198 protein-coding genes, 3 pseudogenes and 2 riboswitches (2 of these 203 cut by a window edge) are annotated in these 230,686 nt (G+C 63.4%); of the genes and pseudogenes, 96 read left to right on the forward strand and 105 right to left on the reverse strand.

The window, feature by feature from the left end; genetic code table 11:
* On the reverse strand, positions 1-116 hold the start of the coding sequence (locus tag HT136_RS02840; RefSeq protein ID WP_214197615.1) for a carboxymuconolactone decarboxylase family protein. The gene continues 469 nt to the left of window position 1, outside the view; the window shows 116 of its 585 coding nt (coding positions 1-116); it begins with the start codon at positions 114-116; its stop codon lies beyond the left edge, outside the window.
* A gap of 878 nt (positions 117-994) precedes the next feature.
* Here HT136_RS02840 and HT136_RS02845 point away from each other — a divergent pair.
* Both HT136_RS02845 and HT136_RS02850 read left to right on the forward strand, forming a co-directional pair.
* Positions 995-2,014 (forward strand): alpha/beta hydrolase, encoded by a 1,020-nt coding sequence (locus HT136_RS02845; RefSeq protein WP_214197617.1) that lies wholly within the window; start codon positions 995-997, stop codon positions 2,012-2,014.
* 164 nt (positions 2,015-2,178) lie between these two features.
* A complete protein-coding gene (locus tag HT136_RS02850; RefSeq protein WP_214197619.1) occupies positions 2,179-3,267 on the forward strand; it encodes a serine hydrolase domain-containing protein in 1,089 nt (362 codons plus the stop codon).
* A 170-nt stretch (positions 3,268-3,437) separates the two neighbouring features.
* Here HT136_RS02850 and HT136_RS02855 read toward each other — a convergent pair whose 3' ends face one another.
* Entirely contained in the window at positions 3,438-5,519 is a 2,082-nt protein-coding gene (locus HT136_RS02855) for a beta-glucosidase family protein (RefSeq protein ID WP_246543301.1), read from the reverse strand.
* A gap of 230 nt (positions 5,520-5,749) precedes the next feature.
* Between HT136_RS02855 and istA the strand changes: the two genes are divergently transcribed.
* The 4 genes from istA to wrbA all read left to right on the forward strand — a co-directional run bounded on the left by istA (position 5,750) and on the right by wrbA (position 9,323).
* Positions 5,750-7,270, forward strand: coding sequence for an IS21 family transposase (istA, locus tag HT136_RS02860; protein WP_214197620.1), 1,521 nt, complete (start codon positions 5,750-5,752; stop codon positions 7,268-7,270).
* On the forward strand, positions 7,260-8,039 hold the full coding sequence (gene istB / locus HT136_RS02865) for an IS21-like element helper ATPase IstB (protein WP_132470100.1): 780 nt from the start codon (positions 7,260-7,262) through the stop codon (positions 8,037-8,039). Before istA ends, istB begins: the two co-directional genes overlap by 11 nt.
* Positions 8,040-8,209: 170 nt before the next feature.
* Positions 8,210-8,671 (forward strand): nuclear transport factor 2 family protein, encoded by a 462-nt coding sequence (locus HT136_RS02870; RefSeq protein ID WP_214197622.1) that lies wholly within the window; start codon positions 8,210-8,212, stop codon positions 8,669-8,671.
* Positions 8,672-8,720: 49 nt separating this feature from the next.
* Positions 8,721-9,323, forward strand: coding sequence for an NAD(P)H:quinone oxidoreductase (gene wrbA, locus HT136_RS02875; RefSeq protein ID WP_214197624.1), 603 nt, complete (start codon positions 8,721-8,723; stop codon positions 9,321-9,323).
* A 169-nt stretch (positions 9,324-9,492) separates the two neighbouring features.
* Here wrbA and HT136_RS02880 read toward each other — a convergent pair whose 3' ends face one another.
* From HT136_RS02880 to gtdA, 7 genes are all read right to left on the reverse strand, one after another.
* Positions 9,493-10,857 (reverse strand): MFS transporter, encoded by a 1,365-nt coding sequence (locus tag HT136_RS02880; RefSeq protein ID WP_214197626.1) that lies wholly within the window; start codon positions 10,855-10,857, stop codon positions 9,493-9,495.
* Between the two features lie 30 nt (positions 10,858-10,887).
* The gene (locus HT136_RS02885; protein ID WP_214197628.1) at positions 10,888-12,066 is read right to left on the reverse strand and encodes an NADH:flavin oxidoreductase/NADH oxidase; all 1,179 of its coding nucleotides are present in this window, start codon (positions 12,064-12,066) and stop codon (positions 10,888-10,890) included.
* A gap of 148 nt (positions 12,067-12,214) precedes the next feature.
* Positions 12,215-12,967 (reverse strand): class I SAM-dependent methyltransferase, encoded by a 753-nt coding sequence (locus HT136_RS02890; protein WP_214197630.1) that lies wholly within the window; start codon positions 12,965-12,967, stop codon positions 12,215-12,217.
* Positions 12,968-13,227: 260 nt separating this feature from the next.
* Positions 13,228-13,998 (reverse strand): IclR family transcriptional regulator, encoded by a 771-nt coding sequence (locus HT136_RS02895; protein WP_214197632.1) that lies wholly within the window; start codon positions 13,996-13,998, stop codon positions 13,228-13,230.
* Positions 13,999-14,172: 174 nt separating this feature from the next.
* On the reverse strand, positions 14,173-14,808 hold the full coding sequence (gene maiA / locus HT136_RS02900) for a maleylacetoacetate isomerase (protein ID WP_214197634.1): 636 nt from the start codon (positions 14,806-14,808) through the stop codon (positions 14,173-14,175).
* A gap of 5 nt (positions 14,809-14,813) precedes the next feature.
* Complete coding sequence (locus tag HT136_RS02905) at positions 14,814-15,509, reverse strand: fumarylacetoacetate hydrolase family protein (RefSeq protein ID WP_343222088.1); 696 nt, start codon at positions 15,507-15,509, stop codon at positions 14,814-14,816.
* The gene (gtdA, locus tag HT136_RS02910) at positions 15,506-16,552 is read right to left on the reverse strand and encodes a gentisate 1,2-dioxygenase (RefSeq protein ID WP_246543303.1); all 1,047 of its coding nucleotides are present in this window, start codon (positions 16,550-16,552) and stop codon (positions 15,506-15,508) included. Before gtdA ends, HT136_RS02905 begins: the two co-directional genes overlap by 4 nt.
* A gap of 163 nt (positions 16,553-16,715) precedes the next feature.
* Between gtdA and HT136_RS02915 the strand changes: the two genes are divergently transcribed.
* Both HT136_RS02915 and HT136_RS02920 read left to right on the forward strand, forming a co-directional pair.
* Complete coding sequence (locus HT136_RS02915; protein WP_214197640.1) at positions 16,716-17,882, forward strand: aminotransferase class V-fold PLP-dependent enzyme; 1,167 nt, start codon at positions 16,716-16,718, stop codon at positions 17,880-17,882.
* A gap of 164 nt (positions 17,883-18,046) precedes the next feature.
* Positions 18,047-19,885 (forward strand): tannase/feruloyl esterase family alpha/beta hydrolase, encoded by a 1,839-nt coding sequence (locus HT136_RS02920; RefSeq protein ID WP_214197642.1) that lies wholly within the window; start codon positions 18,047-18,049, stop codon positions 19,883-19,885.
* Positions 19,886-20,035: 150 nt separating this feature from the next.
* On the opposite strand, the gene HT136_RS02925 is transcribed toward HT136_RS02920, so the two are convergent.
* The 5 genes from HT136_RS02925 to HT136_RS02945 all read right to left on the reverse strand — a co-directional run bounded on the left by HT136_RS02925 (position 20,036) and on the right by HT136_RS02945 (position 26,103).
* On the reverse strand, positions 20,036-20,617 hold the full coding sequence (locus HT136_RS02925) for an outer membrane protein (protein WP_214197644.1): 582 nt from the start codon (positions 20,615-20,617) through the stop codon (positions 20,036-20,038).
* Positions 20,618-20,830: 213 nt separating this feature from the next.
* Positions 20,831-22,096: an MFS transporter gene (locus HT136_RS02930; RefSeq protein WP_214197646.1), complete on the reverse strand. Its 1,266-nt coding sequence runs from the start codon at positions 22,094-22,096 to the stop codon at positions 20,831-20,833.
* Complete coding sequence (gene egtB, locus HT136_RS02935; RefSeq protein WP_214197648.1) at positions 22,093-23,355, reverse strand: ergothioneine biosynthesis protein EgtB; 1,263 nt, start codon at positions 23,353-23,355, stop codon at positions 22,093-22,095. Before egtB ends, HT136_RS02930 begins: the two co-directional genes overlap by 4 nt.
* On the reverse strand, positions 23,352-24,338 hold the full coding sequence (egtD, locus tag HT136_RS02940) for an L-histidine N(alpha)-methyltransferase (protein WP_214197650.1): 987 nt from the start codon (positions 24,336-24,338) through the stop codon (positions 23,352-23,354). Before egtD ends, egtB begins: the two co-directional genes overlap by 4 nt.
* Positions 24,339-25,086: 748 nt before the next feature.
* Positions 25,087-26,103 carry an alpha/beta fold hydrolase gene (locus HT136_RS02945; RefSeq protein ID WP_214197651.1) on the reverse strand — a complete coding sequence of 339 codons (1,017 nt, stop codon included), beginning with the start codon at positions 26,101-26,103 and terminating at the stop codon, positions 25,087-25,089.
* A gap of 138 nt (positions 26,104-26,241) precedes the next feature.
* Here HT136_RS02945 and HT136_RS02950 point away from each other — a divergent pair, with 138 nt between their 5' ends.
* Positions 26,242-27,105 (forward strand): LysR family transcriptional regulator, encoded by an 864-nt coding sequence (locus tag HT136_RS02950; RefSeq protein WP_214197653.1) that lies wholly within the window; start codon positions 26,242-26,244, stop codon positions 27,103-27,105.
* Between the two features lie 106 nt (positions 27,106-27,211).
* On the opposite strand, the gene HT136_RS02955 is transcribed toward HT136_RS02950, so the two are convergent.
* Positions 27,212-28,135 carry a LysR family transcriptional regulator gene (locus HT136_RS02955; RefSeq protein WP_246543304.1) on the reverse strand — a complete coding sequence of 308 codons (924 nt, stop codon included), beginning with the start codon at positions 28,133-28,135 and terminating at the stop codon, positions 27,212-27,214.
* 158 nt (positions 28,136-28,293) lie between these two features.
* Here HT136_RS02955 and HT136_RS02960 point away from each other — a divergent pair, with 158 nt between their 5' ends.
* Positions 28,294-29,775 (forward strand): benzaldehyde dehydrogenase, encoded by a 1,482-nt coding sequence (locus HT136_RS02960; RefSeq protein ID WP_246543305.1) that lies wholly within the window; start codon positions 28,294-28,296, stop codon positions 29,773-29,775.
* 37 nt (positions 29,776-29,812) lie between these two features.
* Positions 29,813-31,417 (forward strand): GMC family oxidoreductase, encoded by a 1,605-nt coding sequence (locus HT136_RS02965; protein WP_214197655.1) that lies wholly within the window; start codon positions 29,813-29,815, stop codon positions 31,415-31,417.
* A gap of 53 nt (positions 31,418-31,470) precedes the next feature.
* Here the strand turns inward: HT136_RS02965 and HT136_RS02970 are convergent, their stop codons facing one another.
* The gene (locus HT136_RS02970; RefSeq protein ID WP_214198350.1) at positions 31,471-32,397 is read right to left on the reverse strand and encodes a LysR family transcriptional regulator; all 927 of its coding nucleotides are present in this window, start codon (positions 32,395-32,397) and stop codon (positions 31,471-31,473) included.
* 121 nt (positions 32,398-32,518) lie between these two features.
* On the opposite strand from HT136_RS02970, the gene HT136_RS02975 reads away from it, so the two are divergent.
* Genes HT136_RS02975 through HT136_RS03025 form a run of 11 tightly spaced genes read left to right on the forward strand, consistent with a single transcriptional unit; the run spans position 32,519 to position 42,277 of the window.
* Positions 32,519-33,676: a muconate cycloisomerase family protein gene (locus tag HT136_RS02975; RefSeq protein WP_214197657.1), complete on the forward strand. Its 1,158-nt coding sequence runs from the start codon at positions 32,519-32,521 to the stop codon at positions 33,674-33,676.
* 6 nt (positions 33,677-33,682) lie between these two features.
* Positions 33,683-33,973: a muconolactone Delta-isomerase gene (catC, locus tag HT136_RS02980; protein WP_214197658.1), complete on the forward strand. Its 291-nt coding sequence runs from the start codon at positions 33,683-33,685 to the stop codon at positions 33,971-33,973.
* A 48-nt stretch (positions 33,974-34,021) separates the two neighbouring features.
* The gene (locus HT136_RS02985; protein WP_214197660.1) at positions 34,022-34,948 is read left to right on the forward strand and encodes a dioxygenase family protein; all 927 of its coding nucleotides are present in this window, start codon (positions 34,022-34,024) and stop codon (positions 34,946-34,948) included.
* Between the two features lie 37 nt (positions 34,949-34,985).
* Positions 34,986-36,341, forward strand: a complete 1,356-nt coding sequence (locus tag HT136_RS02990; RefSeq protein ID WP_214197662.1) for an SRPBCC family protein — start codon at positions 34,986-34,988, stop codon at positions 36,339-36,341.
* A complete protein-coding gene (benB, locus tag HT136_RS02995) occupies positions 36,338-36,853 on the forward strand; it encodes a benzoate 1,2-dioxygenase small subunit (protein ID WP_214197664.1) in 516 nt (171 codons plus the stop codon). The genes HT136_RS02990 and benB overlap by 4 nt, the downstream gene beginning before the upstream one ends.
* Positions 36,854-36,863: 10 nt before the next feature.
* The gene (gene benD / locus HT136_RS03000) at positions 36,864-37,649 is read left to right on the forward strand and encodes a benzoate diol dehydrogenase BenD (RefSeq protein WP_214197666.1); all 786 of its coding nucleotides are present in this window, start codon (positions 36,864-36,866) and stop codon (positions 37,647-37,649) included.
* Between the two features lie 9 nt (positions 37,650-37,658).
* On the forward strand, positions 37,659-38,366 hold the full coding sequence (locus HT136_RS03005; protein WP_214197667.1) for a CoA transferase subunit A: 708 nt from the start codon (positions 37,659-37,661) through the stop codon (positions 38,364-38,366).
* On the forward strand, positions 38,366-39,022 hold the full coding sequence (locus HT136_RS03010; RefSeq protein ID WP_214197669.1) for a 3-oxoacid CoA-transferase subunit B: 657 nt from the start codon (positions 38,366-38,368) through the stop codon (positions 39,020-39,022). The genes HT136_RS03005 and HT136_RS03010 overlap by 1 nt, the downstream gene beginning before the upstream one ends.
* Positions 39,022-39,801 carry a 3-oxoadipate enol-lactonase gene (gene pcaD / locus HT136_RS03015; RefSeq protein WP_214197671.1) on the forward strand — a complete coding sequence of 260 codons (780 nt, stop codon included), beginning with the start codon at positions 39,022-39,024 and terminating at the stop codon, positions 39,799-39,801. Before HT136_RS03010 ends, pcaD begins: the two co-directional genes overlap by 1 nt.
* 8 nt (positions 39,802-39,809) lie before the next feature.
* Complete coding sequence (gene pcaF / locus HT136_RS03020; RefSeq protein WP_214197673.1) at positions 39,810-41,015, forward strand: 3-oxoadipyl-CoA thiolase; 1,206 nt, start codon at positions 39,810-39,812, stop codon at positions 41,013-41,015.
* Between the two features lie 29 nt (positions 41,016-41,044).
* Positions 41,045-42,277 carry an NAD(P)/FAD-dependent oxidoreductase gene (locus HT136_RS03025; protein WP_214197675.1) on the forward strand — a complete coding sequence of 411 codons (1,233 nt, stop codon included), beginning with the start codon at positions 41,045-41,047 and terminating at the stop codon, positions 42,275-42,277.
* A gap of 273 nt (positions 42,278-42,550) precedes the next feature.
* Here the strand turns inward: HT136_RS03025 and HT136_RS03030 are convergent, their stop codons facing one another.
* Both HT136_RS03030 and HT136_RS03035 read right to left on the reverse strand, forming a co-directional pair.
* Complete coding sequence (locus HT136_RS03030; RefSeq protein ID WP_214197677.1) at positions 42,551-43,426, reverse strand: transporter; 876 nt, start codon at positions 43,424-43,426, stop codon at positions 42,551-42,553.
* Between the two features lie 86 nt (positions 43,427-43,512).
* On the reverse strand, positions 43,513-45,375 hold the full coding sequence (locus HT136_RS03035; RefSeq protein ID WP_246543307.1) for a GMC family oxidoreductase: 1,863 nt from the start codon (positions 45,373-45,375) through the stop codon (positions 43,513-43,515).
* A gap of 554 nt (positions 45,376-45,929) precedes the next feature.
* Here HT136_RS03035 and HT136_RS03040 point away from each other — a divergent pair.
* From HT136_RS03040 to HT136_RS03060, 5 genes and pseudogenes are all read left to right on the forward strand, one after another.
* The gene (locus HT136_RS03040) at positions 45,930-46,838 is read left to right on the forward strand and encodes a tyrosine-type recombinase/integrase (protein ID WP_214197679.1); all 909 of its coding nucleotides are present in this window, start codon (positions 45,930-45,932) and stop codon (positions 46,836-46,838) included.
* Between the two features lie 5 nt (positions 46,839-46,843).
* Positions 46,844-48,037 (forward strand): annotated as a pseudogene (locus HT136_RS03045) (IS91 family transposase).
* 497 nt (positions 48,038-48,534) lie between these two features.
* Positions 48,535-49,542, forward strand: coding sequence for a hypothetical protein (locus tag HT136_RS03050; protein ID WP_214197681.1), 1,008 nt, complete (start codon positions 48,535-48,537; stop codon positions 49,540-49,542).
* A gap of 297 nt (positions 49,543-49,839) precedes the next feature.
* Entirely contained in the window at positions 49,840-50,703 is an 864-nt protein-coding gene (locus HT136_RS03055; protein WP_214197683.1) for a nickel/cobalt efflux transporter, read from the forward strand.
* A gap of 15 nt (positions 50,704-50,718) precedes the next feature.
* Positions 50,719-50,985, forward strand: coding sequence for a metal-sensing transcriptional repressor (locus HT136_RS03060; RefSeq protein WP_214197690.1), 267 nt, complete (start codon positions 50,719-50,721; stop codon positions 50,983-50,985).
* Positions 50,986-51,496: 511 nt separating this feature from the next.
* On the opposite strand, the gene HT136_RS03065 is transcribed toward HT136_RS03060, so the two are convergent.
* Positions 51,497-52,078: an outer membrane protein gene (locus HT136_RS03065; protein WP_214197692.1), complete on the reverse strand. Its 582-nt coding sequence runs from the start codon at positions 52,076-52,078 to the stop codon at positions 51,497-51,499.
* Between the two features lie 128 nt (positions 52,079-52,206).
* Positions 52,207-53,535: a carbohydrate porin gene (locus tag HT136_RS03070; RefSeq protein ID WP_214197694.1), complete on the reverse strand. Its 1,329-nt coding sequence runs from the start codon at positions 53,533-53,535 to the stop codon at positions 52,207-52,209.
* A gap of 177 nt (positions 53,536-53,712) precedes the next feature.
* On the opposite strand from HT136_RS03070, the gene HT136_RS03075 reads away from it, so the two are divergent.
* From HT136_RS03075 to HT136_RS03120, 11 genes and pseudogenes are all read left to right on the forward strand, one after another.
* Positions 53,713-54,627, forward strand: coding sequence for a LysR family transcriptional regulator (locus HT136_RS03075; RefSeq protein WP_214197695.1), 915 nt, complete (start codon positions 53,713-53,715; stop codon positions 54,625-54,627).
* A 128-nt stretch (positions 54,628-54,755) separates the two neighbouring features.
* Complete coding sequence (locus HT136_RS03080) at positions 54,756-55,397, forward strand: sugar dehydrogenase complex small subunit (protein WP_214197697.1); 642 nt, start codon at positions 54,756-54,758, stop codon at positions 55,395-55,397.
* A gap of 2 nt (positions 55,398-55,399) precedes the next feature.
* Complete coding sequence (locus HT136_RS03085; RefSeq protein WP_214197699.1) at positions 55,400-56,989, forward strand: GMC family oxidoreductase; 1,590 nt, start codon at positions 55,400-55,402, stop codon at positions 56,987-56,989.
* Between the two features lie 4 nt (positions 56,990-56,993).
* Complete coding sequence (locus HT136_RS03090) at positions 56,994-58,421, forward strand: c-type cytochrome (protein WP_214197701.1); 1,428 nt, start codon at positions 56,994-56,996, stop codon at positions 58,419-58,421.
* A 653-nt stretch (positions 58,422-59,074) separates the two neighbouring features.
* Positions 59,075-59,758, forward strand: coding sequence for a hypothetical protein (locus tag HT136_RS03095; RefSeq protein ID WP_214197703.1), 684 nt, complete (start codon positions 59,075-59,077; stop codon positions 59,756-59,758).
* A 34-nt stretch (positions 59,759-59,792) separates the two neighbouring features.
* Positions 59,793-60,074: pseudogene (locus HT136_RS26465) on the forward strand (RES family NAD+ phosphorylase); the annotation flags it as partial.
* Between the two features lie 11 nt (positions 60,075-60,085).
* Positions 60,086-60,523, forward strand: coding sequence for an RES family NAD+ phosphorylase (locus tag HT136_RS26140; protein WP_246543308.1), 438 nt, complete (start codon positions 60,086-60,088; stop codon positions 60,521-60,523).
* Positions 60,524-60,889: 366 nt separating this feature from the next.
* A complete protein-coding gene (locus HT136_RS03105; protein ID WP_214197705.1) occupies positions 60,890-61,450 on the forward strand; it encodes an RNA polymerase sigma factor in 561 nt (186 codons plus the stop codon).
* 426 nt (positions 61,451-61,876) lie between these two features.
* Positions 61,877-62,320: a helix-turn-helix transcriptional regulator gene (locus tag HT136_RS03110; RefSeq protein ID WP_246543309.1), complete on the forward strand. Its 444-nt coding sequence runs from the start codon at positions 61,877-61,879 to the stop codon at positions 62,318-62,320.
* A 117-nt stretch (positions 62,321-62,437) separates the two neighbouring features.
* Positions 62,438-62,688: pseudogene (locus tag HT136_RS03115) on the forward strand (transposase); the annotation flags it as partial.
* A 747-nt stretch (positions 62,689-63,435) separates the two neighbouring features.
* Positions 63,436-64,314, forward strand: a complete 879-nt coding sequence (locus tag HT136_RS03120) for an alpha/beta fold hydrolase (protein WP_214197707.1) — start codon at positions 63,436-63,438, stop codon at positions 64,312-64,314.
* Between the two features lie 680 nt (positions 64,315-64,994).
* Here the strand turns inward: HT136_RS03120 and HT136_RS03125 are convergent.
* The 6 genes from HT136_RS03125 to HT136_RS03150 form a co-directional block, all read right to left on the reverse strand.
* Positions 64,995-67,841: a TonB-dependent receptor plug domain-containing protein gene (locus HT136_RS03125; protein WP_214197714.1), complete on the reverse strand. Its 2,847-nt coding sequence runs from the start codon at positions 67,839-67,841 to the stop codon at positions 64,995-64,997.
* 180 nt (positions 67,842-68,021) lie between these two features.
* On the reverse strand, positions 68,022-69,281 hold the full coding sequence (locus HT136_RS03130; protein ID WP_214197716.1) for a serine hydrolase domain-containing protein: 1,260 nt from the start codon (positions 69,279-69,281) through the stop codon (positions 68,022-68,024).
* A gap of 948 nt (positions 69,282-70,229) precedes the next feature.
* The gene (locus HT136_RS03135) at positions 70,230-71,417 is read right to left on the reverse strand and encodes an MFS transporter (protein ID WP_214197718.1); all 1,188 of its coding nucleotides are present in this window, start codon (positions 71,415-71,417) and stop codon (positions 70,230-70,232) included.
* A 369-nt stretch (positions 71,418-71,786) separates the two neighbouring features.
* Positions 71,787-72,710, reverse strand: a complete 924-nt coding sequence (locus HT136_RS03140; protein ID WP_214197720.1) for a nucleotidyl transferase AbiEii/AbiGii toxin family protein — start codon at positions 72,708-72,710, stop codon at positions 71,787-71,789.
* Complete coding sequence (locus HT136_RS03145) at positions 72,697-73,527, reverse strand: type IV toxin-antitoxin system AbiEi family antitoxin domain-containing protein (protein ID WP_214197722.1); 831 nt, start codon at positions 73,525-73,527, stop codon at positions 72,697-72,699. Before HT136_RS03145 ends, HT136_RS03140 begins: the two co-directional genes overlap by 14 nt.
* Positions 73,528-73,868: 341 nt before the next feature.
* Positions 73,869-74,207, reverse strand: a complete 339-nt coding sequence (locus tag HT136_RS03150) for an MFS transporter (RefSeq protein WP_214197724.1) — start codon at positions 74,205-74,207, stop codon at positions 73,869-73,871.
* A 25-nt stretch (positions 74,208-74,232) separates the two neighbouring features.
* Here HT136_RS03150 and HT136_RS03155 point away from each other — a divergent pair, with 25 nt between their 5' ends.
* The 4 genes from HT136_RS03155 to HT136_RS03170 all read left to right on the forward strand — a co-directional run bounded on the left by HT136_RS03155 (position 74,233) and on the right by HT136_RS03170 (position 77,591).
* The gene (locus HT136_RS03155; protein ID WP_214197725.1) at positions 74,233-74,940 is read left to right on the forward strand and encodes a LysR substrate-binding domain-containing protein; all 708 of its coding nucleotides are present in this window, start codon (positions 74,233-74,235) and stop codon (positions 74,938-74,940) included.
* 209 nt (positions 74,941-75,149) lie between these two features.
* Positions 75,150-75,398, forward strand: coding sequence for a ribbon-helix-helix domain-containing protein (locus tag HT136_RS03160; RefSeq protein WP_214197727.1), 249 nt, complete (start codon positions 75,150-75,152; stop codon positions 75,396-75,398).
* Positions 75,395-75,700 carry a type II toxin-antitoxin system RelE/ParE family toxin gene (locus HT136_RS03165; RefSeq protein ID WP_214197730.1) on the forward strand — a complete coding sequence of 102 codons (306 nt, stop codon included), beginning with the start codon at positions 75,395-75,397 and terminating at the stop codon, positions 75,698-75,700. The genes HT136_RS03160 and HT136_RS03165 overlap by 4 nt, the downstream gene beginning before the upstream one ends.
* Before the next feature lie 430 nt (positions 75,701-76,130).
* The gene (locus HT136_RS03170) at positions 76,131-77,591 is read left to right on the forward strand and encodes a DEAD/DEAH box helicase (RefSeq protein WP_214197732.1); all 1,461 of its coding nucleotides are present in this window, start codon (positions 76,131-76,133) and stop codon (positions 77,589-77,591) included.
* On the opposite strand, the gene HT136_RS03175 is transcribed toward HT136_RS03170, so the two are convergent.
* The 3 genes from HT136_RS03175 to HT136_RS03185 are packed head-to-tail and all read right to left on the reverse strand — an operon-like array spanning position 77,503 to position 79,440.
* Complete coding sequence (locus HT136_RS03175; protein WP_214197734.1) at positions 77,503-78,129, reverse strand: hypothetical protein; 627 nt, start codon at positions 78,127-78,129, stop codon at positions 77,503-77,505. The two genes, HT136_RS03170 and HT136_RS03175, sit on opposite strands and share 89 nt — an antisense overlap.
* Positions 78,122-78,910, reverse strand: coding sequence for a hypothetical protein (locus HT136_RS03180; RefSeq protein WP_214197736.1), 789 nt, complete (start codon positions 78,908-78,910; stop codon positions 78,122-78,124). Before HT136_RS03180 ends, HT136_RS03175 begins: the two co-directional genes overlap by 8 nt.
* Positions 78,907-79,440, reverse strand: a complete 534-nt coding sequence (locus HT136_RS03185; protein WP_214197738.1) for a hypothetical protein — start codon at positions 79,438-79,440, stop codon at positions 78,907-78,909. The genes HT136_RS03180 and HT136_RS03185 overlap by 4 nt, the downstream gene beginning before the upstream one ends.
* A 124-nt stretch (positions 79,441-79,564) precedes the next feature.
* Between HT136_RS03185 and HT136_RS03190 the strand changes: the two genes are divergently transcribed.
* Positions 79,565-80,155 (forward strand): hypothetical protein, encoded by a 591-nt coding sequence (locus HT136_RS03190; RefSeq protein WP_214197745.1) that lies wholly within the window; start codon positions 79,565-79,567, stop codon positions 80,153-80,155.
* 503 nt (positions 80,156-80,658) lie between these two features.
* Here the strand turns inward: HT136_RS03190 and HT136_RS03195 are convergent.
* Genes HT136_RS03195 through HT136_RS03210 form a run of 4 tightly spaced genes read right to left on the reverse strand, consistent with a single transcriptional unit; the run spans position 80,659 to position 82,565 of the window.
* The gene (locus tag HT136_RS03195) at positions 80,659-80,934 is read right to left on the reverse strand and encodes an HU family DNA-binding protein (RefSeq protein WP_214197747.1); all 276 of its coding nucleotides are present in this window, start codon (positions 80,932-80,934) and stop codon (positions 80,659-80,661) included.
* 47 nt (positions 80,935-80,981) lie between these two features.
* The gene (locus HT136_RS03200) at positions 80,982-81,896 is read right to left on the reverse strand and encodes a HEPN domain-containing protein (RefSeq protein ID WP_214197754.1); all 915 of its coding nucleotides are present in this window, start codon (positions 81,894-81,896) and stop codon (positions 80,982-80,984) included.
* 10 nt (positions 81,897-81,906) lie between these two features.
* Entirely contained in the window at positions 81,907-82,314 is a 408-nt protein-coding gene (locus HT136_RS03205; protein WP_214197755.1) for a type II toxin-antitoxin system VapC family toxin, read from the reverse strand.
* The gene (locus tag HT136_RS03210) at positions 82,311-82,565 is read right to left on the reverse strand and encodes a type II toxin-antitoxin system VapB family antitoxin (protein ID WP_214197757.1); all 255 of its coding nucleotides are present in this window, start codon (positions 82,563-82,565) and stop codon (positions 82,311-82,313) included. The genes HT136_RS03205 and HT136_RS03210 overlap by 4 nt, the downstream gene beginning before the upstream one ends.
* 160 nt (positions 82,566-82,725) lie before the next feature.
* On the opposite strand from HT136_RS03210, the gene HT136_RS03215 reads away from it, so the two are divergent.
* Positions 82,726-83,205, forward strand: coding sequence for a hypothetical protein (locus tag HT136_RS03215; RefSeq protein ID WP_214197759.1), 480 nt, complete (start codon positions 82,726-82,728; stop codon positions 83,203-83,205).
* Here the strand turns inward: HT136_RS03215 and HT136_RS03220 are convergent.
* The 21 genes from HT136_RS03220 to HT136_RS03320 all read right to left on the reverse strand — a co-directional run bounded on the left by HT136_RS03220 (position 83,202) and on the right by HT136_RS03320 (position 104,823).
* Positions 83,202-86,969 carry a conjugal transfer protein TraG N-terminal domain-containing protein gene (locus HT136_RS03220; protein ID WP_214197766.1) on the reverse strand — a complete coding sequence of 1,256 codons (3,768 nt, stop codon included), beginning with the start codon at positions 86,967-86,969 and terminating at the stop codon, positions 83,202-83,204. The two genes, HT136_RS03215 and HT136_RS03220, sit on opposite strands and share 4 nt — an antisense overlap.
* Before the next feature lie 12 nt (positions 86,970-86,981).
* Entirely contained in the window at positions 86,982-88,349 is a 1,368-nt protein-coding gene (locus HT136_RS03225; protein WP_214198355.1) for a conjugal transfer protein TraH, read from the reverse strand.
* A gap of 106 nt (positions 88,350-88,455) precedes the next feature.
* Positions 88,456-89,046 (reverse strand): hypothetical protein, encoded by a 591-nt coding sequence (locus HT136_RS03230; protein WP_214197768.1) that lies wholly within the window; start codon positions 89,044-89,046, stop codon positions 88,456-88,458.
* Complete coding sequence (locus HT136_RS03235; RefSeq protein WP_214198357.1) at positions 89,043-89,966, reverse strand: conjugal transfer protein TraF; 924 nt, start codon at positions 89,964-89,966, stop codon at positions 89,043-89,045. Before HT136_RS03235 ends, HT136_RS03230 begins: the two co-directional genes overlap by 4 nt.
* Before the next feature lie 155 nt (positions 89,967-90,121).
* Positions 90,122-90,727 carry a S26 family signal peptidase gene (locus tag HT136_RS03240; protein ID WP_214197770.1) on the reverse strand — a complete coding sequence of 202 codons (606 nt, stop codon included), beginning with the start codon at positions 90,725-90,727 and terminating at the stop codon, positions 90,122-90,124.
* The gene (locus HT136_RS03245; protein ID WP_214197772.1) at positions 90,699-91,556 is read right to left on the reverse strand and encodes a type-F conjugative transfer system pilin assembly protein TrbC; all 858 of its coding nucleotides are present in this window, start codon (positions 91,554-91,556) and stop codon (positions 90,699-90,701) included. Before HT136_RS03245 ends, HT136_RS03240 begins: the two co-directional genes overlap by 29 nt.
* Positions 91,528-92,649: a conjugal transfer protein TraN gene (gene traN, locus HT136_RS03250; protein ID WP_214197774.1), complete on the reverse strand. Its 1,122-nt coding sequence runs from the start codon at positions 92,647-92,649 to the stop codon at positions 91,528-91,530. Before traN ends, HT136_RS03245 begins: the two co-directional genes overlap by 29 nt.
* Positions 92,646-94,529 (reverse strand): hypothetical protein, encoded by a 1,884-nt coding sequence (locus HT136_RS03255; protein ID WP_343222092.1) that lies wholly within the window; start codon positions 94,527-94,529, stop codon positions 92,646-92,648. Before HT136_RS03255 ends, traN begins: the two co-directional genes overlap by 4 nt.
* A 230-nt stretch (positions 94,530-94,759) precedes the next feature.
* Positions 94,760-95,776 carry a TraU family protein gene (locus tag HT136_RS03260; RefSeq protein ID WP_214197776.1) on the reverse strand — a complete coding sequence of 339 codons (1,017 nt, stop codon included), beginning with the start codon at positions 95,774-95,776 and terminating at the stop codon, positions 94,760-94,762.
* A complete protein-coding gene (locus tag HT136_RS03265) occupies positions 95,773-96,453 on the reverse strand; it encodes a conjugal transfer protein TraW (RefSeq protein ID WP_214197778.1) in 681 nt (226 codons plus the stop codon). Before HT136_RS03265 ends, HT136_RS03260 begins: the two co-directional genes overlap by 4 nt.
* Positions 96,443-96,676: a hypothetical protein gene (locus HT136_RS03270; protein ID WP_214197780.1), complete on the reverse strand. Its 234-nt coding sequence runs from the start codon at positions 96,674-96,676 to the stop codon at positions 96,443-96,445. Before HT136_RS03270 ends, HT136_RS03265 begins: the two co-directional genes overlap by 11 nt.
* A complete protein-coding gene (locus tag HT136_RS03275; RefSeq protein ID WP_214197781.1) occupies positions 96,673-96,999 on the reverse strand; it encodes a hypothetical protein in 327 nt (108 codons plus the stop codon). The genes HT136_RS03270 and HT136_RS03275 overlap by 4 nt, the downstream gene beginning before the upstream one ends.
* Positions 97,000-97,004: 5 nt before the next feature.
* Complete coding sequence (locus HT136_RS03280) at positions 97,005-99,503, reverse strand: TraC family protein (protein ID WP_214197783.1); 2,499 nt, start codon at positions 99,501-99,503, stop codon at positions 97,005-97,007.
* Positions 99,500-100,141: a TraV family lipoprotein gene (locus HT136_RS03285; protein WP_214197785.1), complete on the reverse strand. Its 642-nt coding sequence runs from the start codon at positions 100,139-100,141 to the stop codon at positions 99,500-99,502. The genes HT136_RS03280 and HT136_RS03285 overlap by 4 nt, the downstream gene beginning before the upstream one ends.
* Positions 100,142-100,173: 32 nt before the next feature.
* Positions 100,174-101,457, reverse strand: a complete 1,284-nt coding sequence (locus tag HT136_RS03290; RefSeq protein WP_214197787.1) for a TraB/VirB10 family protein — start codon at positions 101,455-101,457, stop codon at positions 100,174-100,176.
* Positions 101,454-102,233: a type-F conjugative transfer system secretin TraK gene (locus HT136_RS03295; RefSeq protein WP_214197789.1), complete on the reverse strand. Its 780-nt coding sequence runs from the start codon at positions 102,231-102,233 to the stop codon at positions 101,454-101,456. The genes HT136_RS03290 and HT136_RS03295 overlap by 4 nt, the downstream gene beginning before the upstream one ends.
* Positions 102,217-102,816 carry a TraE/TraK family type IV conjugative transfer system protein gene (locus HT136_RS03300; protein WP_214197791.1) on the reverse strand — a complete coding sequence of 200 codons (600 nt, stop codon included), beginning with the start codon at positions 102,814-102,816 and terminating at the stop codon, positions 102,217-102,219. Before HT136_RS03300 ends, HT136_RS03295 begins: the two co-directional genes overlap by 17 nt.
* A gap of 41 nt (positions 102,817-102,857) precedes the next feature.
* Positions 102,858-103,124, reverse strand: a complete 267-nt coding sequence (locus HT136_RS03305; protein ID WP_214197793.1) for a type IV conjugative transfer system protein TraL — start codon at positions 103,122-103,124, stop codon at positions 102,858-102,860.
* 108 nt (positions 103,125-103,232) lie between these two features.
* Complete coding sequence (locus HT136_RS03310) at positions 103,233-103,550, reverse strand: hypothetical protein (protein ID WP_214197795.1); 318 nt, start codon at positions 103,548-103,550, stop codon at positions 103,233-103,235.
* 183 nt (positions 103,551-103,733) lie between these two features.
* The gene (locus HT136_RS03315; protein ID WP_214197797.1) at positions 103,734-104,513 is read right to left on the reverse strand and encodes a DsbC family protein; all 780 of its coding nucleotides are present in this window, start codon (positions 104,511-104,513) and stop codon (positions 103,734-103,736) included.
* Complete coding sequence (locus HT136_RS03320; protein ID WP_214197799.1) at positions 104,497-104,823, reverse strand: hypothetical protein; 327 nt, start codon at positions 104,821-104,823, stop codon at positions 104,497-104,499. Before HT136_RS03320 ends, HT136_RS03315 begins: the two co-directional genes overlap by 17 nt.
* A 345-nt stretch (positions 104,824-105,168) precedes the next feature.
* On the opposite strand from HT136_RS03320, the gene HT136_RS03325 reads away from it, so the two are divergent.
* The 6 genes from HT136_RS03325 (at position 105,169) to HT136_RS03350 (ending at position 109,750) form a co-directional block, all read left to right on the forward strand.
* On the forward strand, positions 105,169-105,600 hold the full coding sequence (locus HT136_RS03325; RefSeq protein WP_214197801.1) for a hypothetical protein: 432 nt from the start codon (positions 105,169-105,171) through the stop codon (positions 105,598-105,600).
* Positions 105,601-105,902: 302 nt separating this feature from the next.
* A complete protein-coding gene (locus HT136_RS03330; protein WP_214197803.1) occupies positions 105,903-106,322 on the forward strand; it encodes a helix-turn-helix domain-containing protein in 420 nt (139 codons plus the stop codon).
* A 29-nt stretch (positions 106,323-106,351) separates the two neighbouring features.
* On the forward strand, positions 106,352-106,948 hold the full coding sequence (locus tag HT136_RS03335; RefSeq protein WP_214197805.1) for a GntR family transcriptional regulator: 597 nt from the start codon (positions 106,352-106,354) through the stop codon (positions 106,946-106,948).
* A gap of 176 nt (positions 106,949-107,124) precedes the next feature.
* Complete coding sequence (locus tag HT136_RS03340; protein WP_214197807.1) at positions 107,125-107,265, forward strand: hypothetical protein; 141 nt, start codon at positions 107,125-107,127, stop codon at positions 107,263-107,265.
* 71 nt (positions 107,266-107,336) lie between these two features.
* The gene (locus tag HT136_RS03345; protein WP_214197816.1) at positions 107,337-108,017 is read left to right on the forward strand and encodes a lasso peptide biosynthesis B2 protein; all 681 of its coding nucleotides are present in this window, start codon (positions 107,337-107,339) and stop codon (positions 108,015-108,017) included.
* 200 nt (positions 108,018-108,217) lie between these two features.
* On the forward strand, positions 108,218-109,750 hold the full coding sequence (locus HT136_RS03350) for an asparagine synthase-related protein (RefSeq protein WP_214197817.1): 1,533 nt from the start codon (positions 108,218-108,220) through the stop codon (positions 109,748-109,750).
* Here HT136_RS03350 and HT136_RS26570 read toward each other — a convergent pair.
* From HT136_RS26570 to HT136_RS03375, 5 genes are all read right to left on the reverse strand, one after another.
* On the reverse strand, positions 109,735-111,831 hold the full coding sequence (locus tag HT136_RS26570) for a S9 family peptidase (protein ID WP_214197819.1): 2,097 nt from the start codon (positions 111,829-111,831) through the stop codon (positions 109,735-109,737). The two genes, HT136_RS03350 and HT136_RS26570, sit on opposite strands and share 16 nt — an antisense overlap.
* Positions 111,828-114,281 (reverse strand): TonB-dependent receptor domain-containing protein, encoded by a 2,454-nt coding sequence (locus HT136_RS03360; RefSeq protein WP_214197821.1) that lies wholly within the window; start codon positions 114,279-114,281, stop codon positions 111,828-111,830. The genes HT136_RS26570 and HT136_RS03360 overlap by 4 nt, the downstream gene beginning before the upstream one ends.
* Positions 114,282-114,536: 255 nt before the next feature.
* Positions 114,537-115,556, reverse strand: a complete 1,020-nt coding sequence (locus HT136_RS03365) for a FecR family protein (protein ID WP_246543310.1) — start codon at positions 115,554-115,556, stop codon at positions 114,537-114,539.
* Positions 115,557-115,596: 40 nt separating this feature from the next.
* Positions 115,597-116,097, reverse strand: coding sequence for an RNA polymerase sigma factor (locus HT136_RS03370; protein WP_343222093.1), 501 nt, complete (start codon positions 116,095-116,097; stop codon positions 115,597-115,599).
* Between the two features lie 331 nt (positions 116,098-116,428).
* Positions 116,429-116,818 (reverse strand): MarR family transcriptional regulator, encoded by a 390-nt coding sequence (locus tag HT136_RS03375; RefSeq protein WP_214197827.1) that lies wholly within the window; start codon positions 116,816-116,818, stop codon positions 116,429-116,431.
* A gap of 483 nt (positions 116,819-117,301) precedes the next feature.
* Here HT136_RS03375 and HT136_RS03380 point away from each other — a divergent pair, with 483 nt between their 5' ends.
* Positions 117,302-118,246, forward strand: a complete 945-nt coding sequence (locus HT136_RS03380) for a DUF7146 domain-containing protein (RefSeq protein ID WP_214197829.1) — start codon at positions 117,302-117,304, stop codon at positions 118,244-118,246.
* Between the two features lie 33 nt (positions 118,247-118,279).
* A complete protein-coding gene (locus HT136_RS03385) occupies positions 118,280-120,265 on the forward strand; it encodes a ParB/RepB/Spo0J family partition protein (RefSeq protein ID WP_214197831.1) in 1,986 nt (661 codons plus the stop codon).
* A gap of 331 nt (positions 120,266-120,596) precedes the next feature.
* Here the strand turns inward: HT136_RS03385 and HT136_RS03390 are convergent, their stop codons facing one another.
* Positions 120,597-121,490, reverse strand: coding sequence for a Ros/MucR family transcriptional regulator (locus HT136_RS03390; RefSeq protein WP_214197833.1), 894 nt, complete (start codon positions 121,488-121,490; stop codon positions 120,597-120,599).
* 401 nt (positions 121,491-121,891) lie between these two features.
* Here HT136_RS03390 and HT136_RS03395 point away from each other — a divergent pair, with 401 nt between their 5' ends.
* Together HT136_RS03395 and HT136_RS03400 are read left to right on the forward strand one after the other, a co-directional pair.
* Positions 121,892-123,088 carry a DUF932 domain-containing protein gene (locus tag HT136_RS03395; RefSeq protein WP_214197835.1) on the forward strand — a complete coding sequence of 399 codons (1,197 nt, stop codon included), beginning with the start codon at positions 121,892-121,894 and terminating at the stop codon, positions 123,086-123,088.
* 339 nt (positions 123,089-123,427) lie between these two features.
* A complete protein-coding gene (locus tag HT136_RS03400; RefSeq protein ID WP_214197837.1) occupies positions 123,428-123,631 on the forward strand; it encodes a hypothetical protein in 204 nt (67 codons plus the stop codon).
* Between the two features lie 228 nt (positions 123,632-123,859).
* On the opposite strand, the gene HT136_RS03405 is transcribed toward HT136_RS03400, so the two are convergent.
* The 10 genes from HT136_RS03405 to HT136_RS03450 all read right to left on the reverse strand — a co-directional run bounded on the left by HT136_RS03405 (position 123,860) and on the right by HT136_RS03450 (position 138,184).
* Positions 123,860-125,038 carry an argonaute/piwi family protein gene (locus HT136_RS03405; RefSeq protein ID WP_214197838.1) on the reverse strand — a complete coding sequence of 393 codons (1,179 nt, stop codon included), beginning with the start codon at positions 125,036-125,038 and terminating at the stop codon, positions 123,860-123,862.
* A 272-nt stretch (positions 125,039-125,310) separates the two neighbouring features.
* Positions 125,311-127,170: an SIR2 family protein gene (locus tag HT136_RS03410; RefSeq protein WP_214197840.1), complete on the reverse strand. Its 1,860-nt coding sequence runs from the start codon at positions 127,168-127,170 to the stop codon at positions 125,311-125,313.
* A 150-nt stretch (positions 127,171-127,320) separates the two neighbouring features.
* Complete coding sequence (locus HT136_RS03415) at positions 127,321-131,292, reverse strand: PIN domain-containing protein (protein ID WP_214197842.1); 3,972 nt, start codon at positions 131,290-131,292, stop codon at positions 127,321-127,323.
* 365 nt (positions 131,293-131,657) lie between these two features.
* A complete protein-coding gene (locus HT136_RS03420; protein ID WP_214197844.1) occupies positions 131,658-132,596 on the reverse strand; it encodes a CE1 family esterase in 939 nt (312 codons plus the stop codon).
* Positions 132,597-132,649: 53 nt separating this feature from the next.
* Positions 132,650-133,252: an RcnB family protein gene (locus HT136_RS03425; protein WP_214197846.1), complete on the reverse strand. Its 603-nt coding sequence runs from the start codon at positions 133,250-133,252 to the stop codon at positions 132,650-132,652.
* 73 nt (positions 133,253-133,325) lie between these two features.
* Entirely contained in the window at positions 133,326-134,723 is a 1,398-nt protein-coding gene (locus tag HT136_RS03430; protein ID WP_214197848.1) for an ATP-binding protein, read from the reverse strand.
* Positions 134,717-135,454 (reverse strand): response regulator, encoded by a 738-nt coding sequence (locus HT136_RS03435; protein WP_214197850.1) that lies wholly within the window; start codon positions 135,452-135,454, stop codon positions 134,717-134,719. The genes HT136_RS03430 and HT136_RS03435 overlap by 7 nt, the downstream gene beginning before the upstream one ends.
* 18 nt (positions 135,455-135,472) lie before the next feature.
* Positions 135,473-135,952 carry a nuclear transport factor 2 family protein gene (locus HT136_RS03440; protein WP_214197852.1) on the reverse strand — a complete coding sequence of 160 codons (480 nt, stop codon included), beginning with the start codon at positions 135,950-135,952 and terminating at the stop codon, positions 135,473-135,475.
* Positions 135,953-135,984: 32 nt separating this feature from the next.
* The gene (locus HT136_RS03445; RefSeq protein ID WP_214197854.1) at positions 135,985-136,560 is read right to left on the reverse strand and encodes a TetR/AcrR family transcriptional regulator; all 576 of its coding nucleotides are present in this window, start codon (positions 136,558-136,560) and stop codon (positions 135,985-135,987) included.
* Between the two features lie 625 nt (positions 136,561-137,185).
* On the reverse strand, positions 137,186-138,184 hold the full coding sequence (locus tag HT136_RS03450; protein WP_214197856.1) for an AraC-like ligand-binding domain-containing protein: 999 nt from the start codon (positions 138,182-138,184) through the stop codon (positions 137,186-137,188).
* Between the two features lie 275 nt (positions 138,185-138,459).
* On the opposite strand from HT136_RS03450, the gene andAc reads away from it, so the two are divergent.
* The 9 genes from andAc (at position 138,460) to HT136_RS03495 (ending at position 148,761) form a co-directional block, all read left to right on the forward strand.
* On the forward strand, positions 138,460-139,728 hold the full coding sequence (gene andAc / locus HT136_RS03455) for an anthranilate 1,2-dioxygenase large subunit AndAc (protein WP_214197858.1): 1,269 nt from the start codon (positions 138,460-138,462) through the stop codon (positions 139,726-139,728).
* Positions 139,725-140,201, forward strand: coding sequence for an anthranilate 1,2-dioxygenase small subunit AndAd (andAd, locus tag HT136_RS03460; RefSeq protein ID WP_214197860.1), 477 nt, complete (start codon positions 139,725-139,727; stop codon positions 140,199-140,201). Before andAc ends, andAd begins: the two co-directional genes overlap by 4 nt.
* An 18-nt stretch (positions 140,202-140,219) precedes the next feature.
* Positions 140,220-140,528, forward strand: a complete 309-nt coding sequence (gene andAb, locus HT136_RS03465; RefSeq protein ID WP_214197862.1) for an anthranilate 1,2-dioxygenase ferredoxin subunit AndAb — start codon at positions 140,220-140,222, stop codon at positions 140,526-140,528.
* A 1-nt stretch (position 140,529) separates the two neighbouring features.
* Positions 140,530-141,732, forward strand: coding sequence for an NAD(P)/FAD-dependent oxidoreductase (locus tag HT136_RS03470; RefSeq protein ID WP_214197864.1), 1,203 nt, complete (start codon positions 140,530-140,532; stop codon positions 141,730-141,732).
* A gap of 87 nt (positions 141,733-141,819) precedes the next feature.
* Positions 141,820-142,794 carry an MBL fold metallo-hydrolase gene (locus tag HT136_RS03475; RefSeq protein WP_214197866.1) on the forward strand — a complete coding sequence of 325 codons (975 nt, stop codon included), beginning with the start codon at positions 141,820-141,822 and terminating at the stop codon, positions 142,792-142,794.
* Positions 142,791-143,771, forward strand: coding sequence for an alpha/beta hydrolase (locus tag HT136_RS03480; protein WP_214197868.1), 981 nt, complete (start codon positions 142,791-142,793; stop codon positions 143,769-143,771). Before HT136_RS03475 ends, HT136_RS03480 begins: the two co-directional genes overlap by 4 nt.
* A 233-nt stretch (positions 143,772-144,004) precedes the next feature.
* Positions 144,005-146,137, forward strand: a complete 2,133-nt coding sequence (locus tag HT136_RS03485; RefSeq protein ID WP_214197870.1) for a TonB-dependent receptor — start codon at positions 144,005-144,007, stop codon at positions 146,135-146,137.
* Positions 146,138-147,173: 1,036 nt separating this feature from the next.
* On the forward strand, positions 147,174-147,665 hold the full coding sequence (locus tag HT136_RS03490; protein WP_214197872.1) for a DUF736 domain-containing protein: 492 nt from the start codon (positions 147,174-147,176) through the stop codon (positions 147,663-147,665).
* Between the two features lie 82 nt (positions 147,666-147,747).
* A complete protein-coding gene (locus tag HT136_RS03495; protein ID WP_214197874.1) occupies positions 147,748-148,761 on the forward strand; it encodes a DUF2493 domain-containing protein in 1,014 nt (337 codons plus the stop codon).
* Between the two features lie 62 nt (positions 148,762-148,823).
* On the opposite strand, the gene HT136_RS03500 is transcribed toward HT136_RS03495, so the two are convergent.
* Positions 148,824-149,159, reverse strand: a complete 336-nt coding sequence (locus tag HT136_RS03500) for a hypothetical protein (protein WP_246543311.1) — start codon at positions 149,157-149,159, stop codon at positions 148,824-148,826.
* A 473-nt stretch (positions 149,160-149,632) separates the two neighbouring features.
* Between HT136_RS03500 and HT136_RS03505 the strand changes: the two genes are divergently transcribed.
* From HT136_RS03505 to HT136_RS03520, 4 genes are read left to right on the forward strand one after another with little or no spacing between them, the layout of a single operon-like run.
* Positions 149,633-149,935 carry a hypothetical protein gene (locus HT136_RS03505; protein ID WP_214197884.1) on the forward strand — a complete coding sequence of 101 codons (303 nt, stop codon included), beginning with the start codon at positions 149,633-149,635 and terminating at the stop codon, positions 149,933-149,935.
* Positions 149,932-151,980 (forward strand): type IV secretion system DNA-binding domain-containing protein, encoded by a 2,049-nt coding sequence (locus HT136_RS03510; protein ID WP_214197885.1) that lies wholly within the window; start codon positions 149,932-149,934, stop codon positions 151,978-151,980. The genes HT136_RS03505 and HT136_RS03510 overlap by 4 nt, the downstream gene beginning before the upstream one ends.
* Positions 151,977-154,943, forward strand: a complete 2,967-nt coding sequence (gene mobF / locus HT136_RS03515) for a MobF family relaxase (RefSeq protein ID WP_214197887.1) — start codon at positions 151,977-151,979, stop codon at positions 154,941-154,943. Before HT136_RS03510 ends, mobF begins: the two co-directional genes overlap by 4 nt.
* Positions 154,933-155,490 (forward strand): lytic transglycosylase domain-containing protein, encoded by a 558-nt coding sequence (locus tag HT136_RS03520; RefSeq protein WP_246543312.1) that lies wholly within the window; start codon positions 154,933-154,935, stop codon positions 155,488-155,490. The genes mobF and HT136_RS03520 overlap by 11 nt, the downstream gene beginning before the upstream one ends.
* A 338-nt stretch (positions 155,491-155,828) precedes the next feature.
* Here the strand turns inward: HT136_RS03520 and HT136_RS03525 are convergent, their stop codons facing one another.
* Together HT136_RS03525 and HT136_RS03530 are read right to left on the reverse strand one after the other, a co-directional pair.
* Positions 155,829-156,893: an alpha/beta fold hydrolase gene (locus HT136_RS03525; protein ID WP_214197889.1), complete on the reverse strand. Its 1,065-nt coding sequence runs from the start codon at positions 156,891-156,893 to the stop codon at positions 155,829-155,831.
* A gap of 4 nt (positions 156,894-156,897) precedes the next feature.
* Entirely contained in the window at positions 156,898-158,010 is a 1,113-nt protein-coding gene (locus HT136_RS03530; RefSeq protein ID WP_214197891.1) for an alkene reductase, read from the reverse strand.
* 58 nt (positions 158,011-158,068) lie between these two features.
* On the opposite strand from HT136_RS03530, the gene HT136_RS03535 reads away from it, so the two are divergent.
* Entirely contained in the window at positions 158,069-159,046 is a 978-nt protein-coding gene (locus tag HT136_RS03535) for a LysR family transcriptional regulator (RefSeq protein WP_214197893.1), read from the forward strand.
* 317 nt (positions 159,047-159,363) lie between these two features.
* Here the strand turns inward: HT136_RS03535 and HT136_RS03540 are convergent, their stop codons facing one another.
* The 4 genes from HT136_RS03540 to HT136_RS03555 all read right to left on the reverse strand — a co-directional run bounded on the left by HT136_RS03540 (position 159,364) and on the right by HT136_RS03555 (position 163,607).
* Positions 159,364-160,716: a DUF7986 domain-containing protein gene (locus HT136_RS03540; protein ID WP_246543313.1), complete on the reverse strand. Its 1,353-nt coding sequence runs from the start codon at positions 160,714-160,716 to the stop codon at positions 159,364-159,366.
* Positions 160,717-161,003: 287 nt separating this feature from the next.
* Positions 161,004-161,681 carry a type 1 glutamine amidotransferase domain-containing protein gene (locus tag HT136_RS03545; RefSeq protein WP_214197897.1) on the reverse strand — a complete coding sequence of 226 codons (678 nt, stop codon included), beginning with the start codon at positions 161,679-161,681 and terminating at the stop codon, positions 161,004-161,006.
* Positions 161,682-161,751: 70 nt separating this feature from the next.
* On the reverse strand, positions 161,752-163,167 hold the full coding sequence (locus HT136_RS03550; RefSeq protein WP_214197898.1) for a coniferyl aldehyde dehydrogenase: 1,416 nt from the start codon (positions 163,165-163,167) through the stop codon (positions 161,752-161,754).
* Positions 163,168-163,184: 17 nt separating this feature from the next.
* Entirely contained in the window at positions 163,185-163,607 is a 423-nt protein-coding gene (locus tag HT136_RS03555; protein ID WP_214197899.1) for an organic hydroperoxide resistance protein, read from the reverse strand.
* A 119-nt stretch (positions 163,608-163,726) separates the two neighbouring features.
* Between HT136_RS03555 and HT136_RS03560 the strand changes: the two genes are divergently transcribed.
* The gene (locus HT136_RS03560; protein WP_214197901.1) at positions 163,727-164,614 is read left to right on the forward strand and encodes a LysR family transcriptional regulator; all 888 of its coding nucleotides are present in this window, start codon (positions 163,727-163,729) and stop codon (positions 164,612-164,614) included.
* Between the two features lie 357 nt (positions 164,615-164,971).
* Positions 164,972-165,130 carry a type 1 glutamine amidotransferase family protein gene (locus HT136_RS03565; protein ID WP_214197903.1) on the forward strand — a complete coding sequence of 53 codons (159 nt, stop codon included), beginning with the start codon at positions 164,972-164,974 and terminating at the stop codon, positions 165,128-165,130.
* A gap of 144 nt (positions 165,131-165,274) precedes the next feature.
* On the opposite strand, the gene HT136_RS03570 is transcribed toward HT136_RS03565, so the two are convergent.
* Positions 165,275-166,129, reverse strand: coding sequence for a LysR family transcriptional regulator (locus HT136_RS03570; RefSeq protein ID WP_214197905.1), 855 nt, complete (start codon positions 166,127-166,129; stop codon positions 165,275-165,277).
* 73 nt (positions 166,130-166,202) lie between these two features.
* On the opposite strand from HT136_RS03570, the gene HT136_RS03575 reads away from it, so the two are divergent.
* Positions 166,203-167,324 (forward strand): aldo/keto reductase, encoded by a 1,122-nt coding sequence (locus tag HT136_RS03575; RefSeq protein ID WP_246543314.1) that lies wholly within the window; start codon positions 166,203-166,205, stop codon positions 167,322-167,324.
* Positions 167,325-167,777: 453 nt separating this feature from the next.
* Here HT136_RS03575 and HT136_RS03580 read toward each other — a convergent pair whose 3' ends face one another.
* Genes HT136_RS03580 through HT136_RS03590 form a run of 3 tightly spaced genes read right to left on the reverse strand, consistent with a single transcriptional unit; the run spans position 167,778 to position 170,265 of the window.
* Positions 167,778-169,070, reverse strand: a complete 1,293-nt coding sequence (locus HT136_RS03580; RefSeq protein WP_214197906.1) for a cobyrinic acid a,c-diamide synthase CobB — start codon at positions 169,068-169,070, stop codon at positions 167,778-167,780.
* A complete protein-coding gene (gene cobO / locus HT136_RS03585) occupies positions 169,067-169,684 on the reverse strand; it encodes a cob(I)yrinic acid a,c-diamide adenosyltransferase (RefSeq protein ID WP_214197908.1) in 618 nt (205 codons plus the stop codon). The genes HT136_RS03580 and cobO overlap by 4 nt, the downstream gene beginning before the upstream one ends.
* Positions 169,681-170,265 carry a hypothetical protein gene (locus HT136_RS03590; protein WP_214197910.1) on the reverse strand — a complete coding sequence of 195 codons (585 nt, stop codon included), beginning with the start codon at positions 170,263-170,265 and terminating at the stop codon, positions 169,681-169,683. Before HT136_RS03590 ends, cobO begins: the two co-directional genes overlap by 4 nt.
* Before the next feature lie 232 nt (positions 170,266-170,497).
* Positions 170,498-170,710: riboswitch (cobalamin riboswitch) on the reverse strand.
* Positions 170,711-170,769: 59 nt separating this feature from the next.
* A riboswitch (cobalamin riboswitch) is annotated at positions 170,770-170,961 on the forward strand.
* A 223-nt stretch (positions 170,962-171,184) separates the two neighbouring features.
* On the opposite strand from HT136_RS03590, the gene HT136_RS03595 reads away from it, so the two are divergent.
* Genes HT136_RS03595 through HT136_RS03645 form a run of 11 tightly spaced genes read left to right on the forward strand, consistent with a single transcriptional unit; the run spans position 171,185 to position 181,222 of the window.
* Positions 171,185-173,116 (forward strand): TonB-dependent receptor, encoded by a 1,932-nt coding sequence (locus tag HT136_RS03595; protein ID WP_343222095.1) that lies wholly within the window; start codon positions 171,185-171,187, stop codon positions 173,114-173,116.
* A complete protein-coding gene (locus HT136_RS03600) occupies positions 173,116-173,523 on the forward strand; it encodes a DUF1636 domain-containing protein (RefSeq protein ID WP_214197912.1) in 408 nt (135 codons plus the stop codon). Before HT136_RS03595 ends, HT136_RS03600 begins: the two co-directional genes overlap by 1 nt.
* Entirely contained in the window at positions 173,520-174,536 is a 1,017-nt protein-coding gene (gene cobT, locus HT136_RS03605; protein ID WP_214197914.1) for a nicotinate-nucleotide--dimethylbenzimidazole phosphoribosyltransferase, read from the forward strand. The genes HT136_RS03600 and cobT overlap by 4 nt, the downstream gene beginning before the upstream one ends.
* The gene (locus HT136_RS03610) at positions 174,533-175,129 is read left to right on the forward strand and encodes a histidine phosphatase family protein (RefSeq protein ID WP_214197916.1); all 597 of its coding nucleotides are present in this window, start codon (positions 174,533-174,535) and stop codon (positions 175,127-175,129) included. The genes cobT and HT136_RS03610 overlap by 4 nt, the downstream gene beginning before the upstream one ends.
* Positions 175,126-175,839: an adenosylcobinamide-GDP ribazoletransferase gene (cobS, locus tag HT136_RS03615; RefSeq protein ID WP_214197918.1), complete on the forward strand. Its 714-nt coding sequence runs from the start codon at positions 175,126-175,128 to the stop codon at positions 175,837-175,839. Before HT136_RS03610 ends, cobS begins: the two co-directional genes overlap by 4 nt.
* Complete coding sequence (locus HT136_RS03620; protein WP_214197920.1) at positions 175,836-176,813, forward strand: threonine-phosphate decarboxylase; 978 nt, start codon at positions 175,836-175,838, stop codon at positions 176,811-176,813. The genes cobS and HT136_RS03620 overlap by 4 nt, the downstream gene beginning before the upstream one ends.
* Positions 176,806-177,753 carry an adenosylcobinamide-phosphate synthase CbiB gene (cbiB, locus tag HT136_RS03625; RefSeq protein WP_343222097.1) on the forward strand — a complete coding sequence of 316 codons (948 nt, stop codon included), beginning with the start codon at positions 176,806-176,808 and terminating at the stop codon, positions 177,751-177,753. The genes HT136_RS03620 and cbiB overlap by 8 nt, the downstream gene beginning before the upstream one ends.
* Entirely contained in the window at positions 177,741-179,201 is a 1,461-nt protein-coding gene (locus HT136_RS03630; RefSeq protein ID WP_214197929.1) for a cobyric acid synthase, read from the forward strand. The genes cbiB and HT136_RS03630 overlap by 13 nt, the downstream gene beginning before the upstream one ends.
* A complete protein-coding gene (cobU, locus tag HT136_RS03635) occupies positions 179,198-179,734 on the forward strand; it encodes a bifunctional adenosylcobinamide kinase/adenosylcobinamide-phosphate guanylyltransferase (RefSeq protein WP_214197936.1) in 537 nt (178 codons plus the stop codon). Before HT136_RS03630 ends, cobU begins: the two co-directional genes overlap by 4 nt.
* Before the next feature lie 40 nt (positions 179,735-179,774).
* On the forward strand, positions 179,775-180,527 hold the full coding sequence (yaaA, locus tag HT136_RS03640) for a peroxide stress protein YaaA (RefSeq protein ID WP_214197938.1): 753 nt from the start codon (positions 179,775-179,777) through the stop codon (positions 180,525-180,527).
* Positions 180,524-181,222, forward strand: a complete 699-nt coding sequence (locus tag HT136_RS03645; RefSeq protein WP_214197940.1) for an SDR family NAD(P)-dependent oxidoreductase — start codon at positions 180,524-180,526, stop codon at positions 181,220-181,222. The genes yaaA and HT136_RS03645 overlap by 4 nt, the downstream gene beginning before the upstream one ends.
* Positions 181,223-181,231: 9 nt before the next feature.
* On the opposite strand, the gene qhpE is transcribed toward HT136_RS03645, so the two are convergent.
* From qhpE to HT136_RS03695, 10 genes are all read right to left on the reverse strand, one after another.
* Entirely contained in the window at positions 181,232-182,002 is a 771-nt protein-coding gene (qhpE, locus tag HT136_RS03650) for a subtilisin-like serine protease QhpE (protein WP_246543315.1), read from the reverse strand.
* Positions 181,999-183,741, reverse strand: coding sequence for an ABC transporter ATP-binding protein (locus HT136_RS03655; RefSeq protein WP_214197942.1), 1,743 nt, complete (start codon positions 183,739-183,741; stop codon positions 181,999-182,001). The genes qhpE and HT136_RS03655 overlap by 4 nt, the downstream gene beginning before the upstream one ends.
* Positions 183,738-184,841: an NAD(P)/FAD-dependent oxidoreductase gene (locus tag HT136_RS03660; protein ID WP_343222098.1), complete on the reverse strand. Its 1,104-nt coding sequence runs from the start codon at positions 184,839-184,841 to the stop codon at positions 183,738-183,740. The genes HT136_RS03655 and HT136_RS03660 overlap by 4 nt, the downstream gene beginning before the upstream one ends.
* Complete coding sequence (locus HT136_RS03665; RefSeq protein ID WP_214197944.1) at positions 184,838-185,941, reverse strand: YncE family protein; 1,104 nt, start codon at positions 185,939-185,941, stop codon at positions 184,838-184,840. The genes HT136_RS03660 and HT136_RS03665 overlap by 4 nt, the downstream gene beginning before the upstream one ends.
* Before the next feature lie 103 nt (positions 185,942-186,044).
* Positions 186,045-186,401, reverse strand: a complete 357-nt coding sequence (qhpC, locus tag HT136_RS03670) for a quinohemoprotein amine dehydrogenase subunit gamma (protein ID WP_214197953.1) — start codon at positions 186,399-186,401, stop codon at positions 186,045-186,047.
* Positions 186,398-187,876: a quinohemoprotein amine dehydrogenase maturation protein gene (gene peaB, locus HT136_RS03675; RefSeq protein WP_246543316.1), complete on the reverse strand. Its 1,479-nt coding sequence runs from the start codon at positions 187,874-187,876 to the stop codon at positions 186,398-186,400. Before peaB ends, qhpC begins: the two co-directional genes overlap by 4 nt.
* A complete protein-coding gene (peaA, locus tag HT136_RS03680) occupies positions 187,873-189,714 on the reverse strand; it encodes a quinohemoprotein amine dehydrogenase subunit alpha (RefSeq protein WP_246543317.1) in 1,842 nt (613 codons plus the stop codon). The genes peaB and peaA overlap by 4 nt, the downstream gene beginning before the upstream one ends.
* 270 nt (positions 189,715-189,984) lie before the next feature.
* Complete coding sequence (locus HT136_RS03685; RefSeq protein WP_214197955.1) at positions 189,985-191,196, reverse strand: MFS transporter; 1,212 nt, start codon at positions 191,194-191,196, stop codon at positions 189,985-189,987.
* An 80-nt stretch (positions 191,197-191,276) separates the two neighbouring features.
* Entirely contained in the window at positions 191,277-191,945 is a 669-nt protein-coding gene (locus HT136_RS03690) for a TetR/AcrR family transcriptional regulator (RefSeq protein WP_214197957.1), read from the reverse strand.
* A gap of 143 nt (positions 191,946-192,088) precedes the next feature.
* Positions 192,089-194,128 (reverse strand): tetratricopeptide repeat-containing sulfotransferase family protein, encoded by a 2,040-nt coding sequence (locus HT136_RS03695; protein ID WP_214197959.1) that lies wholly within the window; start codon positions 194,126-194,128, stop codon positions 192,089-192,091.
* A 546-nt stretch (positions 194,129-194,674) separates the two neighbouring features.
* Here HT136_RS03695 and HT136_RS03700 point away from each other — a divergent pair.
* The 4 genes from HT136_RS03700 to HT136_RS03715 all read left to right on the forward strand — a co-directional run bounded on the left by HT136_RS03700 (position 194,675) and on the right by HT136_RS03715 (position 201,550).
* On the forward strand, positions 194,675-197,356 hold the full coding sequence (locus HT136_RS03700; RefSeq protein ID WP_214197961.1) for a TonB-dependent receptor: 2,682 nt from the start codon (positions 194,675-194,677) through the stop codon (positions 197,354-197,356).
* Between the two features lie 221 nt (positions 197,357-197,577).
* The gene (locus tag HT136_RS03705) at positions 197,578-198,048 is read left to right on the forward strand and encodes a (2Fe-2S)-binding protein (protein ID WP_246543318.1); all 471 of its coding nucleotides are present in this window, start codon (positions 197,578-197,580) and stop codon (positions 198,046-198,048) included.
* Positions 198,048-200,330 (forward strand): xanthine dehydrogenase family protein molybdopterin-binding subunit, encoded by a 2,283-nt coding sequence (locus HT136_RS03710; protein ID WP_214197962.1) that lies wholly within the window; start codon positions 198,048-198,050, stop codon positions 200,328-200,330. Before HT136_RS03705 ends, HT136_RS03710 begins: the two co-directional genes overlap by 1 nt.
* Positions 200,331-200,461: 131 nt before the next feature.
* On the forward strand, positions 200,462-201,550 hold the full coding sequence (locus tag HT136_RS03715; RefSeq protein WP_214197964.1) for a TauD/TfdA family dioxygenase: 1,089 nt from the start codon (positions 200,462-200,464) through the stop codon (positions 201,548-201,550).
* A 25-nt stretch (positions 201,551-201,575) separates the two neighbouring features.
* Here HT136_RS03715 and HT136_RS26150 read toward each other — a convergent pair whose 3' ends face one another.
* From HT136_RS26150 to HT136_RS03725, 3 genes are all read right to left on the reverse strand, one after another.
* The gene (locus tag HT136_RS26150; protein WP_246543359.1) at positions 201,576-201,923 is read right to left on the reverse strand and encodes a cysteine hydrolase family protein; all 348 of its coding nucleotides are present in this window, start codon (positions 201,921-201,923) and stop codon (positions 201,576-201,578) included.
* Complete coding sequence (locus HT136_RS26155) at positions 201,842-202,072, reverse strand: hypothetical protein (RefSeq protein ID WP_246543319.1); 231 nt, start codon at positions 202,070-202,072, stop codon at positions 201,842-201,844. The genes HT136_RS26150 and HT136_RS26155 overlap by 82 nt, the downstream gene beginning before the upstream one ends.
* Before the next feature lie 116 nt (positions 202,073-202,188).
* Positions 202,189-203,019, reverse strand: a complete 831-nt coding sequence (locus HT136_RS03725; RefSeq protein ID WP_214197966.1) for an oxidoreductase — start codon at positions 203,017-203,019, stop codon at positions 202,189-202,191.
* Positions 203,020-203,208: 189 nt separating this feature from the next.
* Between HT136_RS03725 and HT136_RS03730 the strand changes: the two genes are divergently transcribed.
* The 7 genes from HT136_RS03730 (at position 203,209) to HT136_RS03760 (ending at position 211,516) form a co-directional block, all read left to right on the forward strand.
* A complete protein-coding gene (locus HT136_RS03730; protein ID WP_246543320.1) occupies positions 203,209-204,162 on the forward strand; it encodes a ribokinase in 954 nt (317 codons plus the stop codon).
* Positions 204,163-204,201: 39 nt separating this feature from the next.
* A complete protein-coding gene (locus HT136_RS03735; RefSeq protein ID WP_214197970.1) occupies positions 204,202-205,326 on the forward strand; it encodes an LLM class flavin-dependent oxidoreductase in 1,125 nt (374 codons plus the stop codon).
* Complete coding sequence (locus HT136_RS03740; RefSeq protein ID WP_214197972.1) at positions 205,319-205,969, forward strand: cysteine hydrolase family protein; 651 nt, start codon at positions 205,319-205,321, stop codon at positions 205,967-205,969. Before HT136_RS03735 ends, HT136_RS03740 begins: the two co-directional genes overlap by 8 nt.
* 73 nt (positions 205,970-206,042) lie before the next feature.
* Positions 206,043-207,293 (forward strand): MFS transporter, encoded by a 1,251-nt coding sequence (locus tag HT136_RS03745; RefSeq protein WP_246543321.1) that lies wholly within the window; start codon positions 206,043-206,045, stop codon positions 207,291-207,293.
* A 44-nt stretch (positions 207,294-207,337) separates the two neighbouring features.
* Positions 207,338-208,729, forward strand: a complete 1,392-nt coding sequence (locus HT136_RS03750; protein WP_214198382.1) for a zinc-binding metallopeptidase family protein — start codon at positions 207,338-207,340, stop codon at positions 208,727-208,729.
* 119 nt (positions 208,730-208,848) lie between these two features.
* Complete coding sequence (locus tag HT136_RS03755) at positions 208,849-211,233, forward strand: acetamidase/formamidase family protein (protein WP_214197976.1); 2,385 nt, start codon at positions 208,849-208,851, stop codon at positions 211,231-211,233.
* Positions 211,234-211,303: 70 nt separating this feature from the next.
* On the forward strand, positions 211,304-211,516 hold the full coding sequence (locus HT136_RS03760) for a hypothetical protein (RefSeq protein ID WP_214197978.1): 213 nt from the start codon (positions 211,304-211,306) through the stop codon (positions 211,514-211,516).
* A 10-nt stretch (positions 211,517-211,526) separates the two neighbouring features.
* Here HT136_RS03760 and HT136_RS03765 read toward each other — a convergent pair whose 3' ends face one another.
* From HT136_RS03765 to HT136_RS03815, 11 genes are all read right to left on the reverse strand, one after another.
* Positions 211,527-212,954: an MFS transporter gene (locus HT136_RS03765; RefSeq protein ID WP_214197980.1), complete on the reverse strand. Its 1,428-nt coding sequence runs from the start codon at positions 212,952-212,954 to the stop codon at positions 211,527-211,529.
* Positions 212,955-213,105: 151 nt separating this feature from the next.
* Entirely contained in the window at positions 213,106-214,338 is a 1,233-nt protein-coding gene (locus HT136_RS03770; protein WP_214197982.1) for a serine hydrolase domain-containing protein, read from the reverse strand.
* A 35-nt stretch (positions 214,339-214,373) separates the two neighbouring features.
* Positions 214,374-215,186 (reverse strand): TauD/TfdA dioxygenase family protein, encoded by an 813-nt coding sequence (locus HT136_RS03775; protein ID WP_214197983.1) that lies wholly within the window; start codon positions 215,184-215,186, stop codon positions 214,374-214,376.
* Between the two features lie 21 nt (positions 215,187-215,207).
* Positions 215,208-216,302: an acetamidase/formamidase family protein gene (locus HT136_RS03780; RefSeq protein ID WP_214197992.1), complete on the reverse strand. Its 1,095-nt coding sequence runs from the start codon at positions 216,300-216,302 to the stop codon at positions 215,208-215,210.
* 61 nt (positions 216,303-216,363) lie between these two features.
* Positions 216,364-217,146, reverse strand: a complete 783-nt coding sequence (gene ygiD / locus HT136_RS03785) for a 4,5-DOPA-extradiol-dioxygenase (RefSeq protein WP_214197994.1) — start codon at positions 217,144-217,146, stop codon at positions 216,364-216,366.
* Between the two features lie 166 nt (positions 217,147-217,312).
* The gene (locus HT136_RS03790) at positions 217,313-217,798 is read right to left on the reverse strand and encodes a VOC family protein (protein ID WP_214197996.1); all 486 of its coding nucleotides are present in this window, start codon (positions 217,796-217,798) and stop codon (positions 217,313-217,315) included.
* Positions 217,799-217,975: 177 nt separating this feature from the next.
* Positions 217,976-219,190: an aromatic ring-hydroxylating oxygenase subunit alpha gene (locus tag HT136_RS03795; RefSeq protein WP_214197998.1), complete on the reverse strand. Its 1,215-nt coding sequence runs from the start codon at positions 219,188-219,190 to the stop codon at positions 217,976-217,978.
* 153 nt (positions 219,191-219,343) lie between these two features.
* Positions 219,344-220,606, reverse strand: coding sequence for an MFS transporter (locus HT136_RS03800; protein ID WP_246543322.1), 1,263 nt, complete (start codon positions 220,604-220,606; stop codon positions 219,344-219,346).
* A 276-nt stretch (positions 220,607-220,882) separates the two neighbouring features.
* Positions 220,883-223,279: a TonB-dependent receptor gene (locus HT136_RS03805; RefSeq protein ID WP_214197999.1), complete on the reverse strand. Its 2,397-nt coding sequence runs from the start codon at positions 223,277-223,279 to the stop codon at positions 220,883-220,885.
* A 357-nt stretch (positions 223,280-223,636) separates the two neighbouring features.
* Positions 223,637-225,046, reverse strand: a complete 1,410-nt coding sequence (locus HT136_RS03810) for a sensor histidine kinase (RefSeq protein WP_214198001.1) — start codon at positions 225,044-225,046, stop codon at positions 223,637-223,639.
* Positions 225,043-225,699 carry a response regulator transcription factor gene (locus tag HT136_RS03815; RefSeq protein ID WP_214198003.1) on the reverse strand — a complete coding sequence of 219 codons (657 nt, stop codon included), beginning with the start codon at positions 225,697-225,699 and terminating at the stop codon, positions 225,043-225,045. The genes HT136_RS03810 and HT136_RS03815 overlap by 4 nt, the downstream gene beginning before the upstream one ends.
* Positions 225,700-225,817: 118 nt before the next feature.
* Between HT136_RS03815 and HT136_RS03820 the strand changes: the two genes are divergently transcribed.
* The 3 genes in view from HT136_RS03820 to HT136_RS03830 are tightly spaced (at most 4 nt apart) and all read left to right on the forward strand, a layout consistent with a single transcriptional unit that may run on beyond the window.
* Positions 225,818-226,972, forward strand: coding sequence for an efflux RND transporter periplasmic adaptor subunit (locus tag HT136_RS03820; RefSeq protein WP_214198005.1), 1,155 nt, complete (start codon positions 225,818-225,820; stop codon positions 226,970-226,972).
* Between the two features lie 4 nt (positions 226,973-226,976).
* On the forward strand, positions 226,977-230,114 hold the full coding sequence (locus tag HT136_RS03825; protein ID WP_214198006.1) for an efflux RND transporter permease subunit: 3,138 nt from the start codon (positions 226,977-226,979) through the stop codon (positions 230,112-230,114).
* A protein-coding gene (locus tag HT136_RS03830; RefSeq protein WP_214198008.1) for a TolC family protein crosses the window boundary here: on the forward strand, positions 230,107-230,686 show its start. The gene runs 686 nt beyond the window's last position; only the first 580 of its 1,266 coding nucleotides appear in the window; its start codon is at positions 230,107-230,109; its stop codon lies beyond the right edge, outside the window. Before HT136_RS03825 ends, HT136_RS03830 begins: the two co-directional genes overlap by 8 nt.

The raw sequence follows: 230,686 nt of genomic DNA on the forward strand, positions 1-230,686 counted from the left end.
TTTGTCGGTAATGCTTCGAATTTTTCCCGTACGGCCGAGGGCGCTTGCTCGAAGTTTGGGTAGTCGATCTGAATTTTTGAGCGGATAAGGTCATGTATTTCTGTTGTGTTGTTCATGTATTTTCTCCGTCATTCTTCGTAAATAACAATGATTATTGAAATAATTCTATTTTGTGGGTGGCGATGTTTTCTGGAAATTGTTTTTTGGTTGCCGCATGTGGGGCTCGGCTGACTTTTGTGCTTGATCCCCGTTCGGTGCTGCGCTTGGCACGAACCTGTTTATCGATTGGTAGCGGCCAATTGCCGTGTGAGAACTCCGTCCTGGATATGGCTTCGAAGTCTTCCAGGGGAAGGGGGGCAATTTCCACTCAATGTTGACTAGAGTGACACAATAACGGACCGCGTGTCGAAGGGGGTAGGGCTGGTGTGCCCGACGCGATGGATCGACAGATAGAATGTGGGAGCCTCCTCGGCTTCTCGCTGACTGCTGCGTACCGGCATGAAAAATGGGTTGACTGAGCAGTTTGCGACGCTGGCCGCCGACGCCCGAGGCGTACGTTCATTTTTCGTATCTTCCACAATTGGCAAGTGCTCGTGGGTTTGCTCGTGTAAGCACATGTAATTATTGTGAAGTTTATCGTTTTCTCTGTGCATCTTGGGGGCTGCTGCAGCGGCCAGTCTGGCGATCAGACGGTAAAAGCATTTCGAGGACGCTATGCGTCCGACAGAATGCAGGTTGCTCCGAGCAGCCTGGCTGCCCATTCTTGGCAATCGTCGAATTGAATAGAAGGGACAAGTCGCCAAGCCTGGAGAAGAATTGCATCGTCGTCGCTTTGGACTGGTCTCCTACCTTCCGGCGTCGGTCTTTACCTCAGCCTCATCCGTCCTGATGGAACGCCGTCAGGTAATGCGTTCTCGATCCTTTGAGGTCGTTAAGTGATTCCCCAAATCTTGACCGAAAATACGTCCCAATTGTACCATATGAGAGATTTGTGATGACCTATTTAGTCGAGCAAAAGACGTCACGGCGACGGCGCTGGCCTTATATTGTCACGTTGATCTTCGCGTTGGGTGTCTGTTTGCCTGGTGTCGTGGCGTTTTCTACGCCCTATCCGGCGATGGTCTGGATCGCACGACCCATCTTCGAGCAGGATTTGCCCGAAAATTCGCTGTCCCGACGGGCTCTGCAGTCTGTGCATATCAGTTCGCCGCATGTAATTGCGGTCGATGGTCAGCCTTCTGCGTCGGTAACATTTCTCACGCCATCAACTCTACCATCGCATCCCCTTCCGATCCTGATCTGGATTCATGGCGGTGGCTGGGTCGCAGGCTCAGCGCAGCAAATGAATGGCTACCTGTCCGTATTTGCTGAACGCGGATTCGTCGTGGCCAATATCGATTACTCACTGGCACCTGAACACCCTTATCCTACTGCGATAAAACAGGAAGTGTCGGCGCTGGACTATATTTACCAACATGCCACGCAAGTTGGCGGTGACCCTGAGCGCATGGCTATCGGGGGCGATTCTGCTGGGGCGCAAATGGCCGGACAACTTGCTGCCATGATCAGCGAGCCGGATTTTGCTCGCCAGGTCGGTGTTCGCATTGCGATGCCTCGCTCTGCGTTGAAGGCAGTGGTGTTGTATTGCGGTGTTTACAACATCGAAACGGCAGCAAAGACCGGTTTCCCGGCGATGAATACCTTCTTGTGGGCCTATACCGGGCGGCGTGACTATCAGGGTAGTGTGGCTGCGAACCAAATGAGCGTTGTTCGGCACGTTACGGGTAGATATCCGCCCGTCTACCTTACAGACGGGGACGCCGATCCCTTGGAAAGCCAGACCTACCAGCTTGACGCGGTCTTGCGGGGCAGCGGCGTTTCAGTGCACTCGCGCTACTGGACGTGGTCTGGTGCTCACTTGCCGCATGAGTATCAATTTGACCTGAATACTCCGCAGGGAAAAGTGGTTCTTGATGACGTATTCAGGTTTCTCTCGGAAAGGGTGGCGAAGTGATTAAGAAAATTAGGTCTGCTGCTTTTTGGGCGATCATTTCGGCAATTTCTCTGGTTTTCGCTGTGGCATTTTATCTGATATTTGTAATATTTTTCGTCTAATGGGCAATTATGTTTTATTAATTCCCATGGGAAAATGGTGTAGGGAACATAAGGAGGGGTAGGATGGCTAGACTGGCGATGCTCGCATTTGGAGCTGGCGCAATGCTGCTCAATTTCAATGCCATGGCAAAGGAGCCAAGTTCGCAAATGTCGTCGTATCAAATCGATCAGGGCGAAGAAATCCCTGAGCGCGTGAAGGCCGCGATACAGGAGATGATAGACAGCGGAAGTGGGGCTTTCGCGGTCGCTATTGGTCGAGATGGGCAAGTGACACGCCGAATTCATGTCGGCGACATCGCCCCAAGTACACAATATCCAATCGCATCAGCCTCCAAGTTCCTGACTGCGGCCACCGTCATGGCGGTCGTGGACGATGGCAAAATCTCGCTTGATGCCCCGATTTCCAAGTGGCTGCCGAACCTTTCAGCCGAGGCGGGCGACCTGACGCTTCGTCAACTTTTATCCCAAACTGCCGGCTTGCCTCAGCCACCCGACAAGGACGAATTTTCTCAGAACTTTCGAACGCCGCTAACCGAAGCCGCAAGGACACTGCTTCAGACGCCGCTGCAAACTTCGCCGGGGAAGGTCTTTAAATATGGCGGCCCGGGGTTCCAGGTGGCTGGCGCCGTCGTGGAAGCGGCAACAGGTCAGCCGTGGGCGCGCGTCTTCGACGAGAAGATTGCAGGGCCTCTGGGGATGACCCGAACGTTCTGGACGCACCTGGAAAAAGCTTCGGACGGCGGGCTTCTTCCTGTCGCGGCTACCTTGAACCCAACTTTGCAGGGTGGTGTCGTCAGTACGTCCGAGGACTACATGAAGTTTCTCGCCATGATGGCCCAGGGTGGACTCTATAAGGGGCAGAGAATTCTCTCAAGCGCGGCAGTTGATGCCATGTTGTCGGACCAGACACCTTCGGCGCAAATGACGCCAACTGGCGCGAGCGTTCTGGAAGACGCGCATTACGGCCTGGGAAATTGGTGTGAGACATGGGATGCGGACGGAAAATGCAACCGAAACTCCAGCATAGGCGCTTGGGGAGTCTATCCCTGGGTTGAGCGACATTCCAGACACTTCGGAATTATCTTTATTTATAATCAAAAGGATGCCTTCAGGCATTGGCCACAGATGCAACAAATTCGCGATGGACTTTGAGATCAGTCGAAGGCTCGTGATATATCAATCCAAAAAGGCCGGGCTGCTTGCTGCAGCCCGGCCTTTTCAATTGTCGCTGTCTTGCGATCTTTGATTTTCTCTCTTGCGTGAAGATATGGGGTGGGGCCAACCAACCGTGGGAGGAGGCATTGGTCAGCCCCTTGGGAAGACTAATCTTCCCAATTCAGTGCGCTCAGCTTGACCGTTTCTCCGGGTTCCAAGTCTTCCGCGCTATTGCCCACGGCGAAAGTGTAGTTTCCGGCCGGCATCAGCCATTTGCCCTTCGCCCAGTCTGCCAGGAGCCTGGGATCTATGCTCATCGATACAGTGCATTGTTCGCCTGGGGCCAGTTCGACGCGTTTGAACCCGACCAGGCGCTGCATCGCCTTCCCGTTGCGGGTGGTCAGATAAACCTGGGCAACCGTCCCTCCCTCCCTGGAGCCAGTATTGCGGATCGACACTGATGCCGTCTTGCCGTCTGTCCGGAAATTGGTCGTCTCAAAACTTGTGTAGCTCAGGCCAAAACCAAATGGGAAGAGAGCCTTGAGACCTCGGCTGGCATTCCATCGATAGCCCACGTCAGACCCTTCGATGTTGTAGTCGACAGCAAGCTTTGCATCCGGTGTCGGGGGTTCGCCGGCAAAGTCCGGTTCGATGTCGTTATAGCCATCGAGTTGGGGGCGCGGCAATTGCTCGACGCTCGTCGGGAAAGTGATTGGCAGTTTGCCCGAAGGATTGGTGTCACCGAAGAGGACTGAGGCAATGGCCTCACCGCCGCGCGCTCCCGGATACCATGCCTCGATGACGGCTGCCGTTTTGTCCAGCCACGGCATGTCGATCGGATTGCCGGTCTCAAGGACAACAATGGTGTTGGGATTGGCCGCCGTGACCGCGGAAATTAGAGCATCTTGCCCGTCCGGAAGTGTGAGGTCAGCTTGGTCGTAACCTTCTGAGGACCATTTTGTCGCAAAGACGATGGCAATATCAGCCCTTTTTGCCTGCTCGACCGCGTCCGCGATCGTGCTTCCGTCGCGGAAGCGGAAGTCTGCCTGGGGGGCAAGTCTACGCATTGCCTCAAGTGGCGATGAACGCTGGTAAGCCTCTACACGAAATTGCGACCACTTCCCCCCTCCCGAAAGGGGTATGGCGACAGCCGGGCCGCCTTCGCCCTGGGTCTGGCTGGAGCCACCGCCGGAAAGAACCCCGGTGTCCGCATAACCTCCGATGACCGCAATTCGCTTGGCTGTTTTCGCCAGGGGAAGGGCATTGTTCTGGTTGCGCAGAAGGACGATGCCTTGGCGGGCCGTCTCATACGCGACTTCGGCATTCTTCTTGAAATCGATCGCACCACCCGGGGTGACGGGATGTGTGTCCAGTCCATTGTCGTAGATGGCCCAGAGAACCCGCTTGTTCATGTCATCGAGGCGCTTCGCGTATCGCGGGTCACTTTTCGCCGCCGCCAACAGCCGGTCGCCAAAGAACAAGGCAGGATCCAACTGATAGCCCGATTGCTGATCCAACCCCTTCAAGGCGGCATCGAGCGAAGGAACTGCTCCCCAATCCGACATCACAAAGCCCTTGTAACCCCACTCCTGCTTGAGAACTCTGTTCAGCAAATAGTCGCTGGCACATGCTTGCTCACCGTGCACCTTGTTATAAGCGCACATGACGGCTCCAGGGTTGCCGATCTCAATGCCGATCTTGAAAGCAAGGAAATCGCTTTCGTGCGCCGCAGCATCAGAGATCTCTACGTTCGCGAATTTTCGTCCGGTCTCTTGGCCGTTGAGAGCAAAATGTTTGATGGTGGAGATGATGTGGTTGGATTGGACGCCGGCGATCGCATTCCCGACAAGAACGCCCGTGAGGAGTGGATCTTCGGAGAGGTATTCGAACGTGCGTCCGTTCCGAGGATCGCGCATGAGGTTGGCGCCGCCTGCGAGCAGGACATTGAAGCCTTTGGCGCGTGCCTCGGAGCCGATCATGGCGCCGCCTTCACGAAGCAGTTCCGGGTTCCACGTCGATGCCATTGCCAGACCGGAGGGAAGGGCTGTCGCCCCGTCCTTGCGCGCGCCGAAAACGTAGGACACGCCCAGACTGGCGTCCGTTTCGAGCAGGGCTGGAATTTTCAGCCTTTCAATCCCTTCGACGAAGCCGGCCCCGGGAATTGCGCCCTTTGGAATAGGCGGAGGATTGTCCCCGATCGGCAACGGCATCATGCTTGCCGTCAGCACGATTTTTTCAGCGGGTGTCATTCGCGCCACTGTCGCTATCGCCTTGTCCTCGGCAGCAGAGGCTTCTGGAGAGGCAGATCCCGTTTGTCCGCTTGCATTGCCCCAGGCGAGCCCCATTAGGCAAATTGATGATGCCAAGACTGTTGATTGCCACTGAGATGTGACCCGGGGGGCGTATAAATTACCATTGAGAATTGACCCATGTTTCCCTCGCCTCCGGCTGCCAGTCGGAGGGTCGTGGAGTGATCAACATGGACTTACTCAGTGTGATCCGCCGGTGGCATTTCCGGCAGAAGATCTCCATTCGGGAGATCAAGAGGCGGACCGGCCTGTCCCGCAATACCATCCGCAAATATCTGCGTTCTGACGCGATTGAGCCGAGCTTCAAGGTTCCGATCCGGCCGAGCAAGCTCGACCCTTACGCCGAGAAGCTGACGGCCTGGTTGCGAGTGGAATCCAAGAAGTCCCGTAAACAAAGGCGGACTGCCAAGCAGTTGCATGCTGATCTGTTAAAGCTGGGATACGATGGCTCTTATAACCGGGTTGCCGCTTTTGCCCGACGATGGCGGACCGAGCTGCAATATGAGCAGCAGACCAGCGGGCGTGGAACATTCGTGCCCCTGATGTTCCAGCCTGGCGAGGCGTTCCAGTTCGACTGGAGCGAGGACTATGCCGTGCTGGATGGCAAGCCCACGAAGCTGCAGGTCGCCCATACCAAACTGGCGCATAGCCGCGCCTTCATCGTCCGCGCCTATCTGCTCCAGACCCATGAGATGCTGTTCGACGCGCTGACGCAGGCGTTCCGAGTGCTGGGCGGCGTGCCCCAGCGTGGGATCTTCGATAATATGAGGACCGCTGTCGACAAGATCGGGACCGGGAAGGCGCGGCAGGTCAACGCAAGGTTTGCCGCCATGGCCAGCCACTATCTGTTCGAGACGGATTTCTGCAATCCGGCTTCAGGTTGGGAGAAGGGGCAGGTCGAGAAGAACGTCCAGGACGCTCGGCGCCGGTTGTGGCAACCGATGCCCAGCTTCCCTGGCCTGGCTGAGCTGAACGCCTGGCTGGAAGAGCAATGCATCGCCCAATGGAGTGATATCCAGCATGGCGTCATGCCCGGCACCCTGGCCGATGTGCATGCCGAGGAAGTTTCCTGTCTGATGCCGCTGGGCCGGCCCTTCGATGGCTTTGTCGAGCAGATCAAGCGCGTGTCGCCAACCTGCCTCATCGCCTTTGACCGCAACCGCTACTCGGTACCCGCTTCCTTCGCGAACCGGCCGGTCAGCCTGCGGATCTACCCTGATCGTCTGGTCATAGCGGCCGAAGGCCAGATCGTGTGCGAACATGCCCGGCTCATCGAGCGCTCTCATCACAAGCCGGGACGCACAATCTATGACTGGCGGCATTATCTGGCGGTAATCCAGCGCAAGCCCGGCGCCTTGCGTAATGGCGCTCCCTTCCTCGAGATGCCCGAAGCCTTCCGGCAGTTACAGGGCCATCTGCTCAAGCGCCCTGGTGGCGACAGGGAGATGGTCGAGATACTTTCTCTCGTTCTGCATCACGACGAACAGGCTGTGTTGAGCGCGGTCGAGTTGGCTTTGGAGGCCGGTGTCGCCACCAAGACCCACGTTCTCAACGTGTTACATCGCCTCATCGACGGCAAGGCGCCTCCAGCTTCGCCGATCGATGCGCCTCAGGCGCTGCGCCTGGCGCAGGAGCCCGAGGCCAATGTCGTTCGCTATGACAGGCTGAGGGATATTCGCCATGCGTCATGACCCCGCGAGCGCCGCGGTCGTCGTCATGCTGCGCAGCCTCAAGATGTTCGGCATGGCTCAGGCCGCCGACGAACTGATCGAGCAGGGCGCGCCTGCCTTCGATGCTGCCGTGCCGATGCTCGCTGGACTCCTGAAGGCAGAGATGGCCGAACGCGAGGTCAGGTCCATCGCCTATCAAATCAAGGCGGCCCGCTTCCCGGCCTATAAGGATCTGGCTGGCTTTGACTTTGCTGCCAGCGAGATCAACGAAGCCCTCGTCCGCCAGCTTCATCAGGGCGACTTCATGGAAAACGCCGACAATGTCGTGCTGATTGGCGGGCCCGGAACCGGCAAGAGCCATATCGCAACTGCGCTGGGCGTCCAGGCCGTCGAGCATCACCGCAAGAAGGTCCGCTTCTTCTCCACGGTCGATTTGGTCAATGCGCTTGAGCAGGAAAAGACCATGAACCGATCCGGCCAGCTGGCAGAACGCCTGCTACGTCTCGACCTGCTCATCCTCGACGAGCTGGGTTATCTGCCCTTCAGCCCATCGGGCGGAGCCATGCTCTTCCATCTGCTCAGCAAGCTGTACGAGCGCACCAGCGTCGTCATCACCACCAACCTAAGCTTCAGCGAATGGGCTGGCGTGTTCGGCGATGCCAAGATGACCACCGCGTTGCTCGATCGGCTAACCCACCACTGCCACATCCTGGAAACCGGAAACGACAGCTTCCGCTTCCGTGCCAGCACCGCTGCGCCAAAAGCCAGAAAGGAGAAGCCAGCATCTTGAACCTGCCAGGATACGGCAGCACATAACCCATACCCACCCGGGTCAATTCTCAATGGAAACCCCGGGTCACATCTCAGTGGCAATCAACAACTTCGTCGAATACAAGCACATCGCGCTCAATCCTGGTTTGATTGACTGACGATTTAAGCTGGAAACAAAGGAGAAGGTCCATGCCCCAGACCCCGGTTGAGGTTCTCAAGGCTATTCTGGACAATCCGACGGACCTCGCCAACGTAGCGAGCCTGACATCGCCGGACGTCACGTACGTCTCGCTAAACTACGATAATTCGCAGCTCAAGCGCGTGATGCCATGGTGTGGAACGGGGCACGGCCCCGAAGTCATCGTCAAGACGTTCCTCGACGTTGCCCGCTTCTGGACCGTCGAAGCATTCGAGCCGCAGGCGCTTTTCGGCGATCAGCATCATGCGGCCATGTTCGGCAGCTTTACGTATCGCTCAACCGTGCTCGGCAAGCAGGTGACTTCGCCGTTTGCCGTTTTTGCGCGGGTCGAGGGTGGCAAATGCTCCTATCTCCAATTCATGGAGGACACCCTGGCTACCACAGAAAGCTTCCACATCGGCGGGGAATGGACGATCCACAGCGATCCACAAGGACACCCCACCGCTATTTGAAACCGCTTTGACCTTGAGAATCTTCATCCCCAACGAGAAGGAAACCGAAATGACCAAAGTTCTGGTGCTTTATTATTCATCCTATGGGCATATCGAACAGATGGCGGATGCCGTGGCGGAAGGCGCCAGATCAACGGGGGCAGATGTCGATGTGCTGCGTGTTCCTGAAACCGCTCCTGCGGCGGTCGTCGAGGCGGCTGGCTTCAAGACGGACAGTCCCCACGCCGTGATCGCGGGAGCGGATGCGCTGGCCGAATACGATGCCATCATCGTCGGCGCGCCGACCCGGTTTGGACGAATGCCAGGTCAGATGGCGAACTTCTGGGACACGACGGGAGGCCTTTGGTTCAACGGCAAGCTCGTCGGGAAAGTCGGCGGGGCCTTCACGTCGACCGCGACCCAGCATGGAGGCCAGGAGACAACGCTCTTTTCGATCATCACCAATTTGCTGCATCACGGGATGACGATCGTTGGGCTCGACTATGGCTTTCAGGCCCAGATGGGCGTCGACAAGGTGCGCGGGGGCTCGCCCTATGGGGCAACGACGATTGCCGATGGCGACGGCAGCCGGGCGCCGGGGGGCGACGAACTCGAGGGCGCGCGCTATCAGGGACGGCGCATCGCAATGACTGCAGCCAAACTGGCCAGCTAATCCACTTTGCGTTGATCTAAATCCAGTGCGTCTTGCCGCCTTGCCCATGGACGAGGCGCCAGGACGCACTGTGGCGCAATCGGGCTGGAGGGAAGGAAGGGGGCGCGCGGGTTGCTCGCCTCTCACCCCCCCCGTGAAAGAAAGGACCCATTGCGCACCTGGCCCTTCGCTACAGCGGCGAAGGCGTCGCTGTGGCTCTGGCCAGCAATGCAAGGCCGGCGCAGATGACGAGCACCGACGCGCAAATCAGTGCAGCTTGGGACATTCCGGACAGGAACATCGTCGAACCACCATCGCCAACCAGCGAAGCAAAGAGTGCGACACCGACAACGCCGCCGACCTGCCGCGACGACGACATGATCCCGGAAGCGATGCCTGCGTCCGCCGTACAAACCGATGACATCATCGTGTTCATGATGGATGGTGTGGCCATGGCCGTACCCGTGCCGATCAGAAGAAGCATGACATCGACGGCGATGGGTGATGTGGCCCCGTCTATTCGTGCCATGGCCAAAAATCCAACGATCTCGATCGAAAAGCCCATCAGTATAATCCACTTCCCATCCAGCCAACGCCCGATGTGCGAGGAGGCCATGCTCGAGATAGCGAGAATCGCGGTGAGGGGGACGAACGCGAACCCGGCGTGCGATGCATCGTAGCCCAACACATTCTGGAAGTAGAGGCTGAGTACAAAGACCATTCCAAAGAAGGTCAGGTTCACACTCAGTCCAGCAATAAGCATGGAGAGCAACTGCGGATTCTTGATCAGTCGGCTGGGGAGAAGAGGGGCGCTTGATCGCCGTTCGATCCAGATGAAGGCACCTGACGCAAACACTGCCACGATGCCCATGAACGCGCTCTGGGTTCCCCAGCCTTGCGCGCTTGCCTGGGTCATCGCCGCGCAGGCGGCCGCGATGCTCATCGCAATCCAAAGCTGCCCAGACAGCCGCAGGCGTTTGGGCGTGGCAGGCGTGGCCGGACCCCACCGCAGGATCAAGCCGATCGCAATGAGGCCTATCGGGACGTTCAGGAGGAATACGCTTGGCCACCCCCAAAGCGAGATCATCATTCCGCCGATCACCGGACCTGCTCCCATGCCAAGGCCTCCACAGGCCCCGAATACGGCGAGGGCGCGCCGGCGAGCTTCGGGATCTTCATATCCCAGCCGCACGAGCGCCAGAGCGCATGGCACCATGAGAGCCGCGCCGAAGCCCTGCAAGATCCGCATGGCGATGAGCGCAGGCAAGCCTGGCGCGACTGCACAGCCGGCCGAGGTGGCAACGAAGAGCGCAAAGCCTGTGTTGAATACGCGCTTTGCCCCCCACAGATCGGCCCAACTTCCCGCAATCAGCAGAATAGCCGAAAAGGAAAGCGCATAGCCGTTGATCACCCATTGGAGTTCATCGACGTCTGCATGGAAGTCAGCGCCGATTTGAGGCAATCCCACGTTGACGACGCTGACATCGACCTGAACGACGCCGAATGCCAGACAAGCCGCGAGCATTGTCGCGCGGATGCCGCTGGACGTGTGCATTTTCGGGGGCGATGTGCTGGAATGAGGTGTTCAGCGCGCTGCGTGTCTGGCTGATCCGTTCGGCGCTAGTCCGACGGAATCAAGACTACGCGCGCGATGCCTCAGCCACCACCCGGATTGCTGATTCCATCCCTCGAAATCAGAGCGCTCTTGTAAAGTTTGGGCAGCATGGTGGGGCCAGAACGGATCGTAGAGGGCCTGACGGCCGAGGAGGATCACATCAGCATCGCCTTCGCTCAAGATCTGCTCGGCATGACCGGGTTCGATGATAAGACCCACGGCCCCCGTTGCAACACCTGAACCATGACGTACCGAGGCGGAGAGCGGAACCTGGAATCCAGGCTCTCGTGCGTTGGCAAGAACTGTCGAGTCACGCAGGCCTCCCGACGAACAGTCGACCAGGTCGACACCGCATTTCGCCAGTTCCTTTGCAAGGACGATCGAGTCTTCGACGTTCCAGCCCTCACGGGCACCATCAATAGTCGAGATGCGGCAGAACAGCGGTTTGCCTGAGGGCCAGTTGCTGCGAATCGCCCGGGCCACCTCGAGGGTCAGGCGCATTCGGCCCGCTCTATCACCGCCATAACCATCGTTGCGGGTATTCGAAACGGGGGAGAGGAACGATGCTAGAAGATAACCGTGCCCCGCATGGATCTCGATGATGTCGAACCCGGCGGCGTCCGCGCGCAGCGCGGCTTGCGCGAAGGCATCGACAATCGACGGAATCTCGTCTTCGTCTAATTTATGGGGCGAAGGATAGCCTGCTTCGAGTGCGAAATCACCGGGGCCAACAGATGCGAACGGGGTTTCCCCCTTGTTCCACTGCTCTGGTCCGAGCGGCCCCTTGCCCTCCCAGGGGCGCTGGCTGCCCGCCTTGGGCCCCGCATGAGCCAGTTGAATTGCGGAAAGAGCGCCTTGCGAGCGAATGAAATCCGTGATCCGTCGAAAGCCGGCGATCTGGTCGTTGTTCCACAAGCCCAGATCACCCCAGGAAATCCGTCCATCAGGTGCGATGGCTGTCGCTTCCGTCGTGACGATACCGAAACCGCCAAGAGCGAACTTGGCCAGGTGCGCGAAGTGCCAATCGCCCGCGACACCGTCTGGGCCGGCGGAATACTGGCACATCGGGGAGAGCATGATCCGATTCTTGGCGGTGATCGTGCGAAGGGTGAGAGGGCTCAGGAGAAGGGGGAGCTGAATGGGGGGCATATGGGAGAAACATCTTCTTGTGGCCAGAAAGCACGAAGTCGCAGGTGTCTTTCTTTAAACCGGTATCAGGGGCGTGTCCGACACGCACCAATCCGACGCCGCCTGTGCAGCGTTGGATTGGCAAATTACGTGAATGGGAAATGGACGGTCAGGCGGGCTTGCGAAATTTGAGTGTGAATTTGTCCGTCTTGCCCCGGATTTCCGGATCGAACACCGCCTTCGTGTGATCATCCTGCGGGTTTTGGAGAGCTGTGGACTGCTCAACAAGTTCGAACCCTGCCGCTTCGACTTCATCGATGACCGCTTGCTTGTCGATGCGATGCTTGGTGGAAGTTCCCGACAGGCCAGAACCGGGGGCATCGGCATGATCGATGATCATGAACACCCCGCCTGGCTTGAGCGACTTGAATACGGCAGCATTGAAGGCATCGAGCGCCTCCTTTCCGCCACCGTTCGCAACGTCGTGGTAATTCTGGACCGTCCAGAACAAGTCTACAGGTTCAGGCACGTCGGGCAGGTTTCCGGACTGGACCTGCGCATCGACATTCGAAAGCTTGCGCGCTTTGAGCGCGGGGAGGGCCTCTGTCGCAAACTTGGCGGCAGAGGCTGGCCAAAGTGCATAGACATGGCCGGAGGGGCCGACGATCGTCGTGAAGATGCGGGTCCAGTAGCCAGTCCCGGGAATGTAATCGATGACTTTGTCACCAGCCTTGACGCCGGAAAGCTCGAGCACCTGCTCGGCCTCGCGGCTCGCATCATCGTCCTTCTGATCGGTGCGGGCCGGGTTGGCGAGGGCTGCTTCGACCAGGGTCTGGTTCGAGCCCGCATGTGCGGGAATTGCCACACCAATCATTCCTGTGAAGGCTATGGGAGCAATCATCGCTTTCACAATACGTCGCATCAATCAGGCTCCTTTGGTTGCTGGACTTTCGGACCGGCTCGCACCGTGTGGTTGTGATCAGCAAGATTCGCGAAGACGCGGAGGCCCTTCACATCAGCCTTGCCGGGACGACAGGGATTTCCAAAGCCAGCATTTAATATAATTCACGGGGCGGCCGGAATGAACGATCCGGCCAACACAGCGCTAGTTACACTCCATTTGAAATGGAGAGAAATGGGTTTCTTGCGAAAATACCTGAAATGAAACGTTTCAAATTTTCGTTACGCTTGGGGTGTCCAACCCAGCTCCCGGCTTAGACGGCCGCACAGGTCGCCCAATTCGTCGATGGCGCAGTGCGTCTTGCGTTTTCCCCGAAAGGCTTGCAGCACGGTAACGGTCAACGGAATGCGCCCCTGCAGATCGAAAATAGGGTAGGCTGTCGCCTGCAGACCCGGGACCATATTTCCGTCCACGTGTGCATAGCCTTGGCGGCAGATTTGCGCTTTCAGAGCTGTCAGGTCGAGCGCATCGAAGTGACCGGTCGCCAGATCTTGTGCAATCAGCGCTTCGGTTTCAGCTGCCGGCATGAAGGCGAAGAAAATTCGTCCGGTCGCCGATCCCAGTAGGGGCAGCACGGTCCCGACGTTGAACGAGGTCATGACCGGAGGGCGGCCCATGATCCAGCGGACGATCGTCGGGCCTTGCGGACCAAGGGCTGCCATTTGGATGGTGAGGCCGGTTCGCTGTGAGAAATCTCCCAAGGCGGCGTCGGCCAGTTTGAAGGCATCGACACGGGCCAGAGTCGATAGCCCGAGCGAGAGTGCAGCGGGACCAAGATCATACCGGCCGGAATCGGCTAATTGCTGGACCATGCCTTCTGCGATAAGGCTTTGCAGATAGCGGTGAACCTGCGGCGTGGGCATGTCGCAGGCTTGGGCGATCGCCCCCAATGGCGAAGCCATACCTAGCCCTGCCAGCGATTTGAGTATCCTTAGTCCGATTTCGACGGATTGGATACCACGTCGGCGGCCTTCCGGCTGATCGCTTTTCAAAGCCTTCCCAAGCCCTCTTCCCGAAAAGGGACCTTCTTTACGCCTCTCCCCGCCGCGTCAAGCGCTCCTGCGGTCCGTTCGACGAGATGGACACAGCTTGGGGCGATGACATTCGGGTCGGGAAGCGCCTGCGAAGGCACTCCCCGACCCCGCTGGGAGGTCATCTCCGGTGCCTTAGATGGCGTCGAGCTGGGCTTCCGGCTTCGACTGAGCAAATGCACCGATCGCAAGGCAGGCCTTCTCGATGCGGGCGAGGCGCGGCCACTTTTGTGCATAGTCGACCCCAAAGCGTGCGGCATTGGCGAGTTGCGGAACGAGGCAGATGTCGGCCAGCGTTACCTGGTCGCCGAAACAGAACGTGCCGGCACAATCGGCGATGAGGACGTCGAACGCATGCAGACCTTCCTCGATCGTGGTTCGAGCCCACTGTTCCACGCCAGCCTCATCCACCCCGAACTCGCGTAATCGCGCCAGGATTTTCAGATTTTGTACCGGATGCACGTCACACGCAATGACCTGGGCGAGAGCGCGCACTTTCGCCTTGTCGTGGGCCGTATGGGGCAACAACGGGGGCTCGGGCCTCGTCTCGTCCAGATATTCGCAGATGGCGAGCGATTGGGTGAGCACCGATCCGTCATCAAGTTCCAGCGACGGAACGAGCCCTTGCGGATTGAGCTCGAGATAGGCCGGGGTGCGCTGATCGCCCTTGCGCAAGACATAGTACGCATTTTCATGCGCAATGCCCTTGAGCGCAAGCGCGATGCGAACCCGATAGGACGCTGTCGAGCGATGAAAGCCGTGCAGCTTCATGCTGGTCAGTTAGCCTTCGCACCGATGGTGACGGTGCAGTCTGGTAGACCTTCGATTGTGACGGTCACGATGTCGCCGGGTACGACCGCCCCGACCCCTGCCGGTGTCCCGGTGTAGATCAGGTCACCAGGTTCCAGCGTGTAGTAGCGCGAAACGTAGGCGACTACCTCCGGAACGTCCCAGATCAGTTCGCCAAGGTCGGCGTCCTGCTTGACCTCCCCATTGACGGTAAGCGCAATGCGGCCCGAGCAAAGATGACCGCATTCGGAGGCGGGAGCGATAAGGCCCAGCGGCGAAGACTGTTCTACGTTCTTGCCGGTGTCCCAGGGACGGCCCTTTTCCCGCGCTTCGAGCTGCAGGTCGCGGCGCGTCATATCAAGCCCGGTCGCGTAGCCGAAAATGTGATCTGCAGCGTCCTGTTCGGCGATGGAGCCCCCGCTCTTGCCGATAGCCACGACAAGTTCGGCCTCGTAGTGAAAGTTCGATGTTTGCGTCGGGTAGGTGATCGTCGTGTCCGACGGAACCACGGTTTCCGCCCACTTCGTGAAAAAGAACGGCGGATCACGGTCCGGATCCTTGCCCATTTCCCGCGCGTGCGCAGCGTAGTTACGGCCGATGCAAAACACGCGGCGGACAGGGTAGTCGCGCCCGTCAGTCGTCTTCGCGAGGACCGATGGGGTCGGCTCAAAAATAGTGCTCACGCACACTTCTCCTTGTAAAGGCCAAGTTTTTGTTGGGAAACTTTGTCCGAAAAGCCGAACAGAACGAGGTCCTTGCGGGCCTCGAGGCCGAGCTTCGACCATGAGGGCACCACCACCACGTCACGCGGCATGAGCGCGAATTCGCGTTCGCCCACCTGCGCGGTTCCTTCACCCTCGACAACGACAAATATCGTGCCGTCGGTCGACTGGCGCGGCGCGGAGCTGAAGCCTGCAGGAAGCAGGCGCACATGCGCCGAGATCGTGTTCATGATCGCGCCACCATCGGCCGGATTGAGGAATTCAAGCGCGTGCCCAAGATGAGGATCGATAGGCGATGTTCGCGCCAGCCCATCGAGCGCGGCGCGCCATTTCGCGAAGGGGTAGTGGAACAGCGGTTGGGCCACGGGGCGATAATCGGCGGTATGCCCGTGCATCGGCCGCATGTTCTGACCGTAGGCCGCGAGGCTCGATCCAGGAGGCATCGTTTCGGGATGGACCTTCGAGTCGAGATGCTCTGCAAAAGTGGCGTCGAACAAACGCACCGTCGGAATGTCGAGGCCATCCAGCCAGATCATCGGGATGTCGGTCGGGTTGCCATGATCATGCCATTCGCCGCCCGGTGTGAGAACCAGGTCGAAGGGGTTCATGATTGCCTTCTCCCCGCCCACGGATGTGAAGGCGCCCGAACCTTCCATCACGAAACGAAGGGCGCACTGCGAATGGCGATGAGCCGGTGCGATCTCGCCCGGCAAGATCATCTGCAATCCGGCGTACAGGCTGGGCGTTATCGCCGAAAGGCCGGGGAGTGTCGGATTTTCGAGAATGAGGACCCGGCGTTCTGCTTGTTCCGCGCTGATGAGATCGCCTGCGCGAAGGAGGAAGTCGCGCATTTCGCGGTAGGACCAGCGATGGCTGGCAGCAGGAGAAGATGGCTCCGGTTTCACCAGTGTTGCCAGCATTTCCCATAACGGCGTCAGAAAATTTGGGGCCATCTGCTCGTACAAATCTTCCAGCAGCCGCTTTTGCTCGTTGGCCAGGGACATTGAGATTCCTCTACCGCACATTTGTTGATTGCCGTGTATCAGTGAGGAATGAATTTCACAATGGTGAATTTTGGTCGCATCGGGTGCACCCTTGGCGATATGCCGGGGCTTGAATGGGGCAAACCGGTGGACGCATCGGCGCAGACTGTGCGAGGTCGTCGCGATGACCCGAAAATCCTACAAATCGCTGTTCACCAGAAGCTTGGCAGCTGCCCCAGGTCGGGTGCATTTTGCCGCTCATGCGCACCACCTCTGGCCGGACGCCTCGTTTGATGGACAAATGGCCTGCTGGAGTGACGGCGCTCGCTTGGCCGAGCGCAAGTGGGCCTACGTGCTGGGCGATCTGTGGCGAACGGCACAGGGATACATCGCCGATGAACTGCACCTGCCGGATCGTGCCAGCATCGCCTTTGCCAACAGCACGCACGACTTGCTGGTGCGTATCGTGTCCGCCTGGCCGCGCCGCCCTGTCCGTATTCTCACCGGGGCTGGTGAATTTCACAGCTTTCGGCGCCAGGCCGCACGGTGGGTGGAAGCGGGAACCGTAGTCGTCGAAGAAATTCCGATCGAGAGCGGCGATATGGAACTCTTCGCAGCGCGCTTGCTCGACCGGGCGCGCAGTGGCGAACATGATCTGATCTGGATAAGCCAGGTCATGTTCGCAACAGGGCAGGTGTTTACCGGCCTTGAGGCGCTGGCACAGCTCGCGGCACCGCAAGGACCATGGGTGGTGATGGATGGATATCACGGTTTCATGGCCGTAGAGACCAATCTGTCATCCGTTGCCGATCGGGTGTTCTATCTGGCCGGTGGCTACAAGTATGCAATGTCCGGCGAGGGGGTTGCCTTTCTCCATGCGCCGTCTGGCTTTGCCCTGCGGCCGCAAAATACAGGATGGTTCGCATACGACGTCCTTGACCGGAGCCTCGAGACACCCGTCGCCTATCATAGCGATGCCCGGCGATTTCTGGGTGCCACTTTCGATCCGTCCGGTCTCTATCGCTTTGTCGCGGTGCGTGGGATGCTCGAGCGCGAAGGCATTGATACGGGTCTGCAGAACCGGTTTACCAGCCGCCATGCGCATGCACTTCTGACTGAGATTTCACATTCGCCATTGGGATCCGCACGGCTGCGAAACCGTCCCGGGCCAGCGAAGCAGGCTCGCTTTCTCGCCTTCGAGCATCCTCTTGCTTCTCGATGGCAAAGCGCCCTCTTGCAGCAGGACATCGTTACGGACGTGCGTGGGGATATCCTGAGGATTGGTTTTGGACTTTACCAGGATGATGACGATCTGGCGCTTCTCGTCTCGGCGTTGCGCAAGTTGGAATAGGAAAGGCCTGTTCTCGCAGTGGAAGCGGCGCAATCTGATTTTAATCGTCCTGTTTCGACAATTGCGCCCAAATAGTCCAAATCTCATACGTTGGTTCTGGCTACATGTTTCGCGCACAGTCCGTTGAACGGGCTGTTGTTCGTGAAATCAGGTCAGGGAACAGGATGAAAAACAAGAAGGGGCTTGCGGCGCTGTTGGCGTCGGGGGTTTTGCACGCCTTGTCGTCAAACGCCGCCCATGCTGCGCAGAGCAAATCAGTTGAACAACCGCTTGCTTGCGATGCGACGCTGGCGAGCCGATTTCGGCCGGATGAACAGACACGTGTCGTCCTTGTCAAACCCTTCTCCAAAGGAGCGCCGCTTGTGCTGGGCGGCGGGGATCAGCAGTCCGGCCCTGCGCAAGGCGATGGTAGCTCACAAACCGCCCCGCCAAGGGTGGCTCAAGCTGACCTGTGCCTCGTAAAGTTGGTGGTCGGGCCGGGCAACCCAGGTCCGGCAGATGCTCCATCGACATCCGAGGGCATCGGCATTGAAATCTGGCTCCCCACACCGGCGCACTGGAATCGTCGAATCCACGTCCAGGGCGGTGGCGGCTGGGCCGGCGGAGGGCAGGGCTCTCTTGCCCACATCGACGATCAAGGCATAGCTGGAGGTTCCGCAGATATCGCAGCCCTCGAAGGCGCTGTGTCTGCGACGACCGATACCGGTCATTCCATGCGCAAGGAAGGCAACCTGAACCTTGCCGGTGGCAATGGATCCTTCGCGATGCTGCCGGACGGCGAGATAAATGTCGCTCTTTGGCGGGATTTCGCCGAACGCAGCCTGCATGAAATGGCGGTCAAGACCAAGGCCCTTGCACGAGCCTACTATGGCAAGCCTGCTCTCTACGCCTACTGGGATGGGTTCTCGACCGGAGGGCGACAGGGGCTCAAGGAAGCGCAGGCCCATCCCGACGATTTCGATGGCATCCTGGTCGGAGCGCCAGCGATCAACTGGACGCGCTTTATCACCACCGAACTCTATCCACAAATCGTGATGCAGCGTGACCTGGGAGGCAAGCACCTCACCGCGGCTCAGCTTGCATTCGTCTCCAACGCCGCCATCAAGGCTTGCGATGTCGTGGGCGGCGTGCACCTAGGCTACATTTCAGACCCCGCGAACTGTCGCTACGATCCGGCTACGGATCGCGCTGTGCTTTGCGCCAGTGCTGGTGGAACAGGGCCGGAGCCAGGCTGTCTTACAACGGTCGAGGCTCAGGCTTTCAACAAGATCTGGTACGGTCTTACCCGGGATGGTACCGCTCCTGATCCAAACGTGGATAACGGGTTCGGCATTTTTCCGCGAGGCAATCAGCGCTGGTTTGCCTTGACGCGCGGAACGGAGCTGCGCGCGCTCGCCGGCGAGACGCCGTTTACCATTGCCTCGGATCTGGTGGCGCTGGAACTGGGCGATCCCAAGGTCGCATCGACAGGGTTCGTCAACGCCGTGAGCAATGGCGAGAATGGGTGGAAGACGCTGAGCTATGAGGATCTCAATCGTGCATTCGATCGCGGAGTAGAGTTGCAAGATCAGTTTGCCGATATCAACACGGATCGTGCAGACCTTTACGCCTTTCGGGATCACGGCGGAAAAATGCTCATGTACCATGGGCTCGCGGACGTTCTGATCCCCTCGCAAGGTTCCTTGAACTACTATAACCGTGTCCTTCACGAAATGGGCGGGGGCCAGAGCGTTCAGAAGTTCTTTCGTTTCTACCTGGTGCCGGGCATGAGCCACGCTTTCGCCAATGGCACGGCCAACCCTGATGCGATCCTGCCGCTGCCCGATCACGACGAGCTGTACGCGCGTTTGACCCGGTGGGTCGAGCATGGCGAGGCGCCGGGGCGTTACGATATCGCGGCCAAGAGTGATCCTGGCGTAACGGCTGCCTTGTGTGTCTACCCGCAAAGCCCGAAATTTACGGGGAAGAGCCCGTTGCAGGCGGAAAGCTATACGTGCCAATAAGAAGGGGCGATTGAGCAGGCCTGGCCGAGTTCAGGACTGCATCGACCTCGACATCCCCGAGCGAGGACGAGCCGGAAAAGCCCGTTGGCTTTTCCGGCTCGTTTGTTTCGTGCCGCGCTTCAAGGGAGGAGGGGCCGCGGCACGCGGGGGTCAGAAGTTGTAGGCTACACCGAACAGTGCCTGATGCCGGTCGAAGTCGTTGCCATTGTTCCCAAGATCGGAATAGCGATACTCAAGGCGGGCGCTGACATGGTCGGTGATGGCTCGTTCGACGCCGCCACCCACGCTCCAGCCGTCGAAGGTATCATGGCCTTCGACAAGGCCGTTGGAAACACGCGCGCGCATGTTCTCATAGCCGCCGCGGACATAGAGCAGGGTCTGGGGAGTGACGAGATAACCTGCGCGCGCCGCTACATCGAACGAATAGTTCGGATCGATGGTGTTGCCATTGCCGCGCAACCTGTCGTCCGCGCCCATGTCGAAACCGGCTTCCGCGCCGACCACTACCTGAGGCGTGACCTTGTAGTTGTAGCCGGCGTAAACACCACCGACGAAGGCATCACGGTTGTCGCGCAGATCCATATCGCCGATGTCGGTGTCGGCACCGCGCACGCGATCCTCGTTCCATCCGGCTTCGGCCCCAACGTAGGGCCCGGCAAACGTATCGGCGAAGGCCGGAGCGACCGAGAAGAGCGAAGCCGCTGCGGCCAGTCCTGCGAAGAACGTCTTCATGGAATTATTCCTTCCTGTTTCCTTTGAACAGGGCGCATATGGCGACAAATATGCGGTTGCATAATTCCGAACCGGAGCGACACATCGATTCCCTCCAGGAGACAATCGAAACGCCCACAAGGTGTGCAAATGCCGAAGGTGCGCAAGGCCTTCCACGCGAAAGGAGAGTGATGCGTTGGCAAGTCAGGAGTTCTCGTCGGGCACGAGCGCCAGTTATGGCGAGGTCTCGTCGTCAAGGGGGCGTGGCAGGCGTATCCTCAGCAGCCACAATGCCGCGAAAACCGCAGTTGCACAAATCATGATCCCGGGCATTTGCGCAGAGCCCGTACGCGTTTGAAGGGTGTGGGCAATGACCGGCGCAAAGCCTCCGAAAAACGCCGTGGCGAGCGTCGCGCCGAGACCCAGTCCGGTGAGCCGAACCGAACTCGGAAAGACTTCGGCGGTTGCCACAGCGCCCACCGCACTCACGCCGCCAGCGAGCACGGCCAGAACGAATATGGACATCGGCACGAGTTCATAAGGTCCGCGTCCAATGGTGGAAAACAGGGGAACCGGAAGGACCGTAGCGGCGAATGCGAGGGCAAGCAGGACGGGCTTGCGGCCCAGGAGGTCCGACGCCCAGCCGATGAGCGGCGTGACGAGAATGATTGCGACGGCGGCAAGGCTGGAGAGGTGCAGCGCTTCAGGCTGGCCGATGTGTCCGACGGTTTCGAGAAAGCTGGGGATGTAGGTGACGCCCACGTAATAGGTGATCGATCCCAGTGCAGAGATGGCAAAGCCGGTTCCAACCGCACCGCCGTGATGGCGCAGGACGGAGCGAAGTGGATGTGCGCCTTCAGATCCGGGTGTCGGAAGGTGGAACTGCGGTGTTTCGCCAATTGTGCTGCGCAGCAGCCAGATCATACCGGCAAGCAGCGCGCCGACGACGAAGGGGATCCGCCACCCCCAGCTTGCCAGTTCGGATGCGCCGAGCGATGCCGCCAGCCAGGCGCAAACGGTCGCAGCGAGCAAACCGCCGAGTTCGCTGGCGGCCGCCGCGCACGATGTCACCAGGCCCCGGCGATGTGGCGGCGCGGTTTCGTAGAGATAGCTGACGACCGCGGTATACTCGCCGCCCACGCTCAGCCCCATCAGGCAGCGCATTGCGATCAGGCCCAGTCCTGCAAGCGAGCCGATCTGGCTATAGGTGGGCAGTGCCGCCATCCCGAGCATGGCGATCGTCATTCCTGCCATGGACAGAAGCAGGGCAGGGCGGCGTCCGAAGCGGTCGCCAAACAGGCCAAGCATGATCGCGCCGACGGGGCGCATGAGATAGGCGATCGCGAAACCGGCCAGAGTATCGAAAAGCGCGTCTTGGCCGGTTCCGAAAAAGATGCGCGCCAGCGTCGGGGCAAAGTAGAGGCACAGTGTGAAATCGTACCATTCGACGATCGTCGAGAGGCCAACCGCCACGATCGCCCACAGCTGCCGTCGTGTCATGCGCCGTCCCGAGCCAGGCGCAGCCCCGTGAACTGCCAGCGATGGTGCGGATAGAAGAAATTGCGATAGGTCGCGCGGGAATGCCCGCAGGGTGTGGCGTGGCTCGCCCCACGCAGAACGAACTGTCCACTCATGAACTTGCCGTTGTATTCGCCTATGGCGCCATCGGCGATGCGGAACCCGGGATAGGGGCGATAGGCGCTGCCGGTCCATTGCCAAACCCGGCCAAAGAAGCCTCGGGCGTCTTTGGCGGTGAACGGGCCGGTGGCAGCCTGGCCTCTTTCGGGTGAGAAGGGGGCGGCCGAAATCTCCCACTCGGCTTCGGTTGGCAGACGTGCGCCAGCCCAGCTGGCGAAGGCGTCGGCTTCATAAAGGCTGATGTGTGTCACCGGCTGGCTCGGTTCGACCGGCCGACGGCCTGCGAGCGTGAATCGGGTCCACTGACCATTGTCGCTCTGGCGCCAGTAAAGGGGCGCCTCGATTGCCTCTCGCTGGACCCAGGTCCAGCCGTCGGACAACCACAAGCGTGGATCGCGGTAACCCCCATCCGCGATGAATTCGAGCCATTCGCCGTTCGTGACGAGCCGGTCCGCCACGCGGAAGGGCTCGAGATAGGTCTTGTGGCGTGGACCTTCGCAGTCGAAAGCGAACTTGGAGGCGCCGCTCGGCGCGTGTCCGATGTCGACGAGGCCTCCGGGCGAGGAGATCCAGTCGATGGGCGGTGTCTCTTCACCGGGATCATCAGGCGTTTGGGGCTCATCGTGCGACCACAGCGCAGGTTCGAGTGGATTGCATGAAAACGCGTGAAGGATATCGGTGAGCAAAAGCTCCTGATGCTGCTGCTCGTGGTGGCAGCCCAACTGGACCAGCATCAGAACCTGCGGCGAGAATGTGGGCAAGGCCTCGAGCAGCGCTGCATTCACCGCCTGTCGGTAATCGAGAATTTCGGCCAGGGTCGGGCGCGAGAGCATGCCGCGTGCCGGGCGCGCGAGGCGATTGCCTTCGGCCTCGTAGTAGCTGTTGAACAGATAGGGCCAGGACGGCTGATGGAGGCGGTATCCCGGCGCATGGGCGCGCAAGATAAAGGTTTCAAAGAACCAGGTCGTGTGCGCGAGGTGCCACTTCGCCGGCGAAGCGTCCGCCATCGATTGGATCGTCGCATCGGCATCCGTCAGGGGACGGGCCAGTTCTTCGGTGAACGTACGCACGCGAACAAATAGCGCGCGGATGAATTCGCAATCATGTTGCACGGCGTTCATGGCTGGGCGCGCAACAGGTGTATGCTGAAAAGGTCGCAGTCATCGGACCACACTCCGAGTGACTGGTACCCGGCATTGCGGGCAAGAGAGATGAATTCATCGCAGGTGTACTTGTGCGAGTTCTCGATATGGATCGGCTCGTTCCGGTCGAAATCGAAAACCTTGCCAGCCACCGTTACGCTCTGGTCCGCCTGGCTGACGAGCGTGATCTCGACGTAGCCCGGTTCGCTCACGTAGCGCGCGCGGTGGCGAAATTGTGCAAGGTCGAAATTGGCATCGAGTTCGCGGTTGGTTCGCGCCAGCACGTTCAGGCTGAAGCGGGCGGTAACGCCTGCGGCATCATCATAGGCCTTCTCGAGCAGAGGCACTGGCTTCTTGAGGTCCACGCCGATGAGCATGAGGCTGTTCGGTTTAAGGAGCGAGCGGCATCGGCGCAGGAAGTCCGTGGCCTCGGGGCGCTCGAAGTTGCCGATGGTGGAGCCCGGGAAGAAGCACACGTCGACATCGGATGGCTGTTCCGGAAGGGCCACAGCCTCAAGGAAATCGGCGCATAGGGAAGCCACATCGATTTCCGGATAGCGCTGGCGCATCGCCCGCGCGGTTCGCTCCAAGGGCTCGGGAGATATGTCGATGCACAGATAGGAGGAAGGGGCAGGGAGGGCGTCCATCAGCCTGTCCACCTTTCCGCCCGACCCGGCTCCCAGTTCGATTACTCGGGCGCCTTTTCCGATCATGGCGCCAATCTGTGCAGCGTTTTTACGCAGTATCTCCTTTTCCGTGCGGGTCGGATAATACTCGGGCAAGGTGCAGATCTGATCAAAAAGATCTGATCCGGGCGAATCGTACAGATAGCGACAGGGAATGCGTTTTGGCGTTTGGTTCAGTCCGTTCAGGACTGCATTCCGGAAATCCGAGGTTGCCGATAGTCGGGGCGCGCGATCGGTGTTGCACAGTTCCAGTGTCAGGGTGTCCGGCGTCCTCATCGTGACATACTCCTTGATTGAAAGAAGGGGCGTTTGGGCGTTGCGCCTTGATGCGCTGACCACGCCTGGCGCTGAGTTGCAGAGCAGGCGTACGAGCCGCGCAGGCTGCAAAGGGTCTTGAAGGAGCGGTCCTTGCCGCCTGCATCAGAACGGTCGCGACGCAGCGGTGCGCGCCCGGGCCGTTCAGCGCACGCCTTCTGGGAAATACGGACAAAGGTTCCCCGAGCATGGCAAATAAGGAACGGGGGCAAGATACCCTGTCGGCCATACCGCCGACCGGCTTCCTTGCGATCGTATCGAGGGGAACCATCGCAAGACCCGGAGTGGAGAAAGGCAACGCTGTGCATGGCGTGAACAGCAAAGTTCCAGCCGTTATGTTCCTGGTGAACCCAAATCGAATTGCTGGAAGGGTGATCCCGACCCGCGCAGCGCCGGCAAACACTCTGCGCGCCACTCCGAATAGCGCCCAGCCGACCTGCAAGGATCGGCCACTCAGCGCACGCGTCTGGGGCGATACGACGAATTTCAGCGTTTGCGCTGGATGCGCATTGTGACCGCCGTGTCCGTTCTCGCGCCGACGCCAGGCAATCCGAGCCCAAACACCAGGCCGGCAAGAAGACGGAACGCGTGCGCGCATCCACTCGTGTTGGCCTAGTTTTGGCATTGCGCCCAGTTTGTTTCACAGGGGCGATTGGAGGGCCTGCTTCTTTCAAATCCGCCACTGCCCGGTTGGGCGAGCCTGCGAGCTTCAATTGGCAGGGCTCGCCTCATCCAGAAAGCTCTCCAGATCGGCCGTGAACTTGAACGGGTTTTTCAGCATGAGAAAATGATCTCCTTGCTCGGCCTTCGTGTAGATGAAAAGCTTGGAGCCAGGGACCTGTTTGTGCGCCCAGCGCTGGGCCGCGACATTCAGGCTCCATTCCCCCGTGAAGAAGGCGACCGGAACTGTGTTCAGTTTGTGCTGGATTACTTCGCTCCAGTCGATCGAGGCATGATTGTACATCACCTTGATCATGGACGTCATGTCGCTGTGCACGAATGCGTTCGCGAAGGCCTCTGAATTGGCGAATGGCTTGGAATCGCGCAGCATGAAGCGTTCGATGAAGCTCGTACTTTGGGGGTCAGGGCTGGCTGGCGGCGGGGTCTTGAGAAGTGCGACGACGTCATCCGGGGTGTCGGCGACGACGGCCCTTTCGCGGCGCTCCTCGACCGTCCAGTCGGGGCGCGCGGCGATCGAGACAGGCTCATCGACAAATGCGACTTTGCGGATCGTATCCGTTCCAAACAGGTCAATGTAGCTCCAGATGACCGAAGCGCCCATCGACCAGCCGCTGAAATCCGCCTTCTCAATATGCAGGTGATCGACCAGATCTTTCAGGTCCTTCGAATAGCGCGCTATGCTGTTGCCATAGTCGACATTCGGAGAGAGGCCCTGGTTGCGCGGATCCAGGACGATCACGCGATGCGTCTTGGACAGAAGGTACATGACGTTGATGTATTCCGCGCCATTGGCCGACCAGCCTGGCACGAAAATGATCGGATCGCCTTGACCCGCTTCCCAATAAGTCAGGCGTACCCCGTCGCTCGTCGCGAACGTCTTGATCTCGAGGCCACGAAAGTCGCTCAACTTCCTGGGCAAGCCCGCGATGTCGTGGGGAAAGGTGAAATCCCGTCCCAGAACATCGATGGCAGGTGCCGCGATGGCTGGCGAACTTGCCGTGATGAGGCCGGCAAGCGCGGCCGCTAGCGATGTCTTCGTTTTCATGCTGGTTCCTTCGTGCCAGGCAATTTCGCCCCTTTTGCACCATCGGCATCGGCCATAGGACTTGATCCAAGTTCGGATAAATGCTCAGCGGATCGCAACTCTTGAATTGTGGGGTTTCAAATGGACCGGTTGCTGGCAATGACCTATTTCGTGAAATCCGTGGAATTGGGGTCGTTCAGCGCAGCGGGAGAAGCGTTTGGGGCATCGTCCCAACTGATCGGCAAGCATGTGCTCAAGCTGGAGCAGCATCTGGGGGTTCAGTTGCTCGTGCGCACGACCCGGCGCCAGCATCTGACCGATTTCGGACGCACCTTTTACGAGCGCGCCAAGATCATCCTGGCCGAAGTCGATATCGCCGAGTCTCTGGCTGCCGAAACACAGCAGACGCCAACCGGGAAGCTTCGGATCAACGCGCCCGTCAGCTTCGGCATGTACTCCTTGGCGCACAGGCTTCCCGAATACATCGAGGCCTATCCGGCCGTGACCGTGGAAATGAACCTTACTAACCGAACGGTCGATCTGGTCGAGGAGGGGTACGATGTCGTGTTCCGCGTGGGCGAATTGTCCGACAGCCGTCTCATGACGCGATCGCTTGCCGACTATCGGTTCATGGTCTGCGCCTCCCCTGCCTATTTGGAAAGGCATGGGCCAATCGCGCATCCCCTGGATCTGCAGGGCCACGATTGCCTTTGCTTTTCCTATACGGAGCTTCGCACGCACTGGGCATTCGATGGGCCCGAGGGGCGCGTGGTCGTGCCGGTGCAAAGCCGCTTTGCGGTCGATCACGGTGAGCCGATCCTTCAGGCGGCGCTCGCAGGGTTGGGGGTCATGTTGCAACCGGTCGAGCTTGTTGAAAAGCATATTGCGGAAGGCTCGCTGGTGCGACTGCTCCCGAATTGGGAGGCGCCATCAAGACCGATGCATCTGCTCTATGCCCCTGACCGGCGGCTCACCCCTAAGCTCAGAAGCTTTCTGGACTTTGCCATCGAGGCCTTTGCCTGACTTCGAAGGCGCAAGCGTCCCTTGCATCTCAACAACGGCGGGATCCACCTGCGCTTCATCGTAGCCGTCTATATGAGGTAAGGCCTTGCGGCGACTTTCGGCGCGCCTAGTCCAGCGCTTGAGTCAAGCGCCGCGGGAGCGGGTAACCCCATTCGGCGTAGAGCGATGCGAAGGTGCGCATGAGGGTCGCCAGAGGCTGCGAACTATCGTTCTTGCGGTGCAACAGCACGATCGGGCTGACGGCCTTGGGGCGCACTGGGCGGCAGATGACTTCGGGATGTGCCAGCCATTGCGAGGTCGCCGGAATCAGGCAGGCCCCGGCGCCTGCCGAAACCATGATGAGCGCGGTTTCCAATTCACGGACCTCGACGATCTCGCTCGGTTCCAGTCCGCGGTCGCGAAAGATCGACAGGACCAGGTCGGCATGGCTCGGTCGGGGCTGGCGTGGATAGAGGATGAGCGGGATACGGGCCAGTTCGGCCAGATCGACCGGCTCGTTCGCGGGGCCTGATCCTGGCGGAAGGGCTGCCAGGAGACGCTCCTCGCGCAGGACTTCGCGCTGGAGTGCGGGATCCTCGATCCGTACGCGCCCAAGGCCCGCATCGATCCGGCTGTCCTTGAGCGCCTCGACCTGTTCGAGGCTGTTCATTTCGGTCAGGACAAGCTCCGTATCGGGATCGTGCGTACGGAAGCGCCGAACGATCTGCGGCAGGCGAACGTAGAATTCGGATGGCACGAGCCCGAGTGTGAAGCGCGGCCGTTCGGCCGTGACGAAGCGCTGCATGGCCTGTTCCATGCGATCCTGGCGCTCGAGAACCTGAAGCGCGTGGGTATAGAACAAGTGCCCGGCGGGGGTGAGCGTCAAGGGGCGCGATGAGCGCTCGATCAGCAAAGTGCCGAGTTCTTCCTCGATTTCCTGAATCCGCCGGCTCAGCGGGGGCTGGGCGATGTTCAGTTTTTCAGCCGCTCGCGTAAAGCTGCCTTCGCTCGCAACAGCGACGAAATAGCGCAAACGTCGGGTATCGATCATGGAAGGGCTCGCGGCTGCGGAGATGGAATTATGCCAATCTGGTATGAAGGCCAACCAAGATGGTCATTGCGTCGGCGGATTGCAAACCTACCTCGAGCTGGAAAATCACAAGCCGGCCAGTTCATCTCTGCACCGGCGCTTCAAAGATGGAGAAGGTCATGGAGCAGTCCCGCGTATTACCAGCCGGCGGTCTCATCCCCGATAAGTATCTTTCTGGTATGTTTTACGGCAACGGATGGGTTGCTGGCGAGGATCTGACGAAGGCCGTCGAGCCGGCCACCGGGACCGAATTGGGAACGATTGCCCTTGCCAACGCGGATACCGTTGCGAGTGCCGCGAAGGCGGCCCGTGGTGCACAGCGTGGTTGGGCGGCCATGTCCGCGGATGAGCGGGCCGCGATCTTCCTCAAGGCGCTCGCCATTGGCCAGCAGTTCGCCGACGACATCATCGCCTGGATCGTGCGCGAAAGCGGGTCGGCCCGCGCCAAGGCCGCCTTCGAACTGCAGGTGACGCTGAAAGCCATCCAGTTGGCCGCGGCAATGCCGCACCAGGCGCAGGGGCTTGTCCTGCCGACGACGCCGGGTCGGGTCAGCCTCGCCCGTCGTCGCCCGCTCGGCGTGGTGGGCATCATCGCGCCCTTCAACTTTCCGCTTTACCTCGCCATGCGCGCCGTCGCCCCGGCCCTAGCGGTCGGCAATGCGGTGATCCTGAAGCCCGATCCGCGCACTGCGATCTGCGGCGGGCTGGTGATCGCGCGGCTGTTCGAGCTGGCGGGCCTGCCGGCTGACGTTCTTCACGTCCTGCCGGGCGGCAGCGAAGCGGGCGAGGCTTTGTGCAGCGATCCCGAAATCGGCATGATCCAGTTTACCGGCTCGACCGGTGCGGGCCGTATGGTGGGCCAGAACGCCAGTCGACATCTCAAGAAGGTCAGTCTTGAACTTGGCGGCAAGAATTCCATCATCGTGCTCGACGATGCCGACATCGACCTTGCTTTGCGCAATGTCACCTGGGGCGTCTTTCTCCATCAGGGCCAGATCTGCATGTCGGCCGGGCGCGTGCTCGTCCATGAGGCCATCGCGGCCGATTTCGTCAAGGCGCTTGGCGAGAAGGCTGCGGCACTGCCGATGGGCGACCCGAGCGTTGAAGGTATTGCGATCGGTCCGCTGATCAACCAGCGTCAGGCCGATCATGTGGCGAAAGTCGTGAAGGAAAGTGTCGATGCCGGTGCCACGCTGATCACGGGCGGCAAAGCCGACCGGCTGTTCTATACGCCGACGGTTCTGGCCAACGTCTCGCCCGAGATGAGCGCTTTTCGCGAGGAAATATTCGGCCCTGTCGCGGTCGTTACGACCTTCGCCGACGATGCGGAGGCCATAAAGTTGGCCAATCAGACCGAATATGGCCTTTCGGCTGCGATCCAGTCGCGCAATGTGTCGCGGGCCATGGCCATGGGAGAGCAACTCCAGACAGGACTGCTCCACATCAACGATCAGACGGTGAATGACGATGTCGTCAATCCGTTTGGCGGGGTAGGCGCCTCGGGCAATGGCAGTGCTGTGGGTGGGCCGGCCAACTGGGAGGAATTCACCGAGTGGCAGTGGGTCACGATCAAGGGAGAGGCGCCGGCTTACCCGTTCTGAAGTCGGCGGCAGTCATAATAAAAAGAAGGAATAGTATATGTCGGGCAAGCATTTTGACGTTCTCATAGTCGGAAGCGGCGCCGCCGGTTGTGTCGTCGCGGACTATCTCTCCGAACATACGGACAAATCGATAGCCGTCCTCGAAGCGGGCCCCTTGGATCGCAACCCGATGATCCATATTCCAGCAGGTTATTCCAAGCTGCTAGCCAAGGACAAGGCGGTCTGGCCCTATGAGACAGTGGTCGTAAATGGCCAGCGCCGACGATTTCGCATGGGCAAGGTCGTGGGCGGCGGCACCTCGGTCAATGCGATGTGCTATGTGCGCGGGCAGAAGCAGGACTTTGACGCCTGGCAGGAGGCCGTGGGCGAGGAAGGCGACTGGTCGTGGGAGACCATGCGCGCGACCTACATTGAGCAGGAGCGCAACAACACCTTCCACAACGAATACCACGGCATCGACGGGCCGCTTTCGGTCGAATTGCCAGGGCGCATCAACGAACTCAATCAGCGGTGCATGAAGGCGTTCCAGGAATTCGGCCTTCCCTACAACCCTGACTATAACGGTCAAAGCCAGGCTGGTGTCTCTCCGGTCCAGTCGAACACCGACAACGGCAAACGCGCGAGCGCCGCGGTGGCTTACTTGCACCCACGGGTCGATAGTGGTCGAGTGACCTTGTTAACTTCGCGCACGGTCACGAAAATCCTGATCGAAAATCGCAAGGCCGTAGGCGTTTGCGTTCTGCATGGCACGCAGGAGGAGCGCATCTACGCGGATCTCGTCATCCTTTCTGCCGGTGCGGTCCAGAGCCCCAAGATCTTGATGCACTCGGGTATTGGCCCGCGCGCGCAGCTGGAGTCTTTCGGAATCCCGGTAATCGAGGATCTCGCCGGGGTCGGGGAGAACCTGCACGATCACCCGATCATTCCGATCGCCGCCTTCGTCAAGGGCAAGATGGGCTATCAGGCTGCCGCGCAGGGTCTGGGCATGCTGGTCTCGGGGGTGCGCTACCTGACGACGAAGGATGGGCCCGCCGCGGGCAACGGCATCGAAACCGTGTCCTACTGGGACCCGGAGGATCTGCAGAGCGAAGAGCCCACGGTTCAATGTTATCATGAGCCGATCATTTCGCAGGACGGGCTCAACCCTTCGGGTGCGCGATCAGGGGTAACCTTTGCAACCGTCGTCTTGCAGCCTCGCAGCCGCGGTACGGTGAAGCTGGCCGACGCCGATCCTACCTCGATGCCGCTCATCGATCCCAACTTTATCGGCGATCCCTACGATTTGAAGGTGGGCATCGCGGCGGTCAAGTCGGTGCGCAAGGTGATGGAGCAGCGCTCCCTGGCGGACGTGATTGAGGAGGAGTTCGTTCCCGGAGCCAAGGTGCAAACCGACGAGGAGCTCGCAGCCTTCGTCAAACAGGTGGCGACCACCATGTGGCACCCTGTGGGGACCTGCAAAATGGGGCGCAAGGACGATCCGATGGCTGTCGTCGATGCCTCGCTCAAGGTGCGAGGGATCGAGGCGCTTCACGTCATTGATGCCTCGATCATGCCCCGGATCATCAGCGGCAACACCAATGCTCCGACGCAGGCACTGGCGCGGCACGCCTCCAAAATGCTGGTAGCGAGCTATTTCAGCTGATCTTGGCGAGGGCCCACGGCATGGCTTGCGGGGCAGGCGATGTCGTGGAGCCTTTAGTCCACGCCCTGGGAAAGCACGGCAGGAGCGCCGTACCCCCAGTCCCGGTACTTGCGGGCGATGATGCTTTGCATGAGGCTCAACTCAGGCGAATGGTCGCCGGGTCGATGGCTCATGATTATAGGGGAGGTTGCGCTCTCGGCAAGCTCGCGAAAGGCGACGTCGTGGCTTCGGGCGCGTCGAACGGATTCGGGCACGATGGCAATGCCTTCCTCGGCGGCGACGAGCCCGATCGCGATTTGCAATTCGCGCGCTTCGTGGACGATCCGGGGCTCGATCGAATAGTCCCGGAACGTCGAGATGACCTGGTCGGCATAGCTTGGTCGCGGCTGACGGGGGTAGATGATCTGCGGTTCCGTCGCGAGATCGTGCAACGAGATCGGGCCGTCGCCATGCGCCAGGGGATGGTCCATGGGAAAGGCCGCCACCAGCTTTTCGTTACGCAGGACGATGCGGCGAACGGCGGGGTCCTCGAAGCGAATGCGACCAAAGCCGACATCGATCCTTCCCTCCTTGAGAGCGGCGATCTGATCAAGCGTCGTGCTTTCGACGAGGACCAGTTCGACGTCGTCTGCACACTTACGGAATTCCCGGATGAGTTCGGGCAGGCGCGCGTAGATCGTCGAGGCGACGAAGCCTATCACAAAGCGACGCTGTTCGCTCGCCGCTGCCGCCTTGATCATGGTTTCCACATCCTCGATGCGTGCAAGCAGTTGCAGTGCCTGGTTGTGAAGGAGCTTGCCGACCGCCGTCAGACGCAGCGGCCGGCTCGAGCGATCGATCAGCACCGATCCAACCTGGGCTTCGAGCTGTTGTATCGCGCGCGACAGGGGGGGCTGCGCGATGTGCAGGCGCTCGGCCGCGCGGATGAAATTTCCCTCCTCCGCGACCATGACGAAATAGCGCAAAAGTCGAAAATCCATCATCGATAAACCTTACAAATTACCCTGAGGGTATTGAATCCAGACCGCATTGATCATTGTCTAAGGCGTTATCCAAGCATAAATTGCTGATCAAAGCTAATCTTTCGGGAGAGTCGCTGTCATGGCTGCGTTGGATCGCGCTGATACCTTCATTGTCGATGTGCCGACAATTCGCCCGCATGTCCTGGCCATGGCCACGATGCATTCGCAGGCGATGGTGATCGTGCGCCTGGTGGATGGTGACGGCGTCGAAGGCCTTGGCGAAGGTACGACGATCGGGGGCTTGAGCTACGGCAACGAAAGCCCCGAAAGCATCAAGTCGGCGATCGACACCTACATTCTGCCCGTTCTTGAGGCGAGTGACATCACGCGCGTCGGTGAGACGATGGGCAAGGTCAACGCCTGCGTGCGTGGCAACCACTTCGCCAAGTGCGCCGTCGAATCGGCCCTGCTCGACATGGCGGGCAAGCGTCTTGGCGTGCCGGTTTCCGAACTGATCGGCGGTGGCCGCGTACGCGACACGCTGCCCGTTGCCTGGACACTGGCGAGCGGCGACACCGCGCGTGACATCGCCGAAGGCGAGGCCATGCTCGAGGCACGCCGCCACAACATCTTCAAGCTCAAGATCGGCAAGCGTTCGGTGCGCGACGACGTCGCCCACGTGGGGGCGATCTGCAAGGCGTTGGGCGACCGCGCGAGCATTCGTGTCGACGTGAACCAGAACTGGAGCGAGACGCAGGCCAAGCTTGGTATGGCGATGCTGCACGACGTGGGTTGCGACCTCGTCGAGCAGCCGATTTCCGGTGACGACATTGCGGCGATGGCGCGTCTCTCGATAGGTCAGACAATCCCGCTCATGGCCGACGAGGCTCTGACCGGGCCGCGTTCTGCGCTGCGCATCGCGGCCGCTTCGGCGGCGTCCGTCTTCGCGCTCAAGATCGAACAGTCGGGCGGCTTGTTCGCCACGGCTGAAGTGGCCGCGATCGCCAGTGCGGCCGATCTCGGCCTCTATGGCGGCACGATGCTCGAGGGCAGTGTGGGCACGGCGGCCTCTGCGCACGTCTTTGCCACCCTACCGCGTCTCGACTGGGGCACCGAACTCTTCGGTCCACTTCTCCAGACCGACGAGATTCTGGCGCAGCCGCTGCACTACGCGAATTTTTCGCTCACGGTGCCGACAGGCCCGGGTCTTGGCATTGCCCTCGACGAGGACAAGGTCGCCTATTTTCGGCGCGACCGCGATGGTGCGCGCCTTCATGCAGTGAACACAGGAGCCTGATCCCCCATGCTTTTCATGGTTGAAATGGACGTCAACATCCCGCTCGATTTCGATGCCGAAGAGGCAGCTGCGATCAAGGCGCGCGAGAAGGCCTATTTCCAGGAACTGCAGAAAGCGGGCACCTGGCGCCACATCTGGCGCAAGGTCGGTCTCTATTCCAACGTCAGCATCTTCGATGTCGAGAGCAACACCGTGCTGCACGATACGCTGATGGGGCTGCCGCTCTACCCCTTCATGACGATGACGATCACGCCGCTGTGCCGGCATCCCTCTTCTCTGCACGACGACGACCGGTGAGGCGCGTCGCCTGATTTTACAATTTTCAAGTCCACTGGGAGAGTTCAAATGGACGTAAGTTTCGTAAAGGCGCCGGAAATCCAGAAGCTGCTCGATACCGCCGCCGGCATCCCGCAGGAGAAGGGCGATCCGCGCCTGAAGGCGATTGTGCGCGATCTGACCGAATCCATCATGGAAGTCATCGTCAAGCACGACGTCTCGGAAGATGAATTCTGGGGTGCCATCAAGTTCTTCGCGGACGGTGCGGGCGAACTCGGTCTGATCGCGCCGGGCACCGGCCTCGAGCACTTCATGGACCTCTACATGGACGCCAAGGATGCGGAAGCCGGCCTTGAGGGGGGCACGCCGCGCACGATCGAGGGACCGCTCTACGTTTCGGGTGCACCGCTCGTCGAAAATGGTGCGAACCTCTCGAGCGATCCCGATCCCGAGGCTGATAATCTGTACATGACCGGCGCGATCACGGGCCCCGATGGCGAACCCGTCAAGGACGCGATCGTGCATGTGTGGCACGCCAATTCGGCCGGTTGGTACTCGCATTTCGACCCGACCACGGAGCAGACCCCCTTCAATAACCGCCGCCGGATCAAGCTGGGCGATGACGGGAAATATAACTTCCACTCGAAAATGCCGAGTGGCTATTCGTGCCCGCCGGGCGGCGCTACCGAAACGCTCATGTTCGCCCTCGGCCGCCACGGCAGCCGTCCTGCCCATGTGCACTTCTTCGTCGAGGCGCCGGGCTACCGCACGCTGACCACGCAGATCAACTTCGGCGACGATCCCTTCGCCAAGGACGACTTCGCGTTCGGCACCCGCGAGGGCCTGCTGCCAGTTCCCAGCCGCCAGGGCGACCGCGTCGATCTGGCCTTCGACTTCCAGCTGCAGAAGGCCAAGGACGAAGGCGACGAGCAGCTCTCGACCCGCCGCCGCGCCCACGCCGAGATCGAGCCGACCCCCGAAGCCGAGTCGGTCTGAGACCGGCTCGCGCCAAGAGAACAAGGGAGACAGGATCATGCATGAACGTTTGAAGGAAAAGGTCGCAACGGCGGTTGTCGACGATCCCGAAACCGGCGCCTTCCGGTGCCGCCGGGACGTCTTCACCGACCCGCAGTTGTTCGATCTCGAGATGAAGTACATCTTCGAGAGCAACTGGGTCTACCTGGCCCATGAGAGCCAGGTCGCGAACAAGCACGACTACCTCACGGCCTATATCGGTCGCGTTCCCGTGATCCTGACCCGTGCCAAGGACGGTGGGCTCACCTGCGTGGTCAACGCATGCGCCCACCGCGGTGCCCAGCTGTGCCGCAAGAAGCGCGGCAACCAGCCGCTCTACGTCTGCCCCTTCCACGGCTGGAGCTTCAAGACCGATGGCAAGTTGCTGCGCGCCAAGGATGCCAGCACCGGCGCCTATCCCGAGAGCTTCGATTCTGACGGCTCGCACGACCTGACCCGCGTGCGCGTCGAGAGCTACCGCGGCTTCATCTTCGGCTCGATCAACCACGACGTGCTCCCGCTCGAGGAGCATCTGGGCGAGGCCAAGGTGATCATCGACCAGATGGTCGACCAGGCCCCCGAAGGTCTCGAGGTGCTGACCGGCAACTCGACCTACACCTTCGACGGCAACTGGAAGATGCAGATGGAGAACGGGTGTGACGGCTACCACGTCAGCTCGGTCCACGAGAACTACCAGTCGACCATGGGCCGACGCGCCGAAGGCGGCACCAAGGCGGTCGACGCCAATGGCTGGTCGAAGGCGCCTGCAAGCGGCGTCTACGGCTTCGAGCACGGTCACATCCTGCTCTGGACCCAGGTGATCAATCCCGATGTCCGCCCGATCTGGAACCGCAAGGACGACCTCGAGAGCCGTCTCGGCGTCGACAAGGCGAAGTTCATCATGGAGCAGACGCGCAACCTTGCGCTCTATCCCAATGTGTTCTTGATGGACCAGTTCTCGACCCAGATCCGCGTGGTGCGCCCGATCGACGTGCACACCACCGAGGTGACGATCTATTGCTATGCCCCCAAGGGCGAGAGCGCCGAGGACCGTACGCACCGCATCCGCCAGTACGAGGACTTCTTCAACGTCACCGGCATGGGCACGCCCGACGACCTTGAGGAGTTCCGCAGCTGCCAGAACGCCTATGAGGGCGCTGGAAGCCTGTGGAACGACCTCAGCCGCGGGGCGACCCGCTGGATCGAGGGTCCGGATGCCAACGCCAAGGCGATGGGCATGAACCCGCTGCTCTCAAGCGAACGCTCGGAGGACGAAGGCCTCTTTGTCCGCCAGCACGAGTTCTGGGCGCAGATCATGCTGGATGGCCTGGAGAAGGATTCCACCCCCGATGAAATGATGGAGGCTGCGGAATGACCCTCACTCTCGAAAAGAACCGCACCGCGCTGTCCTACGAGGAAATCTGCGCATTCCTGTACCGCGAGGCACGTCTGCTCGACGATCGCCAGTTCGAGGAGTGGCTCACTTGCTATACCGAGGGCTGCGAGTACTGGATGCCGGCCTGGACCGACGACGATGCTCTCAGCACCAATCCGCAGACCGAGATCTCACTGATCTACTACGCCAATCGCGGCGGTCTCGAGGATCGTGTCTATCGCATCAATACCGAGCGCTCCTCGGCATCGATGCCCGAGCCGCGCACCTGCCACAATCTCGCGAACATCGAGATCGTGGAGAGCCGTGAGGGCGAGATCGACGTGCGCTACAACTGGCACACGCTCAGCCACCGCATGAAGAAGACCCAGAGCTTCTTCGGCGCCACCTTCCTGACGCTCGACGTTTCGCAAGACGCACCGCGCATTGCGAAGAAGAAGGTTGTCCTCAAGGACGACTACATCCACCAGGTCATTGATATCTATCATATCTGAGGAACTGCACGTGATCTTCGAAGGACGGTTTGCCGACAAGGTCATGATCGTGACCGGCGCGGCGCAAGGCATTGGCGAGGGTGTGGCCACCCGCGCCGCGGCCGAAGGTGCAAGCCTCGTACTGGTGGACCGGGCCGAATTCGTGAAAGACGTGGCCGAGACGATCGTCGCCGCGGGCGGCAGGGCTGTCTCGGTCTCGTGCGACCTCGAGACCTACGAGGGGGCAGCGCTCGCGGCGAGTACCGCGCTCGAGGCATTCGGACGCATCGACATCCTCGTCAACAACGTGGGCGGCGCGATCCGCATGCGTCCGTTTGCCGCGTTCGAGCCCGACCAGATCGACGCCGAGATCCGCCGCTCGCTGATGCCGACGCTCTACTGCTGCCACGCAGTCCTGCCGCAGATGCTGGAGCAGGGCGGCGGCACCATCGTCAACGTCTCGTCCAACGCGACGCGCGGCATCCGCCGGGTGCCCTATTCGGCAGCCAAGGGCGGCGTGAACGGCCTGACCATGAGCATCGCGATGGAATATGGCGAACAGGGCATTCGCTGCGTCGCCACGGCGCCGGGCGGCACTTCGGCCCCGCCCCGCAAGGTCCCGCGCAACGCCGAGGGCGACAATGCACAGGAGCAGGCGTGGATGGCCGAGGCGGTCGAGCAGGTCACCAGCTCCACCTTCATGAAACGATACGGCACCCTGGATGAGCAGATCGCCCCGATCCTGTTCCTCGCCTCGGACGAGGCGGGTTACATGACCGGCTCCATCATGCCCGTCGCGGGCGGCGATCTGGGATAAGGAAAACCCATGTCTAAAATCTTCGAAAGCCCGGCAGCCGCGCTTGAAGGCGTGCTGTTCGACGGGATGACGATCATGTCGGGTGGCTTCGGCCTTTCGGGCAACCCGGAAAGCCTGATCCCCGAAATCCGCAAGGCGGGCGTCAAGGACCTCACTGTCATCTCGAACAATGCGGGCGCGGACGGGTTCGGCCTGTGGATGCTGCTGGAAAGCCGGCAGGTGAAGAAGATGATCTCGTCCTACGTGGGCGAAAACAAGCTCTTCGAAAGCCAGTACCTCTCGGGCGAGCTCGAGCTGGAACTGAATCCGCAGGGGACGCTCGCCGAGCGCATCCGCGCGGGCGGTGCGGGCATTCCCGCCTTCTACACCAAGACGGGCGTTGGCACCGTCGTTGCCGAGGGCAAGCCGGTCGAGAGCTTCGAGGGCGAGGACTACGTGCGCGAGACCTGGCTGCGCAGCGACCTGTCGATCGTGAAGGCCTGGCGCGCGGACCCCGAGGGCAACCTCATGTTCCGCAAGACCGCGCGCAACTTCAACCCGAACATGGCGACCGCGGGCAAGGTGACCGTGGTCGAGGTGGAAGAGATCGTGCCCGAGGGCACCTTCGATCCCGACGCGATCCACACGCCCGGCATCTTCGTCGACCGCGTCGTGCTCTCGACCATCAACGAGAAGCGCATCGAGAAGAAGACCGTGCGCGAGAGGGAGACCGCATAATGGCCTGGGACCGCAACCAGATGGCCGCGCGCGCGGCCAAGGAGCTGAAGGACGGCTTCTACGTCAACCTCGGCATCGGCATCCCGACGCTCGTCGCCAACTACGTGCCCGAGGGCATGAAGGTGACGCTGCAGAGCGAGAACGGCATGCTCGGCATCGGGCCGTTCCCTTATGACGGCGAGGAAGACCCCGATCTCATCAACGCGGGCAAACAGACCGTCACCGCATTGCCGACCTCGAGCTTCTTCTCGAGCGCCGACAGCTTCGCGATGATCCGCGGCGGCCACATCGACATGGCCGTGCTCGGCGCGATGGAAGTCAGCCAGAACGGCGACCTCGCCAACTGGATGATCCCGGGCAAGATGGTCAAAGGCATGGGCGGCGCGATGGATCTCGTCGCGGGCGTGAAGAAGATCGTCGTCGTCATGGACCACTGCACCAAGGCGGGCGAGTCCAAGATCCTGCCCGAATGCACCCTGCCGCTCACCGGCAAAGCGGTGGTCGACATGATCGTCACCGACCTGTGCGTCTTCGCCATCGACCGCAAGAACGGCGGGCTCACGCTCGTCGAACTTGCGCCCGACGTGACGCTTGACGAGGTTACGGAAAAGACCGCTGTTCCGTTCGATGCATCGGCGCTGGAGGGCGTTGCCTGATGCCTTTTGCTACGGTTCGGGGTGCGCAAATCTACTGGAAGATGGACGGGCGCGAAGGCGCACCTGTTCTCGTCCTCCTCAATTCCATCGGTTCGGACATGGACTTGTGGGACCCGGCGCTGCCCTTCCTGCGCAACGACTTTCGCCTGCTGCGTATCGATACGCGTGGCCATGGTGCGTCGTTCGCGCAAACCGGCGATTATTCGCTTTCGCTTCTGGCCGAAGATGTTCTCGTCGTGGCCCTTGCGGCCGGTGTGGAGCGCTTCGCGCTTGCGGGCGTCTCGCTCGGCGGCATGATCGGCATGGAACTCGCTCTCTCCCACCCGGGAGTTCTGGAAAAGCTGATCCTGATCTGTACATCGGCAACGATGGACGCAGCCGCATGGGACGCCCGCATTACAACCGTGCGGGGACAAGGCATGGGGGCGATCGCCGAGATGGCGATGGGACGCTTCCTTTCGCCCGCGTTCAAGGCCGAGGAGCCGGCCGTTTGGGACGCGGTCAAGCGCGGGCTCATCGCGACTGATGCACAAGGCTACGCCGGCTGCGGCGCGGCAATCCGCGACATGGACCTCAAGGACCGGATCGCCGGCATCGGCTGCCCGACACTTGTCGTCACCGGTACGCGCGACACCTCGACCCCGCTGGAAGGCCATGGGGAATATCTCCTCGCCACGATCCCGGGCGCGGCGCATCTGCCGCTGGAGGCCGCGCACCTTGCCCCGCTCGAGGCGCCGGTTCCGCTGGCAACGGGTATGACTTCCTTCCTTCAGAATTGAGAACCAACGTGACCCAGGCTTTCATCTGTGATGCCATCCGTACGCCCGTCGGCAAGCTGGGCGGCTCGCTTTCGTCCATCCGCGCCGACGATCTGGCTGCTTTGCCATTGACCGCGCTCATGGCGCGCAATCCGGGCGTCGACTGGGCCCGCGTGGACGATGTCATCCTGGGCTGCGCCAACCAGTCGGGTGAGGACAACCGCAATGTCGCGCGCATGGCGACGCTGCTGGCAGGCCTTCCCGAAAACGTGCCGGGCGTGACCGTCAATCGTTTGTGCTCGTCGGGCCTCAATGCCATCGGCATGGCAGCCCAGGCGATCAGGGCGGGCGATGCGGACCTGATGATCGCGGGCGGGGTCGAGCACATGACCCGCAGCCCCTACGTCCTGGGCAAGGCGGGCAGTGCCTTCGGTCGTGATCAGAAGATCGAGGATACCACGCTGGGCTGGCGCTTCATCAATCCCCGGATGAAGGAACTCTACGGTGTCGACACGATGCCGCAGACCGGCGAGAACGTCGCGGAGGAATACGGTGTGAGCCGTGAGGACCAGGACCTTTTCGCCTTCGCCAGCCAGGAAAAGGCCGCTGCTGCGCAGGCCAGTGGCCGTCTCGCCAGGGAAATCGTGCCGGTCACGATCCCGCAACGCAAGGGCGATCCCATCGTCTTCGACACCGACGAGCACCCGCGCAAGTCGAGCCTCGAGGTTCTCGCCAAGCTCAAGCCGGTGGTGAAGCCCGGCGGTACGGTCACTGCAGGTAACGCATCGGGCCTCAATGACGGCGCCGCAGCAATGCTGGTCGCTTCCGAAGAGGCCGCCAGGTTGCACGGCCTGACCCCGCGCGCACGTGTCGTGGGCATGGCGGCGGCTGGCATTGCGCCGCGCGTCATGGGCGTTGGCCCGATCGAGGCCGCGCGCCGCGTTCTTGCGCGCCAGAACCTTACGATGGACCAGATCGACGTGATCGAACTGAACGAGGCCTTCGCGAGCCAGGCCATCGCGACACTTCGGGCCCTCGACATCGATCCGCTCAACGATACGCGGGTCAACCGCAATGGCGGCGCGATCGCGCTGGGCCATCCGCTGGGCATGTCCGGCGCGCGCATCGCAATGAGCGCGATCGAGGAATTGCATGAAACAGGCGGCCGCTACGCGCTGGCTTTCCTGTGCATCGGCGTCGGCCAGGGCCTCGCAGTCCTGTTCGAGCGCGTCTGAACGTCAAAGAGAATCCGGGTGAGGTCGTCATGAGTACAGAGTCTGTCGTTATCGTCGGTGCCGGGCACGGGGGCGCGCAATGCGCCGTGGCGCTTCGCCAGAATGGCTTCGAGGGGGCGATCACGGTGATCGGCCGCGAACCGGAATTGCCCTACGAACGTCCGCCACTTTCGAAGGAGTACTTCGCGCGGGAAAAGACTTTCGACCGGCTCTACATTCGTCCCGAGACCTTCTGGGCCGAAAAAGACGTGACCTTCCGGCTCGGCACGGAGGTGACCGCCGTTGACGCGCAGGCTAAGGCGGTCACGCTCTCGAACGGCGAGACGCTGGGCTACACGAAGCTCGTGTGGGCCACCGGAGGCGATCCGCGCCGCCTGACCTGTTCGGGGGCGGAACTCGCCGGCGTCCATGCGGTGCGCACCCGCGAGGATTGCGATCGTCTCATGGCCGAAGTCGATGCGGGTATCTTGCGCGTGGTCGTAATCGGCGGTGGCTATATCGGCCTCGAGGCCGCGGCCGTGCTGTCCAAGATGAACCTTGCGGTCACGCTGCTCGAAGCCCAGGAGCGGGTGCTGGCGCGTGTCGCGGGCAAGGAACTATCGGCTTTCTACGAGGCCGAGCATCGCGCGCACGGGGTGGATCTGCGCACTTCCACAATGGTCGATTGCCTCGTTGGTGATGGGCATCGGGTGACCGGTGTGAAGCTCGCTGACGGGACGGTCCTTCCCGCCGATGCGGTGATCGTGGGCATCGGCATCGTTCCTGCCGTCCAGCCGCTGGTTGCCGCGGGCGCCAAGGGCGCGAATGGCGTCGATGTCGATGACCATTGCCGCACCTCGCTCTCCGATGTCTATGCCATCGGGGACTGCGCGACGTTTGCTTGCGACTATGCGGGCGGTATCGCGATGCGGGTGGAATCGGTACAGAACGCCAACGACATGGCCACCTGCGTCGCCAAGGCGATCTGCGGCCAGGAAGCGGCCTACAAGGCGTTCCCCTGGTTCTGGTCCAACCAGTACGATCTCAAGCTGCAGACCGCCGGCATCAACGCCGGTTACGACCAGACCGTGCTGCGCGGCGATCCGCAGGCGCGCAAGTTCTCGGTCGTCTATCTGCGCGCAGGCAAGGTTGTCGCGCTCGATTGCGTGAACAACGCCAAGGACTTCGTGCAGGGACGCAAGCTCGTTGAGGCGGGGGCCGAGCTCGATCCGCAGACTCTCGCCGATCCCGAGAAGCCGCTCAAGGAACTGCTGAGCGCCTAGAAAATGGCGCGCAGCGCTTTCGGGGAAGCGCAGGCCAGGTCAGCAAGTTCGTCAGGCGCGCGCGTTCGGCGCACTCGGCTCAGCTCATACCAAGTCTCTGAGATGCTGACGCATCGGACTTGGTAAATGCTCAAGCGCCGCACGGGCTTAACCAAGACCCGATGAGTCAAGCTCATCGGGTCTTGGTCTCAATCGTCATCCTCCTCGATCAGGTCGGAACGTGCCTTTTTGCATAAGGACGCGATGAGATGACCCTCATCGCGTCCTCGATGTTTAGAAGATCTTCATCAGGCGAAGCTGGAAGCGATCCGCTTCTCGAAATCCGCCTGAGACCTGCACCATTCGACCTGCGCTTGCTTCGAGCTGAAATGACTTGGACACCATGGTCTGGAAGGCTACGCGCACTTGCTGGTTTTCCGTCCGGTTCCCGTTGTCGAGGCCGTCGACGAATTGCTTGCCGCCCCAGTAGCCTGCATACCCGAGGGCAAGCGAGCTTTTGGAGTTCAGGGCATAGCGACCCCAGACCTGGACCGAGGCGGTCTTGTTCTGGGAAAGCGTCTGCTTTTCCACGCCGTACTTGTCGTTGTCGCCATACCAGATCACGTCTCCGGTAACGTCGAGCGTGACATTCTTGCCCAGGCCCTGGATGAGGCCGATCTGCATGTCGTAGGTCATGCGGTTGCCGCCCAGGTTCACAGACTTGCGGTGGTCGTAGGTCCCTGTCGGGATCGAGACAATCGGGGAGACGCCCAGATACGTCCCATGTTCGCGATCCGGCTTGTTCACCAGCCAGATGGTCGCGAACGGGATGATGTCGCCAACCCCGGAAGAGCTGTCGAGCCGCTGGCCATTGATCTGGCCCCCATGCAGGCTTCCGATTGGAATGATGATCTGCGGGTCGACGATGAAAGGGCCGATCTTTGTGTAATGGACAAGGCGCACAAGGGTAATATCGGAATCCAGCTTTGTGCCGTCATCCAGGACCGTTCCATCTGGCAATTCCAGCTGGTCGCGATCGGTGTGCATGTAGTAAACGAGCGCAAGGTTCGTTCCCGCCGGGAGGGCGGTGTAGTCGCCGGGATCTACATCGACGGCATGCGCGGCCGGGGGTAGAGCGAATGTTGCAGCGCATGCCAGCAGTGTGCTCAAGGCGCGCGTCATCGATGGCCGTTTAACCATTGTGTGAACTCCATTCATGTCAGTTGTTTTGAGGAAGGGTCTGAAGAAAGGGCTGGTCAGGTCCGCATGAAACGCGCGGCCTGTTCGCCAATGATGACACAGCCAGCCATTGTATTGCCGGTCGTGACGCGAGGCATTACCGATGCATCCGCGATCCGCAGACCTTCGATGCCATGTACGCGCAATTGCGCATCGACGACCGACATCTCGTCGCGCCCCATCTTGGCGGTGCAGCTCTCGTGCCAGTAGGTGACCGCTCCATCGCGCGCGAAATTTGCCAGCTCGGCGCCTTTGAGTGGTCCGGGCATGACCTCGCGTTTGTTGAAGCGGGCTAGCGGGGCAGCATTGCCGATTTCCCGGCACAGTTCGATGCAGCGCAAGATGGCCCTGCGATCGGCTTCTTCCGCCATTGTGTTGGCAAAGATCTGGACAGGATCTTTGGGATCAGCCCCGGTTATCTTGACCTGGCCGCGGCTTTGCGGGCGCACGACGGCTGGCGATAGTGACCAGCATCCGGCCGGCGGAGCATACCGCTCGGCCGTTTGCGGACTGGTGTAAGGTACCTCGATCTGGAAAGGCTGCAGGTCCGGGGTGTCCAGCCTTGCGTCGCTTTTCCAGAAGAAGGTCGCCTCGGCCGCGTTGTTGCGAAAGGGCAGGGCTTCCTTGTATTCCCATACGCAGCCGGCGATCATGAAGTGGTCCTGGTAGTTGGCGCCAACGCCAGGTAGATGATGAACCACGCGAATTGCATGCCGTTTCAGTTCGGCGGCGTCGCCGATACCGGATTGCATGAGAATTTTGGGCGTATTGATTGCGCCTGTCGACAGCACGACTTCGCTGCTAGCAGCAATCGAAATCGCGCGATCGCCAACAGCTATATCAACACCGGTGACTCGTTTGCCCTCAAATCGAAGCTTGCGGACCATCGCATTGGTCAGGACCGTAATATTCGGACGATCCAGGATCGGGCGGACATATGTTCGAAAGACGGAAAGCCGCTCTCCTTGCCGGATGCGCACGTTGGGAATGGCGGCGCCGCCATCGCCTTCCATCATCGCGCCGTTCATGTCGTCAAACGTTGCAATGCCTGCGCCTGCACAGGCTTCGAGCATCGCGGGCGCGATGGGCAGGGGATCGTCGGGGGTTTGGACATGAACGAGTCCACCCTTGCCACGGCGGGCTTCGTCTGGAGTTCCGCGCCAGTCTTCGATTTCCTTGTAGATGCTCAGGACACTGTCGTAATTCCAGCGGTCGTCGCCGGCTTCACTGGCAAAATAGTCCCAGTCGTTCTTGTGACCGCGCGCCCAGATCATGACGTTGATGGCGGAACCACCACCAAGCACCTTGCCCATCGAAAGAGGCATGCGCCGGTTGTTGATATGCGGATTGGGCTCGGCGCGGAATCCCCAGTCCCGTTCGGTACCAAGGTTGGTGAACCACTGGCCTGGTTGGATCACACTGGGTAGCTGGTCGCTACCACCGGCCTCGAGCAACAGGACCTGGACGTCAGGATTCTCGGCTAGTCTTCGGGCTACAACCGAGCCCGAAGAACCCGAACCGCATACAATGTAGTCGTAAGTCGAGCGCAAGTTCGTTGCGAGTGTGATCTGGTTGGCACGCGCTTTTTCCGCGAAGCCGGCCATCACACCGGCGGTGGCCGCCCCCACACCGGCTGACAGCGCGATACGCAGAAAATCGCGCCGTTCTATGCGCCCAAAGATCAGCGCATCCTGCGCGCGCGAGATCAATTCCTGCGCATGGGATAGGTTGGATGAATTGTCGCCCCGGTCCATTGTTGAGTCCTTCCCCTTGCCTGCGACTGCCGCGAGATTACAAGGGGGTAGCCCGGCTTGCAGCGTCCGTGCCGCGTTGCCGGTTTTGGTGCCATCTCCCTGATCTACCGGCTGGTCGTGCGGCATCGTTTTGTTCTCGAGGGCGTTTCCCCCTCTGGTCCAACTGATCTATTTTCGGAGGGGCGACTTGGTCCAAGACCAAGTAAGTATGTGGCTATACCAAAGCTGTATGCTGAATTATCTCTCTGAGAAACAAGTTTATTTGGAGGAATGAAGGTGATGGACCCGAAAGGACGACTACGGTTGCTTTCTGGCGCAACGAGGGCTCCAGGGCTCTTGAGGCAAAAATTTCGCGTTCTGAAAGAGACAAATGCTGCGGGGACGGATGGCGCGAAGCCCGGAGCCACACCGGTTCAGACAAGGGGCGGAATGACCGGCTCGGGTGCCTAGCCGCCGGTTTCGAGGTCGACCCATCCTGGCTGATCCGCCGCCGATTTTGCGTCACCAGCTGCGGTCCGTCTCCTTTCCCATTCTGGATGCCCAAGACGGGCCGGTGCACGAACCGCTTCGCGGAGGGTGTAATCGGCGCGGTACCTGCATGGATCGGACGTTGCGCTGGGGTTGAGCGTCGCTAGCCTTAGGCAGACCTTGCTGGCTCCTTTCAGTCAAGGAGCCATACGATGACCGAGTCCCTTTCCACCACCCCCGTGAGCCCGCTGCGCCAGCGCCTGATCGAAGACATGGACTTGCGCCGCTTCTCCATCGAGACGAAGCGCAACTACATTCGCGACGTTGCGCGTTTCTCCGCTTGGCTGGGGCGCCCTCCCGACAAGGCCACGGCGGAAGACCTGCGCCGTTTCCAGGTCGAGCAACGCGAAGAAGGGATGGCGCCCCCGACGATGAACAGCATCGTTTCCGCGCTGCGCTTCTTCTTCACGCAGACGTTGGATCGCCCGGATCTCTCGCGCCGGCTCTACCGCGAGAAGCAGGTGCGCAAGTTGCCGGTCGTGCTCAGCCGCGAGGAAGTGGCGCGCCTGCTGCAGGCAACGACCTGTCTAAAGCACCATGCCGCCCTGGCGGTTGCCTATGGCGCGGGCCTGCGCGTCGCTGAGGTGTCGATGCTCAAGGTGGGCGACGTTGACAGCGAGCGCATGCTGCTGCGGGTCGAACGCGGCAAGGGCGGCCGATACCGTAACGCCATGCTTTCCAACGACCTGCTCACCCTGCTGCGCGAATGGTGGAAGATGGGCCATCGCGAAGGCGTGCTGCACCGCGACGGATGGCTGTTCCCCGGCCAGCATCCCCTCAAGCCGATCAGCACCAAGCAACTTCACCGCGTTGTCGTCGAGGCCGCCCAGTCCGCCGGGATCGCCAAGCATGTGAGCCCACATACGCTGCGGCACAGCTTTGCCACGCATCTGCTGGAGGACGGGATCGATATCCGGATCATCCAGACCTTGCTCGGTCATGCCAAGCTCGAGAACACCGCCTTCTACACCAAGGTGGCGACGCGCACCGTCCATGCCGTGGTCAGCCCGCTGGACAAGCTGGGGATCGTCGCTCCTGCGCCGGTGGCGCCCGACGGCTGAACGCCTTGCGCACCTCGCTCGAGGTCGCCGATATCTTCCGTAGCGCCGGGCCCGCTTACAGAACAGCCCATGCAGGGCACCTGAGCCTGGCCCAACTCAAGGTCATGGCGGCGATCGAGAGCTGTCGCACCGCAGCCCTCGGCGGGCACATCGAAGCCTGCCAGGACTGCGGTCATTGGCGGATCGCCTACAACTCCTGCCGCAACCGGCACTGCCCAAAGTGCCAGGGGGCGGCGGCGCGCGCCTAGCTCCAGGAGCGCGAGGCAGACCTGCTCCCGGTTGGCTACTTTCACGTCGTCTTCACGCTGCCCGCTGAGGTCGCCGACATCGCGTGGCAGAACAAGGCGCCGGTCTACAACCTCTTGTTCAAGGCGGCCGCGCAGACGATGCTGACCATCGCAGCCGATCCCCGGCATCTCGGTGCCCGGATCGGCATCACCGCGGTGCTGCACACCTGGGGTTCGGCAATGATGCATCATCCCCACGTGCACATGATCGTGCCGGGCGGCGGCATCGCCCCTGGCGGCACGCAGTGGATCTCCTCGCGTCCCGCCTTCCTCCTGCCTGTGCGCGTACTGGGCAAACTGTTCCGGCGCCTGTTCCTCACCCGGCTGAACGCGCTGCATGATGCCGGCAAGCTCTCCTTCTTCGGCTCCATCGCCGATCTCTCGGACCGCTCTGCCTTCCAGCGCCATCTCAGACCCGCGCGAGGCAAGCGCTGGGTCGTTTACGCCAAGCCACCTTTTGCCGGCCCGCAGGCCGTGCTCGCCTACCTGTCGCGCTACACACACCGCGTTGCCATCTCGAACCCGCGTCTGGTCGGCTTCGACGAGACGGGCGTGGCCTTCCGATACAAGGACTATCGCCGCGATGGGCCCGATCGCCAGCGCGTCATGACCCTGAGCGCCAACGAGTTCATCCGCCGCTTTTTGCTTCACGTCCTGCCGCGCGGGTTCCATCGCATCCGCCATTACGGCCTGCTCGCCAGCGCCGCGCGCCACGACAATCTCGCGCTCGCCCGCCGCCTGCTTGCCGTCACGCCAGAGGCTGAGGAGCCAGAGCCCGAAGCCGAGCCCGACACCTGTGCACCATGCCCGTGCTGTGGGGGGCGCATGATCGTCATCGAAACCTTCCCACGCTGGAGCCAGCCCCGCGCGCCGCCCAGGCCCAGCCCGCAAATCCGGGAGCGCGTCGCATGACCCGGCATGGATCAACCCGCTCACGGGTCGCAGCAACCTCGCTTCGGCCGCCGGCTTGCCTTGCGCTTATCAGCCAGAACCGAGCTCCCGTGCCGATTGGATCATGTGCTCGAACGGTTATCCCCCCGTCGATCCGCCGGCGAAATCGGCCCATTGCGGGCCGGTTGATGAGGCTCGTACCGCAACTCGTCGCCCGTTCCGACGGGTCCAAAAGCGAAACACCCATAGATCGGTAATCGGGGCCCGCGGGTTCGTGCCTCGGAGACTTTCGTACGCCTGCCGGCGCCCGAAACTCTTCACGGTTGGCGACCGTCGGTTTTGGAGTGATGAATAGCAACTTGCTGCCGTTCCCGTTTTTTATCTTAGGACGGTGAGCGCTGACATTGCCGACGTCAGCGATGGGTCAAATAGTAGACTTTTACGATTTGCAGGGCATCTTGCCTGCTTCCCTCACCTAGACTTGAAGCGACGTCCATTTTATATGACATGTTGTGGTAATGCAGCTTTTCAAGATCGCCGCTAGCGCGTTCGTGCTACTAGTCTTGGGCTCGTGCTCGCAACTTTTCCTCGTGAAAGCGGCGCTGATCGATGGAGAACTTGTTTTCACGAGTAGCGATGATGATGTCACGGCCTACCCGTGGTGTTGGGGAAATCTCACCATTGTAGATGAAGATGGGCGCGCTGTCTGGGAGTTCGAAGTTCCTTACGGGGCTTTCAACGGCAGAGATGAGTGTGGTCCTAATTTCCCAATTCGATATGGCCAAGCGCCGCCGAAGGCCGAAACGATGGTGGAGCCTCAAGCACTCGAAGGCGGCAAAACTTACGTGATCACTGGTCAGTCCGCTGGATTTCTGGAAGGGGCCTTTGAATTCCAAAAGACAGATGCCGGAATGAAAATTCAAAATCTATCTCCGGGAAGTGAAATAGCGCTCAGAGCGCGCGACGCTTATTTTGCTTGGCAACGTGATCACGATCCTTCGAGAGTTTCCCAGAGGCCAACTGAATATAATCCATTCGTAGAACCACCGCCGGTGTCGATCCCGCATGATTATCGCAAGGGAACATCTGGGCGCGATGACCTTACGTGGGTCCTCGGTCCCGACGAGTGGTGGAGCATGCCATCCCTCAGCTATCAAGACCTCAACGGCGAGCGAACAAAGTTCAATCTATGGTGCCGTTACACCAATGGTCCGGTATATGCTCGCGTGACGCCGCCTGCGAAGAAGGGGGCGTCATTAGAGATCAGCTCTGGACGGCACCACATGGCCGTTCGAGTAATCGGTGCTGGAAATCCCGGCGAACAGACACGGATAGATGCAGTTCTGCCATGGGATGCTGCCCTATTTCAAAGCTTTGCCGAAACTGGGAATCTGACGCTCGAAACTGCGCGGGGGACCATCGAGATGAATGCGATAAACAATAAGGAGCGCGCGGTCGTAAGTCGATTTTTTCAGCTTTGCGCAGGCCAACTGCCGCATCCGGTGACCAAGAAAAATGGTTCGTAAAGCTGGATCGCACGCTATTCCGCTCCCCGCCCAACTCTACCCCTGAGCGTATGGGCGGCATCTGGAAACGGACAGACAGCTCTCAGGAGCGTCAAATCAGATTTGGAGCGGCCTACTTGGGCGCGCCCACGCCCCTCGGAGGGCAAGGCCGGTAGGGAAATTTCGTGCTTAGAACCCTGGAGGTTAGAAAGCTGCCAGCCCCTACTCCGAAATCTGCTCAGGCGAGCCGGACCTAGCAAATGAATATCCCCACAGGGGGGATGGGATCGAATCGCTAGGTAGACTATCGGGTTGAGTATGACTCCGCTTTCCGAACTTCTGCAGCAAAGCGCTGCGCATGCCTGGCTCTTCATCCCGAGCGCGATCCTGCTTGGCGCCTTGCATGGTCTCGAACCCGGCCATTCCAAGACGATGATGGCCGCCTTCATCGTCGCGGTGCGCGGAACCGTCCGGCAGGCCGTGCTTCTGGGGCTTGCCGCAACGGTGTCGCACACGGCGATCGTGTGGATTGTAGCGCTGGGCGGGGTCTACCTGTTCCAGGGGCTCAGCCCCGAAGGGATCGAACCCTATTTCCAGTTCGCCTCGGGGTTAATGATCGTTGCGGTAGCGCTGTGGATGCTCTGGCGCATCCATCACGAGCAATCGCACGACCACCATCATCACGATCATGACCATGACCATGACCATGACCATGCGCACGATCACCACGATCACCACGATCACCATCATGACCACGCGATGGATCACGATCTGGAGCACGCCCTCGATCTGACCGACGGCGGCTATCAGGACGCCCACGAACGCCAGCACGCCGAGGACATTCGCCGCCGCTTCGCCGGGCGCAACGTGACCACCGGGCAAATCGTAATGTTCGGCCTGACCGGCGGCCTTATCCCATGCCCCGGCGCGATCACCGTTCTGCTACTCTGCCTTCAACTCAAGCGCATTGCCTTGGGCTCGGTCCTCGTGCTCTGCTTCAGCATCGGCCTTGCCCTGACCATGGTCATGTCGGGTGTGATCGCCGCGCTCAGCGTGCGCTATGCCCAAAAGACCTTCGGTGGCTTCGGCACGCTGGTCCGCAAGGCGCCCTATGCCAGCGGCCTCGTGATCCTGTGCCTTGGGCTCTACGTTGCGCTACATGCCTACCAGACGCTTCCCTGAACCGGACACAATTGCATGAGTCACGCCGCGAACCCCGATCTCCTCAACCGTCTGCGCAGGGCCAACGGCCACCTCGCGAGCATCATTCGCATGGTCGAAGATGGTGATGATGGCCTCAAAATCGCTCAACAGATGCAGGCCGTCGTCGCCGCGCTTGAAAAGACCAAAACGCTGATCGTCACCGATCACATCGAGCATCACCTCGAGAACTTGATCGGGCCATTGCCTGGGGCCGTGCGTGAAGATCTCGCGAAGCTTGGGGAACTGGCGAAGTATCTTTGAGCTCTACCGTCCTTGTTGAGGAAGGCGTGAACCAACGCTGGCTCTGGAAACAAGGGATAGCCGTCAGCGAATGTCCGCTGCCAAGCGTAAACGTCGGGGCTCTGAATGGCGAACTTGGGCGCTAACTTCTAGGAAGTTATGGTCGCGCCAAGCTAGTCCAGGAGGGGCGAAAATTGAGCGCTGCGGTGCCGGTCCCGTAGGAAAGAAACGTTTATCGGAAATCTCGGGCGTCGCCAATTTGGTAGGATGCAAACCAGATCTCCGGGATCGAAGGCAGGTTGAACGAAGCGGACGAAGTGCTGTCCGATGCCCAGGCTTGCGAAAGTCAACGCCATGTGCGCCTCGCCAACATCGGATCACGATGAATCGCCACAGGCCCAAGGGCGTTCGCAAGATTGAAAAGCGGGCAGGCGGGTTCTACACTTTTTTAGGGGGCACTACCTGATACATCGGGATGAAAATCTGCGCAGCTTATCGTTGTTCACTGTGTCGGGGCCTTCAGGTCAGGTCCTCAAAAGTGATAGGCCAAGGCGGCAAGAACCTGATGGCGATCGAAGGCATGGCCCGCGCTGCCAAGGTCTGAATAGCGATACTCGAGCGAGGCGGAAACATTTTCCAGGATTTCCCGGTCGAGGCCGGCGCCTGCCGTCCAGCCATCGAAATTGTCATGCCCGCGTAGAGCCCCGTTGACGACGCGTGCGCGGGTATTTTCATAGCCGCCGCGGAGGTAGACAAGCGTTTTGGGCGAGGTCACATATCCGACCCGACCCGTTACATCGAACGTATACGATGGATCGATGTATCGCGCACCTTCGCCAATTCGGTCATCGGCGGCGATGTCGAAGCCGGCTTCCCCGCCGATGACGATATGGCGCGTAATTCTCTGGTCGTAGCCAGCGAATAGACCGCCAACGAACTTGTCGCCGGTTTCGCGGACAGGTATTTCACCGAGATCGGTCTGAGCGCCATGCACGCGATCTTCGTTCCAACCGGCATGAACGCCAAGGAATGCTCCCTGAAAGGGAGCTGCAATGGCCTGGTTTGCAAACAGGAACGTGGCGCCGGTAATGGCTGAGGTGACGAAGGCTTTCATGTCGACAGATATCCCGCATGCTTCAATTCGCAGCGACCTCTGGCATCAATCGGCACTCGACATAATCCGCTGCCGCGGCAACGCAGCGATTCCAGGCGGGTAACAATCCAAAGTGGCGCCGACTGGCTTCAGATCGAGATTGCCGTTTTTACACCGAGCGCCACGACATCGTGACCTCGCTTGTCGCCGCCGGGATTGAAGACATACTGCACATTGGGCTGCACATTCATCCAGGGCGTTAGTTGCAGCCCGTAGTCTGCCTCGATCTCGTACTCGGCGCCCTGGCTGATCGGCGAGCCGGCGGTCAGTTCCTCGTGCAACGCGGCTCGGGCGTTGAGGTGGGTGCGCGCGGCACCAAGCTGGATGAAGTCGTGAGGGCGGGTCGCTGCAAAGCCAAGATAGCGTATGCCGCTGGTGATCTGGTTGTCGACGCGCGCCGTATTACGGTCGGCCTGTGTGAACGTCACAAAGGCGCTTAGTCCCTTGGTGGTGCGGGTTTCTCCATTCGCCAGTTCCTCGTAATGGCCGGTCAGTTGCTGCTGGAGCATGACAAAGCCGCCGTAACGTCCCGAACGCTGCAACATCGGCTCGTTGGCTAGCGTTGCTGGCTGACGGCTGCGAGCCAGAAGGACATCATCGGCATCGGCCGTGCTATACCAACCTCCCGCACGGTACAGTCCTGGAAGGCCAGTTGCGCCGAGACGGACCTTTCGCCCTGCCTCGAAGGGGATGAGGACGCCCGTCGCGCCCTTGAAATGGCCGATGGTGAACGTGTTCTCGAGGTTACGCGGATTTACCTCGTAGGCGCCGATCATCGCATAGGATGAGCCGTGGCGGGCCCGCAATCGGGCTGCCCACTGGCTGACAGGCCAGTTGTACCAGAAGTCACCGCCAATGTTGCCGATGGGCGCACCGCAGAAGCTCCCGTTCATGAAATCGCAGGAAAAGCTGCTGAAATCGTTGCCGACAGGCAAGCGCCCCAGCTTGATGTCGAGCCCCCCGCCCAGATCCTGGGAATAGGAGAATTCGGTCAAGCGGAAGGTCTGGCCACGACCGTAGACCTCCTGGGTCTGAAGCAATGTATCGAGCCCTGCGGACTGGACCAGATTGCGACCGCGGCGCCAGGTGACGCTGGCCTGGAAACTGCCTCCCTTGAGACCGAAAGCCTTCTCGGCATCAATGGCTGCGCCGACAGTGACCTGCCCAGTCTCGGTGACCGCCTTCTTCGTGCCGCCACTGACATTTGTGGCCAGTTCGCTTGTGTAGTCGACTGAAAGATCAACGCCCTTTTCGTGCAAGTCGGTACGAAGTCCGCCCCAGTCGCCGGTCAGGGTTGTGCCTGAAGTCTCGGTAGCCGTCCCGTCGGGGGCCGGATCGTCTGAAGCGTGCGCGAGAGGCGCAAAGGCGGCGCTGCAAAGAGCTGCGCCGAGCAGCAGGATTTTCGATTGCGATGGCATGCAGGAAGGCCTTGAACTTGCGGACGGACAGGGGGCTAAGGCGCGCGCACGTTTTTTGTGGCACGGCCGGGGCGCCCCTTGGTCTTCGCATTACAATCGTGCAAGCAACGCAACGTACACATTCGGCGCTCGTCACGACATTGCGAGGACGCGGCTGAGCACTAGAGGTTGACAAGCATGACACACTTGGAGGATTTGGCGGTCTTCGTGCGCCTCGCGAGTGCGGGCAGTCTCTCCGAGGTCGCCCGGTTGGAGGGGCTTTCGCTGGCGGTCGTCTCGAAGCGGCTTGCGCGGCTGGAAAGCGACCTGCACGTCCGTCTCGTGAACCGTTCACCGCGCCGCATCAGCCTGACGGACGATGGCCTCGAACTGTTGCCGCGCGCGCGCGAGATACTGGACAAGCTGGAAGAGGCGCAGGCCGCGCTGCAAACGCGCAGCACGGAGGCAGCGGGCGTTCTGCGCGTTACGGCGACGATTGCATTCAGCATTGGCCAGATCGCGCCGCGCCTGGGGCGATTTCTCCAGGCCAATCCGGATTTGCGCGTTCAACTGCTATCGACCGACCGTATGCTGGATATCGTTAAGGACAACGTCGACGTTGCGATCCGGCAAGCCAGACTGCCCGATTCAGAGCTTATGTCGCGCACGATTGCCCCGGATCGCAGGGTTTTGGTCGCCTCGCCCGACTACGTCGCCCGGCGCGGTAACCCACGCGTTCCCCAGGATCTCGCCCAGCACGACTGCATCGTTCTGGGCGATCCCCCGGTGACGCTTTGGCGGTTCCAGCGCGGCAATCGCAAGATCGGGGTGGAAGTTGGCTGGACCCTTCTCGCCAACGATGGTGCGGCGGCGCAGGCCGCGTGCCTTGGCGGTGCGGGGGTGGCGCTCAAGTCCATCTGGGATGCCCGTGAAGATCTCGCGGCCGGCAGGCTGGTGGAACTGCTGCCGGGGTGGGTGCCGCCCGCCATTCCGATCCAGGCTGTTTTCGCCTCGCGCCATCATCAGCCAGCTCGCATTCGGGCCTTTGTCGATTTTCTGCAGGACGAGTTGCGCCGTGAGGTGATGGAGCACCCGGAGATCGAGCAGGTGTAAATCCAGCCTTCGCGATTTGGAAATGCAGCCTTCGTGATCCGGACGCGCTTGGGGGATGGAAAACCCCGGTCAAGGGGCGCAGAGGCGCGGCAAGGCCAAATCTGGTCAACCAATCGTGAGAAGCAACCATGACTCAAAACGAGGCGAGTCGTCAGACCAGCGCCAGTACACCCTTTGCCATGCTCAGGCGCCGCGACCTTCTCGTCGGCATCGGCGCCGTCGCATTTCTCGCCGGAAGTGGCATCTCTGTTGATGCGTTACTGGCGCAGGCCGAAGCCGCAAAGCCCAGTACGGCATTCGTCCACGCAAGCCGTTTTGTCACCAGCGCAGCGCTTGATGACGAAACGGCCTTGAACCGAGCCTGGAGGCAGCTTTCCACCCTCGACCGCGGCTTCGCGCAGGCGGTTGAGAAGCTTAGCGAAGCGATCACTTCGTCCGGGCTCAAGGGGATGGCGGAATTTCTGGCCGCTCCTGTCGGCAAGGACGAGGCACTGCTGGCTACCGCGCGCACAATAACTTCGGCCTTCTACCTGGGGTTCACCGGTACGCCGCCCTCGCACGGGCATAAGGACACGACCGGGTTCGTCACTTTTACCGGCGCCTTGATGTGGCGCCCGACAATCGACGCGACGGTGATCCCGACTTACGCGCGTGGCGGCACGGATTTCTGGGTGCAGCCGCCTGCCGGTACGCCGGAGCCGCGCGGACCGCAAGGGATTGCTGAGTGGCATGGCTCTGCCCGTTCTTCAACATCTTCGAAAAGGGCATAACCATGGCCGAAACTTTTGACGCCGACGTAATCGTCGTCGGCTCCGGCGCGCTCGGCTCCAATGCCGCCTACGAGCTGGCCAAGGCAGGCAAATCGGTTATCCTGATGGAAGCCGGCCTGCGCATACCGCGCTGGAAGATCGTCCAGAACTCGCGCAATTCTTCGCGCCGCTCGGACTACAACCGTCCCTACCCCGATGTGGAGTGGGCGCGAACCACGGAATCCGACGAGTATCTCGAGAACACCGGCTCGTTCGATCTGCGGCCCGGCATGCTCAAGCTGGTTGGCGGCACGACCTGGCACTGGGCGGCGGCGACCTGGCGCTATCTGCCCTCCGACATGAAGCTCAAGTCGACTTACGGCGTCGGCCGCGACTGGCCAATCAGCTATGACGATCTGGAACCCTGGTATCAAAGGGCGGAGGAAGCGCTCGGCGTGGTCGGTTCGGACGAGCAGGACCAGAGCGGGCAGGGCGGCGGTGCCTATCCGCCCCGCTCGAAGCCCTATCCGCTACCGCCCGAAGGCAAGACCTACATGTTCCAGCGGCTCGAGGCACGCCTTTCGCCGCTTGGCTTCAACTTCATCCACGAGCCAAATGCGCGCGTGACCAAGCCCTACGACGGACGTCCGGCCTGCGCTGGCAACAACAACTGCATGCCCGTCTGCCCGATCGGTGCAATGTACTCGGGCGGCTTTCACGCCGATCACGCCGAGGCAGTTGGCGCCAAGTTGCTGACCGACGCCACGGCCTACAAGCTGGAAAAAGGTGCAGGCGGCAAGATCGTCGCGGTTCATTACCGCACGTCCAAGGGTGAGGATGTACGCCTCACTGCGCGCTACTTCATCGTTGCCGCACACGGGCTGGAAACGCCCAAGCTGCTGTTGATGTCGGATGTCGCGAATTCCTCCGATCAGGTCGGACGCAATCTGATGGATCATACCGGCATCGGGATGCATTTCCTCGCCGACGAGGAAGTCTGGGGTGGCCGCGGCGCGGTGCAGCAAGGTGGCGTCTTCAACCGCCGCGATGGTGAGCATCGCCGCGATTATGCCGCGATCAAGCATGCCATCGCCAATCCGGTCCCCAATCCCGCTGTCGCGGCGCGTCTGATTGATCAGGGCCTGCTTGGTCCGGAACTGGACCGGCGCATCCGCGACGAAGCCTCGCGCTGGGTCGAGTTCTCGACCGTGTTCGAAATGCTGCCGCATCCAACCAATCGCGTGCAGCCGCACCCGACCCGTCGCGACGCGCTCGGCATCCCGACGCTGACCGTCCACTACGATGTCGACGACTACGTCAAGGCGGCAAGGCCGCACGCCGAAGCGGATTTTCATACCTTCGTGAAGGGCATGAATGGCCAGTTGATCGACATCAGCGAGGGTTGGCAGAACCGCGATCACCTCATGGGCTCGGTCATCATGGGCGCGGATCCGAAGGACTCGGTTGTGGACGGTGATTGTCGCACGCACGACCACGACAATCTTTTCCTCGCGACGACGGGCGTCATTCCCGCCTCGGGCGTGATCAACCCCACGCTTACCGGCGTGGCGCTGTCCATCCGCATCGCCGACGCGATCGCGAAGGAGGTCTGACGCGATGAAATTCCTGATTTCAGTGACCGCCGCGTGCCTGTCTCTGGTCGTGGCCAGCCCTTCCTTTGCACAAGATGCCCAGCCCGATTTCACGGACAAGGCCCTGATCGCGCGCGGCGCCGCAGTGGCGACCGCGGGCGACTGTGCCGCCTGCCACCGCGCGGTAGAACCGAGCGGTCCGCAATATGTCGGGGGATACGAGATCGCCTCGCCGCTCGGCGCTATCGTTGCCCCCAACATCACACCTTCGAAAAGCGCGGGCATCGGCGATTGGAGTTTCGCCGATTTCGATCGCGCAATGCGCAAGGGGAAGCGCCGCGACGGCGCAAATCTCTATCCGGCGATGCCCTATACGGACTACCAGGGTGTCAGCACAGCCGATATGCAGGCGCTCTATGCCTATTTCATGCACGGTGTGAAACCGGTCGATACAAAGGCTCCCGAAACGCATTTGCCGTTCCCGTTCGGCATTCGCATGCTCATGACGCCGTGGAACTGGATGTTTCGTTCGGATAAGCCCTTCAAGGCTACCGAGACGCTCAGCACACAGGCCCAGCGCGGTCAGTACCTCGTCGAGACGCTGGGCCACTGCGGATCGTGTCACACGCCGCGCAACGTGCTTATGGCCGAAAAATCCGGTGAGGCACTTGGCGGCGGCGATATCGGCGGCTGGCATGCACCGAACATCACGTCCGATCCCATCAGTGGCATCGGTGGCTGGAGGCAGGACGAACTGGTCGCCTACCTGCGCGATGGACGTGCCCCCGGCAAGGGCGTTGCGGCCGGAGGTATGGCGGAAGCGGTCGAGCACTCGCTTCAGCACCTGCCCGACGCCGATCTCGAGGCGATAGCAGCCTATCTCAAGGCAAGCGATCCAATCCGCAATCCGGATGAAAAGCGACCGGCTTTCGCCTGGACGCAGGCCCGGCCCATAAAGCTGGCCGCGTATGAGCCCGGTAACGGGACGGACGAGGCGTCTTATGCCGACAGTTCCACGACCGACGGTGCATTTCTGTACGCCGGCGCGTGTGCCTCGTGTCACGGCAGGGACGGCAAGGGTACGAAGGATCATTTCTATCCTCCCCTGGTCGGCAGTGTCACAACCGGGGCGGTCAATCCGGCGAACCTGATCATGACCATCCTGGGCGGTGTCGACCGTAAAAGTGGTGTTGGCCATGCCTTCATGCCCGCTTTCGCAGACCAGATGAGTGATGCGCAGGTCGCCGCGGTGGCCAACCATGTGCTGCAGCGCTTTGGTCGTTCGCAAACCAGCGTCACAGCCACGATGGTCGCAACCGCCCGCGCAGGCGGGCCCGAACCCTTGCTGCTCAAGCTGATGCCCTGGCTGATGGGCCTGGCGGCTCTGGCGCTCGCCGTTGTCGCTTACGTCTCGATCCGAAAGAGTTCGGGCCGCAAATCGCGGGTTGGCTGACAAATATCAGGCTGCGTTGAGTGTGTCTCATCGCAGCCTGGTCAAGTCCACGCTGTCCCTCACGTGTGCCAGCATGTTGATGCGTCAGCCTCACTTCGGCTCGGCAGGCCGCAAATTGAGGCAGCGGTTGCCGGTCTGATGGCCTGGTATTCGCCCAACCTCAGCTTGCACCCTGCATTCCCGGATGGGAGCTTTATCGTCGTCCTTTCGCTTGCGCGATGCTCAGCGAAGTCTCCGGGTTGAGCGATCACGAGGGGCCAGTGGCCCCTCTGATGGGATCCGCCGCGACAGTTTCGTACAACGCTGCATTTTGCTCCTGGCGTTCCTCACGGCTGGCTCGATGGCCGCGATCACAGTTGAATGAGAGGAGGGGCTGGCACCTTGCCACCTCGATGGCCCTGGGCGACCGGTCGGGACGGGGCTTGGCGCAGCGGTGCTGACTGCACCGTTTCCCATGAGTCCCAAGGTCATTCTTGTTCCCGTGCTTATGGTCGCGGTCTTTGCCAGCGCCTGCCTCGCCGTTGTCCGTCGGATGATGCTCGGTGCGCTCTGGTCGGTTCGGGGCGGATCCAGCGTGGCGAGGGTAGAGCGTAGATTGAATATCTTGAATATCATGTTATATCGATATCCATGATAATTTCGAGGAGACGGGCATGGCCACGATTCCCAATGACGATCTTGCCGATTTTGACGTGGAGACGCTGGCGGGATCCGCCGATGAAATTCGCGAGCGCCTGAAAGGTGTCCATGCCGACCAGATCGTGGCGCTCAAGCTTGAGCATACGAGCAAGGGGACTGCCTTGGCGCTTGCAGAAGCGGTCAGATTAATCGCGCCAATGATCGTGCGTAAGCTCGCGGACCGTCAGGCCTCGACGCTGGAGAAGCTGGTCGACGCGCTGGTCCCCTCGGTGCCCTTGCCAGACCATTTGCTGACGCAGGCCCGCATGAATGCCGAGGCGCGCAAGGCAGTGTTCGAGGCCGGGGAATGGATCAGTGCGGCCGATTTGTCCCGGGCGGCCGGGTTCAGCGGAAAGAATGGGAGCACCCAGCCCAACAAATGGAAGCGCGAGGGTCGGATCTATGCCCTTCGCAAGGGGACGAGCGATTTTTATCCGGGCTACGCGCTAGACCCTGAAGCCGGATTTCGGCCGCTGCCGGGCCTGGCACCGGTCCTGACGGTGTTCGCGGATGCGCTTGACCCCTGGGACATTGCCATCTGGTTCGCCTCGACCAACAGCTTCCTTGGCGGCGCGCGACCGATGGACTTGTTGTCCCGAGCGCCTTCACGCGTCCTGGCCGCCGCCAAGGATGAGGTGGCAGGGGTGGAGCATGGCTGAACGTACAAAGGGGCCTTCGTCAAAATCCACAGCCATGGGGGCGTCGGCTGCCGTGTCGAAGGCAAAGAAAGGTCCGGGGCAGAAGGCAACTGTATCCCCGCCGGCCGCGACTACCACTGTGCGCACGATCCCGGTGCCGCCATCCGACCTTGCCAAGCTGATCAAGCCAACCGGCTGGGAGGCGAAGGTCGTCATCCATCGTATCCATCCGGATGAGTATGGAGCTGCGCAATTCAACCCCGGGCCTAAGGGAAATGCCCGATTTAGTCCGATCGAAGACGGCACGGGGGCGTCCATCTCGACAATTTACGGAGGTAATACGTTCGAATGTGCGGCCATGGAAACGGTCTTTCACGACGTTCCTTTCGAGCCGGGCCTCAAGACAGTGCGCAAGGGGAAGCTGAGGAAACACCTTCATTCCCAACTCGTACCCACCGGGATCTCAAGCTCGCCGATCTTCGCGCCAAGCCACTGCGCAAACTCGGCATTCCCAGAGCCGACCTCATCGATACCGACAAGGATATCTACCCGCAAACGCGCAAGTGGGCCGAGGCCATTTACGCCCAGTGTCCGGATATCGAGGGGCTTCTATGGGTGTCTCGACAGGATGATGCCGCGCAAGCGATCCTCCTTTTCGAGGACCGCTTACCCAGCGATGCGCTCGCGCCCCATGCAGGGTCTGTCGACATCGTGAACGACGATGATACCTACGCAAAGCTGGTCCAATTGGCTGACGATATTGGCGTGAAGATCACCGGGAAATGACGAGCCCACCCTCTGCTTTAAGATAGGCCGGGCGTGGTGAACAAGGGGGCAGGTGGCCTGCACTGTGCCTGTACCCCAGGCTACCAGTTGTCGCGATACGACGCGCAGTCGAGACCAGTGTTCGCAGATGAGGCCGATCAAACACTCGCCCAGCCCACTTCGTCGCCGCGCGTGGTCGCCACTTTCCGGCAGTGTCTTGGTTGAGCTGATGCTAACGGACGCTTTTTCATAAAAATCTTGAAGAATGTTCCCGCTTCTTCTTAACTGCACCGATCCTCGTTTCACTATAGCGCAGCGATGGCTCGAGCCCCTAAGGGGCCACAGGGAGCAGCACTTTCCGATTGCGCCCCAGATCTGGATAGTTGAATGACGCACGATGCAGGAGAGGCAGGATCTTACTCTTCTGAAAGATCGGAAAAGCGGCAGTCCGCACCCAGCGAGGGACTGATCGCAGCCTTCATGAGCAATTATGCGTATCTGGTATTGCGTCTGACCGCCAAATTAGGGTCGCGCGATGAAGCTGAAGACATCCTCCAGCAAGTCTATCTCAAGCTGAATACCGCGCCAAGGATTGGCGATATTCGCTCCGCACGTCCGTATCTGTACCGAATGGCCATCAACATGGCCAAGAATCGGTGGCGCAGCGAAGGACGGACGGTCAATCTTGACGAGGTGCGCGTTGTCGAAATTTCCGACGAGGCTCCGGATCAGGAGCGTGCCCTGATCGCGTCGGATGAAATCGCTCGGCTCTTCGATCTGCTTCAGGATATTCCTCAAGCCAGACGCGACATTTTCTTGGCGAAATGGCGCGACGAGCAGACGCTTGGGCAAATCGCGGCGAAAACCGGCTTGCATAAGCGTACGGTCCAAAAGGAACTGGAGCGTGCCGAACGTTACCTGCGAAAAAAGCTGTCGCGGCCGAAGTGAACCTGTCTTTCGGGCGGGGACGTGGAAGCGGCGCCGGTGTACAATGGCAGGGTTCCTGCCCTGGCGCGCGAAGCGGGCTGCCGGCGGGCAAAGGGCCTGAAGCCCGATCACGCCGCCGGCGCTTGCGAAGATCGTCGTGACAGTTTGCACGCTCCTCCCTTCGCAACGGGATCAAGCACAGGACGGCGCGTTCCGCCGCAGTTCGCAATCCGCGATCCGGGTGATGGCCCGGTCGGAAAAAAAGGAGGGCGTCATTGCGTGCGTTCCCGTGTCTATGGAGGGGAATAGACGGATTTCCTCCTCCAGGCGCACCGGTAAATCCGATGCGGTACGGGGTGGTGATCAAAGAAGCAGCGCGTTCAGGTTCCCGTCGCGAAAAGGTCTGCTTCGATAGGCCCGGGGAGTCGCTATGGCGGCTTTGCAGCTATGGTCGAGCCGCTCGCGGCTCGTGCGCAACCGCCGGAAATACCGGTGATTTCGGGCGAGCCAGAACTCATGCCCTTGCGTCGTGAGAGAGCGATGGCACACGCGCGTCCAGGACTGGCGCCCTGGCAGGTCAGTCTTGCCAAGCAAATGATGTCGCGGGACATGAGCCGGGCCATTGCGGTGACCGATCTTGCCATCCAGTGCCGTTTGTCGCTCAGTCATTTTACGCGAGCGTTTGCGAACACCGTCGGTGTCTCGCCCTATGCTTGGTTCGTACAAAGACGCCTCCAGCACGCGGAAACCTTGCTGAATGAAACGTCGTTGCCGATCGCGGAGATCGCGCTCGAATGCGGCTTCGCGGATCAGGCTCATTTTACCCGGGCCTTTGCAAAGGCATTCGGCATTCCGCCGGCTCGATGGCGCCGTGAATTGTATTCGGTATAGGTCCCCAGGCTGGTTCTGGGGAGCGGATTTCTTTTGCTATCGCTATGGTCGGATCGCCCAAATCCGGTTCCGACCGTCACGCTCCGAATGACCTGGAGCACGCAGACAGGCGGCCCGCTGAACACTCTCGCCGGTGCGATCAAGGCGCGCTGGGTTTGCGAACAAGCGCATCAGCAACTCAAGGAGGAACTCGGCCTCGATCACTTCGAAGGACGATCCTGGACCGGGCTTCACCGCCACGCCTTGATGTCGATGATGGCCTACGCCTTCCTGCAATCCCAAAGGCTCGCCCAGGCGGGGCGGAAAAAAAGAATCCTCGGTCCGCCTCCCCAACCCACCTTGCCTGCAGTGCGCCAGTCCATCCTTGACCGCCTGTCTCGCTCACCCCCACAGCATTGCCCTCACTGCGGAGGTTGCCTCATCAGACGTCCCAGTAAAGTTCTGCCAAAGTAGTGCTAGTACCAGAACCCGATGAGTCAAGCTCATCGGGTTCTGGTACTAGCCGCCGCATTGTGCGCATTTTCCTGATGGAATGCCGCCGCACTGGCCACATCCAAGAGGCGCTGTTCCTTTTTGTCCCATCTCTTCGGGAGTTGAGCGGCGGGTATGAGAGAGGCGTGGGCGGTCGGTTACCGGCGAGCTCACGGTTCTGGCCGCAAGGCGCTGCGTGCAGGACCTGTGCGACTTAAAGATACCTTCTCAAAACGCGCGGCAGTGCCGCGCACCGTTTCACGGGTAGTGCTTGTTCTGCATGGGGAAATGGATTACGTATTCCGCAAGATACCCGGTCGTCTGGGTTCGCGCACCTGCAAGCATCTGGGCTTGGGCGGGCGCGACAAACCTGGAACATGACGCGTGTTTCTCCCTGTTCCGCCAGTCAGGTCTTCGCGGAAAGAAGGGGAGGGCGGCAGGCCTCCCGTTGGGAGGGACATGGGACAGATTTATGCCGTGTCCTGCCGTACAGGAGTTGCCATCGGCGAGAATCTGATCGGTGCAAAATGGCAGGGCAGGGATCAAGGGGGCAGAGCATGTCGCAACGGGACCGAAGCTTTCGACAAAGGTTGACGGCGTGGCGTGCGAGCCTTCGACTTCTTTCGAAGCATTGGGGAATTATCATGGTAGGTGGCGTGACGTTTGCGACAGGATCGGCCTTCGCGCAGGACGCCCAGGGTCTTCGACACGCCCTTCAGAACGAGGCATCCCCTGCTGGCGCCGTACAGTATGGCAACAATCCCAGCGCCGGGCATTACGTGAACGCTGGCGACGCGAAAATCTATTACGAAGTATACGGGCAGGGCGAACCGATCGTTATCCTGCATGGCGGGACACTGGGCTCCACCTATGAAATGGCCCCGTTCATCGATCATCTTTCGCGGTCCTATAAGGTAATCGCGATTTCGACGCGTGGACATGGCAAGTCTGAAATCGGGTCAGCCCCGTTCACCCTGAAGCAACGGGCCACTGACGCGATGGCGGTCATAAACGCCGTGACCCAAGGACCGGTGACTGTACTTGGATTTAGCGATGGCGCTTATTCCGGGTACGAACTGGCCAGCCTGTATCCGGAACGGATCACAAAACTGATTGCGATCGGCGCGGGTGAAATGCGACCGGGCCCTGGCACCTTCAATCTAACCCGGCAGGCCGTTGTCTCGCTCGACAAGGCGTATTGGGCGCAGCAACTGGCATTGATGCCCGAGCCGGACCGGCTTGATGATTTTCTTGCCAGGCAAAACGGCTTGTACAACCATCTCCTGGCGAGCAAGGAGCTCTTCTCCTCGATTAGATGCCCGGTGCTGGTCATGGCCGGTGAACGCGATCAGAACGCGCATCTCTCTACGATTTTCGCGGCATATTACATGATTGCCAACAGCCAGCTCGCGATCATCCCGAATGCGACGCATACCGTGTTCCTGGAAAATTTCCCAGCGGTTTGGGCCAGTATCGAACCCTTCCTCAAGCAGCCGGGCATCTCGGTTCAAAAACCTGATTGAATTGCGTGCCTGTGCCGGACGGGCGGGCCCAACTTTTCTGGAAAGCCGGTCTGTTCGGATCTCTCATCCCTTGGACGTCTTGAGGTTGCCGCACACTTTTGGGCCTCAGGGGCATCCCGTCGGTGCACTATCCCGTTGCCTGCAAAAATGCGATTGGGCCGGTCCATTCCCATTCCTATTTTGAGCGTATGGGACCGGCGCAATGTGCGGCCAGGAGGCTCACGGTCAAGATTCTAAAGCGGCGACAACACGGCTATTGCCAAGCCTGCGCAGCGCCTGAGCGTTCCAGGCTGCTGATACGTAGGCATCACCGCAACCTGGTATTCTGCCGGTCCAAGCGCTTCGAAGATGCGACATCCCAAACGGTGCCGACCGTATCGGCTGGCATGCTGGTGGTAAGCCCGAACTGGGGCCAGCTCTTGACATCTTTTCGGTAAGCCTGGGCGAACGGCTTGTTCTCGAACCAACAAGCCTGCAGGGATGGCGCGCGGGACGCAGCGAATCTCGCAGCATTCCATTGCACCGGTGAGCGGCCATATTGGGGGCCCGGATAAACCTGAAGCTTCGCTCACACGGCGGGGAACGACTGCGCCGCGAACTGGGACCAATGCCGACCATGCAAAAAGAAGCAGGCGGGGTTTCCCCCGCCTGCCTATCGAAGCTTCTGACCTGAAGCGATTTCAGAATTTCATCCGCGCCCCGATCATCATGTAGCGGCCGATCACATCATCGCCGGTGACGTTGGGGAACTGGAAGTTTGGCGTGCCGGAAAACGCGGAGGTCACGTAGACCGGGGGATTCTTGTTGAACAGGTTCTGGACCGACAAGAAGATCTGCTTGGACTGATCCTCTCCGATATAGGCTGTAAACGTAACGTCCGTGTAGGCGACCGAGGGAATGTCGGGTTCCGCATAGACAAGGCTCCGGTCGGAGTCCCACTTGAGAGACGAGCGCCAGCGTTCGACCAGGTCGATCGCGAAGTGGGGGCTGCTGTACGTGAGGAAGCCGGTCAGGCGAAGCTTGGGGACGCCGCCATTGCCCTGGATCGCAGCAGTGCCCCCGCCGATCTGCGGGGCCGTTCCAGGCAGCAGAATTGTCGTGAGCTGTGGCTGGTACCCGGCCAAGCCGCGCAGCGTGACACGTCCTTGCGAGCCTGCCGCGAAACTGTAATTGACCTCGCCATCGATTCCCCAGGTTTTGAGCGAAGATGCGTTGAGCTGGGTCGCTCGGACCAGCGTCGGGCGGTTCGCCAGCGAGCGATCGCCGAAGCCGTTGGGGCGAACATAGAGGTCGCAGAACGAGCCGGTCCCGTTGTCCGCCTCGCACAGGTTCTGGACCGTGGGAAATCGTCCGTCGATGCGCGAGATGACATCATCCATCCGGATCTTGTAGTAATCGATCGAGGCGCTGAAGCCGGGCAGGGCGCTCGGCCTGAAGACCGCGCCGAACGTTAGCGTGTTGGCGATCTCGGGCGTCAGATTGGGGTTGCCGGAGGTTTCGGTATCGACGAAGCCCGTGTAGCCGGTATGCACGTCCTGGTACCCGCTCGCCGCAACCGTGGCGGGCTGGTACCGGTCATAGAGACTCGGCGCCCTGATGTCGCGTGAACGTGTCAGGCGCAGCCGAAGGCCGTCGAAAGGCTCCCAGTCGCCGCCGATCTTCCAGGTGTTGACACCGCCACTGTTCGAATAGTGCGTGTAGCGGAAGGCACCATTGAGCGACGCCGTCCCGATTGCGCTGTCACGCAGCAACGGGAACTGGAGTTCGCCGGCGATCTCGCCGACCCGTTCACTTGCCGAAATCGGCGTGACCTGTGCGCCGTACACCGTCGTGACGCCCTGCACGCAGTTGTACTGGATCCCGCCGCAGTCCGCGACCACCGAGGCCGGCACGTCGGTCGTGACCTCGAGCGAGGACCATCGATATTCGCCGCTCACGGCAAAATTGACCGGACCAGCCCAATTGTCGAACAGGCTGCCGCTGAAGCTTGCTGCGATATTGTCGAGCTTGAAACGGGGCTGGTTGTAGGTCGTATTCCCCACGACGTAGTCGAGCGCGTCCGATTGCGATTCCGCGCTGGCGCCGAAAGCATTGAGCGGGATACAGTTTGCGTAAGCCGAATTGGTGAGTGAGGCACGGCACACGATATTTCCGTTGGCAGTGCCGGTGGTAGCCAGGCCCTCATCGACGGCATCGATGGCCGCATAGAGCCGCTCGTTCGAGAGGTTGTTCACGAACGTGTTGCGGGTCGTGCTCTGGCCGTGCTGATAGAAAAGGGTCCACTTCGCTCCGCCAAGCGTGCCTTCGAGCCCGGCGGCGCCGATCACGGTTTCCGATCGACTTCGCACGCCGCCACGGTGCCGCTCGTCATCGAAGAAGCGTCCCATCACGAAGGTTGGATCGCTGATTGCCGCCTGGGCCGCAGGCGAAATGTACGGATTGTCGGTGCCCACGATGAGCGGCAGGACGAGCGTGGGATAGAAGAAGTTGAACGTTTCCGCCCGCGCATAGATGCCCTGCGCGTATGCCCGAATAGTGTCGGTGACGTCGACGTCGACCCGCGCGAAAGCCTGATCGGTCTGCAAATCTGCAGTTGCCGACGTGTTGCGTCCGTAGAAGCCGTCACCGCCGCTTTGCAGCGAGCCACCTTGCGCCGTTCCCTCGACAAACGGACCGAGTACGCCAGGTGCCACGAATTGCTGTCCCGCGGCCGGTCCGGAGAGCACCCGACCCTGAAAACCGAAAGCGCCGTTGCGCGCGTTGGTGATGAGGTGGAAAGGATCACTCGCGGTACCTGAGCCGGCAAGGGCGTAGACCGCACGCCCGTTGCGTCGGTCTTCCTTGCTGATCCCATCCTGCTCGAAATGCTCGTAGCTGGCCATGATATGCAGGCGATCGTCCAGCAGGCTGGTGCCATAGGCCGCGCCAGCACGCCACGAAGCGGCATCGCCGAACGTGGAGATGCCGCTCTGGCCTTCGACACGAAGTCCGTCGAACTTGCGGTTGAGCACGAAGTTGACGACGCCCGAAACAGCATCCGAGCCATAGACTGCAGAAGCGCCGCCCGTCACGATGTCGACGCGTTCAAGCAACATCTGCGGCAGGATATTCGTGTCCACGGCGCCGGTGTAGCTTGTGGGCGCGACGCGGTGCCCGTCGAGCAAAATGAGGTTCCGCTGGATGCCGATCCCGCGCAAGTTGAGATAGTTCCCGGTGAAATTGTCGGTCGTGTCCCCCTGAATCGAGGTGCCGCGAGAGACCGCGAATGCTGGAAGCTTCTTGAGCCCGTCAGGGACATTCGTAGGCGTGGTCTTGAGAAGCGTATCGCTTGTCACGATCGTAACCGGAGTGGGCAGGCTGTTCCCGTTCGTGAGCAGCCGCGAACCGGTTACGACGATCTCTTCGATCTGCTTCGCGTCGAGCCCTGAATCCGCGGTGTCCGCGCTTTGCTCCCCGGACAGCGTGGCATCCTGGGCAAAGGCCGGGGTGATCGCACAGGCACTGATGCCGGCGAGCAGAATAGTCATTTTTCTCATGGTGTCGCACCTCTCCTTGTCGCGCAGGCAGGCGCCGGTTACGGATCGAACCGAGCCCGGGCATGCTGTGCGTTGTTGTTGTTGTTCTGCTGATCCTGGGCCGATGTGCCTGGTCGATGCCGGTCGACGCGGGCACTGGTCAGCACTTGAGTTAAGCGTCCCGCGCCCTTGCTATTTGGACGGGAAGTAGGTTGCCTTGATCGCGTCGTGACTGTCTTTTTGAATGGGAAGAACGGGCGGCGTCGCGACCAACCGCTGCACGAAGGTCACCACGCTCAGGTGATGCTCCGGATCGACCCAGAAATAGTTGCTGGCGGCACCGTCCCAAAGATAAGTGCCCTTCCCAAGTGAGGAGTGGGCCGCGGCGGGATCGGTTACCACCACACCATTTACACCGAACTCGTATCCCGAGCGGATCTGCTGGAGACCGATCCCGAAACCCTTGTCGATTACCTGTTCGGAGACCTGCGAATGCATGATCGCGGACGCGCTCTTCGCGGACAGCACCCGAACCCCGTCCAGTTGCCCGCCGTTTAGCAACATGCTGGCGAAGCGGGCGTAGTCGGGAGCCGTCGTGAACAGCCCGGCACCTCCGGACTTCAGACCATCGGGCGCATCCGACGCGATCCAGAAGGGGCCACTGGTAACGGGCTTGAGGCCACCATCGCGATATTCGTAAAGGGTCGCAAGGCGGTCCGCCTTGCTCGAGGGGACCGAGAAGCCGGTGTCGTTCATGGCCAGGGGATGAAATATCCGCTGTTCCATGAAGCTTGCCAGCGATTGTCCGCTCAACCTCTCGATGATGATACCCTCAAGATCCATCGACACGCTGTAATGCCACTGTGTTCCCGGCTCGTAGGCGAGCGGGATGGTGGCCAAGGTGGCTAGATACGCTGCGGCCGTCTGCGCCTTTGGGACCAGCGGCAGCCGCTGTTGATAGAGGTGATCGACGTAGCTGTCGCCGAAGCCATAGAGGAAGCCCGCGGTGTGGGTGACAAGTTGCCGCATCGTGGGCGGCGAGGCAGGCCGGCTCAGTATCGGTGCGCCTTGAGCATCAAGGCCTCGAAAGACCTTCATGTCCTTGAGTTCCGGCAAGTAGTCGGAGATCGGGTCGTCGAAGTGCCACTTGCCCTCGTCGAACAGCACCATCAGCGCAACGCCTGTCACGGGCTTGGTCATGGAAAACGCTCTGAAGATGGTGTCGGCCTTCATCGGGCGCCGTGATGCAACGTCCGACCAGCCTTTGACATCGGTTTGCGGTGGGGCTCCCTCGACGCTGGTGATCGTGACGTAGCCGCCGATGTCACCCTGTTCGACGTACGGCGTCAGGAGCGCCGGGATCGGTGATCTGGCAGGCGGCTGAGCCGAAGCCGCGCAGCTCGTTATGGCGGCAATCGCGAATACCAGACCCGAAGTCAGCCCTCTGTGCATAACTGCAATCCTCCCCATTCCCGTCCTACGGCCCCGTCCGCTCGCAGTTTGCAAAGCCGGCCAGGGGCGTGTCTTATCGCCCGCAAGGATTCAGAAGGACTCGCCTCGCCGGACAGAACTGGATGTCGCAAGGACGGTGCACCCGTCATCGCCCACCCCTTCGATGCAGAGACGCGGTGGCGATACCGGCGAACATTGCGCCGCCCTCAATTCCATCGCCTGCGCGCTTCGCGCTAAAACAGTCGAAAGAAATATCGACATTTCATGGAGGTGCCCTCCCTCAATCCCATTTTCGAGCTGGTTCTTGTATGCTCGTCTTGGATCCTTCTACGCCCACACCATGATCTCTGCTCTTTCCGGCAGGAACAGAGTTTGTGTCCCGCAGGAACAAGGCTTGCATCGCGACCAGTCCTTACCGAAGGTAAGCGCCTGTGGCGGCATATCCGGTGTCGCGTGCACTTTCGATCTCGCGACCAACCAACCTCATCGGTGCAGTGGAGGCCCCCCCACTTCAATGCCACCCGTGGAATTGATCCCGATGGCTGACCGGATACTGCCGCTTGCCGAACTGATGGGGAAAGACCGGAAGAGGGGGCCTTCCTGCGAACAGTCACTCAGAGCGTGTTGCAGGTCATCGTGGAAGGTCCGTGCAAGGCCAATGCCGATCGGCGAGCTGGCGCAGGCCGCCATGAACGCCAAGAGCGTCCTTCACGGCCCTTCGCCAGCCGCATCGTGCTCGAGACTTCTCGCTGCCTCGCGATAAGGTGCGTCATCGACGCGATCCATCCTGCTAAACGCTTGCCCCAGGTAGCGCTTCGCGGACGGAAAGGCAGGCAATCGCCGGGTGGACGCCGGTTAGCGTCATGGTGTCCTCGGGCGGTTGCCAGGAGTTTGAGTGGAATGCACGGTGGGATCCGTGCTCGTGCGGTGCGAACAGCAATCCCAAGGCTAAATGAGCTTGTCTCGCCCGGCGAGCGTTGCGAACAGCGCCACAAGCAGGCTGGCCACGATCAGCAGCGCGAAGGGTGCGGTCCAGGTGCCGGTCGCATCGCGCAGCACCCCGATCAGCAGTGGGCCTGCCGCGGCGCCTGCATAGCCGATGAATTGCGCCATGCCTGAAAGGGCGCCCGCCTGGTGATGGTCGCGTGTGCGCAGCGCGAAGAGAGACAGGCTGGTGACCATCGCGATCCCGGCCCCGAGCCCACCGGCAACGACCCAGACGAGTGCAAGGTCCGGCGCGACGAGCAGGCCGCCGGTTGCCACCAGAAGGCAAAGGCCGCAGGCAAGGCCGAGCCACGTCTGGTCACGCAGCCGCCGGATCAGCGATGCACTCCCCAGGTTCGTCGCGACCGCCACGACCTGATAGACCAGCAGGTAGCCACCAGCCGTCGCCGGGTTGACGCCGATGTCGGCGACATAGGAGGCCAGCCAGTCGACGAGTGAATAGAATACCAGCGAGTGAAAGGCGAAGAACAGCGAGACCTGCCAGGCCACCGGATGTCGCCAGACCGAGCCCGCGCCTTTCGCCTGCGTCGTTCCGGATACTCGATCCGCGCTCCCGTTGCGCATGGTGGGCAGCCAGATCAGCAAGGTCAGCAGAGAGAGTGCGGCCCAGACGCCGAGCGACCAGCGCCAGTCGGCGAAGGGCAAATGCGCGATGGGCACGGCAAGCCCCGCCGAAAGCCCTGCCATTCCCGCCATAGCCGCAGCGTAGAGACCGATCAGGCTCGAGGCGCATTCCGGAAAGTCCCGCTTGACGAGGCCGGGCAGGAGCACGTTGCCCAAGGCAATGCCACAGCTCAGGACAATCGTTCCAAGCCACAGCCCTTCCGGAAGCCATATCGAGCGTACCAACGTGCCCAGCACTATGGCCGCGATCGAGACGCCGAGCACCCGTCCGAGGCCGAAGCGGCGGCCGAGTCGCGGGGCGATCAGCGAAAGCGCCGCAAAAAGCAGCAGGGGCAGCGCATTGAGCAGCCCTGCGGCAGTGCCATCGAGGCCCAGGCGTGCCTGGATATCGGGAAGCACAGGGCCGAGACTGGTGATCGGTGCGCGCAAGTTGGCTCCGATCAGGATCACGCCGGTCGCGAGGATGAAACCCGGCAGGCGCCGGCTTGCGGGGGATGATGTGGGCATCTGTCAACTCTGCACGGCACGACGAGCCCTTCCGTTGAAAGGGGCGTGTGCAAGTGGTGCGTTGGTTGACGTTAACGCTTACGCGAGAAGCCTTGAGCGGCCGCTCGTCTGAGGGCGAACTAGGCGAAGCTTGAGCAAGGGTCAAGGTCGCCAGTGTCGGGCAGACGGACTTCATGGCGTTCTGCTCGGCACCAGGAACGGGTGCTGGCCGTTGCGGGCACTGGTCTAGCTGAATGCAAGGTGATGCGGGTGCGGCGAGCGCGGTTGCGCCGATTGGTCCGATCCCGGGGATCGTGGTCAGGCGCCGTCTGACGACCAGTTTGGCTGCGGGAGAAGTCTGCGAGGTTCCTGTCTGGTGAGGGCGATAGTTCATCCGTCAGCTGCGAATACGGCCTCAAGGCGCTCGATGAGACCTGCCCTACGATCGGCGGGTAGCTTGGCAAGGTTCTGCTGCCTCCACCTTACGGCGGGCAGATCGACGGCTCCGGGCAGACCAAGCAGATCCCAATCCGGTTCGCCGCGCTTGAAGCCGAGCAGGAACCGGCGATGCTCGGCGGGCATGTCCGTGACTATGAGCCGCACCAGCCTTTCGCGCGCCTCGATCAGCTCACCCAGCAGCACAGGCTCCTGAGTCATGCCCTCGAACCCGCGCGCGAACTCCTCCTCGAGGTCTTTTCGCGTTGGCGCAAGGATGTCCGCCATCGGCCGGTTGTGGCTCAGGATGTAGACGACGAACGCCCGGCGAAGCTCGTCACTGATACCTTCGTTGGCCAGCAAATCCCGCACATCGAAGAGGTCGCGTGGATGCTGGCGGTCGAGTGCGGCGACGATCTTGCCTGCATAGAGATCGGCGAACGAGACCACGGCGATCCGCGCATAACCGAACGTGTCTTCGACGAGCGCCGAGACGTCCGTCTCGACAGGATCATAGACGGCCCCGCGCAGCACTGGTGTCACCTCAATCTTGATCTGCGTGGTGCCATCGCGAACGACCAGCCTTGTGACGATGCCTTCCTTCTGGAGCCGACTTCGCGCCACATGGACCCCGGGAATGCCAGTTTTGATCCGTTGCGCGATCCTTTCCATGCCGGCGTCAATGGCGGCGAGCGAGGCCGTTCGGTCCGCCACGGGGAGGTAGGTCAGGTCGATATCGACCGACAGGCGCGGCATGTCCCTTACGAACAGATTGATCGCGGTGCCCCCTTTGAGGGCGAAGTCGGGTTCGGCAGCCACGAAAGGGATCGTGCGCAGCAGCAGCGCTACCTGATTGTGATAGTCTTCAAGAAAGGCCATCGGGCTCGTCCGGAACAGTGATGAGGTAAGTGGGATCCAGCTTGCCGCCCTTCACGAGCATGCGCTTGCCAGTACCAAGGTCCACGGCCGAGCGGTCCAGCCGCTCAAGCCAGGCATGGCGATGACGGTCGGCGAAGTAGAAGAACAGTCGCTTCACCTTGATGCTGGTGCAGGATGCCAGCTGGGCCTGCAGGCTGCGGGGGCTGAGGTTCGCCAGGCCCTCCATCAGCATGTCGACCTGGTGGAAGGTTTCGCGGCTCGGCAGCTCGTCGAGAAGCTGGAACAAGGCCCGTTCGGCACTGGCGAGGCGCAGGCCCCATTTGGCGGTTCCGCCACTGATCAGAAAACCGCCCCGCAGGAAGGGAAGCGGCTCATCGCTCGCACCGCTCTGTGCATCATCGGATTGCGTGACGACCGGATCATCAGGAAACAGCCGTTGGCTGTTGTGCCAGACAAACTCGACCTCGAGGGGCAAGGCGGCAAGCCAGCCGGGCGGCCTTTGCGCGCCATAGAGGTGAACCTCCCTGCGCCGCCCCAGATAGTGGCCATACCCCAGTTCCTCGAGCGCGCTTCGCCCGCCCACGGTCACGTCGCTCTCGAGGAAGGTCTGGAGGGATATAATGGCCTCGCGCCAGCCGAGCGGGCCGTTTCCGCGGCGATATACGCGCGGAGCCGGCTGATTGAGCCATCCCGCCTTGACGTACTGGCTGCGAAGCGAGGAGGAGTAGCCGCGACGCTCCAGCCAGGCCGCATCGACAAGTGCTCCATCCGGCAGTTGCTGGAGTTGGTTCAGCTTTCCTCGGTTTCCGTTAGTCATACTAAGCCTCATAGCGCCAATTCAAACCAAAGGGAAGTTTAGAACTTTCTGAAAAACCGTAGCATGGCTTAGCATAGTAGCGCCGTTTCAAACCCTGGGTTCGAAAGCAATGCGCCTTTGCAGGTACCACCAGCTGCCATATAGCGATAACACTCAGCAATCCTTTCCAGGCCTCGGTGCCGGTCTGATCCGTGACGAACCACCGCAGCGGATGTCAGACCTCGTTTCTGAATGCAGAATTTCCAGATGCTTCAGGTGAGGCGCGATCATGAGGGCAATGCCCTTGGCGGCCCCGGTGATGACGGCGGTACGGCCCGGAACAAGGACCGGTCGGGGCAAACTCATATCGTTTTCTCCGTCGAGTTGGATCGGTTGGTCAGCAGTGCGGAAAGGCTCATGATGGCGAGGTCCCCTACGGCAAGGCCGGCTCCGACCGGCCCGGTAGAGGCCCAGCCAAGCCCGGCAGAAATGGCGAGACCTCCTGTCCAGGCGCGGATCGCATTGGATAAGTTGAAAGCCAAATGGTTCATCGCGGCGGCCAGCAACTGGGCCTTGGGGGCCACCTCCATCAGGCGCGATTGCAACGCCGGAACGAGGGCAAAGCCAATCCCGATGAGGAACAGCGAAACACCGGCCATCATCGGGCTAGGGGCCGCGAACCAGAAGAGCGCGAGGAACACCGCGTTCCAGAGCATGATCGCAAAGATGGCCGGGATCAGCGCCCGATCGGCCAGCCAAACGCTACCGCGCGAGCCCGGCCGGCGCCTTCGGATCAATGCCTTGAGCGATGCTGCGCGGCTGGTGCTTGGCCCGGTCATCGCGCGCTACAGCGCAGAGCATCCAGACGTCGACCTTGAGGTCGTCGTGCAGGACGCGATGGTCGACATCGTTGGCGAAGGCTTCGATGCGGGCATCCGGTTCGGCGATCGCGTGCCCGAAGACATGATCGCTATGCCGCTAGGGGACCCTTTGCTCTGGGTCATGGTCGCCTCACCGGCCTATCTCGAAGCGGCCGGGGTGCCGGAAAGCCCGGAGGACCTCGCAAGGCATCGCTGCATCGGCATGCGAACGGGCACTGGCGCGATGTACCATTGGGAACTCGGCGCGGGTACAGCAGCCCGCACTCTCAACCTCACCTGGTCCGCGGTCGTCGACGAAAGCGCCTTGGCCATCGACATCGCCCGCAATCATGGCGGGATCGCGTATTGCCTGCGCGAACGGGTAGCCGACCTGATCGAAGCGGGCCAATTGCGTGAAGTTCTTCCGCGTTGGTCTTCCCCGGGCGAAGCCTTTCACATCTACTATCCAAGCCGGCGCCAGCAACCCGAAGCCCTGCGCCGGTTCATAACCATGATACGAGACGAGGCCCGCACCGGAGGCGCGCAGCGGCCAACTTCCGTCAACAATGGATAGCTGCTGCTCGGAAGGCGGCCTTCTTGGCCGATTAGCCCGGCGCCATCATCTTCGACCCATTCAAGGCACTCAGCCCCCAATTTACGCTTCCCAACTGCAGACAATCGCCTTCGAATCCATGGCATCACTCATGGGACCACCCTGCGGTCAGCCTCTAGCTTCCTCGCAAAACATCTGATATGATAAAATCATATTTGAAGGAGGCCCGCATGGCTGCGAAGGCAATTTCGGTAACACTCGGCGAGATGGCATCCCACGCCGAACGCCATCTGGCGTCTGGTCGATATGCCTCGATGAGTGAAGTCATGCGAGCCGGTCTTCGTGCGCTTGATCGAGAAGAGGCGGTACTCGACGAGTTGGTCCGCGTTCGCGTTGCGGAGGCATTGGCAGACCCTCGCCCCCCAATGCCACTCGACAAGGCCTTTGCACAGGTGCGAGCTTCTGTCGCCAAAGCATGACCTATAACGTCCAATTGTCAGCATTGGCGATCGAAGATTTGATTACGCTTCACCAATGGATAAACGCCGAAGCTGACCTATCCACAGCTGACAGCTACCTTGCCAGAATTGAAGAACGCGTTGCGGCGTTGGCTGATTTTCCTCATCGCGGATCGCCTCGTGACGATTTGATCGCAGGCCTACGGACACTCACCTTTGAGCGCCGTATATTGATTGCATATACCGTGGACGGGTCGATCGTCACCGTACAGCGAATTATCAGCGCGTCCCGCGACTTGGCGCCAGTTCTCCAAAATTCTTAAGGCGTATGCAGTCATCGCACTGACCGTCTCCACGGACTTGATGCAAATGCCCAATTGTGGGCTCATGCCGACCCTAATGAGACACTCAGAGGATAATTCCGCTCCCTAGGTGCGGAACGTCCGGTATCCCCAACAATTGCCGACCAGAGCCACTCGTTCAGTGCGACCCCAGCGGACATCCGCTCGTGGTGCGGGCTCCGGCTCGGATTGATCGAAATGGAAAGTCGGCAGTTGAATTTGCCACTTCCAAGCGGCTAGGTGCTGATCCCAAAATCTGCCGTTCGCGCACCGCAAGACAGGAACCATAATCCTTTCCACTGTCGAGAAATCGCTCTAACGGCGCAGGTTTATGTTGACGTTCGCACCGCTATTCATTTCGAGAAGGGCGAATCTTGCAAGAAACCTACTTTAGCTTTGGGGGTAGCGCAATTTGGTCGAGGCTGAACTATCTAGGATAGCGCTTGCGCTGTGGCCACATCAGCATGCTGCGCTCGACACTGTCGACGCCTATTTTGCGTCAGCGAGTTCCCGAGCCTGCCTGGTCAATATGCCAACAGGCACCGGGAAGACCGGGGTGATGGCGACGATCGCGCGTCAACGCGCCCAAAATCGCCCAGTGCTTGTCGTCTGTCCTTCGGCAGCCTTGGTCGAGCAGCTGACCGCCCAGTTCGAGGATCGCTTCTGGGACAGAATCAGCGCCGGTTCGGCTTGGAAGCCGGACAAAGTCTGGAATGTTCTGCCGAGCGATGTCGAGAAACTCGCCCAGCGGCTCGATGAGCATGGTGGCGAGACGATCGTTGTGGTCGGTACGGTGCAGGCCATCCAACAGATCGACGCTGACGGCAAAATCGATCGGCTCCACGGTCGCATTGGAACGATACTATTCGACGAGGGACATCGCGAGCCTGCACCTAGCTGGGCGCGCGTTATCCGCGGTTTTGCTGTGCCGACAATCCTTTTCAGTGCCACGCCTTTTCGAGGCGATCTCAAGATTTTTGATGTCGATGATGATCATATCCATTTCCATTTCCTAGGATTTAACGACGCGGTTGACCAGGGACTTATCCGCGGGGTCGAAGTCCACGAACAGCCATTGCCGGCGTCTGCGCAAGACTACGCATTAGCTCTAATCGCCAAAGTTGACGCGCTTACGGCAGAGGGACGTTTCACAGCTGCCAACAAGGTTATTATACGCTGTGACAGCGAAGAATCGGTGACCGAAATGCATCAGTCGTTGACTGCGGCGCTTGATGACCGGACCGACGGGGTTCTCGCGATCCATCATAATTTCCCCGAGCGACCTGATGACGGCATTTTCGACGCCGTACCGCGCGATCTAACGACGCGACCGGAACGCTTTCTTGTGCACCAGTACATGCTGATTGAAGGGATCGATGATCCACGTTGCACAATGCTCGCGCTGTACGAGCCGTTCACGAATACACGCATGCTTGTCCAGCAGATTGGCCGGCTGATCCGCCATCCCGGGGCGATCGGCGAAACTGCGGAACCCGCCTATGTCCTCGCTCCCGAGGGGAGCGGAATCGCCAGCGAATGGAATACGTTCCTCACCTTTGACGCGGCCTCGAAGGCCAATGGCAACAAACCCTTCGTCCGCAATGACGCGACGATCTTGGAAAATCTGATCGCGGCCCTGCCGACTCTTGACTATGTTATGGGTCGCTTCCGGGAACGACCCGATCTCGATGATCCTGGGCTTCATGAAGATCTGCGCTTTCCCAGCGCAGCGGTTGCCTTCACCATCGAGCCCGATTTCGATCTGGATGCCCTCGAAAAGGCAATCAAAGCCGAGCTCGTTCGAGAGGATCGCCACGAAGGGCCGAGAACCGATGATTGTAGGCGTTGCGGAAGTCCTCGGTGGCCTCCTTGAACGCCGTGCCAGCGATGCGCTCGACACGTCGCTTGAACGACCGGAAACGTCGCCACCCCCTACAGATCGGGTCAATATGATTCAGATAGAGCGCGCGTTCGGTCGGGAATTCGTCACGCCATCCTTGCAGATCCTTCGCCATATTGGCTTGATGGCAAAGATGACCCGCCGCATAGGCGAAGCGCGACTTGATCGCATAGGGCCGCCCGAGCGCCACCGTCCCCAGGGTGTCGATGAACTCGTGCGAGGCAGCCAGCTTCTCTTGGTCGGAGAGCTCGGTCGTGACACGCGCCCATGTGCGCAGCCGATGCACGTCATGGGTCAGGTCGTTGATGATGTTCGCCAGCTCCGAAGCGTAATCGGACAGCATGCTGGAATAGGGCATCCAGATGCCGCCGAGCGGGTCGGGTAACGTCCACCAGTGATAAGGCATGAAGCGCCCGCCAATCGCGCTATGGTCGAGCTCGTGCCGATAGGCGGTGTAGAGCCGGATCACGTCTTCGGACTGCTTGCGCGTAAACTGGTCCGGTTCACGCATTGCGGCGCGCCCAGTTGACCACCGACCACACCAGATCATCGACCGTGCTGCTCCCGGCGGTGATGTCGCGGTGCGGCTCGATCCGATGATAGTCGCCGAGCGGCGCGGTCCCCTCAGTAAACCCCGTGCGGCGCGCGATAATGTTCTTGGTGCGTCGGTTTTCCTGCCAATAGGTCACGATGGCCCGGTGTTTCGGCTCGTTCGGACTGCCGGGATGCAGCGCTCGCGCCTCGGGAAAGTGCATGTGGCGGTGATGCGCGTGGAGCAGCGTGACATCGTAGAGCCGGGCGATGAAGGCACGCATCTCGTCGAGGCTGCCGGCTGTGCCGACATCCTTGCATTCGATCGCCACGCGCGGGCGCCCCACTGGAATGCCGCCCGCCTTGCGAATCTCGGTCCCGACACTGCTGGGCACGATGGAGATGTCGATCTCATGCGTCGCCGCGCTACGGCCAGCGAACTGGATGCCGTTCCATATCTCCCATTTCCTGCGCCGACCCCAGCGAAAGCCGATTACGCTGGCATTGCCGGGACCCGCCGAGCTCGCAGGAACGCCGGTCGGCGCGCCGCCGCGTTGAATGAAACGCCGGTCGGCGTCGCCGGAACGGATGGTCGTCCCGTCCGATCGCTGGAGCCACACGCTAAAGCCGGCGTCGCGCAAGCCGCGTGCGATGCTGGCCATCACGAATAGTTCGAAGATTCGCCCGGCGCCGGAGGCGTGTTCGAGGGTGGTGACCCGGCCTACGATCGTGTCGAGCGCGGTTTGGACGGCCGGGATCATATTGTCGCCTGACCGCGCGTGCGCGTGGCCCACTCCGCCAACGCCGCCCGCAAAGCGGGAAATTCGTCGCGGGCACCAGCGACATCCTCACGACTGCTTTTGCGGTCGCCTTCGACATCAACCAGAACCAAAGCCGTGCCCTGCTCGGTTTTGGAAGATGCCGCTTGAGCTAGGTCTTGGGGATCCTCCGGCTCGTTCGTGGATTCGACAATGAAGTCGAGCGCTTCGATGGATGCCTGCAGCTGCTCCAGCGCGGTCTCGAGCCGCTCCTCGACATAGGCGGCCGCCCATTCCACCTGCTCGCCCGCCGGTATCGGCTCGGGCTCCGCCAGCAACACCTGCGGCTCGCCGCGGGCCTTGGGCTGGGCATCGCTGCGGATCGACTGCCGGGCGGCTGCAAGTACCTCTTCCGATTCCTCAGCTGTGCGGCCAAACCGAATGCCTTCGATCAGCTCGAAGGCCAGCCAATCCAGCCGTGCCGTCACCAACGTCTCGATCAATTCGAGTACGCGCGAGTCGAGGGTCGCCACTGCTTCAGCCTCCAGTTAGATGATCCCGCAGGTTTAAAGTCGTGCCGGCGGACACGCCGCCTGTCATCGGCGCACCCAATTCCTATGTTGGCCGCACGGATTGTTCCAGCTCAAAGGATAACGCATGGCTCGAAACAAAAACCGGGGCTGGCCCAAGCCGCTATTGGCGATGATCGAAGCGTCCCATTCGCGTGAGGCGATGCAGCAATTTCGCGACTATGAGCTTGATGACCGAGCCTGGAGCATCTTCAAGGACATGAGCCAGGGGATGCTGACCGCCGTGCGTCCTGAAGGCAGCAGCTGCGTTATCATGAGCGCCCTGCTGGCAACGGCGCTGGAAGAGCCTCTGGGCACGGTGATCCCCGTGGTGGCCGGCGCGCTCAAGCTTGACGGCGAATATATGTACGGAGGCCATCGCACCGTCGACGGCAGGCGAATCTTCTCGGAGAATGGCGCCGACTGGGATGGCCATTGCTGGATCTTGCTCGGCAACTACATCGTCGACATCTCGCTGGGGCGAACCGCCCGCCAAGGCCATTGTCGGGCACCGCTGGCGCGCCGAGTACTGTCCGCGTTCGGAGAGCATGTGGGAATGATTGCCTTGCCTGAGTCCAGTGCAAGCGAGACGGGCCTGCTCTATCTGCCGCGATATGTTCTGACGTCCGATCAGGTCCTCGCGAACGCAGGCGGCGCCATGCAGAAGTTCGGCCTATAGGGGCTAGCGCCGCGTTTGCTTTTCAGCCCGGCTTGTTGCTGCGAAAGCTGCCGCCCACAACGTCGCCAACGTCAGCTTCTTTATTCTGGGCCCTCCAGACCGGACCGAGCGCTAGGTCCCAGGGCGGGCCGCTGACCTGGGCTCGTGTCACCGCAAAGGGAGCGTCGGCTTTCCAGGGGCGCTCGCCGGTAAGCTGATGGTCGCATAGGTCCCAAGGACTGGCACGCCTCGACTATTTTTCCGCGGCTGTCGAAGCTTTGAAGAAGGCGGCCTGGAACTGGTCATGATTGTGATGCGGGCCTGGCGATCTCTGCGTCGAAAGAGCGAGGTGCTTTTTGCAGGGGTAGGTCGATCTTGCATTTGCAATGTGTTCATCCCAACCGGACTCCAGCCTGTTTCACTTTGCTCACTTTTGAGAGGAGCTCCAGGAGTAGATGCCATGGCGCAACGCAAGACGAAGTCAGGACCGACGGCGTCTGAAACGATCGCCGCCGGTCTCGCCTTCAGCCGTTCAACTTGTCCTTGACCGCTTTTGCCGCGGTAAAGCTCAGCTTCTTGGATGCTGGGATCTGAATGGTTTCGCCGGTCGAGGGGTTGCGGCCTTCGCGAGCAGCCGTTTCCTTCACCTTGAACTTGCCGAAACCATTGAGCGAGATTTCCTCGCCGTCGGCTGCGGCCTGAGCGATGGCGGCAAATACGGCATCGACACTCTTGCGGGCATCGGCTTTGCTTGCTCCGGTTTGCGTAGCAAGCTTCTCGGCCAGATCGGCGTTATTCATGTATCAACTCCTGTCTTGGTGCTGTGCAGTGCTTAGGGCGTGGCCGTCTATATCCTTGCCGCCAACTCGGCCAGTTTTTCCTGGCATAGCTCGTTGACGATCTCGCCCAAAATCTCGACGCGTTCGGAGAGGTAGATAAACTCCTCGTCCGTCATCTTGAATTGATCGGAATGCCGGGCCTTTACATAGGCGTCCTTGAGCTTGTTGAAGCGTGCTTCCTGCTTGCGGGTTTCTCGGGGCCAGGCATCGATCAAGCGCGGAGACAGCCGCTCCGCCAGTTGCCGCAGAAATTTGATGTTGTGGCTGTAGGGAGTGTAGAATGTGAAAACGAGTAACACGCAGTAGTAGAGGCGCTCGCAGGCTTGCTGGAGATTGTAAGCGGCGTCGGGATATTGTTTTGTCTCATAGCAGAATTGAAATATTTTTCGAGAAGCGATAGCCAATTCGAACCATTGATTGTAATAGTCCGTCGCCATGTCGTAGGCTTGCTGGGGCGTCTTCGGCTTTGGCTTGTGCAGTTCGCGATCATCGGACTGGTAAAGGGCAATGCCATCACGCGCGATATCCATGAAGAAATAGCGGCCGTGCGCGAGCCCGTCGTTCACCTCCTGGAGGGTGTGGACGATGAAATTGACCGGAGTGCGCAGCCGATTGAGGATCATCGTCTCGCGATCGATGCGTTCCTCTGCCTTTTCCCAATATTCGAGCCTGTCGGTGAGTTCCTTCTGGTTGACGATGACAAGCAGATCGAAGTCTGAGCGGTAGCCTCTTTCGGTGTGCGGTTCATGCACCCAGCGTCCGGTGGCGTAGGACCCATAGAGTATGATCTTGAGGATGCGGCCAAGCTTGCGCTGGCCAGTCGGCTCGCCATGCGCATCTTCGAATTCCTCGAAAAGGATCTGTATGACCCGGTCGAGTTCACGCCGTTTGTTCACCGGCAGATGGTCGATATCGGTTTTCATCGCACTGGGGTCACTTCGACAAGCTTTGGGGAAGGGCGCTTTCCGCGTCAGTCAGGTGAAAACCGCTCCCCTTGAACAGCAACGGTTCGTCATAGGCCTTCGCCAGGGCGTAAGCGAAGCAGTCGCCATAATTGAGCTGTGCCGCGTGACGTCCGCTGCCGAAGTCGAAAAAGGCCTGTCTCGCGATCAAGCCTTGCTCAACCGTGACCGGCTCAACCCGGATGCCCGCTCGGCGCACGAAATTCTCGGCGTGGCGGGTTCCCTCTGGGCCGAGCTGTTTCTCGATCACGATCGTCAGCTCGACATAGGTGGCGACGCTGAGGCGGCAAATGTCGGCGTTCTGGATTATTGTGGTAAAGGTGGCTGCTTCCTCTTCGCCATAGAGGATGGATATGAGTGCTGATGTGTCGATAATCACTTGGCGAGCCCATCGTTGTCGAACAACTCGTCCGCGTGAGGTGTGTGGGGCTTTTTCGCCAGTTCGGCTGAACGGGCTGCAATTGCAAGAAGGTCCGCAACACTGGCGCGCTCGCGTTGGCGCTCAATCCGGCCCAACCGGTCGCGCAGGGCTTCAACGACAATACGTGTCATGGGTTCACCCGTCTCGCGCGCGATCGCTTGCGCCAGTCGATGCGCTTCGGGATCCTTGATGTTGAGGCTAGCGCCCATGACATTCTACCCATTTGTTCAATGATCTACCATTCTCTCAAATCGGCGCAGGAATGACCAGAACAAAATGAGACAATCTGTCTTGATTGGTCAGTTTTGCAGCGCCTTTGCTGGTCGATGCTCTTCGTTTCGCGTATGGTAAGGCGGAAAGGAACTTGCAGTGGATGCTGCCATCGAAGAGACACTGGCCGAAGCAGACACGGGGCGGCCGAGCCTTTCTGCCTGGCTCTGGCATCCTTGGTACGCCAAGCTTTGGTGGGCGGCCATTCCCTCGTGGTGGCTCGGCATGGCGATTTCCACACGGATACCGGTCCTCGAGCTCTTTTATGGCAGCGCTCTGGCGGGCATTCTCAATGTCGTGTTTTTTCCGATGACGGCGCTATTGGTCTTGCCTATCGGTTTTATGCGCGCGTGGCTCGATGGTCACATCGGCCAAGAGGGCGGTATCCCACTGAGTGAAGATGAAGAAGAAGAATTGATTTGCGCTCGGCAGCGGAGAGAAATGCATCAACGGTTCATGGATAACCTCGGAATGGGGACAGATATGTTCGATCCCCGTTCGGGCGCGCTCTGGATCGGAAATCCCTTGAACCCGAACAATCCCGGCTACATCAACCCACATACAGGCAAGCATCTCTAGCGCTTCTTGTAAGCGCTATCTCCATCATCAGGGCTACCCGAAATGTCCGTCGAGAACGTGCCACTGCTTAAAACCGATCTCTGTTCCAACGAGGTCAACGGTCCCGTGATATCGAACGTGGCTCGCCCGTTGTCGGCATCTTGTAGGTAGCGATTGCGCAAACCTTCACTTCCTAGAATTCGATCGGACAGTTCGCGCGAGAAAGCTGCGGCCGGATTCTTGGAGCGAGCAGCGGCTCGCTCCGCAGCCGCAATGGAATTGCGCACGTCATAGCTGACGATATCCAATGACGATTGAGCAGTTTCATTTATGCTGCCAACGTCTCGGCTTTCAAAGCCAACTTTGGCGCCAAACTGGCCTGTCGCAGTGCGGTCAGTTCTGTCAGTTGTGCTGCGTGTCCCAAGTTGCCTTCCTGCGGGTTTGCTACCTCGGCCTCCTGATGCTTGTGTGTCTGATGCGGCGATGACGGCACCAGTATCGATGCCTACATTGGTACCCATTGCAGTTTGGTCTTGCGCTGAACGTGACAACGACCGCTGCCAACCAGTCTGGGCGATTGTTGCCTGTACATCACGCTGAAGGGTGTCGGCGACTTGCGGTTTGAGGCGCCATTCGCCCTTGCGGTCCATCTCGAACCCGCCACGAAGCCAGTTGGCCAACTGGGCCTGCCCTCCAGACCCACCGCCCAAGAAATGCTCGATGGTGTCCGGGCCAGCCTGCTTGCCGGCCTCGAACCGGGTGCTGGTATCGCTGCGCGCGGATCGGCTGAAATCGGTCCCGCTGGAGACCAGAAGGTCATTGTGGGCGAAACTGAAGCGCGCATGGCCGCCGTTGGCGATCGCGCCAAGCTGACTTTCGTTTATCAGTCCCGCCTTCCACAGGGCCGCCGCGCTCGCGGGCGTTAGGTTGAGGCCCAGGTCGCCATTCTGGTCCATGGCAAGCTCTCGCTTGGAAAGACGGACCCCGCTCGCCGCCAGCAGACCCTGCATGCGGGTAAGGCGCTCCCTCGCGACGATCTGTGTCAAGCGCGCGTTGCGGGCGCGATCCGCTATCCCCGGTGCGCCGCCTTCGCGCAGGTCGATCTGATTGCCCGCGGTGGCGCTGAGTGCCTGTATGAAGCTGTCGAGCCGGGCAGCCTCGCGCGTCGAGACGCCAGCAGCCGACGCACCCTGGGCGAAGCCGAAATTTTCCGATTGCCTGCGCTGTTCGCCAATCTGCGCGGCGCGGCGCGTACCGCTCGTGCCAACCTCGCGCTGCGCGTCGAGTTTGCCGGACCGTTCGGCGAAGTCGTAGCCCGCCGCGTCCCGCGTCCGGTCGTAGACGCTCGTCCCCTCGCGGCCCGCCTCCGCGGTCGCACCATCGGCCGTCCCGAGCTGTGTCGCGGCGGTGTAGCGCTCGAGCGCGGCGACCACTTGGGCCTCGTTACGCCCGGTCGCGGCGGAAAGCTGCGAGATGGCGGTGCTGCGGGCCTCGCCCGCGAGGGCCTGGAGGAAGCCGATCCGCCGTGCCGTCTCGTCCACCGACAGACCCAGCATCGCAGCCGCTTCCCGCTGCCCATGGTTGCCGCCGCTGCGCCAGCCTTGTTCGGTGGCGACATTCGCCCGTTCGATTCCGGCAACGCTGGTGCCTGCGTAGTCGCGTCGCCCCTCCATGGCCCCCGCCTGTATTTGCGCGGACGTCAGGTCGTCACGCAGCATCCTCTCCTGATCGAACGTATGGGCGATCAGTTTGGCGAAGGTCGGATCCGCCTGGGCCTCGCTGATCACGCCGCTGGCCTTGAGCCGGGCATCGTCGGGCGGATAGCCAGCGCGCTCGAAATGCCGCCGGGCCCCCTGCAGCATCATGCCATAGGCACGTTGATCGCCAAACGCGCGCCACTGGACAAGGTTCTGGCTGAAGGCCGCGAACGCCTTCTCGCCAACTTCGCCCTCGCCGAAATACCCTGTCCCGATTTGTCGCAGGGCGTCCGTCTGCGCAAATTGGTGGATTGCGCTTGTTGCCGCATTGGCCTGGACCTGGCGGGCGACTGCGGGGTCGGAAAGATCCCGGCCGGTGAGGGCGGGCGCCAGACCGCCCAGTTGCCGCGAGCCTTCGATACCGCCCAGCGCGAAGGCCGTCGTGCCGGAGGTCCCGGGCTGTTCGCCAAGCACGTGACCCGCCTCGCCATACAAGCGGTTTGCGGTAAAGTTCGTGCGCTCGCCGAAATCGCCAAAGCGCGACGCGGCCGCCGCGCGCGAACCTGTCCCCATCGCCGACGCCTGGGCCTCCAGGGCAGACGCGCGGCCCTCGGCCGTCGCCATCGGCGATGCGGCGGCCACCGCCTGGCCGCTGATGCCGAGCGATCCCGAGGTAAAGGACGTGAACATGTTGCCACTGAAGCGAAACACCGTGAACACGAAAGCGCCCGCAAGGCCAGCCGCCGCCGAGCGGAAACTGCCAAAGATCGCCAGAGCCTTCATGGCCGCAGACGGCGCGAGCAGCCAGGTGTTGGCCGCTACGGCATTTGCGCGCAATACGGCGAGTGTTGCCATCGCGCGGCCCAGCGTGAGCTGATAAATCCCCGCGTCGATTACCCCCCACAGCGCCACGAACACGAACATCCCGAGCGCGAAGCTCGCCACCCGCAAGTTGATGGGCGTCAGGATGAACAGCAGGGCGATCGGGATCATGAACAACATGATCCCGAAAACCGTAGCGCGGATGGTCGGCATCCATTCGTTCGCAACCGACATGGTCGCAAGACCACTGGAGATCACCGCGCGATTGGCCATCACCCGCGCAGCGCTCGCCGGTGAATCCTCGAACAGGACATCACCCACCGTGTTGCCGAGCAGAATGTGCGTGAGGAAACCCTGTGCACTCAACGACCGGCCCAGCATGGTCTCCCCCATGTCGCCGAGCCGCTCGCGGCAGCGCGCCATCTGCAGGGCATCATCTGTGTCGTAGCCGGTCCGGGCGCAGATCTGGCGGGTGTAGCCGTCGAACAGCAACGGGTGGGACAGGCGCTCCAAGATATGCTCCCAGGCCTCGTTGCAACTGACGGTCGTGCCGCCTTTGTCCGTCTCGGTGTAGATGGTCGCGAAGGTGGCCGGGCCGGCCATCGCCGCAAAGGACCCGGGCAAGTCGTTCGTCGTGCGGAACAACTGGTCGTCGTCGACGCCATAGGCTTGCGATACCCGCGCCACGGGATAGCACTGCCGAACATAATCCTTGATAGTGGCGTCCAGAAACACGTCGGTCATCGGACCGTGCGGGCTGACCGCATTGAGAAAGAGATCGAAGCTGTGTCCGCCAGCGCCGAATTCCATCTTTGCGGCCGGATCGAGCGTATTGTCGTCGATCGTTTCAACCACAACTCGCTCGATCATGTTGGTCGCGCCTGCGACGAGGACCAGCAGATTGGGAACGTCCCCGACTGGCTGATAGGCATTTCGTACCCGGTCGTAGACATGCACCGTTCCGGTTGTGGCGATGAGGCCCACGAAAAGACCAACGCCAACAAGAATCTGGAAGCCGAAGGCCACCAGCCCCATGCCGCTCCCGCGCACGCTGGCAAGGATCGCGCCGAGACCGATCCCCACTGTCGCGATGATCATGACCAGGGTCTCATAGCGCGGGTCGCTGAAGATCATCGAGACAAGGCGAAGGGCATCGACCGTTTCGGCAAATCCGTCGAACGTGTGAAAGCTCGTGTCGATTGCCCATGCGGGCGAGGCGAGGAGCAGGGCGCAAAGGGCGGCAAACAATCCCAGGGGCCGGCGCATGGCGTTGTCTTCCTACCGTTGACGCGCGGCTGCACCGGCCGCATCGCGTGCATCGCGATCGCGTTCCCGCAGCAGCCCGGCATAATTTGCGGAGAGGTTGGCCTGGCTGAGGGCGGCCATGTAGCTCTGGCGCATTTGCGCGCGCTGGCGCTGAACCTCGTCTCGAAGCTCACGCATCTGCTCCAGGCCCTTCGACAAGATCCGGGTCTGGCACACGCTGGCCGTATTGCCGTCGGCCGAACCCGCAACATTTACCCCGCGTTCGGCGTTGGTCACGGTGAAGTCGATCGTGCGCGTCAGGTCATTGAGCATCTGGTAGGCCAGCGTGAGGGCCACCAGTTCGTCGGTATCGGCAATGACGGAATCGACCACGCCCTGCCGTACGCCCCATTCCAGCATGCGATAGACCGGAAGCGTCCTGACATTGGCGACGAACTGCCGCTCCTCGCCCGACAGCGCCGCGCGCGTGCGGATCTTGGTGGCAATCGACTGCAGGCGCTCGCGTGCCAGGACGAGGGCGCCGCGCCCCGAGCCATCCCGCGCGCAATCGGCCGTCGTTGGAGGAACGTTGAGCGAACGGCGCTGCACCCGTCCGGTCAGCAAATCCTCGGCACTTTCCGTGTCCTGGGCGGGGCATTGCGGAATCGCTGTGAACAAGGGGACCTTGTCGGCGTCGTCCCAGCGCATGTAGACATCGCCGACCCGAGCCCGCATCACGCTTGCCCAATCGCCAGCGCCCACGCGCGCAGCCGCATGGGCAAGGAGCGAGCCGGTGCGGAAGATGTCGGTGACCTCGCCAGGGCAGTTGGCGAGGGCGTCCTTCAAGTCTTCGGTCGGATTGTTGTTGTTGGCCTCGATCTTCTCGCGGCTCTGCTGGTAGCTTTTCGCGAATCCCTGCTTGACGGAGCGATAGCCCGTCATCTCCTCGATGATCCCGGACATGGTGTCGCCACCACGGCTGATCTGGACCATCCGGTTGGCCAGGCGGCAATCGTTGACCTGGATCGAGTTCAGGAAGTTGGTGGCCGCTTCCATCTTGGAGATGATGTTCCCCATCTTCTCGTCGAGCGTCTCGAGCAGATACTGGAAGGCAACGGCAGGGGCGGCCTGCAGGATGCTCTCAAGCTTCTGGACAAGATAGTCCGGGTCGAGGAACGACATGCCCCCCAGAAACATGTCGATGCCCCCACATCCGGCCCGCACCTTGGGCAGGCTCATCGACATCAGGTAATCGTTGTGGACATCGACCCGGCCGGACATACCGCCCGCGGTCACGTAGCCCCGGGTCTGGTCCTCGAAGCTTCCCGGCGACGTGTAGGTCACGTTGTCGAACCAGCTCTCGGCCCAGCCTTGCGCGTGGGCCGGCGTTGCGAAAGCCATCGCGGCGAGGATGACGGGGATCAGGGGGTGAACGACGTGGCGACAGAAGGCCATGGCGGGCTCCGTTTCATCGAGGAGGGCTGGGGAAGGAGCGAGGCTGCCACGCTCAGTCCTTTCCCGGCGAGGTCGCCGGCAATCCCACGATGCCGGTGAATTTGGACATGGCCCTGACGCCCACGGCCGGCTTGACGCCCGTCAGGATCTTCGCCGCCAGATAGAGGTTTCGGGCAAGGTTGGCGGCATGATCGGTGCCCATCGCCACCGGCACCATGCGCACCTCGTCGCCGATGGGGCGCACCCAGACAACCGGATGCCCCACCCACGGCAGGCCGAAGTGTCCCGACCGGACGACGGCGTCCTGGCGGCTGATCGTACGGACCTGCCAGCCATACCGGCGTCCCAGTGTCGAGAGCTTGCCCCAGATATCGCCGCAAGGCACGCAGCCGCGTGCCGTCGTCGTCTCGATGAGAAACACAGACCCCAGTTCGCGCATCGTGACCGTGAAATCGGCCGGGAAGTCGCGTGTCACCGGAACACGCGAAAGCCAGGCCTGCAGCGCCCCGGCGTCACCGACTGGATGGATCGCGGCCTGCATCGGCGTCCCAAGCGCCCCGTCGTGTGGCGCGCTTTGGGCGCAGGCTGGCCCCGGCGCGACGACAAGGCCCGCAAGGGCTGCAAGAGGGAGCACGCGCCTCATGGCCTGGGCCCATGGGAAAGGTCGATCGGCTCTGCCTCAAACGTTCGTGGGTCGCTTGCCGAAACCGGACCATTGCCCAGCGCATCGAAAAAACCGGCATCTTCGCCCGGTCCCGTCATGAACTGCTCGGGCCGAATGTCGCCGCGCAGAAGCCGAACGGCCTGATAGGCCATCTGCGCCAGGTTCGGGTATGCCTCGACGCCGGTTGCGATGATCATGCGTTGCCGGCTGCCGCGCCGGATGATCATCGTGGTGGGTGTGATCTCGACCCCGAAACGCGCGCCGACGTCGGGCCGCTCGTCGAGATCGAAACGCATTACCTGCCAACCCGTTTCCTCCTGGAAACGTTGAACGATCGGCCACTGGACCCGGCAATAGCCGCACGTCGCTCGCGAGAACATGACAAGAGCGAACTCCCCGCCATGCGCGCGCAGGTAGGACCGGCGGATGGCGTCTTTCTGCGCGGACATCTCGGACCGGGCATCGCCGACCATCGGGTTGGCCGACTTCGAATTGAGCTCGGGAAATTGCAGCATCGCGATCTGCGTGACACCTGCGAACGCGCGCGCCTTGCGACGGGCAAAGTCCTGCAGCCTCCAGAAATCGGCAACGGCATTGACCGTCAGGACAGTCGCGGCATAGTCGCGTTGCGCCTCGATGAGCTTGCGGATCCGCGGCGGTGTCCAGGTTGCCAGTTCGCGCATCGGCGGGATCAGGGGCTTGGCAAGCACATCGGGATCGGGCTTCGGCGAGGCCGGCGCGCGTGGGGCTTCGTACCACCAGTAGCCTTGCTTCGACGTCAGCGCTTCCGCGTCGCTCGCTTGGCAGACATTCGTTTGCAGGAGCACCAGCACCGCAATTGTGGTCAGCACGGCGCGCCTGCGCCGCGAAGAGCGACGACGCGCATCGTCGGGCGCCATCTTGGCAAGGCTCCATGGCTCATCGAGGTGCTTGCGAACACGGCGCAACAGGCCCGACAGGCGCGAAGCGCGCCTGCGGGCAGGAACGACATGGTCGAGATCCCTGTCGCCCGCGCCCATGACGCGATACACCAGCGTTTCGCACCCGCGCCCCGTCACAGGATACGCTCCATGCGAGCGAGGCTCGTGACCGGAACCAGCCCGAAATAGCGACTGTCGAACCCTCGTGGATGTGTCGAGCCGACATAGATCTTGCCGACGGGAATGACGCCGCTCCACGTCAGATGGGCAAGTCGCATCCCGTTGTAGGCCTCCGGGACACTCGCGCCCAGGAAGTGGCCGTTGCAGTAATAATGACCGTCGCGGCTGCCTGGCATGAGCAGCGAGGGCGTCTCGAACATCGTGAGACGATCGCCCGGCAGGCACAGGGCATGCTTGGTGACGGAAATCGGCTTCGGGCCGGCGATCGGATGACGCAGCGTGAACATCACGTAGTCGCCGCGAGCAATCGGCCCAGGGCTTTTGCGCAGCGCATAGGCTTCGATCGATGGGCTCATGACCAGCGTGACGTGCGGCAGGAGGCGTGCCGCGAAGAACGCGAGCGGCAGAATTACCAGCATGGCCTGCCAGAGGCGTTCGGGGCGGGCGCGATGCGCTGGTCCGCGAGCGCCAAGTGCCATGGAGGCCTCGAGCGGCAATCGCCTCAGCTGCGCGCAGAGACTGGCGAGAACCCTAGCGATCAACCAGAAGAGCCTGAGCATGGCTTACCTCCTCCTTTCCGCCGAGCCGGGCATAGGCCTCGAACATTCCTGAAAGCGCGCTGTCGCCGGTAACGACGTGGCGCGCGCGGGGGCTGTCCTCGTCGCGTTCGCAATAGGCCTGCGTCGGGTCGCCCGGGATCATCGCCAGCGCCGGCACCTGGGCGATGGAGTGCTGGCGAAACACGATCGGGTCGATGATCAGCTGGACAGCGCGCATGCGGCACCCGGGGCCCTCGCAGCCCGGGTCCAGTCGCAGGATCTGCGCGGTGAGCCTGGCCATCGGTTCCATCTTTCGCAGGCCGCCGGGCGCCCCCCGGAAGGCCATGACACCGTTCACCCTCTCCAACTGCGCGGCGTAGTTGCGCAGCGTCGAAATCGGCATTGACGAGGACACGAACAGGACCGGGACCCATCCTTTCGCCGTGAAATTCCTGGCAGGCCTCGCGATCGCCTGTTCCTCGCCCGGTTCAAGCCCCAGGGCCTGTCGCAGGGCTTTCGCCTGGCGCTCCCGCTCCGCGGCCAGGCTCGCCTCGCCGCGCGCCTGTGCGGCGCGCGCGCGTTGCTCCATTGCGGGCGATGGCGCACGGTTGCGCAGGGCTTCGAACGCGCGGCGATGATCTTCCGGTGCGTCCATTCGCGGCAATTGCGGATCGGAGAGGCGCGCCGCTTCGCCCTGGCTTCGCGCGATTGCGTCCTCGAGGCGATCCAGGCTGGCTGCCCCCTCGTCGGCGATCGAGGGCCTCGCCCCGTCCTGGGCAGGGGCCGATACCGCGCTGCACAACAGCGCTGGCAGGACAAGGCTAGGGATTGACGGCTTTGAGATACGCATCGACGCGCTCCCCCATGTCGATCTGGATGTCGGATTGCGTGCGGGTCTCGATCTCGGCATAATATTCGGTGAGGTCGATCTTGCTGAAATCGAGCGCCTGGAATTCTTCGGGCGTAAAGCCCCGGCACATCGGATTCTTGGGCGTCCCCCACAAATTGCCATTGAACGCCTGGAGCTGGGGGCGGCCTTGCTCCTGGAGGATGCGGCCAAGCTTGGTGTTGAAGCAGCAGGATCCACGTGCCTTTTGCAGGCAGATGCCCAGAAAGCTTGACGTGCAGTAGCTGCCGATCTCGTGGCACATGCCCGAGGCGCGCAGCATCGCGGCTCCCATGTCCTGCTGGTCACAGCCCGCGAACAGGAATTCCATCATGAAATTGATCGCGAGGCTGACCGCCAGCGAGGTCGGGTCGAGCCCGATGATGAGCGCATTGGCGCCGGCGTTGGCAGCTTGGCTTGCACTCGCGCCGGCCTTGAAGGCGGTATAGGCCGCGCGCATACCCGTGAACACGCCCTTGGCGACGGCGACCTTGGTTCCAACCGAGGAAATCGATGCGCCCATGCCGTCCTTCACGATCTCGCCCTTGTCCTTGCAGCAATCGGAAAAGGTGGTGCTCAGTCCCGCCGGACGACAGCGCAGCCCCCGCCCGGAGAAAATCTCGATGTGACCCATGCAATTGCCGTCGGCATCGATCCCGCCATCGGCCTCGCGGCCCGGGTCCTCGAGTGGCGGTTCTTCGACGATGGGGCTCGTCGCAAGATCCGCGCACAGGTGGGGGGAACAGGAGGGAACTGCATTGGCCGTTCGTTGCAGGCAGGCGTACGGCGCTCCGGCCGGGCAGGCGTATTGTCCGCGCGCATCGGCGACACAGTCCACCTCCTCGATCGGACACAGCCATGCCCCGCTCAGCGTGGAAAGACAGCTCGCCTGCTCGCCTTCATCGGCTGCGTCGCCATTGGCGTTGAGGTCCGCGGCACAAAGCTGTTGCGCGCTCGCGCTGGCGGGATGGCCGAGGAACCCGGCCAGGGCGAGCGCGAGAGCCACGCCGCGCGAGGGGAAGGGGTGACGTGCGATGCTGCGGGCTGGGCGGATCATGGCGCGCTCCGGGTGCAGACCATGTCGGCGCCGGCGAGGCGGACGGTCTGCATCATCACGACCGCTTCGGGAAAGTCGTCGAGGCAGCCACATGGCTCGACGATCTCCTCCCCTGCGCCCGCCGGGCATCGATTGTCGCTGGTACAGGCGTGAAAGAACGTGTCGAAGCCGGTCGGCACGTTCTGCTTCGCGCCGACCACGCCGTCCAGGCCAGCCTCGCTGTTGGGTTTTGGGGCACGGGTCTTGCACACGGCTTCGCAGGCCGGGACGGAGCCGCGATCCGGTAGCGCGAAGGCGCGCGTCGCGGTGATAAGGCTGCCATCGCTCTGCCGGACGCGGTCGGCCAGCATCGTTTCGGTCGAATGGTCGAGGATATAGGCCGCCCGGCTCGTGTCGGGCTCTGCCATGGTGTCGAGACGGCACCGATAGGTCCGCTCCTTGAGGAAGAAATCACGGGTAAGCTCGGTCGGGCAGGCAGGGCCGCCGAGGAGACGGGTCTGGGGAAGGGGCCGCAGACCGGTCGCCACCCCGTTGATCCAGGTCTGCACTCCGTCGACGAGTTCACTGTCGAGCCTACATCCGGTTGCGCCGGCAATCGGTGCGCAACCATCGACAAGGTCTTCCTGCGTCTGGCAACCATCGTCGACTTCGACGTGGATCTGCGCCAAGGCTTCGCCGCCTTGGGCCACGGCCACACGTAGCCAGATCTCATGGTCACCCGCCGTCAGCCATGGCGTCAGGTCGCGATCGGGAGAAGCATGGCTGGTCTTCTTGAGCTCGCACGCGCCCGGCGGTGTTCCCAGCGATGACCAGCCGACCGGTACCGACCCCAGGAGCTGTCCGTCGATGCGAAGCTGCGCCCAGTCGTCGGCGAAGAACTGGCTGAGGCGCGCCGCGACAATCCGCTCGGGCTCACCGACATGCAACGTCATGCGAAAATCGATGAGCGTGCAGCTTGCCCCGGAGAGGCTGTTGTCGGCCGGCGAGCCCATCAGGAAATCGAAGGCGTTCGCGTTCCGGATTGTCGCATAGCCGCCCGCTGTGCGTCGGACGATATCGTCCAGGGCCGGTTTGCGCACCGCTGCCCTGCGCTCGATCGTGCAACGACGGTATTGCAGCGTCGCCCCCGTGCCAATCGCGGAGCCCTCCAGCGCCTGAAACACGGCGTTGCCGCGCGCGGTGGACGCGGCGTCCGACGCGATTTGTGTGGTGTTGGCGCGATAGGTGGTCTGCGCCAGATCCGTACTGGGAGCGCACGCGGTGGACTGCGCGCCGACATAGCGAATGGCAGGGCCCTCGATCGCGGCTTGCGCGATTGCGTAGCGTGGGTCGGCGCTCGTGAGGGCACCGACCATCCCGCCGCCCAGGTCGCGAAGCACCGAGGCCATGTTGCCCCAGGCAAGACCTGAGCCGCAACTGTTGTTGATGCAGTAGCAGCCTGCGAGCTCGGACATGTCGACTGCGGTCAGCTTCAGGGCCTTGGTCCCGTCGACATCCCAGCGGTAGTAGCTGCAGGCGTCCCAGGTGCCCGGTTGGCAAGAGACAAGGCCGTTCGCGCAAATGCCCGAGACGGGGACGGGCAGGTTCGAGGTCGCGTCGAGGATGCCGTCGAGATCGGTGTCTCGCGCGATCCTCACCGTTCCAAGATCGCCCGTGTCCGACGGCTGCACCAGTACGTCCAGCATGGTTGCCGTCTTCTGGCAGGCGATATCGGGGGTGAAAGTCTGGCTGTCGTCAAGCGTTGCAATCGGCTGCCCGGCAAGGCCCGGCGTTACGTAGTTGCGCAGAAGCGTCTCGCTGTCGCGGGTCTTGGCCCGCGAGGCCTCGGCGGCGGCACGGGCGCGCTCCTCCACGGTCTGGGCCTGGGCGGCGTTGGTCACGGCAAGAGGAAGGGCCAGCGCGGTCGCAACCAGGGAGCGTGCGTAGAGGAGACGCCGATCCCGTCGGGAGAGGAGGGCGGCCGCGCTGGCCGGGGGTGGAGCGACGCCGCCCAGGGGGAATGACGGCGCCGCTCCAGTCCCGCACACCAGCCGTCGGCCGTAGGGGCCTTGGCGAACAGACCTCCGGGGGGAACGGCTGCCGTGTGCGGAAACGAAGGAGAACAAGCTGCTCATGGCATCGGGATTCCGGCGCAGCAGATCACTTTCTCGAAGAGCATGAACTGGGCGTTGTCCTTGCCCGGGGCGTGCTTGGCGGACGACCAGAGCGCGCCGGGGCGGCCGATATTGACGCACCGGCCCCCTTTCACGGGTTCCATGATCTGGAGTTTGTAGCGGCTCTTGGTCCAGATGGGCTGGGGGACAAAGGAACAACCGTCCGCCGAACTGGCCGTGAGCGCGCCAAGCCGCCCCATCATGAAGACGCCGCGTGCGGCCAGCCCGGCCCAGGCCTCGACACTGTCGTCGAAATGGATGTCGCCCGCGATCGGATAGGTCGAACCCCACGACCCCATGCACCAGAAAAGCGGATCGATGACCTTGCCGGCGGCCGCGGCGGCGCTGTCCGCCCTGCAGGCAAGCCCGGCAGCGGGATTGCCGAACAGGATGGCTTCGGGCTGGATGATGGCGCCCAGGGTCCCCGATTGCCACGTTGGCAGGACCTCGGTCATCATCGCGACGTCGAAACCGTCGTTTTCGAGGCAGGGCAGGTCGGTAAACAGGTCGAGCATCGCCCACACCGGCGAAATGTAATAATGCATCTGGGCAAACATCTTGCGGGTGTTGGTGCCATCCGCGATCGACGATTGACTGCCTTGCAGCCTGCCACCGGTCGACAACAGGTCGGTCCCCAGGGCCATCATGCAACCTGGTTCCGTCACGACATCGACCATTCGGTTGGGCGACCAGTAGGAGACCTTGACCCCGAACCAGAACTGGATTCCCTTGCGACACGCGCAGACCGGCTTGGACGCCGATTGCGCGTCGAGGGCCTGGTCGAGCGGGTCATGATTGCCTACGCGGATGCCGCCAATCGTGATGGGGAAGATACAGGTCCAGCGTACCTTGGTAATCGGATTGAACGCGCTTCCTGCCTCGCATTTGGAAGCATGCGCCGGGCTCGGGCAGGCAAGCGTCATCAGCAAGCCAAAGACGATGGCGGTGACGCACATGGGCAGACGTGCGATCATCGCAGCGCTCCCGTCCCGGTTGCGCCGCGCGAGCGGCTCGAGGGGCCATATTCGGTGAGAACGAGCCGCGCGCCCGATTGCTCGACGATGACCGGTGCCACCGTCAGCCCGAGCCGCTGCTTCACGCGCTCCTCGAGAATGAAGATGGGCCGGCCGGTTCGTTCTCCAAGCTCGATGGCATCCCCATTTTGCGTGCCCAGCGCCGACAGCAGGATAAAGTCGCTCGCGCGGGCTTCGCGCAGCGCCCAGCCAAGATCACGCGGGTGCACGACGACAAGCCGCTGAGGCAGCCGCACATAGGTCAGCGGGTTGAACGTGAAGCCCTTGGGGTAGAGCGTCTTGCCATCGGGCAGGGCAATGCCGAAATCGAGCGTGTAGAAGGGCACGACGCTGCGCACCCGATCCGCCCCGGCGACACCGAGAGGGGCGGCCTTGAGCGCGGTCCACGTGGCGCGCGGACCAAAGGCCTTACCCATATCGCGCGGCAGCGTCGCGACCCGGGCCTCGATCTCGGCGAGCGCGTCCGGCTCGGCGACGGGCCAGGTCCGTCCTATCGTGGTCCGTGACGCGATCATCGCGCCGCCTGGTTCCGCGGCCCTGGCCCCCGCAAGATCGCCCGCCGCAAGCAAGGTTGCGATGGCGCCAGAGCGCACATGTCGGGGCAGGTTACATGCCATGGCGTTGCTTCCCGGGGCTCGCGGTCGGCTCAGGCACGCCGATCAGCGCGGTGGTGAACGCGCACAGGGCGAGCGGCGTCAGGATCCCGATCAACACACCTGAATCGCGGTCCAGTTGCGGGGACAGCAGCAGGAGCGTGCTCTGGACCAGCATCAGCAGGAAGCCGCTGACCGTGAGGCGGATCGCCCCAGGCGAGGGCGTCGTGGAGGCCAGGCCGTTCATTTGTGCCTCCACCGGGGAACGCGGCGCATCAGCTTGGCGACGCCAGCCGATGCGCTCAGCAGAAGGAGACCGGTCGCAAGGCAGGATGCGGCAACGAGGAGCGCGGCGCGCAGCACCATCATAACCGGCTGTGTGAGCAGGAGCCCGGCCACGAGCACGAGCAGCCCCATCATCACCGTCTCGATCATCACGAGCCGCAAACGCCACCGGAAGGCTTCCGCCTCGAAGCGCTCGGCAAGGCGTTGCTCGACGATCAGCTCGATGGCCGCGTCGTCGGGCCTGGTGAAGGCCTGCTGGTCGGGGTGGGGCGTGGAGCGCGTCATGTTAGTCATACTCCTTCCGGACCATGGGCGAGCGAGGTACCCAGAATTTCTCGGGGCTCGACCCCGGCCAGGCGGCAGATCGCCTCCAGCGGCGATAGCCCCTGGCGGATCAGTGTTTCGAAGGCGGCCACTTCGTCGGGAGCCGAGGTGTTGATCCAGTAGGAAAAGGGATCGACGACCAGGCGGGCGATGCCGAGCCCAAGGGGAGAATCGATGAACACTTCGCTGTAATCGGGCTTGGAATTGCGGACCGATTTCAGCAGTTCGAGAACGAACCCCGAATAATCGAGGATCTTGCTGTCGACCGCCCGGTCATAGGTCGAGCCCTGAAGCAGGAAGCGGGTTGCCGCGTTTTCCAGAATGACCTGGCCGGTGCCGCCGAACAGCGTCAGGTCGTTCATCGATTGCAACACGATGCCGAACGAACCGCGATACTTGCGCGCGCGCCGGTAGCCCTGGCCAAAGGCTTCCGCGAGGCGGCCCAGATTCTGCCCGTCGGTGCGCGTCATGAATTGCGCGGCCTCGTCGCACAGGACAAAGCGCGGGCGATCGCGCGCCGAAAGATAGAGTTCCTGTGTCACCGCATTCACCACCACCATGACGATGACGTTGAACAGATCGGGCATCGATTTGAGACGTTCGAGTTCTAGGACGACGAATTCGTCGTGACGAATATCCAGCGTCGAAGGGCCGTTGAAGTAGTGGCCATAGGCGCCGTCCGACCCGAAATCCCTCAGATTGAAGGCGAGCTCACGGGCAGTCGGAACGAGATGGTCGACACTGTCGAGCGCGGTTTCGACCAGCGCGGGATAAGTCCCGAGCCATTCGCGCACGGCATCGATGCCATGGTCTGCCCGGCCGGTGTCGATCGTCCACTGGACCGCGGACTTGAGGAGGTTCCATTGCGAGGTCGTGACGCCCTTGCGGGTGGACGCGTTGGCCATCTCGGCGACGATCGCCACCGCCATGGTGATGGCCGACTGCTTGTCGTCGCCGTCGAGCGCGAGTCCCATGTCGAAAGGGTTGAGCACGAGATGCTCTTCCCCGATGTCGATGTAGCGGCCCGAGCACAACGTGCACAGCTTCCGGTAGCTGCCGCCGATGTCGATGATGCGGATGAGCGCGCCCGAGGCGTAGTATTGCTGGCACAGATTGTTGAGCAGGAAGCTCTTGCCCGCGCCGCTTTCGGCGGAAACGACGAAATTGTAGTTGTTGATGCGCGGATCGAACAGGTCGAGCGTGACAAGCTGCCCCTTGCGCCCGGTGTAGAGCAGGGCCGGGCGACCTCCGCCGCGAAAGTCGGTCTGGATCGGCGCCATCAGTACGGCGGCCTTAACCGGCATGCGGAAATCGCGCTCGAGCAGGCGCAGCGTGGTGCGGTCGGGATAGAGCCCGAAAGGTAGGCTCATCACCAGCAAGGTCGGGTTGAGGTAGCTTTCCTCCTGCATCGAAAAGGGCAGAGGCTCGCCTTCCCAGAGGCGTTTGGCCCGCGCGGCCAGATCGCGGGCATGGGCACGGTCGCGGCCGAACACCCAGACGGTCGGGATCACCCGGACGAATTTGCTGTTGCCCGCTTCGTCGAGAATCCAGCCGATTTCCTCGATCTGCTTGCCGACCTCGACCGCAAAGCTGCCGGCGGCCTTTTGCGCCGAGAGAATCTGCGCGCGCTTGTGTATCTCGAATTGCGAATGATCGAAGAGGACATTGAGCGTGTAGAGGAAAGGTCCGCCGATCTGGTCGCTGTCCTCGGACGCACCGCGCATCCCGCCCATGAGCCGATTGGCACGTTCGGCCGTGATCCGCCGCGCCGGCGCCTTGGGCGTCAGGCAGCGCGCCACCTGATTGCCGAGGAAGACCTCCGCGCCCTCGAAGACGAGATCGGGACCCGCATCGATGATCTGCTTGGCGATCGCCGGCGCGCCAAGGCGCGTTCCCTCGGCAAAGACACCCGGCGCACTTTGTGTGACGCCGTTGAAAATGCGCCGGTAGAAGGCGACCAGTTCTTGCGGTGGCAGGCGTCGGATGCCCAGCTTGGACAATTGCTCCTCGACCTGTCGGCGCAAATCCTCGCCCAGCGGGCGCCGCGTCTTGATCGAGAGCAGCGTGCGGAAATTGCGAACAGGGATGCCGTGGAGGGCCTCGAGGCCAAAGCGGCCTTGCGCGAGATAGGCCCTGGTCTGACGGGCCGAGGCCTGGATCAGCGGATCGTCGCGCGTCTTCAGGTCGAGGAAGGCATCCAGCGCGTCGTCGATCAGCGGGTCCGCGAAGGTGTGGATCTGAAGAACCGTCCCATCCGGAAAATGAATGTTGAACAAGCCCTGCAAGGCGCCCTGGACGTGCGCGAACATATAGGCCGCAGGGACCAGTTCCCAGGCATGGCCCCACGTGTCGTCGAGGCACAGGAAGGCCTCGCTGTCCTCATCCCAGGCGACCAAGGGCAGATAGTCCGAAAAACTGTCGCGGCGCACCGTGCGGCGCAGGCGGGCATAGCTGAGCGCGCTCATGGCTGCGGCTCGGAGGCAGGCGAGGGCGTCAGAGCAAGCGAAGAACCCGGCTGCGCTGCGGGCAAGACGCTTCCGTCGGGGGAGAGGGGCTCGCGGACCTGGCCCAGGATCGGAGCGCGCGACGCCCGATCGGGGGAGGCCACCAGCGCGCCGCCAACGACCCACACCGGCCTGTCGATCACCGAATAGACATAGCGCGGCATGTAGAGCCGGTCGGGCCGCTGGCGGCCGGCATAAGGCAGGATCAGCGTCCGCACGGTTCGTGCCGGCTTCAGCATCGGCGTGACGGGCGCCTCGATCAAGCCCTTGAGCTCGCGATAGACGCTCTCCCTGTAGCTGCCATAGGCGCTGGCAGCGGCTTTGGCCCGCGTGCTGGATGGGCCTGTGGACGCACTGGACCTGCCCAACATGGCGCGGTCGTTGGTGACCTCGGGGTCGGGCTTCGACGCCACGCCGGCCACGGCGTCCGCATAGGCCCGCTCGGGATGGATGCACTGGCCGTGGTCGCTGTTCTTGCAGTCGAATTTTTCCGAATAGGGCGACAGGACGGATCCGACCGCCGCACAACCGGCAAGACTTGCCAACAGGCTGAGGGCGAGGACGGAGCGGTTCAACGCGAGATGCGTGGGTATCGGCATGGCAAGGCCTCCTTGCAGAATGAGCGGGCGCATCAGAATTTGCTCCCCACCGACGGCTTGATCTCGAGGGCAAGCCCCTCCTGGATGACGACCACGACATCCTTGGCGGCACCGACTTCGACCACCGGTCCGGCCTGGCGGGCGAGATCGAGGTAGAAGTCGGTCAGCTTGTCCGAGGACTTGGACAGGCCGCCCGCGACACCCGATTTGATGGCATCGCCGGCATCGAGACTGCGCACACTGCCAAGCGCCGAGGTCGACACGCTGCCGAACGCCCCTTCCACGCTCTGCGAGATGCCCGCCAGCGTGCCGGCGATGAACGAGCGGGCGAGCGTTGCTCCGGCGCGTGTCACCACCTTGCCCGAAAGGCCCTTCTTCCCGTCGGCGTCGACGAAGAAGCCCTTGATTGCCTGATCGACCACCGCATGGCTTTCGAAGTCGACACAGGAGATCGAGACGAGCTGGATCTCGACCCGTTCTTTCGCGAGGCTCCCGGTCGCATTGCCGATGACGAAGCAGCCCGCGAGGTTCGCCTTGACTTCGTTGGGCAGGACCGCCGGGGCCTGAACCCGCGCAATGATCGGTTCGGGGTTGCTGGTCGCATCCCGGCTCGCCAGAGCGTCAACGCCGGTCAGCAGCCGTGCCTTCATGAAACCAGGCGGTAAATAGATCGTCCGCTTGTCTTTTTTTGACGAGGACGAGCTGCCGGCACCTCCTTCCAGGCTGTGGCTGGGGCTTGCCGCCCCGATCGCTCCGACCCGCCGCTCCGTGGGCGGTGCCGGCGGCGCCGCAGGAGCGGACGGGGGAGCCGGAATGGCGTCGATCGCCGCACGGGCCTCGGGCGGGGCCGGAGGATAGGCTGGAATCTCGTCGGGAATGGCCGGGGGCAGATCGTCGCCATCGGGCATGCCGGTCTCGCCTGCGCCGGGCACCAGCTTGCCCTCTTCGATGGCGCTGACCCGCTCGCCAAGCAGCGCCTGTCCATCGATGATCTTTTGCAAGTCGCCGCGCAGTTTCAACTCCAGGCTGTCCCCACGCAGCCCGGCCCCCATGTCGAGGTTGGACGTCTGCGGGCCCTTGGCCGGCTCCTTCCGGCCGCTGGTACTTGCCGTGTAAAGGCCAAGGCCCAGCACCGCGATCATCGCGACGACGCCCAACTGCCTTGCGCGCAATCTCTGCTGCGACGTCAGCTTCGACCATTGCGCGGGAAGGTCCAGCAGCGCAGGCCTTGGCAACGCGCCGTTCAGGCTCTCGTCGCGATCGCCGTGCGGCGCCGGGCCCGTGGACGTTCCGGTGGTGTCCTCTGGCACGCTCATGGCTGAACGCTCCGGGACACGACGATCAGGCGCGCGGTTTCCCCCGGCGCCAGGGCCAGGCGATCGAGCGTGACGGCAAAGATGTCGGGGCCGAGCGCGGTATCGAGGAAATCGCGCTCATCGAGCGTGATGGCGGCGCTGGCCGCGATGAAGTACTCGCGGACCGAGAGACCCGCGCCCTCGACGTCGAGCCGTCGGTGTTCGGTCAGCGATGCGCCCGCCAGGCCGGGCAGTACGAGGCGATCGCGCGATGGGGCCACGTCGGAAAAGGACGCCGGGACGCGGTCCTGAAGGATAGCCAGCGCGATCCCCACCGCCCGTTCCTCCTCGACCAGAGGCCCCAGAAGCGCCTCGTTCGCCCGGGCGCGCTGCGCGCGGCCCGGGACAAGTGTCACGGTCTGGGCCGGAATGTCGGCCGGCTCGGCGTAGAGCGGATAGATCGCTCCATTGCACGCGACGAAGAATTCCGAGGGCGTCGTTACGTAAGTCCGGGTCCTGGCCCCCATGTCGTCGGTTTCGAGCACGAGGAACTTGATCCAGGCGTCCGCGCCGCCGCGTTCGACGGCAAGCCCCTTTTCGGCGGAGAACTTGACGTCGTCGATGTCCCCGCCAACGCACACCACATGGTTTATGTCGCGGTTGGACAAGCGGATGCGGCTCGTCTGGTCGGGCACGGCCGCAATGGTCTGCGCACCGGCAGGGAGCGCGAGGGTGAGCGAGGCGCCAAGCGCCCCGGCGAAACAGGTGCGCCGTGTGCGGTTACCGGACGTCGGCATTGAAATTCTCCTCCTGGAGCGCGGTCAGCCAGAAGCGGCCGTTCTCGAGTGCGTAGCGAATGCGCAGATTGCCCCGGAACTTGCGGGTCACCCCGCCGATGACGCGCACCTTTTCGATCGGCACCAGAATCTCGCTGCCCGTCCAGGTCACGGGTTGATCCCCGCGGATATAGGTCGCGATCGAGAGTGTCGGGTTGTTGCCAAGCTCGTCGAGCAGGTGGTTCAGGCTGTCGCGCAGAGCGTTGTAGGCGCTGGGATGCGCGATCCGCAGCAGTTCCTGGAACTGCCGGTCGGCCGAGTAGGACGAGTACGTGCCGACGAGCGCGACGATGTTGAAGGTGATGGCCCGCAAATAGCCCTGTGAGGGCATGTTGCCGGTGACGTAGAGATCCCCGTCCGCGCCGAAGGGGACGATCACCGTTCGCGTGTTCTGGTTCGAGGTGTAAAGGACCGCACCCAGGACCGCGGTGATGCCGAACAGCCCGGCGACCGCGACCTTGAGCAGCCGGTTTTCCTCGAAGAGGTTCGCCGATCCCTGCAGATAGCGGTGCAGGTGCCAGCTCGGCCGGGTATCGCCGATCATGTCGGCCTGACGCTTTCGCCGAAAGGGGTGAGCCATGACATCTACTCGAAAAAGCGGGTCTGGGTCGGACCCGGATAATGGCGCAAGCGGACAAGGCCCCAGCGCCAGGCCAGGTGGGGAATGAACCCGCGTGGCTTGGTCCGCTTCCAGGGAATGAAGAGAAGAAGGGCGCCAATGAGCAGCCAGCCGATGATCCCGCCGACAATGACCGCGACGAAGATCACGCTCATCACGACGATGAATTCCTGACTGTCGAACCAGAGAATCTGGACCGGTCGGTGCAGGAACTGTGGCAAGCGTTCATCCACGCCCTTCTTCCTTGCTTCACCACGCTGACCGGCGTGGGTTGCGGAAGGCGACCATCGCCATCCGTTCAATGGGCCGCTCGCCGGCGAGCCGGAGGTGCGGCCAGGCGCTCAGATCACCATCCCAAAGGTCTGGAGAATCGAGTCCGCCTTGATGAGGCAGACCGCCGCCACGATCGTGGGAATGCCGATCATGATGTTCGAGAAGAGCCGTGAAACGCCGAAGAGGAACGCCGCGACACCGCCCACGAAGCCAAGTGGTCCCTTGACCCCCTGGTTTACGACGATGTCGTAGATGTCGTAGCCGAGGTCGCCGGCCGCCGGCGCCTGGAAGGCGTAGGCGACACTCGTGCTGGCGACCACGGCGAGAAGGAAAAGCACCGCCGCGTCGATCGTGCGGAGCGTCCTTTCCCGAAGCAAAATCAACATATGCAATCTCCTTGTCTTGCTGGGAGCCTTCCCGAACATGCCCGCCGACGCCGACAATCCATCGTGTCCGGCCTGCAAGAGTGCTGGATGGCTCCAGGAGGAGCACTCCGCCGGCATTCCGCTCCTCGCCCGGCGCCGTTCGGGCGCGCGCAGCCAGGGTTCACCCCATCGGTGCGTCAGCCCTCAGGGGACCGCCTCGGGCCTCCTGGCTTGCGCGGCGAGAAAGGCTTCGAGTTCGGCCTGCCGGAAGCCCGAGACGAGCTTGCCGTCGATGAAGAGCGTGGGCGTTCCGGAGATCCCCATCTTGCGCACGGTCTCGGCATCGCGCGCAACCTTGGCCGCGCCGGCCGGGCAGGTCTTGAGCGTGGCTGGCGCGGCGCCTGCGTAAATCGCCTTGAATTCCGCCTCGGGATCTGGCGAGCACAGGATGTGCTCGGCCTTCGCGGCAGCCTGAGGATGGATACCACTGACGAAGTAGATCAGCCGCTGGACCGGTTTGTCCTCGGCGCTCTTGCTCACCCAGAAGCGCTCCAGCGCCTGGCAATAGGGGCAGTCGGGATCGGTGAATTCGATCACTCTGGGCGCGCCCGGCGGCCCGATCACCAGGGCATCGGCCGGATCGATCGCGCCAAGGCGTTTGCGCGCGCTCGCATCCTGGGCAAGTGCGGTCAGGTTGACCCCGTTCTTGTCGTAGATGGCCGCAAAGAGGAGGTGCTGGCTCTCGGGCGCGAAATAGATGATGCGCCCCCCCGCGACGGCCTGATAGATCGGCCCGCGGACAGGGGCCGGACCAAAGTCGTCGAAGGACAGGTTCGTGAACGTCTGGCGCAACTGGCGCTGCGCTTCGACCGCGGCGCTGGACAACGGCGCGGGGGCCTCGTCCTGCGCGCGAACCGGCGTGGCCGCGCAAAGCAGCGTGGCGATGAGCAGCTTGCCCGAGATCCGTTTAACGGTGCGCGTCATGATCGGTCTCCGAAGTGCGGGCGGTCTTCGGATCGCCGCGGTTGGTTGCCACGAAAAGCCGGCTGTCGAGAACGATCGAACGCCCCAGCCTGACCGGGCGCGCTGGCGCGGGGAGGGCAGGCGGCAGGGAGGCCGGGGGCTTCGTGCGGATCACGAAACCCTCGTCCGCTTGAACGACGCCAAGCGCGGCGACGCGCGCTCCGTGCTCGATCGGCGCGGCGTGCGCGATGGCCTGGGTTTGGACCGCTGGCGCGGTACTCGCGAGAAGCAAAGCCCAGGCCAATGCGGGGCGGGAGAAAGGGGAAGGCATGGCGCGCGTCTCCTCGTTGCGCCTCGCGGCGCTCGGGCTCGGGGGTGACTCGAAATGAAGCGACGAGAGGAGGGGCGAGGTTGCTTGTTCGCTATCGTCCGCTACGCCTCTAGACATGAAGGCGCGCGCGCAGCGCTGCAACAGGCAGGGCACTGAAGTGCCGCAGCGGCGAAACAAAGCCGATGTAAGCGCTTCGATGTCGAACGGTCGCGGTGAGTAGCGCGGCGACCATTCGTGGCAGAATCGGCACTGGACTTCCCGGATGGGACCAAAACTGTCCCTGGTGATGGAGGGGAGGCGTCTTGTCTTGTGTTGGTCTTGTGGAATATTGGCAGGAGAGAGGTTATGTCTCGCGCACGGCGCAGCTTTAAACTTCGGCTGTCCTCAGCCGGTGTGGACGTGCTGATCGATTCCCATTGCCATCTGATCCGCGTGACACGCACGCTGATCGCCTGGGGGACGACGCTGCATGTCGCCGTCGAGCATCTCAGCACTGTCCCCACGCGCGAGATCGTCGCCCGGTTGAAAGCGCAATCGCTCGAACGGCTCGGCGGTGCAGAAGAACATCACGTCGGGGCCTCCCATCGCCTGCGCGAGATTGCGACGGATATAGCCGAGCGGGTACAACATGACGCTCCCGGTGCCCGTCCGCCCCATCTGGGGGCAATCTATCTGCTGGCGCTGCAACAGGTCACCGAGGCGGACAAGACGGCTCTCCTGCTCGCCTTCGATCGCGTATTGCAAGCCGGAGCACGCGCCCCGGCGCGACGCGAATGATGACCCAATGCCTTGTGCTTGGCTCCTCGCGTTCGGGTCCAGTGGTTCGATTCTGACATTTGGTACCCTGTCGGACGGGGCGCGTTCAAATGCCGCAATCCGGAAATCCACCAGCCCGCGCGGTGCTTGAGCGGCTCACGAAGCCGATGTATCCGCATCCCTGCATCCTGGTGTCGCTCGCATCGTCAGGCGATGGCGACAAGTTGTCCGAGGTTGTCTTTGACAGTGGTGGTAAGTACACCTTAGAAATCGTACGACGAAATTGCCTTGGCGGGCAGTATCTCCCGTAAGGAGACACCGGCATGTCGCACGAACTGGCGACTTCCGCTGCCGAAAGTCCGATCCTGTATGTGAAAGTGCAGTCAGGACGGCGAATTGAAGAGGCACGGAAGAAACAACGTCTGACGCAGCAGGACCTGGCACGCGCGCTTGGCATGGGCGTGCGCTGGCTGCGCGAGATCGAAGGGGGCAACCCCCGCTCACGGCTCGACGATCACCTTCGGTGCGCTTACCGGCTTGGATTGTCGACCGGACACATCCTCATCCCATTGATGTTCGCAGGCCAGCGCATGTGCTTCCCACGCCAGCTTGCTACAGGGGATCTCAGCGATCTCGAGCGTATGTGCATCGAGCTCGTCGCGCAGCGCAACCTCGATCGGCTGACGCGGGCGCTGACCCCGGCGTGGCCCGAGCGCGCGGTTACGCTTGGCGATGGCCTGTGAGAGCCGCACCTTCCCCGCCGCTTCAGGAATTGATCTATCGCGCGCTGAAGGCCGATTACGCCGCCGGAGCCTTTTCGCCCGGGCGGCGCCTTGATGTGCAGGAACTTGCAGATCGCCATCGCTCGAGCAAGACCCCCGTGCGCGAGGCCCTGTGCCGGTTGATGGGCGAGGGCCTCATCGAGCCGCATCCCGAAGGCGGCATGCAACTGGTTCGCTACAGCGCACACAGGCTGGTCCAGCTCTATGCCTGGAACATGAGCCTTCTGCTGGGGCTGGTGCGCGAAATCAGGCTGTCGGCCCTGAGGCGGGCTGTCGAGGAAAGCGCCGAGCGGATACCGCAGGTCACGCCTGTGGGGATTTCGCAGGCCGTAGGGGCAGCGTTCCTGTCGCTGGCCGCGGCAAGCGGCAACCCGTTCGCCCTGCAGACGATCGGCAATTTGAACGACCGGTTGCACTATGTTCGAATCGAGGAGGTCCACGATCTTGCCGAGGCAGCAAAAGAGGTCGCGATCCTGACCAATCTGTCGGTCAGGGACCTTCCCAAAAACATGCGACGCAGACTTGAATCCTATCACATGCGGCGAATTGACCGTCACCGGGGGGATGTGTCGGACCGCGCCTTCTAATGGGCGCCCAACAGGCTTCCTGAAATCAGATAGTTGCCTGAGTCGTTCACGCGACCTGGCTGAAGCCGGCGGATTTCCGGCCATCGTGTCGGGGTATATCCTCAGGGATCACCTCCCGATCGGTCTATCCTCCTTTCGTCGCCAATTTCGCGCGGCACTGTGAAGAGGAGTGAGACATGCAACCCAAGAAGGACACGCACGAGGCCAAGCGCCTCGACCTGGGCAAGGTCACGCAGCTGACCAAGGGCGGCGCCCTGTCCGTCAACGACAACCAGAACGGACTTCGTCCGATCTTCGCCGGTCTTACGGCCGACTGAGCGGAAAACTTCGGAACGTCCGTCAGGTCACCGACCGCGGACGTTCCACCTTGCACGGACAAAGGTGGGCGATGGAACTGCACATCAAGCCGACGCTGCACTTCTGCTTCGTCGAGGGACGAACGATCTTCCTCGACGAGGAAACGAACCGCTATTTCTGCATTCCCCTCGACCTTGATCGACCCTTCCAGCGTATCGCCGAGGCGCGCGAAAGGACAGCTGACGGCATTCCTGACGACGCGGTCCGTGCACTTGTCGGGCTGGACATACTCGAACCCAGGCTGCCAGGAGCACGGACCATCGCGGACCGGTGCCCTCTCGTCCACCCGAACGCCGACCTCGGCACACCGCCACCCCAGTCCATTTGCGTGCCGACGACGGCGGCAGCCCTCCTTCAGCGGCTGCGCGCGGATTGGATCGTGGCCCGCTGCGCAATTGCCGACATTCGTCGGCTGATCGAACAGGAGCGAGGCCGTTTTGCGCCTCGAAAGGCGGCCCGCACTCACGCATCCGACTTGAAGATAGCAAGGGCCATGGACGTCAGCGATTACGTTCTTGGCCGAAAGGACCGGTGCCTGCCGCGCTCGATCGCCATCATCCGGTGCTGTCTGCGCACGGGGCACGAAGCCGCGCTGGTCATCGGTGTGCGCATCAACCCGTTTGCGGCGCATTGCTGGGCGCAGCGCGGCTCGACCGTTCTGGGGGATTCGCTCGAGATCGCCCGCATCTATACGCCGATATGCGCATTCTAGGGGCGCCGCGGTTCCTCGTCGCGTGGGGGGTACCCGACCGGACAGGGCTCGAAACAGCGGCCGCGCGTTTCGGCCTCGCACCCGCGTTCGAGGGGAGCGATGTTCAGATCCTTGCCAGCCCCGGGTACGCGCTGCCTCTCGGCGACGCGTGCGGTGTGATCCTTGGGACCCTCTTTGAACGAAACGGACCTCCCCGAGCCGTGTCCGAAGTGGCGGTGAACCCATTCGGCGCGGCTTTCGACGCGGTCGCATCGGCATTGCTGAAAAAGCACTGGGGGGCCTATTGCGGCGTCGTGAGAGATGGCCGCTCGTGGCGCTTCGTGCGCGACCCATCCGGCGGGCTTCCAGCCTATCTGGCCAGGGGCCCCGGCTCTTGCATGATAGGCTCCGATCCCGAACTCATCGCCGCGACAGGGTATTGGCGCCCGGCGATCGCGTGGGCCAACCTGGCATGCCACCTCTACACGCGGGGATTGCCCACACCGGCAACGTCGCTGGAGGGGCTCGTCGAGATTTTGCCGGGGCACACATGCGATATCTGTGATGCTTCGGTGCCGATCGAGGCTCTCTGGTCGCCCTGGGACCATGTCGCGTCGGACGCTGTCGCCGACCGGCAGGAACAGGCCGAGGCACTTCGCCGCACGGTCCAGAATGCGGTGTCGGCCTGGTCGTCGCGTTATTCCTCGATCCTGATCGGTGTCTCCGGCGGGCTGGATTCGTCCATCGTCGCGGCGAGCCTCACGCGCGGTGACGTCCGGGTCACCGGGGTGACGCTGATCACCGAGGATCCCGACGGAGACGAGCGCCCGTTTACGCGGCAACTCGCGCAAGGGCTGGGACTCGAAATCCATGAAATCCCCTATGACCTGGCCGATATCGACCTCGGCCTCTCGTGCGTCGCCCATCTGGCCCGCCCGATCGGGCGCAGCCACGCTCTCGCCTATGATCGCCCCATGCATCGCCTGGCCCGAGCAAGCGGTGTCGAGGCCTTCTTCAGTGGCAACGGCGGCGACAACGTCTTTTACTATACGCAGTCGGCAAACCCCGTCGCGGACCGACTCCTGGCCGATGGCGCGGGCGTGGGCGCACTGCACACCTTGCGCGACGTCTCCCGGCTGACGGGGTGCACGCCGCTCCAGGCCGCCGCGGCAACGATTGCATCGTTGAGGACGCGGCGAGGCGGCTATCAATGGCGGACCGATCCCACATTCCTGCACGCCAGAACATGCGCGGATCTCGTCCATTTGCCGGCAGAACATCCCTGGTTGCGCGAGGGGCGCGCTCGGGCGCCGGGAAAGGCAGCGCACATCGCGGCCTTGCTAAGGATTCAATCGGGCCTGGAAGGCTACGACCGGAGCCTTCCTCCGATGATAAATCCCTTGATGAGCCAGCCGGTCATCGAACGCTGCCTTGCCGTCCCGTCCTGGATGTGGGTCGAGGCAGGACGGGACAGAGCGCTGGCGCGCCGCGCCTTTGCCCCCCTGCTGCCCGACGCAATACACCAGCGTCGCTCCAAGGGCGGGCCCGACGGCTTTGCTAACCAGGTCATTCATCGCCATAGAGCCGAGATTATCGAGCGCCTGACCTGTGGCCACCTGGCGCGCGAAAAGATCATAGACAGCCAAGCCATCGTCACGCTCCTGTCCGATGAACGGCCGACGTTGGGCGCGGATCAGGCCCGCTTGCTGTCGCTGCTGGATACCGAAGCGTGGGTATCTCACTGGAGCCCGTAACACCCGTGCACGCGCTCGTTCGCCGCCGGGACGACAGCAATCCACTTTCGCAGCCACGCCCTTTGACGGCGCGCGGCGTCGAGGCGCAGCGCAGGCTCGAGAATTTGATGACCGGTTCTCGGGTAGATATCAAGCTCGACCGGAACCGCGCTTCGCGCATGCGCGGTGCGGAAAAACTTCAGGCAATCGTTCGGGCCCAGACTGTTCGCGCCGCATTCGAGCAGGACCGGAGCCTGAAGCGTGTCAATCGAGCCAAGGGGCGACTGGGCCAGGAGCCGCTGCCTGTCCCGGATATCGTACGGATTTCCAAACCCCATGTTGGCATTTGCAACGTGCTGATTGGGACCGCCATATTCGAGCAAGGCCCGGGTGTAGAAATCGACAACCCCTTCCATCGCAATCGCCGCCTGGAACGCACGCGTGTTGCCCGCCGCGTAGGCGGTCAGGATGCCTCCGTAGCTGAAGCCGACGAGGGCCGACCGCGACTTTGGAATGCCCAAAGCCTTGGACACGTAGTCGACCCCCGCGAGGACATCGTCCAGGGGCGCGTCGACGTAATCCTTTCGTTCGCGCAGGGCCGCCTCGAACGCGCGCCCATATCCACCGCGTCCCCTGGTGTTGGGGATCAGGATGGAAAATCCGTCGAGAAGCGGTCCGTAGGGAAGGAACGGGGCGTCATCGTTATAGCTGTCGGGCGTGACCATGGCCGGACCGCCCGGGAGCGAAACGAGCAGCGCACGATCCTCCTTCGGCGCGTTGGCCTGAATAAGCACCCCGTGGATGTCAAAGTCACCGTGCCGGCTTTTCCAGGTCACCGCCTTGGCGTGCCACGGCAGGCGCAGGCCCGCACCCTGACCGGTCAGCGCGACCGGCGCCCAGACACGCGGGTCCGTGGCAACCACCTCGCCAGGCGTATCAAAACTCTGGCGGGTCATGAAAAGCCGGCCGCCTGGCGCAATCCTGATTCCACCAAAACATGTCAGGTCCTCGCGCCCCAGAAGCGAGGCGGTTCCATCATCTGCCGCGACCGTGAAAACAGGGCATTCCATTTGGCGCATCGCGACAAAAGCCAGATGATCGGCGTCGGTCCAGGTGGGCAGGTAGGGCGAGCCGGTCGTATCGTCCGGTTTGGCCATGACGCGCCGAGCACGCCCGGACCGGTCGGATACCACAAGCTGCAATCCGCTGCTGATCAGGTCCGGCCCACCGGCGGAAAGGAAAGCCAGCCTTCGTCCATCCGGCGACCATTGCGGGTCATAGTCGCTCTGCGCTTGACCTCCTAGCGCCTCGACAGCACCGGACTTGATGTCCCAGATCACGATGCCGGATCGCGACGAGGAGGTTCTTGCGCCGGAGTGCTGCGCGCTGAAGGCGATCGTGCGACCATCGGGTGACCAGGAGTATGCGGTGTTGATCCCCGTCACGTCGTAGGCCGCGGGTGTCTCGGCAAGAGTTTCACCATTCGCGGCATCAAGGATCGCAAGGCTCTGGTGCGAGCGGCCATCGCGCGAACCGTCCCAATCGACAGGGACCTTGTAGCCGCTGCGACGAGGTCCAGGCATGGCGCGCCGCAACAGCAACACCGCCAGGAGTCGTCCATCGGGCGACCAGCGCACATCGGTCATCGTGGCCTTGTCCTTGTTCAGCGTCCGCGCGGTTCCCCTGGAAGCTTCGAAGATCGTCACGCCCGCAGGCGTGATCCCGCCCAGGACCGCTATTTGCGTGCCATCGGGGCTGAAGGAAGGATTATCCACCCGCAAGGGGGCCCCGTCGTGCTTGCTCTGAAGCGTGCCGACGAGCCGCCTGGAACCGCCCTGCGCGAGGTCGATCGTCCAGAGACGGTCGGTGACGGCATTTTCGTGCACGTCGGCCGAGCGTTCGACGAAGACCAGCGATGTGCCGTCCGCAGAAATGTCGAACTGGGGGCGCTCCATCCACGAGCCGGGAACACGCGGGCGCTCGATGGCGCGGGTGGCAAGCCTGTCGAAGCAGGCGTGCGCATCCGACGCCAAGGCTTGTGCGCCATGCGACAGCAGGCACGCCAATGCCAGGAAGCGGGGCGTCCCCAGCACGGTCTTCACCAGACCTTCGTACGCAACGTGACCGAGATTTGCCGCCCGGTCGCCGGGTAGTTGGACGAATCGTAAGGCGGCAAGGACAGGTCCGAGTTGCGAATTTGCGCCGGCTTCTCATTCAGAAGGTTGACGATCGTGAACAGGACCTCTGTCCGGGGGAACGTTCGGCTCTTGTCTCCTGACGTGTATTTCAGGGTTGCATCAAGCGAGGTAAACGATCCCACGCCCACTTCAGGAAGCGTTCGCGCGTCCCGGTTCCCCCCGATGTAGTTGGCAAACACGGTCGCCTCGAACGTGGCGCGCGAATACGTGATGCCGCCATTCATGCGCCAATGCGGCGGATTGAAAATGGTCCCGGCCAAAGCACTGAAAGGCAGTCCCTCGGCCACCTGGCGCCGGCTCGTAAGGTAACTGGTGTTTGCGGTCAGCTCAATCGATTGCGCGCGGCCAAGCATAAACTTGTACCGGGCTGAAAAGTCGACGCCTCGCGCGGTCTGTCGCGCCACATTGCGATCGGTGGCGTCGATAATGGCCGCGATGTTCGCCGTATCGAGGTCTGCGCCGCTGTAGTTCGACAGCCCTTGCGGCAGCCGGGCAATCTCCGCTTCGACGACCGCGGCCGAAGGCGCCCGTTGCACCAGGTCCGCGTAGAGCGGATTGTCGAGCGCGGCGCTTGTGCCCACGATCGGGACCGCAACCCGATCCTTGTAGGCCACGTCGAAGTAGCTTGCCTGCAGATGCAAGCCGGGCGCCGCGCGCGGCGTCAGCGAGAGCGTGGCCGTCCATGTCTCGGCCCGTTCCGCACGCAGCGGCGTGCCGCCGCCCGCCAGAAGCAGGACCGGCAAACCGCCCGGATTGGCCGAAAACATGGCTCCTGGAAGCAGGACGCCCTGGCGTATCTGGTTCTGCTGGTAAAGGGTTGGCGCTTTGAACGAGCGCCCCCAGCTGCCCATTACGGCGATATCCGGCGAAAGCGCATAGCGCAGGCCGAGCTTGGGCGTCGCAACCGAGCCAACGGCCTCATAGTGTTCGAAGCGTCCCGCCGCCGTAAGGTCAAGGCGATACAGGAACGGGCGACTGTTTTCAGCTCCGAAAACGGGAACCGCAAGTTCGCCATAGGCAAACTGGACGCCGCGCCGGGTCTCGAATTGCTCGGTGACAAGTCGCGCCGATCCTGGAGGCGTGTTCGACACTTCGACGCCGAGCCCCAGCGAGCGGATGCCGCCGCCCGCCGCAAGCTTGACGTTCCCACCGGGCAGGCGGGTGAGTACGCCCTCGAGCCCGACTTCGGCGGCGCGCAGATCGTTGTCGTAGATCAACCGGCCGGGCGCTTCGATCGAAGCCGAATAGCGCCTCGAATGAAGATCGGCCTTGCTGCCGGCAACCGTGCCGGACACATCGAGCGACCAGTCGGGGGCCAGCGCCACGGTCAGGGACGGGGAGAGGGAATAGCTGCGCACCACCGGGTTGGAGCGCAGGCCGTTCTCGGTGACCGCCTGGGTGTTCAGGAACGGGTTGTCGTATCGGGAATTGCGATGGCTGAAGGTGCCGTCCAATCTGAATTCGATCCTGTCCGCCACGCCCTGGTGCCCGGCAACGACGACACTTGTCTGGCGAATGCCGGGCACCAGGGTGGCGCCCGGGTCCATGGTAGAGGCGTAGCGGCGTTGGCCGGCATTTATGCGATCCGAAGAGCTGTAGTCGGCAGCCACCATGACGCCGCCATCCATCCAGGTCGTTCCCGTTATGCCGGAAATCTGTACCTGTCGGCCCCCGCCACCGGTCGTGGAGCCAATGCGTGCCGTAAATTCCCCTCCATCGAATTCCGGGCGCAGGATAATGTTCGCGACACCCCCCACCGCGTCAGACCCGTAGAGCGCGGAGGCGCCATCGGCGACGATCTCGACCCGATCAACCGCGACCAGGGGAATGGCCGAAATATCCACGCCCTGCGCCAGGGCATCGTAGGCGAGACGGTGACCATTGAGCAGGGTCAGCGTGGCGTCCGGACCAAGGCCGCGAAGATTGAGCGTGGACGAGGAGCTTACGTTGTTGTTGTTGCCTTGCGCACCGCCGCCCGCGACGCTCGGGTTCTGGCCTCCGCTGAAATTCTGCGGAACGCGCTTGATGTAGCCGCCAAGATCCGAGGCGCCCTGTCTTTCGATGTCGTCGCGGCTGCTGACCGTGGTCGGCGACGTCGCCGGGGCCCCTTTGATGCGCGATCCGGTTACGACGATGCTGTCGCGATCCGCCGGACGTCCCGTCAGAATGTCCGGCGTCTCCGATCGCCCCCGAATGATGATCACCGCCTTTCGGAACTGCGCGACGAGGCCCGTGCCCTTCAACAACGCCCGAACCGCTTCATCCGCGGTGTAGGTCCCATGTAGCGGCGGGGCACTGCGGCCTTGGACGGCCTCGGAGGTGAAGATGATCTCCTTGCCCGATTGCCGGCTCACCGCCTTGAGCGCTTCGCCCAGGTCTCCCGCTTCGATCCGATAGACCTCGCGGGGCAGGTCCTGCCCGCAGGCGGGCGCGACCGACACCACCATGCCGATCACGGCTCCAGCCAGAAGTGCGCAGCGAAACCGATATCGAGACTGCATTTGGATCACGATTGCCCCCTTGAGATATCCCCCACGATTTCACGGGGATTTTCAAGGAGCATCGCAGCTCAAGTGCAATCTACGGGGCCACAGCGAAAAAAAAGTGATCTAATGCTTGCGAAGCGTGATTTCGCCGGTGCTCGTCCGGTCGATGGCGAGGTCGAACAAGGTTGCGAGGCGGTCGGCGACTTGTTCGGGATCGTCCACCCGGAACCGGCCGCTGACGCGCAGCGCACCAATGGCCGGATCGGCAATCCGTATCGCGGTCTTGGAACCGCGATTGGCCTCGGCGATGATCGCCGACAAAGGCGTTCGCTCGAATTCCCGGATGAGGGGTTTTCCCGATCCGGGGCCGGTCTCGCCTAGCGGTTCGACGCCCAGGGGGATCGCCCGCCCGCCTGATGGCAGCGCTGCAAAGCTGAAAACCTCGCCCGGTTCGAGCCGCGCGACGGCGGCCATGGCCTGGCCGCGGGCGCTCACGTCGGGCCGTTCGACATCGACCACTCCGCGCAGCAGGTGCACCGTGACCCGTTCGTCACCGCCCAGGACGACGTCGAACACGGTGCCGCGCGCAGTGACGCTGCCACCACCGGCATGGACGGTGAAGGGGCGGGCTTCGTGCGCAACCTCGAACCGTGCGCGCCCTTTAAGGAGCTCCAAATCCCGCTTCGCAGCACCGAAATGGACGGCAAGCTCGCTGCCCCCCTCAAGCTCGACCGAGGACCCGTCGCGCAGACGAACGCTCCGTCGCACGCCTTCAGGGGCGATATACCGGGTCTGTTCGCCAGGCTCGCGGCTTTGCGTGCGGGCGATCTGTTGCGCTTCGCTCGCACCGGGATGCCCCCGGGTATTCGCAAACCACGCCCCCCCGACACCCAGCATCAAGACGAGCCCCGCCGCGATCGCGCTCCATCGCCAACGGCGAAGCGGCGGCTCGTTGTCGTTCGCCAGGCCCTTTTCGCCGCCCCTCTCCGAAGCGAGGAAACGTCCCAGCGCGAAAATTTCACCAGCACGTTCGTAGGCGTCGCGGTGTGAGGCGCCGAGCGTGAGCCAATGTTCGAATTGGGCGCGATGGTCTTCCGCTTCCGGGCCCCGCATGCGGGCGAACCACAGCGAAGCCTCGCGCATCAATTGATCCATTCGGGGCAGGCCTTCGGGCAATTCCTTCTCAGCCATTGGCTTTCCTAATGCTCTTGCCGATGCGCACGATGGCTTCCGCCACATGCCATTCCACAGTTCGGATACTGATGTTCAGCTGGTCTGCGATTTGTCTGTACCCGAGTTCGTCAGCACGATGTAACAGGTATACCTCTTTGGTTCGGGGCGGAAGTCCATCGACAGCGAGGCGATATTGCTCCCGCATGTCGTTGAGCTCCGCTGCGGCATCGGGGCCAGCCACGTCCTGGGTCGTCGCACTCGCCAGCGGGTCGATCGATTGGGTCTTGACCCAGGCCCGCACACGGTCGGCCAGGAGATGGCGGACAATGCCGTGAAGATAAGCCCCCGGATTGGTCCAGGCGAAGCTCGAGCGCGATGCCGCAAGCCTTGTAAAGGCCTCCTGCACCAGATCTTCGCGATCGTCTTCAAGCCATATTCGCCGGCGGAGAAAGGATCGCAGCTTTGGGGCTTCGCGGCGATACAAGGCTTCAAGCTTAACGGTGTCGCACACGGCGGGCGCCTTCGTGGCGCCGCCTTCGCTTTCTTGCGCCCGATACACCGGATCAGCCCGACAACGCGTGAACGGCGGGCGCGCAGACCCCGGGACGAACGTGAAGGGAACACAGCATGACAGGACCACCCAAGGGCGGCGGGCAATAGAGTCCAATGCCTGCGCTCAACCGTCGTGGATGAGCCCGTTATCATGCCTGGAAGGATTATCCTGCAGCCGGATACCAGCCAAATTCCTAACTGCGCTGCTAGTCTGCATGTAAATGCGCGGCGTGGCAACCCGGGCGCGAATTTTCGGCCCGCTAGGTGGTCGCGTGAACACCCTGACATATCTACCGCTGCGTCTTTGCCGCAACGTCCGCTGCCAGTTCGACCAGGTGATCGAAGAAGTGATCCAGCAATTTTTCCGTTTCCCCCCTCAATTCAACGATGATCCGGCGGCCATCGTCCGGGTCGCGGCGCAAGTCCACAAAGCCCCGCTCGGCGAGACGGTGAACGATCCGCTGCGTGTTGCGCTCCGATCCGCTCGACACCCCGGTAAGCGAGGTGAGCGAGCGGGGCTGAACGCTTTTCGTGGTATAGAGGTCGAGGAGAATCTCGAAGGCAGGGATCGTAAAGAGCTCCTTGCCGAACTCGTCGGCGCGCAGGCGCTGGACCTGTTCGGTAAATCCGATCATCCTGCGCCGATTGACAGCGCTTGTCAGGCGCCGACCCTCGATCATCGCACGCCCTCCACTGCAGGCACCGCAGGCAGGGGCCGGAGGCGGGGAAGCAAACGGAGGCGTGTGGACATGGGCAGCTCCTTTCATCGGACGCAGTAAACCCGATGTGGGGCATGGCATCTTGTAAGATCATGCGTCTAAATGTTCGTCTCCCGATCATCGCATCTGCCCCATCGCGCGATGAGGCGGCGTTCACACCCGACGCCATCCGTGACACACCGCGTTGTGGTCCTTGTCCGAAATCGGACGCGTTGCGAGCTCTGCGTGTCCATCCGGAGTGCGTGCAACAGCCGGCGGCGCTTCCGACGGTCAGACCCGCGAAGCACGCCGCCGGACCGGAGAGGAGGGGGGGCGCTTCGATGATCCCTGGATCGCCCCGTTTAACCCCGACGCAGATCCTGCCCGTTCCCTTGCGCATCGCGTCTCCTTGAGAGCGGCGCTCGACACCGGAGGCGCCGCGTCAATTCCGGAAGGACCCCTGTGATGACGCGCAAGGTTGGAAACCTGAACTCGAACGCGCAGCTCGAAGCGATCGGTTCCGACATCGTCCGCCGCCTCGGCGGTGTCTGGAAGCCGGGCGGGGCCATGTGCCATTGTCCGGCTCATTGCGACCGTACCCCGAGCCTCTCGGTCCGGGTCGGCGACACCGCTTTGTTGTTCAAGTGCTTTGCCGGATGCGACACCCACGAGGTCATCCGGCATATCGTGCGGCTTGAAGAAAGGGCCCTTGCGCACTTCGAGCAACCGCGACCGGACGGCGTGCATTCGCCTTCGCATCTTGTCCGGCACCAGCTTGCCCAGCGCCTATGGGACGAGGCACGTCCATTGGCCGGAACGCCCGGGGAGGTCTATTTGCGACGTCGACGTATCGCACTCCTGCCCGGTTCGTTGCGGTTCCATTCGAAGGTTCCGCTTGGCTCAGGCCAAGCAACCGATTTTCGGCCGGCCCTGATCGGGGCTCTGCACGATGCCCGTTTTCACGAGGAGGGGCGTTTCACGGCGATCCAGCGGACCTTCTTTGCGCGTCATGACGCGCGCCGGGCACCAGATCTCCCCGATCCGCGCATGATGCTGGGGCGTCCAGGCAGAGCCGCCGTCTTGCTTGCCCCCGCAGAGGGTATTCTGGGACTTGCCGAAGGTATCGAGACCGCGCTCTCGGCCATGATCCTGTTTGGCATGCCGGTGTGGGCGACGCTTGGAGCAGAGCGTTTTCACCAGATCGGCATCCCGTCGCGGATACGGCACATCACCCTCTTTCCCGACAACGATAGGGCTGGAGAAATGGCGGTGGCCCGCGCCCTCGTCGCGTACGCCGATCCGGGCCGGGTCATTGCCATCAAGTTCCCGCCAGCCCGCTTCAAGGACTGGAACGACGTGTTGCGGGCAGGAGGGAAGGGGGTGGGGAAGGGGTGGCGGCAAATGGCCTGACGGTCAGGCTGTCCCCGCCAGGAGTATACCCACATGAGCCAACTTCCCATCCTCGTCGCCGCCACGAACCTGACAAAGTCGCCCAGCAATGTGCGCACCGTTGGTGACCCGGTCGCCGACGCGCAGCTCGAGGCGAACATCGCGGCAAAGGGCGTTCGTCAAAATCTCATCGGTGTGCCCATCGCGCGCAAGAAGGGCCACTACCGTGTCATCGCCGGCGGGCGACGGCTCGATGCTGTCCATCGCCTTATCGAAAAGGGGCATTTCGCGCCCGATTACCAGATCCCCGTCCTGGTGCTCGGCAACGCCAGGGATGCCATCGAAACGAGCCTCGAGGAGAATTTCTTCTCCCTTACGATGAATCCGGCCGACACCTGCCGGGCTTTTCAGGATATAATCGAGAACGAGGGCAAGACGGCCGAAGACGTTGCCAAACGCTTTGGCCTCTCCGAGCGCTTCGTGCGCAGCCGACTTCGGCTCGCCGATCTCGCCGATCCCGTCTTCGAAGCTCTTCGCAACGGCGAGATCACGCTCAACGTGGCCATCGCTTACGCCAGCACCAGCGACCGAACGCGGCAGGCGGAGGTCTTCGAACTCCTCAACGACGGATACTACCGATCCAACGTCAACGAGATCAAGCGTCAGCTGGTCGAGGAAACCTATCTCGGCAGCGACCCCAAGGCACTCCTTGTCGGGCGCGATGCCTATGTCGAAGCCGGTGGGCGGGTCGACCTCGACCTGTTTACCGATGCGACGACCGAGCGCTGGATCGACGGTGATCTTCTCAGCCGTCTCGTCGCCGAGAAGCTTGCAAAGGCCGCCCAGGCGCTGCGCGAACGCGAAGGGCTAGGCGAGGTGCGGGTCAGTCCCTCGACCCATGTTTCCTACAACGACACCTGGGATCTGCGCCCGCTCAAGCTCGACAGCCCCGAACGCACCGCCGAGCAGCAGGCGCGCCTTGCGCAACTCGAGGCGGAAATCGAGGCCGCCAACGAGGCCTGGGAGGAGGCCGACGAGGATGGCCAGGTCGAGCACGCCGAGCGCCTCGAGCGGCTCGAGGCGGAATACCGTTCGATCGAAGCACCGGCACCTGTCTTGACCGACGAACAGAAAGCTGGGGCTCTTGCCTATCTCGTCATCGGTCCCGATGGGCAACCTCGTCTTCACGAGCAATTCTATACCCTGCCGCTCGATCCTGACGGCGAAGCAGGTGATGGCGTCGCAGAGAACGACGAGGAAGAAATTCGCGCAAGCGCGCAAGTTCCAGACAAGGCCCCCTACACCCAGCGCCTGGCCCAGGAACTGGCCGAGATGAAGAGCGAATTGCTGCGCGTTCACATCGCCCGTGATCCGCGTTTTGCCCTCGAGCTTGGTGCCTTCTGGATGGTCGACAAGGCGACGCGGCTCTATGGCAGCGAGGATCTTGCCAGCGAACTGCGGGCGGACACGTTCTCCGGCGCGCTAACAGGTTTCCACAGCGGCACTCGCGCCGCCCACGAGTGGGACAAGATCGATCAGTCACTCGATCGGACCTGGACCGATGCCGGCGATGCCTGCCAGCGATACGACGCCTTCTGCGCTCTTGCGGACGAGGCCCGCGCCGCCTGGCTCGCCTGGGCAATCGCGCGGACATTGCATGCCGTGACCGCTGGTCGAAAAGGCGAGGTATTCATCAATCATCTGGGGGCCAAGCTCGATATTGACGTGGCCGCCTGGTGGCGCCCCACCGCGACCAACTACTTCGATCGCCTGAGCAGCAAGGCCGCGATTTTGGCCCATCTTGAGGAAATCGGCGGCCAGGAGCTCGCCAGTCGCTACGGCGCCTCCAGAAAGCATGAGCTGGCAACTTCCGCTGAAAGGCTGTTTGCCGGAGAAGTGCCCATCGAACCGGAAGCGCGCAATGCCGCGCTTGTCTGGGTTCCCGATGTCATGCGCTATGGCCGGCGCACAGACCTGAGCGAGGAGGCGCCTGGCGAAGGCGAAGCGGCCTGCAGCGACGATTTGCCGCAGGCGGCCTGACAACCCGCGGGACTGTGGTCATAAGCCGCAGTCCCGCACCTCCGCCAGGTGCGGCGAGCGCAGCGTTCGGAGCCGATCTGACGGCAGGCAAGGAGCCGACTTGTCCCCACGGCGCAATGCGGTGAGAGGAATAAAATTCCGTCTCCGTGGCGGCGCGCGCCTGTCGGCCGTTCAGCTCAGTACAGCGCACCGTCCGGCAAGATCATTTCCGATCCGGGGATTGCACGTCACTGGAAACGAAACGAGCTCACAGGAATATCACTCAGTACCTGGGCCTGTGGGGTTTCATCATGAGGTGTGCCGGTCCGCACAGTGCACCGGAAAGCACCGATCATTGCGATGGGACTTCCTCTTGCAATGGCATTGCGCTGGTGGAAGCCGGCTTGGCTGCCGATTTACGATTGCGGCCGCGCTTTGGCGTCGAAGCCTCCTTCACGTCGACGGCCTCCGCTGCAGGCAGGCTGCTCGCAGCGGTTTTGCTGGCCTTCCGCTTCGGTTTTGCGGCATTGCCCTTCGCTGTCGGCGCGGCGCCACCCGCAGCCGTCTTTCCGGCGTTTGTCCTGGCCGCCGCGCGCTTGGGCTTGCTCGTGGACGCCTGTTGTTCGGGCGCACTTGCCTTGGCCGGCGTACGACGCCGGCTTGCCGCTTTCGTTGCAGGTGCACCGGACCAAACGCCTTCTTGCGAAGAGATGGGCGCTTCTATGGGCGCGGCTTCGAGTGTCGGTGCGGGCGCAGAGGCGGCCTTGCGATTGCCGCCAAGGCCCGACTTGCGCGCCACCTCTCGGCGTGCTTGCGAATAGCTCGGAGCGACCAGAGGATAGTCCGCCGGCAGCTTGTAGCGCGCGCGATATTCCGCCGGCGTCATGCCGCGCGAAGACAAGTGGCGCTTGAGTGTCTTGTATGGCTTGCCATCGATCAAGCTCACGATCTCATCCGGCGACGCCAGGCTCTCTTCAATGGACACTGCGGGGACATAGTCGTGTGCCGAAGCGGGAGGTGGCGTCACGACCTCGTCCGCGACGGGCGTAACCTGGGGGGCGTTTTCTCGTTTCGCGACCGCCGTCGTGGAGACGTCCTCGACGATGCTCGTTCCTCCCAACAGGGCGCGCCGCGTGCCTTCCACAAGCGCAGGTAACTCGTTGCTGGGCACCGTATTGTTGGCAAAATAGGCGCTGAGCAACGTCACGGTCAAAGACATCACACCAGAATTGTCGATCTCAGTCATGCACTCTCCTGCTCCCGCTGCAACTATCGACCTTGAATAGGGCTCGCTCAGCCACTCCTGCACATCCTCGTGCCTCGATTTTCCATGCAAGTCAAAAGGGAGCAAGGGGGGCAGGCGCGAAGCACGCGAACATTGGGCGTTCGTGAAGAGACCGCCAACTTTCAAATCCCCCCCGGGTGTCCTGCCCGTACAAGACCGTTTGCCTTACTCGATTTCGTCGCGCCGCTTCCAGGCGCGCCAACACCTTGCTGCAACAGAGTAGGGCGGCAACGAGCGTTCGCACGGTCGACGGATTACCTGCTTGTGCAAAAGCCAACTTTGCAACGGGAGAAGAGGGGAGGGGGGAAGGAAGAGTGGTGGACCCAAAGCGGGCCACGCGCATCCATCCAGGAGATACGTCCATGACTACCCCGTCTATCGCGGTTGATACGCCGCACGCCACCCAGTCCTACAAGGTCGATATCTCGCGCGGTCGAAATGTTTCGCGGGTGTCGTCCGAATGGTATTCTCGCCCCGACGATGAAAGGTTTCTCTCGCTCGATGAACTCTATCGCAGTGTACGTCTTCGCGCCGATGGCGCCCGCACGTCTACCGTCGAAAGTCGCGACGTCCGGTTTGAGGCGAGCCTGGACAATGCCGAACGCCTGGCCTTGATCGTGCCCGGAGAAGACGAGCCGGTCTTGCCCACCAACTGGTCGTTCGGCCAACTGTCCAGCCTTGTCGGCGCTCCGGCCGGATATCTCAGAAACCTTCCGGCCGCGCTCGCCGGTATCAATCTCCAGCACGGTGTCATCAACCATCGCGGCGAACAGGTCAAACTCCTCAAGACGCATGTGGGACGCACCGAACTGCGGGCCGTGACAGGGCCCGACTATGGTCGGATCTGGGATCATGAACTGGTCGGTGCCGTTATGAAGTTCGCGGGCGACGGGGTCGGCGATACCCGTTGGAAAGTGCCGGGCGTTCTCGACTGGAGTTCGATGCGGTATAACCCCTATGTCGACGTCTCTCGCGAAAACACCACGCTTTATGCCTCGGATCGCGACGTTTTCCTGTTTCTGGTCGACGATACCCATCCGATCGAGGCGGGCAAACTGCCCAACGGCGATCCGGATCTGTTTTTCCGTGGCTTCTATTGCTGGAATTCCGAGGTGGGCTCCAAAACCCTGGGAATGGCGACATTCTATCTACGTGCGGTGTGCATGAACCGCAATCTGTGGGGCGTGGAGAGTTTCGAGGAGATTTCGCTCCGCCACTCGAAATTTGCCGCCCATCGCTTCGCGCATCAGGCCGCGCCCGCCCTCGAGCGCTTCGCGGATTCCTCAGCCTCGAGCTTCGTCGACGGCATCAAAACGGCACGAGCTCGCGTCGTGGCCCGGACTGGCGAGGACCGCGAGAATTTCTTGCGCAAGACCGGCTTCTCCAAGGCCGAGACCGCCAAGATCATCCAGTCCGTCATCACCGAGGAAGGGCATCCGCCTGCCAGCCTGTTCGACTTCGTTCAGGGTATCACCGCCCACGCCCGAAGCCGGCACAATCAGGACGCGCGGCTTGAGATCGAAGCCAAGGCGCGCAAGCTCTTCGCCAGAGTGAACTGACAAAAGGCGGCAGGCCCACGTGCGCCGAACGCGTGCGGTTGCAGGGGGCGCATTGTTCTCGGAACCTTTGCGAGGCGCATGACCGAAATGGCCTGCCGTCAGTCAAACCCGTGGGGATCGGTCCGGCGTGTGCGACGTTCTTGAAAGCGCATGCCGGACCTTGCGGCCTTTTCGCTAAGGTCACACTCGAACTTGGGTGCGAAGGCAGGGCCCTAGCCGGTCCTTATTGCAAGCGCGCGGTCGACGATGCATGCGCTCTGGAATGGCTTCATCACTCATTTCTCAACCCGCCTGCGCAAGCGGTCGCCGCGTTCCTGGTCACATCACAGGTATCCGCCCGTGAGCGACAGCAAGGTTCCTGTCCGCTTGCGCGGGATCGTCCGGTTGACCGATCGGGGACCTCTGCTTGAAGTCGAGGTTGGACCGTTCTGGCGAATCCAGACCAAGGATGACTTGACGCCCTATCAGGATCGAGCCGTCTGGATCGAGGCATGGCAGCTGGGGGCGTGTAATCTCGATCTGCTGTGGATAGGGGAGGGCTGACGTATCGGCCGAGCACGGCATGTTGATCCCGCTTGTGTGTTCCCCTTTTGGCAAGGCAGCAGCTGGTTCGCTCTTGCCCGCGGCTGCCGCACGCTTCACGGCACACAAGGAGTGCTGGATCATCGTCCTTTGCGCCATCGCCGCTGTCCCGAAGCGTTCGGCAGGGGCGGCAGGGCTAACCCGCCCTGCCGATACCGGCTTCACGTCAGCCAAGTCTGTTGGAACGGATCACATGAACAGGCGGTACGGATAGACACTCCTTGGCAGATCCGGAACATTCGCGATCGTGCGCGCCAGCCGCTGCGAGTAGCGAATGCTTACCGGAACCGGGTCGTAGAGGGCGTCGTTGTTCCAATCCATCTTCGTTAGTGCCAGCGCCTCGTGCGCCATGAGTTCGAGGGGGCCATGCCCGGCATGCCGGACAAGGTGCAACGGTCGCGGAATGCTTTTCGCCCCTTGGTAGTAGTCCCCCCTGGATGACACTTGCGGTGCATTCCCCGCGACCCAGACGAGCGCCGAATTGCCTGAACGCGGGACCATCGTACCGCGCGGGACCGGGTAGCCGGAGGGCCGGCTTGGCGGCTTGGGGCGGTCCGAACGGATAAGCCAGACCCCTCGCCAGCAGGAAGACGAGCCTATCTCCACGCACTCGATTTCCGCAACGCCGGCCAGAGCATCGAAGGCTCCCTCGATCTCTCCCTCCTTGAAAGCAGTGGTCTTGTGAATGACCATGCGTCTGGGCAGGTTACCGCCATTGCGGCCTTGATACAGAGCCAGGCTGCGGGCCAGCACCGAGCGCATGTCGTCACGGCTCAGGAAGGGATTGCGGCGTGCCTCGGTGACATCGGTAATGGGGTCGCGCGCCTCAAAGGCGACGAACTGCATGCCGCCGCCATCCATGTCGAACACCTGCGAGCAGCAGGTCACGTAATGCGCATCGCGCTGGTCGCCGCGCAGGGCGTAGGCAAGGCCGATATAGGCGGTGTCGGATGGCACCCCTGGCAACGGTGCCAGCTTCCAGGGCGTACCAGCCGCCTTCACGTACAGCGCGGTTGCGAGGCGCCATGCCAGCGAGGCCTTGTGGCTGAAGGTGAAGGCCCGGTCGTTGAGGACTTGCGTGGGGATGTTGTATTTCGCGCCGAGCGCTTTGAGCGAATCGTGCGCGTCGAAGAAGCGGCCGCGCGTGGCCGGCGCCCACGTGTCCGGAAAATGCACCAGGACAACGTCAAACTGGCTGCGAAGCGTTTCCAGTTGGCGCAGCGCCGCTTCCATCGCGAGAAAGAGCCGCATCTGCACTTCACCCTCGCCAGGCAATTCGTTGAGGTGGTCGGGCCAGCGAATATGGGCCTCACCGCAAGCGGCTTCGAGGGAGACGCCGAACAGGTCCTCGAAACCGGGATAGTCCACGACGTATTCGGAGCGGTCCGAGGGACGGTGCCGCGCCCGAAGGGACAGCATCAATTCGCCCCGGCGCTTGAAGGCACTGCGCGGGCCTACGGTCGCTATGCGTATGCGCGGGGTGTATCCGCCGAACGAACCTTTCGAATAGGGGCCATGGTTAAGCAACCCGCGCAAGGGATGGACATCCACTTGCGCGGGGTCCGACGGGGAAAAGGCCAATAGGGGCTCGTCCAGCAGCGTGAAGGGCGGGAGCTTGGATGCAAGAGCGGGGCTGCTCATCATTTGCTCCTGTTGAAATAGGCATGGTGATGGCTCGGGCGACTCCAGCCCGTAACCGGCGAAATTTCGAATACCGCATCGATCCCGGCGCCGTCCGCGAGCCCCAGGGCCGCCATTCTCCCGCCAGCACCCGCCGTCAGGAGCTGCGCCCAGGCATCGATGATGCTCGCCCAGTTGCGGTTGTAGCGTTGCGCCCATCGCTCCCTTCGCCAGTCTCCGGCCGGATCTCCGCCATGATGGGGACGCTGCCCCATGGGATCCGAAGCGGGCGGTCCTTTCGCATCGGCTTCTGAGACGGTCTCGCCCCTGGGACGCTGCACGAACGTGTACGGCTCAAAGCCGCACCACCAGCAGGCATTGACCTGCTCGAGCTTCAGGAAGACGCCTTCCTGAAATGGCAGGCCCAGCTTGGGGACTCGCCCGGTCAAATCGGCGTTGTAGGCGCTGCGAAGTCTCGCAAGGATCTGCTTGTCCCTGCGTGCGCGTTCCGCAGGATCCTGCGGCCGCGCACGCGCGACAACGAGAGAATGGCCGGAACGCTCGTAGCGAGGGATAAGCGGCCGACGCCGGCCCAGGGCCCGCACCAGTGCCTCGTAAAGCAAACCGAGCGCCCAACTGTCTGCTCCGGGATTCAGTTCGACCTCGCCTGCCAATCGGGCATCGTAAGGAGCCAGCGCCGCAAGGATCTCCTCATCATTCCCGAAGACGGCCAGCTCTTTTCCATTGGCTGCGACCGTGGCCCGGCATCCCTTTTCCTTGAGAATCGTGCGCATTTCAGGCGTGGTCGTCGCCCGCGACAGCGTCACGCGCCGAGCGGTACGAGGCATGGCCTCGATCAACAAGGAAGAGTAGCGCAGAACCGGATAGGATCGCGCTTCCGCCGTGGGAAGTTGCACCGGCACCAGGCGTGGCGCGGGGCGTCCGGCCATGACCCAGTCGCATAGCGGATCGATCAGATCGACCGTGCTCAAAATGTCCGAGGCCAACTCGTCGAAGGTGGCGCATTCCACGATGGCCACGTCGACACCCGCCGCATGGGCTCGGCTCAGGAACTGCGTGACGGCGGGCAGGAGGCGCGATGCCGAGGACGTCATCCAGTACAGGCCGCTCGGAAAAGGATCGCGCCCCTCGAGAATTGCGCCCAGCGCCTCCATGATTGATGCATCGCGGCCGCTGTAGCCAACGAACATCATGCCGAAGCGCTTGCCTGCCTCAACCAGCACATGGCGCATGCGTTCATCTTGCCGTTCGAGTTCGGTACCTGTGTTCTTGATCGCGATCGACTGGTAGTCTCCGTGAAGTTTCGCGATCAGCGGCCAAGCGGACTCGTTCAGGCAACGCATTGCTCGTTCGGCCGAGTCGATGGCCGCAACCGTCGGCCGGACCTGTGCGTCCAGCGGCAATTGTGCGTTTGCGGAAACGGTTGCCTCCTCGACCAGCGGATCGAAGTTGGTCGTGAACACGCAGTCGACCTTGCCCGCAGCGATCAGGCTGCCCAGGGTCTTCTGGCCGAAACACGCTGTGCCCTTGGCAATGGCGTTTTCGATATATTGCCGACGATGTCGCGCCTGAGGATAGACGGCCTCGAAGGCCGCGGCATATTCGGTTGGATCGTTCTCGGGCGGGAGAAGCGAGCGCTGGCGCAAAAAGGCATCGATACGTTCGGACCAGACTGGATCCGCGGTGTCGATCTCACGCCTCGAGACGTTCGCTTCCCGGCAAAATATCTGCGCCTTGAAATCCCGGATCATGGCATAGCCGGTGGGAATTCCCGATGCCGCCGACGCGCCCGCCCCGAGAAACCAACTGACCAGGTTGGGTCTCAGCGCGAAGGCGGTCGCAAACTGTTTGGCTGACATGGTGGGTATCGAACTGATGGCGCAATTCCTTCAATTACCTGTCAAAGATATACTGGCATTACTCGGGCAAGCTGTTGCTATCCCTTGTGTGGATACCGTTTCGTGAACCCCTGCCGCCCGACGGGTCGCTCTTGTTTGCCCATTCTATCACTATCGATCTCGACGCGCGGTGTCAGGGTTTCTGCGGCTCTTTGAGCGGTTGTTGCTCGTCCGTTGGGTCGAGGCCGTTCCCGGTCTGCGCAAGAAGTGGCCACGCTGCCAGTCTTGCAGGTAGATCTGCGACAGGTCTTTCCTCACGCCCCTGCCTCCGGCTCGAGCAAACGTGTGGAAGAGGCGATCCAAGGTGTCCCACCAGTCCGCCCGCTTGGAAATCAGGCGGGTGATCAGGATGCTTGCCGCCGCTTGCGCGCGCCACGAGACAACGCCGCTGTCCCAGGCCTTGTTCATGAAATCGGCAACGACGTGGCAATGCGCAGCAATGTCGGCGCTCGGTCCTCCGATGTAGCCGGATACCGTCTCGATCAAGGCCTTGCCGTGCTCGTGCTTGAGGAGCTCGATCAGAATGTCTGCGTCGAGCCAGACATGGCCGTGCCGCCGTGAGGCCAGCCGGGCCACGGTCAAGGCGTAGAGTGTCATGTCGATAACGCCTACCTCGACCATCGCGCGCGCGGCCGCCTGCAGCCATGCGCCTTGTGCAAAGCCCAGGCTGACCGCCAACTGCCTCAGATGCAGATCATCCGAGACCAGCAGCCGTCCTGTTTGCCGCGCCAGGAGCATGGGATCGAGGATACCTTCGACGATTTCACGGTGCACCAGCCGGGCAAGCTGATCGTCATCGGCTCCTTCGGCGGGCAGCACTTCGCAATTTGCCGTGAGCGCTTCCACCGTTCGCGAGAACATGGCGACCCGCTTTTGGGTTTCCTCTGGAGTGTGGACCTGCCGCACAGCCTCACTGCCCACGTATCCGATGGTCATGTATTCCCGGCCCAGGTGGATTTCTTCCCTGGCGCGCATCTCGACAAGCTCGTCGATCGTCCTTTGCGAGATGGTGAGAGGCCCGAAGAAGGCACGCATCGGTTCCAGAAGATCGAAATGGTATGCGCACCACGCCGTGAGCGTATCCAGGACGATGCCATGGCCTTTGGCGTGCAGACACGCCTCATGGGCTGCATCCCGTTCCTGCGGGCTCGCCAGGCAGGTCCGGATCTCCCCGCCGTGCTGGGGCACCAGTTCCGCGATCTGGAGCACGCTCACATGGTTGAGTGCCGCCAGGATTTGCAGGGGGAGTGATGCCTCGTTATAGGCCCGGCAAATATCGACGCTGTGCTCATGGTGTTCGCGCACCATGTCCAGAACAGGCTTCACGTCCCCGCCTTGAAGGGTCAGTGACCCCATACTGCGCGATTGAGGGAAGCGTGTCGCATGCGTATGCAGGATGTCGTGCAACAGCCAGACATAGCGGTGCTTGAGTTCCCTGAGGCAATATTGCCGTGCCGCACCGATGCCTTGCGCCACAACGATCCGGTCGCCGACCTTGCGTCCCAGGACTTCCATCGCCAGAGGCTGGTCGGGAGGGTAGTTCACGACTTCAGGGGTGGCCGTCGCTGACAGCAGCCCGCTGACGTCCTTGCCGCCGCCAAGGTCCTCGAGCCGGAACCAGTCGCCAATCTGCGCCGGGCGATCCATCTGCAACGCTTCCGGCAAGCGATCGCTTGCGAAAAACAGCCCCGGATACATCTGCACGACCTCCTCGAGACCGCGATGGTGCGAGGCAACCGTATAGGCCAGTTCGAAAGCGCGCGTGTCCTCTCCGGCGTATCGAAGCGTCTGCGCCAGGCGCATCTTGTCCTCCTCGCAGCCAACCGCGGTTGTCTCGTCGAAAGTGCGCACCAGTTCGTCCGCAGCGCTCTTGCGATCGGCGCGCAGATAGACCTTGTAGAGCATGATCCGGGCCCGAAGGTCCTCAGGGCTTGCCGCGAGGGTCTGCTTCAGATGCCGCTCGGCACCGGCAATATCGCCGCGTGCATCGGCCGCCGCTCCGGCCAACCGCGCCACTTGGGGCAAGGCGATCACGTCCGGCGCAATCTCGTCGAAGAATTGGCGGGTTCGCGGCGTCACCGGCGCGTTGGCAAAGGCCCAGGCAAGCCAGAGCAAGGGAGGGCTCAGGTGGTCGCTCGCGATATGGCCGTCAAGCGCCGCAATGACCGCCGCCGTGTCGTCGAGCTCTACGGCCGTTTCCGCAGCCATCACCCGCATGAACTTCGGCGATTGCGTCCAAAGCCGATCGAGCAATTGCGCCAGAAACGCCTTTGCCAGTTCGGGGGCATGGGAGCACGCCATCCGCGCGGCGCCGCCAAGAACGGCGGCATCGCCCGGCCAGTCCGCGAGAAGTGCGTGCAACTCGGCTTCCGCTTGCGATGCGCCCGAACCGATGCGGCCACGTGCCCGCATGGTATCGAACATTGCGCGATCCTCCACGCGAAGCGCACTGCGCCGCTCCGCGCTAGCGAATGCGAGCAGCGCGGGCCAGTCAGCCAATTCGCAAAGGGCCACGAGCATGGCCATCGTCCGGGCTGCGCTCTCGGGAAGGTCTCGGACGCGTTCGATCGCTTTGGCCGGCGCATCCTCGAGGACGTCAAGGTGCGCGCGTGCAATGAGGGCTTCGGGCAAGGCCGGGGCCACCGCCAGCACCTGGTCGGCGCTGCGGCAGGCATCGTCGAACCTTTGAAGGCTCCGGTAGGCCGCTACGAGATTGACGCCAACACCTGCCCAGACGGGTTGACCCGCGTTCTCGTAAAGCCGGACTTCGTCCCAATGCGCCTGAAGCAATGCCGCGGCGCGTTCGATACGCGCCCGCACATCGCTTTCTGGCAAAGTCGCTTCATGGAGAGAAAGCCCACCAAAGCCCTCTTCCAGCAAGGCCTCGGCTGCCAGCCTTTGCGCCACACCGGAATCGGGATGCGCCTCCAGCAAATCTGCCGCCGATGTCCGCCAGGCCGCGTCGTCGTTCTGCCGCAGCAGGTTGAGGCGATGGATCGCGACGTTTTCGTCGCTGTGCAGTTCCTCTGGAACAAACGCCTCGGGGTTGGCGGACAGTTTCCCCATGGCTGCGGCCTGATAGGCATAGGCGGCGGACAGCGTGTCCCCGCGATCTTCCTCAAGCAGACAGCGGCACCGCGCGAGCGCCTCAGCGAATTGGCCTTCGAGCAGGAGGCCCAGCGCCAGGTTCGCGCGTGCCTTGCGATCTTCGGGCGTGATGGCATAGGCCGCTCGAAAGAACGCCGCAGCCTCCTTATCGCGGCCTTGGCGCATGCGCGCAAACCCGAGATTGGCTTTGATACGCGCGCGCACCGAAGGCGAAGCTGTCGCCGGTAGTCTATCTTCCAGATCGCTGAGCATCGTCGCGGCCGTGTCGGGGCGGCCCCGGTTCAGCAGGTCGCGAAAGGAATCGATCTGCTGGTCCAGGACCTTGTCCATCGCAGGGCTTGGCTCCATGTCCACCCCGCGGACGATAGCCAGGATCTGCTGCACATCGCTGGCCATGACCTGTTGATCAGAGCGTGCGGCCGACACTTCGGACATCACGTCCTGCCCAAGGTTCAGGCCTGCGCGCCCCAGGCCCAGCAGTTCGTCGGTCGATGCGCTGTATTCGGGATCGAAAGCGTGAAGGGCTTGCGGGTATTGGCGAATACGGCGTTGAAGTTCGTTCCAGCCCCAGATGTGAATTTCGACAGACCGCCCCAGATCGGCTTGTTCCTGTCTTAGCTGTGTCACCAAGTTGTCCAGGGCGAGCGTGTCGTTCCCCGTCGTGACGACATAGATTTCAGCAAGTTGGGGCTCTATCGCGAGCGCCCTGACAATGTCCGAGCGCGCCTCCTGGACACTCAGCGGATCATTGCGCTTCTTGAGCTTGCACTGAACCGCAACCGGCCGTCTCGGGTCGCCGTCACGATGACCGATAAGATCGATGCCCTGTTGATCCGCTCCCGAGGTGGCAACACCTTTCACGCCCGCGTCGTTGAAATAGTGTTGAAAGAGCGTAGCGCACCGATCCTCGAACACTTCGGAGCTTTCCGGAATTCCTATGACATTGCTTGATTGCATGGCGGCGAGGTTAGCCATGACCAGCCGCGTGGCGCTACTGTGAAGTCGAAGGCGACTGTGCGTAACCTGTTGGCAAGATGCCCGTGACTTTCAAGGTGCGGGCCATCGCCTGCTTCTCTTCCCTGGCCTATTCTTGATTTGCCGTTCAAGCGTGCGCTCGGTACAACGGCCGACCTCATCCGTTGGGCCCATGGGGTTTGCCCGCGCTGATCGCATTGCGGGTATGGATCACGATAGCGAAACCTGTGACGGTCGCAGCGGTTTGGTCGACCGGCGAGGCGGCCGGAGCCTTTGCGCTCGAACGCGCGTCCCGCTATTTGAGCGTAAAGCTGCTGGCCCGCTTCCAGATCCACAACGGCGCGCCAGCAGCCGAATTGCATTTTTCAGGCAGGGGGCAGGTTCAGGAAGAACTCGGCAATCTGTGCGCTGGCGTCGATCTGCTGGCTGGCCAGTCCGACGAAGATCCGTGGTGCGTACTGGGGGCCGCCGGGCCAGGTGTGTCCCCCATTGACGACCGTTAGAAGTTCGACAGGCGCCATGCGAGGGCAGCCTTGAGAGCGCGTGCGGACGATGCGCGTGCGATCAAAGCGGGCGTTCATGGCGAGCGTCTCCGGGCGGACAGGCGCACCACATCCGTTGTGTGCGCGCCAGAAGGCGAGCGTTTCGGTGACCGAAAGGACGTTACCACCTTCACCGCGGCCGCCGAAGTCGGCGACGGAGCCGCCCTCGAAGGGCATGATCGGATCGCGCGTTCCATCGATCTGCAGGACCGCCACCGGCCGGGCCGGATGGCACTTCGGAGTGGTGTCGACCGGGAGCGTGCCCGCGACGGGGGCGATCCCGGAGATTTGTGAGGCGAGGTCGCAACCCAGACGCTCGGCGAATAGAGCGCCGTTGGAGATACCGGTTGCATAGATGCGGCGTGGGTCAACCGCAGACTGCGCCGCGAGTTTCGCGAGGAGCGCCTTCACGAAGCCGACGTCGTCCTGCGGGTTGCGAATTGTCGTGCGGCCATCGTTCCAGTGTTTGTCGATGCCGTCGGGATAGACCGCGATGAAGCCGTGGGTGTCTGCAGTGCGATCGAGATGGGTCAACTTGGCCATCTGCGCGCCTTGCATGCCGCCGCCGTGGAAGGCGAGGATGACCGGAAATCCGCCGGGAGGCGGCGCGGTGTCGGGCTGATGTACGGTGAACGTACGGTCACGCCCCTGAAAGGCTATGTGCTCGACGTGCTCGCGGGCATTAGCGGGGGAGGCCAAGCCTGCGGCGAACAGGAGGGGGAGAGCCACCCTCTTAAAGACTGCACGAAAACGAGAGGTCATGGAATTCTACTCTGGTACGGGTTTCGAATGGTTCGAGGGGCGCGATCAATCGGTCACCATCCGCCGGCAATAGCCTGCAGGACGACGCCGGTCGTCAGCGAGGCGAGCACGAAACTGTCGCCCGCATAGAACCAGCCATAGCCGTATGGAGCGGCTCGAAGCCCATAGACCGAAGGCTCGGCTACGACGTAGCTGCGCATCGCGACGGGAAGGACGACGCCGGCGACGAACGCGCCGGAGGCGAAGCCTGCCGGTACGCGGTAATAGCCATAGCCCGGAGCGAAATAGAAGCCCGGTCGGCGTCCGCGATAGCCGGTGAAGCGAGGGTCCTCATGCCACCAGCCCGCACGGCCGCGATCGGCGAACGGAGGCGGACGATGACTGTGAGGCGCCCCTTCAGGATATCCTCCATGCGAGCCGGAAGACGGCGGCAATGGTCCATGACCGCCATCGGAATGGCCGGATTTCTCGCCATTGGCGCCGCCAGCATGGTCTGGATAGCCTTCGTCGTGATGCGAAGGCCCCGGGGCCTGGTCGCCGTGGCCCGAAGACGGAGGGCCAGGATGGCTCTGGGCGAACGAGGGCACCGGCGTGGTAAGGCCAGCAAGCGTGACAGCGGCTGCGAGCCAGGCGACCGACATTTTGGAATTGGGCATTTGGGAACTCCTTCGTTGCCCTTTCTGGTCGGGCAAGACGACGGAAAATTGCGCCAATTTTAAACGGATTGTGTCATGAGCAAGGGCCCGGGGTAGGCGACAGGGCGCGGCGCAGGCGAAGACACGCGCGAAAGCCGCCCTGACGGCGGTTCTCCAGTTCGAGCCACCCACCAAAGCGATGGGCAAGGGCCTCGACGATGGACAGTCCCAGGCCCACGCCCCCGGTATGGCGCGCGCGCGAGGTCTCGAGGCGCCTGAACGGCGCGGTAAGCGATGCGAGATGCTCTTCGGGCACGCCCGGGCCATCGTCCTCGACGCAGACGAACGCCTCATCCCCCTCGAGGCCCACCGAGACGATAACCGCGCCCTGGCCATAGCGCAGCGCGTTATCCAGCAGGTTCGCCATCATACGCCGAAACGCCAGCCGCGATACATGCGCCCAGGCACCGGCCTCACTGCCGGATCGCGCCACCATCGAAACATTTTCCCCAGCGTCCTTGCGGGCTTCGACGATAGGGGCGAGTTCCTTGGCGACGTCGATGCCGTCGAGCGTGTCCATCTCGTCCGCGTCTTGCGTGTCGGGACGTGCGAAGACGAACACGTCGTCCATCATCTGGCGCATGTCGTCGAGGTCCAGGCGTGCCTTCGTGCGTTGACGGGCATCCTCGATGAAGTCGGTGCGCAATTCGAGCCGGGTCAGATAGGTCCGAAAATCGTGCGCTACGGCGGCCACGATCCGGGTACGCTCATCGAGCGCACGACGGAGGCCTTCGCGCATCGCCCGAAACGCGAGTGCCAGTTCGCGGAATTCCCGCGCGCCGCCGCGTAAGGGCAGCAAGCTTATGTCGTCGCGGCGCACGGCCCGCAGTAAACGGGCGACCGGAACCGTCGACTGGGCGGCGAGCAGGGCGATGATGAGCAGGTCGACCACCAGGATCGCGCCGTTCAACCACTGGCGTCGGCTTAGGAAACGGGCAACCGGCGCGGTCGTATAACGCACGATCTCGACCGCCCGTCCGTTCGCCAGAAGAACGAGAACACGATAGGGTGTGGCCGAATAGATCGGCTGTTGGTCGAGCGCGCTCAGCACGTCGCGCCCATTTGCCTCGATCCAGAACGCGCGCGGGCCCAGAGCTTCGCGATACGGGTTGGACGCCCGCGCGGCTGCGAGATCGCTCCCGTCCCCGGTGTCTGGCATGACCGCGCGTGCTGGCGCCTCGATAATGCGGACGCTTTGCCGGTCGTCGTCGAGGGCTCGTATCAGATCGGGGTAATTCGAAGGGCGAGCCCGTTCGAACGCCAGAACGATTGCTTCCACGCGGTCGGGCGCGGGGAGCATGTAGACCTTGTGGGTGGGAATGAGGTCCTCGCCGGAGAACAGCGCGAGGGTCAGATAAACCAGCAACGCGTGGAGAAAGACGATTGCTCCGATCCGCAGACGCAGGCCATCGAGCTTTAGGCGTGTCAGCATGGTTTGACCCTCGGGGAAAAGACGTAGCCATCACCGCGCACGGTCCGAATGAGCGGTGTGCCTTGTACCGCGCCACCCAGTTTCCGGCGCAGGCGACCGATCTGCACGTCGATGACCCGATCGAGCGGGGTGGCGCCATGGCCGCGCGTCGCGTCGATCAGGAACTCGCGCGAGAGGACGCGCTGGGGGTGACTGGCGAGGACGTGAAGAAGATCGAATTCCCCAGTCGTAAGCGCCACCGCGTGGCCCTCGGGATCGATCAGTTCGTGCGCATCGACCCGCAAGAGCCACCCCTCGAAGGCAAGGCCTGTTCCCACCTCGCCCAACCGGTCGCGCGTCAGTTCGCGCGTGCGGCGCAGGATCGATCGCAGCCGCGCGAGCAATTCGCGCGAGTTGAAGGGTTTGGCCAGATAGTCGTCCGCCCCCAGTTCGAGACCGACAATACGATCGACCGGATCGCTCTTGGCGGTGACGATCAGAATGGGAAGTCCGGGATAGTCGCCTCGAAGCGAGCGGCAGATCGTCAACCCGTCCTCGCCCGGAAGCATCAGGTCGAGGATAAGACAGTCGATGCGTTCGAGAACGCCCTTCGCGGCGAGCTCTTTAGAGGTCTCGAAAACGAGGACCTCGTAGCCTTCGCGTTCGAGCAGCATCGTGACCAGTTCGCGGATCTCGGGGTCGTCCTCGAGAATGGCAACTGTCGCGCGTTCAACATTGTCAGGAGACACCATGGTAAACCGCGGCGCGCTTCAAAGCCCGAGTTCGGAAAGGCCGGGGTGATCGTCCGGTCGGCGTCCCAGGGGCCAGTGGAACTTGCGCTGCGCCTGGGTGATCGGAAGGTCGTTGATGCACGCGTGGCGATGGATCATGAGCCCGTCAGGTGCGAACTCCCAGTTCTCGTTGCCATAGGAGCGAAACCAGCTTCCTGAATCGTCGTGCCATTCGTAGGCGTAACGCACCGCGATGCGGTCCTGCGTGAAGGCCCAGAGCTCCTTGATCAGCCGATAGTCGAGTTCCTTGGCCCACTTGCGGGCGAGGAAAGCCTGCGCTTGCGTGCGCCCCTCCACAAATTCGGTGCGGTTGCGCCAACGCGTGTCGAGACTGTAGGCCAGGGCGACTTTGACCGGATCGCGGCTGTTCCAGCCATCCTCGGCCAGACGGACTTTCCGTATCGCGCTCTCGTGCGTGAAAGGCGGGAGCGGGGGGCGTGATTCTTCGGTGGTGGACATGGGCGTTCCTTGGAAGGTGAAAGGGCCGCGGGTCAGGAGGACACAGGAATGTGCCTGAGAAGTCGCTGGGCACTGCGTGCGGCGGCATCGGCGCCGTGCGTATCACCAAAGACGAGGGCCAGCGAAATGGCGCCGTCAATCAATACGAGAAATTCTTCGGCGATTTCGTCCGGCTGAGCCAGGCCGGTCTCGCGCGTGAGAGTGCACACGTATTCGAACAGCCGGCGTTTGTGCAGCCGCGACACCGCACGAATGGGGTGGGTGGCCGGGCCGATCTCGCCCGCCGCGTTAAGGAACGCGCAGCCGTGGAAGCCGTCCGAAGCGAACCATTCCCGGAGCGCGTCGAAACAGGACAACAGGCGCGCGCGCGGATCGGTGTACCCCGAAGTCGCCGCGATGAACCAGGCCATCCAGCGATCGTCCCGGCGCCGCAGCGCAGCCTCCACCAAAGCCTCCTTGGTTGGATAGTGGCGGTATAAGGTTTTTCGCGCGATGCCCGATTTCCGCACGATCGCATCGACGCCGGTGGCGTGGATGCCCCCTGTGTAGATGAGGTGTTCCGTGGCGTCGAGCAGGGCGCGCTGGGCGGGAAGAAAGTCGCAGGGCATGGGTTCGAGGAGCCGGCAAGGAATGATCGTTTCTCCCCATAGAACGATCGTTCTCGCACTGCAAGAGCTCCGTCTCGAGCGGCCCAGACGGCAAAGTGCCGGGTTGCCTGGACCGCGCCGACTGCCGCTATGGGCCGTTTCGAGCGGTTCGGGCAGTTCAAGCGCGCAGTCCGCAGGCCGTTGGTTGCATGCCGACGAACCGTTTGCGCCGGGGCCTTCTGGTTAAGCCCGTGCGGCGCGTGAACATTTACCAAGTCTGATGCGTCAGCTTCTCAGAGACTTGGTATAATGCTTTCGATCGCGCGCCAGTGCGTGCTGAAACGGATGCCCGTTCTGGATGCGGCCTGCGCGATTGCGACCAAAGGAACACGGGCGCGGCGACGAGAGAGACCGCTGCTCCCGCGAGGGCGGGGCCTGCGCTCCAGGCCGGTACGCCGGGCCCGATGCCGGCAAACACAAAGCCCGCGATGGCGGGAAAGGCGAGTGCCCGCCCAATAAGGTCCAGGCCGCGCGTGTGTTTGGCGGGGCTGGCCGGGCATGGCGCAAGGCTAACCAGATATCCGGCTACCGGCGGCGCATTTCCTCGAAGATCGCGACAGGACGAAAACGCCGTCGGCCTCTCGCGTTACAGGCTCTTGCCGCGCCTGATACGCGATCGTGTCCTGGACGGCGTTTCGCCGAAACGGGCCAGATAATCCTGCGCGAAACGACCTAGGTGATTGAACCCTGAATCCAGGGCAATCGAAGACACCGTATCGCTGCCATTTAATTCCAGGGCTGCGCGTGCCGCATCGAGCCGCACGTCACGCAGATAGCGCATGGGGCTGGTGTCGCGGAATTGCTTGAAGGCATCGAGCAGCGTTCGCGTGGGTACCTCGGATGCCGCCGCAATATCATCCAGCCGGATGGAATTAGCCAAATTGGCGTGGATGAACTCTTCGGCCCGGCGAACACTGCGCGGAACAGCGCCGCGACCAGGTTCTGAATGAACTGCCGTCTCAAGGCCGTCGACAAGGAGCTCGAGAAGCAGGGATTCGTATTCGGCAGCGATCCTGGGCGTCGTGCGCAAGAGTTCGACGGTAAACGGGTCGCGCAACAACGATTCCGTGAGATTAAGCCACGGCCGCAGCTTGGGGGCCGACAAGTCAATCAGGGGACGTAGCGCGGTCGACTTGCCCGGGAGCCGTGCGCGCAGCGTCCTGTCATCGATCCGGAAGACGATTTGCTCGGCATCGTTGCTGAACTCTCCGCGAAACCGCTCGCCTGGCGCGATGCACGTTGCGTGGAGGGCGTTGACCGCAATGTCCTCGCGTCCATTGCGCACACGCGCGCTTCCGGAAAGACACCAGACCAAAAGATGATAGCCGTCGACCTCACCGACATCCACTTCCATGCGACCAAGCCCTATGGTGCCCATCCCCGTGGTGCCGAGCTTGAGATAATCCATGAACAACGGGCTGTCCGGTCGATAGGCTCCACGCGTGAGAGGGTTGAGCGTGTGCGGTTGCATGATGCTCGAAATCCGATCGCGCGCATCCTCGACGTCATGTGTCTCGAACAGACGGCAGCCACGTAACGAATGCTGACCTTTCACCGCCGCCAACGGCTCGAACATGTCCGGCATGAGAGCGCCCCACTTCTAAAACCCTGTGAATCGTGCGTTCTGTGATGTGAGCTGCAACCATGGTCGCGGCGGTGCACGTGCCCGATTCATGTCACAAATTTGATCTGAGTCAATCTGGCCGTTGGTTCCCTGCTTTCGCTTTCGCGCTCACTGGTCAGGTAAACCACTTTCTTGCCAAGAACGGACATTCACCCGCGCGCTTTGCCAAGCGCGGATAGATTCCTTGCCAGCCTCCACCCACGATGGGCTCAGGAAGACAATCACTGGAAGTAACTATGATCGACGAAGTGTTCAATCCACAGGAGCTGGTAAGTACCGATGGCTCCCAGGTTGCTTATGAAGTGTTCAGCTCTCAGGAAATCTACGACCTCGAGCAGGAACGTATCTTTCGTGGGCCGGTGTGGAATTTCCTCGGCCTCGAAGCCGAGATTCCCAATATCGGTGACTTCAAGAGCACCTTCGTGGGCGACACACCGGTCGTCATGACCCGCACCGAAGACGGCGGGCTGGCGGCCTGGGTCAACCGCTGCGCGCATCGCGGCGCTATGGTCTGTCGTGAGCTTCGCGGAAACGCGACATCGCACAATTGCGTCTATCACCAGTGGAGCTTCGACACCAAGGGCAACCTTCTGGGTGTTCCGTTCCGACGCGGCCAGAAGGGGCAGGCCGGCATGCCGCCGGAGTTCAAGCCATCCGAACACAACCTGCATCAGTTGCGCGTCGAAAGCTTTCGCGGCCTCGTCTTTGCCACCTTCAGCGCTGAGACAGTGCCCCTCGAAGAGTACATCGGCACCACCATGGGCGGCTACATCAAGCGCGTCTTTCACAAGCCCGTCGAATACCTGGGCTGCACCCGCCAGTTCGCGAACTCGAACTGGAAATTGTACATGGAAAACGTGAAGGACCCCTACCACGCCAGCCTCCTTCACCTCTTCCACACGACCTTCAACATCTTCCGGGTCGGTATGAAGGCGCACTGCGAAACCGATGAAAACCATGGGCTGCACAGCATCATCATGGCCATCAAGGAAAACCAGGATGCCGAGGCAGGGGCCGACTACAAGGAGCAGAAGATCCGCTCCTATCAGGAAGGTTTCGAACTCGAGGACGACAGTATCCTGGCCCTGATCGAGGAATTCGAGGTCGTCGCGACCAATCACATCCAGCCGATTTTCCCGCAGCTCGTCGTCCAGCAGATCCACAACACCCTGGTCGCACGGCAACTGCTGCCCAAGGGGCCGGACAAGTTCGAGCTGGTCTTCCACTTCTTCGGGTATGCCGACGACACCCCCGAGTTGCGCAAGCTGCGGATCAAGCAAGCCAACCTCGTGGGTGCGGCCGGGTACATTTCGATGGAGGATACCGAAGCCACCGAACTGGTGCAGCGCGGCACCGTCCGGGATGGTGCGGCTCGCTCGTACATCAACATGGCCAAGCATCAGGATGGGCAGACAGACACCCTGATTACCGAAAAGCTCATTCGCTCGTTCTGGACCGGCTATCGCAATCTCATGGGGGAAGTCGCAACGGGAGCGGGCGCATGACCAACCAGAACCTGGCGCTACGGGCCGAACTGATCGCCCTTCAGGACCTCTATATTTCCACGCTCGATTCCGACAGGCTCGAGGCCTGGCCGGATCTGTTCGTCGACGATTGCCTCTACCAGATCATTCCCAAGGAAAATGTCGACCACGGCTTCCCGGCGCCGCTGATCCTTTGCGACAACAAGCGCATGCTGCGCGATCGTGTGATCTCGCTGCGTCACGCCAATATCTTCGCCCCCGTCGTGTACAGGCATTTTTTCTCCGGTCTTGTCTTCGAACAGGACGGCGAGGCCATTCGCATGGAATGCAACTACCTCGTCATCAGCACGAGCCTGGAGGGCGTCTCGACGGTCTACCAGGCCGGCACCTACCGCGACATCGTCGTGCGCATCGATGGTGAACTGCGCTTCAAGGAAAAACACTGTGTCTTTGACACGTCGCGGGTCCAGACGCTTCTCGCGCTGCCGATCTGACCCCGGAGAAATGAAACCATGACCATGTGGTACGCTGTCGCACACGAAAGCGAAATCGAGGACGATACGCCCTTTGCCACCGAGGCAAAGGGAACCCCTCTGGCCCTGTTCAGGATCGGTGGTGCGATTTACGCGCTCTACGACCTGTGCTCGCATGGCGCCGCCAGATTGTCGGACGGGTTCGTTGAGGATGGCTGCGTTGAATGCCCCCTCCATCAGGGCCTGATCGCCATCGCCACCGGCGAACCGCGCTCGGCGCCCATCACCGAGCCGGTCACGGCCTATCCGGTTCGGATCGTCGACGGACAGGTCGAAGTGGAGCTGTGACGTGACCAAGCACCCTTCGCACGAGACCTACGTCATTATCGGCGCCGGCCAGGCTGGCGCCTGGATTGCACGAACCTTGCGGAGTGAGGGATTCGCGGGGCGTATTCTCCTTCTCGGCGAAGAGCCGCATCCCGCTTACGAGCGCCCCCCGCTGTCCAAGGATATCTTGCAGGGGCGAAAGCTCGCACCAGCGGCCTGGCTGATAACCGACGATATTCTCGACGAATTGACCATAGAGATGCGGCTGAACTGCTGCGTCGATCGGGTCGATATCGCGACACAAGAAGTCATCTGCCTCGACGGCTCCGTCGAAGTCTACGACAAGCTCTTTTTTACAACCGGAAGCGCGGCGCGATTACCCCATGGCTTCGACACGAGCGAACGGGCATTTGTGCTGCGCACGCTCGACGACGCAACGGCCATGGCAAAGGCCATGAGCCAGGCGAACAGGGCGGTCGTCGTCGGTGGTGGATGGATCGGCCTGGAAGTCGCCGCCAGCGCGCGCAGTCGTGGTCTGGACGTCACTATCCTCGAGGTGGGCACGCGCCTGTGTGCACGCTCGGTTCCACCCGTGGTCTCACAATGGTTGTACGACCAGCACGTCGACAACGGCGTCGAGATCGTCCTCAACGCCAAAATCAGATCGTACTGCGAGCGCAACGACCAGGTCGAGGTCACCCTCTGCGATGACAGTAGGCTTGATGCCGACATACTGGTCGCCGGAATAGGCAATGTGCCTCTCGACGGGCTCGCGCGCGATGCCGGCATTGCCGTGGACGACGGCATCCTGGTCGACAGCCGGGGCCGGACCTCGATCCCGGGAATCTACGCCGCAGGTGACGTCGCGCGCTTCGACTGCAAATGGGCGGGCCTGCCCACACGTCGCGAATCCTGGGCCAACGCGCAGGAGCAAGCGATCGTCGTGGCCAAGGCTGCGCTTGGTCACGATTGCGAATACGATACGCTGCCCTGGCTGTGGTCCGACCAGTATGGCAAGAATATCCAGATCTGCGGAAATCCCGAGCTGGGCCGCACGGTCCTGACCGATCCGGGCGTGTCCCATGATGCCAGGTGCTGGGCCTTCCTCGATGACACCGGCCGGCTTGTCGGCGCAGTCGCGATCGATGCCCCCCGAGCATTTCGCCCGCTGCGCCGGATGCTGCAGAAAGGCCACACCGATTTTCCCACAGAGGGCTGGATTTAAGAGCCTCAGCCGCCACCATGCGTGCGGTCGGCCGTCGCGAGGTTCGACCGATCCATCTGTCACACACCAAGACCTTAAGGGGACCACATGCTTCGAGGACTTTTCGCGCTTCTGTGCGCCGCGATGACCATCAGTACAGCGAACGCGCAGGACATGCGCGTCAGCCTGCTCGGGACAGGAACGCCCATCCTGAACATCAATCGGTTCGGCATGAGCACGCTTGTCGAAGCGGGTGGGCAGAAATTGCTGTTCGATGCCGGGCGAGGCGTTGCGATCCGCCTGCATCAAAAGCAGGTTCCCCTCTCGAAGATCGATGCCGTCTTCATCACCCATATGCACTCCGATCACCTCACCGGCCTTCCCGATCTATACGCGAGTGCCCCTCTGCCGACAGATGATGGCCGGCGGGCCTCGCCGCTTGAAATCTGGGGTCCGACCGGTGTGACGGAACTTGCCACCGGCATCGAGATGATGTTCACCGAAAACAACCGGATACGCCTGACCGGCGGCGAAACGAACGAATCCGCGCTCAAGATCACCTCGCACCTGTTGCAGGAAGGCGTCGTCTACGACCGAGGCGGGGTCAAGGTAACCGCCTTCCTCGTCAATCACGGCCATGTCAAACCCGCTTACGGCTACCGCGTCGACTACGCCGGGCATTCGGTGGTTCTGTCCGGCGACACCACTCTGGCGCCCAACCTGCTGGAACAGGCCAAAGGCGTCGATATGCTCATCCATTCCGTTGCAATCGGCAGCCGCGAACTGGAAAAGGCCGAACCGGCCTACGTCCATCATTTCTACGAATATCTTGCCAACCCCGAGACTGCGGCAGGCATCCTGGCCAAGACACATCCAAAGCTGGCCGTCTTTTCGCACATCTCTCTCTACAGCAAGGGCAATGTCGCGCGCGCAACCCTTGGCGAACTCGAGAGCCGGATCAAGGCCGCGTACGACGGAACCTTCCTCGTCGGCCAGGATCTCATGTCTTTCGACATCGACGATTCGGGCGTACACCCCGAACCCTACACCCTCGACATGCGCTGGCAGGAACCGGGCCAATGACCGGCGTGTTCGCGCACACAGGGCGGATCTCCAGATCCGCCCTGGCGATCACTTCGGTGCTTGCATGTCTGGCCTCCGGTGCGAGCTACGCCGACGCTGAACCGACCGCGCAATATCGCGAGGTGCGCCCGCCGGGCCGTGCCGGCGCAATCACGCTGCTCGAAAGCCCGGCCCGTGCCGACGATAGCCCCGAAGTGTGGTTCGTGCGCAAGGGCGGGCTGAGCGTGCGCAATGTCCACGCATCGACGTTGACGCCCTATCTGCCCGCCAAGGGCAAGGGCACCGGTGCCGCGATCGTGCTCGCGCCAGGAGGTGCGTTTCGCATGCTCGCCATTGAGGCCGAGGGTGAAAGGGTCGCGAAATGGTTCACGGCCCGCGGCATCGCGGTCTTCGTATTGAAATATCGGCTGCGGGCGACGTCCCGCGATGGATCACGCTTCCTTGCGGAGATGGACAACATCGCCAAGCTGGTCGCTGCCGACCCGCACGCTTCCGAAACGCCCGACTACGCGTTCGAAGACGGGCTCGCGGCACTCCAGGTCGTTCGCGACAATGCGAGGCGTTGGGGAATCGATCCTCGGCGCGTTGGTGTGGCGGGCTTCTCGGCAGGCGCTCGGCTGTCGCGAGACCTCGCGCTGCACGCGCCAGCCGGAAAAGGTCCTGACTTTGCCGCAACGATCTATGGACCGATGATTGCGGTCGACGTACCCGCCAGCGCCCCGCCACTCTTCGCCGCCCTGGCTGTCGATGACCCGGTGTTCGGAAACACCGACTTGGGCATCATCAACAGCTGGCGCCAGGCAAACAAGCCCGTCGAGGCCCACCTCTATCAAAAGGGCGGGCACGGGTTTGGCGCGGGGCGCAAGGGGGAGACGAATGCCTTGTGGATGGAGCAGTTTCATACCTGGCTGGGGATGAACGGGTTCCTTTCCGACACTGTACACGGAATGCATTCTCGCGATCGGGAGCAGGGCTGACCAGGAGATCCTGACGAGCGAGTCGTCATCGCGCGGGCTCGTGAGTTGTCGCCATTTTCGGATTGTCCGGGCTTTGCGCTGCGAAATCCGGATTGCGACGCGCCCAAAAGCTATCGATTGTCGTCACTGCAATCATGAACGCATTAATCGAGAAAAAACAAGGCGGCGCAGATCGCAACTAAAAAAATGGCTCTCACTCAATATCGGGGGGCGCAAAACAGGGATCGGCAAAAATGTATATCTTTAAATCGAAAATCCGTAATCGAATATTTATGACTTCGACCTCGCTTCTGGTCGTGGCCGTACCGGCCTCGTTGGCGCACGCGCAGGAGGCCGAAGGCGGAGAAATCGTCGTTACCGCGCAAAAGCGTGAGGAAAAGCTCGCGCAAGTACCCGTGTCGATGTCCGTCGTCGGGGGAGGAGACCTCGATAAAGCCAACTCGCAGAGCGTGGCGGACATCCTCAACTCGGTCCCGGGCATCGTCGCCACGAACTCGGGTCAACCGGCCAGCCCGAACTTGGCCGTCCGCGGTGTCGCGGCTGCCGGCGCATACAACTCCGGCTCGACGCCGATCGGGTACTATCTCGATTCTGCGCCCTTTGGTTTCGTTCGTACGGCCAGCGTTCCGGATCTCGACGTCTACGATCTCAGCCGCATCGAGGTCCTGCGCGGACCCCAAGGCACGCTTTACGGTGCTGGTTCGCTCAATGGCGTGGTTCGTGTTCTCACCAACGACGCCGATCTCAACGACTTCGCCCTCAAGGGGCGCGTCGCGTTTTCCGAGACCGAGCACGGCAGCGGAAACCTGCGTGGGGACGCTGCCCTCAACGTGCCGATTATCGAAGGAACGCTCGCCGTGCGCGGCGTGGTCAGCTACCAGAACATGGGGGGCTGGATCGACAAGCCGTCACGCAACAACGCCAATGGCTTCGATAGCCGCACCTATCGTTTCAAACTGGGCGCACAGCCCACCGATCGCCTGAGCCTGACCGGGTCGCTCTGGTTGTCACGGCAAAATGCGGATTCGTCCGCGACGTCCGCAAACAACCGCACCAGTCCGCTTCGTGACGTCGAGAACGCGACCTCGAAGTTCGATATCTATGGGCTCAAGGCGGCCTATGAATTCGATCCGGTGACGCTCAGCAGCAGCACAAGCTACATCAAGTACTTCACCGAATCGAACGTTGATCAGATACCCGCCGGCCGTTCCGACGTGCTCAAGTTCCAGTTCCACGCCAAGACATTTTCCGAGGAGCTCAATCTGACCTCGACGTCGGACGGCCCCTGGAAATACACCCTTGGCGGAATCTACCGGGATGCGCGCGATACGCACTTCGCCCAGTTCTATTCGGGCGACGGCACCACCGACAATCCCACTAATCGTTATCCCCAGTTGATCGATTATAGATCGCAATCCTGGGCGACTTTTGGCGAACTTACACGCTACTTCTTCGATAAGAGGCTCGAACTGACCGGCGGCCTTCGCCACTTCGAAGACACGGTCACGATGGACGAAAAGTCGCACATTTCGAACACGCTTCCTTCCTCCTACGTCTACACAAAGAGCAAGTTCAAGGCCACCACACCCCGAGTCATCCTGGCCTGGCATCCCGATCTCGACACGAATTTCTACGCCTCCTATTCTCAGGGGTTCCGCTCGGGCTTCGAACAACTCCCGGCCGTCAAGGCTGCGGCGCCGGATCTTCCGGCCGCGAACCCGGACAAGCTGCGCAATTATGAAATCGGTGCCAAGGGCCGGCTCTTCAACGGCCTGTTCGATTACGACGTGTCCGGCTACTACATCGATTGGAAGGACGTCCAGATGCCCATCCGCGTCACGGTCGACGGTGTTGGCCGTGTGGCCGTGCTCAATGCGGCTTCGGCAAGCGGCCCTGGTGTCGATGTCTCGGCAACCTTGAACCCGCTCTATGGCCTCTCCCTGTCGGGACAGGTCAGCTGGAACGACCTGACCGTTGATGAAGATGTGGCGTCTGGCGGCACCATCCTGTTCGCGAAGGGCGACCGTCTTTCGAATTCATCCAAGTACACCGTCGGACTGTCGGCGCGGTATCGCTTCGATCTTCCAGGCGACTACACGGGCACGTTCCTTGTCGCTGGCAACCGGATCTCGCCGCAAAGCGCGGTCACTCTCAACGGCACAAGACGGGTGGCCGTCTACTCCGACACCATCGATACGGTCCGGGCCAGCTTTACCCTGGATGCTCCCCAGAATTGGAGCTTGCGGGCTTTCGTTGAAAACCTGACGAACGAGAATGGAGCGACATTGGCCAACACCACCTCGCCCATTTACAACGCGCATCTGCGTCCACGGACCTTCGGGCTCGAGCTCTCGTTCCACATGTAAGGCGATCGAGACTTCTCAAAACTCATACTGATCGCGTCCCACCCTCACATCCTGCGATCGACCTGCTGCCGTGCCGTGCGCACGGCAGCAGGTTCTTTTTTTGTGGGAGGAGGGCTGGTTTGCGGTCGCGTCCGGCGAAGGGACCAAGACGCGACTGGAATGGAGGGCTCTGCGCACGCCCAAGTCCAGTCGGTCCGCGCCGACGGGCCTTTTCGACAAGCCTTTCGCGAAGGCTGATGATCGCGGGGAGAAACGTCGCGCCCTGATCCAATCCGTGAAGCGGGCCAGGTCGGACAAGGACCTGCGCCAGCCTCCTGGAAGAGATCAAGGCAGCGCCGTAAGGCGAATGCCCGCACGGGCGGGCACCGGGCTCTATCTCCGCTGCGCTGCGACCAAGCCCCTCATGGGGTCTTGGCGGCTGACGCCGTCACGATCCCTTTCGCAGGTCATCGGCTTGGTAGGCGACACGTCGGCGTGAGCGCGTTGCGCCGTTATCCCTGCTCCATTTCAGGCTTCGCCTAAGGAATCGCGCGTGCCGCGCGATGTGGATCGTGGAGCCAGCAGCATGCCATCACCCCCTTCGCCGCCTCGCAGGGTCCGCGCGTTGCAGAACCGGTTTCGGCCACAACGAGTTGCGTCGCGGCCAAGCTGCGCCAGGCGAAAAGGGGCCGGCGGCGTCTGTTCGACCTGAAGAAGCGCCGGCCCCTTTTCGCCAGGCTTCGCTAAGCCCCTCCCGTGCCTGTTGTGGCCAAGAGCCCGCTCCTGCGCCTTCGGACCTGCGAGGGCGGCTCCGGGTGCGATGACATGCAAGCCGGCCCACGCTCCCTTGTCCGTTCAAGCAGAACCGGCCGCGCGTGCGGCCGGTGCGTCTTTGCCGTTGGTGGGCCGCTGGCGCGGCCGTTCGATGCTCAGGCTCACCAAATACGATGGATTTTTGTCAAGAAAACAACACGATAGCAGTCTTATGGGGCTGGTGTAGAGTTCTCTTGTGGCCGGGAAAAAGAAGCGGTCCACATGCAAGAGAAAGGATGAAGTCATGAAGATCGGTAGCTTCAAGTTCGACGAACGCGCAAGCGACATCATTGGCAAGATCGCCACGCGCGAGATGCGTTTTCCCTATCTCATCATGCGCCGCGTCGAAGATCGACAGAGCGACAGCGCCCCCGTCTATGAAATCTACGAAACCAACCGGGCAGGCGACGAAATCCAGATCGGTGTCGTCTGGGAACGCAAGATGCGCTCCAATGACGAGATTTTCCTGTCCGGCATGGTCGATGATCCCAGCTTTCGCGAGCCATTGCCCATCGCCCTGTTCGGGGACGAGACGAGCGGCTTCGACGTCCAGTGGCGGCGCGAACGCGAGCGCGAAGGGCAGGGCGGCAACTACGGCGGGCGCTCGGGTGGCGGCTATCGCTCCGGGGGCTTTGGCGTGCGCACCAGCGGTGGCTTCTCCGGTGGCAGCACCGCAGGGCCGGGCGGCGAATATACCGGCAATGGGGGCGGACTGGACGATGAAATCCCGTTCTGAGCCAAGCCACTGAGACGGGCCGGGGGAGCGCTGCAACGCTTCCCCGGTCCTCAACCGTCAACCTTCATAAGGAGTGCGTCCCATGAGCAAGCCAACGGCCTTGGCCAGCAATAGCAGCTTTGACGACCTGCCGGAACTCTACGAGCAACTTACCGCCACCCCCGACTTTATCGCCTCGTTCGGCGATCCTCTCCCGCTCACCATCGTGGAAGCAGGTGAGGAACCGGGGGAATTTCTGATGCCCGATCCGCTGGCCGCACAAGCCGAATGCGGCGGCATCATCGCCGCGATTTTCGACCTTCTGACCGACACCCGACTGGAACCGCTCGCCACCGAAATCGCATGGGGCTTCGTCAACAGCTTCCATTTCGTGGCCAGCAAACTGGAAGGCCGCGAGGACAGGCTGGCCGATACCCTGCGCGACATGGCCCGTCGTCTGGAACCGGGCGAGGTGTTCAACAAGGAACTGGAGGACACCCAGCTTGAATGCCAGTCGGTTGCCGAGCAGCGCGCCGCCATGGAAGCCATGCGCGACTATGCCGCCGCCATGTTCCGCGCCTGTACCGGCCGACCGTGGTCCCCCGCCAAGGGATCGCGGGCGTCCCACGTCACCACCGCAAGTCAGATCGCCGTTCTCGACTTCCTGCGCGCGAGGTCTGAACGGCGGCGCGAGCGCTACGACCCGCAAGGCCCCATCGTCGTCGTCTCCGGTCCCAAAGACTGGCACGACTGGCGCATAATCTGGGCCCGGCTCGACCAGATCAGGACGCGCATTCCCCATATGGTGCTTGTCACTACAGGGCAGCGCCTTGGCGTGGACGCCGCTGCCGCCGCTTGGGCCGAACAGCGCGGGGTGGTCTGCATCGCCTTCGGCCTCCACGGGCACGGCAACGGCAAAGCCTTCAAGCGCAATCGCTCGATTGCCGAACTGCAGCCGGTTGAGGCGTTGCTATGCGAAGGCTCCGGCATCCAAGCGAGCCTTTACGACCTGTTCAACCCAAGCCACGGTCGCCGCGTCCCCACCCATGTCTTCCTGAAAACCGATCAGGAACCCACCGCGCCCATCCGGCGCAAGCGCCGCGTGATCACCGCCTGACCCGCCACCCGGCGCGAAGGCAAAGGGAACCGGAGCGGCCCGCCGCCCCGGTTCCTTCTCGCTCATTCCGCCGGGCCGCTCTGTTGTCCCGGGTGAACGTCGCCGGTCTTGCCACGCGGCGACGTGCGGGTCTTTGCAGGGGGAGCTAGAGACTTTGCCCCGTCGCCAAGGATAGGCAGCGCCTTCAAGGCGGCTAGCGCAGCGACGCCGCCAACCCGGATCGCCTGGCCCAGCACATCGCGGAACTCGCGTTCGCTCAAGTGCTCTACCGGCAATTGCGCGACGAGCTTCCCATAATGCGCGCGCACCGTGCGTCGGACCGTTTCCGCTTCGCTGGCAAGTCTGCGCTGGTCGGCCTCGATCTTCGCCAACCGTTCCCGCTCACTCATCTTGGGCATTGTCATCGACTCCTTGCTGCAAGGAGGTCTGTCCGCCAGCGCCGATTATTCCCCAAGCAGCGCCGCCGTGCAATGCCCCCAGCCCCTGAACAGGAAGGGTTTACAGCCGCACGTAGCCCCCAGCCGAAAAAGCCGCCCCGAACCAAAATCGGCAGGCGCAGCGGGCAAGCGCGCTGCGGAAGGCCGGACGCACGCCGGAGGCGGATGTAATGCACCCCACGCACGGGTGCTGCGGGCGCGAATCGCCAGGGTTTTTGCGGCTTTGCGCCGGCGCAGCGTGGCAGCCGCTTTGGCACTGAGCGGCTCCCGCCGGCAGCCGCGACGTAATCCGGCATCGACTACAACATTGATCCGGCTTGGCAACTTCCGGCTGCCACCGGCAGTTTTCATAAATAGTTGAGATCGCCAAGTAATTTTGCTAAAAAAATGCTGCTTCACCACGTTTCTGGCGTGTCGGACAAGGAGTCCGCCACGTGGCACGCATCACCATCCGCATAGATGACGACCTCTATGCACGCCTCACCGTGCAGGCGCGCAGTGCAGGTCTGGGCGCCGCGACTTATTGTCGCGACATACTCGAACGCTTCGAGGGAACCGATCCATCGGGCTATCATGCCCGCTTCGATGAGGTCCACGCGACCCTCATCCAGGCCTTCGCCATTCTCGCCACATCGGTCGGCGAGCGGTCGCCCGACATCCTCCAGAAGGGATTGGCCGAGGCACGGCGGCTTCTCCACGAACGGGGCCTCCTCGACGGCGCGGAGGACCGGTCATGAGCATCTTTCGCCACGATACGCTCGGCTCCTGGACGAGGGGCGGGCAGGCCATCGTTCACAATGTGCGCATGACCACGCAGGTCTTCTTCCAGACCCTGCTCGCGGGACTGGCAATCTGGATCGGCGGCACCCTCTGGTATGCGCTGGAGAAGTCGTCCGCTTTTGAACGCTTCGTACTCATGAAGCTGGGCCAGGCGACCCTGATGGGGGACGCGGTGCCGGGGAACGTCACCCCCATATTGTTCAAGACGCCGCAGGGTCAGCAATATTGGACCAGCCCCAGGGCGCTGATCGATTCCGGCCTTGCTCATAAGACACTCCACGCCTTTGAGGTCTATCTCATCCATGGTGCGGCGCTCTCCGGCCTGTTCGCCCTGGTCACGCTCGGATGGGCCTGGTTTTACTTCACCCGCACGGGAAAGGGCCTCGGCTCCAACCAGTTCCTGCGCGGGGCCCGGTTCGGAACCGCGCGGCAGGTCCGCAGGGCGCTGTGGCGCAGCTCCAAAGGCAGCTTCGACATTGGCGGGGTCAATGTGCCCGATGCCTTCGAGCCGGAGCATATCCTCATCTGCGGGGCCCCGGGTACCGGCAAGACCAATATCATCGTCAAGATGCTCGACGGGATCCGCAAGCGGCGTCGGCGCGCCATTGTCTACGATACGGCGGGCACTTTCGTTGAGAAGTTCTACCGACCGGGGATCGATGTCCTGCTCAACCCGCTCGATGCGCGGGCGGATTGCTGGTCGCCCTGGGTCGATGTGCCGCGCGACTATCATTACGACCAGATCGCCGAGTCCACCATTCCTGACAAGGCAGGAGATCCCTTCTGGGCGAAGGCCGCACGCGGCACGCTCGTCGCCGTCATGAGGAAGCTTGCACGGCAGGAACGCACCTTGGTCTCGATCCTGCTCGACACCTTGCTGCGCTCCCGGTTGAAGGATCTGGCGGCCTTTGCGGCGGGTACCGATGCGGCGGCCTTCATCTCGACCGAGGGGGAGCGGACCAGCGCGGGAATTCAGGCCGAGCTTGCCTCCGTGATGCGAAGCTTCTCCTATCTCGACGATACCGCCGATGGCTTCTCGATCCGTGACTGGGTCGCCAACGAAAGAGATGACAGTTGGCTCTTCATCACCGTTAAGGCGGATCAGCTTCCCTCACTGCGTCCCCTGATCACGGTGTGGCTCGACATTGCGATCAGCGCGATCATGAGCATGACGCCCGATCGCAATCGGCGCCTCTATTGCGTGATCGATGAACTGCCCACACTCCAGCGCCTGCCGTCACTTGGCGACTTCCTCGCCCGTGCGCGCAAATATGGCGGTTGCGGCATCCTCGGGTTTCAGAGCTACCCGCAGCTCGAAGCGACGTACGGTATCCAGGATGCCGCGGCCATCACCGGCTACTGCTCGACTTGGGTGGCTCTACGAGCAAACGACACCCCCACCGCGAAGCATGTCAGCGAAAACCTGGGACAGGTCGAGCAGGTCGAGGCCAACGAGGGCATGTCCTATGGCGTGAATGATATGCGCGACGGTGTGAACCTCTCGCGCATGCAGGTGACCCGGCCCCTGGTCATGCATACCGAGGTTACCAACCTGCCAAACCTCACCGGCTATCTGCGGTTTGGGCGCAACCTGCCTGTGGTTCGTTTTGAGGACGGGTACAACAAGGTGGTATCCATTGCCGAAGCGTTCGAGGAGCGGACGGGAACGCCCCTTCGAATGATCGTTTCCGCAGAGCCATCGCCGCCTGCGGCACCGGTACCTGCAACACCTGAAAGGCCGAAGGCCACGCCTCCCAGGCGGCGGCGCACCGCTCCCAAGGCCAAGGAGGCGGAGCTGCCGCTTCTTACGCCAGCGGAGAACCAAGCCTCTGACGATCGTACTGCGGATAAGGACCCGACGTCAGGCTCCGACGCGCCGGAGAAGGATGGAAAGTCGCCAAGCGTACCGCCGCCCCTCGAGCTCTATGGCAAGCCTGCGGGCTTCCGACTGAAGCAGCATGGCCGCCGTGACGGTGCGCGCAACAGCTCGAGGCCAGCATGATCAATCCGATCCGCCTCAAGGGGAAGCCCGGAAACATTGCCCGCTACTATACGGTCGGCGATTACTACACCAAGGGCGCCACCGAGCCTTCGGAATGGGGCGGCAAGATTGCCGCCGAACTCGGGCTGGAGGGCAAGGTCGACCCTGCCGTCTTCAAGGATCTGCTCGCCGGCAGGATCGGTGATCAGCAGCTTGGACGGCGCCGCGCCAATGGCGAGGTTCAGCATCATCCAGGATGGGACTTTGCGGTCAACGCGCCCAAGTCGGTATCAATCATGGCGTTGGTCGCGGGCGACGAGCGGATCATTGCCGCGCATGAACAAGCTGTCACCGCCGCGCTGTCCTATCTCGAAGAACATGCGCACATGCGCCATCGCGTCGATGGCGAAGTGACCGAGAGGACAACCGGGCGTCTGGTCTGGGCACGCTTCACAGAGCATGCCTCGCGCGAACTCGATCCCCATCTTCACACCCATGTGGTCGTGATGAACATCACCGACGAGCAGGACGGAGCAAAGAAGGTCAGCCTTGAGACGCGCGCCATGTTCGCCGAACAGATGGCGGCCGGGCAGGTCTATCGCAATGAACTGGCCCATCTCCTCTGGGAGCGCGGGTATGAAGTGGAGTTCGATCCCCGGCGCGGGCTGTTCGAGATTACCGGAGTTCCCAAAGACCTGATCGCGCAAATGTCCCAGCGCGCCGAGCAGATTGATGCCCACGCGAAGGAAAACGGCCTGAACGGGCAGGCCGCGCGCCAGCAGGCGTTCTATGCGACGCGTGGTCCAAAACAGAAAGCCACGCTGGACGATCTACACCGGCAATGGGGCGATCGGCTGGGCAAGTTTGCCGACGCGGTAAAGGGCACGCGCGTTGAGGCCGAGAAGATCGGCGAGCGTGCAGTTGCTGTCGATGCGCAAACGGCGGCCCGCGCCATGCTGTTCGGCCTGCGGCAATCGGAAGGCAAGGAGGCCGTCAACAATCTTGGGCGGTTGTTGCAAACGGCGCTGGCCTCGCATGTTGGCGAGGTGCGGCTTGCTGACGTCCGTCCTCTGGTCGAGGAGCATCAGGCGCGGGAAAAGCTTCTGGGAACGCGGTACCCTACAGGCGACGAGGTGCATACACGCGGGCGGACATCGCGAAAGACCGCTCGCCTCGAACTGGCGCTATCAGACCATCTGGCACTTGCGCTTGACGATGCCAGCCCGCTCGCCGGCATCGAGGCGCTGCGCGACGCCGGGATCGCCCACAGTCTCACGCGTGAACAGAGAGGTGCGCTCGTTCATATCGGCCTCACTGATCACCGGGTGGTTGCGGTGCATGGCGTCGCCGGTTCCGGTAAATCCACTATTATCGGTGCGCTGCGTGAAGCGACAGGCGAGGGGGCTACTCTCATTGCCCTTGCGCCGACATCCTCTGCCGCGGCGGAACTGGGACACAAAGCCGCTATCGAATCGCGCACAGTGGCAAGCTTGCTCGCCACCGGCGGCGCCAGGCTCGATGACACTCATGTCCTCGTCGTTGACGAGGCGGGCCAGCTGGGGAACCGTCAGGCCCTCCGCCTGCTTGAGATCAGCCGGGCAACTGGTGCACGGCTCATCCTGCTTGGCGACACCCGGCAAACCGGCGCAATCGAGCAGGGCAAACCTTTCTGGTTGATGATGCGCCTCGGGATGCCCAGAGCCGAGCTCAAGGAGCCGGTCCGGCAGGAGACCGACAAGATGACGCAGGCCGTGCGACTGGCGCGCCTTCAGAATTATGACGGCTCACTTGGCGCACTGGACAAGGTCACCACCGGGGACGCGAGCGAGAAGTTGGCCGCCGCGCTGGTTGCGGACTGGACAAGGCTCAGCCCGGAAAAGCGCGCGAAGACCAACATATTGGTGCTGGAAAACGCCACGCGGCTAATCGTCAACACCAAGGTCCGCGAAGCGATGAAGGCCGAAGGCAGCCTTGCGGCCGAGGAAGTCCGGCTTTCGATCCTGTCGCCTTCGGGCATGACCGATCAGGAAAAGCACTTCGCGCGCTTTTATGCGCGCGGGCAAGTCGTGGTTTTCGCCCGTGACAATGCGGGGCTGGGGATAGCCAGGGACGCCGAATACAAGGTCGTCGGCACCGGGCGTGATGCGCGGGGGCGCCCGACGGTCGATCTGGTCGATGAGCACGGGCGGATCATTCATTGGGATCCGCGCCTTGGCCGCGCGTCGCAGCTCAATGTCTTTCTGGACGAGAAGCGCGACCTTGCCGCAGGCGACCGCATCCAGTGGCGGCTGGTCAACAAGGAACTGGGTCTCAAGAACGCCGAGCGCGGCAGTGTGGAGCGAATGGAGGGCACGGTTGCGACCATCGTCTGGGACCGCGATGGTCGGCGTCAGCAGGTTGATCTCTCCCGGCACAAGAACTGGGATCATGGCTATGGCGAAACCGTCTATTCGGCCCAGTCCAAAACCTATGACCGGGTCTATGTACTGGCGCCGGTGAACTCGCCGCTGGTAACCGGTCAGAATTACTACACCGCCATCACTCGTGCCCGGTTCGGCGTGAAACTCTGGACAGAGGACCGTGACCGCCTGGTCGAAAAGCTCAAGCAGCGATCGGGTGAGAAGACCTCAGCGCTTCAAGGATTGGGCAGGATCGAGCGTGACAGCGTCCAGGGGCGGTCGGCACGGCAATCAGAGCGATGGGGCCGACTTCGAGAAGAGCAGCGCCAAGATCGTGCGGTGCGTAAAGAGCGTATGGCAGCCCGCTCCAGGTCGCAGGATATCAGGACGCCCGATGGATTGGCGCTGCGTATTGCAGGCCGGGCGCAATCCGCTGCGTCCTTTCTGGACCGTTGGCTCATCACGCTGCTCGATCGAAGTCAGAGACGAGACGAATCAGCGCGCCCAGAAGAGAATGCTTCGCAACCAGTTCGCACTTCCCGCCAGAACTCTGCTAAGCGGCAAGGAGGTGACCATGAACGCTAAGTGCAGTCTGGCTCTCGTTGCCAGCTTTAGCTGCGTGCTTTGGATTGATGTGTGTTGCTGGTCGACGCCTGTGTTGGCTCGAAGAGCGGCGGACGAAGCACAAGAAGCCATCATCGGTCGATGCATTCATGAAGCGGCAGGCGGGCAGCTCTGGTTGGAACGGACGTTATGGGGCTTGCGCGATCAGGAAGCGGGATGGATTGGTGCAGAAATCGCGAACGCGAACGGGACCCACGATCTTGGGCCACTGCAAATCAACAGCTTCTGGATAAAGCCTCTCGCGCGACTGACGCAGCGTCCTCCTGACAAAGTCCGCCAGTGGCTGACTGGTGACGCCTGTTTCAATGTGCAGGCGGCCAGATGGATTTTCTTGGCTGGTTTACGGACGAGCAAGACCTACTGGCAGGCGGTCGGAGCTTATCACAGCCCAACATCTTCGCGCCAGGCCAAATATGCCGATGCGGTGGCGCGCAAGCTGAGGAAGCGCTTCGGCATCGAGGTCTTTCCTGTGACCAGCGATCAGCCCCTCTCTCGAGAAGAACTGTGATGGACGGTATCCACTGGACAAATGCTCATGCTTGAGCGTTCGCAATTTGGTCAAAGCCCCAATCCGGGAGGCAATTCGGGTTTTGTCACGGCGGATGAGTTCGCCCAGTTGGCACGCCTCTCACGTCGTCAGATCGACAGACTTCGAAAATGTCGACCTGCCGGTTTCCCCCGTGAATACGAGTTGGGCAGTGGCCTTAGTAAATACCGAAGGTGTCCTCGATTTCGCCTGAGCGAGGTCGAGGCATGGCTGGAATCCCGCGCGCTTTGGTGAGTTAGTATGTACTGCACGATCGCAAAAGTAGGAAAAGGGGGGGCTCCGCGGCGTTCCACGCGTCTTCAAGGCGCGAGGAACCTGAGCAATGCCTCCCGGAAATGCTCAGGCCGCTCCATATGGGGTACATGGCCAACTTGCGGAAACGAAACGAATTGGCCGTGTATCAGGTCTCCTACGGCGGATTGTGCAGCCTCATGGATACCTGGCATTCGCGCACGCGCTTCTGGCGTGGCGTATCCTACCAAAGGCGCAGAACGATCTGCTGTCCCAGCGGTCAACAAGACTGGCATCGTTAGCAACGAGTAGAGCGGACGAACCGGCTCGCGATAAATCATCTGGTATGTCAGCGCAGATGCCCGGGCAAAGCGGTCGAATTCGCCCGAGAGAGAAACGCGCATGCGCCAGGTCACGAAGGGCTCATATTCCTTCGCATCAAGGAGAGGGAAAAAGTGCCCAATGAATTTGCGGTAGCTTTCCGCAGAATATGCGTGTTCTGCGGAGACCAGAGTGGACGTTTCCTGAGGCGAAATGAAGCTTCGATAATCTATGAGGCCAATCGGATCTTCGAGGGCAAGTTGCTCAATGCGTTCAGGAACCATGCTGGCTATGCGAACTGCCAGAGCGCCGCCGGTGGAATGGCCCAGCATGCTGAAACGCCCAATCTTCAGTTCGCCGATCAAATCCAGGGTGTTGCGAGCCAATCCCTCGAAGGTGTAGGCCAGAGCTGGCTTGGATGACTTGTTGAAGCCGATCTGATCGGGGACGACAACCCGAAATCCCGCAGCGCGAAGCCAATCGATCGGTGCCGTCCAATAGCTGCTATCAAAGTTCTTTCCATGAAGGAGGACGATCGATCGCCCATTCGGCGTGCTCGTCGGGGCGAAGTCCATATACGCCATGCGTACAGCTTCGCCTTCCATGACTAGCGGATGAAATCGGACTTCGCCCGGATAGGGCCAGTCCTCAAGCCCAATCCCGAGCGCTCGCATCGGGGCTTGGTAGGATGGCGTCTCACTGAACGATAGGGCGGGTGTGCCGGTGCCGATAAATGTGGCGGCAGCAAATGATGAGGCAAGGGCTGTGCGGCGATCGATCTGCGGCAATGTTTTGGAAGATAGGAAATTCATGTGTCTATTCTGCCATGCTCGTCGTCGTTGCGCGAGGATAGTCGGTATATCCTTTCGCGTCGCCCCCGAACAGGGTCATGGGATCAAGATCGGCCTGGGCAATCCCGCGAGCCAGGCGAACCGGAAGATCGGGATTCGCGACGAAAGGTCTGCCGAACGCAACGAGATCGGCATAACCTCTGTTGAGGATCCACTCTGCCTTAGCGAGGTCGTATTGCCCGGCGACGATGATGGGACCTTGAAAGCGCTCACGGATGTCGGCTCGGAAGGACTCGGTAAATTCAGGCGCGTCGTCCCAGTCCGCTTCGACGAGATGCAGATAAGCAATGCCTTTAGCCTGGAGAAAGTCGGAAGCCTCCAGGATTGTGGGCAGAATGTCCGGACAGGCCATTCCCCTTGCAGTGAGAAATGGGGCAAGACGGATTGCAGTCCGTCCGGGGCCTACCGCTTCGGCGACGGCGCTCACCACTTCGCGGAGGAAACGGAGGCGATTTTGACGCGACCCCCCGTATTCATCAGTCCGGATATTGGAACTGGTTCGTAAAAATTGATCGATCAGGTAACCATTGGCGCCGTGAATCTCGACTCCGTCGAAACCCGCGCGCATCGCATTACGTGCCGCGGATGCATAATCGTCGACAATCGACCTGATTTCAGCTTGCTCCAGCGCTCGTGGGCGTGGACATGCAACCATGGCGCCTTGGCCCGTCGAAGGATCGGCCATCCAGACGGAGCCTTCGAAATCGAGAGCAGAAGGCGCTACGGGCGGCGCGCCTTCGTGAAAATCCGGATGTGACATGCGCCCGACATGCCAGAGTTGAATAAAGATGCGGCCTCCGGCGGAGTGCACCGCGTCCGTCACCGTGCGCCAGCCAGCAATTTGCTCAGGTGAGTAGATACCTGGCGTAAAGGAATAGCCCTTTCCCTGAGGCGATATTTGCGAGGCTTCTGTCACGATTAGGCCTGCAGATGCGCGTTGCGCGTAATACGCGGCATTAAGGGCGTTGGGAATGTCGCCCGGCTGGGCGCTTCGCGCGCGTGTCATTGGGGCCATGACAATGCGGTTGGGCAATGAAATTTCGCCTATTGTCGTGGGTTCAAAGAGAGATGAGGGCACGGTTGGCTCCAGTTCAGCATGGTAACCGACGAGGTAGATAATTTCCTGCTGGATTATTATGGGGCAGATGCCGAAAAGACTCTCCGTCAAATGGAAACAATGGATGCTGGACGATATCAATGAGATACGTACGTTCGTGCGTATCGCAGGGGAAGGAAGTCTTTCTCGGGCAGCTCAAACCATGGGGCTGTCGCTTAGTGTGGTCAGCAAGCGCCTGGCCACGCTCGAGGCGCGGACGCGAACACTGCTGATCGCGCGCAGTACCCGCCGTCTGGCGTTAACGCCAGACGGCCAAAGGTTCTTGGAACGTGCAAAGCGCATATTGGCTGAAGTGAGCGAAGCGGAAGCCATGTTGGCTCAAGGGGAGCTTGAGCCGCAGGGGCTCCTACGGATCAACGCGCCGGTCGCGCTGGGGCGGGCACATGTCGCGCCAGTCTGTCAGGAACTGGTCGAGCGTCACGGCAATTTAGAAATGGAATTGTCGCTCACCGATCGGCTTTCCGGCTTGATTGACGAGGGACTCGATGTGATTATCCGAATTGGTCAGCCTCAGGCGCCAGGGTTGGTGATGCGCAAGCTCGCTGATAATCACCGTGTAATCGTTGCATCTCCGCGATTCATTGAAAGGAAGGGGGCCCCTAGCTCTCCAGAGGGTCTTTTGGACTACGATTGTTTGCATGACGGTGACGGTAGCTTGTGGCAGCTTGTGCGACCTGATGGATCTCAGGCATCGGTTACGGTTACGTCAAGACTACGATGCAACAACGGTGAAGTCTGGGGCGATTGGGCGACTGGCGGCTTCGGATTGGCACTAAAGTCACTGATCGATGTGGCTGAAGACTTGCGCACAGGACGTCTGATCCGGGTATTGCCGCAGTGGAGTAGTCCCCCGGCACCGGTTTGCGCACTTCTGCCGGCACGTACTCTGATCCCGTCACGAGTTCGCGTATTCTTGGAGGCAATGGCGCTGCGACTTCGTCGGGCCAACGAAAGGAGTTCAAGCGCAAAAGCTGACGGGATCGGAGAAGGCGGTTGATCTTTGTTCCTTGCTGAAACCTATCTGCGTCTTCATTGCAGACCAACCGGCATGTGGGGCCTATGTTCGTTGGCAGCCAAGTTGGGCTGACAAATCGGGAACATCCGGGGTTTTCAAAAGGCTGTGACAGGGTTCTTGTCCGATATGCGCGGCTTCTTACAGACTGTCTGCCCGCGCTCGGGTTCGCGGTCTCAGCATGTCCAGACAGCGGCTTCGAACCTTATGCGAAGTGGAGAAATTATCGCGGAAAGTCGTGGGGCATGATTCGCCTGCCCTTCAGCGAGCCTTTGCAGCGCGTGCGACATGGTCACGCCGATCTAGTGCCGCAGGTTGGCTACGCCCAATTCTTCCCACATCCAGGCAAAGCTGTAACCGGCCATCTGCTCGTTGCCGGATTTGGCGGTCCCGTTCTCTAGGTACTTCAGCCATTCCACCACCTGTGTGCGCCCGGCCTTGGTCGTGACGGCTTGCCGCGGCGTCTTGTCACCCAGAGCTGGGACCGGTTCGTCGAGAACCTGTCGGTATTGTCGGTCCATCATGTCGCGAACGATGCGCTGCATCTCCGCAGCAGGGATCTCCGGCTCGGCGGCTTCGTCGCGCTCCTGTCGTTGTTCAGCCATCATCTGGGCAACGGTGCGGATCTCGGTCAAAGGTGCCTGCACCAGATCGCCCAGCAAGGGGATGAAGAAGTCCCGGGCACGCTGCGCGCGTTCGGCGCTGTTGATCTCGATCGTCAGGAAACGTCCCGCCAGCTCGGCATTTCCAAGGATCGTCGAGCCATCGTCCATGGTCGATGCCAGCACTTGCCCGCCGGGCTGCACGGACCTCCTGGATTTGACGCGCTTGTCTTCCAGCCAATTCCAGAATTTGGCGGAAGCGGGCGACAAGGTGGGCAGGGTCTGGAAACGGGCTGCGATCTGCTTTTGTGTCACGCCTTTGGGCAATGGGAAAACCAGGCGATGGAAAAGAATGTCATCGCCGTCGCTGTTGACCAGATTGGGCATCGGCGGGCCCATGACACCGGCAGCGTCCAGCAGCCAGGTCGAGGTGATCACGGGCGCGCTGTGGCGCAGCAGCACCGCGCGGTCGGTTACGTCGAAATCAAAGTCCGGGTCGGGCTTGGCGCCGATCTTCGTAAAGCCATCGATCAACTGCTCGCTGCCATCCGGACTAAATGCCAGCAAGGCTCCAGAAATGACGGCGCCGCCTCGGCCGACGATCAGGCGCGTGGCAATCCGGTCCCAGTTGTGCAAGCTGCTGCTCGCGCTGCGCTCCTCAACGGTGACAGGCTCGCCGTCCTGAAGCAGGTCGCGCAAACGCATCGACTTGCCTAGCACAATGTCGCTCACTTCGTAGAGTGACATCGGTGTCTGACGCAGGGCCTTGATATAGGCTTTGACGGAGGCCTTTTCGTTCCAGCCACGTCGCTTCAGGTAATCGTCGGCGAGATTTTCGCCATCGAACTCGCGCCCGATCAGGTCTTCGAACGCGCAGCCCCACAAGGGACCTTCCCAGTGCGGGCCAACAATGTCGAGCAGTTCGTCGAAATCGACATCGAGCTCGTCGGGCGCCGGTCCGAAATGTTCTTCCAGACACTCCTCAAGCCGTGTCTTCCAGGGTTCGCGCCCAGCATATTTGATCAGGCCGGACAGGTCATGGATCGCGCGCAAGGGAAGGGCTCCTGGAGATGGTTCAATGGCACGATAATGCCGAGCCATTTGTTCCTATACGTCAAGCGAATTCGCAGCGACAGATCGCGCATGCTTGGCGAGCTAAATGCCGGCGGAGGTGTGTCGGGGAGACGCAAGCGCAAGCCTACCGGTGAAAACGCCAACGCGGTGAAAAGACTTAGGAGCGCGCACCGGACGCGCGATACATGGTGGCATTCATGAAACACGACCTCGAGCCATGAAAGAGGGCCTGACGCAGTCCTTGTCCGGACAGCGTCAGGCGGGGGTCAGGCGACCATGGCGATCAGGGTTTTGGCGACATCCTCGCTGCTGGCCGGATTTTGCCCGGTGACCAGCTTTCCATCGTGGACCACGAAAGGCGCCCAGTCTGGGCCCTTGCGGTAATCGGCGCCCTGCGCGATGAACGTGTCCTCGATCAGGAAGGGCACCACCTCGGTCAGTTCCACGGCCTCTTCCTCGCCATTGGTAAAGCCCGTGACGGTGCGTCCCTTGACGAAGGGATCGCCATTGGCCGCCTTCACGTTCTTCAGCACGCCGGGGGCATGGCACACCAGACCGACCGGCTTGTCGGCCTTGGCGAAGCTCTCGATCAGGGCGATCGAGGTCGCGCTTTGGGCCAGATCCCACAGCGGACCGTGGCCGCCGGGGTAGAACACCGTGTCGAAATCGGCCTCGCGGACCGTATCCAGCTTCACCGTGCTCGCCAGAACGGCCTGCGCGGCAGGATCGGCCTTGAAACGCCCGGTCAGTGGCGTCTGGAAATCGGGTAGATCGCTCTTGGGATCGAGCGGGGGCTGGCCGCCAGCGGGCGAGGCGACGGTGATCTCGGCGCCCGCGTCAAGGAAGGTGTAGTAGGGGGCGGCAAATTCCTCCAGCCAGAAGCCGGTCTTCTTGCCCGTATCGCCCAGTTCGTCGTGGCTGGTCAGAACCATCAGGATTTTCATCGGTATTCACCTGTCTTGCCCGCCCGGCGCGAAATTCGCCGGATGCGGAAGGAATGGAAAGAGATATGTGTCAGTTCTTCGCGCTCAGCATGGTTTCGAGCACGGCCTGCTTTTCCGCATAGGGCGCGCGCAGCCGCTGGCCGCTGAGCCCTTCGGCGGACTGGCGCACGGTAGGGCGAAAATGGCTGAAACGGCGAAAACCATGCACACCGTGATAGGCGCCGATGCCCGAGGCGCCAACTCCGCCAAAGGGCAGGCTCTCGATCGAGGCATGCGACATGATGTCGTTGATGACCAGCGCGCCCGAGGTGACGCAGGCGGCGAAGCGCGCCTGCACGGCGTCGTCGTCGCTGAACAGATAGGCCGCCAGCGGGCGGTCATGGGCATTGATGCGGGCGATGGCCTGGTCCACGTCCATGGCAACGACGGGCAGCAGCGGGCCGAAGACCTCCTCCTGCATCACGCGCATGTCCTGTGTCGCGTTCAGGATCAGGACCGGCGCGATCTTGCGCGTGGCGGCGTCCTGCACGGGCTCTCCTGTGGGATTTAGCGGAACGATGGTCGCGCCCTTGGCTTGCGCGTCGGCGAGGAGGTCGAGCAACCGCTCGAAATGGTGCGGCGCGATGATCGAGGTGTAATCCTCGTTCGCCTGAATGCCGGGGAAGGCACGGGCCATGAAGGCCTTGGCCGCTTCCACGAAGCCGTCGACGGCATCGCTCGGCACCATGACATAGTCGGGCGACAGGCAGATCTGCCCGGCGTTGAAGGTCTTGACCGTCAAAGTCCGTTCGGCGGCTGTCGCAATGTCGAAGCCTTCATCGACCACCACCGGGCATTTCCCGCCCAGTTCCAGCGTGACGGGCACAAGGTTTTCCGCCGCCGCGCGCATCACATGGCGGCCGACCGCCGTGCTGCCGGTAAAGACCAGATGGTCGAAGGGCAGCGAGGTGAAGGCTTGCGCGACATCGGGTCCGCCGATCACCACGCCAAGTTCCTCGGCGTCGAAGGCATCGCCGACGAGGCGGGCGATCAGGTCCGAGGTGCGGGGCGTGAATTCCGAAGGCTTGATCATCGCCGTGTTGCCCGCCGCAAACACGCCGGCCAGCGGCGCGAATGCCAGGTTGATCGGGAAATTCCACGGGCTGACGATGCCGACCACGCCAAGCGGCTGCGGCTCGATCCAGGCAGCCATGGCCGGGTCGCTGACTTCGGCGGCTTCGCGCTGCATCCACTGGTCGACATGGGCGGCGCTATGGTGCAGCCCGGCCGCCGTGGTGGCAATATCGGCAGCCAGCGTATGGTAGGGCGCGCGATTGCCGAAATCGGCGCTGATGGCGCGCACCAGTTCGGCGCGGTTGTCGGTAATCAGGCGCGCGGCGCGTTCCAGCCGGTCGCGGCGCAGGGCCGCGTTCGCGGGACCGGCGGCGAGATGCGCCTTCTTCATGGCGCGCAGGATTTTGCTCAGGTCTTCGACAGGGTTGGTCATGGTATGTCCCTTGCAGATCAGGCCAGCGTCAGGGCGACGTCAATGTTGCCGCGCACGGCATTGGAATAAGGGCAGACTTCGTGAGCGGCCTCGATCAGGCGCTGCGCGGCCTCGCGCTCCACGCCCGGCACGGCAATGGCCAGCGCGATCGACAGACCGAACCCCTGCGTTGCCAACGGACCGATGCCGACGCTTGCCGTCACGGTGGTTTCGGCGGGCACCTTCATACCCAGCGGACCCGCAACGGTCTTCATCGCGGAGAGGAAGCAGGCCGAATAGCCGGCGGCAAAGAGCTGCTCGGGATTGTTGCCATGGCCGCGTCCGCCCAGTTCGACTGGCATGTCGAGCCAGACGTTGAGCGAGCCATCCGCGGTGCGAGCACGGCCATCGCGCCCGCCGTTCGAGGTCGCAGAGGTGGTGTAGAGGGTCTTGGTGAGCATGGGAAAAGGTCCTTTTGAAGCGGCAGTCGTTTTCGTTGCCGCCCTTCTAGGCCTTGCGGCCGGGCTTGACTCACAAGGCCAATGCAACCACCCATCAGAAATCTGATGGAGCCTGTTCGATGTCGCTTGTCCGTCTGCGCACCTTTGTCGAGGTTTACCGCCTGCGCTCGATCTCCGGCGCCGCGCGCAGCCTCAACCTGACTCAGTCCAACGTGTCCCAGCACATCGCCGGGCTGGAAGTGGCGATCGGCCACAGTCTGTTCGAGCGCCAGTCGCGCGGGGTAGAGCCGACCATGGCCGCCGATGATCTGGCACAGGATCTGGGTGACCTGCTCGACCGGGCGGAGGAAGCGCTGAGCAAGGCGCGGGCCCGTTCGTCCGATCTGGCCGGAGTGATCCGCATCATCGGCCATGCCGATCTCATCGCGGAGGAAATCGCCTTGCATCTGCCTGCGCTAATCGATGCGGGGATGCGGGTGCGCCTGCAACCGGCCCATCGCGATCTGGTGCAGCAGATGCTGCTGGAGGGGCATTTCGATCTGGGCGTTTCGGCCTATCCGATCATCGACTCGCGCCTGCATAGCGAGGTTATCCGCGAGGAGCCGGTCCACGCCGTGGCCGCGCCGCAGGTCGTCGCGCGGATACGCAGCGCGGTGTCGCTGGAGGCGGGACTTAAGGGGGAGCCGATGCTGGCCTACAATCTCGACCGCCCGCTGATCGATGCATGGCTGCGGCATCAGCGTTTGGGCCATGTCGACACGTCGCCTGCCGTAACCAGCCCGGATATGCGAGTGCTGCGTCAGATGTTACAGGGCGGCGTGGGCTGGTCGGTGCTGCCCGACTACTTGTGCCGCCGCGATCTGGCCGAAGGGCATCTTGCCATGATCGCGGTGAGCGGCCCGCCGCTAACCAATCCTTATTCGCTTGTCTGGCTGCCCACCGCCTTGCGCAATCCGCGCGTAGCCCATGCACGCCAGACGCTGTTGCGGCGGCTGCGCGACGGTTAAGTCGCGAGGGCTGGCGTACGAGGTTTACGATTTGAAAGGTCTATGATCCGCGGGCCACCGCCTCCTGGAGCTGGCGGGCTGGCCACGCGCCCTGGGTTCATCAAGGGCTGCCAGGTCAGCCATGCGCCCATCTATAACCTTGGGCAGTCATCTCCGCTGCATTGGAAGCGGTCGTTCACGCCTGTCGAGCTATCCGGCTTTGACAGGGAGGGCTTCAGCATAGTCCGTCAATCTCGATCGACCATTTTGGATAGGCAGCGGGATGCGACCGAGAGGGACCAGAATATCTGATCCGTCGACCGAAAATTCAGCCCTTTCGATCGCGCGAAGTTCGGTTGGACGGAACTGATCGAAGTCGTGCCCTTCCTGGCTGAAGATGAGATCAAGGCTCTGGGCGGACTTTATGAAAAAGGTCCTGATTGGGCGCCCAACGTCGTCATCGATGGAGCGCTTATTACCGGCCAGAACTCGGCTAGCAGCGAGGGTGTGGCTTTGGCCATGCTGGCCGCGGACTAGAGGGTAGAATAGCTGAGTAGGGCGAGGGCGACGCAACATTCCGCGCCGCCCTTTGCTCACCGGGCAGGCTCTTGGGCGTGATCGTCACAATGCTCAATTTCTCGCTACCTGAGAACCGGTGGCTCGCCCTCAACAATGGCGAATTCAAACGGTCGTTGATGCATCCATGAAGAGTTCGGCATTACGAGAGAGGTGACCGTCCCGCCAGACGAAGTGGATTTCAGTCCGGCCATGATCGCCAAGGGAATGTGCCTTCACCTGATTATGCCCAGGCAGCGTTTTCAAAATGGACCGCAACATCCAGGCCGCTCCCATGCCCGCGCTGACACAAGCCAGCATCGTATGGTAGGATTCGATTTCGATCACAGGCAAATCTGAGCGGCCGCCCGAAGCTAACCAGCGATCCATGCGGAAGCGAAAAGAACAGTCGTGCCGAAAGCCGTATAATTCGGCGCATTCCAGATCTGTCGGTGTCACTACGTCCCGGTGACCTGGATCTGTAACCAGGAGCATTTCGTCGACAAAGGCAATCCTGCTTCGCAGAGCTTTCGAACTAATCGGCCCCTCTGTCAGCGCGATGTCAAGGCTGCCATCGGCAATGTGCGCCACCAGATCCTCGGATGCCTGATGGCGCACATTGAGATGTATGCCGCGATGCCGCTGGCGCATGTAGCCGATTACCCGCGGCATATAATCGACTAGAACCACATCCAGTGCACCGACGGTAAGAGATCCGCTGATTTCTTCATCGCGCATCAATGCCCGTGTGCCATCCGTGAGATCGAGGATGCGCTGTGCATGTTCCAACAGCTGCCGCCCGGCCGGTGACAACGACATTCGCTTACGCTCTCGCAGGAAAAGCTGCTGCTTGAGGTCCTCTTCAAGCTGTTGAATGCGTACGGTGATGCTGGATGGTACTTTGTTGAGCACACGGGCTGCCGTCGAGATAGAACCGGACTGGGCAACCGCACAGAAGGCGCGAAGCTGAGGAATCTGCATCAATCATTCCGATTATGAGAACAACAAATTTCGATCTTTTCAATTTTTCGAATGAAAATCCAGCGTTAGATGAATGCTCGAAACCGGCGCCAGCCTCGCCGTTTCCGATTCTGATCCCATGGAGAGCATCATGGACTATCGACTTCTTGGCCGCTCAGGCCTCAAGATATCAACGCTTACACTTGGAACAATGACGTTTGGCGGCCAGGGAGCGTTCGCCAAGACAGGTGACACGGATGTGGAGGGTGCCCGGCGCCAGATCGACATGTGCATCGAGGCGGGGGTCAATAGCATTGACACAGCGGATATTTATTCGGCCGGAAAGTCAGAAGAAATTATCGGTGAGGCATTGACGGGCGGCCGTCGCGAAAAGTTGATACTTGGCACCAAAGTCCGTTTTCCAACCGGGACGAAAGGGCCGAACGAGCGCGGTCTGTCGCGACACCATATCATTCGCGCCTGCGAGGACAGCTTGCGGCGCCTCAGGACAGATCATATCGATATCTACTGGTGTCACGAGTGGGATGGCATGACCCCGGTGGAAGAGATACTCTCCGCTTTCGACATGCTTACCCGGTCTGGAAAGATCGGCTATCTCGGCATCTCCAATTTCTCCGGATGGCACGTTATGAAGATGATTGGAACTGCAGAGAAGGAAGGGTTGGTGCGTCCCGTCGCGCAGCAAATCCACTATACGCTGCAGGCGCGAGAGGCGGAATACGAACTCTTGCCCATCGGCGTCGACCAGGGTGTCGGCGGCGTGATTTGGTCTCCGCTGGCGGGAGGGTTGTTGTCCGGCAAATATCGACGCGGTAAGCCCGAGCCGGAAGGTACGCGCAAGGCCGCCAATTGGAACGAGCCGCCCGTGCGAGATGTTGAGGCGCTTTACGATATCGTCGAGGTGCTTGTCGAAGTGGCAGAAACGCGCGGTGACGGCGTGACCCCGGCCCAGGTAGCGCTTGCCTGGCTGCTGGCGCGACCCAGCGTGTCGAGTCTGGTCATCGGGGCGCGCACGGACGCACAATTGGCTGACAATCTGAAGGCGTGTGATCTGGTGCTGAGCAAAGAAGAATTCGCGAAGCTTGAAGCGGTGAGCCGCCCGCCTTTGCTCTATCCGTATTGGCACCAGTTGGATTCGGCGTCGGATCGGCTATCTCCTGCGGATTTGACGCTAATCGGGCCGCATCGCAACTGATACAGGCTATTGCCTTCGTGGTGCGGTCTGTCTCCGACGTTCGATGACAAATTGGGTTATGAAAGCGATGCTGCTCCACAGCATGCGGGCTCTCCGCTGGCGATGGATGACAAATTGGGTGGAAGGCACTGCAAAAGGAACTCGCCAGGCGGCATACTAAGGGCCAACCGGTAGCCCTGATGCCTCGCTGAGACGAGCGATGCTTCGGGCATGATTGCAACCCTGAGGTCGTGTGAAAGCTGTGACCTAAATTGTGCTGTCGCGCATTGTAAAAGGGATGAATTTGGTTGTCGCGTAATGTGCAGTTAGTTAATGACGGATGCTTCTAAGTGCCTGTAAATACTGCACATTACGCTCCAACTTTCAGCCTTTTAATCAGTAGGTCGCTGGTTCGAACCCAGCAGGGCTCACCATTTTCGCTTCTTAAGAGGCCGCGCGTTTGCGTGGCTTTTTTCATGCCCCGAAGATGCGGGCGATGGCCGAGGGGGCGGACGGGAAGTAGGTGTGCAGGTAGCTTGCCGTTAGCGAGCCTTCGATGAACAGGGCTTCGCCCTCGCGGCCATCGGGGGTGCGGGCGCGAGCCCGGAGAGCTTGCAGGGTTTGCATGCGCGAATAATGGAAGGTGTGACCACGCACGGTTTCGCCGTGGAGGTCGATCTCCTGGAGGCCGAGCGCGGCGAGGCGCGGTTGCATCGTGGCCGTGCCCGGCAGGAGACCGAGCAGCGCGGTACTCGCGCCCTCGCGGGTGGTCAGTCTGTCGAGGCAGAACAGCATGCCGCCGCATTCGGCGAGGATCGGGGTGCCCTGGCGATGGTGCTCCTTGAGCGCCGCGATCATCGGCTGGTTTGCGCCGAGGGTTTCGAGGTGCAGTTCAGGATAGCCACCCGGTAGCCAGATCGCATCGCAAGGTGGAATGGCTTCGTCCGCCAGTGGGGAGAAGAAGGCGAGGTGCGCGCCCAGAGCCGCGAGGCAGTCGAGATTGGCGGGGTAGATGAAGCCGAAGGCCGCGTCGCGCGCGATGGCGATGGTACGGCCTTCGAGCAGGCGCCTGGGGAGGGTGGTCTCGCCGCTCGCCGCGAAGTCGACGGGCTCGGGAAGCCAGGTAGCCGAAGCGGGGAGGCTGGCCGCGGCGCGGTCGAGGCGGGCGTCGAGATCGGCGATTTCGCTGGCCTGGAGGAGGCCCAGATGCCGTTCGGGAAAGGCGAGCTCGCCATCGCGGGGAAAGGCGCCGAGCCAGGCGATCCCATTCGGCAGGCTCTCTTCCAGCATCTGCGCGTGGCGGGGGCTGCCGACCCGGTTGGCGAGCACGCCCGCCAGCGTCAAGTCGCGGCGGTACGTGGCAAGGCCATGCGCGAGCGCACCGAAGGTCTGCGCCATCGCCGAACCGTCGATTACGGCGAGCACCGGAAGTCCGAAGCGCACCGCGAGGTCCGCGGCGCTCGGCGTGCCGTCGTAAAGGCCCATGACGCCCTCGACGAGGATCACGTCGGCCTCCAGCGCGGCGGCGTGGAGCAGTGCGCGGCACTGTTCCTCGCCGACCATGAAGAGGTCGAGCTGGTAGACGGGCGCGCCGCTCGCGCGTTCCAGGATCATCGGGTCGAGGAAGTCGGGCCCGCACTTGAACACGCGCACACGCCGCCCGGCCCTGCGGTGCAGCCGCGCGAGCGCGGCTGTCACCAGGGTCTTGCCCTGGCCCGAGGCCGGGGCGGAGACCAGCAGGGCCGGGCAGGACGCGGCCCGGCTCAAAGGTCGATGCCGGTCTGCGCGCGCACGCCAGCGCGAAAGGCGTGCTTCTCGTCACGGATCGCGCTGACCGTGTCGGCGAGCTCGATCAGTTCGGCGTGGGCCGCGCGCCCGGTAATGACCACGTGCTGCATCGCCGGGCGCGCGGTGATCGCGGGCAGGACGTCCTCGAGGTCGAGGTAGCGGTAGGTGATGAGATAAGTCAGCTCGTCGAGCACGACGAGCGAGATCGAAGGATCGGCCAGCGCGAGCCGGGCCTTGTCCCAGCCCGCGCGCGCGGCAGCGATGTCACGGCTGCGGTCCTGCGTTTCCCAGGTGAAGCCTTCGCCGCAGTTCTCCCAGGTGACGCCGTCCTGGCGCGAGAGGAACGCGCGCTCGCCCACGTCCTCCTTGCCCTTGATGAACTGGAACACGGCGGCCTTGCGGCCGTAGCCGAGCGTGCGCGCGACCATGCCGAAGGCACTCGAGGACTTGCCCTTGCCGTTGCCGGTAAGGACGAGCACGAGGCCCTTGTCGACCTTGGCGGCGGCGATCTTGGCATCGACCACGGCCTTGTGCTTGCGCGTGCGCTCCTTGTGGCGGCGTTCTTCGTCGCTCAGCGTGCTGGTCTCGCTCACCGCGAGGTCGCCCGGCGCAGTTGCGGGCGGGCGGTGAGCGCCAGCGTCCACAGCGCCGCCGCGATGCCGCCCCAGACCAGCGAGGAGATCAGCGAAACCGGGAAGTAGCGCGCGAAGCGGTTGGCGAATTCGGCAATCGTGGGCTCGGCGTAGCGACCGCCCAGGAAGTAGAAGCCGCCGCTCGAGAACAGATGCGAGACCAGCGTGGCGCTCAGCAGAAGCGCGGCCATGGCGGGCAGGGCGTAAAGACGCTCGGGCATGCGCGCGGCGAAGCGGCCGGCCAGCCACATCACGCCATAGGCGGGCACGAGCATGGCGTAGGCGGGGGTGTAGCAAAAGTCGGAGACGCCCAGCACCGACATCGAGACGACGTCGATTGCATAAGCCAGCGCGAAGAGCGCGACGAAGCCGCCGATGCGGCGCACGAAATAGCCGAGCGCGAAAAAGCTGGCGAGCGCGGTACTCGGAACGTGTTCGAGATGGGTCACCGCGTGCGAGCGGGTGAGCAACATAAGGGCGGCGAGGATCGCGAAGACGGTCCATTCGAGACGGTTGGCTTGGAAGATCTGGTTCGAGTGCATCGGGGACAACTCCTGGGCGCGAAGGGGTGGGAATGGCGTCGCCGTCGCGCACAGGGACGCGGCAGCGGGAGCAGGGGGCTTGGGTCCGGACCCAAGGAGGGCCCCCGTGAAGGTTCAGCAGTTCGGCATGGCTTCAAGGCTCCCATCGACGCGACATACGAATGTCGTCCGCCAAGGGCTTGTCCCCGCAGGTCGCGAGGCCCTCGTCCGCCCGGTTCATCCCGCCCGCGCGAAGGAACGACGGCATCGGGCCGGTTTCCTGACTTCCCGGATCACGGCGCTGGTCGCCGCCTTCTCGAAAGAGTGAACCTCCTCCAATGGCACGTGGCGATGCGCTCACCGGTTACAGTTGCGGGAGCAGTGCCGGCGCGGGCGGCTTTCGCCACCACGCGTATCCGGACTTCCCGATTAAGCCCTCGCGGGCACCCGATACACAGGCCCGATTAAGGCAGGTCATTTTCGACTGCAAGCATATTGCACTTGCGCAGGTCACGGGCGCAGGATAATTGCCGCGCCGCGACAGGTTCCCCTCATCGGGGATCAAAAGGGAACCGGGTGAAAGACCCGGGCTGCCCCTGCAACTGTAAGCGGCGAGCTATCCAGCCATGATGCCATTGGGACGCGAGTGTCCTGAGAAGGCGGCGGGATCGGCCTTGACCCGTGAGCCAGGAGACCTGCCTGACGCGGTCGTTCTTCATCCGGGCAGGGTGCACCGGGTGTTCGAGGGCCTTGCATCATCGCAAGGTCACCCCTCGCGCAACGACAGCCACCGCCTGGCCGGGCCCATCCCGTGCATCAGGAGAGGTTCGCTCGCGCCCCACCCACTTGAGGGGATTGGCGGATGTCGAGGATCCCTCCCGAGATGACGCAAGGGCACCCGGCAAGGTTAACGCCGTTTGCAAGAAGGGATCCGTCCCAAGTGTCCAAGTTCATATCCCTGGCCTCCGTTTCGGCCATCTCGATCCTCGCGTTCACCACCATACCGGACCTTGCCCAGGCCGACGAGGCCCCCGTGGGCACGATCGTGGTTTCCGCGCTTCGCACGCCGGTTGCGGCCGATCGCGTGTCCTCCAGCGTGACCGTTCTCGACGCGAAGGCGATCGACGAGGCCCAGACGCTTTCGCTGACCGACATCCTCGTACGCACCCCAGGCGTCGCGATCGCGCGCAACGGGGGCTACGGCACCACCACCAGCCTGCGTATCCGTGGCGCGGACGACGGCACTACGGTGGTGGTGATCGACGGCATGCGCCTGTCCGACCCGTCCTCGACCGCGGGCGGGGCGAACGTCACCAATCTCTTCCTCGACGATGCCGAGCGTATCGAGATCCTGCGCGGGCCCCAGTCGATCCTGTGGGGCAGCAACGCCATCGGCGGCGTGATCAACGTCACGACCGCGACGCCCACCAGGCCCCTCGAAGGCAGCTTCGACCTCGAGGGCGGCTCGAACCAGACCGTTTCCGCCCGGGCGGGCGTGGGCGGCACGAGCGACCTCGTCGACTGGCGTCTGGCGGGATCGACCTTCACCACCGACGGCGTCTCGGCCCGGGCCAGCGGCACCGAAAAGGACGGCTACACGCGCCAGTCGGCCAGTGGCTCGGCGCGCTTCAAGCTCGCACCCGACGTTTCGCTCGACCTGCGTGGCTACTGGTCTGACGCGCGCGCCGATTTCGACGGCTATTCGGGCGACACCAGCGAATACGGCACGACGAAGGAATGGTCGGGCTATGCCGGGCTCAACTTCAAGCTGTTCGACGGAGCGCTCGTCAACCGCCTTGCGGCCATGCAGACGACCTCGGACCGCGAGAACTTCGATCCCTCGCGCGACGTGCGTCCGATCGATTTCGACGCGCACGGCCGCGTGCGCCGCTTCGAATACCAGGGCACCTACACACTCAACGACGCGGTGCAGGCCGTTTTCGGGGCCGAGCGCGAGGAACAGCGCATGACCACGGCCTCGCCCGATGACAGCGCCGTGGCCTATGCGCTCACGCCCTATTCGGTGAGCACCAACAGCGTCTATGGCCAGTTGCGCGTTACGCCGTTCACGGGCCTCACGCTCGATGGCGGCGCGCGCTACGATCACCAGTCCCGCTTTGGCGCCAACACGGTGGCGAGCGCGGGCGCGGTCTATACCCCCAACGGCGGCCAGAGTGTGCTGCGCGCGAACTATTCGGAAGGCTACAAGGCGCCCTCGCTCTACCAGATGTATTCGGCCTACGGCGATGCGAACCTCAAACCCGAGAAGGCCAAGGGCTGGGAAGTCGGGATCGAGCAGGGGCTGGGCAGTGTGCTGCGCGCCTCGGCGACCTGGTTCGAGCGCGACACGACCAATCTCATCGACTTTGCCTATTGCGCGACGAGCGGCACGGTCATCGACGAGTGCTATGTGCCGGGCACGACGACCACGCGCTTTGGCTACTACGCCAATGTCGACAAGGCGCACGCTAAGGGCGTCGAACTCGCCGCCACGGCAAAGTGGAACGTGCTTTTCGCCGATGCCAACTACACCTGGACGGATGCCGAGGACCGCACGCCCGATGCCAGCACATATGGGCGCCAGCTCGCCCGGGTGCCGCGTCACACCGCCAACATCGAAGGTGGCGTCGACGTCTCGGGCCTGCGTGCGAGCGTGGCCGCGCGCTATTCGGGCGAGACGTTCACCAGCGCGAGCAGCTCGGTGGTGCTCGAGGATTACTGGCTCTTCGATGTGCGCGGCCAGTACACGCTGACACCGGGCCTGACGCTCCAGGCACGGGTCGAGAACCTCACCGACAAGAGCTACCAGACCGCGAGCGGCTACTCGATGCTCGGACGTACGATCTACGTCGGCGTACGGAGCCGCTTCTGATGCTGCGGCAGGTGGAACAGCGCGCCGAGGTGGTGGTCTGCTCCACCTGCCGGCACAGCAGCGAACGACGCGAGGACGAGGCGGGCCAGCGCGGCGGCGTCCGGCTCGCCGAGGCCATGCGCGCGGTGCAGGAGGTCGAGCCGGAGCTCGCCGGCATCGCCATCGGCGAGATGCCCTGCCTCTTTGCGTGCAAGCGCCACTGCGTCGTCCATGTCCGCGCGCCGGGCAAGGTCGGCTATGTCCTGGGCGATTTCACGCCCGACGCGGAAGCCGCGCGGGCGATCCTCGCATACGCCGCCGCGCACGATGCAAGCGAGGAGGGCGTGGTGCGCTACGCGCTCTGGCCCGAGGGTGTGAAGGGCCATTTCATCACCCGCATTCCTCCGCAGGGATACCTTTGCACATGATCCAGTTCCCCGATCGCGCGGCGTTCCTTTCCGCGCTCACCCATTTGCCCGCAGCGGATAGATCGGCACTCGATCTCGCGCGTGCGCGCCAGGCCCAGTTGACCAAACCGGCGGGATCGCTTGGCCGGCTCGAGGATATCGCGGTGTTCATGGCCGGCTGGCAGGGGGCGGTGCGCCCCTCGCTCGAGCGCGTCCAGGCGGTCGTCTTCGCGGGCAACCACGGCGTCGCCGCGCGCGGGGTGAGCGCCTTTCCGGTCGAGGTGACGGCGCAGATGGTCGCCAACTTCGCCGCCGGGGGCGCCGCGATCAACGCGCTAGCCGGTGCGTGCGGTGCCAGCCTTTCGATCGTGCCGCTCGCGCTCGACGAACCGACCGGCGACATCAGCGTCGAGCCCGCGATGGACGAGGCGGCCTGCCTGGCCGCGCTCAACGCCGGCGCGGCGGCGGTCGACGTCGAGGCGCAGCTGGTCTTCGTGGGCGAAATGGGCATCGGCAACACCACTCCGGCCGCGGCACTCGGCGCTGCGGCCTTCGGCGGCGCGGCGCAGGACTGGTGCGGGCGTGGGACCGGGCTCGACGCCTCGGGCGTCGCGCACAAGGCTGCGGTGGTGGAGGCCGCACTCGCGCTCCACGCGGCCGCGTGCACGGACCCCTTCGAGACGTTGCGGCGCCTGGGAGGGCGTGAGATCGCCGCGATGGCCGGTGCGCTCCTCGCCGCGCGCCTGCTGCGCATTCCCGTCCTGCTCGACGGCTTCATCGCCTCGGCCGCAATCGCGCCGCTGGCAGCGGCCGAGCGCGGTTTCGTCGACCACTGCCTGGCCGCGCATTGTTCGGCCGAGAGCGCGCATCACCGGTTGCTCGACCATCTCGGGCTCGATCCGCTGCTCGATCTCGGCCTGCGGCTGGGCGAGGGGACGGGCGCGGCCGTCGCGGTGCCGCTGGTGCGGGCCGCGGTGGCGATGCACGATGGCATGGCGACGTTCGCCGAGGCGGCCGTGGCGAGCGGCGCATGAGCGCGCGAGTGGTCCACCTCGTGCGGCACGTCCCGCCGTTGCGTCCCGGGCTCCTGCTCGGGCATTGCGACCTGTCTGCCGAGCTTGCCGACTGCCCGCAACTGCGTACGCGCGTCGCAAACCTTGCGATCAGCCGCATCGTCAGTTCGGACTTGCGCCGCTGCTCGGTTCAGGCCGCGCGTCTTGCCGAAACCCTGCAAGTGCCCCTGGCGCTGGCTCCGGACTGGCGCGAACTCGACTTCGGGGCCTGGGACGGTTTCGAGCCCGGCGCGCTCGACGCCGAGGCCGTCGCGGCATTCTGGGACGACCCCGAAGCCAATCCGCCCCCTTACGGCGAGCGCTGGTCGCAACTGTGCCGGCGGATCGAGCGGGCCCTGCGCGCGCTTCCCGACAAGGCGCTGGTGGTGACCCATGCCGGCTCGATGCGCGCCGCGCTTTCGGTGCTGACCGGGCTCGACCATCGGGGCGTCTGGGCGCTCGACGTACCGTACCGTGCGCGCCTTTCGTTGCGCATCTGGGAAGGCGACAAGCTCTCCGGGCAAGTGATTGGCCTCGACACGGGACCGGTCGAGGGGGAAGGCGCGCACCCGTGAAGGCCGCGCTCCTCGCGCTCCAACTGATGACCCGGCTGCCCCTGCCGGATCTCGCGGCGGACAGCGAGGATTTCGCGCGCGCCATCCGCTGGTTTCCGCTGGCGGGGATCGTCGTCGGCGTGGCGGTTGCCGGAGCGGCGTGGACCGGTCTGCATCGCGGGGATGCCCTTGGCGCCCTGTGCGCGCTGCTCGCCTGGGTTGGGATCACGGGAGCGTTGCATCTCGATGGCCTTGGCGACATCGCCGACGCTGCGGGCGCGGCGCATGGAGACCGTGCGCGGCTCTCCGCCGTGCTGGCCGATCCGCACATCGGCAGCTTCGGTGTTACCGCCATCGCGCTCCAGCTGATCGCCAAGTTCGCGTTGCTGTGGCACGTTCTCGAACGGCCCGCGTGGGCCGCGCTTGTTCTCGTACCGGTGCTGGCGCGCGTCGGCCCGCTGATCTGGGCGCGTCTTCTGCCACCGCTCCACGAAGGGATGGGCACGCTTTTCACGCGCGGGGCGACGCATTTGTCCTGCGCGACCTGGCTGCTGATCGTCGCCGGGCTTGCCGCCTGGATCGCGCCGGTTCTCCTGGTCGGCTTGGCCGCGATGGCGCTCTGGGCACTCTGGCTCAAGCGGCGCATCGGTGGACTGTCGGGCGATGGCCATGGCGCGGGTATCGAGCTTGTCGAGACCGTGCTGCTTGCCGCGCTGGTCGTCGCGGCGTGAACGGTCTTTTGCATCACGGCGGCCGGCTGTCCGACGCGATCGCGCGCTTTGGCGGCGCACCGGCCGACTGGATCGATCTTTCGACGGGCATCAACCCGCACCCCTGGCCGGGCGCTTCGCGGCTCGCGCCCGAGTGGCGAGGCTTGCCGGACCCCGCCGCGCTCGCGCGCCTGGAGCAGGCGGCGGCCGCGCACTTCGGGGTCGATCCGGCGCTATGCTGCGCAGTTGCGGGAAGCGAGATGGGCCTGCGCCTGCTCGGCTGCGTGATGGGCGAGATGAAGGCGGAGATCGCGCCGTTGACCTACGGGACATATGCCAGGGCCTTCGCCCGTACCGGGCCCGGTGCACCCGGCCTGCGCATCGTGACCAACCCCAACAATCCCGATGGCGTCCTGCGCGATCGCGCTGGTGTCCTTGCCGAGCTCGACGCACAGGAGCGAAGCGGCGGCTGGCTGCTGGTCGACGAGGCTTTCGTCGAATGCCATCCCGATGCGAGCGTCGCCTCGGCGGTGGCCGAGGGGCGTCGCCTGATCGTCACGCGCTCGTTCGGCAAGTTCTTCGGTCTTGCCGGCGTGCGGCTGGGCTTCGTGCTCGCCCCAAGTGACATCCTTGCAGAACTGCGCCGCGTCCAGGGTGACTGGCCGGTCTGCGCCGCCGCGATCGCGTTCGGCACCGAGGCCTATCGCGACGTGAAATGGATATCGGCCACGCGTGGCGACTTGCGGGCCGAGGCGGAGGCGCTCGACAGACTGCTTGCGCACTATGGGCTGCGCGGCGAGGGGGCCTCGCCGCTGTTCCGTCTGGTCCGCGATCCGCGCGCGGGCGACCTCTTTCGCCGGCTTGGCGAGGCGCATATCCTGAGCCGCCCTTTTGCAGGCCATGACGATCTTCTTCGGCTGGGGCTGCCCGCGAGCGCGGCGCAGGCATCGCGGCTTGCGGATGCCCTGGCCAGGTGGAGTGCGCCGGGTGTTTGAGGCGGTTGCGCTGGGAGCGCTCGTCATCGATGCGCTGGTCGGCTGGCCGGGCTGGCTCTACCGCGGGATCGGCCACCCGGTGGGGATCTTCGCGCGGGTGATCGGCACTCTCGAGCAACGCTGGAACCGGGTCGAACTGCGGCCCTGGCGTCGCCGACTTGCCGGCCTTGCCGGAATGGCCGTGCTGCTCCTGGGCGTGGGCGGCGCGGCGTTTGCCGTGCAGGCTGCGATCACGCGACTGGCGGGAGACTTCGCAACACTTCTGCTGATGGTCCTGGCCTGGCCCGCGCTTGCACAGCGCAGCCTCTACGAGCACTTCCGGCCCGTGCGGCAGGCGCTCGGGCGCGGAGACCTTGCCACTGCGCGCCGCGCGGTCGCGATGATCGTCGGGCGCGACACGGCGCGGCTCGATGGCGCGGGCGTCGCGCGTGCCGGGATCGAGAGCCTTGCCGAAAGTTTCTGCGACGGGGTGATCGCGCCGCTGTTCTGGCTGGTTCTGGGGGGGCTCCCGGGGGTGTGGATCTACAAGGCGATCAACACCGCCGACAGCCTGATCGGCCATCCCGAGCCGCCCTTGCGCGAATACGGCTGGGCGGCGGCGCGGATCGACGATCTCGCCAATCTCGTACCCGCGCGGCTGAGCGCCGTGCTCGTGTGCATTGCCGGAGGACGGGGCTGGGGCGTCCTGTGGCGCGACCATGCCCGGCATGCCTCGCCCAACGCGGGCTGGCCCGAAGCGGCAATGGCCGGCGCGCTCGGCGTGCGCTTGGCCGGTCCGGTGGTCTACGACGGGGTCCTGGTCGACAAGCCGTGGATAGGGGATGGGCGCGAGGCCGACGCAGCGGCGATGCGCCGGGCGGGAAAGATCTATATAGGCGCGTGCCTGCTGGCCTGGCTGGCAGTTGAACTGATCAAGGGGGGGCGGACATGGCTGGCCTGATGCTGCAGGGAACGGGATCCGACGTGGGCAAGTCGGTGCTGGTGGCGGGCCTGTGCCGCGCGCTCGCCAACCGGGGGCTCTCGGTGCTGCCCTTCAAGCCGCAGAACATGTCGAACAACGCGGCGGTGACCGCCGATGGCGGCGAGATCGGGCGTGCCCAGGCGCTCCAGGCGCTGGCCGCGCGCGCCCCGCTCCACACCGACATGAACCCGGTTCTCCTCAAGCCCCAGGCCGATCACACTTCGCAGCTCGTCGTCCACGGCAAGGTGCGTGGGGTCCTGGGCGCGGGCAATTTCCGCGAGGGGCGCCGCAACCTCCTGGGCGAAGTGCTGGAGAGCTGGGAGCGTCTCTCGGCGCGCTGCGATCTGGTCATCGTCGAGGGGGCCGGGTCTCCGGCCGAGATCAACTTGCGCGCAGGGGACATTGCCAACATGGGCTTCGCACGCGCCGCGAACGTTCCTGTCGTGCTGGTGGGCGACATCGACCGGGGCGGCGTGATCGCTTCGCTGGTGGGTACGCGTGCGGTGATCGAGCCCGAGGACGCGGCGATGATCAAGGGCTTCATCGTCAACAAATTTCGCGGCGACCCCGCGCTCTTCACCGATGGCTACACGGCTATCGAGGAACGCACCGGCTGGCGGGGCATGGGCGTCGTGCCCTGGCTGACCGCCGTTTCGCGCCTGCCGAGCGAGGACGCGGTCGTGCTCGAGCGCGTGGCTTCTGGGCCGACGGGCAAGGCGCTCGTCGCCTGTCCGATGCTGGCGCGCATCGCCAATTTCGACGATCTCGACCCCTTGTGCGCCGAACCGGGGGTCGACCTCGTCATGGTGCCGCCCGGAACGCCAATCCCGGCCGAGGCCGCGCTGATCGTCCTGCCCGGCTCGAAGGCGACCATTGCCGACATGGAATTCGTGCGCGCGCAGGGCTGGGACATCGACATTCTGGCGCACCACCGGCGCGGTGGCGCGATCCTGGGGATCTGCGCGGGTTTCCAGATGCTGGGGCGCACGATTGCCGACCCGCTGGGAATCGAGGGGCCGGTGCGCGAGACCCGCGGGCTCGGCCTGCTCGACCACGCGACCGTGCTGGGCGAGAGCAAGGCGCTGCGCGAGGTGCGCGGGACCGCGCTTGGTGCCGCGTTCGAGGGCTACGAAATGCACATGGGAACGAGCGAAGGTCCTTCGAACGCTTCACCCTTCGCCCGGCTCGAGGGCGGGCGCGGTGATGGCGCGATCTCGCACGATGGGCAAGTGATGGGCACGTATTGCCATGGGTTGCTGGCCTCGGGTGCGCTGCGCCGTGCTCTGCTGGAGCACATCGGTGTCGCCGGTTCGGGACGGGACCATGGTCCGCTGGTCGACGCGGCGCTGGATGAACTGGCCGAGGGGCTCGAGGCGCATCTCGACATCGATGCCCTGCTCGACCTTGCGCGAAGGCACGCGGCATGAGCCTGCTTCTCGTCCTGGGCGGCGCGCGTTCGGGCAAGTCCCGGCTGGCGCAGGCGCGCAGCGAGGCGGTTCCAGGCCCGCTCGCCTTCATCGCCACCGCGCAGGCCTTCGATCGCGAGATGGAGGAGCGCATCGAACGGCACCAGGCCGATCGCGGGCCGCGTTGGCGCACGATCGAGGCGCCGCTCGATCTGGCCGGCGCGATCCGCGCGGCCCAGGGAGAGGGCGGGGCGATCCTGGTCGATTGCCTGACGCTCTGGCTTTCCAACCTCATGCTGGGCGAGCACGATTTGGTCGCGCGCAGCGACGACGTGTGCGCTGCGTTACAGGCCTGCCCGGTGCCAGTGACGCTCGTCGCCAACGAGGTGGGGCTCGGGATCGTGCCCGAGACGCCGCTCGGCCGGCGTTTTCGCGACGAGGCGGGGCGGCTGAACCAGACCATCGCGGCGCTCGCCGACGAAGTGGTGTTCGTCGCGGCGGGACTTCCGCTCGTTCTAAAGGCTTCGCAGGCCCCGGACAGCGATCGCAATTGAGCGTTTGACGCTGCCCTTTGGCGTGGGTACCGGACGGGGCATGATTGCGCTTCTGTCTCCCGCCAAGACGCTCGACTACGATCGCGAGCTGCCCTCGTTCGAGGCCACCCGGCCGCACTTCGCCGAGGAGGCGATGAGCCTTGCCAAGTCGGCCTCGAATCTCAGCCAGAAGAAGCTGTCCGAGCTGATGCACATCTCGCCAAAGCTCGCCAAGCTCAACGCCGATCGCTTCCGCGACTTCCCCGAGCTGCCCGAGCGCCCGGCGCTCTTCGCCTTCGCAGGCGACGTCTACGCCGGGTTCGACGCCTGGTCGCTTCACGAAGAAGGCGTGGCCTTCGCGCAGAACCACATCCGCCTTCTTTCGGGGCTCTATGGTCTGCTGCGCCCGCTCGACGCGATGCGCCCCTACCGCCTCGAAATGGGCACGCGCTGGGCCCCGCGCCACAAGGCGCTGACCGACTGGTGGGGCGACCGGATCGCCGCGCGCTTGCGCGAACAGGTGGCCGAGGAAGGCTCGGGCGCGATCCTCAACCTTGCGAGCCAGGAGTACTTCGCCGCGGTCAAGGGCAAGCTTGCGGGGCTGCGGGTGGTCGATGTCGATTTCCGTGAACCGGGCCCCAACGGCCCGCGCTTCATCAGTTTCAACGCCAAGCGCGCGCGCGGTATGATGGCGCGCTGGATGTGCGAGCACCACATCACGAAGATCGAGGACATGAAGGGCTTCGACACCGACGGCTACCGCTTCGATCCCGAGCAAAGCGAAGAGAACCGCTGGATGTTCAGCCGCGCATGAGTGCGAGCGCGGTCGTCATCGGGGCCTCGGGCGGGATCGGCGCGGCTTTCGAGGCGGCGCTGGTCGAGGAAGGGGCCTTTGAGGCCGTCTACGGTTTCGCCCGTTCGCGCGGGGGCGCGGACCATATCGACTTGCTTGACGAGGCGACGCGCGAGGCGGCCGCCGCGCGCGTCGCCAAGGGGCCGCCGCCCGCGCTGGTGATCGTTGCGACGGGGCTGCTCCACGAGGGCGAGAAGGGACCCGAGAAGGCGCTGCGCGATCTCGACCCCGAATGGCTGGCGAAGACCTATGCGGTCAACGCGATCGGCCCCACGCTCGTCGCCAAGCATTTCCTGCCGCTGGTGCCCAAAAGCCAGCGCTGCGTCTTCGCGGCGCTTTCGGCGCGGGTCGGCTCGATCAGCGACAATGGCCTGGGGGGATGGCACGGCTACCGCGCGTCGAAGGCCGCGCTCAACATGCTGGTGCGCAACCTGGCGATCGAGGAAGCGCGGCGCAGCAGCCGCAGCATCGTCGTCGCGCTCCATCCCGGCACGGTCGATACCGCGCTATCCCGGCCGTTCCAGGGAAATGTCCCGGCCGGACGGCTGTTCGATGCCGAGCGCGCCGCGTTGCAGTTGCTCGACGTGATCGAGGGCCTGAAGGTGCCCGACAGCGGCAAGCTGTTCGACTACGAGGGGCGCGAGATCGCGTTCTGATCCCGACGGTCAGGCGGGCTCGGGCATGGCCTCGAGGCGCGCGGCCAGAAAGGCGTGGAGGTCGCCTGGCGGGGCGCCCATGGCTCTGCTTTCTTCGGCGGCGAGCGCGGCAAATCCGGTGACCTGCGCGACCGCGAAACTGATCCCGTAGAGATTGCGGGTGGGCGCAACACCGGGGATCGCGCGCGGATAGCCAGAGGCGGCGAGGCATCCCGGCTTTCCCTCGGGGACATAATAGCGCGCGCGCGGGCAATCCCAGTCGAGCGTGACGCCGAGCACGCCGGGCAATCGCCCGGGCAGGCACGGCACGCCCTCGGCATCGTGCGCGGCGATCACCGTTATCCCGGCGTCTCTCGCCTCTTCGACGATGGTCCGGAAAAATTCGGCATGCGCCATGTTCGGCGTGCCGAGGCTGAGGTTGATAAGGTCGACCTCGGCCTCGATCGCCCAGCGCATCGCTTCGCCGAGCGCCCGCGCGGTCGTTCCGAGCTTGTCCGCAAAGACGCGGATCGGCAGGCAGGTGGCCTCGGGCGCCTTCTCGAGGATCGCGGCGGTGACGGCGGTGCCGTGGCCAAGCCGATCGAGCGTCGCGTCCTCGTCCGAGTGCCGGGTGCCTTCGCGGTCGATCCAGACGCCGGGCGCGAGACGGGCGGCATCGATGTGGGGGTGCGCAGGATGGACCCCGCTGTCGATTACCGCCACGCGCATGCCCCTGCCGGTGCGGCCCGGGAAGAGCGCAGGCATGGCCCGGTCGGGATCGGGGAGGGCTGGGCCGTTCATGCGCTGAGGACCATGGGTCGGTCGTCCGGATTGGGGATCACGCGCGCAGCGCCGTCCTCGATCGTCACCACCATCTGCGCAACTTCGGCGAGGGCGGGGCGGTGGGTGATGGCGATGATCGTCGCGTCGGGTAGCGCAGCGCGCAAGGACAGCGCGACGTGGCGTTCGGTCTCGGGATCGAGCGCGGAGGTCGGCTCGTCGAGGATCAGCACCTCGGGGCGGCGCAGCAGCACGCGGGCGAGCGCGATACGCTGGCGTTCGCCCGCCGAGAGCGCGAGGCCGCGCTCGCCCGCGGGCGTTTCCAGCCCGCGCGGCAGGCGCGCGAGCAGCGGGTCGAGCCCGGCCTGGTGTGCCGCGAGCAGGATCTGCTCGCGGCTCGCCTCGGGTCGGGCGAAGGCGATGTTGGCGCCGATAGTGTCGTTGAAGAGATAGGGCGTCTGGTCGAGCAGGATGACCTTGTCGCGCAGGTCGTGCAGAGAAAGTGCGGTCAGGGCAATACCATCGATCATCACCGAGCCTTCGTCGGGATCAAGATAGCGCACGAGGAGGTCGGCGAGGGTCGACTTGCCCACGCCGCTTGGCCCCAGCACGGCGCAGAAGCTGCCGCGCGGGATTTCAAGGTCGAACTGGCGCAAGACGGATCGATCGTCATGCGCGATCGAGACCCGTTCGAAGCGGATCGAGCCGGTGACGCCGGAGAAGGGCAGAGGCTTTTCGTTCTCGACGACTTCGGCCTTCGTGTCGAACAGCTCGAAAATCCGCGCGAGCGAGACGCGCGCCGAACTGAGGCCCGAGACGAGCCCCATCAGCACCTGGATCGGCGCAAAGAGGCGCGACTGGTAGGCCATGAAGGCCACCAGAGTGCCGATCGACATCGTGCCCTCAATGATCTGGTAGCCGCCGTAGAGGATCACCCCTGAGGTGGTCACCGCCAGCAGCGTGCCGGGCACTGCGCCGGCCATGAAGCTCGCCACCTGCATGCGCAGCATGGCCTCGACGAAGGCGGAATTGCGGGTGCGGAAGCGCTGTGTCTCGTGGCTGGCCGCGTTGAGCGAGGAGACCACGCGCATGCCCATGATGGTGTCGACCAGCAGGCTGCCGAGGTCCGCCCCGCGCTCGCGCATGGTGCGGGTGAGGGTATCGAGCCGCTTCTGGAAGCGCACGAAGAGGGCAACGCAGGCGGGCAGCAAGACGATCGCGAGCAGGAACAGCTTCCAGTCGAGCCAGAGCATGATCGCCACGCCGCCCGTCAGCATCAGCAGGTTGGAAAGCACCGAGAGCATCGTGTCGGCGGTCACGCGCTGGATGTCGCTGACGTCGCTGTTGATGCGCGACATGAGGTCGCCGAGGCGAAAGCGGCTGTAGAAGCGTGGCGAGAGCGACTGGAGGTGGCGCAGCAGCGCGACGCGGATGTCGAAGAGCATGTCCGCCGAAGTCGCCACGTAACGATAGCTGGCGAGGATGTTGAGCGCGTAGTTGCCCACCGTCACGCCGATCATCGCAAGGCCGATCACCACGAGCGCGGTCAGGTCGCGCTGGAGCAGCGCGTCGTCGATCAGCAACTTGGAGAGATAGGGCTGGGCGAGCCCGAGCGCGGTCGAGGCGAGGCTGACCACCAGCACCAGCGCCAGGCGCCCGAGATAAGGTCGCAGGTAGGGCAGGAGGCGCGAATAGCTGCCCCAGTCGGCGATCTTCTCTGGCTCGGCCGAGGCGGGCGGGGAAACGTCGGGCGGGGTCATGCGGCGGCCTCGATCGGGGCAAGGGTCAGGCCATCGAGACGATAGCGCGGTTCGGGCCAGGTCGCGAGCCGGGCGGTGCACTGGGCAAAGGCGTGCTGGGTGGAGAGGAGCTGTTCGCGCCACCAGGGGCTCTGGCCACCCGTCGCGTAGAACTGCGCGCACTGGCGCAAGTGCCGGCGCATCGCGGCGAGCAGCATCGATTGGTAATGGTCGAGGTAGGGCTGCGCGGCCCCGGCGCTGCCGTCGGTCCGGGCGATCGCGGTCAGCACCGCGCTGGCAAGGCTCGCCTCGCGCGCGGCCTGCGCGGTGCCGTCGCCGCACAGGGGGTCGAAGGCGATCGCCTCGGTGCCGCAGGCGAGCCAGCCCGGACCGGCCATCCGTTCGAGCATGCGCGGCGCGGTTTCGAATCGGCTCGGTTCGTTGTCCTGCGGGGTGATACGTGGGCCGATATGGCGGCTCGAGGTGAGCAGTTCCTTGAGCGGGCCGCCCACGGCGAGCAGCCATCCGGCCTTCGCGCCCGCAGGGATCAGGAACAGCCAGCCGTTCTCGACCGCCTCGATCCAGCACGCGTCGGCGTCGTCGTCATGGCGCAGCTCGACGCGCAGAGCCTGGGCGCGGCGCTGGCCGAAGTGCAGGAGGGTCGGTTCGGGGAAGGGGGCGGCGGCGTGGACGCTGTAGGCACCAGGCATCGCTCTTGGCGGCCGGCCTTGCGCTTCATGCGCAGCCAGCAGGGCGGCGTGCAATTCGCCTCCCGACAGGACAAGTGCCTCGTGTGGGAGCACGCTGGGCTCCGCACCGCCCCAGGCGACAATGCGCCGACGCACGCGGCGGGTGCCTTCCAACAGGTGCGGGGCTTCGAGGCATTCGCGCAGGAGATGGACCGCGCCCGCCCCCAGCAGGATCGCAGGGGCCTGCGAGGGTGCGGGAAGCTCCAGCCTCGCAGCAAGTCCGGCCTGGGCGAGAAGCCCCCGGCAGCAATGGGCTCCAACGCCTCCCCCACGGATCGCGACGGGCGCGCTCGATGGGGGAGGCGCATGACCTGCAGCCGGGGTCTTCGCTGTCGAGCCTTGGGCTCTGCCGCAGGTCGAAGGCAGGGTCACGGCAGGTGCAGCAGCCCGGCCATGGTGATGTCGTGGCGCAGTTCCCAGTCGGCCTCGGGTTTCAGCGTCTTGGCGTCGTAGACCGCGATGTCGTAGCCCGCGCCGTAGATGTAGAGCTTCTGCCCGTCGGCCGACATCGCGAAGTAGAAGCGGCGGCGGCACTCGAACTCGGCCTTGTCGACTGCGGTGTTGGTGGTGAGGTCGAAATGCCAGAACTCGCAGCGCTGCTTGCCAAGGTCCCCGATCACCGCGACGGTGTAGCCATCCTTGCCGTCGGGCGTGACCTGCAGGCCCTCCATGCGGTCGGGCGCGGGGCCGATCGGATCGAAAGTGAAGCTGCGGCTGGTGAGGTCGAAACGGGCGACGCCAAAGACCTTGTTGTGGATGTAGGGGTCCTCGGCGTTGAACACCGAGATGTATTTGCCGGCCTCGCTCACGGTATTGAGCGTGCCGCCGAAGCTCACGTCCTGCAGGCCCGAGGAAGAGGGCTTGGCAAGGTCGATGCGGTCGACGATCTTGAAGGTCTTGGTGTCGATCACCCGGACCTTGTCGTCGAAGACGTAGAGCGTCTTGCCGTCGGGCGCGATCGCCATGCTGGTGCTCCAGCCCGGCGCCTTGTCCTTCTCGTCGAAATCGACCGTGCGGACCACTTCGTGGGTCTTGAGGTCGATCGTGTAGTACTGCGGCTTGCTGACCTTGTAGAGATCGGCTTCCTTGTCGAAGCGTTCACCCACGGCATAGAACAGTCGGCCCGTGGGATCGGGCACGCCGCCCTTGAAGCGGTAGCGCACCGAGGGCGTATTGAGGCTGAACTTGTTGACGACCTGGTGGCTCTTCGCATCGAGCACCTCGATGCCCGAGGTGGTGAGCGTGGTGACGTAGATCTTCGAGCGGTCGGCCGAGAGCTGGATATTGTCGGGAAGCCCCGTGTCCAGCTTGGTGAGGCCGGTAACCTTGCCGCTCACGTCGTCGATGAACTGGATCTGGTCGGGATAGCCGCCGAGCACGATGGTGCCGGCCTCGGCCGGGGCGGCCAGTGGCAGCATCGCGGCGATCGAGGCCAGGGCGGCCCCGGCGAATGCGTGACGAAGCGTTTTCATGAAAGCGAACTCTTTCTCGAAAGGCGTGAGCGCGTCGCGGCCCCGCGAAAGGCCGCATACGGCACCCTTCCTGCCCCCATGGCGGAAGGGCGCCGGTGAAGGATCATGGGAAGACGAGATCGAGGTTGCGCCAGTCCTTGGCTGCCGAGGAGCAGTTGCTGGCCCAGTCGGGCGAGTAGTTGACGTGGTCGGGGACCTGCACCGGCCAGAAGCAGGTGACGTAACAGTCGTAGATGTCGCGTTCGACCGGCTGGCACAGGCCCGCGGTGCCGCCGCCGGCATCGACTTCCCAGCCCGGCGAAAAGGCCAGCGTGCAGCCCATCGGGACATGCGGATGCTGGGTCTTCTGCTGGAGAGCGACGACGTCGTCCTCGAGCATGGGATCGGCAGGGGTTGCGGCTGCAGGCGCCAGATCGTCGATCTTCTGGGCCTTGCGGTTGATCGGCTTCAGATGCTTCATGACTGGCCTTTCCGCGTGGCGAAACGTTCGAGGAATTGCGGGTTCTGCGCGGCCACCGCGCCGTAGACGCGAAGGCAGGTGTCGGTCCATTCGCGGATCCAGTCGCAGTAGTGCAGGTTGGCGTGGCCGGTGTCGCCGTAGCGCACGAAGGCCTCGTGGTGGCAGCCGCCCGCGCAGAGCGGCCGGGCCCAGCAGGACTGGCATTCGTACTTGGCGCTGACGTGCCCGCGCGAGAGGAAGTCCTCGCGCTTTTCCGCGTCGATCCCGGTCTCGATGTTGCCCAGCGTGTGGGTGTCGGCATCGGTGAAGCGGTGGCACGGCGAAAGGTCGCCCGAGGGGCTGACGCCGAGCAAGCCCAGGCCCGCACCGCACGGATGCGACTTGTTCACGCCCTGCATCAGTTCCGCGATCGTCTCCGAGACATTGGAGAAGCCGTGCATCCGGTTCTCCAGCGCATAGTCGAGCCATTCCTGCGCCAGCGCGTGGAAGTCGGCGAGGACCCGGCTCATCCCGTCGCCGTTGATCGCGTAGTCCTGCTCGCCCGAATTGGTGACGGGCGCGAAGCCCACTTCGTGGAAGCCCAGCTCGTCCTTGAGGTGGCGGTAGATACGAAGGACGTCGGTGACGCCCTCGCTCAGCGTCACGCGAGCAGTGATGGCGCGGCTCCTGTGGCGGGCGATCAGCTTCTTCAGGCGCGGCTCGATTACCTCGTAGGAACCCTTGCCGCTCTTGTAGACGCGCCGGGCGTCCTGGAGTTCGGCGGGGCCATCGATCGAGACGGTGACGCCCACGTCGTTGTCGGCCAGGAACTCGATGATCGGGTCGGAGAGCAGCGTCGCGTTGGTGGTCAGGCTGTAGGTCATCGACCGGCCCTGCGCCGCCGCGGCCTCGTTCGCGTAGAGCACGACTTCGCGCAAAAGCTTGAAGTTCATTAGCGTTTCGCCGCCAAAGAAGGTGACGTGCACGTTCTCGCGGGCGCCAGACTGGGCAAGCAGGAAGTCGATTGAGCTCTTGGCCGTCTCGAGCGTCATGAACTTGGGCTTGCCCTGGGGCGTTGCGATCTTGTCCGCGCCGAACTCGTAGCAGTACGTGCAGGCGAGGTTGCACTGGTTGGTGATGTTGAGCACCAGCGCCTGGAGCGGGAAGTCGGCCGGAGGGGCGGTCGGCTGCGGATCGATCGCAGGCGCGATGCGGTCCGAGACGATGCCACGCACGAAGAGCAGCTCGCGGATCAGGTCCTGCGCGTCGGCCGCGCTGTAGCCGTGGGCGAGGAGGGCACCGACGATCTCGTCGTGGCTCATCTCGCCCTCGCGCAACGCATTCAATACCGCGCGGGCACCCTCGTCGAGGGCGAAGATCGCGCCCGCGCCGACAAGGTAGACATAGGCCTGGTCCGCTGCCTCGAATTCATGCAATTCGCCGATCGCGTAGCGCGCGGTGCGGAAATCGGCGGTGGGTGTGGTCATCGTGTTCATTCGGAGACCTCCGGCTGGTCCCAGCGCTTGTAGGTGGGGACGGTGATGACGAGGTACGAGCGGCCCGAAAGCGGCTTGCCGTCCTTGCCGACAAGGTCCTTGGCGGTCGCAACGACCCAGACTTCGCCGTAGTTGTTGCGTCCGAACCGGCGCTGGGGATCGGGCCCCTCGACATTGGGGGTGAACAGGCCGCTGCCCTGGTCGATCGTGCCGACGAAGTGGATGTCGTCGTCGTAAGGCACGGTCGGGAACTCGGCGAGCTTCCAGGTCGCCTCGATCGGGCGGATCGCGAAGTCGTCGGGCGTGTTCGGCTTGCCGTCGGGGCCGTTCGACCAGGCGTAGGCGGCGAACTGCTCGAAGCCCTTGGCGAACTTCAGGCCACCCAGGTGCGCCAGCGCGGTGTCGGGCGTGACCTTGACGTAATCGACGCTGGCGTAGACCGGCAGGGCCTTGGGCAGGACCGCGCTTGCGAGCGAGAGGTCACGCTGGCCGGGCACCGCGTCGGACGCGACGTCGAGCGTGACGACGGCTTCATTGGGTGTCACCGAGACCAGCTTGGCGACCTTGGTGCCGCCGCCGAAGTCGATATCGGCCGCGGTGAGGTCGGCGGGCAGGTTGGCGCCGTAGATGTGGACTTGCGCGCCCTTGGTGCCGGCCTTGATCGCATCGGCCGAGATGCCGCCGATGACGGGGGCTCCGGCCTCGCGGCGCAGCGTCACGTCGAAGCCGAACTCGTGGTATTCGCCCCAGTACCAGCGGCCCATGGCCATGGACTGGTCGGGGGCGAACCACATGGTCTCACGCAAGTTGCTGTCGAGGCTGTCGGGCGCGCCGGCCTGTGCCGTTCCGTTGGAGGATCCGCGCCAGGAGAACCCGGTATAAATGAGCGCGCTGCCCTTGCGGGTGTGGACCGAACCGTCCTTCAACGAGCGCAGCACGGTGGTGGTGACGTATTCGTCCGAGCCCGGTTCCTTGGGGGCGACCGTCATCTCGCCGACGAACTTTCCATGGCCGCGCATTTCGGCCGAGACCAGCCATTTCCCGCCCAGCTTGGGCGCGCGGATGCGCGGGCGCCAGGCGGCCCATTCGGGGGTGTGGAGCGGGGCGTTGGCGCTCAGCCACTTGAGCGCGGCGATGGCCTGCTTCTCGGGCTTTTCGCCCTCCTGCGGGGCCGGGCCGCCGTCTTCGTCGTAGCCTGAACCGACCGGCGTATTGTAGATGAACTCGGCGGTCGAATAGAGCGCGCGGTGCATGTTCTGGAGGAGGCCCCATTCGCGCTTGGAGCGGCGCGAGGACATCGGCTGGGCGAAGGCGTGGCAGCTCGCGCAGGTCTGGCGCAGCGTGTCGTTGGGGATGATCGTCTCGTCCTGGATGCGCTTCTCGGCGAGGTACATCACGGGCTTGGCTTCCTCGGGCGCGAGGCCGTGGTAGGTCGAGAGGTACTTGACCACCGAGCGGGCCTCGACGGGTGAGATGTCGAGCCCGTTGAGCTTGACCATGCGCTTGATCGTCTGCGCCCAGCCTTCGGGAGTCGAGCGGATCCACGAGATGCGCGAGAGGTTGCCCTTGTCGTCGGGGGCATGGCAGGTCCCGCACTTCTGCATGGTGAGCGCGTCGGTGACGGGAATGCCTTCCTCGCTCTCGGTCCAGCCGGCGGGATCGGACGTGATGTCGTCCGGCGTCTCCGACTGCGCGATCACGACCGAGGTCGAAAGTGCGCCTGCGGCAATCATCGAGACCATGGGAAGACGGCGCCAGGGCACCGCAAAGCGCGCGCTGGCGTCCGAGTCCGGGACTAGTCCTTGCGCATTAGTGGGCGCGGCGTCCGAGTTGCTCATGCGGGGTTTGCTGCGATTTGTTCGCGAAAAGCGCATTATTTGGATTACCCCCCTGATTACACGATGAATTCCACGATTCTTCGTTTGGGCTCGGAAAAACTGGACAATCATCAAGAGTTGGTCAAGGCGCTTTTTTGTGTCGCAGCATTTTTATGGTGGCAGCCGGCAATGGGACGGCGAGAGGCACGGTGGTGCGCCGCGAAAATCCTCGAATTTTCGCCGTTTCGTGAACGGTGCCCGACGATGCCGCAGGTGCAGCGACCCAAGGCGTCAAGCGGCCTGCGGCTGCTCGAGCAGGTGGGCGGCGGGTTGAAAACGGGTGCCCATCGCGCGCTCGCGTGCGTGCCAGATGGTCAGCGCGCTGCAGGCGAGCGCGATGGCCGCGCCAGCGGGCAGCAGCGGGCCGCCCGGGCTTGCGGCCATCGTCGAGAGCGACCCGATCGCGGGGCCCGCGATCATGCCCAGCGTCTGCAGGCACGAGACGAACCGCAAGTCGCGCGTCGAGCGGCAAGCGGACGCAGCGAACCCCGAACAGCGAATGACGATCGCGGTCGATCCGATGTTGAACGCGATGATGCCCAGGATGAACAGCAGCGGGTGGCCATGGATGGTGGCGAAGACCGGCGCCATCAGCGAAAGGCCGCAGAGCACGGCGGTCAGCTTGGGCGAGACGCGAATGCGTTCGGCAAAGAGCGCCAAAGCAGTGACGGCCCCGGCGAGCGAGCCGATGCTGACGGCGTTGCCGATCGTGGCGTTGCTGAAGCCCGCGGCAAGGGCCATCGATCCGGTCATCGACCAGACCATCATCGTCGCGCAGACGTAGCCCAGGATGGCCCCCGCCAGCAGCGCGATCTGGAGCGAGAAGCCGGAACCCGCCGGTTCCGCGCGGCGCACCGAGGCGTCCTGCGCTGCTCGGGACCATTCGCAGTGCGTCCCGATCGGATCCGGGACGAGGAGCAGGATCGCCAGGAGCGCGCCCGGGACGAGCGCGAGGCCGACCAGCGCGAGGCGCGCGTCGAAGCTCTCGGCCAGCGCGGGCAGGGCGATTGCCGCGATCATGGAAAGGAGGAGTTGCAGCAGGAACGTCGCGGCGAAGGCGGCCGTCGGTCGATGGCGCGCGGCATGGGCAAGGGCCTGCGTGTAGATCAGCCCGGTGGCGAGGCCGAACGCGGCACGCAGCACCACGAGGGTCGCGAATTCGCCGCTGAGCGCGGTGCCGAGCGCCGCGGCGAGGGCCAGCAGTGCGGCCAGGGCGAACGTGTAGGGTGGGAGCCGCGATCCGGCGAGGAGGCTCAGTAGCGATCCCGCCGCCAGTCCGGCCTGCGTTGCGCTGACGATCCAGCCGTGAAGGGTTGGATCAAGCGCATGGGCCTTGCTCAGCAGCGACAGGAAGACAGGGTCAATGCCCGGCTGCAGCAGCGCGAGGGCTCCTGCGAGTATGGCTGGTACGACAACGCCTATGCGCGAGTTCGACTGCGGCAAAGTGACCCCCCTGAATTCGTTCGTGCACCCTCATGCACGTCGACGTTCAGGACATCGCTCTCCCGGTGTCTGGATTATGTCTATTCGATTTCGTTTGTCAGACGGGCAATGTCACCGTGTTTCAGCGTCTTTGCAAGGTGAATAAACGATTCGATGCTCAAAGCCATGATCTGCGGCATTTTGGCACGCCACGGCTTCTCGTAGCCCAGGAACGGCGTCGTTCCCTCCATCGAGGTGCTGAAGAACAGCGCCAGCGAATGGATTTCATCGTCGTCGAGATCCGGGTTCAGGGCACGGATCTGTTCGCCGATCTGGCTATGGGCGACGCCGTAGAAGGCCTCGATCCGCTCGGCGATGAACGCGCTCTGGTTGGCCAGTGACCACAGTTCGGTGAACAGGCGCGTCGTGCGTTTGCTGCAGATGTCCTCGAGGCACATCACGATGACGCGGCGCAGGCGCTCCTCGCTCGAGATATCGACGTTGCGCACGTCATCGTCGAGCTTGGCCTGGTAGCCCTCCATCATGTCGTCGAGCATGACCTTGACGAGCAGTTCCTTGCGCGGGAAGTGGTAGCTGACGTTGCCGACCTTCAACCCGCATTCCGCACCGATGCGCCGGATCGAGAAGGCGGCGGCGCCTTCCTCGATGATCACGCGCAAGGCAGCCTTGATGATGGTGTCGACGGTGTCCGCGCCGCGTGCGTAGACGCCGGGGCGCTGGTGTTCGGTGGTGGTCTCGTTCTTGGGCACTGTGATGCTCCACTGCCTCGTTCCAATTTCCGCCAGGGTCGGTCGCGCAGGCGAGGGGGCGCTGCGCGCGGCGGGCAACGCTGGGGAGGGCTCTCTAAGAGCCTTTCAGGTAATCGTAAACCGCGGTTCGGGAACCCGTGCGGTCAGGGCATGCGAGGGGCCGGGTAGAGCCGGTCGATCGGCCCCAAAGCGTGCTCGAGCGGGCCAAGCCAGGGTGTGTAGCGCTCCCAGGCGTCGACCCCGCTGGTGAAGATCGGCTGGCGGACCTGTTCCGAGCTGGCGGTGCGCACGGCGCGCGCGTTGGTGTGGAAGTCGAGGCAGGCCTGTTCGAAGGGGACGCCAAGGTAGTCGAGCAGGGCGCGGATCTGCGCTTGGGTCGAATGCACCATGTCCTCGTAGATCACGCGGTGCACCGCCCCCGGCGCGGCGGCATCGTAAGCGGCCATCAGCGCGACATAGTCGCGATAGTAGCGCGCGATATCGGCGAGGTCGTAAGAGAAGGTCTGGCCGCGGGCGAAGTGCTGCTTCCAGCCCGAGAAGCAGCACGCCATGGGGTGGCGCCGCGCATCGATGATCCGCGCGTTGGGAAGGAGCAGCCGGATCAGGCCCACATGCTGCCAGTTGTTGGGCATCTTGTCGAGGAACAGGGGCTTGCTTGTCTTTCGGTGGACGCGGGTCTTCTCGATGTACTCCTCGCCCAGGCGCAGGCGGTCCTGCGGGGTAAGAGCGGCGATCATCGCGGCGAAATCGGGAAATTCGCCTTCGTCGACGCGCGATTGCAGGCGGCTGGCGATGATCATCATTTCGGGCAGCTCGAGCGTGCCCTCGATCCGGCTGTGGCTGGCGAGGATCTGCTCGATCAAGGTCGAGCCCGAACGGGGCAAGCCGACGATGAAGATCGGATCGGGCGCTTCACAACCGCCGGGGCCCATCTGCGCGAGCATCGCGGCGTTGAAGGTCTGCGCGGTGGCGGCGACTTCGGCGGAAAAGGCCTCGGGGTCGTGCGGGACGAGCGTGCGGCGCAGGCGGTTGCCCTTGTCGTAGTGCGCGAAGGAGGGGGCGGGTTCGCCGGCATCTTCGTACGCTTTGCCGAGCGCGAAATGGAGATGGAAGGTGTCTTCGCGAAGTTCGGGCGCGGCCGGGTCGATCGAGGCGAGGGCGGCTTCCATCGCGGCGATGTCGGCGGGGCCGAGCCGTGCAGTCTTGAGATTGGCGAGGCTCCACCAGGCCTCACCCATGGTCGGCTTCTGGGCGACGGCTTCGCGATAGGCGCAAATGGCCTCGGCCTGCTGACCGGTGGTCTTCAGCACGTGGCCCAGATTCTGCCAGACCTGAGGCTGCTGCGGGCGTGCGCCCAGGATCTCGCGGTAAAGTTCCTCGGCGCGCGCATGATCGCCGATCCGCACCAGGACCGAGGCGAGGATGAGTGCGTGGGCGGGCGTGTCGACCGGCGAGCGCACGAGGACCTCGGCGTGCTCCAGCGCCTCGGCGAGGCGGTTGTTCTGGAGGAGCAGGCGGATCAGGAAGTCGCGCGCAAGATCGAAGCCGGGCGCGAGTTCGACGGCGCGCATGGCCCGGTCGAGAGCGGCGGTCATGTCGCCCCGTCGCCAGTGTGTCTCGCCAAGCAGGCGCACCGCGGGCGCGTCCTCCCCGCGCTGAGCGATCCGTGCTTCCAGCAAGGCAATGCCGTCCTCAAAGCGCTGCGCGTTCATCGCCATGGCCGCCTTGACCAGTTCGGGATCACGCGCCGAAGCGTGGACCCCCGAAAGATCGGCGCGCCAGGCGTCCATCTCGCGTCGTGAAGCGCGCAAGGCGCGTGCGAGGAGAAACCATCCGCCGGCGATTGCGGGTTGCAGCCGCGTCAGGGCTTCGAGCGCGGGCAAGGCCTTGGCCGTCGCGCCGCAGGACATGGCGACTTGCGCCAGCTCCCAAAGGACGGCGGGAACGCGCGCTTCGCGCATCGCCAGCGCTTCGAGTCGCGGCAGGGCCTCGCGGGGTTTTTCCAGGCGTACCAGAGCCTGGCAGGCGAGCAATTCGGCCGGTGGGAAACCCGGCGACCGGGCCAGCAGAGCTTCGGCTTCCTCATGGGCGCGACGCGGGTTGGCATCGAGGCTTGCAGCGATTCGGGCAAGCGCCTGGGGAGAGGGGACGGTTGGCGTGGTCTGAAAGCTCTGTCCGGTCATGATCTGGTGTTCTGCTTCCTCTTGCAAAGATGAGTTTCCGATGCGGGCAATGCTCTTGGCGTGGCTGCGGCGAGGTTCAAGAAAACATGCGGAAGCCAAGGGTTAACGCAGCGGGGCGTTGTTCCTTGTGCGGCTCGAGTTCGACGCGCGTGAAACCGGAGCTTTGTTCGATTGGGTTGTGCGTCTGCACATTGGCAAGATGATCATTTCAGGGCTCCGGACAAGCGCGAAATAAACTGCTAAATTTCGTGGCGATAGGTGCTTGACATAAGCCCCCTGCGTCGGTTTACTCAATCTAGGACGACCGTTCGGGTTTGTGCAATAGCGAAGGCGTCTAAAGCGATTTTTAAATGAATGCGTTCTTCGCGGGATAGTCATCGTTCCGTGAACCTGAAGTCCATCTTCGGGGCAGGAGATTTGCGTCTGGCGCAGGCGAAATAAAAGCCGCGCGGCGAAATGCGAATAAGCGAGGATCCGTGCAAGGCGGACATTCTTCTTGGGGGAGGAGAATCGCGAAATTCAGGGAAAACAGGGGGCTCCTCAAGGATGAATATTCGTACCCGTTTGCGGCGGTGGAACGCCGCGTGCCTGCTCTCCACCACGGCGATCGTCACGCCCTTCGCGGCGAGCGGTACGGCCTTCGCCGAGGATGCGGCTCCGGCCGCAGCCCCCGCGCCCGAGGCGCCGCCCGAGCAATCCTCGCTCGGCGACATCGTGGTCACCGCGACGCGCACCTCCGAGAGCGTGCAGAAGGTGCCGATCTCGATCCAGGCGCTGGGCGAGGCAAAGCTGGAATCGCGCCAGGTGAACGGCCTCTCCGATCTCACCGCGATGCTGCCTTCGGTTACCATTGCCGGTCTCGGGCCGGGGCGCCAGACCCCCTATTTCCGCGGGATCGTGCCGGCGGGCGGCAGCTACGCCTCGGTCGGCTACTATCTCGACGACATCCCCATCGCGGGGACGGATCTCCCCGACATCCATGTCTACGACATCGAGCGCGTCGAGGCGCTTTCAGGTCCGCAAGGTACGCTCTACGGCGCGGGCTCGCTGGCGGGCACAATCCGCTTCATCTCGAGCAAGCCCAAGATCGGCGAGTTCGAATGGGGCTACAACACCGAGCTCAACAAGTACGGCGCGGGTGACCTGGGCCAGCAGTTCGAGACCTACGTCAACGTGCCGATCGCGGACAATCTCGCGATGCGCGCGATGGGCTACTACCGCCACGACGGCGGCTACATCGACAACGTGGCAAACAACGGGCTCAACAATGTCGGAGACTCGCTGACGCTGGATCTGGGCGATTCCAACCCGGCGACCTCCTATACACTCGACAACAGTGCGATTGCCGAGAACGACTACAACCCGATCTACGAGTACGGCGGCCGCCTCCAACTGCTGTGGGAACCGGCGCCGGGCTGGGAAGTGCGTCCCGAAGTCACCGCGCAGCGCCAGATCGCTTATGGCTATTTTGGCTATGATCCGCGCGTGGGCGATCTCGAGGTCCACGACTACGACCTCACCCGCCAGGACGACCAGTGGTACCAGGCGCAACTCGCGATCCATGGTCACATCGGCGACTGGGACGTGGTTTCGGCAACGGGCTACTTCCACCGCAAGGTGCACTTGCGCAACGACTACACGTATTACACCGTGACCTATGACAGCTTCGGGCCGGGCTACGAAAGCTACCTGCAGTTCTGGGACGCCTCGACCTGTAACGGTTCGGGCGCGGACATGAGCTGTTCGGGACTTATCAACCCGCAGCAATACTACGAAGGCCTGACCAAGGATCGCCAGTTCACGCAGGAACTGCGCATCACCACGCCCTCGAGCTGGCCGTTCGACGTGACCTTCGGCGGCTTCTTCCAGTCGCGCCGGGAATCGACCAACGACCGCTACGCGACGCACGGTCTCGACACCATGGCCGGCTACACCGAGGCGGGCGGCGGCGACGTCGCGGGCGGCCTGCTGGGCGTTCCGGCGATGTACGGGATTGCCTATGACGACGACGGCACGCCCTATTTCGACACGAGCGACGTCATCAATGCGGACGGCAATCCGCTGGGCACGATGATCCTGGGCTCGCGCGCGGTGAAGGGCGAGGCCTTCTACCTCTCCGAGCGCAACAACAAGTGGACCGACAAGGCGCTCTTCGCCGAAGGCCACTACGACATCACGCCCACGCTCAAGGTAACCGGCGGCATCCGCTTCTTCTGGACGAGCTACAAGTCCAAGGGCTTCAGCGGCGTCGCGGCTTCAGCCCTGGCGGTGGGGTGTTCGGTGCCGTTCCCGGACGACGAACGCCTCTCGTGCATCAACGCCAACGGCTCGTACTCGGAAGCGGGCGAAACCCACAAGATCGCGCTCGACTGGCAGTTCGAGCCCGACAAGATGGTCTACGCCACCTACTCCACCGGCTTCCGTCCCGGCGGCTACAACCGCGCGCTGCGCGTCAATGGCGTGGGCACGGTGACGGTCGACCCTTACGAATCGGAAACGCTGACCAACTTCGAAATCGGCTTCAAGACGACCTGGGCCAACATCTTCCGCTTCAACGTCTCGGCCTACCTCGAGAAGTGGGACAACATCCAGTACAGCGTGGTCGTTTCGGGCACGCAGGGTGCGGGCATGACCGGCAACGCGGGCAAGGCCGAAGTCAAGGGCATCGAATACGACGCCGACCTCAAGCTGGGCGACGTCACGATCTCGTCTTCGGGCGCCTTCAACGACGCGAAGCTGAAGGGCAACTTCTGCAATTTCGCGCTCAACACCACGACGATGTCGATCTCGCAGCTCCCGAGTTGTGCGGTGGGCGAATTCGTCGAGGACTCGAACGTTTCGACGCCGACCGTCGCGGCCGCCGATGGCACGCGCCTGCCGCGCCAGCCTCGTTTCAAGGGCACCACCTCGGTGCGCTACGATACGATGCTGGGCGACATGGACGCCTACCTGATGGGCGCGGCGAACTACCAGACCAGCGCGACGCAGGATCTGAACGTCGAATACAACGAACTCTTGGGAACCACCCCGGGCTTCGTCTCCTTCGACTTTTCGGCCGGCGTGAAGAAGGACACCTGGACGCTCGACTTCTTTATCCAGAACGCCTTCGACAAACGCGGCGAACTGACCAAGAACACGTTCTGTTCGATCACTTTCTGCTCCGGCTCCTCGCGCACTTTCGCGATCAAGCCCCGCTTCTTCGGGGTGCGTTGGGGCCAGAAGTTCTAATTGCGCCGCTGACGGACCTGCAGGCCTCCGACCGGTTCGCGCCGGGCCGGGGGCCTGCTTTTTCGGGTGCGGAGGGTGTCCTGTGAAAACAATCGTGCCTTTGCAAAGGCAAATGGAGCACACGCTGCAATCCTGTGCTATCGAACGCCCCGCGTGCAGGGCGGCCTGGTGGACCGGTGTGGCGGTGTCGGCGTTTTCGCGGTGCGCGCATGATTAGGGGAATGACGATGAAGCTTCAGGTCAATGGGTCGCCGCGCGAGGTGGATGCCGAACCCGAGATGCCGCTGCTGTGGGCACTGCGCGACGTGCTGGGCATGACCGGCACCAAGTATGGTTGCGGTATCGCGCAATGCGGCGCCTGCTCGGTGCTGGTCGACGGCGTGGTCACGCGTTCGTGCGTGACGCCGGTGGGCAGCGTGGCAGAAAGCAAGATCACCACGATCGAGGCGATGGAAGAGGACGCGCTCGGCCAGAAGGTCGTCGCGGCCTGGGTCAAGCACCAGGTTCCCCAGTGCGGCTACTGCCAGTCCGGCCAGGTCATGGCGGCGGTCTCGCTGCTCAAGGAGAACGCCCATCCCAGCGAAGAGGACGTGCGCGCGGCCATGATCAACTTGTGCCGCTGCGGCACCTACAACGCCATCCACGCCGCGCTGAGCGACCTGGCGGGGCATGCCGGGAAGGAGACCGCGTGATGGCGAGCCTGTTTGACGAGACCAAGACCCAAGGTGCTGGCGGGCAAACCGAAGCGCTCTTCGCGCCCGAGGGCACGCAGCCGGTGAACCTCTCGCGCCGCCGCTTCCTGATGGGGTCGGCCGGGGTCGCCTCGGGCGCGCTCGTGCTCGGCTTCGGCATCCCGCTTGCCGCCCCGCGCGTCAGGGCGGCCGAGGCGGGGGCGGGCAAGGCCTTCGACGTTCCGGCCTTCATCGAGATCCGCCCCGACAACACCTTGCGTTTCCTCAGCCCCTTCATGGAAGGCGGGCAGGGTACCTTCACCGCGATGGCGCAGATCGTGGGCGAGGAACTCGACATGGACCCGGCGGTGTTCACCGTCGAGGCCGCGCCTGCGGGCGAAGTGTTCCAGATCATGAATGGGCGCCGCGTGACCGGCGGCAGCAACTCGGTGCGCAGCAGCTACGACACGATGCGCCGGATCGGTGCCTCGGGCCGCGCGATGCTGCTCCAGGCGGGAGCCAAGCGGCTCGGCGTGCCGCTCGCGCAGCTTTCCACCCAGCCGGGCAAGGTCGTCCATGCCGCCTCGGGCCGTTCGGTGACGTATGGTGAACTCGCCGCCGACGCGCGCGACATGGCCGTGCCCGATGCGGCGAGCGTAACGCTGCGCGATCCGTCGACCTTCCGCTGGATCGGCAAGCCGGTCGCGCGCCTCGACATGCACATGAAGTCCACCGGCAAGGCGGTCTACGCGATCGACTGCAAGGTCGAGGACTTGCTCCAGGCCGCGGTGCAGCACGCGCCGCGCCTTGGTCTCCAGCCTGGCGTGGTGCGCAACGAGGCGGCGGTCAAGGCCATGCCCGGGGTTCATTCGGTGCATGTGCTCGAGGGCGCGGTGGCCGTCGTCGCGCCTTACTGGTGGCACGCGCGCCAGGCCGCCGACGCGCTCGACGTGGAGTGGAAGGAACCGGCCAACCCGGATGACGTGCGCTATATGCCGGCCGATTTCGCGACCGAGGCTTTCGCCGCGAAGCTCGCGGCTGAGACCGGACGCGGCGAACAGGCCGAGACCGCCGGCGACGTGGCAGGCGCCTTTGCCTCGGCCGCGACCACGCTCGAGGCGACCTACCGCAGCCAGTACCTGCACCATGCCCAGCTCGAGCCGCCCTCGACGCTGGCGCGCTTCAACGCCGACGGCACGCTCGACATGTGGTTGCCCAACCAGGTGCCCGAGATGTTCCAGGCCGCAATCGCCAAGCAGGCCGGGCTCGAGCCCGCGCAAGTCAAGATCCATAGCCCGCTGCTGGGCGGCTTCTTCGGCCGCCACTTCCTCTACAAGGACGGCAACCCCTATCCCCACGCGATCGCGCTGGCCAAGGCCACCGGACGTCCGGTCAAGGTGATCTGGAGCCGCGAGGAGGAATTCCTGCGCGATCCGCTGCGGCCGATGGCCGTGGTCAAGTTCCGCGGCGCGCTCGACAAGGATGGCTGGCCGGTCGGGCTCGACGTCGTCAGCGTGTGCGAGGGGCCGAGCGAGGGCATCGCCAACGCGCGCGGCAAGGAGCTCGACGATTCCGCGCTCGAGGGTATCACCGGCAAGTCCTACGCCATCGCCAACCGGCGCATCGCGCAGGCCTACGTGAAGAACCCGCCGACGCTCGCCTACTGGCGCTCGGTCGGCAACTCGATGAACGACTTCTTCTACGAAAGCTTCCTCGACGAGATGGCCGACAAGGGCGGCAAGGACCCTTACGCGCTGCGCCTGCGCCTGCTTGCGGGCAACGCGCGGCTGACCAACCTGCTCAAGGCCGCCGTCGACCTGTCGGGCGGCTGGAAGCGCGGACCGTTCACCGCGGCCGACGGCTCACGCCGCGCGCGAGGGCTTGCCATGGCCTCGCCGTTCGGGTCGGAGGCGGCGGCCGTCGCTGAAGTCTCGATCAAGGACGGGCAGGTTGTCGTCCACGACATCTGGGAAGCGATCGATCCGGGCAGCATCGTCAACCCCGCGATCGTTGCCGCGCAGGTCAATTCGGCCGTCGCGCTGGGGCTGTCGCAAGTCCTGGTCGAAGGCGCGGACTACGAGGACGGCCTGCCGGTCGCGCGCAATTTCGACGCCTATTCGATCCTGCCGCCCGACCGCATGGCCAATGTCCACGTCAAGATCATCGAGAGCGGGGCCAAGATGGGGGGCATCGGCGAGCCGCCGCTGCCCGCCGTTCCCCCGGCGGTCGCTAACGCGGTTTCGGCGCTGACCGGCAAGCGCGTGCGCGCCATGCCGCTCTCGCGTGAGACCTTCACGACCTGAACATGCGCGTGCCCCGGCGGGCGACCATACGCCGGGGCACTAGTTTTCGGTCACCGCGCGACAAGTCGGGCAGGGCGCTTGGGCCTATCGCTGGGGCCAACGACACGATCTAGCGAAAGAAGGAAGCGCGCATGTCCCATCCGGCGTCCCTGGAGGCAATTCCACCGGTCACCACCGCGGCCGCCTGGCGCGGCGACGAGCTGGGGCGGAGCGGCGAGTGGATCTACCTGCTGAACGATGCCCAGGTTCTCGAACTGGAGGCCCTGGGCAAGCGCTTCCTCGAGAACAATCCCGATTTGCGGACCGTCCAGGCCGAGGACTATCCGCTCGTCGCCTGCGCCGAGGCCGCGCGCGAATGGGGGCGCGACGTCGACTACGGGCGCGGTTTCGTGCTCGTGCGCGGGCTTCGCACCGAGTTCTATTCCGATGCGCTCTCGGCCGCGATCTACTATATCCTCGGCCTGCACATGGGCGATCCGATCCGCCAGAACGAGATGGGCGACCTGCTCGACCACGTCTACGCGACTTCGGACAAGATGATGGACGACCCGACCGCGCTCTCGTCCAAGGTTCGCGACAAGCTCGTCTACCATTCGGACAGCTCGGACATCGTGGCGCTGATGTGCCTGCGCCCCGCCAAGGAAGGCGGGCTCTCGTGCCTCGTCTCGGGCGCGCAGATCTACAACGAGATCCTGGCACGGCGCCCCGATCTTGCCCCGCTTTTGCTCGAGCCGTTCCACTGGGACTGGCGCAAGCAGGACCACAGCGCCCCGGCCGATACCTATACCTCGCCGATCGTCAGTCTCGTCGACGGGGTGTTCTCGATGTACGCGGGCTCGCTCTACATCCTGACCGCGCAGGACTACGAGGGCGTTCCCCGGCTTAGCCCGGAACAGATCGAGGTGCTCGAACTCTTCGACAAGATCACTTACGAGGAGGGTATGGCGATCGAGATGGATTTCCGCCCCGGCGATATCCAGTGGCTCTCGAACTACGCCGCGCTTCATGCCCGCACGACGTTCTGGGACTACCCCGAACCGCAGCGCAAGCGCCACCTCCTGCGCCTCTGGCTGAGCCGCGACGCCGGGCGTCCGGTGGTCGAGGGCTTTGGCAAGAACGGCGTTGTCCAGGTGCGCAGCGCCCCGCGTGACGGCAAGCCCGAGCATCCGGATGCGCACTTCGATATCTTCGGTATGTCGGTGCCGCGCCTGATCAGCTGACCGGGCGCGCCTTCGCCAACGTCATTCAGGGGCGCGGCCTTACGGCGGCGCCCCTGAATGACGTTCGGGCCATGTCGAGGACTTCAGCTGTCCGCTTCACGTCGGCGAAGTTGAGCCGCAAGTTGAGCAGGGCCGCGTCCTGCTCCGCGTCGGTCACCGCCGAGCAGGCGTCCGCCACGACGATCACCTTGTAGCCGCGCATGTTGGCTTCGCGCGCAGTGGCTTCGCGCGCAGTGGATTCGACGCAGACGTTGGTGAGCGTGCCGACGAGGACGTCGCCCGCCTGCCTGCCTAAAGGGCGTGCGAGGCGGCTCCGGGCCGTAGCGCCTCGACGGCGCGCGCGACGACAGGGTCGGCGAGGTCGTACTGCCAGGGGGGCATAGCCAGCGCGGGATCATCGCTTACGCTTTGGCGAGTCCATACGAGCGGACTTGCGTTCGCACGAAAGGCGGCACACAGCGCGTTGATCGCGGGCACGCTGGCGCGCGAGCTTGCCTTCCCGAACACCTCGCCCTCGCCCACGAAAGCGCTCTACGTGTCGATGACGACGAGCGCAGTCGTGGCGGGTTCGAGGCGCTCGAAGCAGTTGAACGGTGCTCCGCGCGCGATGGCCCCGTTGGGCACGCGGGAGGGGTGGCTCACGCGTCCTCGAAGGCGATCGAGCGGGATAGCGCTTCCCAGGTCTTCATCTGCCCCTCGACGAAGGCGTGCTGGTCGCTGGCGTAGTGCAGCGCGTCTTCGCCGAGCAGGAGGTTGAGCGGTGGTTCGGGCGCATCGAGGGCGGCGAGGATCGCCTGCGCCGCACGCGCCGGGTCGCCTTTCTCGCGTCCCGCATTCTCGGTGAGCGAGCGGCGCGCGAAGTGGGCGACCTCGTCGTAGTCGGCGATGTCGCGCTGCGCGAGGTTGAGTCCGCTCGCCGCGAATTGGGTGCGCATGCCGCCGGGTGCGACGTTGGTCACGCGAATGTTCATCGGCGCGACTTCCTGCGCCAGCGTCTGCCCGATGCATTCGAGCGCGTACTTGCTCGCGCCGTAGATGCCGGTCCCCGCCCAGGGAGCATGGCCGCTGACCGAGGTCACGTTGACGATATGGCCGCTGCGGCGTGCGCGCATGGCGGGCAGAACCGCGCGGATCATGCGCAATGCGCCGAAGACGTTGATCTCGAAGAGCGCCTTGGCCTCCTCGATGGTGACTTCCTCGATCGCGCCGACGAGGCCGTAGCCCGCGTTGTTGACGAGCCGGTCGATGCCGCCGGTCAGGGTCTGGGCCCGCGCGACCGCTTCGTCGACGCTGGTTTCGTCGGCCAGGTCTACCCGCACCACGTGCATGCGTTCGGGCGCAAGAGCTACGAGCTGCGGGTCCGCGCTGCGCCGGGTCAGGCCGACGACCGTATCGCCGCGCGCGAGCGCCGCGCGCGCCAGTTCGCGCCCGAGTCCGGCGCCGATTCCCGTGATAAGCCACTTGGTCATTTTGCGTTCTCCTTGCTGGCCTGCACACTAGGTATCGGGTGGATGAAGCCTCTTTGCGGTGAGGCCCGCAATTCTTGTGCGAGGGCGCACCGTGGTCGCTCGCGCTTGACCCGGCCTTGCGCGCCATGCTGCACCGGAGGGGCAATCGCATTGGCATTGGCAACTCGAGAAATGGGACGGGGCGCGGACTTGGCTGTTCACATCGTCGGATCGATCAACATCGACATCATTACTTCACTCCATCGCCTCCCGCTGCCGGGCGAGACGGTCCTTGCCGAGGCGACGGCACGCCTGCCGGGCGGGAAAGGTGCCAACCAGGCAGTGGCCGCCGCGCGGATGGGGACCGAGGTGCATTTCACGGGCGCGGTGGGCAAGGACGATTCGGGCGCGTGGATGATCCAGCGCCTCGCCCTCGAGGGCATCGATGTCTCCGGCATCCGGTCGCTTCCCGAAGAGGCGACGGGCACCGCCTACATCGCGGTCGATGCGCTGGGCGAGAACCAGATCATCGTCGTCTCGGGCGCCAATGCGAAGCTCGCCGGCTGCGAGCCGGTCGGGCAAGGCGTGCTGCTCTCGCAGCTCGAAGTGCCGATCCCGACGCTCGCCGAGCTCTTCGCGAAGTCCGGGGCACTGCGCATCCTCAACACTGCGCCCGCGCTGATCGAGGCCAAGGCGCTCTTCACGCATGTCGACATCCTTGTCCTCAACCGCCCCGAACTCGACATCTACGCGCCGATCGCAAGTCTTGGCGCGGACGCGGACGCCGGATGGGAGGCGCTGGCCGCCCGCGCACGCACGCTGTTCTGCCGCGACGACCAGGCCGCGATCGTGACGCTGGGGGCAGGCGGGGCGCTCGTCGTGCGCAAGGAGCGGCTGCTGCATGTGCCCTCGGTTCCGGTGCGGCCGGTCGATACCGTGGGGGCGGGCGATTGTTTCTGCGGCGCGCTGGCGGCGCTGCTCGGCGAGGGGCGTTCGCTCGAGGAGGCGGTGCCCTTCGCCTGCGCGGCGGCCGCGCTCTCGACGCTGGCACATGGCGCCGCGCCTTCGATGCCCCGGCGCGAAGCGGTCGCCGATCTGCTATCGGGGCCAGCAACAGAACATGCGCCCGCGATCAAGAACCGTTCTTCGGTAATCCTACCTTGAGGCCAAGGGCGCAAGAGAGAGCGATGATGGGGGTATCCGATGCCTGAACTGCAACCGACACATTTCGATATCCCGTCCGACACCGGCGGCAAGGATCTGGGAATTTTCCTGCCGATCGCCAACGGCGGCTGGATCATCTCGAAGAACAAGCCCGAGATCGACGGTTCCTACGATTATTGCCGCCAGTGCGGCGTGCTGGCCGAGGAGGCGGGCTTCGATTTCATCATGGCCATGGCCAAGTACCGTGGCTACGGCGGCGAGACACACCATTGGGACAGCTCGCTCGATTCGGTCATGACCATCGCCGGGCTTGCCGAGGCGACCAGCCGCGTGAAGACCTGGGGCACGGTCCATACCCTGCTGCAGAACCCCGGCGTGGTCGCCAAGATGATCGCGACGCTCGACCAGATCTCGGGCGGGCGCGCCGGGCTCAACGTCGTCACGGGTTCCTACAAGGGCGAATTCGCACAGATGGGCGCCTGGCCCGAGGGCGTCGACCATGACGCGCGCTACGATCTCGCCAAGGAATGGGTGACTGCGATCAAGCGCCTGTGGAGCGAGGATTCGGTCTCGATGGACGGGACTTACGTCAAGCTCGAGGACTGCCAGTCCTGGCCCAAGCCCGAGAAGCGTCCGTTCCTCGTCTGCGCGGGGTCCTCGCACAAGGGCATGCATTTCACCTCCGAGGAAATGGACGCGATCTTCCTTTCGGGCAGCGATGACGCGCAACTCGCGCAGGCCAGCCGCGAGGCCAAGGCGGATGCGGCGAGCCTTGGCCGTTTCGTGCGCACCTATTCGATGATGACGGTCGTGCTCGGCGAAACCGACGAAGAGGCCGAGGCCAAGGCGAAGCTCTACGCCGAGGGGTTCGACGAGGGCGCGCTCGAGGGCATGATGCGTGCCTACGGCTTTCTCGATGCCGAGATCGGCAAGGAGAACGACTTCACCCGCAAGGCGCGCTCCAGCTTCATGTCCGCGCACGTCGCGGGTTCCTCGCAAACCGTCGCGGCGCGGCTCGGCGAGCTTTTCGAAGTGGCCGGAACCGACGGCCTCATGCTGATCTTCGACGATTATCTCACCGGGGTTCCCAAGTTCGGCAAGGAAGTCCTGCCGGTGCTGCGCGAACGCTTCCCCGGCCGGATCGCGGTGCGCTCGGATGCCTGAGGTCGCCGAACTGCCGCACGTCGCAGCGCAGGCGCTGGCGGGGATGATCGACCCTGCGACAACCGCGCTCGTCGTGGTGGACATCCAGGTCGACTTCGCCGCGCCCCAGGGCCTCGCGGCGACTTTCTGCGACGACCTTGCCCCGATCGAGGCGGTGATCGATCGCATCGAGGAACTGATCGCGGCCGCGCGCGAGGCGGGCATGACGCTCGCGTTCATGCGCGTCGTCACCCGCCCCGAGACCGATTCCGCCGCGCTCAAGACCTTGATGGAGCGGCGCGGCATGCCGGGCGGCGAGGCGATTTGCCGGGCCGAGGGCGGCGGGGCGGACTATTACCGCATCGCGCCTGAACCCGGCGACATCGAGATCGAGAAGCGCCTCTTCGACAGCTTCCACGAGACCGATTTCGACGCCCAGTTGCGCGCGCGCGGGATCGACACGCTGCTCATGACCGGCATCACCACCGAATGTTGCGTCGACAGCACCGCGCGCACGGCCTTCCACAAGGGCTACAACGTGTTCCTCCTCAGCGATGCCTGCGCCGCCTACGAGCCGCATCTGCACACGGGCACGCTCGAAGTGCTTTCGCAGAACATCGGTCTGCTCGCCACCAGCGCGGCCGTGCTCGAGGTGCTTTCCTGATGCGCCTGCCGCGCGCCTCGTCCTCGGGCGCGCTCGGCGATCCATTTTCCGACAGCCCGAAAGGCGAATGCCCATGACCCCACGCGAAGCCACGGCCACCAAGGGGAGGGGGACGGTTCTCTTCGCCTGTACCCTGGGCAACAGCGTCAGTGTGACGCCGGCGGTGCACGCTGTCTTCGGGCTGTTCCTGGTGCCGCTTTCGGAAAGCTTCGGCTGGGCCCGGGCCAGCATTTCGGGCGTGCTCGGCGTGCTCGCGCTCGTTTGCGCGGTCAGCTACCCCGTGATCGGGCGCCATGTTGACCGGGTGGGCGCGCGGCGCACGCTGTTGACCGGGGCCGTCGGGCTTGCCCTCTCGATCGCGGCGCTTGGGTTGACGAGCGGCAGTCTCCTCCAGTTCTACGCGACCTTCGCGGTGCTTTCGCTTTTCGCCGCGATGTGCGGCACGCCGATCTACCAGAAGGTCGTTGCCGACTGGTTCGAGGAGAACCGGGGCACTGCACTGGGCGTGAGTGCGGGGGGCGGGTGTGGCATCGGTTCGGTGATCATGCCGGTGCTCGCCGCGGTGCTGGTCGGCGCCTGGGGCTGGCGCGCGGGCTATTTCGGGATCGGTGCCTTCATCCTGGTCCTCGCGCTGCCCTTGCTTGCGCTGTTCCTGCGCGATCGGGACGGGGCTTCGGGGCATGCCGGACCGCAGGCCGCGCGCGAGGGTCTGACCCTTGCCGAGGCGATGCGTCGGCCTTCGTTCTGGCTGGTCCTCGTTGCGGTCGCGGCCGGTGCGGGGGGCACCACGGCGGTGTTCAGCCACGTCGTCCCGATCCTGGGCGATCGCGGTGTCTCGGTGGCGAGTGGCACGGCGGTGGTCAGTGTCTTCGCGCTAGCGACGTCGGGTTGGCAGGTCGCGACCGGGCGGATCATGGACCGCATCCAGACCCCGCGCGTGGCGGTGCCGATGTACGGCATTGCGATCGTGGGCCTTGCCTTGCTCGAATTCGGGCAGGGGACGCCGGTGCTGATCTTTGCGGGCGTGCTGCTTGGCGTCGGCATGGGCGCGCAATACGGTGCCTTGCCCTACTTCATCGCCCGCTACTTCGGGGTTCGCCATTTCGGTGCGATCATCGGCGCGATGTATTCCGCGGTGATCGCCGCGCAGGGCGTGACGCCGATCCTGCTCGACCTCGTGTTCGACAGTGTCCACTCCTATCGCCCGGCGCTGATCGGCGTGGGCGGCGCGCTGGCGACCGGCATGGCGCTGCTCATGCTCCTGCCGCGGTATGGCGAGGACGAGGCGCCTTCCACCGGCGCGCTCGCCGTGCCATGCCATTGACCCGCGCTGCCCATCACATGACAGGATCGACCCGCTTGGCCCAGATGCCCGCTGCCACGCCCGCCTTTGCCGACCCCACGGCGGCGCCTTACGCGGTATCCGAGGAGGAGCGTGCGGCCATCGCCGCCGCGATCGACACCGACGAGCTCGTCGAACTGGCACTGACGCTGGGCAACATTCCCAGCCGTTCGCGTGAGGAACGGGCGGCGGCCGAGTTCGTCCACGACTGGATGGCGCGCGAGGGGTTCAATCCACGCAAGGTGGGCGCGACGCCCGAGCGGCCCAATGTCATTGGCGAATACGGCGGCACCGCGCCGGGGGCGAATCTGCTGTTCACCGCGCACCTCGATACCGAGAGCCCGAGCGGGAACCGCGATCAGGACCGCTTCCGCTATCGTGACAGTACGCTGGCCGATCCCGAATGGACAAATTGCTGGCTCGACGAGGAGGGGCGCCTGCGCGGTTTCCCGATCTCCAACGACCGCGGGCCCATGGCCTGCTTCCTGATCGCGGCCAAGGCGCTGAGGAAAGCGGGCATCGGACTTGCCGGAAAGACCTGGCTCACCGCGTGCCCTGGCGAGATCGGACCCGAGCCGATCGAGGAATTTTCCGGCATCGACTACCTCGGCAAGGACATCGGCGCGCATTACCTGTTCCACCACGGCGGCGTCGCGCCCGACTATGCGATTGCGGCCGAAGGCACCGATTTCGGCCTCACCTGGCAGGGTTCGGGCTATGCCGTGTTCCGGGTGCGCATTTTCGGGCAGGGCATGTTCACGCCGATCCTCGAGGCGCCCGCACGCGCTATCGATCATCCCAACCCGATCTACCGCCTGGGCCCGGTGATCGAGGCGCTCCACGCCTGGGGGTTGTCCTGGGAAGGCGCCTCGGTGCTCGAGACGGCCAGCGGGCGGGTCTGCCCCAAGGTGCAGATCGCCTCGGTGCGCGGCGGCATGCCGACCGACTTCGGGGCGGGCACCGAGATTTGCGCGCTCTATCTCGAAGTGGGGCTCAATCCGCGCCAGAAGGCGGCCGAGGCGATGCACGGGATCATGGCCGCGATGCGCGGCCTGGCGGTGGAGAGCTTCGACGTCGAGCCGGTGGTGGTGCGCCACGGCTTCGAGGCGCGCGCTGAGGAAGTGGCCATACTCACCGGTGCAGTCGATGCGGCGACGCGCCTTGCACGCGGGAGCGCGCTGGAAGTGGCGCATCCGGTCTACTCGAGCATGTGGCGCGACCACAATGTCTTCAACATGCACCGCATCCCGGCCGTTACCACCGGCATGCCGCGCTGGCGTCCGACGCCTGCCGACATGGCGTCGAGCGCGCTTGTCTATGCGCTGACGATGCTGGCGGTGTGCGGACGCGGCACGGCGCCCGAGGCGGGCGGCGCCACCAGCGTCTATGGCGATGTGGCAAGGCCTTTTGACACCTGACTAAAACGGTCGCGGGGCTGCTTGCCGTATAGGGCAGAGCGGGTTAGCCATGGCGTCATGGTCGCTGATGACGAGATGGGGACCGGCTTGGCGCCGGACCGAATGCGGGTGGATATCCTTTGCGCATAACTACGAATGTCTACCCTAAGGAACAGCGGCGTGACGCCTGGCGCTTCGCGCTCGGGCGCCTTTCGCTCACGCTCGACGAGGCCGACGAGAACACGCTCTACGGCGAATTGATCCAGTTTCGCGCCAGCACCGGGATCAGCTTCATCCGCGTCACCGGCACCGCGCAGACCTGGACCATCGATTTTCGCGAGCAACCCCAGACCTACTGGGTGGCGATGCTGCTCGATGGCAGCGCGACGATGCGTGATGCCCAGCAGGAACTGCGCCTGTCCGACGGCGAGCTGATCTGCGGGCAGGGCAACGCGCCGGTGCAGCTCTCCTTCACCGGCGACAACCGCACGCTCATCGTCCAGGTCCCGCACAGCGAACTGACCGCGCGCCTGAAAGCCCCGGTGGGCGCCGCGCCGCGCAAGATCGCGACCGACACCGGCACGGCACGTATCTTCGCCGGCATGCTGCGTTCGCTCGCCGATACGATCAACGACATCACCACCGACCAGGCCCGGCCGGTGGAACTGGCGTTCCCCGAATTCCTCGTCACCAGCCTGCTCGACAACGCGCCGCCCAAGGCGCTGGGCGGCGCGGCCGGCATGCGCGCCGCGCTGCTCGAGCGCATCTTCCAGACGATCGAGATCCGCCTTTCCGATCCCGATCTCAACTACCAGCAGGTCGCCGCCGAGCACGGGATCTCGCCGCGCTACCTCCAGAAGCTGTTCGAATCGATCAACGACAGTTTCGGGCACTACGTGAAGGTGCGAAGGCTCGAACGTTGCCGGCTCGACTTGCGCAGCCCGTTGCACGTCCAGAAGTCGATCTCGGACATCCTGTTCGAGTGGGGCTTCAACGATTCCGCTTCGTTCAGCCGGGCCTTTCGCGAGCAATACGGCATCTCTCCGCGCGAATACCGCAAGGCGCAGCCGCAAGAGCACGAGGCGGTCGAACTGCTGCGCCGGGGCAAGCCGGCCCGTGCGGACAAGGCCTCTGCACGCGGCGAGGTGGTTGCCGAGGAAGCGAACGAGGAGGAGGCCACGGCTTCCGGCGCTGGCGCCGACGAGCCGGAAACGGCTTCCGGTGATCTCGGGGAGAGCGTGCCGGGCACTTCGGCTCCGGTCTTGCCCGAAGGCGAGCAGGTGCGCCATCACCATCTGCCGGTCTCGCCCGAGACAGTGCACTGGGGCTATCTCAGCAAGGACCTGAAGCCCGCGCTGCATATCCGTTCGGGCGATTTCGTCACGATCGAGACGCTCACCCACCACGCCAACGACGACGCCGAACGCATGGTCCACGGTGATGGGGGCGCCGAGAGCGTCTTCCACTGGGACGAGCACGGCAAGGCGGTGAATCGGCGCGGAGCGGGGCCTATCGACGCCAGTGCGCTCGGGCGGGGCCCCGGCGAGGGCTTCGGTGTCCACATCTGCACCGGGCCGATCGCGATCGAAGGGGCGATGCCGGGCGACCTCATCGAAGTGCGCATCCTCGACCTCAAACCCCGGCCCAGCGGAAACCCGCGCTTTGCCGGCAAGTGCTTCGGTTCGAACGCAGCCACCTATTGGGGCTTCCATTATCACGACCTTCTGACCGAGCCCAAGCAGCGCGAGGTCATCACCATTTACGAGGTCGAGGCAGGCGGCATGCGCCCGGCGATGGCGCACGCGGTCTATTCCTATCGCTGGACCGAGCAGACCGACCCTTCGGGTGTCGTCCACCCGCGCTACGACTATCCCGGCGTTCCTGTCGATCCCGCGACGATCGAGAAGAACTTCGACGTGCTGCGCAACGTGGAAATTCCGATCCGGCCACACTTCGGGGTGATTGCGGTGGCGCCCAACCACGCCGGTCTCGTCGACTCGGTCCCGCCCTCGAGTTTTGGCGGAAATCTCGACAACTGGCGCACGGGGCCCGGCGCGCGGGTGTTCCTGCCCGTGCAGGTGGAAGGTGCGCTCCTGTCGTTGGGCGATCCGCACGCCTCGCAAGGCGACAGCGAACTGTGCGGCACTGCGATCGAATGTTCGATGACCGCGCTGATCCAGGTCGTCCACCACAAGGCGCAAGGCGTGATGGAGCAGCTTCGCGATGTCGACTATCCGCTGATCGAGACCGAGACCGAATGGGTCATCATGGGTTTCAGCCACCCCGATTACCTCAAGGAACTGGGCGCCGACGCGCAGAGCGAGGTCTACAAGAAGAGCTCGATCGACGCGGCCATGCGCGATGCATTCCGCAAGGCGCGCCGGTTCCTGATGACCGCGAAGCAACTGACCGAGGACGAGGCGATCTCGCTGCTCTCGGTCGGCGTTGACTTCGGGGTGAGCCAGGTCGTCAACGGCAACTACGGCGCCCATGCGGTGATCCGCAAGGCGCTGTTCACGAGCTGAGGTTCGGACACGGCGCCAGCGGCAACGCGCACGCTGGCCGCTGTCGGGCGGTTGTGCTAGCGGCGCGGCCATGGGACCCAGACTCGCCGCTGCCGCACTGATCTTCGCCGCGTTCGCCTATACGCTGGTCGTGCTCTTCGCGATCCTTGTCATCGTCGGCTACGCCGGGGGCGAGGCGCTCGTGCGTCGGCCGCTCGAGCTCACGATCGTGCTGCTGCTGGCGGGTTCGCCGGTCCTTGTCTGGCGCTGGTGCCTCGCCAGAGCGCGCACCATCGGGCGCTGAGGGCGGCGCCTCAGGCCTCGGACTTGCGGCCCACGAAGCTGTCGCCGGCATCGTGGGGTAGGCGCAGTCCCTCGAACAGCGGGGCGAGCGCGAGCACGCTCAGCGGCAGGAAGGCGAGGCGATAGGCGAGGTCCGTTCCGCCTTCCCCGAGGCTGGCGCCCAGCTTGACCGCAAGCGCGGAGAGCGCGATGCCGCTCGCCATCATCAGTTGCACGCTGGTGTTGAACAGGCTGGTGGCATCGCTCATCTGCGGCTTGGGAATGTCCGAGAAGGCCATTGTCCCCAGCGTCGTGAAATGCATCGAGCGGCTCATGCCCGAGAAGAACAGGAAGGCGCAGATCAGCGCGACCGGGGTCTCGGGCGTCAGCAGCGCGCCGCCCGCGATGCCCAGGAACGCTGCGACCGAAGAGCCCATCAGCACGCGCCGATATCCGAACGTGCGCAGGATCGGGGTGGTCACCGACTTCATCGCGAGATTGCCCGCGAACAGGGCGATGAGCACGAGGCCGGCTTTTGCCGGGCTGTAGCCGAAACCGACCTGGAGCAGCAGCGGCACCAGGAAGGGCACGCAGGCGATCCCCATGCGCGAGAGAGATCCGCCGCGGATCGTCGCGCGGAAGGTGTCGATGGCCAGGTTGTCGAGCCGCACCATCGGGGCGGGATGGCGCTTCATGTGGCGATAGGCGAGACCGAGGACGAGCACGCCGCCCCCAACCATCGCCAGCGCAAAAGCCTGGCCGCTCGCCCCGAGGAATTCGAGTCCGGCGAGAAGCGCGAAGGTTCCTAGCGCGGTGATCGCGAAGCCGCGCCAGTCGAACCGCCGCCGGGCGCTCTCGTCGCGGGTGTCGGGCACCAGCTTCCACGCGCCGACAAGCCCGATCAGGCCGAGCGGCACGTTGAGGTAGAAAATCCAGTGCCAGCCCAGGTGCTGGGTGATGAAGCCACCGATCGGCGGGCCCACGACGGGGGCGATCAGCGCCGGCCAGATGAGATTGGACATCGCCACCATCAGCTTGTCGCGCGGGGTGCATTGCAGGACGATGACCTGGCCGACCGGCACCATCATCGCCCCCGCCGCCCCCTGAAAGACGCGCAGGGCCACGAATTCGGGAAGGCTGCTCGCCTGTCCGCAGAGCGCCGAGGCGAGTGTGAAGAGCGCGATGGCCAGCGCGAAGATTCGCCGCGCACCAAAGCGTTCGGCCACCCAGCCACTTGCCGGAATGAGGATGCCAAGCGTCAGCAGATAGGCGCTCACGCCGATGTTGAGGCCGACCGCGCTCGTCCCGAAGTCGCGCGCCATGCTGGGCAGTGCGGTAATGATGATCGAGGCGTCGAGAATTTCCATGAACAGCGCGCCGGTGACGAGCGCCATGATGAGCCGCAAGTGCAGCGGGGACAGCATGGGGGTAGTGTCGGAGGCAGTGTTCGGGTCGCTCATGGAAATATCGGCTCGGCTGGTAAACACGCGAAAAATCCCGCGATGCGCGCGCCTGTTCGGCACTGCACCTCGGGATGCTCGGGGCAGGATAACGCAAGCGGCGCGGATTTGCCTTGCGGCAGAGCAAACACCTCCGCCCACCGGGCACGCCTTAGCGTTGGGTCAGTGCTACTGTGGCGCGATCGATCGCCTCGCGCAATTGCCAGGTGCGTGTTTCGAATGGCCCGCTCGTCAATTCGTTGGTCATCACGATGGCGACGATGTCGTGCACCGGATCGGCGAGGAAGTACGTATTGGCCGAGCCGGACCAGCTTCCCGCGCCCACCGGCAAGCCGCCGCGCGCCTCGGTCCCGGCATCGCCGATGGCAAGGCCAAGGCCGAAGGCACTGTCGAGGTGTTCGCCCCCGCCGGTGCGCAGGCGCGGGTGGAACATGGCCTCGACCGAAGCCTGTGACAGCAGGCGCTTTGCATGCCAGGTGCCCCGTCTGGCCAGCATTTCGGCGAAGTGGCGATAGTCCTCGAGCGTACCCGCGAGTGCGCCCCCGCCATCGCGCAGGCGCGCTGGGTCGCGGTATTCGGACGTTCGGGGCTCATCGACGGCGACCAGGCCCTGCGCACTCGCGGCATAGCCGGTGACGAGCCGGGAGGCCTGCTCCTCGCTCACCACGAAGGTCGTGTCGGTCATCTCGAGCGGCGCGAAGATGTGCTCCTCGAGATAGGCATCGAGGCTTTGCCCTGAGACCTTTGCGACCACCGCGCCCAGCACCGTCGTCGAGAAGCCATAGCTGAAGGGACCGCCCGGCTGGTGCAGCAGGGGGGCAGTGCCGAGCCGCTCTACCAGTTCGTCGAGCGTATGGGCGGGCTCTGCCTGGGCCTTGCCGCTGGTGGCCTGCGTCACGCGCCCGACGCCGTGTTCGCGGTAGAAGCGATGGACCGGGGTATCGCCCATGAATTCATAGGTGATCCCCGATGTGTGGGTGAGCAGGTCGAGGATCGTCACCGGGCGCCGCGTGGGCACCGTGCGCGGCGGATAGGCCGCGCTGCCGTCCCAGACTTCAAGGTTGTCCAGCGCGGGAAGGACCGAACCGACCGGCGTATCGAGCGCAAGCTTGCCCTGTTCGACCAGCTGCATCACGGCGACGGTCGTGATCGGCTTGGACATCGAATAGAGCCGGAACAGCGCATCGCGCCGAACCGGGGTCTTGCGCGCGACGTTGGAATAGCCGGTGGCGATCTCGGCCAGCGGGATGCCGTGCTGCTCGATCAGGACGAGCGCCTGGGGCAAGGTCCCATCGGCGACCATGCCTTCGAGCTCGGCCTGGAGTGCCGCGCGCGCGGCCGCAGGGGCGGGCGTTGTCGCACAGGCCGGCGAACTGGCGAGCATGCCGCCCGCCAGCAGGAGGCCCGCGAGGATGCGCGTCAGAACGGCTTGTCTCCCGCGATTGTGACCCGGTAGCCCGAACGCGTCTCGGGAAAGTAGTCCCAGACGGCGAAGTGCTGCGTGCAGCGATTGTCCCAGAACGCGATCGAATGCGGCTGCCAGCGGAAGCGGACCTGGAAATTGGGATCCTTCACGTGGTCGTAGAGGCAGCGCAGCACCGCGTCGCTCTCGGCCTTCGACAGCTCGTTGATCCTGGTGGTGTAGGACGAGTTGACGAAGAGCAGCTTGCGTCCGGTCTCGGGATGGGTGCGGATGACCGGGTGCGTGTTGCACTCGTAGCGCTTGTCGATGTCGGGGAAGATCGCCTTGTAGACCGGGTTCGCATCATGGACCGCAGTGAGCGGCTCGAGGAATTTCTTCATCGGTTCGGACAGAGCCTCGTAGGCGGCGTACATGCTGGAAAACAGCGTGTCGCCGCCGTCCTCGGGCAAAGTGTGCAGGTAGAGGATCGAGCCCATCGGCGGCTCGGGATCGCACGAGAGGTCCGAGTGCCAGTTGTCGCCCGCGATGTACTTGCTGTCTGCATCGGCGTGGATCTGGACGATCTGGGGGTAGTCCGCGATGCCCTTCACGGCCGAGTGGCGGTGCAGGTTTCCGAAGGCCCGGCCAAACGCCAGGTGCGCTTCGTGGTCTATCTCCTGCTCGCGGAAGAACACCACCTGGTGCGCGAGCAGCGCCTCGCGGATTTCGGCGTAGGTCTGGTTGCCGAGCGGCTGGCGCAGATCGACCCCGAAGATCTCGGCACCGATCCGCCTGGTGACGGGGCGCACCTCGATCGTTTCATAGCTCATCGTCTCTCTCCGACAGAGGCCTCATTGCGGGTCGATCACGGTTCCCTTTTCGGGAAAGATCCGGCGTTCGATGCGGCAGTGAATGCCTTGCGTGCCGTCGACGACCTGGGTCACGCCGAAGTCCGAGGCGACGCTCATCAGCGAATAGCTGTCATGGCGCGAGAGGCCCTGGTGTTCGGTCAGGAGGTGCATCATGTCGAGTGCGGCGTTCTTCATGGCGACGTCGAGGTCCTCGCCGAAGCCGTGGACGATCCAGCAGTCGGGCGTCTCCAGCAGCGGCGAGGGGAAGGCGAAGTCCTTCCTGAGGATGATCTGGAACAGGACGTCGAGCGAGCTTTCGATCGCGGTGCCGCTGATCTCGCCGTCGCCCTGGCTGACGTGGGGATCGCCGATCGAGAAGAGGCCGCCCTTGACCTGCACCGGGTAGTACATCTTGGCGCCTGCACCAATCCGCCAGTTGTCGATGTTGCCGCCGTGAAGGCCGGGCGGGATCGTGCTGACGGGCTCGTTGACGGCTGGTGCGACACCTGCGGTGCCCAGGTGCGGGCGCGCGGGCAGGGTGATGCCGGGCAGCGCCGGCGAACGGTCGCATTCGGGGCAATGGGTGATCCGGCCCGGCGTCGTGTAGACGCCTTCCACGTCATAGGCGTAGAGCGCCGAGGCGGTCATCGCGTTGGGATCGAGCTTGTAGATCGTCACCCGCTCGGTCTTGTCGAATTCCTCGTAGAGATGGCCCCAGTTGGCCTGGAGGTTCGAGCCGTAGTTGTGCCGCGGCTTCATCTCGAAATAGCGCACTTCCAGCATGTCGCCCGGCTCCGCGCCCTCGACGTAGATCGGGCCGGTCATGATGTGGCAGCCCGGCGCGCGGGTGGTCGGGTCGATCTCGGTGAAGATGCGCTTGATGTTCTCGTCGAACATCAGGTCGGGATCGTCGCCCGCGTGGTGCGTGATGGCTTCGGCGTGGATGAGATCGCCGCTCTTGACGGTGAGGACGGGCTTGAGCTCGGGCGAGAAATAGCCCCAGTGGACGGTCTCGGGAGTGGCCTTCAGGTGGTGCAGGGCGCCGGGCAGGGTGGAGAGCCGGGCGGATTCGGACTTCGGATTGATGAGGGCCATCGAAACTCCTCTAGGCCTGAAAATGCGGAAGTGATCGGATGCGGGACGGCTGCGCGCGGGGTCAGTCCGCGCCGATCAGCACGCTCGTCATCGAGAGCGACTTGTGCTGGATGAAGTGGGGGGCGAATTCGGCCATCTCGCCCTCGTGGCGCGCGCCCAGGAAATAGAGCAGCGGCAGGAAGTGATCCGAGGAAGGCACCGAATAGCGCGCCGCATCGCCCAGTGTCTCGTAATCGATCACGGTCTGCGGCGTGTCTTTGGCAATCGCCTCGCACATCGTGTCGTTGAATCCTTGCGCCCAGGGGTAGGGCGTGGCGGCCGGGTTGCCCCAGTCCATCGCGGGCAGGTTGTGGACGATGTTGCCCGTCGCCATGATCAGCACGCCTTCGTCGCGCAAGGGGCGCAGGGCGCGGCCGACGTCGAAATGCTGCTGCGGCGTCTTGGCAAGGTCCATGCCGAGCTGGATCACGGGCACGTCGGCCTCGGGATAGGCGTGGACCAGCACCGTCCAGGTGCCGTGGTCGAAGCCCCAGCCGTTGTCCAGCTTGACCGGCATCGGGGCGAGCAGCTCGGCGACGCGCGCGGCCAGCTCGGGATCGCCGGGCGCGGGGTACTGCATGTCGAACAGAGCCTGCGGGAAGGCACCGAAGTCGTGGATCGTGCGCGGCTGCGGCATGGCGGTGACCGCAGTGCCCCGGGTCTGCCAATGCGCCGAGATGCACAGGATCGCCTTGGGCTTGCCGATGCGGTCCGCCATTGCCTTCCACTGGCGCGTCACTTCGCTCTGTTCGAGCGCGACCATCGGGCTGCCATGTCCGAAGAAGACGATCGGAAGTCGGCTCATTTCAGTGCGGTGCTCCTGGCTGGCCGCGCCGGGTTCCCCGAAGGCGTGGCGGATGCGGTTGACGCGAACAGAGCTATGGCGAGGGGGCCTCGCGGTCTTGGAGTCTTGCGCACAAGAACTTGTCGCGAGGCTCCAGCACCCACGAGGCCCGCACCGGGCGACGCGCCTATTCGCGGGTGTAGTCCTCGGGGATCACCGGCGGCTTGCCGGCCTTGCCCCAGAGCATGATGTGGTTGCCCCAGGGGTCCACGAAGCAATGGTTGAGGCCGTTGAATTCTGCCCAGTAATGGTTGCGCCACAAGACGGTCGCTCCAAGCTTTTCGGCGGTGGCGAGGATGCGTTCGGGCGTGTCGTCGTCGCCGATCAGGACCCAGATGCGTGGGCCCCGGCCGCCGCTGGCGGGGGTGCGCGGCTCGATGCCTTCGGGGGCGGGGTGCGGGCGCATGTTGGCGACGTCGCCGATGCCCATGTGCAGGTTGCCGATCTCGCTGTCCGAGCCGTCGGGGTTCGCGAACATTCCGCCCGGAACCATGCGGTGATAGGCCCCGCCCAGGCGCGGATCGTCCTCCCAGCCGAAGACTTCGGCGTAGAATCTGCCCGCAGCGTTCGGATCGTCGCTGGGAATGTCGAAGAAGATCAGGCTGTTCGTCATGCGTGTGCTCCCTAATGCGTGGGGCGATGGGTAGCGGCGCGGCTCCGGGCAAGGCTGCGCGCGGCGCGCATGAAAGCTTGATCGCTCACGCCGGAGCCTGGCGCGGTCAAAAAGAAGCGGCGCCCGGATCGATCCGGACGCCGCAGGGTTGGGAGGGTATCCCAGAAGGGATGAGGTTCAGCCGCCAGTGCTCGCGCGCAGGCGCGTGACCGGGGCGGAAGGGCCGCGCCGACGGTCCCATTCGGCCCAGTAACGGTCGACCAGCCAGACGTTGAGCAGCCGCTGCGCGCCTTCCTGCCAGGAATAGCGCCCGCGCGGGGCGTGCCTGGAGCGAAGCCCCTGCTGGACCAGCTCGTCGACGTGGAAATCCTGCGCGACGATGCGCTCGACCGCCTCGTCGGTCATCTTGACTTTCAGGTCGTAAAGCGGGTCTTCCATCGCCTGCGGATCCATCAGCGTGCCGATGGTGAGCGCGTGCGAATTGGCGGTGCGCGGGTCCATGATCAGGTAGATGACGCTGTCGTTGAGGACGACGAGGCTGAGGCTGGGCGGCAGGTTGACGAAGAGCAGGCGGTTCTGCTCTTCCTCGGTGAGCTTGGGGAAGACCGGAAAGATCGACTTCTGCGTGGCGTTGAAGCCCGCGTTCTTGTGGAGCGTGCCGTTCAGGCGATAGTAGCCTGCGCTGTCTGCCGGGACTTCGGGGAAGGTGGCAAGCCCGCTGGGGATGAAGTCGTGCAGGGGCCCGGCGTGAAGACGGCTGGCGTGGTAGCCGTCGTTGTTGTTTTCCAGCATGACCTTCCAGTTCCAGGGGAACACGGTCGGTTCGGCGGGCCGCTCGCCGCGCAGCGCGGCGAAATCGTAGTTGGCGACGATCGGCTCGAGCGCGGCGAGGCGCGGGGTCAGCGGCTCGGCCTCGGGATCGAGGTTGATGAAGACGAAGCCGTGCCAGATCTCGTGTCGGATCTCGGGCAAGGAGGCCGCTTTCTTGTCGAAGTTGCAGGTGCGGCTCATGGCCGGCGCGCCCACCAGCGTGCCGTCGAGATCGTAAGTCCAGTGGTGGTAGGGGCACACGAAGGCGCGGGTGTTGCCGTGCCCTTCGGCCACCAGCATCGCGCGGTGCTGGCAGACCGAGGACAGCGCCTTGATCGAACCGTCGCGGGTCTTGCACACGATCACCGGCTCGTCGGCGCGGCTGACGGTGAAGAAGTCGCCCGGCTCCTCGAGCCATTCCGCGCGGCCGACGCAGAGCCATTCGTGCTGGAACACCGCATCCATCTCGAAGGCGTGGAATTCCTCGCTGGCGTAGCATTCGCGCGGCAGCGTCTCGGCTTCCAGCGTGTCCAGCTTCGAGGAGGCGAGGCTGTCGAAGAACTGGTCGGTGAGGATGGTCATGCGGTCCTGTTCCCGTGTCTGTGATCGCGTGGGCAGCGCGCGAGGCGCGTGTCTGCCGGTTTCGCCGGCGATGCTATTGCGGACGGCCTGGCCGGGCTTGCCCTCAGGCGTCCTGTTTCTTGGCGCCGCGCCCAGAGAGAGGGCGGGCGGCCCTTATTCGGCGGGCTCGAGCTTCAGCGCAGTTTCTGTGCGGTCCGCGCTGGCAATTGTGCCGGACTGGGCGCGCGGTGCGCGCAGGAAAAGCACCGCACCGATCGCGGCGGCCAGCAGCAAACCGGCAAAGACGACGATCGCCGGGGCATAAGTTCCGGTGACGTCGGCGACGCGGCCCGCCCCGATCGGGCCGAACACGGCAAGCGTGCTCGCGGTGGTGACCATTGCGGTCATGTCGCCGGCCAGTTTCGGGCCGAAGTAGCGCAGCAGCAGGATGTGTCCGGAAAGCCAGGCCATGCCCCAGCCCGCGCCGAACAGGACGGATGCGCCTACCGCGACGATGACGGCCGGAGCGTGGGCGAGCAGGCCCATCGCGAGCGCCTGGAGCGCGAGGCCGGCAATCAGGATCAGGCGAGGCTGTACGCGTTCGCACATAGCGCCGGTCAAGCCCTTGGTGCCGGTTCCGGCAAAGGCGAGCAGGCTCATTGCGATGGCACCCGGCGCCGCGCCGTGGCCGAGGTTGGCGATGTGCGCGACGAGCAGCGAATGGGTGGCGGTGACCACCGTCTGGACGACGGTCAGGATCATCGCGAGGATCAGGAAGGTGCGGCTGAACAGCGCCTGGCGGAACGTGAAGCCGCTGTCGGGGGAGCCGCCCTGCGGTTCGAGCGAACTGCTCACCGGCGCGACGTCGGCAATGGGGGCGGTGTCGCGGATGCCGACAAGGCAGATCAGCCCCAGCACGGCGGCGGCGATCGCCATGACCATCCAGTGCAGGCGCCAGTCTCCGGTCGCTCCGGCGATGGCGCCCACGATCAGGGGACCGGCGATCCCGCCCGAGGAGCCCACCATGAAATAAAAGCCTATCATGCGCGCCGACGTGCGCGGAAACCAGTTGGCGAGAAGGTGCACGGCGGGCGAGGGGGCCAGCAGCGTGAAACCCGCGCCCATCAGCGAGGTGGCGACGAAGAAGAACGAAAGGTCGTTGATCAAAGAGGCCATCAGGAAGCCGGCAGCCAGCACCATCGCGCCCGCCACCATCGTCAGGCGTGTCCCGATCTTCTTCATCAGGTAGGGAGGGAGCGGGCTCGCCACCCCGCAGGCCAGGCCGAGCAGCGCAAAGCTGAAACCGGCCGAGGCCTTGGACCAGCCGAGCTGGTCGACCATGATGTAGAGGACATAGCCCAGCGACGTGAAGGTCGTCGCCGTCACGAAGAAGAAGGCCAGCGAGGCCGCAATCATGACCTGGGCATTGCGGGGCATGCGATCTCCTGCTTTCAGCTTGCGCCCCGGCTGTGTGCCCGGGATTCGTCAGCCAGCATGTTTCCTTGTTGTGCGCACACACTCTTGCGCCTGTACGCCTCAAGACTTGATCGTGAGGCCGTGTCGTCCGTGTTCCCCGTGTCCGCGCTTGTTCATGGCGCGTTGCAGCATAGTATGCCGCACCTGCACCCAAAAGCAATCGGGCGCGAGGAGCAAGGCTCCCCGCGCCCGACTGGCGAGAAGTCCCGGCGCGGGGCCGGGCGTCACGGCCTGCGATCAGAACTTGTAGCCGAACGATACGATCGCCTGGCGCGGCGGGATATAGGTGTCGAACACCTGCGCGCTGCCGTAAGGATCGGAGAAGCGCGAGTTGACGCCATCGGTGTTGAACAGGTTGGTGACGCGCAAGGTGATGTTGGTGTTCGTGTTTTCGGGCTCGTACTTCACCTGGAGATTGACTTGCGCGTAGTCGGGCACGGTATCGGTCGAGCCTTCGTTGAACAGGCGGTACTGGTACTTGCCTCGGTAGATCACTTGGGCGCGGGCGCTCAGGACGCCGGGGCCGACCTGGTCGTTCCAGCTGATCGCGGCCTGGCCCTGCCAGCGCGGCAGCTTGGGCACGCGGTTGCCCTTGATGTCCTCGCGCGCGGCGTCGCGGGCGACCGAGGCGTCGTAGTAGTTCGACCAGAAGTAGTAGCCGGGATAGCCGGCCGCGTTCTGGGCATTGGTGGCGTTGGTCGGGTCGAGCGCCTCGTAGTGCTCGGTGAAAGTGCCCTCGAGCCACGAACCCGAGGCGTCGAAGCGCAGGTGTTCGGTGGGAACGTAGGAGGTCTCGAGTTCGAGGCCGTAGACGCGCGCCTTGGGGGCGTTGCTGATGCCTTCGGCGTAGAGCACGGGGTCTTCCTCGAGGAACTGCATGTTCTTGTAGAGGTAGAGGAAGCCTGAGGCGTTGACTTGCAGGGTATCGCCCAGGAAGCGGTTCTTGGTGCCGATCTCGAAGGAATCGACGGTCTCTTCCGCGTAAGTCGGCTTGATCGAGTCGGTCAGGCCTAGCGCGAGGCCGCCGCTTCCGGCCGAGGCGGCGCTGTTGATGCCGCCCGGCTTGAAGCCGCGCGTCCAGCTGGCATAGACCATGTTGTCGGGCGTGACCTGGTAATTGAGCGCAACCTTGCCGGTCCAGGCGTCGGCCGTGCGCGAACCGGTCGAGGAAGGCTGGAGGTAGGCGCCCGAAGTGTAGCTGACCGAGCCACCCGACAGGCTGTCACCCATGCCCGAGGCCTTGTCGTGGTTGTAGCGCGCACCCGCGGTCAGCTTGAGCTGTGAGGTGATGTCATACGTCGCCTGGCCGTAGATCGCGAAGTCCTCGCGGGTGATCTTGGAGAGTTCGGCATAGCTGAGGTCTGCGACCGAGGGATCGTCCCAGGCTGTGTTCTCGGGCAGCGCGGCGCGCAGGCCATTGTCGTCCGAGGCGTTGTATTCGTTGATGTATTGGGCGTTCTTCGAATGCAGGTAGACCGCGCCGACGACCCAGTTGAGCGGGCCGGTGCCGTTCGAGGTCATGTTGACCTCCTGCGTCCAGCTCTTGGTGTCCGACTGCCAGAGTGGCACGTGGTCGTAGGTATAGCCGAAGTAGAGCGAGGGGTCGTAGGTCACGTCGTAGAACGTGGCGGCATCGAGGCCGTCGGAATCCCAGGCCTGTTCGGAGTGCAGTTTCTGGTAGCTGGTGATCGATTTGATCACCGCGAAAGGCGTCTCGTAGCGGATCGTGCCGGTATAGAGCTGCGTCTTGACCTGCGAGCGACCCGGATAGTCCTGCGTCAGCACGCGCGGATCGCTCTCGGGGTCGAGGATGTTCTTCTGCGCCGGGCCGTTGGTGTTGCTGGTGTACTGGATCGTATTCAGCGTGATCGAGAGGTCCGAGGTCGGCGCCCACTTGGCGCCGAGGCGCCAGCCGGTGTTGTCCTCGTTGTCGAGCTGGTACTTGTCGACGCCCTCGACCGCGGTCGCATGGGCATAGCCGTCGTGCTTGGTGAACTGGAACGCCCCGCGCACGGCCAGCGTGTCGCTCAGCGGCACGTTGAGCGCGGCGTTGCCCTCCTTGTAGTCGTAGTTGCCGATACCGGCGTTGATCTCGCCCGAAAGCGCATCGGTGCTGGGCTCCTTGCTCACCACGTTGATCGTGCCGCCGGTCGAACCCTGACCGAACAGCGTGCCCTGCGGCCCGCGCAGGACTTCGACTTGCGCGACGTCGATGAAAGCGGCCGAAGCGGCGATCGAGTTGAAGATGTAGACGCCGTCGATGTGGTAGGAGACACCGGGCTGGGTGTTGGTGTTCTCGGGCGTTTCCGAGCCGACGCCCCGGATCGAGAGGATGCGCTCACCACCGCCCGAACGCGCCACGACCAGTCCGGGCACCGTGCCGTTGAGCCCGGTGATGTCGGTGATGTTGCCGGCCTTGAGGTCATCGGAGGTGATTGCCGAAACCGAAAGCGGGGCCTGCTGGAGGCTGACGTCGCGGCGCTCGGCGGTCACGACGATGTCGTTGAGGCCCGTGGTGCCCGCCGCGGCCGCAGCAGCTGGCTCCGCTTCGTCGGCGTGCGCGGTACTGGCTGTAAATGCGATCAGTGAAACGCCGCAGGCCAAGGCCCTGGCGAAATGCGTCTTCGTCAACATGAAAGCTCCCCAAACCGTGAATTAGTACCGATCCCGTGGTGGCGGCCCGTGTTTTCGCGTTTGGCCGCTTGGTGGGAAAGCTGGCGAGTGGAAGGGGCTTTGGTCTTGTGCGCGTGCGAATAAGTAGTTGACTGTGAGCCCACGCCTTCGCCGCATTACTTGCTCTAACCGCTGCGAAACCGCGGCTTCAAGGCGGCTTTCGTCCTCCTGCACCTGCGAAGGCGAATCCTGGCGTTGCGACGCGGGGAGTGGTGCTGCGGTCGCGCCCACGCGCGGGCAGGCCTGTGCGCCTCGGATCAAGGCGAAGGGGCTGCGACCGACAAGACGAGAGGTCGGCATCGTGCGCGCACAGCGCGGTCAGGCCGTATCAAGGCTCGTGGGAAGTGTCAGCGTGGCCGCAAGCCCGGCCGCGCCATCGGGGCGAGCGCCGAGTTCGAGTGCAAGGCCATAGGCTTCGGCAATATCGCGGGCGATGGCAAGGCCGAGGCCCGATCCGGGCATGGCCGTATCGAAGCGCGAGCCGATGGCGAAGGCTTTCTCGATCCGTTCCGGGGCGAGGCCGGGGCCATCGTCGAGAATGCGCACGACGAGGCCCGCGCGGTCGCCGGATTTGGCTTGCTCCACTTCGACGCTGACGCGCCCGCTTGCCCATTTCCCGGCGTTGTCGAGCAGGATGGCGACGACTTCGGACAAGTCCACCGGGTCGACGGGCAGCGCGGGATCGACCCCATCGCCTGCGGTGAACACGAAGGCCTTGTCGCGGTGCAGGCGCTCCATTGCCGAGAGCAGCGGGGGCATGACCTCGCCGATCCGGCTGACCGTGCCCGGACGCCGGGCGCTGGCGATCGCGCGAGCACGCGCCAGCTGGTATTCGATCTGCTGGACCATGAGGCGGCTCTGTTCGAGCAGGGTCCGGCCCGCGCGCGCGGTGTCGGGGGCCAGCGCGAGCCGCTCGGCCTCGTCGGTGATCACGGCGAGCGGCGTGCGCAGTGAATGGGCGAGATTGCCAGCTTCGAGGCGTGCCCGCTCGACCGCGCCCTCGCTGTGTTCGATATAGATGTTGAGGTCGCTGACGAGCGGCGCGATCTCGGTGGGATAGGAGCCCGCGAGCCGGTCCACGCTGCCTTCGCGCAGGCGCGCGCTGGCGATGCCCAGCCGGTCGAGCGGCCGCAACCCGAAGGTGACGAAGAGTACCCCGGTACTGGCGAGTAGGGCGGCCAGCAGCGCAAGCCACAAGGTCAGTTCGCGATCGAAGCTGGCGATGATCTCATCGAGAATGCGCTGATCGGTGGCAATGACGTAGTGGACGTTGCCGCGGCCGGGGACGTGGCGCACGAAGCCATAGGTGATGGCAGGACCGGTCGGTCCGTTCTCGACGTGATGGTGGATCGAACTGTCGTGCGCGATCGCGGCGTCCAGCTTGCCGCGCGTCAGCGATGCGGAACGTAAGGGGGCATGCCCCTCGAGGCTGACCTGCCAGTAGAAGCCGCCGTCCGGGATTTGGAAGCGCGGGTCGGACAAGGGCCGGTCAAGCCGCAGGGTTCCGTCGGGTTCGATCCGCACGAGGCGTCCCAGTTCCTTGACGTGAACCTGGAGTTCGTCGTGGTAGTTGAGCTCGACGTGCTTGGCGAAGAGGCGCGTTGCCGAATACCAGATTCCGGCGATGCCGAGGCAAATCCACACCAGCGAGGCAAGGAGCAGGCGCACGCGCAGCGATCGCCAGCTCCAGCGGCGCCGGGCTTGTCGGGGCGCGGAAAGCGGGTTCATGCGCCGAACCTGTAGCCGAGCCCGCGCACGGTGTGGATGCGGGTGCGCCCGATCTTGCGGCGCAGGCGCGAGACCAGCACCTCGACCGCGTTGAGATCGTAGTGGCTGGCAAGGTCGTAGAGATGCTCGCCAATGTCGGCCTGCGAGAGAACCTGGCCCGCGCGTCGCACGAACAGGCTGAGCAGGCGAAATTCCTGCTTGCTGAGCGAAAGCGGCTGGCCCTCGCATTCGGCCACGCGCGCGATCGGGTCGATGCGGATCCCGGCATCCTCGATCCAGTTCTCGCGTGCACCGCCCTCGCGCCGCATCAGCGCGTGGAGCCGGGCGAGAAGCTCCTCGAAGCGCACCGGCTTGACCACGAAGTCGTCCGCGCCCGCGTTGAGCCCTGCGACTTTGTCCTGCCAGCTCCCCCGCGCGGTCAGGATCAGGATCGGACAGGCCACCTTGCGCCGCCGCCAATGGGTGAGCAGGTCCATTCCCGAACCGTCGGGCAGCCCGAGGTCGAGGATGATCACCGCGATCTTGTCCATGTCGGGCCAGGCTTCGCCGTCCGCGCGCGAGCGGGCGAGGTCGACCGCAAAGCCGGCCGAACGCAGGCGCTCGGAAAGGCGCGTACTGAGCTGTTCGTCGTCTTCCACCAGCAGCACCCGCACCGCATCTGTCCTTTTGCCTCGCCTGTCCGTCCGGTCACTCCGCACGGTTGCGCGAAACCTGTCAATAGCGCGGAAAACTGACAGGGTCCTGTCAGGTTCGGGGCGCATTCCACTTGCCATGAACAGAACTTCACTTGCGGGCCTCGCGGCGCTGGCGCTGATCCTCGCGGGCGGCGCCTGGTTCGCGCTCGGATCAACGACGTCGTCGGACGAGGCGGACAAGTCGGACGAGCCGGGCGGGGCTTCGGCCGGGACGGCGGGCGCCAGGAACTCCGGAGGTGCTCTCAGCGCGGCGCAAATCAAGGCGCTCGCCATCCGCACCGAGGCCGCTGCGGCCGCCGATGCGGTGCCGCTCGCCTCGGTGCCGGGGCAGGTCACGTTGCCGCCCGAGGCGCGCGTGGCGGTGAGCACGCCGTTCGCGGGCACGGTCGCGCGGCTCTTCGTGCTCGAAGGCGAGAGCGTATCGCGCGGTCAGCCGCTGGCGACCGTGCGGGCCGCGCAGGCCATCCAGTTCAGCGCCGATCTGGCCCGCGCGCGCGCCAACCTTGCGCTGCAGGGTGAACGGGCCCGGCGGCTGGATACTCTCGCTCGCGAGGGTGTCGTCGCCGGGGCCCGCGCCGACGAGGCGCGCGCAAGCCTGCGCCAGTCGCAGGCAAGCGTGGCCGAAAGCGGGCGCCTGCTTGCGCTTGCCGGCGCCAGCGGGGACGGCACGATCACCCTGCGTGCGCCAATTTCCGGGCGCGTTGCGCGCGTGTCGGTCGAAACCGGCGGGCCCGTCGGGGGCGAGACCGCGCCTTTCGTGATCGAGGATACCGAGGCGCTGTCGCTCGACATCCAGCTTCCCGAACGGCTCGCGGGCAAGGTGCGCCCCGGCATGCAGGTGGCGATCGCCGCGCCGCAGGAGGGGGCGCCGGCGATCACCGGACGCATCGTCACGGTTGGTGGCTCGCTCCATCCCGTGACCCGTTCGGTCGTGGCCAAGGCGCGCCTCGATGGGGCCGGGGGACTGGTTCCCGGGCGCGGGGTCATGGCGGTGGTCAGTGACACCTCTGTCGCACCGCGTGCGGGCGTGTCGGTGCCCACGGCCGCAGTAACGCGCGTGGGCGAGCGGGATGTCGTCTTCGTCGCGCAGCAGGGGCGCTTCGTGCGCCGAACCGTGGACGTGGTGGCCGAGGCGGGAGGGCGCACGGTGATTGCCGCAGGCTTGCGGGCGGGCGAAAAGGTTGCCGTCAGTGGCGTCGCCGAACTCAAGTCGCTGCTGGCGGAGCAATAGGCCGATGCTACGCACTCTCGTCGAACGCGCGCTGGCCTGGCGCCTGGCCGTCCTTGGGCTGGCGCTGTGCCTCGCCGGGCTGGGCATCTGGTCGTTCCTGCGCCTGCCGATCGATGCCTTCCCCGACATCAGCTCGACTCAAGTGAAAGTCATCCTCAAGGCACCGGGCATGACCCCCGAAGAGGTCGAGAGCCGGGTCATAACCCCCATCGAGATGGAAATGCTGGGCATTCCCCGGCAAGCCACGCTGCGCTCGGTGGCCAAATACGCGATTGCCGATATCACCATCGATTTCGACGACGGCGCCGACATCTACTGGGCGCGCAGTCAGGTTGCCGAACGGCTCAATGGCGTCATGGCCGAGTTGCCGGCGAACGTCTCGGGCGGCATGGCGCCGATCTCGACGCCGCTCTCGGACATGTACATGTTCACCATCGAGGGACCGCAGAGCCTTGCTGAAAAGCGTCGCACGCTCGACTGGCTGATCCGGCCGGCGCTGCGCACGGTGCCGGGCGTCGCCGACGTCAACGCGCTGGGGGGACGGGTGGAGACTTTCGAAGTCGTGCCCGACATGGCCGCGCTGGCATCCGCGGGGATCACCGTCGCCGAACTTGCAGAGGCCATCGAGGCGTCCAACCGCAACGATGGCGCCGGACGTCTCACCGCCGGCGAGGAGGCGCTCATCGTGCGCTCGACCGGGGCAATCGAGACCCTCGACGATCTCGCCGCCGTCGTCGTTCACGCCGATGGTGGGCGTATCGTGCGCGTGGGCGACCTGGGCCGTGTGCGCACCGGCAGTCTCACGCGCTATGGCGCGGTGACGCGCGACGGCAAGGGCGAGGGCGTCGAGGGGCTGGTCATCGGCCTTCGCGGCGCGGACGCGGCGCAAGTGGTCGACGGGGTCAAGGCGCGGCTCGCGGAGCTCGAACCCAGCCTTCCCGTGGGAATGCAGGTGCGCGTCTTCTACGACCGTTCCGATCTCATCGGGCATGCGGTGGGCACGGTCGAGGAAGCGCTGCTCGAGGCGACCTTGCTGGTGGTCGTGCTGCTCCTGCTGTTCCTCGGTGACGTGCGCGCCTCGTTGATCGTGGCGCTGGCGCTGCCGATGGCCGCACTGCTGACATTCATCTTCATGCGCGCGATCGGGCTGACCGCCAACCTGATGAGCCTGGGCGGCCTTGCCATCGCGGTGGGCATGCTGGTCGACGGGGCTGTGGTGGTGGTGGAGAACGTGGTGGAGCGTCTCGGCGATCCCCGGCACGCCGGCGCTGGCAAGCTCCACAACGTGCTCGTCGCGGCAGGCGAAGTGGCCAAGCCGGTCGCTGCGGGCATGGCGATCATCGCGCTGGTGTTCCTGCCGCTGCTCACGCTCCAGGGGCTGGAGGGCAAGCTTTTCGCGCCGGTCGCGCTGACGATCGTGCTGGCGCTGCTTTCGGCTCTGGTGCTTTCGCTCACGCTGGTTCCGGTGCTTTCCTATTTCGTGCTCAGGGTGAAGGGCGACGCCGGTGGCCATGAAACTGGACATGAACCCTGGCTGATGCGCATGCTCGCGCCGCGTTACCACAGCGTGTTGCAGGTCGCCTTCGCGCGCCCGCGCCTGGTCTATGCACTGGCCGGCCTGTCGCTGGCCATCGCCGGCGGGGCCTATGCGCTGACCGGCAAGACCTTCCTGCCCACGATGGACGAGGGTTCGGTGATCGTGCAGTTGACCAAGCTGCCTTCGATCGCGCTCGAACACAGCCTCGAGGGGGACCTCAAGGCCCAGCGCGCGATTTTGGCCAAGGTGCCCGAGGTGCGCTCGGCCATCGCGCGGGTCGGCTCGGACGAGCTCGGCCTCGACCCGATGAGCCTCAATGAAACCGATACCTTCCTCGAGCTCAAGCCGCGCGCCGAGTGGCGCGTTGCCGACAAGGCGTGGCTGATCGGCCGCTTGCGCGACGCGCTGGCGAGCCTGCCGGGGATCGAGGCGAGTTTCACCCAGCCGATCGACATGCGCATCTCGGAAATGCTGACCGGCTCGCGCGGGGATCTTGCGATCAAGGTCTTCGGGCCCGACCTTGGCGAACTCTCCCGGATCGCCGCGCGTATCCAGGGACGTCTCCAGAAGATCGCGGGGACCAGCGAGGCGATGACGGTGGCGGACGACCGGGTCGACTATCTCCAGGTCGCGATCGACCGTGTCGCCGCCGGGCGCGTGGGCATGCCGGTGAGCGCGTTGCAGGACGCCATGCGCGCGCAAGTCGAGGGCGTGCACGCGGGCGTGGTGGCCCAGGGCGTGCGGCGGGTCCCGATCGTCGTGCGTGGCGAGGGGCAGGCGCTTTCCCCGCAGGGCTTTGCCGATACGCTCTACCGCTCGCCAAGCGGGCAACTCGTGCGCGCCAGCGACGTCGCGCGCGTCGAGCGGGTCGAGGGTCCGGTCAAGCTCGAACACGAGAACGGCTCGCGCTACGCGCTGGTGCAGGCCTTCGTCTCGGGCCGCGACCTCGTCGGCTATGTCGAGGAAGCGAAAGCCGACATCGCGGCCAATGTATCCCTGCCGCAGGGCTATCGCATCGTCTGGGGCGGGCAGTTCGAGAACCAGCAGCGCGCCTCGGCGCGGCTCATGGTGGTGCTGCCGATCGCGCTCGCGATGATCTTCGTGGTGCTCTACGCGACGCTGCGCTCGCTACGGGCCTCGTTGCTGATCCTCGCGATGATCCCCTTCGCGATGGTGGGAGGCATGATTTCGCTCGCGCTCTCGGGCGAATACCTCTCGGTGCCGGCTTCGGTCGGCTTCATCGCGCTGCTCGGTATCGCGGTGCTCAACGGGCTCGTCATGGTCAGCTATTTTCGCCAGTTGCGCGAGGAAGGGCTACCTCTTGCCGAGGCCGTCCGGCGTGGGGCCGAACGCCGTCTGCGCCCCGTGCTGATGACCGCCACGATCGCCGCCTTCGGGCTGGTGCCGCTGCTATTCGCAAGCGGCCCGGGCTCGGAAATCCAGAAGCCGCTCGCCATTGTGGTGATCGGCGGGCTGGTTACCTCCACCCTGTTGACGCTGGTGCTGCTGCCGATGCTTTACGAGCGCTTCGGCGAGAGCCGGGCCGAGCGTGAAGGCGGGGACCGCGCGCATCCCCAACTCAATGGGGAGGCGTCCCATGCGTAAGTCGAGGCTCGCCGCTGCTTTGCTCGTGGCCCCGTTGGCGATGGCGGGCACTTCGCCACTTCGCGCCCAGACGGTGCCGGACCCGGGCCTTCCCACCACCGCGCAAGTCAAGGCCGCGCTCGACGCGCACCCCTCGGTCCAGGCCGCACAGGCGCGCACCGAGGCGGCCCGAGCACAGGCGCGCGCCCTTTCGAGCGGGAGCCAGGAAGTCACCTTCAGTGGCAGCTACGTCAACCGTTCGGTGGCGCGCGAGGGCGATTTCGACGAGTTCGACGCCCAGTTGATGCGTCCCATCCGCCTGCCCGGCAAGGCGCGGCTCGACAAGGAGATCGGCCGCTATGGCGTGACTTCGGCGCAGAACCGCGCCGAGGATGCGCGGCATCAGGCGGCGACCCTGCTCAACCAGAGCTGGTGGGACTGGCTGGGTGCCGCGGAGGAAGCGCGCATCGACCGGCAGGCCGTGGCGAACTACGAAGCGATGGCCAAGGCGGTCGGGCGCCGGGTCGAACTGCGCGACGCCGCGCAGCTCGAGGCCGATCAGGCCGAGGCGAGCCTTGCGTTGGCCCGGCTTT

Origin of the sequence: Novosphingobium profundi, assembly GCF_018491765.1 — a bacterium.
Taxonomy (GTDB): Bacteria; Pseudomonadota; Alphaproteobacteria; order Sphingomonadales; family Sphingomonadaceae; genus Novosphingobium; species Novosphingobium profundi.

Excerpts from the sequence above, each read along its gene's own strand:
- HT136_RS03630 (WP_214197929.1), top strand. The coding sequence starts at position 177,741 with ATGGCTGGCCTGATGCTGCAGGGAACGGGATCCGACGTGGGCAAGTCG.
- HT136_RS03270 (WP_214197780.1), bottom strand. The coding sequence starts at position 96,676 with ATGAACGGCCTGGCCTCCACGACGCCCTCGCCTGGGGCGATCCGCCTC.
- HT136_RS03560 (WP_214197901.1), top strand. The coding sequence starts at position 163,727 with ATGTCGCTTGTCCGTCTGCGCACCTTTGTCGAGGTTTACCGCCTGCGC.
- HT136_RS03035 (WP_246543307.1), bottom strand. The coding sequence starts at position 45,375 with ATGCCGCACGACCAGCCGGTAGATCAGGGAGATGGCACCAAAACCGGC.
- qhpE (WP_246543315.1), bottom strand. The coding sequence starts at position 182,002 with ATGAACGGCCCAGCCCTCCCCGATCCCGACCGGGCCATGCCTGCGCTC.
- traN (WP_214197774.1), bottom strand. The coding sequence starts at position 92,649 with ATGATCCGCCCAGCCCGCAGCATCGCACGTCACCCCTTCCCCTCGCGC.
- HT136_RS03385 (WP_214197831.1), top strand. The coding sequence starts at position 118,280 with ATGAGCCAACTTCCCATCCTCGTCGCCGCCACGAACCTGACAAAGTCG.
- HT136_RS03390 (WP_214197833.1), bottom strand. The coding sequence starts at position 121,490 with ATGACTGAGATCGACAATTCTGGTGTGATGTCTTTGACCGTGACGTTG.
- HT136_RS03125 (WP_214197714.1), bottom strand. The coding sequence starts at position 67,841 with ATGACTATTCTGCTCGCCGGCATCAGTGCCTGTGCGATCACCCCGGCC.
- HT136_RS03090 (WP_214197701.1), top strand. The coding sequence starts at position 56,994 with ATGAAATTCCTGATTTCAGTGACCGCCGCGTGCCTGTCTCTGGTCGTG.
- HT136_RS03130 (WP_214197716.1), bottom strand. The coding sequence starts at position 69,281 with ATGCACAGAGGGCTGACTTCGGGTCTGGTATTCGCGATTGCCGCCATA.
- HT136_RS03395 (WP_214197835.1), top strand. The coding sequence starts at position 121,892 with ATGACTACCCCGTCTATCGCGGTTGATACGCCGCACGCCACCCAGTCC.
- HT136_RS03210 (WP_214197757.1), bottom strand. The coding sequence starts at position 82,565 with ATGGGCGCTAGCCTCAACATCAAGGATCCCGAAGCGCATCGACTGGCG.
- HT136_RS03770 (WP_214197982.1), bottom strand. The coding sequence starts at position 214,338 with ATGCTCGCCAGTTCGCCGGCCTGTGCGACAACGCCCGCCCCTGCGGCC.
- HT136_RS03415 (WP_214197842.1), bottom strand. The coding sequence starts at position 131,292 with ATGGCTAACCTCGCCGCCATGCAATCAAGCAATGTCATAGGAATTCCG.
- HT136_RS03600 (WP_214197912.1), top strand. The coding sequence starts at position 173,116 with ATGCTGCGGCAGGTGGAACAGCGCGCCGAGGTGGTGGTCTGCTCCACC.
- HT136_RS03065 (WP_214197692.1), bottom strand. The coding sequence starts at position 52,078 with ATGAAAGCCTTCGTCACCTCAGCCATTACCGGCGCCACGTTCCTGTTT.
- HT136_RS03490 (WP_214197872.1), top strand. The coding sequence starts at position 147,174 with ATGAAGATCGGTAGCTTCAAGTTCGACGAACGCGCAAGCGACATCATT.
- HT136_RS03760 (WP_214197978.1), top strand. The coding sequence starts at position 211,304 with ATGGGACCCAGACTCGCCGCTGCCGCACTGATCTTCGCCGCGTTCGCC.
- HT136_RS03445 (WP_214197854.1), bottom strand. The coding sequence starts at position 136,560 with ATGCCCTGCGACTTTCTTCCCGCCCAGCGCGCCCTGCTCGACGCCACG.
- HT136_RS03750 (WP_214198382.1), top strand. The coding sequence starts at position 207,338 with ATGCCCGCTGCCACGCCCGCCTTTGCCGACCCCACGGCGGCGCCTTAC.
- HT136_RS03110 (WP_246543309.1), top strand. The coding sequence starts at position 61,877 with ATGGTCGAGCCGCTCGCGGCTCGTGCGCAACCGCCGGAAATACCGGTG.
- HT136_RS03375 (WP_214197827.1), bottom strand. The coding sequence starts at position 116,818 with ATGATCGAGGGTCGGCGCCTGACAAGCGCTGTCAATCGGCGCAGGATG.
- HT136_RS03175 (WP_214197734.1), bottom strand. The coding sequence starts at position 78,129 with ATGCGTGAACCGGACCAGTTTACGCGCAAGCAGTCCGAAGACGTGATC.
- HT136_RS03780 (WP_214197992.1), bottom strand. The coding sequence starts at position 216,302 with ATGGCCCTCATCAATCCGAAGTCCGAATCCGCCCGGCTCTCCACCCTG.
- HT136_RS02990 (WP_214197662.1), top strand. The coding sequence starts at position 34,986 with ATGCATGAACGTTTGAAGGAAAAGGTCGCAACGGCGGTTGTCGACGAT.
- HT136_RS03740 (WP_214197972.1), top strand. The coding sequence starts at position 205,319 with ATGCCTGAGGTCGCCGAACTGCCGCACGTCGCAGCGCAGGCGCTGGCG.
- HT136_RS03280 (WP_214197783.1), bottom strand. The coding sequence starts at position 99,503 with ATGAGCGCGCTCAGCTATGCCCGCCTGCGCCGCACGGTGCGCCGCGAC.
- HT136_RS03060 (WP_214197690.1), top strand. The coding sequence starts at position 50,719 with ATGAGTCACGCCGCGAACCCCGATCTCCTCAACCGTCTGCGCAGGGCC.
- HT136_RS03495 (WP_214197874.1), top strand. The coding sequence starts at position 147,748 with ATGAGCAAGCCAACGGCCTTGGCCAGCAATAGCAGCTTTGACGACCTG.
- HT136_RS03435 (WP_214197850.1), bottom strand. The coding sequence starts at position 135,454 with ATGGTGTCTCCTGACAATGTTGAACGCGCGACAGTTGCCATTCTCGAG.
- HT136_RS03315 (WP_214197797.1), bottom strand. The coding sequence starts at position 104,513 with ATGACGCGCACCGTTAAACGGATCTCGGGCAAGCTGCTCATCGCCACG.
- HT136_RS03295 (WP_214197789.1), bottom strand. The coding sequence starts at position 102,233 with ATGCCGACGTCCGGTAACCGCACACGGCGCACCTGTTTCGCCGGGGCG.
- HT136_RS03290 (WP_214197787.1), bottom strand. The coding sequence starts at position 101,457 with ATGAGCGTGCCAGAGGACACCACCGGAACGTCCACGGGCCCGGCGCCG.
- HT136_RS03155 (WP_214197725.1), top strand. The coding sequence starts at position 74,233 with ATGGCCGGGATCAGCGCCCGATCGGCCAGCCAAACGCTACCGCGCGAG.
- HT136_RS02890 (WP_214197630.1), bottom strand. The coding sequence starts at position 12,967 with ATGCGACGTATTGTGAAAGCGATGATTGCTCCCATAGCCTTCACAGGA.
- HT136_RS03135 (WP_214197718.1), bottom strand. The coding sequence starts at position 71,417 with ATGCCCACATCATCCCCCGCAAGCCGGCGCCTGCCGGGTTTCATCCTC.
- HT136_RS03485 (WP_214197870.1), top strand. The coding sequence starts at position 144,005 with ATGTATATCTTTAAATCGAAAATCCGTAATCGAATATTTATGACTTCG.
- HT136_RS03535 (WP_214197893.1), top strand. The coding sequence starts at position 158,069 with ATGGGGCAGATGCCGAAAAGACTCTCCGTCAAATGGAAACAATGGATG.
- HT136_RS03220 (WP_214197766.1), bottom strand. The coding sequence starts at position 86,969 with ATGCGCCGGCCCCTGGGATTGTTTGCCGCCCTTTGCGCCCTGCTCCTC.
- HT136_RS03805 (WP_214197999.1), bottom strand. The coding sequence starts at position 223,279 with ATGTTGACGAAGACGCATTTCGCCAGGGCCTTGGCCTGCGGCGTTTCA.
- HT136_RS03070 (WP_214197694.1), bottom strand. The coding sequence starts at position 53,535 with ATGCCATCGCAATCGAAAATCCTGCTGCTCGGCGCAGCTCTTTGCAGC.
- HT136_RS03265 (WP_214197778.1), bottom strand. The coding sequence starts at position 96,453 with ATGGCATGTAACCTGCCCCGACATGTGCGCTCTGGCGCCATCGCAACC.
- HT136_RS03320 (WP_214197799.1), bottom strand. The coding sequence starts at position 104,823 with ATGCCTTCCCCTTTCTCCCGCCCCGCATTGGCCTGGGCTTTGCTTCTC.
- catC (WP_214197658.1), top strand. The coding sequence starts at position 33,683 with ATGCTTTTCATGGTTGAAATGGACGTCAACATCCCGCTCGATTTCGAT.
- HT136_RS03025 (WP_214197675.1), top strand. The coding sequence starts at position 41,045 with ATGAGTACAGAGTCTGTCGTTATCGTCGGTGCCGGGCACGGGGGCGCG.
- HT136_RS03260 (WP_214197776.1), bottom strand. The coding sequence starts at position 95,776 with ATGATCGCACGTCTGCCCATGTGCGTCACCGCCATCGTCTTTGGCTTG.
- HT136_RS03050 (WP_214197681.1), top strand. The coding sequence starts at position 48,535 with ATGCAGCTTTTCAAGATCGCCGCTAGCGCGTTCGTGCTACTAGTCTTG.
- HT136_RS02850 (WP_214197619.1), top strand. The coding sequence starts at position 2,179 with ATGGCTAGACTGGCGATGCTCGCATTTGGAGCTGGCGCAATGCTGCTC.
- HT136_RS03285 (WP_214197785.1), bottom strand. The coding sequence starts at position 100,141 with ATGCCGATACCCACGCATCTCGCGTTGAACCGCTCCGTCCTCGCCCTC.
- HT136_RS03240 (WP_214197770.1), bottom strand. The coding sequence starts at position 90,727 with ATGCTCAGGCTCTTCTGGTTGATCGCTAGGGTTCTCGCCAGTCTCTGC.
- HT136_RS03160 (WP_214197727.1), top strand. The coding sequence starts at position 75,150 with ATGGCTGCGAAGGCAATTTCGGTAACACTCGGCGAGATGGCATCCCAC.
- HT136_RS03310 (WP_214197795.1), bottom strand. The coding sequence starts at position 103,550 with ATGTTGATTTTGCTTCGGGAAAGGACGCTCCGCACGATCGACGCGGCG.
- HT136_RS02925 (WP_214197644.1), bottom strand. The coding sequence starts at position 20,617 with ATGAAGACGTTCTTCGCAGGACTGGCCGCAGCGGCTTCGCTCTTCTCG.
- HT136_RS03590 (WP_214197910.1), bottom strand. The coding sequence starts at position 170,265 with ATGCACTCGAACCAGATCTTCCAAGCCAACCGTCTCGAATGGACCGTC.
- HT136_RS03365 (WP_246543310.1), bottom strand. The coding sequence starts at position 115,556 with ATGCGCGAGGCTTCGCTGTGGTTCGCCCGCATGCGGGGCCCGGAAGCG.
- HT136_RS03715 (WP_214197964.1), top strand. The coding sequence starts at position 200,462 with ATGTCCCATCCGGCGTCCCTGGAGGCAATTCCACCGGTCACCACCGCG.
- HT136_RS03275 (WP_214197781.1), bottom strand. The coding sequence starts at position 96,999 with ATGACGCGCTCCACGCCCCACCCCGACCAGCAGGCCTTCACCAGGCCC.
- HT136_RS03005 (WP_214197667.1), top strand. The coding sequence starts at position 37,659 with ATGTCTAAAATCTTCGAAAGCCCGGCAGCCGCGCTTGAAGGCGTGCTG.
- HT136_RS02845 (WP_214197617.1), top strand. The coding sequence starts at position 995 with ATGACCTATTTAGTCGAGCAAAAGACGTCACGGCGACGGCGCTGGCCT.
- HT136_RS03200 (WP_214197754.1), bottom strand. The coding sequence starts at position 81,896 with ATGAAAACCGATATCGACCATCTGCCGGTGAACAAACGGCGTGAACTC.
- HT136_RS03190 (WP_214197745.1), top strand. The coding sequence starts at position 79,565 with ATGGCTCGAAACAAAAACCGGGGCTGGCCCAAGCCGCTATTGGCGATG.
- HT136_RS03525 (WP_214197889.1), bottom strand. The coding sequence starts at position 156,893 with ATGAATTTCCTATCTTCCAAAACATTGCCGCAGATCGATCGCCGCACA.
- HT136_RS02970 (WP_214198350.1), bottom strand. The coding sequence starts at position 32,397 with ATGGATTTTCGACTTTTGCGCTATTTCGTCATGGTCGCGGAGGAGGGA.
- HT136_RS03745 (WP_246543321.1), top strand. The coding sequence starts at position 206,043 with ATGACCCCACGCGAAGCCACGGCCACCAAGGGGAGGGGGACGGTTCTC.
- HT136_RS02960 (WP_246543305.1), top strand. The coding sequence starts at position 28,294 with ATGGAGCAGTCCCGCGTATTACCAGCCGGCGGTCTCATCCCCGATAAG.
- HT136_RS03085 (WP_214197699.1), top strand. The coding sequence starts at position 55,400 with ATGGCCGAAACTTTTGACGCCGACGTAATCGTCGTCGGCTCCGGCGCG.
- cobT (WP_214197914.1), top strand. The coding sequence starts at position 173,520 with ATGATCCAGTTCCCCGATCGCGCGGCGTTCCTTTCCGCGCTCACCCAT.
- HT136_RS03165 (WP_214197730.1), top strand. The coding sequence starts at position 75,395 with ATGACCTATAACGTCCAATTGTCAGCATTGGCGATCGAAGATTTGATT.
- HT136_RS03475 (WP_214197866.1), top strand. The coding sequence starts at position 141,820 with ATGCTTCGAGGACTTTTCGCGCTTCTGTGCGCCGCGATGACCATCAGT.
- HT136_RS03080 (WP_214197697.1), top strand. The coding sequence starts at position 54,756 with ATGACTCAAAACGAGGCGAGTCGTCAGACCAGCGCCAGTACACCCTTT.
- HT136_RS02950 (WP_214197653.1), top strand. The coding sequence starts at position 26,242 with ATGACCTATTTCGTGAAATCCGTGGAATTGGGGTCGTTCAGCGCAGCG.
- istA (WP_214197620.1), top strand. The coding sequence starts at position 5,750 with ATGGACTTACTCAGTGTGATCCGCCGGTGGCATTTCCGGCAGAAGATC.
- HT136_RS03800 (WP_246543322.1), bottom strand. The coding sequence starts at position 220,606 with ATGCCCCGCAATGCCCAGGTCATGATTGCGGCCTCGCTGGCCTTCTTC.
- peaA (WP_246543317.1), bottom strand. The coding sequence starts at position 189,714 with ATGAGCAACTCGGACGCCGCGCCCACTAATGCGCAAGGACTAGTCCCG.
- HT136_RS03645 (WP_214197940.1), top strand. The coding sequence starts at position 180,524 with ATGAGTGCGAGCGCGGTCGTCATCGGGGCCTCGGGCGGGATCGGCGCG.
- HT136_RS03725 (WP_214197966.1), bottom strand. The coding sequence starts at position 203,019 with ATGACCAAGTGGCTTATCACGGGAATCGGCGCCGGACTCGGGCGCGAA.
- HT136_RS03695 (WP_214197959.1), bottom strand. The coding sequence starts at position 194,128 with ATGACCGGACAGAGCTTTCAGACCACGCCAACCGTCCCCTCTCCCCAG.
- HT136_RS02885 (WP_214197628.1), bottom strand. The coding sequence starts at position 12,066 with ATGCCCCCCATTCAGCTCCCCCTTCTCCTGAGCCCTCTCACCCTTCGC.
- HT136_RS03105 (WP_214197705.1), top strand. The coding sequence starts at position 60,890 with ATGACGCACGATGCAGGAGAGGCAGGATCTTACTCTTCTGAAAGATCG.
- HT136_RS02930 (WP_214197646.1), bottom strand. The coding sequence starts at position 22,096 with ATGACACGACGGCAGCTGTGGGCGATCGTGGCGGTTGGCCTCTCGACG.
- HT136_RS03570 (WP_214197905.1), bottom strand. The coding sequence starts at position 166,129 with ATGCAGATTCCTCAGCTTCGCGCCTTCTGTGCGGTTGCCCAGTCCGGT.
- HT136_RS03450 (WP_214197856.1), bottom strand. The coding sequence starts at position 138,184 with ATGCCGGACATGTTCGAGCCGTTGGCGGCGGTGAAAGGTCAGCATTCG.
- HT136_RS03230 (WP_214197768.1), bottom strand. The coding sequence starts at position 89,046 with ATGAGGCGCGTGCTCCCTCTTGCAGCCCTTGCGGGCCTTGTCGTCGCG.
- HT136_RS03655 (WP_214197942.1), bottom strand. The coding sequence starts at position 183,741 with ATGACCCCGCCCGACGTTTCCCCGCCCGCCTCGGCCGAGCCAGAGAAG.
- HT136_RS03410 (WP_214197840.1), bottom strand. The coding sequence starts at position 127,170 with ATGTCAGCCAAACAGTTTGCGACCGCCTTCGCGCTGAGACCCAACCTG.
- HT136_RS03075 (WP_214197695.1), top strand. The coding sequence starts at position 53,713 with ATGACACACTTGGAGGATTTGGCGGTCTTCGTGCGCCTCGCGAGTGCG.
- HT136_RS03140 (WP_214197720.1), bottom strand. The coding sequence starts at position 72,710 with ATGGCCTTTCTTGAAGACTATCACAATCAGGTAGCGCTGCTGCTGCGC.
- HT136_RS03430 (WP_214197848.1), bottom strand. The coding sequence starts at position 134,723 with ATGCTGACACGCCTAAAGCTCGATGGCCTGCGTCTGCGGATCGGAGCA.
- HT136_RS03765 (WP_214197980.1), bottom strand. The coding sequence starts at position 212,954 with ATGAGCGACCCGAACACTGCCTCCGACACTACCCCCATGCTGTCCCCG.
- andAc (WP_214197858.1), top strand. The coding sequence starts at position 138,460 with ATGATCGACGAAGTGTTCAATCCACAGGAGCTGGTAAGTACCGATGGC.
- HT136_RS03480 (WP_214197868.1), top strand. The coding sequence starts at position 142,791 with ATGACCGGCGTGTTCGCGCACACAGGGCGGATCTCCAGATCCGCCCTG.
- HT136_RS03195 (WP_214197747.1), bottom strand. The coding sequence starts at position 80,934 with ATGAATAACGCCGATCTGGCCGAGAAGCTTGCTACGCAAACCGGAGCA.
- HT136_RS26140 (WP_246543308.1), top strand. The coding sequence starts at position 60,086 with ATGTGCGGCCATGGAAACGGTCTTTCACGACGTTCCTTTCGAGCCGGG.
- HT136_RS02855 (WP_246543301.1), bottom strand. The coding sequence starts at position 5,519 with ATGACACCCGCTGAAAAAATCGTGCTGACGGCAAGCATGATGCCGTTG.
- HT136_RS03705 (WP_246543318.1), top strand. The coding sequence starts at position 197,578 with ATGACGATGAAGCTTCAGGTCAATGGGTCGCCGCGCGAGGTGGATGCC.
- HT136_RS03790 (WP_214197996.1), bottom strand. The coding sequence starts at position 217,798 with ATGACGAACAGCCTGATCTTCTTCGACATTCCCAGCGACGATCCGAAC.
- qhpC (WP_214197953.1), bottom strand. The coding sequence starts at position 186,401 with ATGAAGCATCTGAAGCCGATCAACCGCAAGGCCCAGAAGATCGACGAT.
- HT136_RS03775 (WP_214197983.1), bottom strand. The coding sequence starts at position 215,186 with ATGAGCTATGAAACGATCGAGGTGCGCCCCGTCACCAGGCGGATCGGT.
- HT136_RS03795 (WP_214197998.1), bottom strand. The coding sequence starts at position 219,190 with ATGACCATCCTCACCGACCAGTTCTTCGACAGCCTCGCCTCCTCGAAG.
- maiA (WP_214197634.1), bottom strand. The coding sequence starts at position 14,808 with ATGAAGCTGCACGGCTTTCATCGCTCGACAGCGTCCTATCGGGTTCGC.
- gtdA (WP_246543303.1), bottom strand. The coding sequence starts at position 16,552 with ATGTCCCTGGCCAACGAGCAAAAGCGGCTGCTGGAAGATTTGTACGAG.
- HT136_RS03440 (WP_214197852.1), bottom strand. The coding sequence starts at position 135,952 with ATGTCCACCACCGAAGAATCACGCCCCCCGCTCCCGCCTTTCACGCAC.
- HT136_RS02915 (WP_214197640.1), top strand. The coding sequence starts at position 16,716 with ATGACCCGAAAATCCTACAAATCGCTGTTCACCAGAAGCTTGGCAGCT.
- HT136_RS03380 (WP_214197829.1), top strand. The coding sequence starts at position 117,302 with ATGACGCGCAAGGTTGGAAACCTGAACTCGAACGCGCAGCTCGAAGCG.
- egtB (WP_214197648.1), bottom strand. The coding sequence starts at position 23,355 with ATGAACGCCGTGCAACATGATTGCGAATTCATCCGCGCGCTATTTGTT.
- HT136_RS02920 (WP_214197642.1), top strand. The coding sequence starts at position 18,047 with ATGAAAAACAAGAAGGGGCTTGCGGCGCTGTTGGCGTCGGGGGTTTTG.
- benB (WP_214197664.1), top strand. The coding sequence starts at position 36,338 with ATGACCCTCACTCTCGAAAAGAACCGCACCGCGCTGTCCTACGAGGAA.
- HT136_RS02965 (WP_214197655.1), top strand. The coding sequence starts at position 29,813 with ATGTCGGGCAAGCATTTTGACGTTCTCATAGTCGGAAGCGGCGCCGCC.
- HT136_RS03040 (WP_214197679.1), top strand. The coding sequence starts at position 45,930 with ATGACCGAGTCCCTTTCCACCACCCCCGTGAGCCCGCTGCGCCAGCGC.
- HT136_RS02880 (WP_214197626.1), bottom strand. The coding sequence starts at position 10,857 with ATGCACACGTCCAGCGGCATCCGCGCGACAATGCTCGCGGCTTGTCTG.
- egtD (WP_214197650.1), bottom strand. The coding sequence starts at position 24,338 with ATGAGGACGCCGGACACCCTGACACTGGAACTGTGCAACACCGATCGC.
- HT136_RS03575 (WP_246543314.1), top strand. The coding sequence starts at position 166,203 with ATGCTCGAAACCGGCGCCAGCCTCGCCGTTTCCGATTCTGATCCCATG.
- cobU (WP_214197936.1), top strand. The coding sequence starts at position 179,198 with ATGAGCCTGCTTCTCGTCCTGGGCGGCGCGCGTTCGGGCAAGTCCCGG.
- yaaA (WP_214197938.1), top strand. The coding sequence starts at position 179,775 with ATGATTGCGCTTCTGTCTCCCGCCAAGACGCTCGACTACGATCGCGAG.
- HT136_RS03180 (WP_214197736.1), bottom strand. The coding sequence starts at position 78,910 with ATGATCCCGGCCGTCCAAACCGCGCTCGACACGATCGTAGGCCGGGTC.
- HT136_RS03120 (WP_214197707.1), top strand. The coding sequence starts at position 63,436 with ATGGTAGGTGGCGTGACGTTTGCGACAGGATCGGCCTTCGCGCAGGAC.
- HT136_RS02985 (WP_214197660.1), top strand. The coding sequence starts at position 34,022 with ATGGACGTAAGTTTCGTAAAGGCGCCGGAAATCCAGAAGCTGCTCGAT.
- HT136_RS03550 (WP_214197898.1), bottom strand. The coding sequence starts at position 163,167 with ATGACCAACCCTGTCGAAGACCTGAGCAAAATCCTGCGCGCCATGAAG.
- mobF (WP_214197887.1), top strand. The coding sequence starts at position 151,977 with ATGATCAATCCGATCCGCCTCAAGGGGAAGCCCGGAAACATTGCCCGC.
- HT136_RS02870 (WP_214197622.1), top strand. The coding sequence starts at position 8,210 with ATGCCCCAGACCCCGGTTGAGGTTCTCAAGGCTATTCTGGACAATCCG.
- HT136_RS03810 (WP_214198001.1), bottom strand. The coding sequence starts at position 225,046 with ATGAACCCGCTTTCCGCGCCCCGACAAGCCCGGCGCCGCTGGAGCTGG.
- HT136_RS03095 (WP_214197703.1), top strand. The coding sequence starts at position 59,075 with ATGGCCACGATTCCCAATGACGATCTTGCCGATTTTGACGTGGAGACG.
- HT136_RS02945 (WP_214197651.1), bottom strand. The coding sequence starts at position 26,103 with ATGAAAACGAAGACATCGCTAGCGGCCGCGCTTGCCGGCCTCATCACG.
- HT136_RS02955 (WP_246543304.1), bottom strand. The coding sequence starts at position 28,135 with ATGATCGATACCCGACGTTTGCGCTATTTCGTCGCTGTTGCGAGCGAA.
- HT136_RS03325 (WP_214197801.1), top strand. The coding sequence starts at position 105,169 with ATGTCTCGCGCACGGCGCAGCTTTAAACTTCGGCTGTCCTCAGCCGGT.
- HT136_RS03700 (WP_214197961.1), top strand. The coding sequence starts at position 194,675 with ATGAATATTCGTACCCGTTTGCGGCGGTGGAACGCCGCGTGCCTGCTC.
- HT136_RS03710 (WP_214197962.1), top strand. The coding sequence starts at position 198,048 with ATGGCGAGCCTGTTTGACGAGACCAAGACCCAAGGTGCTGGCGGGCAA.
- pcaD (WP_214197671.1), top strand. The coding sequence starts at position 39,022 with ATGCCTTTTGCTACGGTTCGGGGTGCGCAAATCTACTGGAAGATGGAC.
- HT136_RS03330 (WP_214197803.1), top strand. The coding sequence starts at position 105,903 with ATGTCGCACGAACTGGCGACTTCCGCTGCCGAAAGTCCGATCCTGTAT.
- HT136_RS03665 (WP_214197944.1), bottom strand. The coding sequence starts at position 185,941 with ATGAAAACGCTTCGTCACGCATTCGCCGGGGCCGCCCTGGCCTCGATC.
- HT136_RS03340 (WP_214197807.1), top strand. The coding sequence starts at position 107,125 with ATGCAACCCAAGAAGGACACGCACGAGGCCAAGCGCCTCGACCTGGGC.
- HT136_RS03055 (WP_214197683.1), top strand. The coding sequence starts at position 49,840 with ATGACTCCGCTTTCCGAACTTCTGCAGCAAAGCGCTGCGCATGCCTGG.
- HT136_RS03235 (WP_214198357.1), bottom strand. The coding sequence starts at position 89,966 with ATGGCGCCCGACGATGCGCGTCGTCGCTCTTCGCGGCGCAGGCGCGCC.
- HT136_RS03520 (WP_246543312.1), top strand. The coding sequence starts at position 154,933 with ATGAACGCTAAGTGCAGTCTGGCTCTCGTTGCCAGCTTTAGCTGCGTG.
- peaB (WP_246543316.1), bottom strand. The coding sequence starts at position 187,876 with ATGAACACGATGACCACACCCACCGCCGATTTCCGCACCGCGCGCTAC.
- andAd (WP_214197860.1), top strand. The coding sequence starts at position 139,725 with ATGACCAACCAGAACCTGGCGCTACGGGCCGAACTGATCGCCCTTCAG.
- HT136_RS03545 (WP_214197897.1), bottom strand. The coding sequence starts at position 161,681 with ATGAAAATCCTGATGGTTCTGACCAGCCACGACGAACTGGGCGATACG.
- HT136_RS03825 (WP_214198006.1), top strand. The coding sequence starts at position 226,977 with ATGCTACGCACTCTCGTCGAACGCGCGCTGGCCTGGCGCCTGGCCGTC.
- HT136_RS03555 (WP_214197899.1), bottom strand. The coding sequence starts at position 163,607 with ATGCTCACCAAGACCCTCTACACCACCTCTGCGACCTCGAACGGCGGG.
- istB (WP_132470100.1), top strand. The coding sequence starts at position 7,260 with ATGCGTCATGACCCCGCGAGCGCCGCGGTCGTCGTCATGCTGCGCAGC.
- HT136_RS03500 (WP_246543311.1), bottom strand. The coding sequence starts at position 149,159 with ATGCCCAAGATGAGTGAGCGGGAACGGTTGGCGAAGATCGAGGCCGAC.
- HT136_RS03610 (WP_214197916.1), top strand. The coding sequence starts at position 174,533 with ATGAGCGCGCGAGTGGTCCACCTCGTGCGGCACGTCCCGCCGTTGCGT.
- HT136_RS03145 (WP_214197722.1), bottom strand. The coding sequence starts at position 73,527 with ATGACTAACGGAAACCGAGGAAAGCTGAACCAACTCCAGCAACTGCCG.
- HT136_RS03010 (WP_214197669.1), top strand. The coding sequence starts at position 38,366 with ATGGCCTGGGACCGCAACCAGATGGCCGCGCGCGCGGCCAAGGAGCTG.
- HT136_RS03425 (WP_214197846.1), bottom strand. The coding sequence starts at position 133,252 with ATGCCCAATTCCAAAATGTCGGTCGCCTGGCTCGCAGCCGCTGTCACG.
- HT136_RS03510 (WP_214197885.1), top strand. The coding sequence starts at position 149,932 with ATGAGCATCTTTCGCCACGATACGCTCGGCTCCTGGACGAGGGGCGGG.
- HT136_RS02975 (WP_214197657.1), top strand. The coding sequence starts at position 32,519 with ATGGCTGCGTTGGATCGCGCTGATACCTTCATTGTCGATGTGCCGACA.
- HT136_RS03345 (WP_214197816.1), top strand. The coding sequence starts at position 107,337 with ATGGAACTGCACATCAAGCCGACGCTGCACTTCTGCTTCGTCGAGGGA.
- HT136_RS03420 (WP_214197844.1), bottom strand. The coding sequence starts at position 132,596 with ATGACCTCTCGTTTTCGTGCAGTCTTTAAGAGGGTGGCTCTCCCCCTC.
- ygiD (WP_214197994.1), bottom strand. The coding sequence starts at position 217,146 with ATGAGCCGACTTCCGATCGTCTTCTTCGGACATGGCAGCCCGATGGTC.
- HT136_RS03820 (WP_214198005.1), top strand. The coding sequence starts at position 225,818 with ATGAACAGAACTTCACTTGCGGGCCTCGCGGCGCTGGCGCTGATCCTC.
- andAb (WP_214197862.1), top strand. The coding sequence starts at position 140,220 with ATGACCATGTGGTACGCTGTCGCACACGAAAGCGAAATCGAGGACGAT.
- wrbA (WP_214197624.1), top strand. The coding sequence starts at position 8,721 with ATGACCAAAGTTCTGGTGCTTTATTATTCATCCTATGGGCATATCGAA.
- HT136_RS03225 (WP_214198355.1), bottom strand. The coding sequence starts at position 88,349 with ATGGCTTTCGCAACGCCGGCCCACGCGCAAGGCTGGGCCGAGAGCTGG.
- HT136_RS03300 (WP_214197791.1), bottom strand. The coding sequence starts at position 102,816 with ATGATCGGCGATACCCGGCCGAGCTGGCACCTGCACCGCTATCTGCAG.
- HT136_RS03735 (WP_214197970.1), top strand. The coding sequence starts at position 204,202 with ATGCCTGAACTGCAACCGACACATTTCGATATCCCGTCCGACACCGGC.
- HT136_RS03245 (WP_214197772.1), bottom strand. The coding sequence starts at position 91,556 with ATGCGTATCTCAAAGCCGTCAATCCCTAGCCTTGTCCTGCCAGCGCTG.